The sequence below is a fragment of the Microbacterium sp. LB12 genome (assembly GCF_037150835.1).
Taxonomy (GTDB): domain Bacteria; phylum Actinomycetota; class Actinomycetes; order Actinomycetales; family Microbacteriaceae; genus Microbacterium.
The window spans coordinates 282,366-507,889 of the sequence record NZ_JBBCPF010000002.1 but is presented as its reverse complement, the minus strand read 5'-3'; the positions used below and the strand labels follow the sequence as shown (position 1 = coordinate 507,889).

Genomic DNA, 225,524 nt, shown 5'->3' with positions numbered 1-225,524 from the left:
TATCGGGCGATCTCGTGGACGACGGTGATCCTCGTCGCCGGCATGATCCCGCTCTCGACCGCGTTCCAGGAGACCGGTGCCGCGCAGCTGATCGCCGACGGGCTGCGCTCGTTCCTCGGCGATGCGGGACCGCACGCCGCCGTCGCCGTGATCGTGCTGATCACCCTGGTGCTGGGGCAGCTCATCAGCAACACCGCGACCGTGCTGATCGTGGCCCCGGTGGCTGTCGCCCTCGCCGGCGCGATGGACGTCTCGGTGCTGCCGTTCCTGATGGCGCTCACGGTCGCCGGAGCCGCGGCGTTCCTCACGCCGGTCGCGACCCCCGCCAACCTCATGGTGATGGAACCCGGCGGCTACCGCTTCGGCGACTATGCGCGGTTCGGGTGGCCGCTGATCATCCTGTTCTTCGCGGTGGCCGTGTTCTACGTCCCGCTGATCTGGTCGTTCTGACGCGACCGTCAGCGCCCCTGCAGCACCAGACCGTCTTCGACCGCCCGACGGAACAGGTCGACCTTGGTGGGCGCCGCGCGGTCGACCGCGGCGTACTTCGCCCGGATGCGGCGGATGTGGTCGAGCACGGTCTCCCGCGACAGGAACAGCGTCTGCGCGACCCGCTCCGCCGTCTCGCCCGAAGCGTAGAGCGAGAGCACCTCGGACTCCCTCCTGCTGAGATGAGCCGCCACGAACTGATGGTCGGAGTCGAGCGCGGCCGCCCACGCCGCCGTGGCCAACACGTGCCCCTGCGCCGCGCATCGTACGGCCGCGGTGATGGCCTCCGGCGCGTCGAAGGTGCTGATCATGCCGGCTGCTCCCGCACGCGCGGCCTCGCGGAGGCGCTGCGGTCGATCACCCGACGTGAACGCGATGACGCTCGCACCGAGAGGCTCCAGGGTGCGCAGATTCTCGGCCGGTGTGGAACCGTCGGGGAGCGCGAGGTCGAGCAGGATCACATCGAGTCGTCGGGCCTGGGTCGCCACCGATGCCGCGGTGTCTCCCCTTGCGGCGACGCGGATGCCTCCGCCGCGGTCGAGGATCGTGGCGACGCCGAGCAGCATCGCCGGATGGCCTTCCACGATCCCCACGAGAATGGGCATTCGGCACTCCCGCCTTCGGTGCTCCCGCTGATGCGATGAGCCTACAACCGCGGGACGGGGGATCAGCTCAAGCCGGAGTAGGCGTGCAGGCCCTTGAAGAACACGTTCACGATCGTGAAGTTGAAGATCACGGCCGAGAATCCGACGATCGCGAGCCACGCCGAGGGGTTTCCCCGCCAGCCACGGGTCGCGCGAGCGTGGATGTAGCCGGCGTAGATGACCCAGATCACGAAGGTCCAGGTCTCCTTCACGTCGAAGCCCCAGAAGCGGCTCCAGGCGTAGTAGGCCCAGATCGAACCCGCGATGAGCGTGAACGTCCAGAGGATGAAGCCGATGATCGTGAACATGTACGCCAGGCTCTCCAGGCGCACCGACCCGGGGAACGTGCGGAGGAAGCCGGGGCCGGTCTTCGCCGCACCCTCACCGATCAGGCGTTCGCGGCGCGATTGCATGAGCTGGATCACCGAGAGGGCGAACGCGAGTGCGAAGAAGGCCGTCGCGAGCGAGGCCACGAAGACGTGGATGATGAGCCACACGCTCTTCAGCGGGTCCATGAGCGGGGAGACCTCGACGTAGAAGTTCGTCGCTCCGAGCCCGAGCAGCACCACGACCAGGCCGGTGATGAACGTGCCGAGGAACCGCAGATCGATGCGCGTGAGCACGATCAGGTAGACCGCGATGATGAGCAGCGTGCCGATCATCGCGAACTCGTAGAGGTTGGCCCAGGGCACGCGTCCCGCGGCGATACCGCGGGTGACGGTGGCGGCCAGGTGGAACACGAACCCGAGCACGGTGAGCGAGGTGCCGATCCGTGCCATCACGAAGCGCTGCGGAGCCGCGGGCGCATCCGCTCCGGCAGAGGAGGCGGTGACGCTCCCTCCTCCGGCACCGACGAGCACCGACTCCCGCACGGTCTGCGCGTCGGCCGTCGCCTGCGAGCGCCGAGCCAGATCGAAGGCGTAGGCCACGAAGGCCGCGGCGTAGATCGCTACCGCGGTCCAGAGCAGGACCGGCGAGATCACGTTGAGCTCGAGCATGGTGTCAGTCTACTTTCCGGGTGTCGTCTGCCGGGGTGGACTCCGGCTCTGCGGAGTCGTCCGCGGTGTCGTCGGGGCGGGCGGTCGTGCCGCCGGCGGTGTCGAGCAGGCGGGCGTGGCCGGCGACGAGGTCGTCCACGGCGACGGCGAGCGTGGGGTCCTCGCCACGGGCGAGCGCGGCGTACTCCAGCGCGATCTCGCCGTCGTGCGCCGTGGCCTTGACCCACACGCGGCGCCGCGGCACGAACAGCGCGATCATGAGGCCGCCGAGGGCCAACAGCGCGAAGCCGAGCACCCAGACGCCGGACTCGTCGCGGTGGATCTGCAGCGAGGCGAACCGCTTCACCGACTTCGAGGCGTCCGTCGCGCCCGCCGGGGACTCGTCCTCGAAGGTCACCGACCCGAGGCCGTTCGGCAGCTGCGCGGTCTGCCCCGGGGTGAGCTCGATCGACTTCACGTCGGTGGTGCGACCCGTGAGCTTGGTCATGCCCGTGGTGTCGAGCACGTAGACCGAGCGCGGCACGCCCTCGTTGATCCCGAGGTCGCCGGTGTACACGTCGAGTGTGAGCGTCGGGTTCGTGAGGTCGCCGTAGGCGGAGAAGAACGCCCCGGTGTCGAGCACGCCGGTCGTCGGGTAGAAGAACCCGACCAGGCCGACCTGCTCGGCCAGGCCATCCGGCACCTTCAGCACCCCGAGGGAGGTCATGTTGTTGTCCTGCGGGAGGAACGGCGTGCTGCTGCGGTAGACGATCTTGCCGTCGGGATCGCGCACGGTCACCGTGGGGGCGTAGCCGTTGCCCAACAGGAAGACATCGTCATCGGCGACCGCGAGCGGCTCGTTCACCTTGACCGAACCCGTGCGCTCCGCACCATCCTCCTGCACCGTGACGTTGGCGGAGAAGTTGCCGGCCTGGCCGGAGCCCGGCTCGCCGAACGGCTGATAGGTCACGTCGAACGAGTCGAGGCGCATCGAGTACGGCGCGAAGGCGTCATCTCCGACGAAGCGGCCACGGTTCATGGAGTCGTAGTCGAGGAGCGTGTTGGCGAAGGTCTCCCCCTCGACCAGCACGCGCTGACCGGTGTACGAGAAGCCGCCGCCGATGCCGACCGTGATCAACACGCCCACGAGCGCGAGGTGGAAGAGCAGGTTGCCGGTCTCGCGCCAGTAGCCGCGCTCCGCCGAGACCGAGAACGTGCGGCCGCGGTCGTAGCGCTCCACGCGGTAGCCGAGCGCCTTGAGCTGCTTCGTCGCGACGTCGATCGACGCGGAGGCCTCGGCTTCGGCATCCCCGGTCCTGGTGCCGGAGTCGGCGGACGGGTCGCGCGTGACCGCACGGTAGTCCTCGAGCCGCTGCAGTCGGGCGGGGGTGCGCGGCGGACGGGCACGCAGCGCCTTGGCATGGTGCTTGATGCGCGGGATCACACAGCCGACGAGCGAGATGAACAGCAGCAGGTAGATCGCCGAGAACCACGGGGACAGGTAGACGTCGAACATCTTCAGGCCGTCGAGCACGGGGAAGAGGTCGGGGTTGTCGCGCTCCCACTGGGTCACGCCGTTCGGGTCGGCCATCCGCTGCGGGAAGATCGAGCCCGGGATCGCGGCGACGGCCAGCACGAGCAGCAGGATCAGGGCCGTGCGCATCGAGGTGAGCTGGCGCCACCCCCACCGCAGCCAGCCGATGACGCCGAGCCGCGGCTGGGTGATCGAGTCGTCGCCGTCGACGTGGTCGGACGGACGGAGCGGATCGCTGGAGTCGCTGTTCACGGCACCCTTGTTCTTCGTGGTGGTCTGCGCGGGACGGTCAGAGCGGGAGGACGACACTGCCGATCACCGCCGTCAGCCGGGACATGATGTCGGTCCACAGGCCCGTGACCATGAGGACGCCCAGCAGGATCAGCATCACGCCGCCGATGATGTTGACGACGCGGATGTGACGACGCAGGAACCCGATCGCCTTCGTCGCCCAGCCGAAGCCGAGCGCGACGAGCAGGAACGGGATGCCGAGGCCGAGCGAGTACGCCAGCCCGAGGAACCCGGCCCGCACGGGGTCGCCGGCGTTGAAGGAGAGGGCGATGATCGCGGCGAGCGTGGGCCCCATGCAGGGCGCCCAGCCGATGCCGAGCGCGATGCCGAGAAGAGGTGCCCCGACGATGCCGGCCTTCGAGTCGACGTGGAAGCGGAACTCCTTCTGCGCGAAGCCGAAGAGCCCGAGGAACACCAGCCCCATCGCGATGATCACGACGCCGAGGATGCGGGTGATCAGGTCGCCCCACTGCAGCAGGAACACCCCGACCGTGCCGCCGAGGACGGTGTAGAGGACGAACACGATCGTGAAGCCGAGGATGAACAGCAGCACGCCCAGCACGAGCCGGGCGCGGGTCGCGGTGTCGGTCGTCTGCGTCGCCTGGCCCGAGCCAGCGGGTGCCGACGACGCCCGGCGCGGAGCGACCGCCCCGCCGAGGAAGCCGAGGTAGCCGGGCACGAGCGGCAGCACGCACGGGGAGAGGAACGAGACGAGTCCGGCGAGCATCGCGACCGGAAGCGCGATCCAGAGGGCACCCGATCCGATGATCTCTCCGGGATTCACGAGTCTCCCTGGACGCTCACGAGTCCTCCGCGAGCGCGTCCTTGACGAGCGTGGAGAGGATCGAGGTGCCGTCGATGGGTCCGATGATCTTCGCGGCGACCCGGCCCTGCTTGTCGAGCACGAGGGTGGTCGGGGTCGCGGCGATCGGCACGACCTTCGCGAAGGCGAGCTTGGCCTCGGCGGTGTCGACGTCGATCAGGCTCGGGTATGTCACGTCGAACTCGTCGGCGAAGGCGATCGCGGTGTCGGCCTGGTCACGGGTGTTGATGCCGATGAACGACACGTCGTCGTCGCTGTACTTCTGCCAGACGGCTTCCAGATCGGCCGCTTCGAGGCGGCACGGTGCGCAGCCGGCGTACCAGAAGTTGACGACGGTGACCTTGCCGGCGAGGTCGGCGCTGTCGAACTTCTCGCCGTCCTCGGTCACTCCGCCGAACTGCACGGGCTCGCCGCGATCGGCGACCGGGATCTCGACGATGGCGCCGTCGGCAGCGACGTAGCCGGTGTTCTCGCCGCTCAGGAAGGATTCACTGACCGCATCCGGAGCGCAGGCGCTCAGACCGATGGCGAGCACCGCAGCGAGCGCGGCACCGACCGCACGACGCGAACGCCGGATGCGGGAGGAGCGGCCGCTGCGGATCGAGAGAACCGTCGAGGCGAGTGGCACGACTCCGAGTTTACGCAGAGCTTCCTATGCATGGGCCGGGTGCAGCGGCCCTCCGAAGCGCGCTCCGGGCGGGTCAGAGACGCGCCAGGACGTCGTCGACGCCGGCGCGGAATCGGGGGCACGTGGCGATGTCGTGCGCACGGCAGCGCATCGCATGCTCGGTCATCTCGCGCGACCGGCGCATGTCCTCCATGCGCCGATCGAGGTCGTCCAGGTGGTCCTGCAGCACCTGGTGCCGCCCGGCGCTCCCGCCGTCCAGCATCACGGCGATCTGCTCGAGCGTCATTCCCGCGGCCTTGCTGCGCTGGATTCCGGCGATGCGCACGACCTCGTCCTCGCCGTATCGACGCCGTCCGGCAGAGTCCCGCGGCGGCCGCAGCAGCCCGACCGACTCCCAGTGCCGCAGCACATTGGTGGGCAGATCGAAGCGCGCGGCGACCTCGCCGACGGACCACGGATGATCGGAACTTGACTTCATGTTGACATGAACTCACACACTGGGCCGGAAGACAAGATCTCCATCGGAAGGATCCTCATGTACGACGCGATCGTGATCGGCGCAGGACCGGCAGGACTGCAGGCCGCGCTGACCCTCGGACGGATGCACCGCTCCACACTGCTCCTGGATTCCGGCGAGTATCGCAACGGCACCGTCCTGCACATGCACAACATGATCGGCGAGGACGGCACCCCGCCCGCCGAACTGCGATCGAAGGCCCGGAGCGAGCTCGCCGCCTACGACGACGTGGACATCCGCGACGCCGCCGTCACGAGCATCCACGGTGCGGCGGACGCGTTCGAGGTGCAGCTCGCCGACGGATCGCAGGTCGAGGGCCGTCGGATCGTGCTCGCCACCGGCATCGCCGACGACCTGCCGAGCATTCCCGGCCTGTCGGACCTCTGGGGCACGGTCGCGTTCAGCTGCCCGTTCTGCGACGGACACGAGCATGCCGGCAAGGCGATCGGCATCCTCGGCGTCGCCCCGCGGGCGGAGCACCTGATCGGCCTGCTCGGCAGGATCGTCGGCGACATCACCGTCTTCCCGGTGGACGAGGCGTTCTCGGACGACGAGCGTCTGCTGCTCGAAGCGCGGGGAGTGCGGGTGAGCGCCGTGCCGGTCGCATCCGTCGAGAAGGACGGCACCGGAGTGCGGATCCGCACGTCCGCAGACGAGTCCCTCGTGGACGGCGTCTTCGTCGCCGCCGGAGCCATGCGGCAGCGCTCTTCCCTCGCGGCGGACCTCGGACTGCGCATGCTCGAATCCGGATCGATCGAGATCGACGACTTCGGCCGCACCTCGCTCGACGGGGTCTTCGCCGCGGGCGATCTCGCCCACCGCGCGAGCCTGCCGGGGCCGATGGCGTCGGTGCTGTTCGCGGCCGCGGCCGGTCAGCTCGCGGCGATCGGCATCATCCAGTCACTCGCCTGAGCGCGCTCAGACCGCCCCGACGTCTACGGCACCACCGGTGGCGGCGGGTTCCGCGTAGTCCACCTCGCGCCACACGTCGCCGACGCGCTCGAACGAGGTGACGCTGGACAGGGCGCATCGGCGGGTGCGCGGGTCGTGCCGCAAGGGCAGGCCCGCCACCCGCAGATGCGTGATCCAGATCGGCGCCTGATGCGACACCATCACCACGTCGCCGTCGGGCGCGGCATCCCACGCCTCCCCCATCACGCCGAGCATCCGCTCCGCGATGGATGAGTACGGCTCGCCCCAGCTGGGCAGCGACGGCTGACGCAGGTGCCACCAGTTCAGCGGGTTCATCAGGGAGCGGCGCATCTGCGTCCCCTCGAACACGTTCGTCGGCTCGATCAGGCGGATGTCGATCTCCGGCACGAGGGCGAACCGCTCCGCGAACGGCTCCGCCGACTCCTGCGCGCGCTCCAACGGTGAGGCGTACAGCGCGACGACCGGGCGATCGAGTGAGGCGACATGATCCGCCGCGGCGGCGGCCATCCCCCGGCCCGCGTCGCTCAGGTGGTAGTCGGGCAGCCGACCGTAGAGCACGCGAGCCGGATTGTGCACCTCACCGTGTCGGACCAGGTGCAACCGGGACGCCGTCATGTCACGCCTTGCTGTAGCGCGAGTCCCCGAAACCGAGGATCAGGTACCCGATGTAGGGGAACAGGAACAGCAGGAAGAAGGAGAACACCCCGCCCTTGCCGAAGCGCGCGCCGAGCTTGAAGGCCACGATGATCGCGAGGATGAGGTTCACGATCGGGATCAGGTAGAGCAGGGCGAACCACCCGGACATCCCGGCGATCTTCACCAGGAAGACGAGGTTCACGATCGGGATGATCGCGAGGATTCCGGGGTAGCCCGCCTTCGTGAAGACCTTCCACAGTCCGACCGCGACGAGGATGTAGAAGATGAGCGCGATGAAGCCGGTGGTGCCGGAGAAGATCGACGCGTAGAGATCGGTGATGCCGTTGTTGTCCACGGTGCACTCTTTCTGTGAGAAGGCTGTGTCGTGGCGATCCTACTGATATGCCGGCCCGGGTCCCGCCAACCGGGCCGAAGCGGCTCCGCCCGCCCCCGTAGAATGGGCGGGTTCATCATTTCCCAGATCAGAAGGAATCCTCCGTGCTTCGCACCCACTCGGCAGGCTCGCTGCGAGCCGAGCACATCGGTCAGACCGTCACCCTCTCCGGGTGGGTCGATCGCCGTCGTGACCACGGAGGAGTCGCTTTCATCGATCTGCGGGATGCCTCGGGCATCGCCCAGGTCGTCATCCGCGACGAGGAGATCGCCCACCCGCTGCGCAACGAATTCGTGCTGAAGGTCACCGGCGAGGTGTCGCTGCGGCCCGAGGGCAACGCGAACCCGAACCTGCCCACCGGCGAGGTCGAGCTCATCGCGACCGACGTCGAGGTGCTGAACGAGTCGGCACCGCTCCCGTTCCAGGTATCCACGGCACTGGCCGACACCGAGACGATCGGCGAGGAAGCACGCCTCAAGTACCGCTACCTCGATCTGCGCCGTCCGGCTCCGGCGTCGGCCCTGCGCCTGCGCTCCAACGTCTACAAGGCGATCCGCGACGTGCTGCACGCCGAAGACTTCACCGAGGTCGAGACGCCCACCCTCACCCGTTCCACGCCGGAAGGCGCCCGCGACTTCCTGGTGCCGGCCCGCCTGAGCCCCGGCAGCTGGTACGCCCTGCCGCAGTCGCCGCAGTTGTTCAAGCAGCTGCTCATGGTCGGCGGCGTGGAGAAGTACTTCCAGATCGCCCGCTGCTACCGCGACGAGGACTTCCGCGCCGACCGTCAGCCGGAGTTCACGCAGCTCGACATCGAGATGAGCTTCGTCGACCAGGAAGACGTCATCACCCTCATGGAGTCGCTCATCGTGGCGATGTGGGCGACGATCGGCGTCGAGGTCGCGACCCCGCTGCCGCGCATGACGTACGCCGACGCCATGGCGAAGTACGGCTCCGACAAGCCCGACCTGCGCTTCGGGCTCGAGCTCGTCGAGGCTACCGAGTACTTCAAGGACACCCCGTTCCGCGTGTTCCAGGCCGAGTACGTCGGTGCCGTGCGCATGCCGGGCGGGGCGAGCCAGCCGCGCAAGCAGCTCGACGCCTGGCAGGACTGGGCCAAGCAGCGTGGCGCCCGCGGTCTCGCCTACGTGCTGTTCAACGAAGACGGAACCCTCGGCGGCCCCGCTGCCAAGAACCTGTCCGAGGCCGAGCAGGCCGGACTCGCCGCGCTCGTCGGCGCCGAAGCCGGAGACTGCGTGTTCTTCGCGGCCGGTGCCACGAAGGAGAGCCGTGCACTGCTCGGTGCCGCACGCGTCGAGATCGGTCGCCGCCTCGGCTACCTGAACCCGGATGAGTTCGCCTTCACGTGGGTCGTCGACGCCCCGATGTTCGAGCCTGCTGCCGACGCCGTCGCCTCGGGCGATGTGGCCGTCGGCGCCGGCGCCTGGACCGCCGTGCACCATGCGTTCACGGGCCCGAAGCCGGAGTTCCAGGACACGTTCGACACCGACCCCGGATCGGCCCTCGCCTACGCATACGACATCGTGTGCAACGGCTCGGAGCTGGGCGGCGGCTCGATCCGCATCCACCGCGAAGACGTGCAGAAGCGCGTGTTCGAGGTCATGGGCATCAGCGACGAGCAGGCCGATGAGCAGTTCGGATTCCTGCTTGACGCGTTCAAGTTCGGCGCCCCGCCCCACGGCGGGATCGCGCTCGGCATGGACCGTGTGCTGCAGCACCTCACCAAGACCGAATCGATCCGCGAGGTCATCGCGTTCCCGAAGTCCGGCAACGGCTTCGACCCGCTGACCGCGGCTCCGGCACCGATCACCGACGCGCAGCGCGCCGAGGCCGGCGTCGACTACGAGCCCGAGGACGACGAGGCCTGACGCCCTCAGCGCAGGGCGGCGAGCGCCGGCACGATGTTCTCGTTCCACACGTCGACACCGAGCTTCGCGATCAGGGCGATCACGACCACGAGGAACACCACGCGGATGAAGGTCGTCCCCCGGGAGATCGCCATCCGCGAGCCCAGGTAGCTGCCCGCGACGTTGGCGACCGCGAGGATGCCGCCCAGTAGCCACAGCACGGCGCCGTGCGGGATGAACAGCATCAGCGCGCCGGCGTTCGTGGCCAGGTTGACGATCTTCGCCTTCGCGCTCGCCTGCAGGAAGTCGTACCCGAGCAGCGCCACGAGCGTGATGACGAGGAACGTGCCCGTGCCGGGCCCGATCATCCCGTCGTAGAAGCCGATCCCGAGACCGGCGACGCCCGCCATGATGTGGTGCTTGTGTCCGTGGAACCGCAGCCGGGTCGCGGCGCCCATCTGCGGTCGGAACGCGGTGAACAGCGCCACCGCGAGCAGGGCGATCACGATGATGGGCTTGAAGGCGGCAGGCGGCAGCACGGTCGCGACGGCAGCGCCCCCGAAAGACCCGATCAACGCGATGATCGCCATCGGGAGTGCCGTGCGGAGATCGGGTTTCGCGCGGCGATAGTAGGTGACGCTGCTGGTCGCGGTGCCGAACACCGATGCCAGCTTGTTCGTGGCGAGCGCCTGCACCGGGGAGATGCCGGGGATGAGCAGCAGCGCCGGCAACTGGAGCAGTCCGCCTCCGCCGACGACCGCATCGATCCAGCCGGCGCAGAAGGCCGCGATGACCACGAGCAGGAGCATCCCCCAGGTGAGCTGTTCCAGTCCGAGCACCGCGCCGATATCCACCTCGCCATGATTCCAGACAGTCACCGCGGCTCCGGCATTCTCCGTGCGCGCTGGCAGACTGATGCCATGCTCGACGCCCTCCCTCTGCCCCACCCGTTCGAATCACGCCTCGGGAGTGCGCTGCTCCGGCGGGCGACCTCCGCCGACACCGATGCCGTGATCGCTCTGCTCGCCGACGACCCGATCAGCGCTGCGCGCGGTGATGTGGCATCCGTGGAGGACCGCCCCGCGTATGCCGCGGCACTGCGCGAGATCCTGGCGGAACCGTCGAACGACCTGCTCGTCGTGGAACTCGACGGCGCACTCGTCGGCACCCTCCAGCTCACCTCGATCCCGGGGATGGCCCGCCGCGGCGCACGGCGCCTGCTCGTGGAGGCGGTCCGCGTGCGCAGCTCCCTGCGCTCCTCGGGCATCGGATCCGCGGTGATGCGCTGGGTGGGCGAGGTCGCGGCCCCCGCCGTGGGCGCGACGATGGTGCAGCTCACGTCCGATGCCGCGCGCACCGACGCGCACCGCTTCTACGAGCGGCTGGGCTACGTCGGCTCGCACCGCGGCTTCAAGTACACGGTCTCCCCCGGCTGAGCCGCCCGCGGCCTCCGTCCGGCCATCACCTCGCCACCGTTCGTTCACCTGAGCCGCGACGACTGTCCACCTGGGCCTCATAGTGTCCTCTCGCAACCCGACACCGGCTCACAGCGCCGGACACCGAGAGGACACTCATGGCTCGCTTCACCCGCCGCGCGCGCATCGGCGCCGGCATCGCCCTGGCCACCACGGCCGCACTCGCCCTGACCGCCTGCTCCGGCGCGGCCGACGCCGGTACCGGCTCGGGCGACTCCAGCGTGGAGGCGTCCGCGGCGACCTCCGTCGCCGACTTCGGCACGTTCGCCGACCTCGAGGCTGCGGCCAAGGCCGAGGGATCGCTCAACGTCATCGCGCTCCCCCGCGACTGGGCGAACTACGGCGAGATCCTCGATCTGTTCGCCGAGAAGTACCCGGAGATCACGATCAACGAGGCCTCCCCCGACGTCTCGAGCGCCGAGGAGATCCAGGCCGCGAAGACCAACGAGGGCCTCGACACCGCCCCCGACGTGTTCGACATCGGCCTCACGGTCGCCCTGCAGAACACCGATGTCTTCGCGCCGTACAAGGTGCAGACGTGGGATGACATCCCCGACGCGCTGAAGGAGCCCACCGGCCTCTTCGTCGGCGACTACGGCGGGTACATGTCGATCGGCTACGACTCGTCGAAGTTCCCGGCCCCGGCCGAGCTGAGCGACCTGCTCTCCGCCGACTACAAGGGTGCCGTCGCGATCAACGGCGACCCGAACCAGGCCGGTGCGGCCTTCGCCGCCGTGGGCATGGCCACCGTGCAGTCCGATGGCACGCTCGATGACTTCCAGCCCGGAATCGACTTCTTCTCCGAGCTGCAGAAGGCCGGCAACCTGCTCAAGGTCGACGTGACCACCGCGACGATCGCGAGCGGCGAGACCCCCGTCGTGTTCGACTGGGACTACCTGAACGCGTCGCACACGGCAGACAACAAGGACTGGAAGGTCGTCGTGTTCGACGGCGTCGGCTACGCCGGCTACTACAACCAGGCCATCAACGCCGACGCCCCGCACCCGGCGGCTGCCCGCCTGTGGCAGGAGTTCCTCTACAGCGACGAGGTGCAGAACCTGTGGCTGAAGGGTGGTGCTCGTCCGGTGCGCATGGAGGCCATGACCGACGCGGGCACGATCGACGCCGACCTGGCTGCCGCCCTCCCCGAGGCTCCGGCCGAGACCGTGGTCCCGACCGAGGAGCAGTCGACGAACGCCGGCACGCTGCTCGGCGAGAAGTGGGCTGCGGCGGTCCAGTGACGACCCTCACCGCAACGGGTGCGGATGCCACGGCATCCGCACCCGCCTCCCCCGCCGGGTCCTCGCGTGATGCGAGGGCCCGGCGGTCCGCTCCGTCCCTGGCCTGGTTGGGGCTCGTCCCCTTCGCCGCCTACGTGGTGCTGTTCCTCGCCGTTCCGACGGTCCTGTCGATCGGCTCCGGCTTCTTCACGAAGGACGGCTCGTTCACCTGGGCGAACCTGTCGGCGCTCACCGACCCGGTGGTGCTGAACACCTTCGCCAACTCCGCCGGGCTCTCGCTGCTCACCGCCGTGGTGGGCGCGATCGTCGGCGCGCTCGTCTGTTACGCGCTGCTCGGCATGGATCCCGAGGGGCGGACGCGCTCCGCCGTCGATGCCGCAGCCGGTGTGCTGGCGCAGTTCGGTGGCGTCATGCTGGCGTTCGCGTTCATCGCCACGATCGGCATCCAGGGCGTCATCACCGTGTTCCTGAAGGACACGTTCGGCGTCAACATCTTCGAGAACGGCACCTGGCTGTACGAGCTGCCGGGGCTCATCCTCCCCTATTTCTACTTCCAGATCCCCCTCATGGTCATCACGTTCATGCCGGCCCTGGCCGCGCTCAAGCCGCAGTGGGCCGAGGCCAACCTCACGCTCGGCGGCACGAGGACGAGCTTCTGGCTGCGCATCGGCATCCCGGTGCTCGCGCCCTCTTTCCTCGCCAGCCTGCTGCTGCTGTTCGCGAACGCGTTCTCGTCGTACGCCACGGCTGCCGCCCTGGCCAGTCAAGGCGCGCAGATCGTGCCGCTGCAGATCCGCACGGCACTCACCAGCGAGACGGTGCTCGGCCGCGAGAACCTCGCCGGGGCACTCGCGCTGGGCATGATCGTGATCGTCGGGATCGTGATGGCCCTGTACACCCTGGTGCAGCGACGGGCTGCGAGGTGGCAGTCGTGAACCGGCTCGGTCCCTCTCTCGCTACCCGCTGGGTCATCGGCGTCCTGGTCGGCGCGTTCTTCGCGGTCCCCCTGATCTCGACGTTCCTGTTCACACTGCGCGATCCCGACGGCGGGCTGTCGTTCGCCCGCTGGACGGCCCTGTTCGACCCGGCGGCCGCGGCCACGCTCAAGCCCATCTGGACCGGCCTCGGCAACTCGCTGATCCTCGCGGTCGTCACGGTCGCGATCGTGCTGCTGCTACTCGCGCCGACCATGATCCTGGTGAACCTGCGCTTCCCGAAGCTCAAGCCCGCATTCGAGTTCGCGGTGCTGCTACCCATCTCGATCCCGGCGATCGTGCTCGTGGTGGGACTCGCGCCGATCTACCTGCAGATCGGGCGGACGTTCGGCACCGGCACCTGGACTCTCGCATTCGCCTACGGGATCACGGTGCTGCCGTTCGCGTTCCGCTCGATCCAGGCGTCGATCGACGCGGCCGACCTCCGCACGCTCTCCGAGGCGGCGCGGTCGCTCGGCGCGAGCTGGCCGACCGTCGTCCTGAAGGTGCTCGCCCCGAACCTGCGGCAAGGTCTGCTGGCGGCGTCGCTCATCTCGATCGCCGTGGTGCTCGGGGAGTTCACGATCGCCTCGCTCCTGAACCGCCAGGTGTTCCAGACCGCCATGGTCGTGGTCAACAAACAGGATCCCTACGCCCCGGCGATCTTCACCCTGCTGGCGCTGCTGTTCGTCTTCCTCCTGCTCCTCGTCATCGGCCGCGTCGCCCGCGGCACCGGAAAGGCCCGCTCATGACCCTCGATCACGCGCTTCCGCGCACCAAGGACAATCTGCTGCTCGCGACGGCGGGCGAGGGCACCCGTGTCGAACTGCAAGGCATCGTGAAGAGCTACGGCGGCAACCGCGTGCTGCACGGTGTCGATCTCGACATCGCGCCCGGCGAGTTCGTCTCGCTCCTCGGCCCGTCCGGGTGCGGCAAGACGACGCTCCTGCGTGTGCTCGCCGGCCTCGAGGGTGCGGATGAGGGGGCCGTCCTCCTGGGCGGCGGAGATGTCTCCCGGGTGCCCACGAACAAGCGCGACATCGGGATGGTCTTCCAGTCCTACTCGCTCTTCCCGCATCTGCGCGTCGCCGAGAACACCGCCTTCGGCTTGCGCCGCCGCGGCGTCGGCAAGGCGGAGGCGGCGAAGCGCGCGGTCGACGCGCTGGCGCTGGTCGGCCTCGCCGACTTCGCCGACCGTTACCCGCACCAGCTGTCGGGTGGCCAGCAGCAGCGCGTGGCGCTCGCACGTGCGCTCGTGACCGAGCCCAAGGTGCTGCTCCTGGACGAGCCGCTCTCGGCGCTCGATGCGAAGGTGCGCGTGCAGCTGCGCGATGAGATCCGCCGCATCCAGCTGCGCCTGGGCATCACGACGGTGTTCGTCACGCACGATCAAGAGGAGGCGCTGGCCGTCTCGGACAGGATCGCCGTGATGGATGCCGGTCGTATCGAGCAGATCGGCTCGCCGGAGCAGCTCTACACCACGCCTTCGACGGCCGGTGTCGCCGCGTTCGTGGGGCTGTCGAGCGTGGTCTCGGGCGTTGCCGACGGAGACCACGTCGTGGTGTGGGGGCAGCGGCTGCCGCTGCAGTCACCGGCGGACGGCCCTGTCGACGTGTTCCTGCGACCGGAGAACGTGTACTTCGCTTCCGAGTCCGACGCCGCAGCGGATGCGCTCGTCGAGGAGAGCACGTTCCTCGGCAGCATGCGTCGCACGCTGGTGCGTACCGAGTCCGGCGAGCTCGTGCGCGTGCAGCACGCGCCGGGCACGCACCCCGCGTTCGGTGATCGGGTGCGCATCGCCGTGGCTCCCGAGCCGGTCGCGGTACACCCGCGCGGCTGAGGCGCACCCTCCTCGCATGACGAGAACGCCCTGCCGCCGTCACGGGCAGCAGGGCGTTCTCGCGCGCCGGTAGGTTCAGACCACGATCTGCGTCGAGACGCTCGCCAGCCGATGACGCGCGAGCGCGAGGTTCGCCTTCGCGCGGTCGAGCACGAGATAGACGAAGAGCCCCTCGGTGCCCTCCCCACCGAGCACGTTGATGAGGTGGTACTGCTCGTCGAGGGTGATCAGGATGTCGTCGATGGTGCTGTGCAGCCCCAGATCCTTCATCGTCTGCAGCTTCGCCCGCACCACGTTCGAGTTGCCGGCCGCGGCGATGCCGAGATCGAAAGCAGGGTGACCGCCCTGTGCGAGCGCCATGCCGGATGCGGAGTCCACGATCGCGACGCCCACCGCTCCGTCGATCGTCAGCAGCTCCTGTACCGACTGTTCCACCTGTGCCATTGATGCTCCTTCGTTGTCTGTGCCGGGACGGCTGAGTTCGTTGTCTGCGCCGGCACGGCTGAGCGATGACCCTCGCTCAGGGTTCGGCACCACGGGGACGCGGACTTCCGCGTCCCTCTCGCCGAGTTCAGGGCTCTCCGGGGTCGATTCCTCGATCCGAGGTTGCAGCACCGATGCCCGGACCGACACGGGCAGCGAGGTCGGCAGTGCCGAGGGCAGCGGCGGCGAGGAGAAGAGGTCCTCGAATCTGCGCAGCGCATCATCCTCGTGCTCCGACTGCGAGCTGCGCCCATCGACTTCCCGCCGGCGACGACCGAAGACAGCCATCGACTCCCCCTTGCATCACGAACGCGTCAGCGCACCGATCCCTCATGAGTCGACGCGGACGATCCCCAGAAAGTGCGTCGAGCACCCCAGCACTCGACAGGTAAAACAATACCCGTTACTCCTGGTCGGCACGATGCAGACGGCGCGGACCACTCGTTGTATATCGGTGCGGATCCACCGCGTGCGGATTCCGGGATGCGGATCCTCTTCCCTCCGATATATGGGTCGGGATAGCTTGATGCGCGTGGGGCGCTGCCCCTCGACCACGACAGAGAGAGGATGCCTCATGGCAGGCAAGTTCGAGCTGTACACCGATAAGTCCGGCGAGTACCGGTTCCGTCTGAAGGCCGGCAACGGGGAGGCCATCGCGGTCAGCGAGGGCTACTCGTCGAAGTCCGCCGCGCTGAACGGCATCGACTCTGTGCGCCGCAACGCCGCCGATGCGGAGGTCGTCGAGGCGGACTGAGCCCGACACCCCCGACTTCACGCCAAGACCCCCTGCCGCAACGGATTGCAGCAGGGGGTCTCGTCGTGGAAAAGATCTCAGATCAGAGCACGCGCGACAGGAAATCCTTCGTGCGCGGGTGCTGGGGGTTGCCGAGGACCTCCCGCGGATCGCCCTCTTCGACGATGTGCCCGCCGTCCATGAAGATCAGCCGCGAACCCACTTCCCGCGCGAATCCCATCTCGTGCGTGACGACCAGCATCGTCATGCCCTCGTCGGCCAACGAGCGCATCACCTGCAACACCTCGCCCACCAGCTCGGGGTCGAGCGCCGAGGTCGGCTCGTCGAACAGCATCATGTCCGGGTTCATGCACAGCGCGCGGGCGATCGCCACACGCTGCTGCTGTCCGCCGGAGAGGTGACCCGGGAAAGCGGTCGCCTTCTCATCCAGGCCGACCCGCTCGAGCATCGCGTGCGCGATCAGCTCGGCTTCCTTCTTCGAGCGCTTCTTCACCCGCTGCTGCGCGATCGTGAGGTTGCCCAGCACGTCGAGGTGCGGGAACAGGTTGAAGCTCTGGAACACCATGCCGATGCGCGTGCGCACCCGATCGATGTCGACGTCCGGATCGGTGATGTCGATGCCCTCGATGAGCACCTTCCCCGCCGTCGGCTCCTCGAGCAGGTTGACCGATCGCAGCAGGGTCGACTTCCCCGACCCCGACGGTCCGATCACGCAGACGACCTCGCCCTTGGTGACGGTGAGGTCGATGCCCTTGAGCACCTCGTTCTCGCCGAAGGACTTCACGAGACCCTGCACGTCGATCGCCGGGGCGTTGACGTCAATCAGTTCGGTGATCATCGCTGCCTCGCCATCCGTCGCTCCAGCCACGCACTGAACCGCGTGAGCGGGATCGTCACGATCAGGTACAGGATCGCCGCCATGATGAGCGGCGTTCCGTTCGCGTTCTGCGTGCTCGCGTCACGCGCGAAGTTCGTCAGCTCCTTCGACCAGATGAACGATCCGGCGACGAAGAGCAGCGAGGTGTCCTTCAGCAGCAGGACGAACTCGTTCGTCAGCGGCGGGATGATGATCCGGAACCCCTGCGGGACGATGATCCAGAACGTCGTCTTCATGGGCGACATCCCGAGCGAGCGCGCCGCTTCGGTCTGCCCCTTCGGGACCGCCTGGATGCCGGCGCGGATCGTCTCGGCCATGTAGGCCGAGGCGACCAGGATGAGGCCGATGAGACCGAGGACCACCGGTCCACCGAGCTTCGTCGCCGGCACTCCCAGACCGATCGGCAGGATGAACGCGATCGCGAAGATCGTGAGGATCGCGGGGAGCCCGCGAAACAGCTCGATCCAACACGTCGCGATCCATCGGAACGGCCCGATCGCCGACAGCTTCATGAGCGCCAGCAGGACGCCGAGAAGCAGGCCTCCGACGAACGCCACCGCCGTGAACCACAGGGTGTTCACGAGTGCCGTGGTGATGATGCCCGGAAGCATCTTGGCTGCGACCTCGGGGTTGAAGTACAGCTCCGCGATCCGCGCCCAGTCAGTGCTGAAGATCACCCAGAGGGCGATCGCGATCAGCACTGCGTAGACGGAGTATCGATACAGCTTGCTCTTGGTCGTGCGCCTCAACGCCATCGTCAAGGTCCTCCCGATCTACTGACGCCGCCGATTACTTCGCGGTGAAGTACTCGTCGTAGATCTTCTGGTAGTCGCCGTTGTCGCGCAGCTCCTTGAGCGCCCCGTTGACCGCATCGAGCAGCGCATCCTTCTCGCCCTTCGCGAAAGCGAAGCCGTAGGACTCGTTCGTCTCGTAGGTCTCGACGATCTTGTAGGCGGAGTCGGCCTTCTCGTGCTCGAGGTTCACCGGCTGGTCCTGCAGGATGGCGTCGATCTGCCCGGCCTGCATCGCCGGCCACAGCTCGCCGTCCGAGGGGTACTGCACGAGCTGAGCGCCCTTGGCGTGCTCACCGGCATAGGTCTCACCGGTGGTGCCCTGCTGCACGCCGACGTTCTTGCCGTCGAGGTCGTTGATCGACTTGATGCCCGAGTCGGTGCGCACGAGGAGCGACTGCAGCGAGTCGTAGTACGGGTCGGAGAAGTCGATGTTCGCCTTGCGCTCGTCCGTGATCGTCATGGCCGAGGCGCCGACGTCGCACTGTCCGGCGGCGAGCGTGGTGCCGGACTGCAGCGCGTCGAAGCCCACGTCCTGCACCGAGAGCTTGAGGCCGATCTTCTCGGCGATCGCTCCGAGGAGCTCGATGTCGAAGCCCGAGTAGCCGGTCTCCGTGCTCGGGTCCTCGACCTCGAAAGGCGGGTAGGGCACGTCGGAGCAGACGGTCAGCGTTCCCGCCTCGACCAGTCCGTACTCGTTGTCGGCGGCCGGGGCGCCGCTGTCACCCGCACCGGTCGAACCGGTCGCGCAGCCGGCGAGGGCGAGAGTGGCGGTCGCCACGAGGGCGAGGCCGGCAAGTATGTGGCGACGAGGCATGTGAGCTCCTGTGAGACGAGGGCAAGGCCCAGGCGGGTAGGAGATCATCTAAACATGCGGCTTGTCACGTGACCAATGACATCGGCCTCAGGCGTATCACGTTTATGTTGCAAGTGCGCGCCACAGGACCGTGGAAACGGAGTCTCGATGTCGATGGAACGGCGTCTCAGACCTCGAAGTCGACGGCGACGCGCGAAGCCACGACCGAGCGCACGTATGCGACGACTTCTTCGTGCGCGGGGTGCACCTGGTACTGCTCCAGCGCCGCGATGGAGGCGACGTCGGCGACGAGCGTCACGTCCCAGTTCGCGTCCGGGTAGGCCATGTTCGCTCCGGCAGAGATCGACAGCAGCTGGGGCACCACGCCGTCGAGAGCGTTCAGCCGACGGGCGATCTCGGCGGCCTGAGCGCCACGCTCGGCAGCATCCTCGGCGGCGAGCTTCCAGGTCACGACATGGCGAATCGTCATTTCGACTCCTTCTGCAGGGTGGATTCGTCGGCGCGGATGGCGTCCTCGAGCGCCTCGCGCAGCCGATCAGGGGAGAGGCGCCAGTGCGCGTGCAGCTCGCCGTCGATCAGAACGACCGGGATCTTCTCCCACCACAGCTCGTAGAGCGCGGGGTCCTCCTGGATGGACGCCTCGACGATCTCGATCCGCTCCGCCGCAGCATCCGGCAGCTCGGCGACGACGGCGTCGATGATCTCGGAGGCCACATCGCACAGGTGGCAGTCGGGCTTCCCGATCAGGGTCAGCGTGGTCACGCCGACGGCACCTCGACCGCGCGTCCCTGCGAGATCCACTCCCCGGTGCCGCCCTCGACGTTGGTCGCGTCGAAGCCGCGGCTCTCGAGCGCCTCGACGACGCGGGCCGAACGACCGCCCGCCTGGCAGATGACGTCGAAGGCCTCCGCCGGAAGCTCGTCGAGTCGATTGCCGATCTCTGACATGGGGATGTTGACGGCCCCCGGCACGTGTCCGGCCGCGAACTCGTCCACTTCCCGCACGTCGATGAGGGGCGTGCCGGTGCGCTCGGCGAGTTCGGTGACGGTGATCGACTTCATGACGTCCTCTCGGCGGTCTGGCTATGCGGGCAGAGACACAAAGCGCCCGTCCGGAGACAGGCGCTCGGTGTCTGGCCGCTTACTTCTTGTTGCGGCGCTGGTGGCGAGTCTTGCGAAGCAGCTTGCGGTGCTTCTTCTTCGCCATGCGCTTGCGGCGCTTCTTGATGACAGAACCCACGGAAACCTCACTAAGTCAGTGGCTGGGTGTCTCCGAAATCGGACACCCGGGTACGGGCACGGAAAATGCCTCGGGTCAGTCTAGCAAACCCGGCGGCCTCGGCTGTCACACCCTTCGAGCGCCCCAACGCTCGAGGAGAAGCCGACAGCCGACGTCAGCCGACGTCGGCGATAGGGCGCTGCAGCGCGTCGGCCACAGCGGTCTCGGGCACGCGATAGCTGCGTCCGAAACGGACCGCAGGCAGTTCACCGCTATGCACCAGTCGATACACGGTCATCTTGGACACGCGCATCAGTTCAGCAACCTCAGCAACCGTGAGGAATCGGACGTCAGGAACCTCGGGCATCCCACGTACCCCTTTCTCGATGTGCACACTCTATGGGGTAGCTGGGACGCGTGTAAACCCGAGTGACTCGTGTGATCAGTGGGATGCAGGCACCGTTGCGAACGCGCGAACCGGGAACGTGCCGAACCCGCGAACCGCGGGCGGTGCCGCGGTGAACCGCGCACCTCTCGCCGGCACCGCATCGAGATTCGTCAGGTGCTCGACCACGTGCACCCCGCCGGCGAGCAGGATGCTGTGCGCCGGCCGCTCTCCGCCGCTCTCGGTGTCGTCGATGTTGAGGGAGTCGATGCCGACAAGCTGCACGTCGGCGTCGACCAGGAATGCCGCAGCATCTGCGGTGAGGAAGGGCGCGCCGATCGCGTACTCCGGTTTCCCGAAGTGCCGGCTCCATCCGGTGTCGAGGAGCACGGCGGCACCGCGGAGGTCGCGATCCGCGAGCGTGGTCGCGGCGATGCCTCGACGCTCGGGCGTCCACGCATCGCGCAGGTGGAACACCTCCGCGGGCAGGCCGACCAGGGTGCCCAGATCCAGGGACGCCAGGTCGCCGCCGTCGGCGTACCGATGGAACGGCGCGTCGAGATAGGTGCCGGTGTTCCCGATCATGGTGATGACGTCCATCGCGAACTCGGTCCCCGGTGCATAGCGCTCACGGGAATCGGCTCGGGTGAGGAACGGCGTGATGGTCGGCGCGGGGAGTCCCGGATAGGTCACCAGGCCGGCCTCGATCGGATGGCTGAGATCGATCACCGCCTCCGCTTCAGCCTCGGCGACCACCGCCACGCCCCTGCTGCCGCGATGCGGTTCCTCGACGATCCCCAGGTCGCGGAGTTCCACGGCGCTCACCAGCGCCAGCCCGAGGTGCCGCACGAGAAGGGCACCGATCTCCGCATCGCCCATCCCGTCACGCGGCAGGTCGAGCCGGAAGCCGTCGCCGCGGATGCCCCCGCCATTGGCGAAGGCGATCGAGAAGTCGAAGTGCGCTCTGTACTCAGCGGTCATCCCCACATCATGACCCGTGCCGACGACATCCGGAGCGGATCAGCCGGACTTCTTCGTCCGCGCCACGCGCTCCCTCGCCTCGCGGAGCGTCTGTCGTTCGATCTTCTGCGCCGCACGCAGCGCCTTCTCCGCTTCCCGCACCGCCTTCTGGGCTTCCTTGAGACGACGGTCGCCGGCGAGCTCGGCCGGGTCGATGTCGATCCACTCCGTCACGTCCGGATGCGAGTCGCCACGGTCGAGTCCGGCGATGTACGCGGCGATGCCGTCGAGGGTGCGTTCGACGGCGAAGCGGAACGGGTCGGCCGCGGAGAGGAAGACCTCGTCGTCGATCGCGCGCCGGAGGGCCGGGAACTCCTCGGCGGTGATCACACGATCGAACAGCGCCGCCTCCCGTGCGGCGACCTCGTCCGGAGTGAGCCCGGTCCCACGGGACTGCTCGGTGTACCCGGCCTGCACGATCCCGCACCAGCGCGCATGCCCGGTCACCGCGAGGGCAACGGCCATCCGCTCCTCGGCCGTCAGCGGCGTGTCCTCGAGCGTCGCGAGTCCCGCGTCGAGCCACGCGGAGCTGTTCGGTGTGATCGGCGAGCCCGTGATCGGCAGCGACAGCATCCACGGGTGGCGCAGGTACATGACCACCTGCTCCTGATAGAGCGCGAGCAGTCGTGCGCGCCAGCCCTCGACCTCGAGGTGGCTCGCGGGAGGAAGACCGGTGGCCTCCTCCTGCATGAGCAAGAGGAGATCGTCCTTCGCCGTCACGTAGCGGTACAGCGACATCGGCGTGAAACCGAGGCGGGACGCGACGGCCGCCATCGACACGGCTCCGATCCCCTCGGCGTCGGCCAGTTCGACGGCGGCGTCGACGATCTTCTCCACGCTCATCTCGCGCTTCGGTCCACGCTGCGGGTTCGCTGCCACACCCCAGGCGAGCGCGATCCCTCGTGGCAGCTCCGGCGGCTCGGTCTCGGTCATGCGCCCATCCTACTTCTGTTTATTAGCTAAACAGTGTGTTACCGTCATACGCAGTTGCGTCGCTCATACACAGTTTTTGACATACACAGAAGGGATCCCCTGATGGACACAGCCATCGAGGTGCACGGACTGCGCAAGGCCTTCCGCGGCACGACCGTCGTCGACGGACTCAGCTTCACCGTTGCCCGCGGCGAGGTCTTCGCCCTGCTCGGACCGAACGGCGCGGGCAAGACCACCACGATCAACATCCTCACCACCCTCGCCGCGGCCGACGCCGGTTCGGCGACCGTCGCGGGCCGGGACGTGCGGACCGAGGCGACCGAGGTCCAGAGACGGATCAGCCTCACGGGCCAGTCGTCCGCCGTCGACGATGCGCTGACCGCGACCGAGAACATCGTCATGTTCGCCCGGCTCGCCGGCCTCGGACGCGCCGCGGCAAGACGTCGCGCCTCGGACCTCATCGCCCAGTTCGAGCTCACCGACGCGGCCTCCCGCCTGGTGCGCACATTCTCGGGAGGCATGCGTCGCCGCCTCGACCTCGCGCTCAGCTTCGTCGTCACCCCCGAGGTGCTGTTCCTGGACGAGCCGACCACCGGCCTCGACACCCGCAGTCGTCGCGCCCTGTGGGACATCATCCGCATGCTCGCGAAAGCGGGGACCACGGTGTTCCTCACCACGCAGTACCTGGAGGAGGCCGACCAGCTCGCCGACCGCATCGCCGTCCTCCACGACGGTCGGATCGCGGCGCTCGGCACACCGGCTGTGCTGAAGGCACGCATCGGCGGCGACACCGTCGAACTGCACGACGCCCGCGGCGCGCTCCTCAGAGAAGTGCCCACCGACGGCACCGTCGCCGATCTCCGCCGCGCGCTCGACCTGCTCGACGAAGACGGAGCCGACGGCGTCGTCACCCTGCGCCGCCCCACACTCGATGACGTCTTCTTCGCCGTCACCGCACCCGCAGACCGCACCCGCACCGTGAAGGAGCTCGCATGAACATCGCCATCGCCGCACCACGCATCGCGGCATCCCCCGTGCCGTCGCCCACGCCTCGCCCGCGCCTGCGCGGCATCGCCGCCGAGGCGGTGTTCGTGGGCCGCAGCCTGCGCCACTCGCTCCGCGACGGCGAATCGCTCCTCATGGCGATCATGCTTCCCGTGATGCTCATGCTCATGTTCACGTGGGTCTTCGGCGGCGCGATCGACCCCTCCGGCGCCTACGTCGACTACGTGGTGCCGGGCATCATCCTCACGTGCGCCGGGTTCGGCGCCTCGGCGACCGCGGTGTATGTCGCGAACGACATGCGTGCCGGCATCATCGACCGGTTCCGCACCATGCCGCTGCGGGCAGGCGCCGTGCTGACCGGCCACGTGGTGGCGAGCGTGCTCCGGAATCTCATCGCCACGGCGATCGTGATCGGCGTCGGCGTGCTGGTGGGCTTCCGCCCGAGTGCGAACGTGTGGGAGTGGATCGCCCTCGCTGGACTGATCGCCCTCTACATCCTGGCGATCACCTACCTGTTCGCCGCGATCGGCCTCGCCGCCGGCAGCCCGGAAGGAGCGAACGGCTACGGGTTCGTGCTGCTGTTCCTCCCCTACCTCTCGAGCGCCTTCGTCCCGGTCGCGAGCATGCCCGACTGGCTCCAGCCCATCGCCGCGAACCAGCCGATCACGCCCATCGTCGAGACGATCCGCGGCCTGCTCACCGACGCACCGCTTCAGGGTGAGGCCTGGTGGGCCGTCGGGTGGTGCCTGGTCATCCTGCTGGCATCAGTCGTCTGGGGCGCAGTGCTGTTCCGTCGCAAGGCCGCGCGCCGGTGACCACGCCCGCAGTCACAGCCAGGGCATAGGCGTTCTCCGTCGCACGCCCAGGCGGGACTGTCATTCTCTGGAAGAGGATCTTTGGCGGCACCGCCGAGTCCACAGGGTCGTGGGGACCCGACCCTCGCCCCTGACGACAAGCCCCCCTGTCGTCAGGGGCGAGGCTGTTCCGGCCCCCGCCTGCCGAAGAGCGTCAGGCTCCCAGTCGCTTGAGGGCGGTGGCGACGACGTGCTTGGCCGACGCGGCCGCGCGACCGACGACCTCGGCCGCGTGCGCTGCGCTGTCGGGAAGCGGGGTCCCCGGGTAGGCGATGTCCGGCGCGCCGGCGCCGAAGGCGTCCACCAGGAACGGCACCAGCCAGTCGTCCACGACCTCGAGCGGTTCGACCGCGAGACTGTAGAAACGACGCTGGCCGTCTTCACGCACCGTCACGAGCTCTGCGTCGCGCAGCACCTTCAGATGCTTCGACACCGTGGGCTGGCTGATGCCCAGGTCGGCGACGATATGGCTGACGCTGGTGCCGGTCTCACCTTCGGTCGTGCGCCGCAGCAGGAGCTGGAGGATGTCTCGCCTCGTACCGTCTGCGATCACGTCGAAGATGTCCGTCATGAGTTCAGGGTAGTCGCCCCCGGCACGGAGTACCATGACGAAGGCTCGGCGACAGGCGCCGCGTGACCGCCGGGCGCGGCACGAGCAAGAACGAGAAAGGGGCCGCGATGTCGGGCATCGTTTCGGCGTCGTCGCCCCGACATCGATTCCAGAACGCGGCCGCCCGCGTGAAGCACCTGGTCACGTCCTCTCCGTCACGCTTCGCGATCGCCGTCTTCGCCTTGCTGATCCTCGTCTTCACGGCGCTGTTCTCCCTGCCGATCGCCTCGGCCAGCGGCACGGTCACCCCGCTGAGCGACGCGCTCTTCACCGCCGTGTCCACGATCTGCGTGACCGGCCTCGCCACGGTCGACATGGCCAACCACTGGTCGCCGTTCGGTCATGTGCTCGTGTTCGTCGGCGTGAACATCGGCGCTCTCGGAGTGCTCACCCTCGCCTCGCTCATGGGCATGCTCATCTCGAAGCGCCTCGGACTGCGCGCCAAGTTGATGGCGGCCGGCGACACGAACCCGCTCCGCGCGCACGGCGGCGTCGTGAACGAGAGTCAGACGGTCCGGCTCGGCGAAGTCGGACAGCTCCTGCGCACGGTCGCCATCTCGGCGCTCATCATCGAGGCATCCCTCGCCGTGCTGCTCTACCCGGCGCTGGTGATGGCCAAGGTCGATCCGATCGGAGCGCTCTGGGAGGCTCCGTACTTCGCGGCGATGGCCTTCACGAACACCGGCTTCGCGCCGAACGACGGCGGCGTCGCCGTGTTCGCCGACGACTACCTCGTGCTGTCCCTGCTCATGATCGGCGTGTTCCTCGGCAGCATCGGCTTCCCGGTCATCTACACGCTCGCCCGGCACGTCTGGCATGTGAAGCGCTGGTCGCTGCACACCAAGCTCACCCTCGTCACGACCGTGCTCCTGTTCATCGTGGGCGCCGCGGTCTTCGTCATCCTCGAGTTCGACAACCCGAAGACGTTCGGATCGATGGATGCCGCCGACACCACGTTCCAAGCGTTCTTCCTGTCCGCGATGACCCGCTCCGGCGGATTCAACGTGATCGACATGTCCGACCTGAACGGCTCCTCACTGCTCGCCGCGAGCATGCTGATGTTCGTCGGCGGCGGCTCGGCATCGACCGCCGGCGGCATCAAGGTCACCACCCTCGCCGTGCTCGCGATCGCGGTCTGGTCGGAGGCGAAGGGCCGCCCGTCGGTCGAGGCGTTCGGCCGCCGCATCCCCAGCGACGTGCAGCGCGTGGCCCTCAGCGTCGTGGCATGGGGAGCCACGATCGTCGCGCTGTCGACGATCGTGATCGCCCAGATCACGAAAGACAACATCAGCCATGTGCTGTTCGACGTGATCTCGGCGTTCGCCACCGTCGGGCTCTCGACCGGGCTCACCGCCGACCTCCCTGACGCCGGCTCCTACGTGCTCGCCGCCACGATCTTCATGGGGCGCGTTGGTACAGTGACTCTCGCCGCGGCAGTCGCCGCGACCTCGCGAACGCAGTACTACTCACTGCCCGTGGAAAGGCCGATCGTTGGTTGAAGTCCTCCGGGGCGACGCGCCCGTCCTCGTCATCGGCCTCGGCCGATTCGGCGCCGCCTGTGCCGGGGAACTCGACCGCCTCGACCGCGAAGTGCTCGCGATCGACGACAACCTCGAGCTCGTGCAGAAGTGGTCGGACCGGGTCACGCATACCGTCCAGGCCGACGCGAAGAACATCGACGCGCTCCGCCAGATCGGCGCGCAGGACTTCCAGGTCGCCGTCGTCGCGGTCGGATCCTCGATCGAGGCCTCGGTGCTGATCACCGCCAACCTCGTCGATCTCAAGGTGCCGCAGATCTGGGCCAAGGCCGTCTCGCAGTCGCACGGCAAGATCCTCGCCCGTGTCGGAGCGAACCACGTCATCTACCCGGAGCGTGAAGCCGGCGAGCGCGTGGCGCACCTGGTGAGCGGACGGATGCTCGACTTCATCCGCTTCGACGACGACTTCGTGCTGGCCAAGATGTACCCGCCGAAGTTCATCCGCGGCGTGGGCCTGAACGAATCCGGCGTGCGGTCGAAGTACAAGGTCACCGTGGTCGGCGTGAAGAGCCCCGGCAAGCCGTTCCGCTACGCCGAGGCGAACACCATCGTCACGAACCACGACCTCATCATCGTCTCCGGCACCAACAGCGACATCGAGCGCTTCGCCGGGCTCGACCGCTGACCGGACGGCATCCGGAATCTCACGCCTCCCCCTCGCGGTGGATGCCCCGGCACGCGTCTCCGTGATGGGATGGGTGCCATGACCGACCCCACAGCGGCCCCTCCTGTCCTCGCCCTTCGCGGCCTCCGCAAGCAGTTCGGGCAGAAGGTCGCCGTCGACGACCTCTCGCTCAACGTGCCGGCCGGTTCGATGCTCGGGCTGCTCGGCCCGAACGGCGCGGGCAAGACCACGACCCTCGCCATGGCCACAGGGCTGCTGCGCCCGGATGCCGGGGCGGCGTGGGTGCTCGGTGCGGACGTGTGGCAGAACCCGGCCGAGGCCAAGGCACGCATGGGCGTGCTGCCCGACGGCATCCGCATGCTCGACCGGCTCACCGGCGCGGAGCTGCTGCGCTACACCGGGCTGCTGCGCGGCATGCCGGAGGCGGAGGTCGTCTCCCGCAGCGGCGACCTGCTCGATGCGCTCGGCCTCGCCGACGCCCGGGACACGCTCGTCGTGGACTACTCCGCGGGTATGCGCAAGAAGATCGGCCTCGCCTGCGCGCTCATCCACGCGCCCCGTCTGCTGATCCTCGACGAGCCCCTCGAGGCCGTCGACCCGGTCTCCGGCGAGACGATCCGGCAGATCCTCCGGTCGTTCGTGCAAGGCGGCGGCACGGTCGTGCTGTCGAGCCACGTCATGGAGCTCGTCGAATCGCTGTGCGATCGGGTCGCCATCGTGGCAGAAGGACGCCTGCTCGCCCACGGACCGCTCGACGAGGTGCGAGCAGGTGTCTCGCTGCAGCAGCGTTTCCTGACGCTCGTGGGGGCGCACGACCTCGGAACGGAGACGCTCGCGTGGTTGCGCTCCTCGTAAGCCTGCGCTGGCGGCAGCTCCGTCACCAGCTCTCTCGCAATCCGTGGATGATCGTCACGCTGATCATCACCGGAATGGTCGCGCTCGGCCTTCTCGCCGGGTTGGCGGCAGGACTCGTCGCCCTCCGCTTCCTCGCGCCGGACGCCGCGGTGACTGCGATCGTGGTGGCCGGAGCCGTGCTGGTGCTCGGCTGGTGGGTCGGCTCGATCTTCGTCAGCGCCGACGACTCCCTCGCCCCCGAACGCTTCTCACTGCTCCCCGTGACAGCCCGCGCCCTGCTGCCGGGCCTCGTGGTCGCTGGCACGACGACGATCGGCGGCCTCGGCACGACGATCGCGCTCGTGCTGATGCTGCTCGGCTGGTCGGTGAGCCTTCCCGCACTGTTGACGGCCCTGATCATGATCCCGGTCGCGATCGTCACATGCGTGCTCGGCGCCCGCGTGGTGAGCGGTCTGCTCGCGCAGTGGCTCGCGCGGCGCAGCACCCGTGACCTCGTGGTGACGGTCGGTGTGGTGCTGCTCGCATCCTCCGGACTTCTGCTCAACCTCGGAATCGGAGCGCTCGCCTCCGTGACCGATGCCGGTGGCGCGTTCACCGCGATCGTGGATGTCGTGGCCTGGACGCCCATCGCCGCCGTCTTCGGAGTGCCGGCAGCCGTCGCCCAAGGCGCGTACCTCACGGCGGCACTGCGACTGCTCGTCGCCCTCGCCACGGTGCTCGTGCTGTGGTTCGCGGCGCAGCGGCTGCTGGCGGCACGTCTCGTCGCCCCCATCCAGAGCAGCGGCGGAGGACGAGTGCGCTCGGGCGGCGTGCTCGACCGGATGCTGCCGGCCACTCCGGCCGGAGCGATCGCCGCGCGCACCCTGCGGTACTTCCGCCGCGACCCTCGACAGCTCGTCAACATCGTGATGCTCCTGCTGCTCCCGGCACTCTTCATCGGGCTCATGCTCCTGAACAGCCTCGGCGAGGAGAGCATCGACCTCGGGCCAGGGATCGTGCTGATCCCCGCGATCAATGCGCTCCTCGCGGGCAGCATCGTGCAGATGGCGATCGCCTACGACAACGATGCGATCGCCCTGCACATGCTCACGGGCGTGAGCGGTGCCGCCGACCGCGTCGGACGACTCCTCGGATTCGGAATCATCGCCATCCCGGTCACGGCCGCACTGTGCGTCGCCACCTCGCTGCTTGCCGGGCGCCCCGATCTGATCCCCGCCAGCTTGGGCGCCGCCCTCGGTCTCACGGCGATCTCGGCCGGCGCGGGCGCCTGGGTGGGCAGCTTCCTCCCCGGACGCGCTCCTGCGCCGGAGGCGAGTCCGTTCGGGCGCGGTTCCTCCGGCGGGGTGCAGTCGCTGCTCGCGATGGTGATCATGTCGCCGATCACCCTGGCGCTGGGCGCTCCGGCACTCGGATTCGCGATCGCCTCGATCTGGACACCGGCGCTCGGCTGGGTCAGCCTGGCGTGCGGCGTGATCTTCGGCGGGCTCGCCCTCGGGGGTGGAGTCGCACTCGGCGGGAAGACGCTGGAGCGGCGCTGGCCCGAGGTGCTGATCGAGGTGTCCAGCGAGAGCTGAGCGGACTCAGGGACGCCTAGCTGTTCTGCACCACGAAAAGACGGTAACCTGTAACGTCTTAGTCGGGGGCGGGGGCGGCGATGGAGAATCTCAGCGATGATCTGTGCACGAAGGGCGCGGCGAGCGTCCCGTGCCCATGAGACTGTTTCGCGACAGCCCCGAGCTCGCGAAGGTCTGCGCCGCGCAGGCAATGAACAGCTTCGGGTCTTCCATGTCGCCTATCGCTCTCGCCTTCACAATGCTCGGGCGCGACGACGGGCTTGTGGGTCTTGCCACCATCCTCTGCGCGACCGCTCTCGGACCAGCGGTCGTCATCCTCTTCGGAGGCGTCGCCGCTGACCGCGGCAACAGAGCGCGCCTCATCGTTGTCTCTCGACTGATCTCCGGCGCGATTCAAGTGCTCATCGGCGTCCTCGTCCTCCTTGGCATCACCGCGCCGTGGTTGCTGAGCATCCTGAGTTTCGCGATGTCGTCGTTGGCTGCATACACGATCCCGGCCTCGCGGGCGATGGTCCGAGATCTGGTGGGCCCCACGTCACTGCAGCGAGGAACAGCCCTGATGAGTCTGTGCGTCGACACCGCGCGCCTGCTCGGCCCCGGTCTCGCCGCGGTTCTGCTGCTCATCGCTCCCCACGGCATCGTTCTCCTGATCGATGCGGCCACGTTCTTCGTCTCAGCACTGCTCATGCTCGGAGTGCGCCTCGCACCACTTCCTGGAAAGCGCGCGGGCACTCTGACCGAGTTGCTCGCCGGACTGAGGTACTCAGCGACACAGCGTTGGCTGTTGACGACTGCGCTCTGCGGGATGGTCGTGAACGGCGCCTGGATGGCCGGCTATCAGTTGATCAGCCCCGCTCTCTCGAACCGCGTGTACGGAGGAGCAACGTTCTGGGGCATCTGCGGGGTCAGCTACACCGCGGGGCTCCTTGCGGGCGGCTTCGCCGCTCTCCATATCCGGGCCCGTAATCCGGTCGTCGCCTCGGTCGCAGCATCCGCAGGGCTTTCGCTTCCCCTTTTCGCCCTCGGGAGCCACCTTCACGAGAGCCTTGTGATCGTCGCGATCTTCACTGCGACAGGTCTCCTCGCGCTCGCCATGTCCTGGTGGTCAGCCGGTGTTCCTGAGCATGTCGGGCAAAGTCAGCTCGCGCGAGCATTCTCGTTCAACTCCGCGATGGAGCTCGGAGGGGTCCCGATCGCCTATGCCGCTGCCGGTCTCGCGACGGCGGCGACGACGTTCGCTCCCCAGGCTCTTGCGCTGCTCGCCGGCAACATCATCCTGATCGCGAGCGCCGCCAACCTCATTCTGCTGAGAACGATCGCAAGGCCGACTCCGCTCGCCTGCTCAGCCCTGCAGACGCCGCATGTCGGTTCCTAGGCGTCGATGTCGAGCACGACCTCGACGACATCGTCGACGCCCACGCCCTCGCGATCCTGGAGGAGCTTCTTGATCGGCACGATGTAACCGCCGTCCTTCGGCCAGAGCGCCGTCGTCACCGTGGTGGAACCGATCGTGACCGACGCCGGGATCATCCCCCACCCGTAGGTCACCACGGAGGCGACGTCGTGGATCATCTCGCTCTCGACGGGCGGCACGGTGACGAAATGGAACGGCGCAGGTCCGCGCCAGAACCAGATCTCGCCCTCGATCCGCAGTCGCACGGCTCAGGCTCCGGCGGCGAGTTCCTTCGCCCGGGCGAGGGCGGCGTCGGCGGCATCGGCGAAGGTGCGGTCGAGGTGCGCATCCTGCAGCACGGCGATCGCACGCTCGGTCGTGCCCTTCGGACTCGTCACGCGACGGCGCAGCTCGGTCGGCTCCTCCCCCGAGGCCTCGAGCAGCGCCGTCGCGCCGATGAATGTCTGTTCCACCATGAGCCGGGCATCGGCATCGCTGAAGCCCATGCCGATCGCGGCCTTCGTGAACTCCTCGATCAACAGATACACGTAGGCCGGGCCCGAGCCCGAGATGGTGGACAGCGCGTCGATCTGCGACTCGGGCACCTCCACGACCGCACCGACCGTCTCGAAGAGTCGACGGACCAGCGCCAGATCGTCACCCGTGGCCGCGGCACCCACCGCAAGACCCGTGACACCCTTGCGCACGGTCGACGGCGTGTTGGGCATCGAGCGGATGACACGCGCATCGGGACCGAGGACATCGGCGAACGTCTGCAGCGTGACGCCGGCCGCGACGCTCACCACGATCGTGTCGGCCGCGAGATGCGGGGCGATCTCGCGGAGCAGATCCGGCACCATCGCCGGCTTCACGCCGACCAGCACGATGCGCGCGCCCGCGACGGCCTCGGCATTGCCGTCGGGCCGCTCGGCGAGTGCGATGCTCGTCACGCCGTCGAGATCGGCGAACGCGTCCGCCTTCTCGGCCGTGCGGTTCGTCGCCGTGATCCCGCCATCGACCCGGATTCCGGAGGCGACCACCCCACGGAGGATCGCACCCCCCATCGAGCCGGCACCGAGGAACGCGAGCGAGGGAAGCGAATCAGCCATGTCGTCATCCTACGGCGGGCACACCGACATCCTCGGGCGGGCGGTTCTAGACTCGTGGCATGAGTGCATCCGGAGGCAACAAGGCCATCGTCGCGGCGTTCCTGGCGAACATGGGCATCGCGCTCGCGAAGCTCCTCGCCTGGGCTCTCTCCGGATCCGCCTCGATGCTCGCGGAAGCCATCCACTCCGTCGCCGACTCGGGCAACCAGCTGCTGCTGATGCTCGGTGGGCGCAAGGCGCGGCGCGAAGCCGACCGCGCGCACCCGTTCGGCTACGGCCGCGAACGGTACGTCTACGCGTTCGTCGTCTCGATCATCCTCTTCTCCGTCGGTGGTCTCTTCGCGATCTACGAAGGCGTCGAGAAGCTCACCAACCCGCACGAGCTCGACAAGACCTGGTGGTGGCTGCCCCTCGTCGTGCTCGTCGTCGCGATCGGCCTGGAGTCGTTCTCCTTGCGCACCGCCGTGCGCGAGAGCAACCTCGTGCGCGAGAAGGGCCAGTCCTGGGTGTCGTTCGTGCGCCGGTCGAAAGCGCCCGAGCTTCCCGTCGTGCTGCTCGAAGACGTCGGGGCCCTGACCGGTCTCACCTTCGCGCTGCTCGGTGTCGGGCTCACCCTCATCACCGGAAACCCCCTCTTCGACGCGCTCGGCACCGTGATGATCGGTGTGCTTCTCGTCCTGATCGCGATCGTGCTGGGTGTGGAGACCAAGAGCCTCCTGGTCGGCGAGGGCGCGACCCAGGCCGACTACGACCGCATCGTCGACGCGATCAACGCCGGCACCGAGATCGAGAAGATCATCCACATGAAGACGCTCTACCTCGGCCCCGATGAGCTGATGGTCGCCGCGAAGATCGCCCTCAACGCCGATAAGCCGCTCCGAGAAGCGGCCGACGACATCAACGCGATCGAGGCGCGCATCCGCGAGGCCGTGCCCGTGGCGCGCGTCGTCTACATCGAGCCGGATGTCTACCGTCCCGCGATCGACCCCGAGCCCTCGACCGACGTCTTCGTGCTCAAGTCCTCCGACTGACCACCGGGGCGTGCATCAACGTCGCTGCTGGAAGAAGTCGCGCAGCAGCGCGATGGACGCCTCCTCCTGAACTCCGCCGATCACCTCGGCGCGATAGGGCAGCCGCCGGTCGCGCAGCACGTCGTACATCGAGCCGGCAGCGCCCGCCTTCTCGTCCCAGGCGCCGAACACCACGCGACCGATGCGAGCCTGCAGGATCGCGCCAGCGCACATCACACACGGTTCGAGCGTCACCACGAGCGTGTGCCCCTCGAGGTTCCACGAGCCGAGGGACGCGGCGGCTCGTCGCAGCGCCTCGATCTCGGCGTGACCCGTCGGATCGTGTGTGGCCTCGCGCGTATTGCGCCCCTCGGCCACCGGCTGCCCGTCGGCATCGAGGATCACCGCGCCGACAGGGATCTCGGAGGCGGCGGACGCCTCGGCGGCGAGCACGAGCGCACGCTGCATGGCGAGGTCGTCGGCGGCGGTCATGCGTCGAGCCTACGGCAGCCGCCGAGCGCGGCCACGGTGCCGATGTCGTACCGGGAGGCACGGCGCATTACCCTGTATCCATGCGTGTTCACGTGGCAGACCACCCCCTCATCACCCACAAGCTCTCGGTGCTGCGCGACGCGCGCACGCCGTCGCCCGTGTTCCGGCAGCTCACGGAGGAACTCGTCACGCTGCTCGCGTACGAGGCGACCCGCAACGTGAAGGTCAGCCCGGTCGAGATCACGACCCCGGTCACCACGACCATGGGCGTGAAGATCTCGGAGCCCCGCCCGATCGTGGTGCCGATCCTGCGCGCCGGGCTCGGAATGCTCGAAGGACTCGTGAAGCTGCTCCCGACGGCCGAGGTCGGCTTCCTCGGCATGGTGCGCGACGAGACCACGTTCGAGCCCACCACCTACGCCGAGCGCCTTCCTGACGACCTCAGCGACCGCCAGTGCTTCGCGATCGACCCGATGCTCGCGACGGGCGGCTCGCTCGCCGCCGCGATCCAGTTCCTGTTCGACCGCGGCGCGAAGGACGTCACCGCGATCTGCCTGCTCGGCACCCCCGAGGGCGTCGCCGCGATCGAGGCGATGGTCGGCGACCGCGACGTGACGCTCGTTCTCGGAGCACTCGACGAACGCCTCAACGAGAAGGGCTACATCGTGCCCGGACTCGGTGACGCGGGCGATCGGCTGTACGGAACGGTCTGATCCGTACCGCGCGCCGCGGTGGGCTCAACTCACCCGCGGTGGCGCTCGTCGTGCCGCAGCATCGCCTTCCCTGCGCGGTCAGTCCGCGGCACCCACGAGGCGCGCGAAGGCGCTGAGTCGCGCCACACCCTCCGGCGTGTAGGGCAGATCGTCGAGCAAAGCCGGCGAGTGGATCAGGTACGCGACGACCTGTGCGCGCGAGATCGCCACGTTGAGCCGGTTCTGCAGCAGCAGGAACTCCGGCCCGCGCGGCGCATCCCGCCCGCTGGATGCCGCGAGCGAGGTGATCGAGACCACGGCCTCCTTGCCCTGGAAGTTGTCGACCGTGCCCACCGGGACATCCGGGAACCCCGCCGCGGCGAGCGCATCGAGCACCAACTGACGTTGGGCGTTGTACGGCGTGACGACGATGATGTCGGACTCCGCGAGGGGCCTCGTCGACGCTGCCGCGTCGTTGTCTGTGAACATGCGCCCGAGCAGATCGGCCACGAGCCGCACGACCTCGGCGGCCTCCTCGGGCGACTGAGTGGCGTTGCCCCGATGACGCAGTGGCACGACATGCAGCCCCGGCTCGACGCCGTCCAGCATGCGCCGTTCGGTACCGGGAGCCGATGCGAGCTGCCCGGCGTAGGCCAGCTTCGACACGGGAGCCGCGACGAACGGATGCATGCGCCACGAGTGCGACAGGAAGTAGCCGTACTCGGGTCGCACGACCGGGTCGCCGTCCATCACCCACCCCAGGGCGGATGTATCGACCGGTTCCGGATGCGCGCCCTGACTCACCTGCGGGAGCTGCTGCGGGTCGCCGAGGAGCAGCAGCCGCTTCGCCCCCGCGGCGACCGCGATGGTGGAAGCCAGTGAGAACTGCCCCGCCTCATCGATCACGAGCAGATCGAGTCCGCCGCGATCGACCCGCTGCGTATTGCTGAAGTCCCATGCGGTGCCGCCGACCACCGCGCCCTCGCCGGCGTGCTCGCCGAGGAACGCCGCCATTCCGTTCTTCGGGATGACCGTGTACGGCGGGTCTATCTCGGGATCCTTCGGCGCCTTGGCGACCTGGGACGGGGAGACGCCGTCGGCGACGACCCGTGCCAGGAGCGTCTCGATGATCGCGTGCGACTGCGCCACCACGCCGACCTTGAAGCCGTGCTCGTTCACGAGGCGCGCGATCACCCGTGATCCCGTATAGGTCTTGCCCGTCCCCGGAGGACCCTGCACCGCGAGGTAGCTGCGGTCGAGATCGAGGATGCCCCGCGTGATCGCGTCGATCGTGTCGTCAGCAGCGGCCGGGAGCCCGCGTCCCGACAGCGTGCGCGGCGGTACGCGACGCAGGATGTCGGTCGCGGCATCCGCAGGGAAGTCGGGAGCGGCACCGTGCACGGAGTCCGCCCACTCGTCGATCGCTCCTTGCAGCGACACCACACGCGGCGGCGCAGCGGGGGTCAGGGCGAGCGGCAGTTCGTCCCACGTCTGGCCCTGCACGGCGGACTCGGTCACGAGGTAGCCGTCGTCGAGCACCTCGCTGACCGTGACGGTGTGCGGCACGTGCACGGCCCGGGACGGTGCCTCGGTGTCGAACGGCGCGGGCACCTCGTAGAGCGCGAACGGCTGCGACCCCACGCCGAGGGTGGTCCCCGGCGAGACCTCCCCCCGAATCTCGACGTCGCGGGACATCACCCGACGCCCCTCGCCGATGCTCCACTCCCGGCGCACGGCCGAGCGGGGGCGATCCACGCGCACCACATCGCGCGTGGAGTCCCACATCGTGACCGGCTCGCGCAGTCGCTGGAAGTGCGACACCCAGAAGCTCTTCGCCTCGCGCGGGAAGTAGTCGATCGCCGCCGCCGCGATCCGATGCACCTGCCCATCACCGCCGGCTTCGACGGCACGCTCGGCGTCGGCGAGCAGCGCGACCGATCGGGGCGACGGCTCGTAGATGATGTCGTCGGCATCGTCGGGAGGCGCGGGCGTGACGCCCTTCTGCCTCGCGATGTCGATCAGCCAGTTGCGCAGCCGCCGCGTCGACACGCAGTCGTAGCGGTTGTAGTCGGCGAGGTCGGCCAGTACCGCATCCGCCTCGGTCTGCTCCCCTGCCGCCGCGAGCTCGCGCGCGGCGACGTACTGCACGATCGAGTCGTCGCCCTTCTGCACGTCGCTCGTGCGCACGTCTTCGCCCATGTAGAGCGGCTCGAGCTTCTTGATCGAATAGGAGCGCGACCCGACCCGCACCGTGCGCAGCACCAGTGGGTACAGGTCGACGAACACGCCCTCGCGCAGCAGCCGATCGACCTCCCCCTCGCGCACGCCGTGCCGAGCGGCCATCGCCACCAGGTGCGAGGTCTCATACGGTGCGTAGTGGTAGATGTGCATGCCCGGATGCACGGCCCTGCGGGCGTGCACGAAGTCGAGGAAGGTCTCGAGCGCCCGCTTCTCGTCGGCGAAGGTGTGCGCCCACAGCGCCGAATACTGATCGGCGTTGTCGACCCAGCCGAAGAGGTAGTCGATCCCCCAGTGCGCCTCGCCGTCGGGCGCAGGTTCGGTGTAGAGCGGGTCTCCCTCGAAGTCGAAGAAGATGTCGCCGTGACTCGGAAGGGGAAGCGTGTGGATCGCCGCCGCATAGTGCACGTCGTAGGTCGGCGTCCCCTCCTCGTCGGCACGCAGCTGGAGTCGGGCCTGGGCGCGGAGGTTCTCGAACGTGTCGGCGTTCATGCATTCCGGAGCGTCGGGTGCGACGGCGAGGGCATCGATCGTCTCGACACCGGCCGCCCGCAGTCGAGCTCGCTGCACCGGTCGCATCCGGGCGACCATGAGCAGGTCGCGATGAGCGATCACCTGCTCCTCGCAGGTCGCACAGCGACCGCAGGCGACGATCTGCAGATCGCCGCGATCGTCGCCCCACGCGAGCGGCGCACCGGATGCTCCCTCGTCGATCCGGCGATCGGCGATGAGCGCGCGCAGGCGTGCACGCCGGACCTGGAACAGCGGGAGGAGATCGTCCACGATGTGGGTGCTGAGCGTGCCGTCGCCGAGGATCAGGTCGACCTCGTCGGAGCGCGGGATGCCGAGGCGATCGAGCTGGTCGACGTATGCCGCGAGCTGCATGAGCGCCGTGACCCGTGATTTCCGGGCCAGCTTCGAGTCCTGCACGCGCCACCGACCGTCGTCGTCCTTGCGCAGGAAGTCGGCGAACCCGACGAACTCCTCGGTCGCGAAAGCGGCCTGGAACACCACGAGCACGTCGGACCGCAGCGCGGCGATGGTCTCGTCGACGGCGGCAGCCAGGGCCTCGGCGTCGATCGAGGAGACCTTCTCGATCTGATGGACCTTCTGCTCACCGAGATCGTGCACGTAGCGGGCGAGCACGTTCTGCTCGTGCACGTCGCCGAGTTCGGCCGCGCGCCGCAGCGTCGCGTCTTCCGGCTCCTCGACGGCGGGCACCCGCCCGAGTTTCGCGTCGATCGCCCGACACCACGCGAACTCGCATTCCGCGGCCGCCTTGAGGTCGCTCGCGCTCCAGATGACGCGCTGCGCCTGAGTGTCGATCCGCACGATGCTCCCGTTCTGTCGGATGCTTCGACACTATCCGCGGCATCCGACACGGGCGAAGCGGAGCCTCCGCGCGTGCGGTCAGCGCCACCACTCGTCGTCGGGCGTCACCGGCAGGTGTCGCTTGTGCTGCGTCGCCAGGTACCGCGCCTCGATGCGCCCGGCGACCTCGGGATCGACCCGGCGTCCTTCGAGGAAGTCGTCGATCTGCTCGTAGGTGAGCCCGAGCTCGTCTTCATCGGCGCGGCCCGGCTGGCCGTCGAGGAGGTCGGCGGTCGGCACCTTGAAGGTGAGGCGGTCCGGTGCGTCGAGCACCTGCAGCAGCGCGCGCCCCTGCCGCTTGCTGAGTCCGGACAGCGGGAGGATGTCGGCCGCACCATCGCCGAACTTCGTGTAGAAGCCGGTCACGGCCTCCGCCGCATGATCGGTGCCGATCACCAGCATCCCGTCGTGTCCTGCCAGGGCGTACTGCGTGACCATGCGCACGCGGGCCTTGATGTTCCCGCGGTTGAAGTCGCTGATGTCGCTCGTGACGGCGAACTCGATGTCCTCCTCGACACCGTCCACACCGTTCTGGATGTTGACCTCGACCGACGAATCCGCCGCGATGAACGAGAGCGCGGCCTCGGCATCGTCGGCGTCGTGCTGCACGCGATAGGGCAGGCGTACGGCCAGGAACCGTGCGTCACCGCCCTCGGCTCGTACGCGCTCGACCGCGAGCTGGGCCAGTCGCCCGGCGAGCGTCGAATCCTGTCCGCCCGAGATGCCCAGCACGAAGCCGTTCGCCCCGGTCGCGCGGAGGTAATCGGCGAGGAAGCCCACGCGACGTTCCACTTCGGCTTCCGGATCGATCTCGGACCTCACACCGAGGTCCGCGGAGATCTGCTGCTGCAACGACATGTGGTCCTCCGGTCTTGTCCTCGAATCAGTATCGCTCCTTCGTGTTACGCGCGGGTGACGCCACCTCGTTCGCATCCTCCTGCCAGGTCGGACCTGAGAGAATGGGGCAGTGAAACTCCTCGTCGCCGCTCTCGCATCCGAACTGTCCGCCTTCCCCGAGGAGCTCGAGGGCTTCGACCGCCTCGTCACCGGGCCCGGCAAGCTGCAGGCGACCTACGGCCTGACCCGCGCTCTGGACGCTCGCGTCTACGACGAGATCGTCGTGGTCGGCACGGCCGGCGCGATCGACCCCGAACTCGAAGCCACGGTGCACGAGGTCGGCACCGCCTTCCAGCACGACGTGACCGACCTGGACGGCGTCGCCGGGCAGCACGTCTCCCTCCCGGCGCGGGTCGCCACCGGCCGCGAGGGCGTGCTGATCGCGACGGGTGACCACTTCGTGGAGGATGCCGAGGTCACCGCCGTGATCCGCCCCTCCGGTGCCGCCCTCGTCGACATGGAGACCTACGCCTACATCTGGGTCGCCGCGCAGTTCGACGTGCCGATCCGCGTGTTCCGTGCCGTCTCGGACCAGGCGGAAGACGGAGCGCTCACCGACTGGCGCGAGGCCGTCGCGAAGTGCAGCGTGCAGCTGCGCGACTTCATCCGCAGCGAGTACGGCGTCTGACGCAGCGGCACCTCAGCCGACGGCGCGTCAGCGCGTTTCGATCAGGCTGGGTCCGTTCGGCTGCGCTCGCACCGTGAGCTGTGCGGGGATCTGCTCCTGCATGGCCTCGACGTGACTGATCACGCCGACCGTGCGGCCACCCTGCCGCAGCTCGTCCAGCGTGCGCATCGCGACGTCGAGGGTATCTCCGTCGAGCGACCCGAACCCCTCGTCGATGAACAGTGTGTCGAGTCGGATGCCCCCGGCGCGTGCTGTCACGACTTCGGCGAGCCCGAGCGCGAGCGCGAGTGAGGTCAGGAACGTCTCGCCGCCGGACAACGACTGCGGCGGTCGGGTCTGCCCGGTGAAGGCGTCGAACACCACGATGCCGAGCCCCGACGCCGCACCGCGGGCAGCAAGGGCGTCGGAGTGCTCGAGCTGGTAGCGGCCGGTCGACATGTCATGCAGTCGACGGTTGGCCGCGTCGACGATCTCTTCGAGCTCAGCGGCGAGGACGAAGGTCTCCAGCGTCATCTTGCGCGTGTTCGCTCCGCGTCCGGCGATCGTGTCGGCGAGGTTCTGCAGCACCTCGAACTCGGCGGCGTCGGTCGCGGTGCGGGCGTGCTCCGTCGCCGCGGATTCGATCAGCCCCGCCAGCCGTTCAGCGGTGCCCGTCGCCCGGGCCGCCTCGTCGACCGCAGTCGTCCAGGCTGCGCGGGCGGTCGATGACGCGTGTTCCGTCGGAGCCAGGTCGATCGGGTCTTCGGGGAGCGTGCGCAGCTCGAGATCGAACAGGATGGCCCGTTCCTTCTCGCGCTGCACCGCGTGCTGTGCGATCCGGGCATCGAGAGACTCCTGCTCCGACGCGGAGCGCAGCGCCCGCTCGACGGCAGCGGCGTCCTCGAACGGAGAATCGGCGAGCGCCGTGTCTCGCTCCGCATCCGCCTCGGCGAGGGCCTGCGTGCGGCGGGTGCGCTCCGCGATCGAGGCAGCGAGGGCGCGCGCGGCAACGATCTTCCCCGCCGTGTCCGCCATGCGTGCGGCGACCGTGTCGAAGCCGTCCCGCGCCTCGGCGATCAGCTCCTGCGCTTCGACGCTGCGCTGGCGCAACAGTGCCAGCTGTTCTTTCGCGTGGCCGAGGGCCACCGCCTCTTCGAGCCGCTCTGCTTCGAGCAAGGAGACCCGGGCGCCGAGCTCGGTCAGCTGCGCATCGAGGGATTCTCGTCGCTCAGCGGCAGCGAGGCTGTCGGTGAGTGCCGTGTCGGCCTCGCTATGCGCCTGCTCTGCTTGGTCGATTGTCTGCCCGTCGGCGAGGGCGGTGGCCGCGGCGAGCTCGGCGCGAATGGCCGAGGAGGCTGCGGAGAGTTCACGCTCGCGCTGGGCGGCGACGTCTCGGGCGGCTTCGGCGGCTTCGATGTCGTCGGATGAGACCGGGTCGGAGTGCGTGGCGGGGGCCGGATGCTCGTGCGAGCCGCAGACCGGACAGGGGTCTCCTGTGCTCAGCGTCGAGGCCAGCTCCCCCGCCATGCCGTCGGTGCGCCGTTGTCGCAGCCCCGCGAGTGCCGTCTGCGCGGCGGCGTGCACCGCGGTGGCGTCCGTGAGATCGACCTCTGCGGCGGCCAGTGCCGCCTGCAACCGCTCGCTCTCGTGCGCCGCCGTGCGACGTGCGGCTGCCACGTCTCGCGCGGCCCGCAGGTCGTGTGCCCGGTCGGCGAGCCGTCGGGCCTCGTCACGTTCCGCGGTCAGGGCGGCGGTGGCCGCAGGGAGGGACGAACGCTCCTCGTCCCCCTTCTCGATGCGCGCAGTCGCGGCGCTCACCGCCAGCTCTGCGGCGTGCACCTCGGCCTCGAGCGTCGGCGCCTGCTCCTCGAGCTCACGGGCGCGCTCCCAGGCACCGCTCTCCCGTGTCTGCTCCGCGGCCCAGGCGTCGAGATCGCCGCCGACCTCGACGCCGTAGGCTTCCCACCCCTCACGTGCTCGCGCTTCGTCCGCTGCGGCTTCGTCGAGGGCGGTCCGTGCGCGCGCGGCAGCGCTGATCGTCGACCGCAGAGCCTCGGCGGAACGCGCGGCCGCGAGCTCGGCGCGTGCGGCGTCGATCAGAGGGAGCTCGGATTCCATGAGCGCGAGCGCCGACCGCGCCCGGTCGCGCTCCCGCTGAGCAAGCTTCTCCTCACGCGTGCGTGCGAGCACATCGTCGGCATCCGCCGAGCGCTTCTCGGCCTCCGACCGCTCCGAGACCTTGCGCTCAGCACGGTAATCGGCGCGGGCCTGCGCGCGTCGCAGTGCGTCCAACCTGTCGTCCACCGAGAGCGGCGGCGATGGTTGCGCCGCGGTCGCGTCGGCATCTCCCGGTTCCCCCACCAGCTCTTCGGCGATCGTGAGTCGCTCCGCCTCCTCGGCCCGTGCGCGCACTGTGGCGAGCCGGGTGCCGAGCACCTGCTCCGCCTCTCGACGACGCTCATCGAACCGCGCCTGCACATCTTCGAAACGCTGAGTCCCGAACAGTCTGCGCAGGAGCGCCTGACGGTCCCGGCTCCCGGCGAGCAGGAACTCCGAGAAGCGATTCTGGGCGAGCAGGATCACCTGGAGGAACTGCTCGCGGGTGAGCTGCAGGATCTCGTCGAGCTCGTTCCCGACATCGACCGCGCGGGCCGCACGTCCGACCCAGCCCGCGTCGGTCCACTCGTCGAGCGCCACGGCCGCCGCCTGCTTGGTCATGCCGCCACCGCGCTTGGCCGGCCGCAGATACTCGGGCGACCGCGTCACACGGAACCTCCCGGCAGGCGTGCTGAACTCCACGACCACCTCGGAGGGGTCGTCCGGCTCGCAATGATCGCTGCGAAGCCGTTTCTCGCCGCCGTCGTACCGCGGGACCCCGCCATAGAGCCCGAAGCACACGGCATCGAGGATGCTGGACTTGCCTGCGCCCGTGCGACCGGCGATCAGGAAGATCCCGTCGTCGGCGAATGCATCGAAGTCGACGGTCTGCCGCGCGCGGAACGGGCCGAACCCCTCGACCTCCAGACGATGAAGACGCATCTAGACGAGCGCCTCGGCGCGCACGCGATCATCGAGCACCGAGCGGATCAGCGCCTGTTCGGCCGCGGTCGCGCCCTGGCCGGCCCGTACGTGCTCCAGGAACGCCTCGATGCGGTCGGCATCGGTCACCGCGGCACGCAGGCGCTGCACGTAGGAGGTGTCTTCGCTCCCCGCGACGGTCTCGGGCTGGTGTTGGACCATGGCGCAGTGCGGGTAGGCCTCGCGCAGTCGACGCATCGGCTCGGCCTGCGGTACAGCGTCGGTGTAGATCGCGCACACCCAATCGTCGGCGTGCTCGGCGACGGACTCGGCGGAGAGGATCTCGGCGAGTGTCCCGGTGAGCGTGACGAGCCGACGGGGCACCGGCAGCTCGAGCCACTCGACCGTCGCGAGCCCCTCGGCATCGAGTTCGACGAGCCATGAGCCACGCGGCTTGTGCTGCTCGCCGAAGCTGTAGTGCAGGGGCGCACCGGCGTAGCGCACGCGTTCGCTGAGCTGCTGCCGACCGTGGATGTGACCGAGCGCCACGTAGTCGGGCCCATCGAAGACGCTCAACGGCACGACGTCGAGGCCGCCCTGACGCACCTCGCGCTCGAGTCCGGCGGTGGCGTCGACTCCGGCGGCGAAGCAGTGCGCGATCGCGACCGCACGCCCGGCGTGCGCGGCCATGCCCCCGCGCACCAGCTCCATCGCGTGCGCCATCGTCTGCGCCTGCGTGCGGAGCTGCCGCCCGGAGCTGTCGCCCTCGGGCCAGTGCTGGCGCACGATCGCGGGCTCGAGGTACGGAATCCCGAAGAAGTGCACGGGACCGTCGGTGTCGGACACCGTCACAGGCACGCCGACCGCGAGCGGATCGGTCAGCACGTGGATGCCGTCGCGCAGCAGCCGTGCCTGGAATCCGAGGCGCGCGGCGGAGTCGTGGTTGCCACTCGTCACGATGACCCGCGCACCCGTCTCGTGCAGGGACACCAGCGCGTCTCCGAGCAGCGTGTACGCGGCAGCCGACGGGGTCGCCGAGTCGAAGACGTCGCCCGCGACGATCACCACATCGACGTCGTTCCGGCGAACCTGCTCGGTGAGCGCTCCGAGGACCTCGGTCAGGGCGTCCATGGTCGAGTTGCCGTGGAACGTCCTCCCGATGTGCCAGTCGGAGGTGTGCAGGATTCGCATGTTCACACCGTACGAACCCCCTCCGACATTGCGTCCGAGGCGTGCCGCAGCGGGCCCGGACGGTACCCGGAGGAAGGAGCGGAAGGTCCCCTGACCCACCCTCGTCTCGACGATCGGCACGTGGTGATGCGTGGTGCGCTGTGCGCGGTCACCTGTGCGGCGTGCGGGGCTGCGCGATGCGATATCCGGGCTGCCCTCCGCCCAACAGGAGCCGGAATTTCCCCTCCGGCTTGGGGTTGTGCCCGCCTCGTCGCGACTACCGACTCCCGCTCTCCTCCAGATCGTTCGACCAGTTCGCCTGCTGGATCCGGTTGTCCAGCTCGCGCAGCTCCTGCGCGACGGCATCCGCCCTCGTCCGCAGGTCCGTGACGGGGAGCGCCGAGACGTGACGCAGCTCCGACCGCATCTGCCGCAGGAACTGGTCGCTCGCACCGGATGCCGCGGCAGCCGCATCCGTCAGCACCGAGTGCCGCAGCCGCAGCACGTCCCGCGCCGCGAGAGCATCCGTCATCGTCCCGTCCGCACCGAGCACCAGCCGGGAGTTGGTCGCATTGATGCGGCGGATCAGGTCTCGCAGCTCGATCAGCGCTGAGTCCGCCTCGACGATCAGCGCCGCGGCGTCCTCGGCCGGCTCCTCGCCCTCCTGGTACCGGGCGTTCGCGACGATGCGCGCCCGCAGCTGCTCGATGCGGCGCTGCAGATCGGCACGTGCGGTGAGGGCTTCGGCGAGTCTCATGACCTCATCCTGGCAGGACGGGCACGTAACAGAACGTCATACAGCGGAGAGGTCAGCGTGTGCGCAGCAGACGCGCGTGCTCGGGGTGAGCCGCGAACCAGTCCGAGACGTACCAGCACACGGCGTCGACCTTGCGGTCACCGCGCTCCTCGATGTCGGCCACCGCACCCTCGACGACCTTCCCCGCATACCCGTTCCCGCGGAAAGTCGGGATCGTGAAGGCCCTGGTGAGGGCGATCGTGTGCCCGTCGTCCCGATAGTCGAGCACGCTCACGAGCTTGCCGTCGCGCATGAGCGTGTACCGGGACGCGTCCTTCTCGTCGGTCAGGATGAAGCCGCCGACGGTGTGCGAGATCGTCATTCGGTCCACGTTACGCCTGCGCGACGCGCCCGGGCGTTTTGACATGGGCGGTCATGATCGGACATAATCCCCCCATGACCACCAACGCAAGCCCTTTGTCCGCCCAGGAGGCGAACAGGACTGCCGGGATGATGATGCCCGGTCGCGTTGGCATGTGTTGCCGAATGTGTCGCTGAACGAACAGCCACCCCGCCTGACCTGATCCCTCGCCATCTGCGAGGACGGTGTCTCCGAGCATCCACCCTTGCTCGCTTCCCGGCTCCGCCGGTCATTCATGCAACGCATCAGAGCCCCGCTCGATTCGGGCTCACGTCCTGAGGACTTCATCATCATGTCGAACACCGCACTTCTCGAGCGTCCCGCCACCGCCGTCCGCACGCAGCCGGAGACCGCAGCGCCCCTCTCCACCGCCGGAGCCGACCTTCCCGCCGTCCGCTCGCCGCGCGGCTTCGCCCTCTACGTCGGACTCGACGAGATCAAGGCAGCCGAAGCCGGCGTCAGCCTCCCGCTTCTCGTCGACGCACTGCGCCGCACCCTCGCCGAGCTGGCGCCGGGTGCCGAGACGCATGCCACGGTCGCCCTCGCCCCGCACGGGTCCGGTGGACGCGACCTCGACGTCGTCCGCCTCGCCCTGCAGGAGCCGGGAGCGATCGCCCGCACGAAGGCCGCCGCGGAAGAGGACACGGTGGACGCGGACCGCGGCGTGACCGTCGACATCTCCCGCAAGCGCGTTCTCATCGACGGCGAGTCCGCCGCATTCACGTACAAGGAGTTCGAGCTGCTGCAGTACCTCGTGCTCCGCGAGGGCCGCACCATCGAGCGCAGCGAACTCGTCTCGGCCCTCTGGCAGGCCCAGGACGACGAGACGCCCGGCGAGCGCACGATCGACGTGCACGTGCGTCGTCTGCGCGCGAAGCTCGGCCGCTACGAGGACATCGTCCGCACGGTGCGCGGCATCGGCTACCGCTTCGACCGGCACGCCGACGTCGTCATCCGCTACGGCCACGGCACCCCCTCGCCCGACCGCTTCTGAGCGGCCGCAGGTCCGTGTCAGGACCTGCGCGTAGGGTGGGCGCATGACCCTGACAGCGCACTCCGCCGCGGCCGATGCCGCCCGCGCGGGCGCTGCAAGGGAGATGGCGTACCGCCCCCTGCACGACCTCGATCTCCACCGCACGGTCGGAATCCTGCGCCGCGGAGGCACCGATCCGACGACCGTGATCGACGGTGCCGTCATCTGGCGGGCGATGCGCACCCCGCTCGGGCCGGCGACCCTCGCGCTGCGCATGACCGGTGGTGAGGTGAGAGCCACGGCATGGGGTCCCGGATCCGACGCCGCCCTCGAACGCGTGCCCGCCCTGTGCGGAGCGCGCGACGAACACACCGACTTCGACGCCTCGCGGCATCCGCTCGTCGCCGACTCCGCCCGACGCCACCCGGGACTGCGGCTCACCCGCACCGACGAGGTCTTCGACGCCCTCGCCGGCGCGATCATCGAGCAGAAGGTCACCGGCATGCAGGCGTTCGGCGCATGGCGCTGGCTCGTATCCCGTTTCGGCGAGCGCGCCCCCGGGCCGACTCCGCGGCCCATGTTCGTCACACCGACCGCCGAGCAGTGGCTCCGCATCCCCTCGTGGGCGTGGCATCGCGCCGGGGTGGAGCCGTCGCAATCGCGCACCATCGTGCGTGCAGCCGAACGCGGCGACCGCATCGCCCGCGCCGTGCACACGGCGATCACCGGAGACGATCGCGACCGCGTGCTCACGAGCCTCCCGGGCGTCGGCGCCTGGACATCTGCGGAGACACGAGCCCGTGCCCTCGGCGATACGGATGCCGTGAGCGTCGGCGACTACCACCTCGCCCATGAGGTCGGCTTCGCGCTCACCGGCAAGCGCACCGACGATGCCGGGATGCTCGAGCTCCTCGCGCCGTGGGCGGGGCAGCGACAGCGAGTCATCCGATTGATCCGTGCGAGCGGAGTGCAGGAGCCGCGTCGCGGCCCTCGTCTCGCGCCGGAGAACCATCGCGACCGCTGAGCACGCCCTCTAAGCTGAGGCCATGTCCCGTCTCGCGCTGCGCATCTCCATCACCGTCGGCCTGCTGATCGTCGGTGTCGTGATCGGACTGATCTTCCAGAACGTCTGGCTCGGCGTGCTGCTCGCGGCGATCGTGTGGCTGGGCTGGTTCCTCGGCTACGAATCACGCCGGGGCAACAACGCCGGCGTCAACGACGAGGACCACGGCATCGAGCTCTGAGCCGGACCAGGCCGACAGCAGGGCTCAGTAGTACACGGCGAGCGGTCCCGACGGCCCGTCGACCACCCGCACCGGGGTATCGAAGACCCGGCTGAGCACGTCGTCGGTCATGATCGCGTCCGGCGAGCCGAACTCGACCACCGCACCGTCCTTCATCGCGCAGATGTGGTCGGCGTAATGCCCTGCGAAGTTGATGTCATGCAGCACGATCACGATCGTGCGTCCGAGCTCCTCCGCAGCCCTCCGCAGATGCTTCATCATCTGCACCGCGTGACGCATGTCGAGGTTGTTCAGCGGCTCGTCCAGCAGCACGAACTCGGTGTCCTGCGCGAGCACCATCGCGACATAGGCGCGCTGGCGCTGGCCGCCGGACAGCTCATCCAGATAGCGCCCCTCCAGCGCGCCGAGGTCGAGGAAGTCGATCGCCTGACTGATGATCTCCTCATCCGCCCGGTTCAGGCGCCCCTTCGAGTGCGGGAAGCGCCCGAAGCCGACCAACTGGCGCACCGTGAGCCGCGTGACGAAATGGTTCTCCTGGCGCAGGATCGACACCACCTTCGCGAGGTCCTTCGACTTCGTGGAGGCCACGTCGAGTCCGGCGATCTCGATCGCGCCGGCGTCCATGCCGCTCAGACGCCCGATCATCGTGAGAAGTGTCGACTTGCCCGCGCCATTGGGGCCGATCAGTGCGGTGATGCCACCGGCGGGGATCTCGAGGTCGACGGGGCCGATCGCGACCTCGCTGCTGTAGTCCCGGCGGACGCCGTCGAGTGCGATCACAGTCTGCCCTTTCTGAGGATGACGATGAGGAACACGGTGCCGCCGACCAGCTCGATCAGGATCGACACCATGCCCTGCGCATAGAAGACGTTCCTCATCACGAAGTACGCGCCGGCGAGGATCGTGAAGGCGGTGAGCACCGCGACCGGGAAGATCAGCCGATGATCGTGCGTGTCCGCGAACTGGTAGGCGAGCGTCGCCACCAGGAACCCGAGGAACGTCATCGGGCCGACCAGTGCGGTCGAGGTCGCCATGAGCACGGCGACGAGGAACAACACGATGAACAGCTCGCGGCGATGGTCGAGCCCGAGCGACCGCGCCGCGTCGGGGCCGAGGGCCATCAGATTGAGTCGACGGGCGCGGAGCCACAGCAGCGCGGATGCCGCGACCACGAGCGGTATCGCCAGCGGGAGGTACGAGGCGTCGGCGTTCGACACGTTGCCGAAGAGGCGTGCGGCGAGCACGTCGAACTCACTGGGAGTGAGCAGCCGCTGCATGAACGTCGCGACAGCACCGAGTCCACCGCCGATCACGATGCCTACGAGGAGCATGATCTGCAGGTTGCCGTACCGCCCCGAGAGCAGCCATCCGTACAGCGCGACCGCGAGACCGACCATGATCGCCACCTGGATCGCGAACTGGCCGATGCCCTGGATGGCCACGAGCCCGGCGACTCCGAACAGGTACACGGTCGAGGTCTGCACCACGCGGTACAGCGACTCGAAGCCCATGATCGACGGTGTGATGATGCGGTTGTTGGTGACCGTCTGGAAGCTCACGGTGGCCACCGCCTGTGCGACCGCGACGAGCGCCATGACCGTGACATCGGTCGCGCGGTGCTGGGCGATACGCCAGAACCCGGCCGAGCCGACGGGCATCGGATTGCCCCAGGCGAGCAGGCCGAAGCCCGCGCCGACCGCGAGGACGAGGAGGAGGCCGAGCACGATCAGGTAACGGCGTCGTGCACGCGGGCTCGTGAAGGATCCCGCCGAGCGCATCGGGCCGGCGGTCGTGACGCCGTGCATCACACCACTAGCCACGTCGACGCTGCCTCAGCAGGAGGAGCACGAAGACCACCGCGCCGACGACGCCGAGGATCAGCGACACCGGCACCTCGAACGGCATGATGATCGTGCGCCCGATGATGTCGCACACCGTGACGATCGCGATGCCGAGCAGGCACACCCAGGGCAGGTTGCTGCGCAGGTCGTCACCGCGCACCATCGACACGAGGTTCGGCACGATGAGCCCGAGGAAGGGGAGGTTGCCGACGACGACCGTGACGACGCCCGTGGTGACGGCGATCAGCACCGTGCCGAGCAGGATGATGCGGTTGTAGTTCACCCCGACGTTCGTGGCGACTTCTTCGCCGAGGCCGGCGATGGTCAACCGGTCGGCGACGATGAAGACGATCACCCCGATGAGCGCGACGATCCACAGCATCTCGTACTGGCCGCGCATGACCGAGGTGAAGCTCCCCGCGAACCAGACCCCGATGATCTGGAGGGAGTTGGTGACGAGTGCGAGATAGGTCGAGAGCGCGCCGACGACCGCTCCCAGCATGATGCCGACGATCGGGACGATCAGCGACGACTTGAGCGCGACGCGACGGAGGAACGCGAAGAAGACCATGGTGCCGACGAACGCCGCGAGGACGGCGCCGGCCATGCGCAGCGGGAGCGACGGCTGCGGGACGAGGATCATGACGGCGAGCAGTCCGAGTCCTGCCCACTCGGTGGTCCCGGTGGTGGTCGGCTCGACGAAACGGTTCTGTGTGAGCAGCTGCATCACGAGCCCGGCCATCGCCATGGAGGCGCCGGCGAGCACGAGAGCGATCGTGCGGGGGATGCGCGTGATCTGGAACATCTGCGCGCCATCTTCGGCGCCGGCGATGTCGTACACCCCGGTGAACAGCGAGATGACGAGGAGCACGGCGACGACGAGCACGCCGATGAGCAGCTTCACGTCGAACAGCCGCCCGGCATGGCGAGGCGGCGAGGCGATACCTGTGGAGACCATGATGACGGAGCGGCGGCACCCGGTGCGCCCGGATGCCGCCGCCGGACCTTCAGTTCTTCGCGCTCTTCTCGAGGGCGTCGGCGAGGTCGTTGAGGAACGTGGTGTACGTCTGGATGCCCTCGTTGAGGTAGGTGTCGGTCGGCATGTAGACGAGCTGCTTCTCCTTCACGGCGGTGACGCCGGCAAGCGCCTCCGAGCTCTCCAGGATCTCCGCGGCCTGCACGTAGTCGGGGGTGTCCGCGGCGAACACGGCGTCGCGGTCGAGCACGAGGATCCAGTCGGGGTTGGACGCGGCGATCGCCTCGACGGAGATCTCGTCGCCCTGGTGGTCGTCGGTGGCGTCATCGACCTCGAGCGCCGGAGTGAGGCCCAGGATGTCGTAGATCGGTCCGAGCGAGCGACCCACGGTCGGCGCGAGGTAGCCGATCTCGCCGCCCGAGGTGTTCACGGCCATGACGGTGTCGGCGGTGTCGTAGGCGGCCTTGGCTCGCTCGACGGCGGCATCGAAGTCGTCGACGAGCTTCTTCGCCTCGTCCTGCTTGCCGAAGATCTCGCCGAGAGCGGTGACCTGGCGCTTCAGCTCGGCATCGAAGGGCTCACCCTCACGGGGTTCGAGGTCGATGATCGTGGCGTCGGGGACGAGGTCGGCGATGGCGGTGTTGTGCTGGGTGAACCGCTGGCCGCTGATGATGAGGTCGGGCTCGACGGCGACGACGGCCTCGAGGTTCGGCTCGCTGTGCAGTCCGATGTCGACGATGGAGTCGTCCTTCACGTACGACACGGTGTCCGGCATGAGGGCGACGGCGCCGGCGGAGAGCTCGACACCCCAGTCGGAGAGCGTCTGGAAGGTGCGGTTGTCGAGCGCGACGACGGACGTGGGAGGGGTCGCGATCTCCTTCGTGCCGGTGTTGTCCTCGATCGTGACGGTGGCGGCGGCGGGTTCGGTCTTGTCCGGTTCCGCCGTGGCGCCGGAGGCGCAGCCGGCGAGGGCGAGCAGGCCGACGAGCGCTGCGCTCGTGGCGGTGAGGGTTCTGGGCACGGACATGGAGAGACTCCTGTTCTGCGGAATGGTCGCGCACACAAGGGCGCCGGGCTGCCGGAGTGAGGATGCCCTCACCTCGGCCAGTTTAGGTTAGCCTTACTTTATGAGCGATACGAAATCCGGCTTCTCCCTCGAACGTCGCGGCCTCGAGCTGCGCTTCCGCAATGTCACGCTCACCGCGCGGGAGTGGCTCGCCCCCGATTTCGTGCGCGTGCGGCTGAGCGGCACCGACCTGGCCGGCTTCGATTCCCCCGGCTCCGACGACCACATGCGGTTGTTCTTCCCCGTCGGGCCCACGGAGTCCGTCGAGGAGCTGCGCGCCTCCCCGAGCCGCGAGTACACGCCGCTCGCCTGGGGCGACGACTGGCTCGACGTCGAGTTCGCCGTGCACGGCGACCAGGGCATCGCCGCACCCTGGGCCGCGACCGCCCCGCTCGGCTCCCCGATCGGGGTGGGCGGCCCCCGCGGATCGGCGGTGCTGGAGGGCGAACCCGGGTCGTGGCTGCTGGTCGGCGACGAGACGGCCATCCCCGCGATCCGTCGTTTCGCGGCGCTGATCCCCGAGGGCACCCCGGCACGTATCGTGATCGAGACCGTGAACGAGGGCCGGGAGTTCGACATCGAGGCGCCGGTTGAGATCGAGTGGCTGCACCGCGGCGATGCCCCCTCCGGCTCCTCCCTCATCGCGTTCCTCGACGACCTGACTGCCGAAGATGCCGTGGGCGTCGATCCGTTCGTCTTCATCGCCGCCGAGCAGGCGATCGTCAAGCCCGGCCGCGCACTGCTCGAACGCTGGGGCGTCGACACCGCGAACGCCGTCGTGAAGGGCTACTGGAAACGCGGCGAGGCCGAGTACCACGCGCCGCACTAGTGCGACGTCGGCGGCCCCTGGAAGACTGACCGCATGGCACTCCTCGATCACCTGGGCATCACCGTCGACGACCTCGAGCGCAGCCGCGCGCAGTTCCACCCCGTGCTGACAGCTTTGGGCTACCAGAGCGGCGGCGAGAACGACCACTCGATCTCCTGGAACAACGGCGACGAGACCGAGATCATCCTCTACACGTGGGACGAGGAGTCGGCCCCGCACCGGCACGGACGCATCGGCTGGCAGCACATCGCCTTCGCCGTGCCCACCCGCGACGAGGTCGACCGCCTGCACGCGGTGGCGATGGACGCCGGGTGGACCGCCGTCCGCGACCCCAAGGAGTACCCGCGGTACTCCGCGCGCTACTACGCCTCGTTTGTCGAGGACGCCGACGGCATCCGCGTCGAGTTCATGTACAACCCGCCCCGCGAGGCGGCTTGACTCCCGGGCGTGTCGCACCCTAAGGTCGTAAAGCTGTGCCGATCGGCGCAGCATTTCAGCCGAGGAGACGACGGATGACCGCGCAGCGGAACCTTCCCATCGGAGCGGCATTGCAGTTTCAGCAGAAGCGCAATGACCGCTACGAGTCGTACCCTCCGGCACGCGCCGTGTGACAGCATCCGCTCTCGCCACGCCCCGTACCGACAGGTCCGGGGCTTTTTTCATGAGCACCCGCACCTGTGACTGGACACCATCACAAGGAAAGGAATCATGGAGAGGCTCTCCGCACGGCTGCTGTCGTGGGCATCGCTGATCGACGAGAAGACACTCGCGCAGGCGCACACCACCGCACGCATGCCGTTCATCCACCCGCACCTGGCACTGATGCCGGATGCACACCTCGGCAAGGGGGCGACGGTCGGCTCCGTCATCCCCACGCTCGGCGCGATCATCCCCGCCGCCGTCGGTGTCGACATCGGCTGCGGCATGATCGCCGTCCGCACCCAGTTCACGAAGGGGGACCTCGACGGCCGCGACCTCGCCGACCTCCGGGGCCAGATCGAACGGGCGATCCCGCTGTCCGCAGGACGGTACAACCGCAAGGTCGTCACGACGGCCGAGCCGCGGATCGCCGCGCTCGAGGCGCTGGCCGAGAAGAACGGGTTCGACCCTGCGCAGTACGCCGGGAACTGGCGCCTGCAGCTGGGCACGCTCGGCTCGGGCAACCACTTCATCGAGGTGTCGGTCGACGAGCTCGACCGGGTCTGGCTGTTCCTGCACTCGGGCTCCCGGGGCGTCGGCAACAGGATCGCGGGTCACCACATCGCGGTTGCTCAGCGGCTGTGCACGCAGTGGTGGATCGACCTCCCCGACCCCGACCTGGCCTACCTGGTCGAGGGCACTCCGGAATTCACCCGGTACATCCGGGAACTGCGGTGGGCCCAGCACTTCGCCCTGCTGAACCGGGAGGAGATGATGGACCGGGTCGCACGGCAGGTGTCCGAGTTCCTCGGCACCACGGTCGACGAGCAGGAGCGCATCAACTGCCACCACAACTTCACCGAATCCGAGAAGCACTACGGCAAGCAGGTGTGGGTATCGCGGAAGGGTGCCATCCAGGCCGACGCCGGACGACCGGGACTCATCCCCGGCTCGATGGGCACCGCCTCGTACGTGGTGGAGGGACTCGGCGACCCGCAGTCGCTGAACTCCTCCCCGCACGGTGCCGGACGGGAGTACTCTCGGTCTGCCGCACGACGCACTTTCACGCACGACCAGCTGCGGGCGGCGATGTCGGGCATCGAGTTCCGTGACACGGACGCCTTCATCGACGAGATCCCGCAGGCGTACAAGCCGATCGACCAGGTGATGGCGGATGCCGCGAGCCTCGTGTCCATCCGGCACACGCTGCGACAGCTCGTCAACGTGAAGGGCGACTGAGCAGAGTCCGGGCGGCGAGAGATCGCCGCCCGGACTCCGATTCGCGCGAGCGTTCCTCCACACCGGGGCGTGAGCGATCCCATTCCACCGACCCCGCGGGCAAGGTCCGAGGCGGAACCAGGATGCTGGCAGGCTGAGGGCTCCGATGCGACGATGAGGAGATGGAACACGTGGACACGGCACAGATCTGGACGATGATCGGCGCGTTCACGGCCCTGATGTTCGGAACGCTGACCGTGATTTCCACGATGTTCGTCCGTGTCCTGCGCAGTGAGATCGGCGGACTCCGGGGCGAGATGAACGGACGCTTCGACGCGGTCAACGCGCGCATCGACGGTGAGATCGGCGGACTCCGGGGCGAGATGAACGGACTCCGCGGTGAGATCGGCGGACTCCGCGGTGAGATGAACGCCCGATTCGACACCATGAACCACCGCATCGACGGCCTCGACCGCGGCGTGCAGGCGCTCGTGACGCGGACCTTCGGCCTCGAGCGCGACTCGTGAGGCGATCGCCCACGCGTCAGATCGCCGGCGCGGCCTCCGTCTCGACCGACCGGTCGGTGAACGCGGTCTTCGGGACGAACACGAGGATCACGGCCGCAGCGAGTGCCGTCACACCGCAGACGATCCACACCGTGAAGTAGCCGGCGAGCGAGCCCGCCGTTCCCTCGGCGCCACCGGCCGCGCTCGTCACACCGTGCAACAAGGCGATGCCGAACACGCACGAAGCGATCGCACCCCCGACCGTCTTCACGGAGTTCGTGAGTCCCGTCGCGACACCGGTCTGCGTCGAAGGAGCGGCCGAAGCCGCAGCGGCCGGCAGGGCCGCGACCAGTGCACCCGACCCGAGCCCCACGATCACCATGTTCGTGATGACCTGCGTGTACGCGTCGTGGAACGGCAGGAACAGCAGGAACCCGATGCCGACGAGCACGGAGGCCCCCATCAACGTCACTCGCGGCGTGACCCACCGGGCGACCGTCGGGAACAGGAGCGCACCCGTGATCATGGCGATCAGATAGACGCCGATGATCAGCGAGGTGGCGAACCCGGTGGTGCCCAGGCCGTAGCCGTACACCGACGGATCGGTGCGGGCGAACGTCGACAGGGGAGCCTGCGCACCGAGCACACTGACGCCGAAGAGTCCGGCGGTGAGGAAGACGGGACCGAGTGCGGGCGAGCGGAACATGCGCACATCGATGAGCGGATCCGCGCAGCGCAGCTCCCAGAGCACGAACGGGATCACGAGCAGCACACCGAGGACCACGACCGCCCAGGACCACGGGTTCACCAGACCACCCTCGAGGCGCAGCAGGCTGAGCCCACCGGTGAAGCAGACCAGCGCCAGCGAGATCAGCACGAGACCGACCGTGTCGAAGATGCCGCCGGTCGGCTCGGGCGACTCCTTGACCCCGAACAGGATCACGAAGAAGCACACCACGATGAGCACGGCCGGGACCAGCAGCACGATCGTCAGCGGCAGCACGTCGATGAGCGCGCCACCGACGAGGGCGCCGATGATCGCGCCACCCTCCAAGGCGGCGACCAGGAGACCGGCGGCCTTGGCCGTGATCGACGACCGCCCCTCCATCCGTCGCGAGCGCGACCAGATCAGTGCGATCTCGAGCGGGAGCCAGACCACGTAGAAGCCCATCAGCGCCCACGCCGCGAGAAACACCGGGAAGGAGTCGGTGAACGGCAGCACCAGGGCCGCCGCCGCGGTGACGGCGGTGGAGATGAGCAGCATCCGCTTGTGACCGACCATGTCGCCGAGCTTCGCGAAAGCCGGCACGACGAGGGCCGAGAGCATCAGCTGCGTGCCCTCGAGCCAGTTCACATCGGCGTCGTGGATGCCCAGGTGGCGGGCGATGTCGCTGAGCATCGGCGTGTAGTAGCCCTGGAGCACGCCGCTCGTGAACTCGACGAAGGCGAGGAAGCCGACGACGACGGCGAGGGTGCCCAGTGTGCGGGTGCGCGTCATCGCGTCTCCTGCTTCTCGTGCGGTCTCTCCCCCACGAAGCGGGAGACGGGTGAGATCACCCTAGCCGTTCGAGGAGGGTGCGATGGAATCGCTCCCCACGCTCCAGCGCGGCGATCTCGACGCTCTCGTCGACACCATGGATCGATGCCCGCTGGGCGTTCGACATGTCCAGCGGAGCGAAACGGTACACCGCCGGCGAGAAGCGGTGGAAGTGGCGCGAGTCGGTCGCCGCCATCATCACGTAGGGGACCGCGGGCACACCGGGGTGCGACACGGCGAGCGCCTCGGCGAGCAGGGCGAACTGGGCGTTGTCGGTCGGCGACTCCGGCGACGGTTCGCTGGCCTCAACGACCTCGACGGTGACGAGTGGATCGCGGATGCGACGGCGCACCCGGAACACAGTCCGCTGCGTCGTCTCCCCCAGCGCGATCCGGATGTTGACGGTCGCGGACGCCTGCGACGGCAGCACATTCGCCGCCGTGCCGCCGGACTGCATCGTGGGCGCGACCGTCGTGCGCACCAACGCCGCCGGCTCGCCGCCGAGCGCCGCGAAGACCTGCGCGGTCAACAGCGGCGCCGAGCCCAGCAGCCGCAACAGGTGGCGAGCCGGACCCGGCGTCTGCGCGGCGAGCTGCGACAGCATCCGCAGGATCGCCTTCGAGGCGCGAGGCCGGAAGGACGTCGGGCCGAGACGGTCGACCGCCCGCGCGATGCGTCGCACGGCGGTGAGCGACGGCGGCGCCGAGGCATGACCGCCGTCGCCGCGCGCCGACAGCTTCAGCGTCATGACGCCCTTCTCGCCGACGCCGATCATCGCGGCGCGGCCGGGTACGAACGGAAGCGGCGCGTCGACCACAGCGCCTCCCTCGTCGACGACGAGCCACGGCACGACGCCGCGGGCACCCAGCACCCGGGCGATCTCCTCGGCCGCCTTCCCGTACGTCTCCTCGTTCCCACCGAACGAGAGGTACACGTCGCGCGGGGGAACGAATCCGTCGGCGAGCAGATTCTCGACAGCCTCGAGCACCACGATCAGCGGCCCCTTGTCGTCGAGCGCACCGCGCCCGTACACCGAGCCGTCGGCGATCACTCCGGCGAACGGCGGGTGCGTCCAGGCATCGCTCTCGTCGACGGGCACGACGTCGTAGTGCGCCATCAGCACGACCGGCCCATCGGATGCCTGACCACTCCCCGCCCAGTGGAACAGCAGCCCGAAGTCGGTGTGACGTTCGAGTCGCAGCTTCTCGTGCACCAAAGGGTAGAGCTCGACGATCAGCGCCACGAACTCCTCGAACGGCGCGGGCCCACGCTCGTCGAGCTCGGCGGATACCGTCGGGATGCGAATCATCTGCGAAAGCCGCTCGGCGATGCCGGGGCGCACGGTCGTGGGGGTCACAGTCGTCATCGTACCGAACGGAGGAGCCTCGGCCCGGGTCGCATGGCTAGGCGTACGGCCACACCACCGTCATCCGCGCAGGCTGCCCCTCGTCCCACGGGAGCACGTGCCAGATCTCGCGGGGAGGACCCACCCTGGTCGCGCCGCGGTCGTCGATCCATTCGCACCCGCGGTCATACGCGGCCAGGATCGCGGGGAAGGCGGTGTCCTCGCCCTCGACGAGCACTTCCACGACGGCACCGCCGGTCAGCCGCTGACTGCGGATGGCGTCGGGTGTGCCTCCGACGATGCGATCGACCGGAAGACACACCTCGATCGGTCCGTCGCTCTCCGGCGTGATCGGGGCGTGGAAGATGCCGAAGGGATCGCCGGTGACGGTGAGGCCTCGCTCGGCGGCGACCGCGCACAGCGTCTCGTAGGCGTCGCGGATGCTCCGGTCGAGGTCGCCGACGTAGGTCGTCACGAGTGTGCTCAGCACGGATTGCTCTGGTCGGATGGTGGAGGTGGGGGCGGTGGTGTTCATGGTGGATCCTCGGAAGTGGCCGCGCGCCTGATCCAGGAGCGTGGCGGTCGACGCTGCCGACGACCGGACCTGCGCCTGGAACGCATCCAAGACGGCGAGCGCGTCGCCATCGGACGACACGAGCACCTCCTGGATCGCATCGAGACTCATGCCCGCCGTGCGCAGCAGGGAGATGAGCCGTCCCACCCTCGCCTGCTCGACCCGATAGAAGCGGTACCCGTTGTCGGGGTCGACCGCGGCCGGCACCAGGAGTCCGCGCTTCTCGTACAGGCGCAGGGCCTTGGGAGAGAGCAACGCGGCCTCGGAGAACGGGCCGATGCTGAGGAGGTCGGTGGGGTGGCTCACAGTCTCACGATGCTCTCTGCCCTCGGGACAAGGTCAAGCGCAGCCGAACCAGCGTCACGATCACCCCCATTGCGTGAGCTTCTCCGGGTTGCGCATGGCGAGGACCTCGGCGATTCGCCCATCCCTCACGACGAACGAGAACACGGCATCTGCCGTGCCATCGAGTGTGGCGAGCACGACGAGACCGTCGGCGGCGGGTACCAGCGTCACCTGCGCGTCCGGGTTCTTGTCGGCAATGCCCCGGAGGAACCGGGCGACGCGGTCGGCCCCGCGGACCGGTCGCAGCGCGGCGGACTTCTTCCCGCCGCCATCGGAGACGAGCACCACATCGGGGTCGAGAAGCGCGATCAGGCGGTCGAGCTCACCGGTCGCCGCGGCGTCGAGGAACGCCCGCGCGACCGCGTCGTGCTGCTCCCGACTGGCGATGCCCGCCCGTCGTTCCCGCGTGCGGCGGCGACCCTGCGAGGCGAGCTGTCGAACCGCCTCCGGACTCCGGCCGACCGTCTCGGCGATCTCGGCGAACGGCACGCCGAAGACATCGTGCAGCACGAACGCCACGCGTTCGGCGGGGGTCAGCGATTCCAGCACCACCAGGAGCGCCATGCCGACCGTGTCGTCGAGGGTCACCCGATCGAGCGGATCCAGGGACGCCGAGGCGGCGAAGGGCGAGTCGCGCGGCAGAGGCTCCGGGAGCCACGGTCCGACGTAGTGCTCGCGGCGGGCCCGCGCCGACCCCAGCATGTCCAGACAGATGCGTCCGGCGACGCGGGTCAGCCATGCAGCCGGGTTCAGGATGTCGGCCCGCTCATGCTGGGGCATCCGATACCACCGCACGTACGTCTCCTGCACCGCGTCTTCGGCATCGGCAACGGTGCCGAGCATGCGGTAAGCGAGGGCGAGCAGCGAGCGCCGTTCGGCTTCCCGCACATCGAGGTCATCCATCGCCTCCATCCTCCACCCCGATCGCGCACCCGTTCGCATCGGTGTCGCGCCGGACCTCACGTTTCGGTGCCCTCCGTCGTCGAAGAAGGAGAAGGATGAACCGAGACGAGGGAGCACGCATGAGAATCGCAGTCGCAGGGGGAACGGGAGTCGTCGGCCGGCACACGGTCGAGGCCGTGCGAGCGGCCGGGAACGATGTCGTCGTGCTCAGTCGATCCCAGGGCGTCGACCTGGTGACCGCTCGGGGGCTGGACGCGGCACTCGAGGGCGTGGACGCCGTGATCGATGTCGCGAGCGTGGAGACTCTCAAGGCGAGTACGGCGATCGAGTTCTTCACGGCGGCGACAGGGAATCTCATCGCCGCGGCAGCGGATGCGGGAGTCGCGCACGTCGTGCTGTTGTCGATCGTGGGTATCGACCGCATCCCCTACGACTACTACGCGGGCAAGATCGCGCAGGAGAAGGTGATCGAGGCCTCGAGAGTGCCGTGGACGATCCTGCGGGCGACGCAGTTCCACGAGTTCGCGGGGCAGATGTTCGAGCGCGCGAAGCTCGGTCCGTTGCACGTCGCCCCGAACGCGCGCACCCAGCCGGTGGCGGCGCGCGAGATCGGAGCACGGCTGGCCGACCTCGCCGCGAGCGAACCGCAGGGGCGCGTGCGCGATCTGGCCGGCCCGCGCGAGGAGCAGCTGGCCGACATGGTCCGAGCGTTCGCGCGCCGCGAGGGCTACCGCGGATGGGTTCCCGCGGTGAACGTGCCGGGGCCGCAGATGGCTGGGATGCGGGCAGGTCTCGCACTCCCCGGCCCCGACGCCGACCTCGGGACACAGACCTTCACGGAGTGGCTCTCGACCCGGTAGCAGTGCACTCTCCTCCTCCACAGACACCTCTGAATTGGGGTCATCCCCATTCGCCGCACGCGGCCTCGTGCCCTTGGCAGGATGGAATCATCCGACGAGAATGAGAGTGTGATCAGTGTGACCGAAGCACAGACCTGGACGATGATCGCCTCCTCCATGGCCATGATGCTCGGCACTCTCACCATCGTCTCGACGCTCTTTGTCCGCGTGCTCCGCGCCGAGATCGGCGGTGTGGAGGCCAAGATCGGTGGAGTGAGGACCGAGATCGGCGGGGTGGGTGCCAAGATCGTGGGCGTCCACGCTCAGATCGAGGGCGTCCACGCCAGGATCGGTGCGGTGGAGACCGAAGTCGGCGGACTGCGGCGCGAGATGATCCACCGGTTCGAGGCCGTGGATGCACGATTCGACGCGGTGAACACCCGGATCGACGCGGTCGACTCCCGCATCGACGGGCTCGATCGCGACGTGCAGGCCCTGGTGAAGCACACGTTCGGGCTCGACCGCGGCTGACCCCGGGGGAACACGTCGACCCCGGGGATGGTTGTCTCTCGGGGAACGTGATGGATCCGAGGAGGTGCGCGTGGAGCTGACCCTGGTGTCGTCGTCGTTCTGCGGCGCGTGCGCGCGCACCCGCGCGGTGCTCGCCGACGCCGCGCGATGGCTCCCGGATGCCACCCTCACCGAGATCGACGTGGCACAGGATCCGGATGCTGCCGAGATGCTCGACATCGATGCCACGCCCACCGTGATCATCCGCGATGCGAGCGGCGCCGAGGTGTTCCGTGCGGTAGGAGTGCCCACCGTCCCGCAGGTGCTCACCGCCGCAGTCCGAGCGCTCCCGGCCTGAGGCCGCTGCCCCTCTTGCGGGCACCCGTCGCACGGCGCAGACTGAGCGTCAGCGGTGCCGGCCGCGACACCGTCCACACGATCACGGAGTCCTCATGCCTGCACTCAACCCCTATCTCTCCTTCCGCACCGAAGCCCGCGAAGCGATGGAGTTCTATCAGAGCGTCCTCGGCGGCGAGCTCGACATCAGCGTGTTCGGCGACTTTCCCGACATGGTGCAGGATCCGAGCCAGAAGAACCTCGTCATGCACGCGCAGCTGACCACACCGGAAGGGCTCGTGCTGATGGCATCGGACACCCCGGACGGCATGACCTACGAGAAGCCACAGGGGATATCGGTGTCGCTCAGCGGCAACACCCAGCAGGCCACGCAGGCCGCATGGGACAAGCTGTCCCAGGGAGCGACCGTGACCATGCCGCTCGACGTTCCCCCGTGGGGCGGGACGTTCGGCATGCTCGTCGACCGGTTCGGTATCGCCTGGATGCTGCACGGCGACCCGGAGTGACGCGCCCGCGAATCAGCGGGGCAGCACGGCGCGACACGCGAGATGCAGCGCGAGTCGAGCCTCGGGATCGCTCATGTCGATGCCGAGCAGCTCCTGCACGCGGCGGATGCGCACGGCGACCGTGTTGCGGTGGAGGCCGAGTGCGGTCGCGGTCGCGGCGATCCCTGACTCGTGATCGAGGTACGCCGACAGCGTGGTGAGGAGCTCCCCTCCGCCCTCCTGCAGCGGAGCGAGCAGGGACTCCGCAGCTGGCACGAACGTGTCGTTGCCCGTCCATGCGAGCAGGAGCTGTTCCAAGCCGAGGCTGTCGACACGCACGAACCACCCGGTGGCGGATCGGGCGGCGGCGATGCGTGCGGCGTCGCCCGCTTCATCGAGCGTCGTCGCCAATCCCTCGGCCCCGCCCTGCAGCGAGCCGACGCCGGTCGCGATCGCGAAGTCCCGCATCGCGCCGAGATGCAGCTCGCGCAGCGCCGCGACCGCCCGTTCGACGTGATCCGGACCCGGCGCCTCGGGGAACGACAGCCACCCGCTGATGCCCCGTCCCGCCGTCGTCGCGTGTGCCTCGGCATCGATCGCGACCAGGCCACCGCTGATCGAGCGCAGGAGCGAGAAGGGGTCGACCCGGCCACGGGCGACCATGCGGAAGCCGATGTGATGCCCACCCGTCCGCCACCCGCGCTCCGCCATCCGCCGCGCCACCTCGGCGTCGGCGGCACCGCGCAGGTCGATGAAATCCCGGAGCAGTCCGGAGGACGCGGCGACATCGTTGACCGCCGCGACCTCGTCGATGAGGATCCGCGCGGCCACGGCTGGCATCGCAACCTCGGCGGCCACCGTGAGCGACTGCAGCTGCGCCTCGCCGAGCCCCTGACCGAAGAGCACGAGACGCAGACCGCTGCGCCCGGGGCTGTCGACGCGCACGGAGGCGGCCGCCCCCTCTCCCACGCGGGCGCCGTCGATCCACGACTCGAATCCGATCGCCGCGTGCAGTTCCGGAGTCAGGTGCCCGCCCGCCTCTTGGAGCACTCCGCTGGCGTCGACGAGGGCGACGCCAGCACCGAGGTTCGCCGCGAGGTGTCCGAGCAGATCGCCGAGATCGTCGGCGGCGTACTCGAACGACTGTGCCACCTTGCGCACGCGATTGAGGGTCAGCGCATCGCGCGCCTCGATGAGCATCCAGCACGCCTTCGCCAGCTGGACAGGACGCGTCACGTCGAGCAGCGTCAGACCGATGCGGTCGGCGAGCCGGAACGCACCCGCGTCGACAGCGCCGGCACCGGGCAGCGCGAGGCCCGTGAACCCGCGGTCGCGGACCCGCCGGAGCATCGCGTCCTGCTGCCAGGTCGTCGGTGGCGCACCGGTGGTGAGGATCGCGAGGCGTCCGTCGCCGTCGGTCGGCAGGTCGCTCTCGCCGGCCTCGATCGTCACCCCCTCCCATCCGACGTCCGCGGGACCGGCGACCAGGTGCAGGCCGCCGTTCTCGGCGTGGGCGAGGAGTGCGCTCAGGGGCAGCCGCTCGCTCATGCGGCGTCCAGATCGTCGAGCCCGTAGGCGGACGGTACGACGCGTGCGCGTCGCTCGGGGCGGGCGTTCCACCACTCCGGGGCGGGCAGTGCGATGACCGCCACGTTCCGGGCGAGTCCCAGGTCGGTCACCTCGAGGATCTCGCGGGACACCGCATCGACCACCACGATGATGGTCGGCGCCGAGGCCATGAGCCGCCCGTCCGTGAGCACAGCCAGCGTCTCGGATCTCGTGATCACGCGGTGCACCGAACCATCCTGTCCCGCGATCTCGACAGCGTTCACGTGCGCGTCGGCCGTGGAGGTCGTCACCGACGCGATCCGCCCCTCGGCGAGCAGTTCACCGCCGAGCGCCTGTGCGAGCACCGGCAGCGGTGCCGCAGCCGAAGCCAGGAAGGCACGTCCCAGTTCGAGCGCCCGGGCGAGGTGTCCTTCGATCGCATGCTCGCGGAGGTCGCCGACCGTGAACCCGGCCAGCACGACGCATCCGACCCCGCCCGCCTGGATCACCGCGGAGCGCACGACCCGCTCCGCGTCGATCGCCCTGGTGGCCTCGACCAGCGCGACGCCGCCGGCGCCCGTCTCGCACGCGAACACCAGACCCGGCACGCGGTCGACGAACAGCGACATCTGGTCGAGCCCCGGCACGGCGCGGCCCGTGCAGTCGGCATCGATGACCGTGTGCGTGGCGGCGAGCGTCAGCGGGGAGAGCCCGTTCATGCCGCCGCCCTCCAGCGAGCAGACAGCGGGAACGGGATGCCCCAGCCATCGCTCGACGGCGGCGAGCAGGGCAGCGAACGGTTCCGCCCCCGGCATCCGCTCCCCCAGCAGCATGGTCGACCCGACGAAGGCGACACCGAGGCACGGGGTCGTCGGGTCGAGCGAGGCGACCGGGGCGACGTCGATCGGCCACTGATCGGCGCTCCCTAGCATGAGCTCCAGCATCGTCGTCGCGCCGCCGCCGCCCGACCCGAGCAGCGCGTACCCGCGGGCGAGCGCCTCCAGGTCGTCCCGCGCGAGCTCCATGGGAACCAGCCTATGGCGCGGCCAGCTCCTCGACCGGGACGAACGCCTCGGTCAGCCCGAACGCGGACGGCCCGAAGGCGGCGAGCGCGTCGGGGGTGCGCATCATCTCCGGAGTGGAGATGCCCAACACCCGCACGCGCTGCCCGTAGCGGAGCCCTTCGGTGGTGATCGGCTCGGCGGTCTCATGGTCGACCACGCAGATCAGATCCGGCACGATCGCCATGAGCACGCCTCGGCGGTGGGCGACGAGGTTCTCGTTCTGGAACGCGATCTCGAAGGTGTCGCCCTCGTCGGCACCGAGCGGGGCGATCACGGCGCGGCCCTTCGCGAAGCCCTCGGTCGTGCGCCGTTCGACGTCGATGACCTTGCCCACGCAGAGCTCGCGGAGGTGCGGGTACAGCGTGGTCGAGAGCGTCTGTGCGATCGCCTCGAACGGCGAGCGGTGCTCTTCCCGAGCGCGCCGGATGGCGCGTCCCAGCGCGAGCGCCATGGAGATCGTGCGGGGAACGGCCGTGCGTCGCACGTCGGCACCGGTCATGGCATACTCCGCGATGTGGCCGACGCCGCCGAGACGGATCGTGATGCCGCGGGCGAGCCATTCCATCTGCCGGTCGTCGTCTCCCGTGTCGATCACGACCTTCTCGCCGCGTTCTCCGGCGAGCGCGAGCGGTGACCCGTGCACGCCGTACACCGCGAAGGTCTCCATCGACAGCTCGGGGAAGGCACGGCCCATGCCGTCGGCGTCCACCACCGGAAGCCCGGTCTCGGCAGCCACGATGAGGGGGATCATCGAGTTGATGCCGCCGCACTCGATCGGCATCGTGGCGTCGGCCTTCCGCCCGAGGTGCTCTTCGAGGGTGCGCAGGGCGAGGGTGGGCTCGGTGCCGGCGGGGATCTTCTCGACCATCACGGTGGGCGCGCCCATCTGCGCTGTCGGGATCACGAACAGGTCGTCCGCGAGCTCGTCGGGGTCGAGGATCGTGATGCTCCCGTCCCCCAGCACCCGCTCGACCAGCATCTTGCCGATGTACGGGTCGCCGCCCCCGCCGGTGCCGAGCAGGGTCGCGCCGCGGGCGAGGTCGGGGAGGTCGGCGGCGGTGAGCTGCCAGCTCATGCCGCGGCCTCGGTCGCCACGGGAGCGGAGATGCTGCCGTCGAAGCGGTGCGCCGGCATGTCGTAGCCGAAGTAGCCGGGGCCGACCATCGCGAGCGCCGCCGCGGAGTGCCAGCGTTCGTCGGCGGGAGCGGCGATGACCCGCACCCGCTGTCCGTAGCGCAGGCCTTCCGTGGTGATCGGCTCGCCTGATTCGCCGTCGAGCACCATGATCAGGTCGGGCGTGGTCGCGAGGACCGCACCATCGGCCTCGGCCACCAGATGCTCGTTCTGGAACTGCAGGGTCAGCGTCGTCCCACCCTCGCCGTCGATGCGGGCACGTCCGCGCGCGAAGCCCGTCGTGGTGGCCCGGTGCACGTCGACGACCTTGCCGTCGAACAGCTCACGTCCGCCCAGCAGCGCGACGACCGCGTCGACCGGGTCGGTCTTCGCGTCGCGCGCGGTGGCGATCTGCTGCCCGATCTCGATGCAGCGGGACAGGGAGCCGGAGACGAGCGACTCGCGCGCGGCGGAGCCGGACATCGAGAAGCCGGAGATCATGACCGAGCAGCCCATCTCGACGCACGCGACCCGGGCGATGCGCTCGGTCCAGGAGTTGTCGGCGGTCTGCAGCACACCGGTGTTGCCCTTCTCGTCACTGAAGGCGAGGGGTGAGGCGGTCACGCCGTACAGGGTCGGGAGCACCATCTGCAGTTCGGGGAATGCTCGCCCCATGCCGTCGGCGTCGAGCAGGGGCAGCCCGAGCGCGGCGGCGGCGGCGATCGGAATGGTCGAGTTGACTCCGCCGACCTCTGCGCAGGCGATGTGCGTGACCGGGCGGCCCAGGTGGATGCCCAGCGCCTTGACCGGCTCGATGACCTCGTCGAGGCTCGGCAGCTTCTCGACCATGACGGTCGGGGCACCCATCATCGCGACGGTCAGCACCAAGGCGTCGTCAGGAAGCTCGTCCAGGCTGACGACCGTGACGTCTCCGGCGGTCAGCGCCTGCCGGGCGAGGAGTGCGCCGATGTAGGGGTCTCCTCCGCCGCCGGTGCCGAGCACCGCGGCACCGCGGGCGAGACCGTCGATGTGCGCGGGAGTGATGATCCAGCTCATGTCACGCCCCCATGTCGAGGTCGCCGACCGCCTTGACGCGGATGCGCGTCGCGTTGCCGGGGAGGTACGGGATCGGCACCTCGTCGAAGTCGATGATCGACACGGTCGAGGGCTTGGCGCCCGCCGCGATCGCCTTGTCCACGGCCTCTGCACGCACCTCGGCCAGAGTCTCCTCACGACGCCCGGGCTCGATCGCGTAGACCTTGTCGATCTCGCCGCCGACCTGCGCGATCGATGCGCCGATCGCGTTCGCGACCGCGTAGTTCTCGGGGCGGTGCACCCTGCCGAACAGGGGCAGCTCGTCGGGGAGAAGGATGGATCCGCCGCCGACCGCGACCACCGCGATGGGTTCGGGCGAGGTGCGCATGCGGTCGACGGCCTCGGACACGCGCTCGGCGATGCGGGCCAGCACCCGCTCCACGAACGCGGGGTCGAGGTGGGCGACCTTGCTGGCATCGCCGACCTGCGCACGCCCGGCAGCCACTGCGATGTCGGTGGCGGTCAGGGTCGAACCGCCGAAGACCAATGCCTCCGTGGTGAGCTTGTATCCGACCGACGCCGGCCCGACCTCGGCGGTCTCCTCGTCGACGATGCTGCCGCCGCCGATGCCGAGCGAGAGCACGTCGGGCATCCGGAAGTTCGTGCGGATGCCGGCGACCTTGACCTCGTTCGCCGTCTCCCGCGGGAATCCGTTGATCAGCAGGCCGATGTCGGCGGTCGTGCCCCCCACGTCGATCACGGCGCAGTCGTCGAGCCCGCTGGTCGCCGCGGCACCGCGCATCGAGTTGGTCGGGCCCGACGCGAACGTGGCGACCGGGTAACGGCGCACGTACTCCTCGTCCATGAGCGTGCCGTCGTTCTGGCTGAGGAAGATCGGCGCCTCGATGCCCTGCGCGCGCACGGCCGAGGTGAGCCCGTCGACGATCTCGGATGCGAGTTCGCGCAGTGCCGCGTTGATGATCGTCGCGTTCTCGCGCTCCAGCAGGCCGATGCGTCCGATCTCGTGTGACAGCGAGATGGCGGCATCCTCACCCAGCACCTCGGCGACGATCTCCGCCGCCCGCACCTCGAGGTCGTGGTTGACGGGGCTGAAGACCGACGAGATGGCGACCGAGCGGATGCCGTGCGCCTTCATGTCCTCAGCGTGTGCGCGGATCTCGTCCGGGTCGAGCGGCGAGATCGGCCGCCCGTCGAACTCGTAGCCGCCGTGCGCGAGGTAACTGCGCGCCTGCGTCGCATCCACGAGCACGTCGGGCCAGTCGATCAGCGGCGGCAGCGCCCGGGTCGCGGGGAGTCCGAGGCGGAGGGCGGCGACAGGGGCGAGCCGGCTGGCCTGCACGAGCGCGTTGATGAAGTGCGTCGTGCCGATCATGACGGCATCGATGTCGGCGCCCTCGAAGGCGTGTCCGGCCCGAAGGTCCTCGATCGCCTGGATGATGCCGCTGGTGACGTCGGGCGTGGTCGAGTGCTTCACCCCCGCCAGAGTGCGGGTGCCGTCCATGAGGACTGCGTCGGTGTTCGTGCCGCCGACGTCGATGCCGATGTGCATGATTCTCGCTTTCCTGTCGTTCTTGTCTGTCTCGGGCCGGTCAGGCCGTGGCTGCTTCTTCGACCGGGGTCGCCTGCCGCGTGGTAGCGACGCCGACGCCGCGCACCCAGCCGAGCTTGCCCGCCACGATGTACAGCACCATGGAGAGGAAGAGGCTGATCAGCGACGGGATGCCCCATGTCACGAAGTAGCCGACGAGCGCGGAGACCAGCCACACGACGATCGTGGCGGGCACGATGCGCGGTGCGCTCGCGGGCAGGGTGCCCGCCTCGCGCGTGGCGTCGAGGTCGGGGCGCCAGCGCCGCACGATGTAGTACTCCGCGACCATGATTCCGGCGATCGGCGGGAATGCGACGCTCAGCACGATCAGGAACTCGGTGAACTGGCCGAGGATGCCCACCGCCGCGAGCACGGACCCGACGACGCCCAGCACGATCGTCGTGGTGACGCGGTGCAGGTTCTTCCCGAACGCCGTGGAGATGAAGTTCACCAGGCCGAGCGTGGAGGAGTAGAGGTTCCAGTCGTTGATCTTCAGCGTGCCGGTGAGCACGATGAACAGGCCGATGAAGCCCACCGAGGAGGTGACGATCGCGACGATGTCTCCCGAGGCCGCCGCGTGGGCGAGGAGCACGCCGGCGAGGCCGATCACGAACTCTCCGAGCGAGACGCCGACGACGGTCTGCTTGATGACGTCGGCACGCGACCGGTTGAAGCGGGTCATGTCGCCGGTGATGATCGCGCCGACGATGAGGCCACCCGCGACGATGCCGGTCCCGGCCCAGACGCTCATGGTGGGTCCGGGAGCCGGTCCGGTGAGCAGCTCGCCGATGTCGTGGCGGGTGAGCTCGGAGATGACCGACCAGCCGACGAGGATGAGGAACAGCGGAACCGTGATGTTGGCGAGCCACTGCATGCCGACGAAGCCGAATGCCACGATCGCGGTGACGGCGAGGCCGAAGATGAGGCTCCACGCCCATACCGGCAGCGCGCCGGGCATGAGGGCGTCGAGCGACTGCGCCGAGATCGCGGACTGGATGCCGAACCAGCCGATGAGGCTGATGCCGATCGCGAGTCCGACCAGCGAGGCGCCGATCTCGCCGAAGCCGGTCCAGCGGGCGAGGAGGGCGGTGTTGAGGCCTTCGCGCTGGCCGATGAAGCCGACCACGCACATGATCACCTCGAGGATGAGCGAGCCGAACAGGAAGGCGAGGACGGCCTCGCCGAACGTCATGCTGTAGCCGAGGGTCGCGCCGAGGAGGAACTGCGAGAGGGCCGAGACCTGCCCGAATCGCTGCACTGCGATTCCGAACCAGGGTTTGCGGGCCTCGGGAGTCACTCGGGAGAGCGCGAAGTCGTCTGGGTGCGCCGTGCGTGCCATGAGGATCCTTCGGGAGGAGGAGGGAACGGGTTGTGCGCCACAGTAGCGACGCCGCTTCCCCACCCGACATGTGCATTACGCACGAGTATCACTCATGGATGTGCAGATCGCACACCGCACCCCGACGCGCTCAGCGCAGCGCGTTCGTCTCGATGAAGGAGCGGAGCGCCCGCTCGTCGTCGGCCATCTCGGTCACGTGCTGCGGAGCGTCGAGCATCTCCTGCAGCTCGGGCGCATAGCCCAGCTCCACGCCGATCGCCTCGTGGATCGTCTCGGCGAACTTCTCCGGCTTCGCGGTCTCCAGCACGAGCATCGGCACCCCGGGCTCCACGTACTCGCGGGCCACCTTGACACCGTCGGCCGTGTGCGGGTCGATCACCTCGCCCGTCGTCTCGTACACCGCGCGGATCGTCGCCAGCCGGTCCTCATGCGTCGAGGTGCCGCTGACGATGCCGAACTCCTCGAGGAAGCGCTCCTGCTCGGCCGAGAAGTCGAAGTATCCCCGCGCCTCCAGGTCGTCCCAGGCCCCCACGACGCGAGCCGGATCGCGGTCGACCAGCTCGAAGATGAAGCGCTCGAGGTTCGACGCCTTCGAGATGTCCATCGACGGGCTCGAGGTCGCGAGCGTCTGCGCGGCGCTGCGGGGACGGTAGACACCGGTGCGGAAGAACTCGTCCAGCACGTTGTTCTCGTTCGCAGCGAGCACGAGGCGGCGGATCGGCAGCCCCATCTGCTTCGCGAAGAAACCGGAGAGGATGTTACCGAAGTTGCCCGAGGGCACCGTGAACGACAGCTCGGTCCAGCCGCCCGCATCCGTCGCCCGCAGCCAGGCCCAGAAGTAATAGACGGTCTGCGCCGTGATGCGCGCGAGGTTGATCGAGTTGACCGCGCCCAGGTGCTGGGCCCGCTTGAAGTCGAGATCTCCGGCGAGCTTCTTCACGAGGTTCTGGCAGTCGTCGAAGACACCCTCGACCGCGATGTTGTGCACGTTCGCATCGTCGAGCGAGAACATCTGCGCGCGCTGGAACGCGCTCATGCGCCCCTGCGGCGACAGCATGAACACGGCCACGCGCTCCTTGCCGCGCAGGGCGTGCTCGGCGGCCGATCCGGTGTCGCCCGAGGTGGCGCCGAGGATGTTGAGCACCTGGTCGTTGCGCTCCAGCGTGTACTCGAGCACCTGCCCGAGGAACTGCATCGCCATGTCCTTGAACGCGAGCGTCGGGCCCTCGGAGAGCCCAACCAGCGTCAGATCGTCGTCGATCGCGCGCAACGGCACGACACCGTCGGGGAAGTCGGCGTATGCGGCGGTCGTCATCCGCGCCAGGTCGGCACGCGGGATGTCGGTGGCGAACAGGCCCAGCACCTCGGTCGCGAGCTGCGGGTAGGTGAGCGCCCGCCAACGTTCGAGCGTCTCGCCGTCCACGCTCGGCATGGACTCGGGCACCGCCAGTCCGCCGTCGGGCGCGAGGCCCTCCAACAGCGTCTCGCTGAACGACTGCGGCTGCATGCCGCCGCGGGTGGAGATGAACTGCACGTTGGCTCCTCGGCTCGGGACTCGGCACGTCCATTCTCGCAGGGTGTTCCGCGGCGCGACGACGCGATGACGGACGCGGTCAGAACAGCGCCGTCGGCAGCGCGCCTTCGAGCTCCAGCAGCCGCCGCTTGGTCTCCAGCCCTTGCCCGGGGTCGCCGCCGGAGTACCCGCCGAGCCCGTCGCCTGCGACCACACGATGACAGGGGACGATGATCGGGATCGGATTCGCACCCATGATCGACCCGATGCCGCGCGCCGGCACCTCCGTCCCGCTCAGCGCCGCCAGCTCGCCGTACGTGACGGGCTTGCCGTAGTCGACCTGTTCGTGGAGTGCCGTGAGCACCGCGTGCGTCGCCGGAGTCTGCGAGCCGAGGTCGATCGGAAGGTCGAAGACCCGCAGGTCGCCGTCGAAGTAGGCGCGCAGCTGCGCGAGCGCCTCGACGAGGAGCGGATCGGCGTTCGGGCCGGACGGGATGACGCTGCCTTCCGGCGGGGTGGATCGCCACGTGACGCGCGTGATCGCCGCACCGTCGCTGACCACGCCGATGACGCCGACCGGGGTCGCGAGCGTTCCGAAGGCGTGCATGCGTCGAGGCTACCTCCGCGCACGGACAGAGGCCCGAACCACCGACGGGTATGGCGCCACGACCCGCGAGGGACGAACCTGGGCACAACGACTCAGCGGAGTGCAGTGCCGTCTCCGCGACCACGGCCTCGACGCAAGGAGCACCCGATGACCACCGCCACCACCGTACTCGACCTCCCCGATGTCCGTCTCCACTACGAACTCCGCGGCGAAGGACCGCTGCTCGTCCTGATCGGCGCCCCCATGGACGCCGATGCGTTCGCCCCGTTCGCGGAGGAACTCGCGACCGACCACACCGTACTGACCTCCGATCCGCGAGGCGCCAAGCGGAGCATCCTGCACGATCGCTCGCGAGGGTCCAGCCCCGAACAGCGCGCCGACGATCTCGCCGCCCTCATCGCGCACGTCGACCTCGGGCCGGCGGTCGTGTTCGGGTCGAGCGGCGGCGCCGTGACGAGCCTGGCGCTCGTCCAGTCGCACGGCGACCTCGCGTCCACGGTCATCGCCCACGAGCCCCCGCTCCTCGAGCTACTCCCCGACCGCATCGAGCAGCGACGGATCACCGACGAGCTCACCACGGCAGCCCTCTCGGGCGACCGCGTCGGCGCGTGGCGACTGTTCTTCGCGCAGGCGAACATCCCGATGCCGGAGGAGATGCTCGTGCAATGGTTCGGCGGCGAGGTCGATCCGCAGCATCACGCCGACGAGCAGTTCTGGTTCCGCTATGAGCTGCCCGCCACCGTGCGGTGGGAGCCCGACATCGAAGCTCTGCGGGCGCGCGCGGGCGACCTCGTGCTCGGCATCGGCGAAGCCTCCGTCGATCAGCTCTGCGAGCGCACGACCACCGCTCTCGGCGTGCAACTCGGCATCGCCCCGACGCGGTTCCCGGGCGACCACACCGGATTCGTCGACCATCCCGCAGCATTCGCGGCGCGTCTGCGCGAGGTGCTCGCACGCTGAGCACGACGCGGCAGCGCCGTCACTCCCGCGCGACCTGACGCCACAGAGCGGCCCACTGGTCCGGCCCCAGCTCGCGCGGAAGACGACGTCCCTCGACCCGGGCAACCGCCACCGCGCGCCGCGCCCGAGGCATCGGGATACGGGCGGCGTCCGCCACGACTGCCGGGAGGCTCCCTCCTCGGCCGGTGAACATCGCCCGGACGAACGCCTCGTACGGGCGCCGCTCGGCCGACGCGATGAGCGGCGACCCGCGACGGGTGATCGCGAGCAGCCCGCCATCGACGCTGGGCTGCGGCGAGAAGCCCCAGGCCGGCACCCGACCTTCGAGGGAGAACTCGAACCACGGTGCCGACTGCGCGGTCATCATGGTGCCGCCGCCGACGCCGGCCCGCTTGCGCGCCACCTCCCATTGCGTCAGCAGCACCGCCTCGTTCCACCGTTCGCCGGAGAGCAGCCGTCGCAGGATTGGCGTCGTCACGTGGAACGGGATGTTGCCCACGACGACGTCGGCATCGAGCGCATGGCGCGTGGCATCGGCGATCTCCAGGCGCACTCCGCGGAGGGTCCTCCGCAGTCGGTGCACGCGGTGCTCGTCGATGTCGATCGCGGTGAGCGGTCTGCCGAGCTCCGCGAGGAGACGGGTCAGGGCACCGTCACCGCAGCCGAGTTCGAGGATCGGGCCGGAGGTGCGACGGACGAGGCCCTGGATGCGGGAGAGGGTGGGTCGATGGGTGAGGAAGTTCTGGCCGAGTTCGTGACGGCCGCCGTGGGATGAACGAGGCATGAGTGCGCTCCAGAAGAAGAATCGGAGCACCTCGGAGGAGGGGACGACGCGAGAGCGCGTCGAAGAGACTGCCCGTCCCGAGGTGCGATGACATCTCGGTGGACGGCGCGCGGAAGCGTGCGGAGAGCGAGCGCGCCGTCAGGAGCGGCGGTCGCGGAACACGAGAGTGCGCCCCATCACGGGCGCTGCGCATATTGTTCCCATGCGTGTCAGCTTAGCCAACGTCAGATCCAGCCGCGCTCCTCGGCGATCAGCACGGCCTGCTGCCGGGTACCCACCGACAGCTTGCCGAGGATGACCGAGATGTGGTTGCGCACCGTCCCCGGCGCGAGCGACAGCGCCCGCGCGATCTGCCCGGTGGTCTCGCCGCGGCGCCCGGCCCGCAGCACGTCGAGCTCTCGGTCGGTGAGCGGCGAACGCTCATCGCTCAGCGCGTCTGCGGCCACCTCGGGATCGACGTAGCGTGCCCCCGCGGCCACCCGACGGATCACCGCGGCCACCTCGTGCGCACCGCGGGACTTGGGCAGGAAGCCCGCCACGCCCGAGGCGAGAGCGCGACGCAACACCCCGGGCCGCGCATGCCGGGTCACCACGATGCAGCGGGTCGCGATCGCACGGTTCAGACGCTCCGACACCTGCACCCCGTCGAGGCCGGGCATCTCCAGGTCGAGCAGGCACACGTCCGGCTGCAGCCGCAGTGCCTCGGCCACGGCCTGCTCGCCGTCCTCGCACTCCGCGATGACCTCGATGTCGTCCTCCAACCGCAGCAGCGCGGCGAGCGCCGAACGGATCATGGCCTCGTCGTCGGCGAGCAGCACGCGGATCATCGCTGTTCCCCCTTCGAGGCGGGCACGGTCACCGTGACCGTGAACTCCTCGGCCGCCCGGCTGACCTCGAGCGTCCCGCGTGCCTCGTCGACGCGGCGCCGGATGCCGTCGAGACCCGAGCCCGCGGCATCCTCCTCCGTATCGCCGGCGATGTCGTTGGCGATCGTGTACCGCCATCCGCCGTCGACGTGCGCGAGCGCGAGCCGTGCGCGTCGACCGCCGCCGTGCCGGAGCACGTTGGTCGTGGTCTCGCGGATGACCGGACCGAGCGTCGACGCAGGAGCCGCATCGGCATCGACGGGGATCGTCGCCTCCACCTCCAGCCCGGCCGCGCGCAGCAGGTCGCGCGCGTTCGCGATCTCGTCGCCGAGCGGCACGGAACGGAAGCGCAGAGCGAGGTCGCGGGTGCCCTGACGCGCCTCGTCCACGCTCACCCGCGCGGCGCGGAGCTGTTCCATGCCGGCAGCCGCATCCTGCGGCATCAGCCGTTCGGCGAGCTCCAGCTGCAGCGCGACGACCTGGAGGTGATGACCCTGCAGATCGTGCACGTCGGTCGCGACGCGCAACCGCTCCTGGGTCGCGGCCAGTCGGGCTTCCGAGGCGCGTGCACGGTCGAGGGTGATCAGCACATCCCACCACCACAGCGAGCTGACGGTCATCGCCGGGAGCAGCACCGTGTACAGCACGGGGAGAAGGAGCGGGATCGCCTGTTCGGAGATCGCGACGCGGGTATCGACGACGGCGAGGCAGCCGAGCACGATGGTCGCCGCGATGACGACCTTGTAGCGCACGCCGCGGGGCCAGTTCAGCAGCACGAGCGCCTGCATGACCGGCATCACCCCGAGCAGCCAGCTGCCGACGACGATTCCCGCGGCGAGGCCGTAGGCGACCGCGACGAGCAACGGAACGACCAGACGCGCCCAGCGCACCCCGGGCTCCGCGTCCAGCCGATGGCGGTAGTCGAGGAGCAGCGGGATCGTGGAGGCCCACCAGATCAGGCCGCCGACGCCGACGATCAGGCCGACGACCCCGGTCAGATCGACCGCGAACGTGACGCCCGTCCATGCACCGACCAGCACCAGTTCGAAGATGAGTACGGCCGTCGCGGTGTACCACCAGGTCGCGGTCACGCCCCGCGACAGCTGGCGCGACCCCGGCGTCGGCTCCGGCGGGGCGAGGGGCTCGTGGGGGCTGTTCACCCCACCACGATACGGGCGTGACAGATGTCACCCCTGGCGCGTGCGATCCACCCGGAAAGCGGTGACACCCGGGCACTGCCGCGGCGAGGGCGGTCGCGCTGGACTGGAGTCATCGCAGCGGAGACCGCTGCACCGACACCCGGGAGCCGAACCATGAACCTCATCGACACCTTCCAGAACCTGGTCGCCCAGGTTCCGGATCTCGTGCAGCCCCTCATCGTCGCGCTCGCCGGCGCGGTGCCGTTCATCGAGGGTGAAGGCGCAGCGGGCATCGGCATCATCGGCGGCATCCCTCCGGTGATCGCCGCCGTGGCCGCCATCGTCGGCAACTTCGTGTGTGTCGCCGTGCTGGTGTTGGCCGGATCCGGCGCACGTCAGGCGATCATCAATCGCTCTCGGGCGAAGGAGGCGGTTGCGGTCGGCGCCGGCACGTCGACCATCGAGCCGGACGTCGAACCGGAGAGCGATCGCCGCGCAGCCCGCACACAGAAGTTCCAGCGTGCGTTCGAGCGCTATGGCGTCCCCGGAGTGAGCCTGCTGGGACCGCTCCTCCTGCCGACGCACTTCACCGCGACCATGCTCGCGGCGTCCGGCATCGGCAAGGCACGCATCCTGTTCTGGCAGGCCGTCGCGATCATCGGCTGGACCACGGTCGTGTCGGTGATCGTCGGCAGCGCGGTCTACGCGGTCCGCTGAGCACGACGGAGGCGGGGCGCGACGTGGGTCGCGCCCCCCTTCGCCTTGATTCATCCTGTTGTGAATTCATCAGAATCTGTACAGTTAGGATGTGACCACCGCTCTCGCCTCGCTCACCCACACGGCTGCCGTCGCCCGTCTCGGGCACGCCCTCTCCGACCCCACCCGGGCGGGCGTTCTGCTCGCACTGCGGGAATCGCCGCGCTACCCCGCCGACCTCGCCGATGCCCTCGGCGTCTCCCGCCAGGCCATGTCCAACCACCTGGCGTGCCTCCGCGGCTGCGGTCTCGTCGAGGCCGTGCCGGACGGCCGCCGCAGCAGCTACCGGCTGGCGGATCGGCACCTCGCGCCCGCCCTCGACATGCTCATGCGGGTGACGTTGATCGTCGAACCCGACTGCTGCTCGGGCGAAGGATGCACCTGCTGATGGCGACCACGACAGCGGCGTCCCGTCGCGACACCCTGCACCGGCGCATCCGCCTCATCGTCGGCATCACGATCGGCTACAACCTGATCGAGGCCGTCATCGCGATCGCAGCCGGATCGGTCGCCTCCTCGGCCGCGCTGGTGGGGTTCGGGCTCGATTCCACGATCGAGGTGCTGTCAGCGGCCGCGGTGGCCTGGCAGTTCACGCGTCGCGACCCGGAGCGGTGGGAGAAGCCGACTCTGCGCGTGATCGCCGTCGCGTTCTTCGCCCTCGCGGTCTACGTCACGGCGACCTCGGTGACGGCTCTGGTCACGGCGGACCGCCCGGAGCACAGCACGATCGGGATCGTCCTCACGGCGATCAGCGTCGCGATCATGCCGTTCCTCTCTTATGCGGAGCGGCGCGCGGGTCGGGAGCTCGGGTCGGCCACGGCGGTCGCGGATTCGAAGCAGACCCTCATCTGCACCTACCTCTCCGCGGCGGTCCTGATCGGCCTGGTCGCGAACTCCCTGCTGGGCTGGTGGTGGGCCGACGCGGTCGCCGGCCTCGTGATCGCGGCTTTCGCCGTGCGCGAGGGCGTCGAGGCGTGGAAGGGCGACGCGTGCGCGACCTCGGTCGGCATGCTCCTCGAAGACGAACACGACGAGCACACCCACTGACCCTTCACCCCTCTCCGCCGAACCACCCCCTTCTGCGCGAGCCACCCCGTTGCGGACGCGCGCACGGGGGTGGCTCGACCTCGAAGGGGCCGGGTCGACGAACGATCACCCGCAGGCGCGTAGGTTGTGGGGATGGATGCCACCACCGATCTCCGCGGTCGCACGATCCTCGTCACGGGCGCGAACGCCGGCATCGGGTACTGGTGCGCGGAACAGCTCGCCGCGCGCGGTGCCCGAGTGCTGCTCGGGTGCCGCTCCCCCGAGCGCGCCGAGGTCGCAGCCTTCGCGATCCGCGGCCGGGAGCCGCACGCCGACCTCCGAATCCTCCCGCTCGACCTCGGTTCGCTCGACAGCGTCGCGACCGCATCCGCCGCGGTGGACGAGAAGCTCGACGCCGTGATCTGCAACGCCGGGGTGAAGGCGGCCGATCCCGAGGCACGCACGGCCGACGACCTCGATCTCATGGTGGGGACGAACTTCCTCGGCCACTTCGCACTCGTGGCGCAGCTGGCTCCCCTCCTCACGCCGGACGCCCGCGTCGTCACGGTCGGCTCGATCGCGCACCGCTTCGCGCACCTCGATCCCACCCGCATCGACGCCGCGTGGCACGGCTCGTCGCTTCGGCAGTACGGGCGGTCGAAGGCGGCGCTGATGGCGTTCACGTTCGAGCTGTCGCGGCGCTGGTCCGATCCCGCCCGCTCTGCCGTGTGCGCGCATCCGGGATACGCGGTCGATCCGCTCACCCCATCGCGACCCGGGCACGCTCCGGTCTCCGGTCTCGTCCGCGCGCTCGCGGCACCGAGCCGCATCCTCGTGCAGGGCAAGGACGGCGGCGCGCGACCGATCGTGCACGCGGCCGTCGCTCCGGAGGTGAGGAATGGCGACTACTGGGGTCCCGGTGGCCCGCTCGAGTTCCGCGGGGCGCCGACCCGCGTCGCCGCATCGTACGACGTGCGCTCCCCCGCGACCGGCACGTCACTGTGGGAGGCGGCCGAGCGCCTCACCGGCGTGCCGTTCGCGGCCTGATCCGACGACGGATGTCGGACCCCCGCGGCACGATGAGACCATGATCACGCTGCTGTCGGCGCCCTCCAACCTCGGCCTCCGTCCCCCCGAGCCGAGGAGCGTACCCGGCGCGGCCAAGGCACCGGAGGCGCTGCGCGAGGCCGGGCTCTTCGCGAGATTCGCCACATTCGGCGCCACCGATTCCGGTGTCGTCCTCGCCGGGCACTATGTCGACGACGATGACACGAGGCCGCCCGGTCGGGTGCGGAACGAGACCACGCTGATCGACCATTCGCGGCTCTTGTCGGCACGCATCGACGCGGCACTCGACAGGGGCGATGCGCCCCTCGTGATCGGTGGAGACTGCTCCGTCCTGCTCGGCGCGGGGATCGCCACGGCACGACGAGGAGGCGTGGGACTCGTTCATGTCGACGGCCACACCGACTTCCGACACCCGGGCAACAGCGACGACTGTGCGAGCGTGGCCGGCGAGGCGCTCGCGGCGGCGGTCGGTCGGCATTGGCCGTCGATCGCGGACATCGATGGGCTCAGACCGTACTTCGCGGCCGAGCGGACCGCGCATGTCGGACACCGCGACGATGACGAGGAGCAGGACGAGGTGCGCGGCATCCTGGGCTCGGTCACTCCGGCCGCCGAGGTGCTGTCTCGCGGTGCTGCGGCGGTGGGCGCCGCATCGGCCGCTGTGGCCGGCGATGCGTATTGGCTCCAGGTCGATGTCGACGTGCTCGACCCGACCGTCATGCCGGCGGTCGACAGCCCGGACCCGGGCGGGATCGGCGCCGCAGACCTCACGGCACTGCTGCACGAGCTGGCGCCGCGCGCCATCGGGGCCTCGATCACGGTGTTCGATCCGGATCTCGACCCCGACGGCCGCTATGCCCGCCTGCTCGTCGACGTCCTCACGGACGGCCTCGCCGCGTTGGGCTCCCGAGCCCTGCGCACCTGACCAGGAATCCCCGCGGCATCAGGCTTCCGAATCCACGACGGCGTCCGGAGTGACGCGCACGCGCGAGATCCGTCGCCGGTCCAGTTCGGCCACCTGGATCGTCGCGCCCGGCACCTCGACCGTGTCGCCGACGACGGCCAGACGCCCCAGCTGCTCGGTCACGAATCCGGCGATGGTGTCCGACGAACCGCGGGGCATCGCGAGGCCGGTGACCTCCTCGAAGTCCTGGAGGTTGAGGCGCCCGTCGAGCCCCTCGTCCGCGGAGAAGAACACCTCGGCGTCGTACTCGTCGAAGATCTCGCCGACGACCTCTTCCACGAGGTCTTCCAGGGTGACGAGGCCGTCCGTGCCGCCGTACTCGTCGACGACGACGGCGATGTGGTGGCCCTCCGCGCGCATCCGGGTCAGGGTCGGCAGCACGCGCGCGGTCGAGGGGATGTACGGGATGTCGCGCATCAGTGCGCTGAGCGGACGTGCGGGATCGTCGGCCGCCGCCTCGAACAGGTCACGCACGTGCACGAATCCGGTGATGTCGTCGATCGAGGTCTTCGACACCGGGTAGCGCGAGAACGGCAGGTCGCGCACCTGCGCCAGCACCTCGCCCACGCTCGCCGACTCGTCGAGTGCGACGACCTCGGGGCGCGGTCGCATGACCTCGCTGACCTGTCGCCCGCGCAGGGAGAGCACGTCGTCGAGGATGCGTCGCTCATCGTCGGGCAGCCCCTGATGGCTGGCGACGATGTCGCGTACCTCTTCGTCGGTCATCTCGTCGCTCGTCTTGTGCGGGTCGCCGCCGAGCAGTCGGACCAGCGCATTCGTCGAGACGGAGAGGAGCCAGATCACCGGACGCATCACCACGGCGAAGCCGTTGAGGGCGGGCGCGATGGCGTACGCGAACTGCGCGTTGCGCTGGATCGCGAGTCGCTTGGGCACGAGTTCGCCGAGCACGAGCGACAGATAGGCGATCACGAGCGTGAGCACGATGGTCGCCAGCGTCAAGGCGAGCGCGGGGGCGACGCCCCACGATTCCAGCAGCGGCGCCACCGACGGTGCGATCGAGGTGGCACCGTAGGCGGCGGACGCGAATCCCGCCACGGTCACACCGATCTGCACGGCCGAGAGGAAGGTGTTCGGGTTGCGGGCGAGGACGGCGACCTTCGCGCCGCGGCGGCCGCGCTGCCCGATCGTGTTGATCTGGCTCTCACGCAGGGTGACCAGCGCCATCTCCGTGGCAGCGAAGACACCGCCGATCAGCACGAACGCGAAGACGAGGGCGATGTTCCAGAGCAGGTCGCCCATCAGCGGGCCACCTCCTCGGATGCGGGGTGAGCGCCCGGGGTGAACCGGGCGCTCGTACTGTCAGAGTCCGAAGAGTCAGAACAGCGCTGCGCGCTCAAGAGTGCTCCTTGTGATCGTTGGTGGGGGTGGTGTCGGTAGCGGGGGTGACGGCGGCGGGGTCGCGGCGCGTCTTGATGAGGCTCGCGGCGGTGGCCACGGCGATGGTCGCGGCGATGAACAGCAGCGAGAACCAGATCGGGATCTCGGGTGCCCATTCGACGCCGTGACCGCCGTTGATGAAGGGCAGCTCGTTGACGTGCAGCGCGTGCAGTACGAGCTTGACACCGATGAAGCCGAGGATGACCGCGAGGCCCTGCGCCAGGTAGACGAGGCGCTCGAGGAGGCCGCCGATGAGGAAGTACAGCTGGCGGAGACCCATGAGGGCGAAGGCGTTGGCGGTGAAAACGATGTACGCCTGGTCGGTGAGGCCGTAGATCGCGGGGATCGAGTCGACGGCGAACACCAGGTCGATGAAACCGATCGCGATGATCGTGAGCAGCATCGGGGTGACGAAGCGCTTGCCGTTCTTCACGACGGTGAGGCGGTCGCCGTTGTACTCGTCGCTGACGGGCAGGTGACGCCGCACGAAGGTCATGAACCTGCCGTTGGCGGGGTTGTTCTCGTGGTTGCTGAAGGCCTGACGGTAGGCGAGCACGAGGAGCAGCGCGCCGAACAGGTAGAAGATCCACGAGAAGTTCTCGATGAGCGTCGCCCCGACGGCGATGAAGATGCCACGCAGGATCAGGGCGATCACGATGCCGATCATCAGCACCTTCTGCTGGTAGATCTTCGGCACGGCGAAGCCGGTCATCACGATGAGGAACACGAAGAGGTTGTCGATCGACAGCGCCTTCTCGGTCAGATAGCCGGCGAAGTACTCGCCTCCGAACGTCCATCCGGAGAAGACGCCGATGCCGACCCCGAACAGCAGGGCGAGGCTGATGTAGAAGATCGACCAGCGCGCCGATTCGGCGATCGTCGGCTCGTGCGGGGTGCGCACGTGCGCGAAGAACTCGTAGACGAAGAACGCGATCGTGACGGCGATCGTGACGATCCAGACGAGGGGGGTGATATCCAAATGCGGACTCCAGACTCGGGGTACGACAGTACCGCCAAAGTCTTCTCCATTCCAGGACTGGAACCGGTGGTCCGGGATGCGACGCGCATCCGTAATGACGACCCCACCGTGTCGGAGTACTCCCCTTGGGAAACACCAGTATACGGGACGCGAGATCCCTCCCAGGGCATACCCAGAAAGCAAATACGATACTGTTCGAGGTAAAAGGTTACCTCTTGCGTTCAACGCGTGATGATCACTTACGGATCACACCGTGACCCGCGAGATCAGCGGAATCAGGAACGAAGAGCACATGGCACCCAGAACCCCCGACCACGACGGCACCGAGCGCGACAACAACGAAGTCGACAGCGCCGACGACTGGCAGCAGCTGATCCTCGGGGCGGGCGAGGCGCCCGCGGAGACGTCGGCGGACGCGAAGACCGTGGAGCTCTTCCAGCGTCCCTCGGATGCGGATGAGGACACCGTGCTGCTCCACGCCACCACGACCGGCGCCGAGGCCGTCCCTGCGACGGAGGAGCTGCCTCCCCCGGGTCGCCGCGCGGCCCTGCTGGCGCTGTGGCGTCGCGGCCGCGCCCTGTGGATCACCGTCGGGATCGCCGTTCTGAGTCTCGTGCTCGGGCTGCTCGTCGGCCGGTTTGCCATCTCTCCCGCCGATGCCGCGGCCGCTGCGAAGCCGCCGAAGGCCGGCCCGGTCACCGTCGCCGTGACGTCGGAGGAGCTCAGCAGCTCGGTCACGGCCCGTGGCGATGTGGCCTTCGCGAATGCGACCGAGGTGAACTTCCCGAAGTCCGATGAGCCCCAGGTGGTCACCGGACATGTGCCTGCGAAGGGCGATCCGCTCAACGCCCTGTCGATCGCGCTCGAGGTCGCGGGGCGCCCGCTGATCGTCCTCCCGGGAGACCTTCCCGCGTATCGCACACTCAGCCTGGGCATGTCGGGCCCCGACGTCGTGCAGTTCAAGCAGGCGATGGTCGCGGCAGGGATCGGGGTCGGCGATGTGAACTCGAACGTATTCGATGCCGATTCCGCCGCGGCGGTCAAGGCCCTCTACGACAAGGCCGGCTATCCCGCGCCGACCTCCGACGAAGCCGCCGAGGAGACGCTCAAGGGGGCGAAGGAGGCGTACACGTCCGCGAAGCAGGGCCTGTCCTCCGCCCAGGCAGCGCTGAGGACGGCGTCGGCCGGTCCGAAGGCGAGCGAGATCCAGACGGCCGACAACGGGGTCCGCTCTGCACAGCGCGCTCTCGACAGTGCGCGTGCGGCCGCGAACGCCGCTGTCGCGAAGTCCCCCCAGGATCCGGCGGAGGTCGCCCAGGCCCAGGCTGCTGTCGGCGACGCCGAGGATGCCCTTTCGCTGGCGCAGACGCAGCGGAACGAGCTCAATGCCGCGCCCGATACGAGTGAGGCGTCAGCAGGAGTCGCCTCGGCCAAGGAGCAGCTGGATCAGGCAGCCGACACCTTGAAAGACGCACAGGACGGCGTCCTGCCGTCGCTCCCCGAGACCGAGGTGCTCTATCTGGGCGGACTCCCCCGTCAGGTGAGCGAGGTGACGGTCGCGCGGGGTGACACGCTCGGCAAGAGCGAGGACCCGGCCCTGACGATCTCGTCCGCCGTGTTGGAGATCACCGCGACCGTGGGATCGGCGGATGCCGACAAGGTGACCACGGGCGGCGACGCGACATACACCGGCGATGACGGCAAGGATCGCCATGCCGTGGTCGCTTCGGTCACTCCTTCCGACGACGAATCCGGCAAGGTCACCGTGACCCTCACACCCGACGCACTGACGCCCGATGAGGTGACGGCACTCGCGGGGACGAACGTGCGAGTGTCGGTGCCGATCAAGTCGACCGACGGCAAGGTGCTGGCGGTGCCCCTGGCTGCCGTGGTCACGGGGGCGAACGGCGGCTCCAAGGTCGAAGTCGTCGAGGGCGATCCCGCATCCCCCGAAGCCAAGCGACACACCGTCAAGGTCACCACCGGGCTCGCCGCCGGCGACCTGATCGAGGTGCGACCGGCGAACGATGACCTGGCCGTCGGCGATCTCGTGGTGGTGGGCAAGTGACCGCTCTGGTCGAACTCAAAGACGTCACGCGATCGTTCCCCGGCCCGCCTGAGGTGCGAGCGCTGAACACGGTGAACCTGCGCATCGACGAGGGCGACTACGTGTCGATCAGCGGACCGAGCGGTTCGGGCAAGTCGACCATGCTCAACCTGCTGGGGCTGCTCGATCGGCCGACGGTGGGCGACTACGAGCTGGGCGAGGTATCGACGACGGCACTCACCGAGAAGGAACGGGCCGAGCTCCGCGCCCGGGAGATCGGCTTCGTCTTCCAGTCGTTCCATCTGATGCCGTATCGCACGGTGCTCGAGAATGTACTGCTCGGGATGCTCTACAACGGGGTCGCCCGCGGCGAGCGCGAGCACCGTGCACGGACAGCACTCGAGAGGGTGGGGCTCGGGCACCGCATCGACTACGCGCCCACGCAGCTGTCCGGAGGCGAACGTCAACGTGTGGCGATCGCCCGGGCGGTGTCGTCGCGCCCGCGGGTGCTGCTTGCGGACGAGCCGACGGGAAATCTCGATCAGGCGACCGCGCTCGAGGTGATCCGCCTCTTCGAGGACTTGAACCATGACGGTCACACGCTCATCCTCATCACCCACGACGTCGACCTCGCCGCGCGCGCATCTCGGCGGTTGCGGATCGACAGCGGCCACGTGGAGGAGATCTCATGAGACTCGCTCTCCCCCACATCTCGCGGTTGCGTCAGTGGTTCCCGAAGCGCTCCGAGACTCCGCGCGACGGCAACCGCTTCACCTTCCGGGATCTGATTCACGAGGCGGTGCTCGATGTCGCGTCCCGACCCGCGCGCCTGCTGGCGAGTGTGCTCGGCACGGCGCTCGGCGTCGCTGCCCTGGTGTTGACCGTCGGCTTCGGTCAGACCACGGCCGCCCAGGTGCAACGGCAGTTCGATGCGATCGCCTCGACACAGGTCGTGGTCACGCCGCGCATGGAGAACACTCCCGGCGGGGAGAGTGTCGCGATCGTGTTCCCGGCGGATGCGACGCAGCGGATCGAACGCCTGGCCGGTGTCACTGCTGCGGCGATCACGGCCGAGGTCACCATGCCTAAGGACGCCGTCATCGAGGGCAACGCCGCCGCCAAAGTCGGTGAGCCTCCGAAGGTGTTCGCGGTGAGCCCCGACGTGCTCACGATCGACGGCGGCAAGATCCAGTCCGGGCGCATGTTCGACGACGGTCATGTCGAGCGGGCCGAACGGGTGGCGGTGCTCGGAGCCAACGCGGCCGCGCGGCTCGGCATCACGAGCGTCAGCAGCCAGCCGGCGGTGTTCCTCGACGGTTCCGCGTACACCGTGATCGGCATCGTCGGGAAGGTGTCGGCGCGAGCGGACCTGATGGATGCGGTCATGATCCCCGACAGCACCGCACGGGTCGACTTCGCGGTGTCGGATGCTGCCGAGGTGCGCGTGAAGGTCGTGCCGGGCGCGGGAGCACAGGTCGGCTCGCAGGTGGCGCTCGCCCTGTCGCCGAATGCGCCCGAGAAGGTCGAGGTGAAGGCCTCGGCGGGCAAGCTCCAGCTCGGCGACGACATCAACTCCGACATCAGCATCGTGTTCCTGCTGCTCGGGCTCGTGGTGCTGCTGGCAGGCGGTGTCGGCATCGCCAGCGTCACGACGCTCGGGGTGCTCGAACGCACCGGCGAGATCGGTCTGCGGCGAGCGCTCGGCGCGACGCCCGTGAACATCGGCGGGCAGTTCATCGGCGAGTCGATAATCACCGGCCTCGTCGGCGGCCTCCTGGGAACCTCCATCGGCGTCATCTCGCTCGTCGGCATCAGCCTGTCGATGCAGTGGTCGGCCGTGATCGAACCGCTCGTCGTGGGCGGGGGCGTGCTGCTCGGCGCCGTCGTCGGCTGGGCGGCCGGCAGCTTCCCGGCCTGGCGCGCCTCCCGCATCGAGCCCATCGCCGCTCTCCGCTCCTCCTAATCACCCATTCCATCCACACAAGAAAAGAGCCGAACATGCTCCTCCGTTCTCGCACCACTCTCCTTGCCGCCACCGCACTCGTCCTCGTGGCAGGCCTCGCCGGTTGCTCCGCCTCCGGCACCACTGCCGGGGCTTCGCCGAAACCGAAGAGCTCCCACGCAGCGAAGTCCGCCGAGGTCACGATCGACCCGTTGTCGGAGTACGTCCAGGTCGACGGTGTCGGCACGGACGGCATGAAGGCCGAGATGAAGAAGTATGGGGAGCTCGTCAAGCAATGCATGGAGGAACAAGGCTTCGAGTACACCGTCGTCGAGCCGGCCACGAACGATAGCGGCCGGGGCACCAACATCACTCCGCCTCGCACGTGGGTGGAGGAGCACGGATACGGCGTTGTGGAGACGACTTTCCAGTCGGCGGATAATGTCTCCGACAACGAGTCCGATCCGAACACGATCTACACCAAGAGTCTTTCCAAAGCACAGCAAGCGGCCTACGACGTCGCGATGAACGGCAAGGTTTCGTCCGGGGCTAACGCCGATGAGATCAGCTGGCAGGACAAGGGATGCAACGGCAAGGCCAGCCACGAGGCGTTCCCGCACTCCGAGGGGACTCGTCCGGCGATCCTCGATGACGCACTGACGTATCGGAACTCCCTGATCACCGATCCGAAGATCACCGCGATCGACGACGAGTGGTCGGCATGCATGAGCAAGGCCGGTTTCCCTGGCCAGGAGCAACGAATGATGCGCAAGGCGAGCGAGGACTTCACGGCGACGGCGACCAAGTACAAGTCCGCGCATCCCGACACGACGTCCGAGGATCCGGAGGTCGTGAAGATGAAGGCCGACGAAATCACGCAGGCGCTCGCGGACTGGGACTGCGCCGACCAGATGCACTACGACCAGCGCTTCTTCGACACCCTCGCCGAGCTCGAGAAGGACTACATCGCCGACCACAAGGCCGAACTCGACGAAGCCAAGCTCTGGCTCAACAACAAGTAGCCCCTGCCCCACACACCCACACAACCATCGAAGGAACCGACTATGTCCATCCACGTCCGCAAGACCCTGTTCGCGACAGTTGCCGCACTCGCCGTCGCCGGCGGGCTCGCCGGCTGCCAATCTTCGCCCGCATCCGACTCGGCGTCGACCGGCCTCGACATCGACCCGCTCGCCGTGGTGAGCGGCTACACCGGCAACAGCGATGAGGTCACGAAGCAGCAGGACCAGATCATCACCCAATGCATGCAGGAACAGGGTTTCACATACACGCCCATCGATTACACAAGCGACGGCACGAGTGCAGCGAGCTCCTGGCTCAGTCCCTCTCGCGAAACGGTGACCGAACACGGCTACGGGATCGTCGAGAATTACGTCGACTTCGCCGCCGACAAGCCAGCGCCCGATGCCAACACCGACTACTACAACGGACTGAGCCCGGCTGAGCAGACTGCATACGACACTGCCCTGCTCGGCGACTTCGCAACGGAGGGGTCGAACGAGAGGCAGAGCTGGGAGGACCAGGGCTGCACAGGCAAGGCCGAGCACTCGATCGCCGAAGCAAAGCTCAATCCGCCTGCGATCATCCAGCAGGCGAGTGACTATCGGAACACCCTCGGCAACGACGCGAAGATCACGGCCATCCTCAACGACTGGGGCACGTGCATGTCGGACGCGGGCTACCCGGATGAGCCGCGCTGGGGCTTCGGCGGCACGCTCGACTCCAAGGTCGGCACCTTCTTCGCGGACCACCCTGATGCCCCAGCCACCGACCCTGCCGTGGTGAAGCTCAAGGCAGAGGAGGTCACAGTGGCTCTCGCCGACCTCGACTGTGCCGAGAAGGTCGACTTCGACCGCCGATACGTCGACACGATGACCGCGTTGGAGAAGGACTTCGTCAACGACCACAAGGCAGAGCTCGACGAAGCCCACATCTGGGCGCAGCAGAACCTCGGTGCCGAATGAACGCGCCGGAGCGGAACGTCGCCACCGCGCTGACCACCGACCCGCTCTCCGAGTACATCCGTCCTGACATGTCGGATTCCGATGAGCTCATGCACGAGCAGGAGGAGATGATCCAGCAGTGCATTCAAGCGGACGGCTTCGAATACACGGTCGTTGAGGTGGAGCCGACAGCCATCCCCGGCGGGGGATTCGAATTCGGTTTCGTCCCCGAGCGCGCATGGACCGAAGAACACGGCTACGGCACGGTCGATAGCAAATTCTTCCCGCCCGACTATGTCTCCGACCTCGACTCGGACCCGAACTGCCAGTACACGCAAGGAGTCGCCGCCGCACAACAAAAGGCGTACGACACGGCGCTATACGGCAAGGACTGGGCGAAGTGCTTCCTCGACGCCGGGTATCCGAAGGATGCGAGAGCGGCGTTTGAGGCAAGAGTCCAGAAGTACCGCGAAGACCACCCTGATGCCACGACGGAGGACGCGGCAGTGCCGACGTTCCGATCCGAAGAGCTCGCCATGGCTCTCGCCGACTCGGACTGCAAGGACAAGGTCGACTACACCCAGCGCACGCTCCGCGCGATGGCCGACCTGGAGAAGGACTACATCGCCGACCACAAGGGCGAACTCGAAGAAGCCAAGCTCTGGCTCGCCCAGTAAGGAACCACAATGATCACCCGTTCACGCACCACAATCCTCGCAGCCACCGCTCTCGTCCTCGTGGCGGGCCTCGCCGGGTGCACCGCCTCCGGAAGCGCAGATTCACCTCCGTTGGCCACAGCGACAAGCTCTGCATCATCGATATCCGATCCACTCTCGGAGTACCTCGACTCCGACTCCGCCAAAGATGTAGCGAGGGAGAAGCGGCAGGATCAGATCATCGATACCTGCATGACTGAGCAGGGTTTCACCTATATTCCGACCGGGATACCTGACACCGCAGCAGCCGGCTCCGGAAAAGCGATCACCCGCGAATGGGTGGAGGAACACGGCACAGGGGACGTCGAACGGCAGCTGGAGATCGCCGCGAAGGGTGGCGATGACAAGGCGCTCGACCCGAGCTACGTGGCATACGAGAATCTGTCTGCCGCGGAGAAGTCCGCTTTTGACACGGCCCTCAATGGCAAGTTCGCCGAAGCCACGACCCCAGCCGAAGACGACGCGCTCACCTGGAAGGACCGCGGTTGTGCGGGCAAGGCAGCTCATGAAGTCTTCCCCAACTACTTGAAGCCTCAGCCGCCGATCATCGAAGACGCCCAGGAGTTCGTGGCGTCGATTGCGCGAGGGCCCGAGATCACGGCAATCAACGCTGACTACGACAAGTGCATGAGCGACGCCGGGTACACCGTCACGCACGAAGGCCAAGACAGCTTCGTCGAGCCCGATCATGGGTCCGACTCCGGCACCATCGCTGAATATCTGAAGGCGCATCCGAATGCGACCGCCGACGACCCCACTGTCATCGCCTTCAAGAAGGCGGAGGTCGAGCAGGCCCTCGCCGACTGGGACTGCCGCGAGGACGTCGATTTCTACAAACGCTACAACGCCACCATGGCCGCCCTGGAGAAGGACTACATCGCCGACCACAAGGGCGAACTCGAAGAAGCCAAGCTCTGGCTCGCCCAGTAGCCCACGCCCGCCCTATCTCGTTCACGAAAGGAACACCCATGTCCACTCCCACCCACGCGATCACCGTCGCCATCGCCATCGCCGCCTTCGACGACTGGGGCGTGCGCCTGTCCGAGGCCGCCTTCAGCGGCTTAGGCTCTGCGCTCAGCCTCGAAGCCGACACGGCTTCGACAACACAGCATCTCGGCGTCGCTTGACGGCGCCGCTCCCCGAACCACACCAGAAAGAGAAGCAGCCCATGTTCTCCCGTTCTCGCTCAGCCGTCGTCGCTGCGGGGCTTGCCCTTGCACTCGGCGCCGGTCTCGTCGGATGCACCTCTGCGGCATCGGCCTCCTCGTCGTCCGGATCGGACACCGCAGCGACCACCTTCACACCCGACCCGTTGACGCTGTACGTCACGATGGAAGACGCCACGATCGATGCCAAGCTCACAGCGCTCGACCAAGCCGTAGAGCAGTGCATGGCGGCGCAGGGGTTCGAGTACACCCCCGACACCGCCCATGCCGAACGCGCTGCCGACACGGTCGACGGACCAGGTGCGATCCTCGTCCACAGTCGCGAATGGGTGTCCGACCACGGCTACGGCACCGTTGACGGAATGTTCGGTGCGACCGCTGACGGTTCCTCCACCGACACCGAGCCCGACCCCAATGCCGCATACAAGAAGACCCTGTCGTCCGACCAGAGGAAGGCATTCGATGAAGCGCTGCACGGGAAGGCGTTCGTCGTCACGCCCGACGGCAGTGACGCGCCACAGGGTTGCGACGGAGTGGCCGATCGGCAGGTGCTCCCCGAAGATGCGCCGCGTCCGCCGATCGTGGACAGGGCGATCGCCTTCCGCCAGTCGCTGCACAACGACCCGTCGATCACGGCTCTCGACGACGAACGGCTCGCGTGCCTGAAGGACGCCGGATACCCGCAGCCTTCACTCCCGGCAGAAGACGCCGAGGCCTACCAGAAGGCTCATCCCGGAGCGAACCGAGACGATCCCGAGGTCATCGACCTCAAGCGCGCGGAAGTCGACACCGCTCTCGCCGACTGGGACTGCGCCCACAAGCTCGACCTCGAACACCGCTACCTCAGCGCGCTCACGGCGCTCGAGCAGACCTACATCGTCGAGCACAGGACCGAACTCGAAGACGCCCATCTCAAGCTCAACCAGTAGGCCACTCACGATCCCAAAGGCGCCGCATGCACACCCAGTTTCGTGCCTCCCTCGCCGCGGGGGCCGTCATCCTGCTCTCGCTGGGCCTTCCGGCCTGCACAGAGTCCAGTGACGAGCCTCCCTCATCCCACAAGCCGGTCACCGCTGCAGGCAGCGATCCTCTCGCCGGATACATCTTCGTCGACGAGAGCAATGCAGAAGCCGACTGGGTACGTGCGGAAGAGGTGATCGAAACCTGCATGGACGCCGCGGGGTTCCGCTATGTGCCTCAGGAGTACAGCCCGGGGTTTCCGCCGAAGTCGGAGCTCAGATCAAGAGACTGGTCACCGAGCACGGCTACGGGGTCGTCGACGGATATTTCCAGGCTGTCGCGAGCGACCCGAACTCCGAGTACGTAGCCACGCTCTCAGCCGCAGAAGGCGGCACCTACTTCGCAACCTTGATGGGCACGAGCGGGTCGGGGAAGGTCAGTTGGAGGGATCAAGGCTGCGTCGGAAGGAGCGTGCTCGACGCGCGTCCAACTGCGGACCAGAAAGAGCCGGCCATTCTGGGCGGGGCCGAGAAGTTCCGGTCATCGCTCTACACCAATCCGCGGGTCACTGCGTTGTATGACGAGTGGAGTTCGTGCATGAGGGAAGACGGCTACACGGGACAGCGCAACCCCGGAGATCCGGGCGATCTCTCCGAGAAGGTCGAAGACCTCATCAAGAAGCAGAGATTCGCGTCGTGGGACCCGTCGCTGGTCACCGAGGATCCCGCTGTCGTCAAGCTCAAGGGCGAAGAGGTGGCCCGGGCCACCGCAGACTTCGACTGCGCCGCGGACATGGACTATGAACCGCGCCTCATCGCCACCTTCACCGACCTGGAGCAGGACTTCATCGCCGAGCACAAGAGCGAACTGGAAGAAGCCCAGCTCTGGCTCAACCAGTAGGTCACCGAATCGTGTATATCGGCCCGTCTCCGAAATTCGCATAACATTTTACCTCGTACAACATCGTTGTGCGCCGGGCCACTCCTCATCGAACATCGCACACGCTGTGCGCGCCCGGCTCATCAGACAGGAGACTCAATGACGAACTCTGGAAAGGGATGGGTGGAAGACACCGCCCCCGCCCGCGAGAACGACCGTGAACGACTCGGTGATGTGACGTCCGCGGTGCAGGACTTCTCCCATGAGCAGGCGGGATATCAGAAGTCGCTCAAGCCGCGGCACCTGCAGATGATCGCCATCGGCGGCGCGATCGGCACCGGCCTGTTCATGGGCGCGGGTGGACGCCTGAACTCGGCCGGGCCCCTGCTCGCCGTGTCGTACCTGGTGTGCGGTATCTTCGCGTTCTTCATCCTCCGCGCCCTGGGCGAGCTGGTCATCCACCGCCCGTCGTCCGGGTCGTTCATCTCGTACGCACGCGAGTTCTACGGCGAGAAGCTCGCCTTCGCCGCCGGGTGGCTCTACCTCCTCAACTGGGGCATGGTCGCGATCGTCGATTCCACCGCTGTCGCGCTTTACATCCACTACTGGTCGATGTTCGAACTCGTGCCGCAGTGGCTGCTCGCGCTGATCGCCCTGGTCGTCGTCGTCGGGCTCAACGTGGCGTCGGTGCGGCTGTTCGGCGAGATGGAGTTCTGGTTCTCGATCATCAAGGTCGCCGCGCTCGTCATCTTCTTGGTGCTCGGTGTCCTGTTCCTCGCCGCCGGATGGCAGACCGACCAGGGCCCGACCGGGTTGCAGATGCTCGCCGAACACGGTGGCTTCATGCCTGAAGGCGTGCTCCCCGCCGTGATCGTCATGCAAGGCGTCGTGTTCGCGTACGCATCGATCGAGCTGATCGGCACGGCCGCGGGCGAGACGAAGGACCCCGCGAAGCAGATGCCACGCGCCGTCAACTCGGTCATCCTCCGCATCGGCGTCTTCTACGTGGGCTCGGTGCTGCTGCTCGCGCTGCTGCTGCCCTACACGGTGTACCAGGCCGGCGAGAGCCCGTTCGTGACCTTCTTCTCACACATCGGCGGCCCCGGCATCGGCGCCCTCGCGGGAAGCGTGATGAACTTCGTCGTCATCACCGCGGCGGTCTCCGGCCTCAATGCCGGACTGTACTCGACGGGCCGGGTGTTTCACTCCCTCGCGGCGTCGGGGGCCGCCCCGCGCGTGACCGGCATGATGAGCAAGCGCGGCGTGCCAATCGCGGGCATCCTGTTCACCGCGGGCTTCGCCTTGATCGGCGTGATCTTGAACGCCGTCGTACCCGAGGATGCGTTCGAGATCGTCCTGAACATGGCCGCACTCGGCATCATCGCTGCGTGGGCGACGATCATCCTGTGTCAGCTGCGCCTGCAGAAGTGGGCGAAGCAGGGACGCGCGGTGCGCCCGGCCTTCCGCCTTTTCGGAGCGCCATTCACCTCATACTTGACGCTCGCGTTCCTGGCATCGGTGATCGTGCTGATGGCTCTCGACTATCCGACCGGCACCTGGACGGTAGGCACCCTCGTGATCATCGTGCCACTGCTGATCGGCGGTTGGTTCCTCGCCAAGCCACGGATCATGCAGCTCAAGGAACTCCGGACGACCGGGGTGGTGACCACGATCATGAACAGCGAGCTCAGCGACGAGGTGTCCTGAGGCGATCATGAATCACTGGCGCCGCCCGCACCACACCACGCGTGTGATGCGGGCGGCGCGCTCGTGTGCCAAGGCGTTCGCGGGCACGCCGTCGCGAGCGAGTTCAGCCCGCGTCGAGTGAGGCGCCCTCCTGGGTCGATGCCCGATCGATGGCCGCGGGGAGCACGTCGTCGAAGAGCGCCACGAGCACAGACCGGGTGGTGTCGGCGTCTCGCTGCTGGATCGCGCCCCGGATACCGGACACGGCCGCCGCGACCGCATCCCAGTCGAACGCCTCGCGTGAGTGCTGCCCGAATCGGCGGATCTGCGGTCCAAGGACCTCGATGATCGAGACCCGAGACGCGTTGCCCTCGATCCGAGCGAAGCCGATGGCCATGCCGCGCAGCGCAGTGCCGAAACCGATCATCTCGTGCGCTTCGACGGCCTTCGACAGGTCGTCAGCAAGGTCGGTGAGGTAGGCGACGTCGTCGTCCTGCAACAGCGGCATCACGTGGCGCACGGAGCCGATCCAGATGTCACCGAACAAGTCCACGGCATTGCGCACACGTTCCAGATCGATTGGCGCGACCCGCGTGAACCGGTTGCGCTGCATCTCCACCAGACCGTGATCGGCGAGCCGATCCAGCGCATGCCGGATCGGCGTCTTCGACGTCCCCAGTCGCTCCGCGAGCTCGTAGTCGCGGAGAAGCTCGCCGGGGCGAAGCTCACCGCTGATGATCGCTTCCTGCAGACGGGCATAGGCCTCGTCGCTCATGGACCTGCGCTCAAGAGGTCCGCCAGAGAGTGTCACAGCGCGCTCCGCTCGGTTCGTCGACTGGTAGAGCGTGAAGTTCTACCTCTCGGCAATATATCCCACCCTTGAGCGGGTTGCCGATCGGCGCGCCTCTACTCTTCGTCGAAGCGGGTGAGCTCCTGCTCCTCTGCACGGTCGATCGTCGCGGCCAACGTCTCGTCGAAGAACGTCACGATGACAGCACGGGTCTTCACAGCGTCACGCTCGGAGATGGCCTCACGGAGGGAGACGACGAACGCTTCGACGACGCCCCAGTCAAATGCGTCCCGCGCGTGCTGGCTGAACCGGCGGATCTGCGGTCCGAGGCGTTCGATGATGACGGCGCGCGAAGAGTTCCCCTCGATCCGCGCGAAGCCGGTGGCAGTGGCGCGCAGGGCGATGCCGAAGCCCGCCACATCGCGCTTCTTGACCGCGGACGACATCTCGCCGGCGAGGTCGGCGAGGTAAGTGACGTCGTCGTCTTGGAGCAGCGGCATCACGTGACGGACAGAGCCGATCCAGATGTCACCGAACAGGTCGACCGCGTTGCGCACCCGGTCCAGGTCGATCGGCGCGACGCGCGTGTACCGGTTGCGCTGCATCTCGACCAGACCGTGATCGGCCAAGCGATCCAACGCATGACGGATCGGCGTCTTCGACGTGCCCAGACGCTCCGCCAGCTCGTAGTCGCGCAGTCGCTCCCCCGGGCGAAGCTCGCCGCTGATGATCGCGTCCTGCAGGCGGGCATACGCCTCATCGCTCATCGACCTGCGCTCGAGGGGACCGCCTGAGAGTGCCATTTGTCCTCCACTCGGGGCACGAGAATCGGAGTAGAGCCTGAAGTTCTACCTACACTGCAATGTATCGCATCGGACATGGCCGACAGGCGGATCACAGGAAAGAGGACGATGACGGTGCGCGCAATCGCAGCATGGGGAGAGCGGCGTCAGGTGCCTCTGTACGTGGGCTCGATCGTGGTCGGTGCCGTCGTCGGACTGCTGCTGCCATGGATGGCGAGTTCGCTGGAGTCGTCCATCAATCCCCTTCTCGGGGTGCTGCTGTTCGTGACCTTCCTCGGCGTGCCGTTCACCGCCATCGGACGGGCCTTTTCGGACTGGCGCTTCCTCGGTACCGTGCTCGTGCTGAACTTCGTGGCGGTGCCCGCCGTGGTGTTCCTGTTGAGTCGGGTGGTCGCCGACGACCGCGCGATCCTCCTCGGGGTGCTGCTCGTACTGCTCACACCCTGCGTCGACTACGTCATCGTCTTCACCGGTCTGGCCGGCGGCGACCGCTCCCGCCTGCTCGCCGCCACGCCCCTGCTGATGCTGCTGCAGATCCTGCTGCTGCCCCTCTCCCTGACCGTCATGATCGGCCCGGCGACGACCGGCGCACTCGATGCGCGCCCCTTCGTCGACGCCTTCCTCCTGTTGATCGTGCTGCCGCTCGGGCTCGCCGCACTCACACAGCTGCTCGGCGCACGGTTCCCGGCCGTCCGCGTCGTCGAACGCGGGGCCGCCGCAGCGATGGTGCCGCTCATGATGCTCACGCTCGCGACGGTCGTCGCCTCCCAGGTGTTCGCGGTCGGCGGGTCGCTGGGGCAGCTCCTGGTCACGATTCCGCTCTTCCTCGCCTTCGCCGCGATCATCGCACCCCTCGGCGCCCTCGTGGCACGGATCGCGCGACTGGATGCGCCCGGCCGTCGCGCCGTCGTCTTCAGCGGCGTGACCCGCAACTCCCTGGTCGTGCTGCCGCTCGCGCTCGCGTTGCCGGAGGAGTTCGCGCTCACGCCGCTTGTCGTCGTGACCCAGACCCTGGTGGAGCTGATCGTGATGGTGGTGATGGTCGCTGTGGTGCCACGCGCGATCAGGCCCTGACGGCGCGGACGATCACGTCACTCAGCTGCATCGTCGTCCCACCGGAGCGTCCGCGCACCTCCCGGTCACGGACCTCGGCTGTCTGCACGTCCCAGAGGTCCAGCGGAAGCAATGCACGGATGCTCGCCGGATCGACGACGGTCGCGTCAGGATGCGCGTGGCCGTGCCCGTGCGCGTGGTGGTGACCCACGATCAGGAGGGTGCCGCCGGGGGCGACCCACTCCGCGATGCGCGCGTAGAAGTCCAGCTGCGGAATCGTCGGATGCGCGTAGAACGTGGTGACGAGGTCGAACTCCTGGGCAGGCTGCCAGGTCGTGAGGTCGGCCTCGATCCAGGTGATCTGCGGGCCATCGACCGGGGTGCGTGCGGCGGCGCGTGCGAGTGCCTCCGCAGAGATGTCGGCCGCGGTCACCGCCCAGCCCTGGCGAGCGAGCCACCGGGCTTCGGCACCCTCACCACTGCCGGCTTCGAGCGCTGTGCCGTGATCGAGACCGGCAATCTCGCCGAGGACGGGATGGGGCGGAAGCGCGTCTCCACCCTCGCGCCAGTGCGCGTCCCAGAAGTCCCGGTCGAACTGCTCGCTCATCGCGTAGCCGTTCTCCGGGCTCGGACGAGGGCGGAGCGGACCTCACCGTAGATCTCCCGCAGCGGCGCCGTCTTCTTCTCTGCGCGACGCACCCACTCATCGAACGTGAGACGCATGCCGAGCGAGAAGCTCTCGGCGACGGCGTGCGCATCGAGGGGCGAGAGGCCGGGCCGTGCGGCGAGCGCGACGGCGAGCTGTGCGGTCAGCGTCGCGTCGCGTTCGAGGCCGGCCGCGTGCAGCGCCGGGTTGTCGTTCATGAGCCGGCGCACGCGGAGGAAGCGGTCGCGTCCATCGGTGTCGGCGTCGAAGAGCTCGGCCATCTCCTCCCACGCCTCTTCGAGATCGCGGAGCGGGTGCGTCGCCGAAGCCTCCGCGGCGACGTCGATGAGCTCCTGCTCGAGGCCCGCGTCATCGACGAGCACGGCCGATTCCTTCGTGGCGCAGTGCCGGAAGAACGTCGTGCGCGAGACGCCGGCAGCGGCGGCGATGTCGTCGATCGTCGTCGCGGCGAATCCGTTCTTCTCGAACAGGTCGACCGCGGCGGCCGCGATCGTCCGTACCAGCTCTCGGCGGCGGCGTTCGCGCAGGTCCGGCGGCGGTGACGGCGTTCGGGAATAGCGAGCCATGATGCTAGGTTAGCACCTCGTACAGACTTGGTACTCAGTACCAAGTACGAACTCAATGCCAGGAGACCATCGTGCCCACCACGTCAGAGCCCACCACCACCGCACCATCGCCCGCACTCGCTCGCACCGGGCCGGCGATCGCCCTGCTGTTGATCTCGGCATTCGTCGTGGTGTTGAACGAGACCGCCATGGGAGTGGCGATTCCGCACATCATGGAAAGCTTCGACGTGAGCGCGGCATCGGCACAGTGGCTGACGACCGCCTTCATGCTGACCATGGCCGTCGTCATCCCGGTGACGGGTGTGCTGCTGCAGCGCTTCACCCTGCGGCGCAGCTTCTTCACGGCAATGGGGCTGTTCGCCGTCGGCACGGCGATCGCCGCATTCGCCCCGACCTTCGAGGTGCTGCTCGTCGCGCGGATCGTGCAGGCGCTGGGAACCTCGATCATGCTGCCGCTGCTGTTCACGACCGTGATGCAGCTGGTCGCCCCGGAACGTCGCGGGCGCACCATGGGGCTGGTCACGATCGTCACGGCCGCTGCCCCCGCGCTCGGACCGACCGTGTCAGGCGTCATCGTCTCGACGCTCGGCTGGCAGTGGGTGTTCCTCATCGTGCTCCCCATCGCTCTGTTGGCGATCGTCGCGGGAGCGGTCTGGCTGCGCGACGTCACTCCGACGATGCCCGCACGCTTCGACGTGCTCTCGGTCCTCTTGTCCGCCGTCGGCTTCTCGGGTCTGATCTACGGGCTCGCGAGCATCGGCGAATCGGTCGGCGGGAGCGAGGGCCTCCCGGTGTGGATCCCGCTCGTCGTCGGTATCCTCGCGCTGGTCGCCCTGGTGCTCCGCCAGCTCGCGCTGCGCGACACCGACCGCGTGCTGCTCGATGTGCGCGTCTTCGCCGGACGCACGTTCGCGATGTCGACCGTGACGCTGGTCGTGGTGTCGATCGCGATGTTCGGCTCGCTGATCCTGCTGCCGCTGTACATCCAGCAGGTGCTCGGGGAGCCCGCGTACGTCGCCGGCCTCATGCTGCTGCCCGGCGGCATTCTGTCTGGGCTCCTCGCGCCGTTCGTCGGCATGGCGTACGACAAGATCGGGCCGCGAGCACTGATCGTCCCCGGCGCCGCGATCGTGACCGCAGCGATGCTGGCCTTCTCGACGCTCGGCGCGGGCACTCCGGTCGCACTCGTGATCGGCATGCACCTGCTGCTGAACGTGGGGACCGCCCTCATGATGACGCCGCTGATGACCACTGCGCTCGGCTCCGTGACACCCGAGCTCTATCCGCACGCCAGCGCGATCGTCAACACTCTGCAGCAGGTATCGGGTGCCGCGGGGACCGCGCTGTTCATCACGCTGTTCACCGTGGCATCGGCCGCCGCGACCGCGAGCGACCCGACGGCAGCCCTCGCCGACGGGGTCGGTACCGCTTTCGGCGTCGGCGCCGCCATCAGCGCCATCGGCATCGTGCTCGCCCTCTTCCTCCGGCGTCCTGCGCCTGGCGTCGCAGCGCCGGATCAGCAGGGTGCGGAGGCCTCCCGATGAGCGCTCGCGCCGCAGTCCGCGTCGACGTGTGGTCCGACGTCCAATGCATCTGGTGCTACATCTCCAGCGCTCGCCTGCGCCGCGCCATCGCGCAGTTCGACGGCGAGGTCGAGGTCGCGCATCATTCGTTCGAACTGACCCCGCATGCGGCCGTCGACATCGACCGTGAAGCGCAGATCCGCAGTCACGGCATGGAGCCCGCTCGGATGCAGCAGATCATGGATCAGCTCACCCGTCTCACGGGCGAGGAGGGGCTCGGGTACGACCCGGATCGCACCCGTCCCACGAACTCGCACCTCGCCCTGGAGCTGCTCCATCACGCGGGTGCGCAGGGCCTGCGTGCCGAGCTCACCGAGCGGCTGTTCACCGCGTACTTCGCCGAAGGGCGGCATGTCGGGCGCATCGGCGAACTCGTCGCGCTGGCCGAAGATGCGGGTTTGGATCGCGAGTCCGCGCGGGCTGTGCTCGAAGACCGGCGCCACAGGGCAGCAGTCGACGCCGACATCGCGCGGGCCCGTGCACTCGGCGCACAGGGCGTTCCGTTCTTCGTCATCGACGACACCTGGGGTCTGTCCGGCGCGCAGCCCGTTGCCGGCTTCCTCGCCGCTCTCGAACACGCGCGCTCCACGTGATGCGGCGGTGTCTGCTGAAGATCTCCGTGACCAAACCGTTGCATTCGTTACCTCGCCGTTATACAGTGATCACACGGTGAATGTTTGCTGTGGCATCCACCGCATGTGATTGCAGGACACTCTTGGTGCAAGGGACAAGGGCCGGTCGGGAGCCTCTCCGACCGGCCCTTTACTGTTCGCACTAGTCTGTGAGGATGACCGATCGCAAGCTCGCCCTGGAGGCATGGGAGAGCCTGTTCCGCGCGCAGCACGAGCTGTTCACGGAGATGATGGCCGACTTCGAGCACAGCGACCTCGGGCAGGCCGAATACGACGTGCTGCTGACCGTCACGCGCTCCCCCGAGATGACCGCGCGGCTGCGCGACATCACCTCGAACATGCTGATCAGCCAGCCCAGCGTCTCGCGCCTCGTCGACCGCATGGTCACGCGCGGACTCGTCGCGAAGTGCTCCGACCCCGACGACGGCCGCGGGGCCCTCATCCGCGCGACCGACGAAGGCGCGAGAGCGTTCCGCTCGCTCGCCACCGTGCACGGACGTTCGATCGCCGAGCGCATGTCGCGCCTCGACGACGCCGAGCTGCGTGCGCTGCGCGACCTCGCCGAGAAGCTCCGCACCCGCTGAGCACCCTCCTGCACAGCGCTCCCTTCAGCGCAGTTCTCTCCTGATCGGCGCGGAAAGACGGCCGCCTCAACGCGCCCTCGCCGTATCTGGCAGGGTGGAACCGAAGGCGCGCACCACGGCGCGCCCGAGACCGCCCCCTCGGGGGGAACCAGGGAGGTCATCCATGGAGATCGCCGGAATCGTCGGCATCCTCGTCATCATCGGCATCGCCGTCGTCGTCGCCGTCATCCTGCTGCTGGTGTTGCTGCTGTTCGCGCGCAGCTGGATCAAAGTCGCCCGCGCCGACGAAGCCCTCGTCATCTCGGGGCGCAAGCAGCGAGTGCAGACGGCCGTGCTCTCGGCCGACGGATCGAGCCGGTCCGAGATGTCGGAGTCGCCCGTCACCGTCATCGTGAACGGCAAGTCGCTGGTGAACCCGATCACGCAGCGGCACGAGATCATCTCACTGCGCTCCCGCCAGGTCTCCCTCAACGCCGAGGCCCAGTCGCTCGACAGCGTGACCCTCAACGTCGACGGCGTCGCGATCGTCAAGATCGGCTCCGACCCGATCCTGGTTCGTCGTGCCGCCGAGCGCTTCGCCTCGCAGGACAAGGCCATCGAGCAGTTCACCACCGAACAGCTCGAAGGTGCGCTCCGCGGCATCGTCGCCACACTGTCGGTCGTCGAGCTGATGCGCGAGCGCAAGAAGTTCTCCGACCAGATCGCCGCCGACGTCTCGCAGGAGCTCGCCGAGCAGGGCCTCATCCTCGACTCGTTCCAGATCAAGGGCATCACCGACAAGGTCGGCTACATCCAGTCGCTCGGCGCCCCCGAGATCCAGGCGAAGCGTCAGTCGGCCGAGATCTCGCAGACCAATGCCGACCGCGCGATCAACCAGAAGAACATCGCCAACCAGGAAGCCAACCTGATCGAGCAGACCGCGCTCGACACGAACACGGCCAACGCCGACTCCGGCATCGGACGCGCCCGCGCCGAGGCCGAGCAGGCCGAAGCCCTCGCCCGTGCGCAAGCCGAGCAGGCCGTTCTGCAGCAGCAGGCCGAGAACAAGCAGGCCCAGCTCGACGCCGACGTGAAGCGCGTCGCCGACGCGCAGCGGTACGAGGCCGAGACCCGCGCCCAGGCCGAGCTGTACACCCGTGAGCGCGCCGCCGAGGCCGCCGCGATCGAGCAGGTCAAGCAGGCAGAGGCCCGCACCCGCATCGCCGAACAGCAGGCCCAGGCCGACAAGGCACGCGCCGAAGGTGAGGCAGCCGCGGCGATCGCGAAGGCCAGCGGTGAGGCGAACGCCCTCCGCGCACAGGCCGAAGCCGAGGCCGAAGCCCGCCGCCTGCGCGCCAACGCCGAAGCCGACGCCATCCGTGCCGAGGGTGACGCCCGCGCGGCTGCCCTCGAAGCCGAAGCGAAGGCCATCGCCTCGAACCAGGACGCGTTCCTCTCGCAGCGCGTGCTCGAGGTGCTGCCGTCGATCATGGCCGAGTTCTCCAAGGGCTACGCCGCGATCGGAAACGTGTCGATCATCGGAGGCTCCGGCGAAGACGGCGCCTCGAACGTGGTCGGTGCCGACAACGCCAAGGCTCTCGCCTCGGTGTTCGACAGCGTCCACTCGGCGACGGGCCTCGACCTGGCCGGCATCATCCAGGGGCAGGCCGTGGGTCGAGGGATCGGAGAGGGCGTGGCCGCGGCGACACCACCGGCACCGAAGCGCAAGGCGGCTGCGGCCGCCGCGCCCGCCCCGGCTCCCGCGGCCGCTCCCGCAGCGGAGTAGTCGCCACACAGCGGAGCAGTCCCCACACAGCGGATGCCGCGGCCGATCCGGTCGCGGCATCCGCTGTTTCACGAGCTTCATCCTTCGGCCGTTCACAACTCAGGAGATCCAGCGGCAACGGCGCATCGGGCGGTCAGTTCGTGCAGACTCGGGCGCAGACGTCCTGAGTCGTGAACGGCTCCCGGCCTCCACCCGACCGGGCAGACTGGACGGATGACGTCCGCCGCCTTCGACCTCGCCGCCATCGGTGCCGGGCTGTCGTTCGCAGCCGCGCTCGACGAGCTCTCGTCGGCACTCGACGCGAGCGGATCGGTCGTCGTGACCGCGCCGCCGGGCACAGGCAAGACCACGCTCGTGCCACCACTCATCGCCTCACGATCCCGCGGTCGCGTGATCGTCACCCAGCCGCGCCGGGTCGCCGCCCGCGCCGCCGCCCGCCGCCTCGCCCACCTCGACGGCAGCCCCCTCGGCTCCCGCGTGGGCTTCACCGTCCGCGGCGAGCGCGCCACGGGACCCGAGACGCAGATCGAGTTCGTCACCGCCGGCGTGCTGCTGCGCCGGATGCTCGACGACCCGGGTCTCGACGGCGTCGATGCCGTGATCGTCGACGAGGTGCACGAGCGGGCACTCGAGACCGACCTCCTCATCGGCCTGCTGTCCGAAGTCCGCGAGCTGCGAGACGACCTCGTGGTCGTCGCCATGTCCGCCACCCTCGACGCGGCGCGCATCGCCACGGTCATCGGCACCGACGCCTCCCCCGCCCCGATCGTCGACCATGATGTCCCCGCTTTCTCGCTCACCGAGCGCTGGGCACCGAGCCCCGTGTCACGCCTCGACGAGCGCGGAGTCACCCGGGGTTTCCTCGATCACGTCGCACGGGTCACGACCTCGGCCGCCCTGGACCTGATCCGCGAAGACCCGGCCGCCGATGTGCTGGTCTTCGCCCCGGGCGCCCGCGAGGTATCGGAGATCGCCCGCCGCATCCGCAGCACGACCGACGCCTTCGATGTGCGGGAGCTGCACGGCCAGATCCCCCCGGCCGAGCAGGACGCCGTGATCCGCGGTCGCACCGCGAAGGACCGCCCGCGCATCATCGTCACGACATCCGTCGCGGAGTCCTCACTCACGGTGCCGGGCGTGCGGATGGTCGTGGACTCCTGCTTGTCCCGGTATCCGCAGCGCGATGCCGCCCGCGGCATGACGGGCCTGGTCACCGCCGCCGCTTCCCGCTCGTCCTGCGTCCAACGCGCGGGACGCGCCACCCGTCAGGGCGCCGGCACCGTCATCCGCTGTGTCGACGAGCGCTCCTACGCCGCCGCTCCCGCCCGACCCATGCCCGAGATCGCGGTGATCGACCTCGCCGACGCCGCCCTGTTGCTCGCCTGCTGGGGCGCCCCGGGCAGACGCGGACTGCGGATGATCGACCCGCTTCCCGCCGAGAACCTGGCCGACGCTCTCGTGACCCTGCGCGGGCTCGGGGCGATCGACGACGAGGGTCGCGCGACCGCGGAGGGCCGCGCCCTGGCCCGCATCCCGACCGATCCTCGCCTCGCCCGCGCTCTCCGCGACGGCAGCACGACGGTGGGGCGCCGGCTCGCGGCCGAGGTCGTGGCCGTCCTCGGCGGCGATCTGCGCATCCCGGAGGCCGACGTGGCGCAGTCCCTCATCGCGCTGCGGGGCGGTCGGACACCGGAAGCCCGCCGCTGGCGCGAGGACGCGAATCGCCTCGAGCACCTGGTCCGCCCGACACCGGGTGTCCAGTCGGACCTCGACGGCGTCGGCCTCGTGATCGCTCTGGCCTTCCCGGAGCGGATCGCGCACCGCGTCGAGCACACCGGCGACGGCGCGACGTTCCTGCTGGCATCCGGCACCCGTGCCGGGTTGCGCGGCCCGCTCGCCTCCGTCGAATGGCTCGCCGTCGCCGATGTCACCCGCGTCTCCTCGCGCGCGACAGCAGGGTCCGGCGCTCTCATCCGCTCTGCCGCGACGCTCACCGACGCGCAGCGGGAACAGGCAGCGAGCCACCTGATGACCGACCGCGTCGAGGCCGAGTTCGTCGGCGGTCGCGTGCAGGCGCGACGCGAACGTCGGATCGGCGCGATTCTGCGCACCTCGGCTCCCGTGCGGGCATCGGCCGAAGAGGGGCGGGATGCCGTGCGTCGAGCACTCCGCCGCGATGGGCTCGGAGTGTTCACCTGGTCGGAGGGCGCCGATGCCCTGCGCCGCCGATTGGCCCTGCTCCGGCGCGAACTCGGCGCGCCTTGGCCCGAGGTGTCGGATGCCGGCCTGGTCGAGAACCTCGATGCGTGGCTGGCGCCCGAGCTCGATGCCCTGGCCGCCGGCACCCCCGCCGCACGATTGGACCTCGCCTCGGCGCTGCGCCGCCTGCTGCCCTGGCCCGATGCGACCCGTTTCGACGAGCTGGTCCCCGAGCGCCTGGAAGTACCCAGCGGATCCCGCATCCGCATCGCCTACCCGGAACCCGACGGCGACCCGACCGCACGCCCCGTCGTCGCCGTGAAGCTGCAGGAGTGCTTCGGCTGGGCAGAGACTCCCCGCCTGGTCGACGGCCGGGTGCCGGTGCTGTTCCACCTCCTGTCGCCCGCGGGTCGTCCGCTCGCAGTCACCGACGACCTCGCCTCGTTCTGGTCCGGCCCGTACGGGCAGGTGCGCGCCGAGATGCGCGGACGCTACCCGCGACACCCCTGGCCGGAGGATCCGTGGGCGGCGGCGCCCACCAGGCACACCAAGAACCGCGCCGGCCGCTGAGTAGCGCCCCGGGTCGGCGACTCAGCGGGTGCGACGGCGGAGAGTGAGCGAGGCGAGGATGAGGGCTCCCACCGCGAACCCCAGCACGATCAGCAGCGGCCCGAACACGTCCCACCCCTCATCGCCCGCCGTGACCGCGTTGATCGTGTCGATGGCGTAGCTGAGCGGCAGCCAGTCCGAGATCGCATGCAGCACGTCGGGCATCTGGTCGCGCGGCATGAACAGTCCGCCGAGGATGATCTGCGGGAACACCAGCAGCGGCATGAACTGCACCGCCTGGAACTCGGTCTGCGCGAATGCACTCGCCAGCAGTCCGAGAGCCGTGCCGAGAAGCGCATCGACGATCGCGACCAGTCCCAGCTGCCACAGCGGCCCGTCCACGTCGAGCCCGCACACTCCGACCGCGAACGACACGGTGATGACCGCCTGCAGCAGCGCCATCAGCCCGAACGCGAGCGCGTAGCCGAGGATGAAGTCGGCCTTCTCGAGCGGCGTCGTCATGAGCCGTTCGAGAGTGCCGGACCGGCGTTCGCGGAGGGTCGTGATCGACGTGATGAGGAACATCACGATGAACGGGAACAGCGCCAGGATCGCCCCGCCGAACTGGTCGAAGACACCCTCCTGGTCGCTGAACAACCACGCGAAGAGTCCCACGAGCAGGCTCGGCGCGACCAGCATCAGTGCGATCGACCGCGGGTCGTGGCGCAGCTGGGCGAGCACGCGTCCGGCGGTCGCGAACATACGGCGGCCGTTCATTCCCCGACCTCCTCGTGGTGCGTGCGGGCTTCTCGGCGCGATCGGCGTGTGGGACCTCCCGCTCCTGGGGTCGCATGATCCTCCGACGCGCGGTCGCGTTCGATCAGGGCGAGGAACGCGGCATCGGGATCGGTGGTGCCGGTGTCGGCGAGCAACGCGGTCGGAGTCGTGTCGGCGATGATGCGCCCCGTGCGCATGAGCAGCAGTCGATCGCACCGCAGCGCCTCGTCCATCACGTGGCTCGACACGATCATGGTCACGCCTCGGTCGGCGAGCCCGCGGAACAGTTCCCACAGCTCCACCCGCAGCACGGGGTCGAGTCCGACCGTCGGCTCGTCGAGCACCACCAGCTCGGGGGATCCGATCAAGGCCATCGCCAACGAGACCCGGCTCGCCTGACCGCCGCTGAGCGATTCGACCAACTGACCCGCTTGCGCACGCAGCCCCACCTCGTCGATGACGCGGCCGACGTCGCCCTTCGGAGCCTTCAAGAGCGCGGCGAGGTAGGCGAGGTTCTGTCGCACGGTCAGGTCGCCGTAGACCGCGGCGCCCTGCGTGCCGTAGGCGACACGGTGCCGGAGCTGGCGGGATCCTCCCGGTTCACCCAGCACCGTGATCTGCCCCGAAGCGACCCGTTGCACGCCCACGATCGAGCGCATCAAGGTCGTCTTGCCGCACCCGGAAGGACCCAGCAGCCCGGTGATCTGGCCGCGCGGGATCGTGAGATCGACACCGTCGAAGACCTGTGTGCTGCCGCGCTCCACGCGCAGTTGCGAGATCTCCACCGCCGAGTTATTCATCATGCGATGAATTATCCGCTTCGACGTCGATTCCGTCAACGGGCGCCCCTGCCCTGTCGGGGCAGCACGGGGCTCCGGGGACCGCGCACTCAGTCGAACAGGTAGCGCTGCACGGTCGGACCGACGCGCGCGACGAGCTCGTCGACCGTCGCCCCCGTGAGCACGGGCAACCGGACCACGTAGCGGGCGATCAGCATCCCGGCGATCTGCGACGCCACCAGCGCGGCCCGCAGCTCGGCATCGTCGACGTCCAGGCGCCGGGCCACCCGGGTCAGGAGCTCGCGCGAGAGGAATCCGGCCAAAAGCGGCGTCGTGACCTTGCTTCCGAGCGCCGTGCGGAGCAGCATCACACCACGCCGCCGCACCTCCGGCTGCTCAAAAGCCTCCAGCACGTATCTGATCAGCCGTTCACCGACATCGTCACGCGGCCCCGCGAGGATCTCGGGCACGTCGATGTCCGGCCGCAGCGGGATGCCCACGGCCTCGGCGAACAGATCGGCCTTGGTGCCGAAGTAGTGGTGCACGAGTGCCGAATCCACCCCGGCGCGGGCCGCGATCGATCGGATCGTCGCTCCGTCGTAGCCCTGCTCGCCGAACTCGTCGACCGCGGCGCCGATGATGCGCGCCCGCGAATCGGTGCCGCCGCGGGGGCGGCCACGCCGACGCGGCGCCTTCTGCTCGGTCATGCCCGCCAGCCTACGACTTCTGGCGTGACGGGTCCGCTCAATCGAGGAGGTGACGGAGGTAGCGGTTCGGCTCATCGAGGAACGAGCGCCAGTGGTTCACGATCTCGAGATCGTCCCACTCGGCCGGGCGGATGCCCCACTCCCCGACTTCGAGGATCTTTGCGCCCGGAAGCGCGGCCAGCACCGGCGAGTGCGTCGCGCACAGCACCTGACCGCCCTCTTCGGCGATGCGACGGAGCACCGCGATGAGCGCGAGCGTCGAGTTGAACGAGAGCGCCGCCTCCGGCTCGTCGAGACAGTAGAAACCCGGCTCATCGAAGCGGCTTTCCAGCAGAGCGAGGAACGACTCACCGTGACTCATCTCGTGGAAGGACACATCCGGGCTGCGGGTCGACGGATTGTCTTCGAGGTACGTGTAGAACGAGTGCATCGTCTCGGCGCGCAGGAAGAAGCCCCAGCGGTTCGCGCCCACTCCCCGCTGCAGCCGCAGCCACTCCGACAGCGGGGACTCGGTGGCACGGGTGGTGTGGCGGGCCTGCCGCGACCCGCCCTCCGGCGAGAGGCCGTAGGCGATCGCGATGCCCTCGACCAGGGTCGACTTGCCGCTGCCGTTCTCGCCCACGAGGAAGGTCACTCCCGCGTCGAGGTCGATCCCTTCCCGCAGCACCTGGGCGACGGCCGGGATGCTCGTGGGCCACTGCGCGCCGGGGGTCGGAGCGTCATCGTTCGGCTGCACCGAGACCACCGGCTGCTGTCGTCGCCGCCGCGAGCTCGGATCCCAGAAGTCGTCCATCCCTCCCCTCCCCTTCTCCATAGTCACGCACGCTACCCGGCCTCACCGACACCCGCGCCACACCCCCACGCCCCTCGACCCGCCGCCGACCCACCCCCCTGCGTGCGACCCACCCCCTTGCGCGCGTCCACAAAGGGGTGGGTCGCGCCGAAGGGGGTGGGTCGACCAGGCGGGAAGGGGGTCAGCACTCGATGACGTTGACCGCGAGACCACCCTCGCTGGTCTCCTTGTACTTCGTCGACATGTCGGCGCCGGTTTGGCGCATCGTCTCGACGACCGCATCCAGGGAGACATAGTGGCTGCCGTCACCGCGCAGAGCGAGACGCGCGGCGGTGACCGCGGTGGATGCGGCGATCGCGTTGCGCTCGATGCACGGGATCTGCACGAGTCCGCCGATCGGGTCGCACGTGAGTCCGAGGTGGTGCTCCATCGCGATCTCCGCGGCGTTCTCGATCTGCCGGTTGGTGCCGCCCATCACGGCCGTCAGCCCGCCCGCCGCCATGGCGCATGCGGATCCGACCTCCGCCTGGCATCCGCCTTCGGCACCGGAGATCGACGCGTTGGCCTTGAACAGCGAGCCGAGCGCCGTGGCCGTCAACAGGAACCGACGGATACCACGGCGACGGTTCGCCTCGGCCGTCTGCTCGTCATCGAGGTCGTGTCCCGCATCGATCGCTCGGGCATCCGCCTCGAAACCCAGCAGCGCGCTGCCGACCAGCTCGCCGTAGGGCGTGACGGCATTGCCTGCCCCGAGGCCGGAGTCGGCGAGGAACCGCCACCAGTACATCGCGACGGCGGGGAGGATTCCGGCCGCCCCGTTCGTCGGTGCGGTGACCACGCGCCCCCCGGCCGCGTTCTCCTCGTTCACCGCCAACGCGAACGCGCCGAGCCACTCGCCGGGAAGCTCGCGATGCCCGTCGGCCTCCACCTCTTCGAGCTGGCCGCGGATCACACCGGCCCGCCGCTTGACCTTCAGGATGCCAGGGAGGGTGCCGTCGGCGTGCAGCCCGGCGTCCACGCATCCCGCCATCGCATCCCAGATCGCGTCGAGGCCCGCCGCCACCTCCTCCTCGCTGCGCAGCGAGGTCTCGTTGAGCCGGGCGAGCTCCGCGATCGACAGTCCGTTCTCGTCGCACAGGGCGAGCAGCGAGGCGGCATCCGCATAGGAGTAGGGGAATCCCGCGGTCGTGAGCTTCGCCTCTTCGCCGTCTCGGCGGATGAAGCCGCCGCCCACGGAGTAGTAGGTCTGCTCGGAGAGGATCTCACCATCGGGCGCCCAGGCCGTGAGCGTCATCGCGTTCGGGTGGCCGGGCAGGCGCGTGCGCGGCGCGAAGACGATATCGTCCTTCGCGAACGGGACCTCCTGCGCGCCGTCGATCGTGAGCGGCTCGCCCGCGGGATAGTCCGTCCACGCCGACCGCACCGCGGAGGGATCGCACGTCTCCGGGGAAAGTCCGCGCAGGCCGGCGACGACCGCATCCGGCGTGCCGTGCCCGATGCCCGTGGCGCCGAGCGATCCGTACAGGGTGCAGCCGACGCGGGCCACGCGCGGCAGGACCCCGGTGGCGGTGAGGCGTCGGGCGAAGTCGAGAGCCGCGCGCATCGGTCCGACTGTATGGGAACTCGAAGGTCCCACTCCGATGGAGAACAGGTCGAAGGCCGAGACGTACGCAGTCACTCCTCCAGGCTACGCGCGATTCCCCGGATTCGGTTCACCGCGGTTAACCCGCCGCGTCGTCAACCCCCTTCACCGGCTCGCCCGACCGGGGCATCCTGGATGGATCGACGAAGGGACGATCATGACGGACAGCACTCCCGAACCGAGCGAAGAGCCCACGACCGAGCAGTTGAAGGAGCCGAGCACGGAGAAGGATCCGGGCGAGGAGCCGAAGGCACCGGAGAAGCGGAGCGACCCCGAGCCCGACCATGAGGCGGTCGGTATCGGCGTGATCGACACGGAGGAGTGACTTCGCTCCCTGCAGAACTTCGCAGTTCGACAGAAGGGTCGCAGGAATCACGGGGATTCCTGCGACCCTTCTGCTGTTCTGCGAAGAACGGCGCGGACTACTCGACGAGCTTGCCCGTGGTGTCGACCTCGCGCATGAGCTCGGCGATCTCGGCGGAGATCGGCGGGATGTGCTCGCGCGTCACGCCGGTGGTCGGCGACCACACGAGGTTCACCTGCAGCGTGGGGTCGCTGTCGGGGAAGTCGCTGCGGTTGTGGCATCCGCGGGTCTCGCGACGCTCCAGCGCCGCTTCGAGGGTGGCACGGGCCGCGAGTGCCGAGGCCTTGAGGTCGAAGGCGTGGGCGAGATCCTGGAACCCGGCGATGTCGGGGTGGATGCCGATGTCCTCCATGCGCCCCTCGATCATGTCGAGGTCGGCGAGCCCGGCACGCAGTCCCTCCTCGGATCGCACGACTCCTGCGTACTCGGTCATGAGGTTGCGGATCGCCCGCTGCAGGGCGCGCACGTTCTCGCGCCCCTCGGCGGCGAGCAGGTCGTCGATCTCGGCCCGCGCCGTGGCGACGGCCTCTGCCGAACGGCGCTGCGCGTCGAGACCGGCCGCGTGCTCCATGGCCGCCTGGCCGACGATGCGACCGTAGACCAGCAGCTCGATGAGCGAGTTTCCGCCGAGACGGTTCGCCCCGTGCAGTCCGCTCGACGCCTCACCGATCGCATAGAGCCCTTCGACGTCGGTCTGATGATCTTCGGGGCGCACCCACACGCCACCCATCGAGTAGTGCGCGGTCGGCGCGATCTCGATCGGGTCGGTGGTGATGTCGAGCATCTGCAGCTCCATCATCGTCTGATAGACGCGGGGCAGACGGGTCATGATCGTCTCGCGCGGCAGGTGCGACACGTCGAGCCAGACGCCGCCGTTCTCGGTCCCGCGCCCTTCCTTGATCTCGGTGTAGGCGGCGAGCGCGACCCGGTCGCGGGTCGACAGCTCCATCCGCTCCGGGTCGTACTTCGCCATGAACCGCTCGCCGAGGGCGTTGCGCAGGATGCCGCCCTCGCCGCGTGCGGCCTCGGAGATGAGCGTTCCCGCGGCGCTCTCCGGCTCGATGATGCCGGAGGGGTGGAACTGCACCAGCTCGGGGTCGCGCAGTCGTGCACCGGCGTCGACGGCGAGACGGAACGAGTCGCCGGTGTTCTCGTCGCGACGCGAAGACGTGCGGCGCCAGATGCGGTTGTGTCCGCCGGCGGCGAGGATCACGGCGTCGGCGTGGATGAGGTAGCGGGTGCCGTCGGCCTGATCGAACCCGTAGGCGCCGAACACCACGTTGTCGCGCACGAGGAGGCGCGTGATGTAGACGTGGTCGAGGATCGGCACGTCGAGCTGCTCGGCCTTGCGCACGAGGGTGCGCTGGATCTCGAGGCCCGTGTAGTCGCCGGCGAAGGCGGTGCGGCGGAACGTGTGTGCGCCGAAGAAGCGCTGCGAGATGCGGCCGTCGTCTTCGCGGGCGAAGTCCATGCCCCAGCGCTCCAGATCGCGGATGCCGCGTTCGGCGCCCTGCGTGACGATCTCGACCGTGTGCGGGTTGGCGAGCAGGTAGCTCTCCTTGATGGTGTCGGCGGCGTGCTGCTGCCAGCTGTCTTCGGCATCCATCGTGCCGAGTGCGGCGTTGATGCCGCCTGCCGCGAGAGAGGTGTGCGCGTCTTGTCGCGGGCGTTTGCCGACGGCGAGCACGTCGACACCGTGCTCAGCGATCTCGATCGCGGCGCGGAGGCCGGAACCACCGGTGCCGATGACGAGGACGGTGGTGGATATCTGACGTTCGGGGGTAGCCATGCGCTCCACGCTAGTTAGGGCACCCTAATAACTCCAATGCATAGTTCGAGTGGAAACGATGCGGGTAGGCTATGGTCATGAACCTCGAGCAGCTCCGCGGGTTCGTCGAGGTCGCGCGTCTCGGACACTTCACCCGCGCCTCCGAGCACCTGCACCTCGCGCAGCCGTCGCTGAGTCGGCAGATCTCGACTCTCGAACGCGAACTGGGCGCCGAGCTGTTCCACCGTGCACGCGGCCACATCGCTCTCACCGCAGCGGGTGAAGCCCTGCTCCCCCGTGCTCAGCGGATGCTCGCGGAGGCCGATGCCATCCGCGACGAGATGGGCGAGCTCGCCGGGCTCCGGCGCGGACGCGTGCGACTCGGAGCCCCGCCGACCCTCTGCATCAGCCTCGTCGCGGAAGCTCTCAGCGCATTCCACACCGCCTACCCGGACATCGACCTGCACCTGATCGAGGGGGGATCGCGCCTCCTCGTCGAACAGCTCGCCGTCGGCGCGGTCGACATCGCGCTCGTGACCCAGTCGGATGGCACGACGCCCGCCGGGGTCAGCCTCACCCACATGCCGCTGTTGTCGGAGGAACTGGTGGTCGTCTCGTCCGCAGCCGCCCCTCCCGTCACCCACGGCCCGTCGATCAGCCTGGCGCACCTGGCCACCCTGCCGCTGATCGCCTTCGATGAGAGCTACGAGCTGCGGGCCACGATGGATGCTGCGTTCCGCGCCGCCGACCTCACCCCGAAGCTCGCACTGGAAGGCGCCGAGATGGACGCCGTGCTCCGCTTCGTCGAACACGGAGTGGGCGTCGCCGTCGTGCCCGCCATGGTGCTGTTCGATCGGCCGCTGCTGCGTTCGGCTCGACTCGCCCACCCGGCGATGTCGCGCACGATCAGCCTGGCGCACCGCTCCGACGTCACACCCGCCGTGGCGGTGGCGGCCATGCGTCGCGCCATCATCGCGACGGCCGCGGACGTCGCCGAGCGCGATCCCGCCATCACGTCGCTGATCGACTGAGTTCGATCGGAGTCAGACTCGCGCGACGGAGAGCTCCTCGCGCACGATCGCCGCACCCGCACTGAGCGCGCCCATCTTGCCGCGCGCGACGTCGCGGGGCAGCGGAGCCATGCCACAGTTCGTGCTGGGGATCAGCTTGTCCGCATCCACGAACGAGAGCGCTCTCCGAAGAGTCTCGGCGACCTGCTCCGGAGTCTCGATCTCGTGCCTCGCCACATCGATGGCCCCGAGCATGACCTTCTTGCCGCGGACGAGTTCGAGAAGGTCGATCGGCACATGGGAGTTCTGGCTCTCCAGCGAGATGACGTCGATCGCGGACCGCTGCAGCAGCGGGAACGACTCCTCGTACTGGCGCCACTCCGATCCGAGAGTCGCCTTCCAGTCGGTGTTCGCCTTGATGCCGTAGCCGTAGCAGATGTGCACGACGGTCTCGGCGCGCAACCCCTCCGCGGCTCGCTCCAGCGCCGCCACTCCCCAGTCGTGCACCTCGTCGAAGAAGACGTTGAAGGAGGGCTCGTCGAACTGGATGATGTCGACGCCCGCCGCCTCGAGTTCCCGCGCCTCCTCGTTGAGGATCGTCGCGAACTCCCACGCCAGCTTCTCGCGGCTGCGGTAGTGACGGTCGGCCAGGGTGTCGATCATGGTCATCGGCCCGGGGAGCGCCCACTTGATCGGCCGGTCGGTCTGCTGGCGGAGGTACTTCGCGTCGTCGACGAACACCGGCTTGGGGCGGCTCACCTCGCCGACCACCGTTGGCACGCTCGCGTCGTAGCGGTTGCGGATGCGCACGGTCTCGCGCCGATCGAAGTCGACCCCGTCGAGGTGCTCGATGAACGTCGTGACGAAGTGCTGGCGGGTCTGCTCGCCGTCGCTGATGATGTCGATGCCGGACTGGCGCTGCTCCTGCACGGCGATGCGCAGCGCATCCTGCGTGCCCTCGATCAGGGCGTCACCCTCCAGCTTCCAGGGGGACCAGAGGGTCTCCGGCTGTGCGAGCCAGGAGGGCTTCGGCAGGCTGCCGACGATCGAGGTGGGGAGAAGAGTGGTCATGCTCGCGATGCTCCCTGGATCAGGCGACCAGGGTCGCGTCGCCGGCGGCCCACCGTTCGAGCACGTCCCGATGCGGCTTCATGAAGTGCTCCTCCGTGTACTTCCCCTGCGCGCTCGCGAGCTGGCTGCGCTCGACACGGTCGTATGCGATCTGCGTCGACGAGTAGTTCTGCTGGTCGAGGGTCGGCCGGTAGACGCTCGCCGCCACCGCGTTCGCGTTGTAGATCTCCGGACGGTAGATCTTCTGGAACGTCTCCATCGTGCTGATGGTGCCGATCAGCTGCAGGTTCGTGTAGTCGCCCAGCAGGTCGCCCGTGAAGTAGAACGCGAGGGGCGCCACGCTTCCGGGAGGCATGAAGTACCGGACCTGCAGCCCCATCTTGCCGAAGTACTCGTCGGTGAGGGAGTAGTCGCTCTGCTGATACTCGACGCCGAGGACCGGGTGGTGGTTCGCGGTGCGCCGATACTCCTTGCTCGTCGACACGCTGATGCAGATGACGGGCGACGTCGAGAAGCGCTCCCGGTACGCGCGAGAGTCGAGGAAGTGCTGGAAGAGCTTGCCGTGCAGCACACCGAATTCATCGGGGAGGGTGAACTTCCCTGCGGCCTCGGTGGTCGCCGGCAGCAGCACGCTGAAGTCGTAGTCGCGCACGTACGACGAGAAGTTGTTGCCCACGATCCCCTGGTGGCGCTGGCCGGTCACCCGGTCGACGATCTGGATGTCGAGCACCTCGAGCAGCGGGAACCGGTTGTCCTCCCCGCCCGCGGTGAACTCCAACTCGACCGAGACGATCTCGAGTTCGACGCCGTAGCGGTCCTCGGTGGGGTTGTCCCAGTGCGCGAGAGAGTTGAAGCGACGCTCGATCATCGTCAGGGCGTTGCGGAGGTTCTGCTGGCGGTGCTCGCCGCGAGCCAGGTTGGCGAAGTTCGTGGTGATCCGCGAGCTCTCGGAGGGCGCGTAGTCCTCGTCGAAGCGCGTGGTGGAGATGTGGAACGCGAGTTCGTTCGCCATGAGCGGCCCATCTGATAGCGGTGATCGGCCGGGGTCGGCCACGGAAGTCGTACTCCATCGTGCAGCCGATCCGCAGATATCGGGTAAGTCGTCGTGACTATACGTTGCTATAGGCTTCACCTATGGCTCGCGGATCGAACGGCATCACCCTGCAGCAGCTCGTCTACTTCATCGAAGTCGCCGCGGAAGGGTCGATCAGTGCGGCCGCCGATCTGCTCTACGTGGCTCAGCCGACCATGTCCGCGGCGATGAAAGACCTCGAAGCCCGGGTCGGCCGCACCCTCTTCCTCCGCTCGGCGCGCGGCGTCACGCTCACCGCCGACGGGGCCGAGTTCCTCGGCTACGCGCGGCAGGTGACCGAGCAGGTGGCCCTCCTCGAACAGCGCTACCTCGGCCGGCCGCCGTCGCGCCGTCTGCTCGGCGTCTCCGCGCAGCACTACTCGTTCGTCGTCGACGCGTTCGTCCGCATGGTGAAAGGCAGCAACGCGGCCGAATACGAGTTCTCCCTCCGTGAGACGCGCACCTGGGACATCATCGAAGACGTCCGCACGCTCCGCAGCGAGCTCGGCATCCTGTACCGGAACGACTTCAACCGGAACGTCATCGACAAGCTCCTCCGGGACTCCGGGCTCGCGTTCCACCCGCTCTTCCTCGCCGAGCCGCACATCTTCATCTCCCGGAAGAACCCGCTCGCGACGCGCGATCACGTCACCCTCGACGACCTTGCCGACCTCCCGCGACTCACCTTCGACCAAGGGGCGAACAACTCGTTCTACTTCGCCGAGGAGATCCTCTCCACCCTGTCGAGCAGGCAGGAGATCAGCGTCGCCGACCGCGCCACCATCTTCAACCTCATGATCGGGCTCGACGGCTACACGATCTCGACCGGCATCATCAGCGACGACCTCGACCCGGAGATCGTCGCCATCCCGCTCGACATCGACGAACGGATCGAGATCGGCTGGATCGACCACTCCGCGATCCCGCTCACGGAACAGGCGCAGCGATACCTCACGGAGCTCCGCGCGGTCGTCGCGGGCTTCGGGGTCGAGCTGCTGGGGTAGCGCGACCCTGCGGCGTCGGCATCGCTCGCCTCACATCGGGTCAACGCAGAAACGGCCTCCACCGAAGTGGAAGCCGTTTCGTCACTGTCTCAACACAGTGTGCGCCCGAAGGGACTCGAACCCCTAACCTTCTGATCCGTAGTCAGATGCTCTATCCATTGAGCTACGGGCGCCCGACCCGCTCAGCGGGCCGTGGAACAGCCTACAACAGTCCCGACGGGAAAGCGAAACGAGGCCTCAGTCGCTCGCCGCGGCCGCTTTCTGCTGCTTCTTCCGGCGCTTCGCCTTCGCTCTCTGCTCGGACGACAGCGCCTGCAGATCGACCAGTCGGAGTGCCTGCATACGCGCTTCGCGCATGCGCCCGTAATCGGGGTCCTGGTCGGGACGCATGCCCTCGACGCGCAGCCGCCGGTCGAGGTTGTGGCGCACATCGGCCCAGGCCGCGCTCCTGGCCTCTTCGACGATCTCGGCGAGGCGCTCGCGGTCCTCCATGATCTCGCGCAGGCGCACGGCGACACCGGTCGACTGCTTCGCGCGTCGTCGGAGGTTGCGCACGTCGCGGTCACGGTAGTCGTGCGTACCCACCGGGTCGGAATGACGGCCCCTGGCGCGCTTGCGCAGAGCGGTGACGGTCGCGGCCGCCTCCTCCGACTCCTCGGCCATCGCGCGAAGCGCCTCACGAGCGTCGTCGATGTACTTCTCGGTGTCGAACACCCCGTCTTCGGCGATGGTGCCGATGAGGATGTGGTTCTTCACGGCGAGGCGCGCGGCAGCGGTCGCGATCGCGACGCCCTCGGCGATGGCATCCGCTGTCCGTCCCACCGGTACCTCCTCTCCACGAGCGTACCCGTATCACTGGGGCCCGGTGGTGGCCGGAATCGGGTTCCGGAACAGCATGCCTCAGGCGTCCGACATCCGCGGTGGCGTGCGCGGAATCCGATCGACGCAGACGGGCGGACTCAGCGGACCGCACCGACCCAGATGCCCGACGCCCACGCCTGCTGATCGCCGTTGCACCCGACCGAACCGGGGTAGCCCCGCACCACGGCCATGCAGTTGGCCAGGAACTCCGGGTCGTTGCCGAACAGCGAACCGTACGCGGCGGACGACGTGAGAGCACCCCAGACGCGGAACTGATAGATGTGCGCGAGCTCGTGCGCCATAGCCCAGTTCAGCCGTCCCGCACTCCAGCTCGCGATGTCGGCACGGTACTTGATGTAGCCGTTGCTGTTGGCGCAGGCCGGCGCATTCCCGCCCGCACAGGACGACGACTCGTAGAGCCCGATCCCGCCGCCTCCGACCAGATCGAGCGCGGCCCGCACGCGGGCATAGCCACCGGGGCCGCTCGACGTCCAGGCAGGTCCCACAGGACCCGCGCTCTGCGCCGCCTGCCACGTCGCGACCTCGGTGTCGATCTTCTCGGTGAGTGCGTGCACGGTCGCCGTCGCCGCGGCCACCGTGTCCGGGTTCTCCTTCTCGCCGAGCACCGTCTGCTGCGCCGAGTGCGCTGCCGCCACGTGCGCGGCGGTGTCGACCTTCCCGTCCGCCGTCGTGAGCGCGGCACGCAACGCCGTGATCTCGGTGACGAACGCCGGGCGCAGGGCCAGCACCGACGCACGATCCGCGGTGTCGACCTCGGCCCGCTCGACCGCACCGTCGAGGTAATCCGTGCGCTGACCTGCCTCGTGATACTGAGCAGCCAGGGAGTTGAGCTCGGCCACCGCCGCCACTCGTTCCTGCTCCAGACCGTTCGCCCGCGCGAGCACGCCGGCCGCGAGCACCACCGCCGCGGCGACCCCGACCGCCAGCACCCGCCGCATCACGGCAGGAACCCCGTCGAGTCGGCGATCTGCGCGTCCTGTTCAGCGATCTGCGCGCGCAGGGCGGTGAGCTTGGCGGCCAGCTCGAGGTTGTCTCCGCGGGAGTCCTCGAGCGCGTGCTCGAGGCGCACGATCTCCGCTTTGACCGCGGTGATGGCCGTCATTCGCTCCTGATCGGCGATCGCGACGAGCACGAATCCCCCGAGAAGCAACAGGCAACCGACCGCGACAGCAAGATTCCGCATCTCGCTCCCCAGGACAGCGCAACAGTTCCGGACCGACTCCGATCGCACCAATATACAACTGGACGCGTCGCCGTTGTCCCCGGATTCGTGCGGCGCGCGCCGACGCGCTCAGGCCATCACGCCGCTGCCGTCGGCGAGACGCCGTGCCGCAGCCGCCTGACCACTCGCGAGGTGTTCCGGGATGATCTTGCGCAGCGCCTCGGTGTCGCGCTCGACCAAGGCCTCGAGGATGACGCGATGCTCATCCGCCATCGCGAGCAGATCGTCGTGCTGGCCGAACAGCCAGCGCAGCCGGGTGAGGAAGACGGCGATGAGCTCTCCGAGCATCTCGTTCGCTGCGAGGTCGACCGCGATCTCATGGAACTCCGCGGCGGCGACCCGGGCCGCCTCCGAGTCCTCGGTCTGCGCGGCCGCGAGCTCACGCTCGTAGGCGCCGCGGAGACGAGCGATGCCGTGCTCGTCGTGACGCTCGGCGGCGAAGACGAAGATCAGCGTCTCGATGGCCTCGCGCACCTCGGCGAAGTCCTGGATGTCACGGTGGGTGAACTCGCGCACGACCGCCCAGGTGCGCGGGCGCGCGACCACCACGCCTTCGGAGACCAGCGTGCGGATCGCCTCGCGCACGGGCAGCCGGGACACGTTCAACTCGGCGGCGATGTCACGCTCGACGAGGCGCGACCCCGGCAGGCGTCGACCCAGCACGATGTCGTCACGCAGGATCCGCGTGACGCGCACCGATTCGAGCTCAGTGCTCGCCGCCATAGCCCCCGCCATCTGGGCATTCTCGCATTTCGAAGAGGGTTCCTCAACTTTTGGTATCCCAACACGCCCGGGATGGCGACGGGTGGGAGGAGCGCTCGACGATGCCCCTCCCACCCGGAACTCGGGCGCTCAGGGCAGGCGGTTGGCGATCGCGAGATTGGCGGCGAGCTCTTCCGCGTTCTGCCGGACCACGTACGCCGGACGATCGCGCTCGACGCGCCACGACTCGCTCAGCGGTCCGACGTTGACGGTGTCGAACCCGGCCTCGTCGTAGAAGCGCGTCACGAAGGCGACCGCCTCGGCGTCGTCACCCGCCGTCGCGAGAGCACGACGGTTCGGCGTCCCCGTCGGGGCGCCATCGGTGGTGATCTCGGAGGCGTAGATGTGGTTGAACGCCTTCGCGATCTTCGAGGTCGGCAGCTGACGCTGCACGAGCTCCGAGGTCGTCGCCTCGCCGTTGTCGAGCGCGTCGATGTGTCCGTCGCGCTCGAAGTAGTAGTTGTTGGTGTCGAGGACGATCTTCCCGGCGAGCTGCTCCGCCGGCAGCCGGTCGATCGCACGCAGCGGCACGGTCACGACCGCGACATCGGCCGCGGTCGCGGCGTCCTCCGCGGTGGCCGCCTTCGCCCGCGGACCGAGCTCCGCGACGAGGTCGGCGAGCGTCTCCGGCCCCCGCGAGTTGGCGATCACGACGTCGTATCCGTTGGCCACCGCCACGCGCGCGACCTGGCTGCCGATGTGTCCTGCACCGATGATTCCGAGAGTTGTCATGCTCGGCCCAACGCCCGGGGCGCGCGACTATTCCCGCCGCGTCATCCCGCGTCAGGACTTGGCGAGGGCATCCTCCGCCGCGACCCAGGCGAGCATGGCGCACTTCACGCGTGCCACGTACTTCGACACTCCACCGAGGGCTGCGGCATCGCCGAGCAGCTCCTCGTCCGGCTCGATCTTGCCCCGGGAGCGCATCGCCTCGCGGAACGCCGCGATGCGGACCTCCAGCTCCTCGACGCTCAGCCCCTCGGCGAGCTCGGCCAGCAGCGACGCGGACGCCTGCGAGATCGCGCACCCGTGCCCCTCCCACGCGATCGCCTCCACGCCGCCGTCCGAGCCACGGTGCACCTGCAGCGTGATCTCGTCTCCGCACGTGGGGTTGAGCTGGTGCGACTGCGCCGCGATCTCGTCGCGCAGTCCGTACCCGTGCGGAGTGCGCGAGTGATCGAGGATCAGCTCCTGATAGAGATTCTGCAGGTCGCTCATGCGCCCCTCCGGAAGAACTCGATCGCTCCGGCGACACCGTCGATGACGGCATCCACCTCGGCGTCCGTCGTGTACAGATACGTGCTCGCCCGCGTCGACGATGTGACCCCCAGGCGGCGGTGCAGCGGCTGCGCACAGTGATGGCCGACGCGCACCGCGATACCGAGATCGTCGAGGAACTGTCCCACATCGTGCGAGTGGATGCCCTCGACGTCGAAGCTCGCGAGCCCCACGCGCGGCAGGTCGATGCCCGCGCCCAGCACGCGCACGCCGTCGATCGCCCCCAGCCCGTCGACGAGACGGCGTCCGAACGCGGCCTCATGCGCGGCGATGCGCGGCATGCCCACCTCGGTCAGGTAGCCGACGGCCGCGGCGAGCGCGATCGCCTGGGACACGCGCTGCGTGCCCGCCTCGAATCGCTGCGGCGGCGGCAGGTACTCGGCCTCGGTCGTGGTGACCGTGGTGATCATCGAACCGCCCGTGAGGAACGGAGGCATCGCGGCCAGCACCTCACGGCGACCGTAGAGGGCGCCGATGCCGGTCGGGCCGAGCATCTTGTGGCCGGAGAGCACCGCGAAGTCGACATCGAGCGCGCGCACGTCGAGCGGCAGATGTGGCGCGGACTGGCATGCATCCAGCAGTGTCAGCGCGCCCACCGCGCGCGCCAGGGCGACCAGATGATCGACCGGGTTGATCACACCGAGCACGTTCGACACATGCGTGAACGCCACGATCCTGGTGCGTGCCGTGATGAGGTCGGCCGCGATGTCGAGACGCACTGCCCCGTCGTCGTCGAGCGGGATGACCTTGAGGGTCGCCCCCGTGCGCGCGGCGAGCTCCTGCCACGGGATGAGGTTCGCGTGGTGCTCCATCTCCGTGGTCACGATCTCGTCGCCCTCGCGGAGCCGCAGTCGTTCGGCGGCCGCTCCCCCACGTCCGAGCGAGGCGTTCGAGAGTGAGTAGGCGACGAGGTTGATCGCCTCGGTCGCGTTCGAGGTCCACACGATCTCGTCGTCGCCGGCTCCAACGAAGCGGGCGACGGCGGCGCGGGCGTCTTCGAACAGCTCCGTCGCCTCCGCGGCGAGAGTGTGCGCACCACGATGCACGGCCGAGTTCATCGACGTCGCGAAGTCGCGCTCCGCATCCAGCACGGCGAGCGGACGCTGCGAGGTCGCCCCGGAGTCCAGATAGACGAGGGGATGCCCGTGCACCTGCGCGCCGAGGATCGGGAAGTCCCCGCGGATGCGCCGCACCTCGGCCTCGTTGAGGGGGGCGATCACGTCGACACCGGGAGAAACGCTCATCGTTCCAGTTTCCCACCTGTGGGAGCAGCCGGGGCGCAGAGGCGACGCCACACCGATCGTCCGCACCGCTCGTTGTCCGCACCGCTCGCGCCCGACCATCGCGCGCCCCTAAGCTCGCACCATGTTCAGCGCCGAGACACTCACGACCTTCATCGTCGCGGCGTTCGTGATGGTGGTCATCCCCGGACCCACGGTGCTGTTCACGATCGGGCGCGCCATGGCGCTCGGACGGATCGGCGGATTCCTGAGCATCCTCGGGACGGCGATCGGCTCGATCGTGCTCGTCGTGGCCGTCGCGCTCGGCGTCGGCACGGTCATCGCGCAATCGGTCGTGCTGTTCACGATCGTGAAGGTGCTCGGCGCCGGCTACCTGATCTTCCTCGGCATCCAGGCGATCCGGCATCGCAAGGACGCCGCTCGGGCCATGACGTCGACGCAGCCGAAGCGGTCCGGGTGGCGGCTGCTCACCGAGGGTTTCGTCGTCGGCGTCACCAACCCGAAGTCCATCGCGTTCTTCCTCGCGATCCTGCCGCAGTTCGTCGACCTGCACGCCGGGTCCGTGCCCGCGCAGCTCTTCGTGCTCGGAGTGATCGTCGTGACCATCGGCGTCACCTGCGACGCGGTGTGGGTACTCCTCGCAAGCGCCGCCCGCGACTGGTTCGGCCGTTCCCCTCGCCGCATCGAGGCGATGGGTGCGACCGGAGGCGGACTGATGATCGCACTCGGCGCGTTCCTGCTGGTGTGGAGCGAGAAGCCCGCGACCGCGTGACCCACGGTCACATGCGTGCGAAGCGAGCGCGGGCGATGCAGAAGACGCCGTAGACCGCGAACCCGACCCCGACGGCCCCCAGGATCAGCGAGCCCAGAGGCAGCCCGAGCAGACTGTGCAGGGCGGCATCCAGGCCGGCACCCTTCTCGGGATCCTGCGTCACCGCCGCCACCACGAACAGCACGCCGGTGACCGCGACAGCGATGCCCTTGCCGAAGTAGCCGATCACTCCGAGCGTCACGATGCCGCCGCGGGCCGCACCATCGGGAAGGTCGAGCAGCTTCTCGAAGCCCCGCGTGAAACCGCCGACCACGAAGCCCGCACCGACTCCGATCACCGCGAGGCCGATCACGACCAGCAGCACCACGCCACCGGGCGCGGCGAGCACCGCGGCACTGAGGGTCTTCGACGCCTCCTCCGAATCGGCCCGCCCGCCCACGGCGTAGACGAGCGCCATCCCCGCCACAACCAGATACGCGCCGGCGATCCCGAAGAACTTGAGCCGCGCGCCCCACTTCTTCGTCTCGGCGGGGTCTGCGGCGAGGAACGCGCTCGCGATCTGCCACACGGCCAGAGCCAGCAGGCCGACCGCGATTCCGAGCAGCAGCAGTCCGCCCAGTGGTGTGCTGCGCACCTGCTCCATCGCACCGTCCTGATCCGCGTCACCCGGCGCCCCCGCCGCCATGGAGATCGCGATCGCACCGATGATCACGTGGATCACTCCGAGGACGACGAAGCCGACACGGGCGATCCGCCGGAACGCCGGCGACCCCTTGGCGACGCGGGCAGCGTGCTTCACCGTGCTCATCGATGAAGGCTATCGGCCGGGAGCGCACTTCAAGAGGGGCTTGATTTCACAGAGCGCGTGTTCAGACGCCGGGCGCGACCGGCTGACGGAGGATCGTGCGCAGCTTCGCGGGGTCGGTACGACGCAGGTCGCTCAGGTAGACCTCGTGATGCCGCCCGCGCATCCGCAGGCCGTTGTCCGGAATGAAACGGTGGTGCAGCTCGTCGAGCACCGGCCCCTCGTCGTCGAAGGGGCCGAGGTGCAGCGTCTGCACACACCTGCCCTCGTCGAGGGTCTCCAGGCGCACGGAATCGAGCGCGACCACCGGCTCCTTCTTCTTCGCGGCCTTGCGGGCCACCGACTCCACAGCATCGGCGAACATCTGCGCGGTCACGTGGTCGCCCACCAGGATCAACAGCGTCCACAACCAGTCCGACTTGTCGCGCCGCGACGTGAACGACTCCATGTCCGGAGCGTGCCAGAGCCCTTCGAGCGGCATCACGACGGTGTCGATGCCGAGTTCATTCCGGCTCGCGAACTTGAGCGTGTACGCCAGAGGGAACAGTGCGGACACCGCGTTCGCGAACGCCGGCGACGTGTTCGGATCGCCCGCCCCGTCGACCATCAGGTACTGCAACGGCGGCACCTCGACGATGCGGAACTCGCCGCGCTTCGCCCGATACGCGTCGAGCGTCTTCTTGGGGTCGATCGCGGCCATGCCCTGCCTCCCTGGTTCGTGCGCCCAGTGTGGCACGAGGCACCGACACCGTCCCCTACGCTGGTCGAGGAATCCTCATGCACCAGCCCACGACCCACTCCGCGCGTGGCGTGCTCAGTTCGCTTTCGGCGAGTGTGCTCTTCGGCGGGATGTTCTTCGTCTCCGGCCTGCTCGACGCCTCGGCGGAAGCCGTGTGGGCATGGCGCGTGATCGTCACGGCGACCTGCTTCGGCGTCGCCCTGGCGTGGCCGGCGAGCCGTCGCGCTCTCGCCGCACTCTGGACGACCCTGCGGCGTCGGAGCTGGACGCCGGTCGTCCTCGTCGTCACGGGCGCGATCCTCGGCGTGCAGATGTGGCTTTTCGCCTGGACGCCCATGAACGGGCACGGGCTCGACGCTGCGCTCGGATACCTTCTCCTCCCGCTCATCCTCGTACTGTCAGGACGATTCCTGTTCCACGAGCACGTCTCCCGCACGCAATGGTGGGCGGTGGCGATCGCCGTGGTGGCCGTCGGAGTGAAGATCGTGTTCTCGACCTCGATCTCGTGGGTCACGGTGGTCGTCTGCGTCGGATACGCGGTGTACTTCGCGCTGCGCAAGCGCTTCGGGCTCGAGACCCAGGCCGCCTTCGCGGGGGAGATCACCGTGATGTGCCTGGTGGCGGTGCCGATGCTGTTCTTCGTCCGCGGCGCCGACTCCCCCGCCCAGCAGGCGCTGGTCCTGCTCGCAGGGCTCGCCGGCGCGGCCGCGCTGTCGTTGTACCTGTCGGCATCGGAACTGCTGACCATGCCCGTGTTCGGGCTGCTCAGCTATGTCGAGCCGGTGCTCATGTTCGTCGCCGCGCTGCTGCTCGGCGAACACCTCGCCCCCTCGGACGTCGTCACCTACGGGCTGCTCGCGATCGCGCTCGCGGTGCTCGCCGCCGGATCTCTGCGCGGCGGACGGGCGCCCCTTCCCGGCTAGAGCTCGACGGGCGGAGCGGGCTCCGTCTCGGCCTCTTCAGGATGACGTGCGAGGTTCACGATCCCGGCGACCAGGCCACCCCAGACCGTGACCATGGCGATCACCATCATGACGACCGCGATCGGGGTCATGCGTCCGCTCCCTTCGTGGTGCCGACCGCCGGTATCGCCGACGTCTCGGCATCCGGCTCGTACTGCTCCTCGGCGAGGAACGCGTCGTACTCGGGGTCGTGCTTCGCGTGGGAGCGCGCGCTCCACGGGAGCGCCGACAGGATCAGGGCAAGCACGACCAGCGCGACGACCATGCCCCAGCCGAAGACGGCGAGGAACCCGGCGGGATAGCCGCTGTACGGCTCCGAGGTCTTCGCGATGAGCTCGCTGACGAAGAGGTAGCCGAGCACGACCGGGGCGAGCACTCCGACGAGGAGCTTCCAGGCGGTCCCCACCCGGAAGCTCGACCGGCGGTTGAGGTGCTCCACCAGCACCGGCAGCTTGTGCAGCAGCCAGGCGACGACGATCACCGCGACCAGCGCGACGGCCATGATGCCGAAGGAGTTGACGAACGCGTCGACGGTGTCGAGCACCGCGAGCGCCGTCGTGGTCGAGAACAGGGCCATCGAGACGATGGCGAGAGGGATGGCGACCGTGAGCGTGGTGCGCACCCGCGCCCATCCCAGCTTGTCCTGCAGGGCGGCCACGATCACCTCGAGGATCGAGATCAACGACGTCACTCCCGCGAACACCAGGGCCCCGAAGAACAGCACGCCGATGATCGAACCTCCGGTCGCCTGCGAGACGATCGTGGGGAAGGCCACGAACGCCAGCCCAATGCCGGACGTCGCCACGCCCGCCACCTCCGTCCCCTGCGCCTGCGCCATGAAGCCCAGAGCGGCGAACACGCCGATGCCCGCGAGGATCTCGAAGCCGGAGTTCGCGAACGCGACCACGAGCCCCGACCCCGTGAGATCGGTCTTCCGCTTGAGGTAGGAGGAGTAGGTGACCATGATGCCGAAGGCGACGGAGAGCGAGAAGAAGATGTGCCCGTATGCCGATGCCCACACACCGGGGTCGGCGAGGGCCTCCCAGTTCGGGGCGAAGAACGCGTCGAGTCCCTCCATGGCACCGGGGAGGAACAGCGACTGCACGACGAGGATCGCGAACATCACCGTGAGCAGCGGCATCAGGATCATGTTGGCCCGACCGATGCCCCGTTTCACCCCGAGCGCCATGATGACGATGAGCCAGACCACGACCAGCGGGATGCCCACCTGCGGCACGAACTGCGAAGAGACGCCGACCTCGGCGACGTCCTGAGCCTGGAGGAAGTCGCCGGCGAAGAAGGCGTCTTCGTTGCCTGCGCCCCAGGTGAGCTGGGCAGAGAACCACGTGTACATGGCCGCCCACGCGATGATCACGGCGTAGTACACCGCGATCACGACGCAGATGAGCACCTGCCACCAGCCGAGGGGTTCGGCCGCGCGGTGCAGACGACGAAACGCCAGGGGTGCCGACCCGCGGAAGCGGTGGCCGATGGCGTAGTCGAAGAAGAGCAGCGGGATGCCCGCGGTCAGCAGTGCGCACAGGTACGGGATCAGGAACGCGCCGCCGCCGCCCTCGTAGGCGACGTAGGGGAACCGCCAGATATTGCCGAGCCCGACGGCCGAGCCGATCGCCGAGAGGATGAACACGTTCCGAGAGCCGAAGGCCTCACGTCGGGGGGTCTGCGTCGTCGCGGTGGCCATGCGGGCGAGACTACCCGAGGGTCGGGCCGAGGTTCACGTCTGCTGAGGGATTCTTGAGCAGGGGCGCGCGCGAACGAGAAAACCCCCGCCGGAACGGGGGTTCTTTCTGCGGAGACGAGGGGATTTGAACCCCTGGTCCCCGTGAGGGGACTCCACCTTAGCAGGGTGGTGCACTCGGCCGGACTATGCGACGTCTCCAGGCATCCGGCCCGAAAGCACGGATGCACCTAGCCATCATAACGGGTCGGACGGGCCGTGACGAACCGGCCGGGCGCACCCCCTTCTGGCCGACGCGCATCCGCGATCACCGGGGATGCGCAGCCGCGCTGGGATACTGGCCGCACATCGTGGGCGTCGCCCGTCCACCGGACGCAGGAGGACCGACCATGCCCCGGACAGACGCGGTGGACCCGATGCGCACGGCCGAACGCCCCCATCGACGGTGGGACGACCACGGCATCGGCTATGCGATCGTCCTCGGCCTGCTCATCGTGTCGTACGTGCTGTGCGCCACGCAGCCCAGCACCGACCCGAGCCCCTGGGCGTTCCTGGCGATGCTCGCCACCGTCGCGATCGTGTTCCACGTGACCCGGGCCCGTCACCTCGTCCAGCGTGTCTCGTGGGTGGTGCTCTCCGTCGCCGGTGCTGCCGCCCTCATCGCCACCGCCTTCGGCATCGAGGGTCCGGTGCTGGCGATCCCGCTCTCCGCGGCATCGATGCTCGCGCTGCTGGTCGCTCCGTGGGCGATCATCGCCCACCAGGTCACCCGGCGCGGACTCGACCTCGAGGCGCTGCTCGCGGCCATCACCGCCTACATCCTCGTCGGCATGTTCTTCGCCTTCGTGTACAACCTCATCTCGCAGATCTCCCCCGTGCCGATGTTCGGCGAAGAGAGCCCCGACTCCCTCGGCAACCAGCTGTTCTTCTCCTTCACCGCACTCACCACCACCGGGTACGGCAACCTCGTCCCGGTCGGCCCCGGCGGGCAGGCACTCGCGATCGCCGAAGCGATCACGGGTCAGATCTTCCTCATCACGGCGGTCGCGCGCATCATGCGGGGCTCCAGCGCGAAGCGCGAGACCCCCGCCGCCTCCTGACGCGGCCCGGCGCATCGCCCCGTTCGGGTGACGCATCTGCGCCGACCCGCGATGCACAGTGCCACGATGGGCCGTGCGAATCGCCGCACCCGGCCCTCCTGCACCCGTGCTGTCGAAGGAGTCGTCATGAAGAGATGGAGCGTCATCGCCGTCCTCGGATGCGCGCAGTTCGTGATGGTGCTCGACGGCACGGTGATGAACGTGTCGATCTCGACCGTCGTGATCGACCTCGACACGAGCGTCGCCGCGATGCAGGGCGCCATCACGTTCTACACGCTCACCATGGCCGCGTTCATGCTGCTCGGCGCTCGGCTGGGAGATGTCTGGGGGCGTCGCCGGGCGTTCGTGATCGGCTCGTGCGTGTACGCCGCCGGCTCGCTGATCACAGCCCTGAGCCCGAACATCGCCGCGCTCTTCCTGGGCTGGTCTGTCGTCGAAGGCCTCGGTGCCGTGCTCGTCATCCCCGCCGTCGCCGCACTCGTCGCCGACAACTATCAGGGGCGGGACCGCATCACCGCGTTCGCGATCATCGGTGCGATCTCCGGCGCCGCCGTGGCGGCCGGACCGCTGATCGGCGGCTTCGTGACGACCTACTTCGACTGGCGCTGGGTGTTCGCGGCGGAGGTCGTCATCATGATCGGCGTGGCGCTGTGCGCACGGATCATCACCGATCCGGCTCCGACGCAGCGCGTGCGCATCGACGTCCCCAGCGTCGCCCTCTCGGCTGTCGGACTCGTCTGGGTGGTGTACGGGATGCTGCAGAGCAAGACCTGGGGGTGGATCCTGCCGCTGCATCCGCCAGAGCTCGGCGGGGTCGAGATCGTCCCGCTCGGCATCTCGCCCGCGGCGTGGTTCATCGTGCTCGGGCTCGGGCTGCTCGCGCTCTTCATCGTCCGTCAGCGTCGACTCGAGCGCACCGGGCGCACGCCGCTCATCCACGTCGACATGTTCTCGATCGTGTCGCTGCGCAGCGGTCTCTCGGTGCTCGGCGCGCAGTACGCCGTGACGGCGGGCCTGTTCTTCATGGTGCCGGTGTACCTGCAGATGACTCTGGGGCTCGATGCGCTCGAGACCGGCGTCCGGATCTTCCCGCTCTCGATCGCCCTCGTGCTCTTCTCGATCGTGGGGACGCGCCTCTCCCGCTTCCTCGCCCCGCGCACGATCGTGCGGATCGGGCAGCTGACGCTCGTGGGCAGCGCACTGATCCTGCTCGGATCCGCCACCAGCGACCTGCGCAGCTGGCTGTTCGGCAGCGGGATGTTCCTCGCCGGCGCCGCCCTGGGTCTGCTCGCCTCGCAGCTCGGCAACGTGAACATGTCGAGTGTGACCGAGAAGGAGACGAGCGAGGTGGGCGGCCTGCAGGGCGTGTTCCAGAACCTCGGCTCGTCGCTCGGGACCGCGCTCATCGGCTCGATCCTGATCGGCGCCCTGTCGACGTCTTTCGCCGCGGGCGTCGCCGCGAGCGACCTGCCCGACGCGACGAAGACGATCGTGGCGACCGACACCCAGCAGGGCGTCGCGATCGTGCCGGCCGCCGACGTCGCCGCAATCGCCGAGAAGGCCGGGCTGGACGACACCGACTCCGACACGCTCGCGACGATCTACCGGGACTCGCAGCTGTCGTCGCTGCGCATCGCGTTCTTCGGCTTGATCCTCATCAGCCTGCTGTCGCTGTTCTTCTCGAAGGGGATTCCGAGCGCCACCGACCTGCGCCGCCGGCACAGCGACACCACCGACGGCTGAGGAACCCCGTTCGGTTCGCATCCGCGATCGCACACCGCGAGCGCACGGCTCCCCGCCGAGTGCACGACCTGCTCACGTGGGCAGGTCGTGCACTCGGGTCGACGCCGTGCACTCGGCGCAGGCGGTCCGGGCTAGGCCGTGGGAACTCCGGCGTTCGCCGCGGCGATCAGCTGCTCGATCTGCTCGAACGACACGGGCAGTCCGGGGAACCCGGCGAGGCGTCCGACGGGGAACGACGCCATCATCTTCTGCACCGCGTCATCGTTGGGCATCATCGAGGCCGCCGCCGCGTCCCCGCCGAGGCCGCCCATGAGACCGCCGAGCGCCTGCTGCACGATGGGGCCAGCGATCGGGTGCGCCATCAGGTCGCCCACCGAGGAGTTCATCGTCAGCTCCTGGTGCACCGCGTCGCCGGCCACCTCGACCGATGCCGTCGCACGGATGTCGCGGCTCGACGCGGCCACCTCGACCGTGTACGCGCCGCCCTCGACCACCCACCGGTCGACGCGGATGTCCCAGTAGGCGAGGTCTTCGCGTCGCACGACGAGCTCGACCGTGCGGGTCTCCCCTGCGGCGAGCGCGACCGAGGCGAACGCCTTGAGCTCACGCGGTGCGCGCTGCACGATCGAGCGCTCCGGAGCCACGTAGACCTGCACGACCTCACGGCCGTCGCGCTCGCCCGTGTTGGTCACGTCGAGGCGCACGACGATGTCACCGCTCGCGCCCGCCTCTGCCGTCGCGGAGCCGTATTCGAACGTCGTGTACGAGAGCCCGTGCCCGAACGGGAACGTGACCTCGAGCCCCTTCGCGTCGTACCAGCGGTAGCCGACCAGGAGCCCTTCGCCGTAGCGGACGTGCCCGAACTCACCGGGGAAGTTGCCGAACGAGGGGTTGTCCTCGAGCCGCACCGGCACCGTCTCGGTCAGCTTTCCGGACGGGTTCACCGCACCGTAGAGCACGTCGGCCACCGCGCTGCCGCCGGCCTGGCCGAGCAGCCAGCTCTCGACGATCGCGGGCACCCGGTCGGCGAAGGGCAGTGCCACCACGCCGCCGTTGGACAGCACGACCACGACACGGGGGTTCACCTCGAGCACGGCGTCGAGCACGGCGAGCTGCTCGGCGGGCAGGTCGATGTGGTCACGGTCGAAGCCCTCCGATTCCTCTGCTGCGGGGAGGCCGAGGAACAGCACCGCGACGTCTGCGGCGCCGGCCACCGTGACGGCCTCGGTGCGCAGGTCGTCGGCGGTCCGCCCCGACGCGGCGATCGCGCCGCCGTCGACGGCGAATCCCGCCGCGTAGCTGACGTTGTCGCCACCGACCGCACGCAGCTCGTCGAGCGCCTTGTCGACCCGGGTGGGGTTGATGAGCGACGACCCGGCTCCCTGGAACCGCGGCTCGGTCGCGAACGCGCCGATCACCGCGACCTTCTGCTCGGCGGCGAGAGGCAGCAGCGCCTCGTCGTTCTTCAGCAGCACGATCGACCGGCCGGCCGCTTCCCGCGCGAGGGCGTGGTGTGCATCGACGTCGAGCGGGCCTGCCACCGCCGTGCGCTCACCCGCCTTGCGCACGAGGTCGATGGCGCGTGCGGCGGCGGTATCGAGCACGCTTTCGGCGAGGGTTCCGGCCCGCACGGCGGCGACGAGCTGGGCGTCGGTCCGTCCGCCCGATGCGGGCATCTCGAGGTCGAGTCCGGCCGCGACGCCGACGACGCGGTCGTTCACGGCGCCCCAGTCGGAGACGACGAGGCCGTCGAAGCCCCAGTCGTCGCGCAGCACACTGGTGAGCAGCCACGGATCCTCCGAGGTCCAGACGCCGTTGAGCTTGTTGTACGAGCACATGACGGTCCACGGCGAGGCGTCCTTGACGACGCGCTCGAACCCGCGCAGGTAGATCTCGCGCAGCGGGCGGGGGTCGACGTCCGAGCTCGCGCGCATGCGGTCGAACTCCTGGTTGTTGGCGGCGAAGTGCTTGAGCGAGGTGCCCACGCCCTGCGACTGGATGCCGCGGACGGATGCGGCACCGAGGATGCCCGACACGATCGGGTCTTCCGAGAAGTACTCGAAGTTTCGGCCGCACAGTGGCGAGCGCTTGATGTTGATGCCGGGTCCGAGCACGACGGCGACGTTCTCGATCGCGGCTTCCACACCGATGGCAGCACCGACGCGTTCGATGATCTCCGGGTCGAACGACGAGCCGATGCCGACTGCCGGCGGGAAGCAGGTGGCGGGGACGCTGCTGGCGAGGCCGAGATGGTCGGTGCCTCCGGCCTGCTTGCGAAGACCGTGGGGGCCGTCGGTCATCATCACCGAGGGGATGCCCACGCGGTCGATGGCCTTGGTGGTCCAGAAGTCAGCACCGCTGGTGAGCGCAGCCTTCTCCTCGAGCGTCAGATCGGAAGCCGGGTTCTCGGTCATGGGGGTCCTTTCGCGGGTGACGTCGATGTCTTAGCGAAAACCATATGCTCTTCAGTATTAGATTTCAAACGGCATTCAGGATTAGTCTCGATCCATGGCTCGACGAGGTTCATACGCGAAGGGCGTCGCGCGGCGCGAAGAGATCCTCGAGAGCGCCCTCGACGTGATCGGACGCAAGGGCTACCAGAACGCCTCGCTCAAGGAGATCGCCGACGTCGTCGGCGTGACGCCCGCCGCCCTGCTGCACTACTTCGGCTCGAAGGAGGAGCTCTTCACCGAGGTGCTCCGCAAACGCGACGAGCACGACGGACTCGACCCGGCGGGCCTCACGGCCGACCAGGCGCGCGGCGCCTTCCTCGACGTGATCCGCCACAACACCCAGGTACCGGGACTCGTCGCCCTGTTCTCCCGACTCTCCGTCGACGCCGCAGACCCCGAGCACCCCGCGCACGAGTACTTCCTCGACCGCAGCGAGCGGTTGCGTGCATCCCTCGCCGACAACTTCGGCGTCGGGGGGCGGCCGTCGACACTCGACACCGACACTCTCGCGCGCGTGATCCAAGCGGCTTCCGACGGCCTGCAACTGCAGTGGATGATCGACCCGACCGTCGACATGCCCGGCATCATGGCGGCGTTGATCGACGCCCTGCACCCGGCGACCTCCGCCGACTGATCACCCCCGAGACCCCGCTTCCACACCGAGACCCCGCGCTGTCTGGCTGTGCAGCACGGGGTCTCGGCGGGCGAAGGGGGTGTCGGGGGTCACCCCTTCACGGCTCCTCCCAGTCCGGCCGAGCGCAGGAACACCGACTGGAAGACCAGGAACATCGCGATCGGGATCAGGGTCGCGATCGCCAGCGCGGCGAGGAACACATCGAGCTCGGTCTGGGACTGCACGGCCGGGAGACGCACCGACAGCGGCTGCACAGCCGGATCCGGCAGCACGAGCATCGGCCACAGGTAGTCCTTCCACGCGGCGATGATCGCGAACACCGAGACCACGCCGAGGATCGGCTTCGACATCGGCAGCACGATCGACCAGAACAGCCGGAAGGGCCCCGCGCCGTCGGTGCGGGCGGCCTCGAACACCTCCCGCGGCAGCGAATCGAAGAAGCGCTTCACGAGCAGGATGTTGAACGCGTTCGCACCCATCGGCAGCCACACCGCGAGGTAGTTGTTGAGCAGGCTCACGTTTCCCAGCAGCGGAGGGTGCACGATCGTCAGGTACAGCGGCACGAGCAGCACGATGCCCGGGATGAACAGCGTCGCCAGCACGAGCGCGTTCAGCACCGGCGCGTACACCGGCCGCAGCACCGACAGCACGTAGCCGCCGGTCGTCGCGATGAGCAGCTGCACGAACCAGGCGCCCAACGCGATCACGACCGTGTTGAAGAAGTACTGGTCGATGTGGATGTCGTTCCACGCGGTCTCGAGGTTCGCCCAGTCGATCCCGTTCGGCCACAGCGCGAACGGCTGCTGCAGAGTGTCCTGCGTCGGGGTCACCGCCGACTTCGCGAGCCACAGGATGGGACCGAGTCCCGCGATGACCAGTCCCACGGCGAGGAACACGTGCGTGAGCGACATCCCCACTCGGATCCCGGGGCGGCGACGCTCCGAGTCCGAGATGACGGTGCGATCCCCCACACGGTCGGCGGCCTTCTCCGCCGCCTTCTCTGCGGCACGTGTCGAGAGGCGGGTCGTGAGGCTCACGTCGTGCTCCAACGGTCGGTCAGCTTGAAGTACAGCCAGGAGAGGAGGGCGAGCACGATCGCGAGCAGCACGGAGACCGCGGTCGCCTCGCCGTAGTCGCCGCCCAGACTGTTGCGGAAGGCCTTGTCGTAGATGTACAGCAGCACGGTCTTGGTCGCCCCGGCCGGGCCACCGCCTGTGAACAGGAACGGTTCGAGGAACACCTGCGCGGTGGCGATCACCTGCAGGATCAGCATGATGAACAGGATGCCGCGCAGCTGCGGCAGCGTGACGTGCCAGATCTTCTTCCAGATGCCGGCACCGTCGACCTCGGCCGCGTCGTACAGCTCGGGCGGCACGCCCAGCAGCGCCGCCAGGTAGATGATGATCGAGCCGCCGGCACCGGCCCAGGTGGCCTCGAGCACGAGAGAGGGCATGGCCTGCACGGTGTCCTGGATCCAGGGCTGCGGGGGGATGCCGACGAGCCCGAGCACGGTGTTGAACACACCCGACGGGTCGGCGCTGTAGAAGAACTTCCACAGCAGCACCGCCACGACCGGCGGGATCACGACGGGCAGGTAGGCGAGGGCCGAGTAAATGCCCTTCCCGCGGCGCACCTCGCTCATCAGCACGGCCATCAGCAGCGGCAGCGGGAACCCGAAGAGCAGGGCCAGAACGGCGAACCAGAGGGTGTTGATCACGGCCCGACCGAGTTCGGGGTCTCCGATCACGGCCAGGTAGTTGTCGAATCCGACCCACTCGGACACGATCAGGTTGGTCTTCTGCAGGCTCATGATCACCGATTGCACGATCGGCGACCACGAGAAGAACACGAACACGAACAGCATCGGAAGCACGAACAGCAGGTTCGCGAGCCCGCCGCCGCGGTACCACGTGAGTGGCGAGCGGCGGCGGGTGCGGCGCACAGCGGGCGGCGGAGAGTCCTCCACCGCCGCCCGCTGCTCATTGAGCGTCATCGTCATGAAGTGTTACTCGTCGAGCTTCGCCTGCGCATCGGTCTGCGCCTGAGCGAGCAGAGCGTCGATGTCGGCGTTCTGATCGGTCAGCACGGTCTGCACCACGGTGTCGAGGAGCGCGTAGACCTCCTGCGTCTTGACCTTCGGCTCACCGACCGGCGTCTGGTCCCAGATCCGGTCGCTGAACGGCGCCATCTGCTTCACGGGGACGTTGATGTAGTCCTTGATCCAGACCAGCGACTCCTCGTAGAGCTCGCGGCTGAGCACCGGGAGCAGCGGGGTGCCGACGGCCTGGCCCGACTCGTTCAGCGTCTTCGCGTCGAGCACGGCCGCGTCCTTGTCCATGAGCTTCTGCATGTAGTACCAGTCGATCCAGGTCACACCGGCGGCCTTGGTCTTGTCGTCGATGGTCGGGCTCATCACCGCGATGTCACCGCCGCCGAGCGTGCCGGGGTCGTCGCCCTCCATCGGCACGACCGTCATGCCGTACTGCTTCGAGTCCATGCCGAAGTCGCGCACCAGGGCCGTGTAGATGTCGGAACCGGAGGTGTACATGCCGATGTTGCCGGCCGCGAACTCCTGGTTGATCGTTCCCCAGTCGAGGTCGATCTTGGAGCCGAAGGAGCCGTCTTCCCACTTCACGTCGTGCAGGAACTGCAGGGCGGCCTTGGTGGCGTCGTTGTCGATAGTCGACTCCGCGGTCCCGTCGCCGTTGTCGGTCTGCGTACGACCGCCACGGGCCACGGTCTGCGAGGTCAGCTGCCAACCACCGGTGTTGTTGGTCGCCATCTGCGCGTAGCCGGCCTTGCCGGTGGCATCCGTGATGGCCTTGGCGGCCTCGCGGATCTCGTCCCACGTCGCCGGGGGGTTGTCGGGGTCGAGTCCGGCCTGCTCGAACAGGTCGCGGTTGTAGTGCAGGGCGGCGGCGTACGCCTGGCGCGGGAAGCCGTAGATCTTGCCGTCGGAGCCGGTGACCCCGTCGAGGATGATCGGGTTGAACTTGTCGGTGTACCCGAGCTTGTCGATCGCGTCGGTGACATCCATCAGCTGCCCGTTCTCGAGCAGCGTCTTGGAGTCGGTGAACGGCACGGTGAACACGTCGGGCAGGCTCCCGCCGGCGAGCTGCACGGCGAAGGTCGGCCCCTCCCACTCGTACTCGACACCGATGATGTCGATGTCGGGGTGCTCCTTCTCGAACTGCTTCTCCTGGGCGGCGAACGCCTCGTACGCGGCGGCGTCCGCTCCCGGGGGGAACGTCGCGACGCGCAGCTCGGTCTTGCCGCTGGCACTGTCGCCTTCGCCGCTCGAGGTGCATCCGGCGAGGGCGCCGACGGTCGCGAGCACGGCGATGCCGGCGACCATGGCCTTCGTGGGTGACTTCATTGTCTGTCCTTCCATGTGGTGCTGATCGGGTGGTGCAGGGCTACTTCTGCGCTCGGGGGGAGCGCGGGGAGATGGCTCGGAGTGCGAGCCACGCGGTGGAGTCCGGGGGCAGCGTGCCGTCGAGAGGGGTGCTGGCGAGGAGCACCTCGTGGTGCGCGGGCAGCGGAACGGGCACGGCGCCGAGGTTGGTGATGCTGAGCGTGCCGTCGCCTCGGCGGAACGCGAGGATGTCGGCGCCGAGCTCGAGCCATTCGAGGTCGCTCCCGGTGAGGTCGTCGACCTCACGCCGCAGGGCGATCGCGGCGCGGTAGAGGTTGAGGGTCGATGCCGGATCGGCGTCCTGCGCATCGACGGTCAGGGCCGCCCAATCCGCGGGCTGCGGGAGCCACGGAGTACCGCCGAATCCGTAGGGCGAGGATCCCCCTGCCCAGGGAAGCGGCACGCGGCAGCCGTCGCGTCCGGGATCGACGCCGCCGGAGCGGAAGTGCATCGGGTCCTCGATCGCGTCCAGCGGCACCTCGACCTCGGGCAGTCCGAGCTCATCGCCCTGGTAGATGTACAGGCTCCCGGGGAGTGCGGCGACCAGGAGCGCGGCGGCACGGGCGCGCTGCGCTCCTCGCACGGCGTCAGTGGCGGTGCCGAACCTCTTGCGCTCGAACGCGAACGACGAGTCGGCCTGTCCGTAGCGGGTGACGGGTCGCGTGATGTCGTGGTTCGACAGCACCCACGTCGCGGGGGCGCCGACGGGTGCGTGCTCGGCGAGCGTGCGCGTGATGGAGTCGCGCATGGCCTGGGCGCTCCACGGCTGGGTCATGAAGCCGAAGTTGAAGGCGGTGTGCATCTCGCCGGGGCGCAGGTACCGGGCGAAGCGCTCGGCATCGTCGAGCCATACCTCGCCGACGAGCACGCGTTCGCCGTCGTACTCGTCGGCGACGGCACGCCAGTCGCGGTAGATGTCGTGCAGCTCGTCACGGTCGATGTGCGGGTGCCCGACAGCCGGTGCGGTCCTGGGCGGCAGGTCGGGCAGCGCCGGGTCCTTGACCGGGAGCGCGGCGGAGTCGATGCGCACGCCCGCGACTCCGCGGTCGAACCAGAAGCGCAGCACGTCCTCGTGTTCGCGGCGCACGTCGGGGTGGTTCCAGTTCAGGTCGGGCTGCTCGGGGGTGAACAGATGCAGGTACCACTCGCCGTCGGTGCCGTCGGGGTTCTGCGTGCGCGACCAGGTCTCGCCCTGGAAGCTGGAGACCCAGTTGGTCGGGATGCCGTCGCCGTGCTCGCCGCGTCCGGGGTGGAACCAGAACCGCTCGCGCTCGGGACTGCCCGGTCCCGCGGCGAGGGCCTGCTGGAACCACTCGTGCTGGTCGGAGATGTGGTTGGGGACGATGTCGACGATCGTGCGGATACCGAGCTCGAGAGCCTCGGCGATCAGCTGCTCCGCCTCTTCGAGCGTGCCGAACCGCGGGTCGATCGCCCGGTAGTCCTGCACGTCGTAGCCGCCGTCGGCGAGCGGGCTCCGGTACCAGGGGGTGAACCAGAGCGCGTCGACGCCGAGGCTCTTGAGGTACGGGAGGCGGGAGCGCACGCCGGCCAGGTCGCCGATGCCGTCGCCGTTGCCGTCCGCGAAGCTGCGCACGTAGACCTGGTAGATGACGGCGGTGCGCCACCACCCCTCGCCGACCGGCATGGCCAGGGTGCGGTCGGATGCCGCGCCCTGCAGAACTTCAGTGTCCACGGAACTCCTCGTCGTCAGTGGCGATGAGTCGAATGTAGCTTTTCTCTGCGTTCCACGCAAGAACTAAACAAGATGTTGGAAAATTACGATGATTTGCGTGCGCGAGAATGGACCGGTCCCGAGACCGGGAGCATCCGCGATCAGGCCAGCGGGCCCGTCGACGCGCGCAGGACGAGCTCCGGCTCGAACAGCAGCTCGTCGCTCGGCTGCGCTGTACCGGCGATCTGAGCCAGCAGCAGCGCGATCACCGCGCGCCCCATCGACTCGATCGGCTGACGGACGGTGGTGAGCGGGGGCTCCGTGCAGCTCATGAGCGCGGAGTCGTCGAAGCCGACGATGCTCACATCCCCCGGCACCGAGAGACCGGCCCGCCGCGCCGCGCGCACGGCGCCCAGGGCCAGCGGGTCGCTGGCACACACGATCGCGGTCGCACCGGCGGCGATCAGGCGCGACGCCCCGGCCTGGCCGGACTCCAGCGAGTACATCCCCCGCACCACCAGGTCGTCCTCCAGCGGCGTCCCGAGAGATTCCAGCAGCCGGCGCGCGGAGTCGAGCTTGCGCTGTGACGGCACGTGATCCTGCGGCCCCAGCAGCAGCCCGATCCGGCGATGCCCCAGCTGATGCACGTGCAGCATCGCCTGCTCTGCCGCCGCCGCGTCGTCGGTGGAGATCGTGGCGAAGTGCAACTCCGGCACGCGGGCGTTGACGAGCACGGTCGGCAGGTTCACCTGCCGCAGCCGCTCATAGTGCTCGTGCGCGGCGTCAGCCTGGGTGTAGTTCCCCCCGAGGAAGATCACCCCGGACACCTGCTGTGCGAGGAGCAGGTCGACGTAGTCGGACTCGGTCACTCCGCCGGCGTTCTGCGTGCACAGCAGCGGTGTGTAGCCGTTCTGCGTGAGGGCGCCGCCGACGATCTCGGCGAACGCCGGGAAGATCGGGTTCTGCAGTTCGGGGAGCACCAGTCCGACCAGGCGCGCGCGCTCGCCCCGCAGCTTCGTCGGCCGCTCGTACCCGAGCACATCGAGCGCGGTCAGCACCGCCTGCCGGGTGGCATCCGAGACACCGGGCTTGTCGTTAAGCACACGGCTGACCGTGGCCTCACTCACTCCGACCTTGCGGGCCACCTCGGCCAGTCGCTTCGACATGGGGTCAGTGTACGCAAATCCTTGCAAGATTGCGCAAGCGAGTTGCGCGACGACTCAGCGGACGTTGCCGTTGGAGCAGGTCACCTGCGCGGCGGAGTTGCCCTTGATCGCGTTCGGCAGCGCCACGACGTTGTCCGGCGTCGCGGTCGGATCCGGCGTCGCATTGGGATCGGGGGTGGTCGGCTCGACCGGAGTCGTCGGCTCCTGCACCACGACGCCGTCGTTCTTGTTGTTCTCGTGCGTGATCTGCAGCTGCGCGTTCGCCTCGATCGCGTCCCACAGCGCAGAGGCGGCCGACAGGTTCGGCACCACCTTGTTCGGGTTGGCGGGGTCGGTTCCCGTCGGGTACTGCACGAAGACGATGTCCTCGAACGGCACCGACTTCACCGCGAGCGCGATCTGCACGATCGTCATCGGGTCGGCGAGCGATTCGCTCGGCTTGAGGTTCTGGATGCCGGCGTTCGCGAGCTTGAACATGGTCGGCACGTTGCCGAGCACTTCACCGCTGATGAGCTTGCGGGCGAGGCTCGACATGTACTGCTGCTGGTTGCCGATGCGACCCAGGTCGCTGCCGTCGCCGACGCCGTGCCGGGTGCGCAGGAACTGCAGCGCCTCGAGTCCCTGGATGGTGTGGTTTCCCGCCGCCATGTCAAGGCCGGTGTAGCCGTCCTTGATCGGGTTCGCGAGGCACACGTCGACGCCGCCGATCGCATTCGTGATCTCGATCACACCGCCGAACGTGACGGCCGCAGAGAACATGATCTCCTGGCCGGTGAGCTGCGAGATCGTCTTCACGACGCAGTTCAGTCCGCCGTCGGTGTACGCCGAGTTGAGCGGCTGCTTGCTCATGGCGGAATGCGTCTTGCCGTTCTCGTCCTCGCACGCGGGGATCGGGATCATGAGGTCGCGCGGGAAGCTCACCACGGTGATGCGGCGGGGCGCGTCCGACACGTGCACGAGCAGGTTCACGTCATTGAGATTGCCCTCCGCGTCCTTGCCGGAGCAGCGCTCGCCGAAGTACTGCGCGTACGCCGCCTCGCAGGTGTCGACGCCCGCGAGCACGAGGTTGAAGCCGCCCTTGTACTCTCCGATGTTCGGGGGGACGACGGGCTGATCCTCGATCTCGACGGCGTGAGCCGCCACAGTACCGCTCAGATCGTTGAAGATGTACGCGCCGACGCCGAGCCCGCTGACGAGGACCACGGCCAGGCCGATGCCGATGAACTTCAGCAGCTGGCTGATCGGACCGGGCGTGTGCTGCTGACCGTGTCGCGCGATGGTACGGCGGCGGCGGGGGGTGTCGCTCACTCGGGCCCTTTCGGATTCAGCCGCGGTGCGTGATCACCGTGCTCGGTATGCGGAGGGTGTGGGATTCGAACCCACGAGACATCTCTGCCCACTGGTTTTCAAGACCAGCTCCATCGGCCACTCGGACAACCCTCCTCGACAGACGCATCTGTCGACAAGGCGTGAGTCTAGCCGAGTTCTATTCTCCCGCGTTGACCTGGGCGGGGGCTGGAAGCGTGTCGAGCGCCTGCGCGAGACCACCGTCTGCGACGTCTCCGGTCACCTCGCCCGCCGCATCCTTCACCTCGTCCGGAGCCTGACCCATGGCCACTGCACGCCCGCCCAGCGCACGCGCCCAGCCGAACATCCCGATGTCGTTGCGTCCATCGCCAGCCACGAGCACCTGCTCCTCGGCGAGCCCGAGCTCGGTGCGCACCCGCTCGAGGGCCGTGCCCTTGTCGACGCCCTGCGGGGCGATGTCCAGCCACGCGGTCCAGCCGATCGCATACGAGACCTCGTTGAGCCCGGCGTCCGCCACGAGCCGGTGGAAGTCGTCCTCGTCATGTCCGGGCGACACCACCACGATGCGCGAGACCGGCAGCACGCCGAGTTCGTCGAAGTCGACCTGCCGACCGCCGTCGAGCGTCCAGTCGTCCAACTGCTCGGTGTAGAGCCGCTGCCCGGAGGCGAGCTCGACCATGTAGCGCGCCTCGGGCAGGCGATCGCGCAACAGCCCGAGCACGGGAGTGGGGTCGAACGTCTCGACGTTCCAGCGCTCCCAGCCGTCACCCGTGCGACGCATCGTCACGGCGCCGTTGGAGCACACCACGTAGTCGGCCGTGAGCCCGAGCTCTTCGACGTAGCGCCGGGTTCCCATCCAGCTGCGGCCCGTGGCGATGGTCACCATGTGACCGGCGTCGCGCACTCGGGCGATGGCCTCGGGCACGCCGGGGCTCATGGTCTCGTCCTGCAGCAGGATCGTCCCGTCGACGTCGAGTCCGACCAGCCAGGGTGCCGTCACCGCGTCGCCTTTCCGGCGGCGAGCGGGTGGATCACGTCGAGGCCGCCGAGGTACGGGCGCAGCACCTCGGGCACGCGCACCGAGCCGTCGGCCTGCTGGTGGGTCTCGAGCAGAGCGACGATCCAGCGGGTCGTTGCCAGGGTGCCGTTGAGCGTGGCGACGTGCTGCGTCTTCGCGGTCCCCTGCGCGGGAGCGTCCGCCGTGTCGACGGCCGGGCGGTGGCGCACGTCGAGTCGGCGCGCCTGGTAGGTCGTGCAGTTCGACGTCGAGGTGAGCTCGCGGAACGCCCCCTGCGTGGGAACCCAGGCCTCGATGTCGTACTTGCGGGCGGCGCTCGATCCGAGGTCTCCTGCGGCGACGTCGATCACCCGGTAGGCGAGGCCGAGCGAGGTCAGCATCTCCTCCTGCAGGGCCACGAGGCGCAGGTGCTCCGCCTCAGCGTCCTCCGCGGTCGTGTAGACGAACATCTCCAGCTTGTTGAACTGGTGCACGCGGATGATCCCGCGGGTGTCCTTGCCGTGCGAGCCGGCCTCGCGGCGGTAGCAGGTCGACCAACCGGCGTAGCGGAGGGCGCCGTCGGCGAGGTCGAGGATCTCGTCCTTGTGATAACCGGCGAGGGCGACCTCGCTGGTGCCGACCAGGTAGAGGTCGTCGTCCTTGTCGAGGTGGTACACCTCGTCGGCGTGCTCGCCGAGGAAGCCGGTGCCCTGCATGATCTCCGGCCGCACCAGGGTCGGGGTGATCAGCGGCACGAACCCGTTCTGCAGTGCCTTGTCGAGGGCGAGGTTCATCAGCGCGATCTCGAGGCGCGCCCCGATGCCGCGCAGGAAGTAGAAGCGTGCGCCCGACACCTTGGCGCCGCGCTCCATGTCGATCGCGCCCAGGAGCTCGCCGAGCTCGAGGTGATCCTTCGGCTCGAAGTCGAAGGCGGGGACGTCGCCCACCCGACGCAGTTCGACGAAGTCGGCCTCGCCTCCGGCAGGGACTCCGTCGATCACGACGTTCTCGATCCGGGCGAGAGCGGCCGCCGCCGCGTCCCCCGCCTCGTTCGCCGCATGCTGGGCCTGCTTCACGCGGTCGGCGAGGTCCTTCGCCTGCGCCACGAGTGCGGCCTTCTCCTCTTTGGGCGCCTTCGCGACCTGCTTGCCGAAGGCGTTCTGCTCGGCCCGCAACTCCTCGAACGCGGCGAGCGCCGCGCGGCGCGATCGATCGGCCTCGAGTGCGACGTCGACGGTGCTCTGGTCGTTTCCACGAGCAGCCTGCGAACGGCGGACGATCTCCGGATTGTCGCGGAGGAGTGCGAGGTCGATCATCCACCAAGTCTACGGTGCCGCGGCGACGCGCCGACCGGCCCCCTTGCTCCCGAACAACCCCCGTACAGACGCGCGCAAAGGGGTGGTTCGCACGAAGCGGGGGCGGTCGGCCGGGAACGGCGAGTGGAATCCACACCTGCATGTCACACTTCCCTGCCTGCGTCGTCTTCCTCTGCGATGGCCGGTATCGGATCGGCCCGCGAAAGGACACCATGAACACCCCCGTCACCTCGCTCGACCAGCTCAACCTGGCCTTCGCCGACCGATTCAACGCCCGCGATCTCGACGGCTTGATGGCGCTGAACACCGCCGACGTCGTCTTCGTCCCGGCACCGGGGACTCCCGTGACCGGTACCGAATCCGTCCGCGGCGCGCTCGAACAGTTCCTCGGGCTGAACCTGCCGATCACGATGACCGTGCGACACGTCTTCGAGGCGGCGGGCACGGGGCTCGCGATCGCCGACTGGACGATCACCGGCATCGCGCCCGATGGTTCCGCGGTTGCTCTCGCGGGCACCACCGCCGATGTCGCCGTGCACGACGAGGAGCACGGCTGGCGCTACGTGGTCGACAACCCGTTCGGCACCGTCTGAGTCGACGGAGGGGAGCCGGCATCGCGCCCGGCTCTCCTCAACTCTCCTCCATCCCGGCGCTGCGGCACGCGTTCAGCTCCTTGCGGGCGCGCGATATCCGCTGTCGTGCGGCCGCGGGCGTGATCCCGAGTCGCCGCGCCACCGCCTCGGCGGGGAGGCCTTCGACGACGGACAGCAGCAGCGGCTCCCGCAGCGTGTCGGGCAGGGCGTGCAGGGCCTGCAGCGCACCATCGAGGAAGACGCGGATCTCGACCTCGTCGACGACGCCCGCCTGCTCCCCCGCGATGTCATCATCCAGTTCGGCCTGCGGTCGGCGGGCGCGCTGACGAGCGAGGTCGATCGCGACGTTCCGTGCGATCGCGTCCAGCCAGGCGCACACCCGGCCCGGCTCCGGCGCATCGAGGTGCGCGACGGATCGCCACGCACGCAGCAGTGACGTCTGGGCGGCATCCTCGGCGTCGACGATGGGCACCCCGAGGGAGATGCTGCGGCGACGGAGGCGGTCGGGTTCCGTCTCGATCAACGCGGCGAGCGTCTCCCTGGCCGCATCGTCGGTGGAACGAGCCATACCCCCTCCTCTCCTCACGCCCGGCCGGAGTCGCATCCGATGAGCGATCTCGACCACATCGCGGTTTAGAGTAGCGCCATGACCACCACCGCCCCTCGGCAGCGACAGGCGGCGCTCGTCTACAACCCGATCAAGGTGGATGGTCGTCACCTCCGCGCCACGGTGCGCGATCTGTCGCGCGAAGCCGGTTGGGAGCATCCGGCGTTCTACCCGACGACGGTCGAGGATGCAGGGCAGGAGGCCACCGCGCACGCTCTCGCCCGGGGCGTCGATGTCGTCCTCGTGGCGGGTGGCGACGGAACGGTGCGGGCCGTGTCGGAGGCGATCGCGAACACCGGAGTCCCCCTGGCGATCCTGCCGAGCGGGACCGGCAACCTCCTCGCGCGCAACCTCGGCTTGCCGCTGGGGGATCCTTCGGAGATGATCCGCGCGGCACTCGGCGGCTTCCGGCATCCGATCGACATCGGCTGGGCGCGACTGACCCGAGAGAACGGTGACGAGGCCGAGCACGCGTTCGTCGTCTTGGCCGGGATGGGTCTCGATGCCGACATGATCGCGAACACCCGCTCAGACCTGAAGAAGTCGTGGGGATGGATCGCGTACGTCGACGGTGCCGCGCGCTCGCTCCCCCGCGCGAAGCCCTTCCGCGCCGTGTACCAGGTCGACGAAGGCCGGCTGCATTCGCACAAAGTCTACAGCCTGTTGTTCGCGAACTGCGGCACGCTCCCCGCGCGCATCGCGCTGATCCCGGAGGCCTCCATCACGGATGCCGCGCTCGACATCGCCGTCATCCAGCCCACCGGGGTGCTCGGGTGGATCGGGGTCTGGCGCAAGATCTGGTGGGACAACTCGGTTCTCCAGCGGTTCCGCGCGGGCCGCAGGGTGCTGGCACGTCGTGGCAAGAACGCGTCGATGCACTACTTCCACGGCGCAGCGGCCGAGGCGGCTGCGCCCGAACCGACACCGATCGAGCTCGACGGCGACGAGTTCGGCAGTGCCGTGCGGATCACCTGTCGGGCCGATCCGGGGGCCCTCCTACTGGCGCTGCCACCCGGCCACCCCGTGCACATCCTCTGAGCACGAGGCGTCAGGTTCGCGTCAGGCTGTGCTGCCGCGAAGGGGATCACATCGTTTCCGGCGCGCTACACGATCCAAACGGTCGCGCGTGAGTTGAACCGCATCTTCGACGAGCCGCAGGTAGGCGTCCGTGCCTCGCGCAAGTTCGACAAGCCCGACGACACCACAAAGGAGGTACTTCGCCTCCCTGGAAGCGTCGATTCTCGACGAGACCAGGCCCTTGGACTGCGCTTCTTCGAGGTAATCCGTCAGTCGCGCGATCCATCCGCTGAACTTGCCCGCCGCCAAGTGCGGCGCAGAGGACTGTTGCTCGACCAGCATGAGCGCGACTCTCGCAAGCGGATTGTGAAGTATGCTCTCGGCGACCTGCTCTGCCACGCTCACGATGGCGTCCAGCGGGTCATTCTCGGTGCGCTTGGCTCCCATGAATACACCGCCTGGATAGGCGAGATCGACGATCGTGCCCGCGAGCGCGCGTTTCGTCGGGAAGAAGTATGTGACGAGCGACTTCGAAGTGCCGGCGATCTCAGCGATACGGCTGAAACTCGTCTGCTCATACCCGAGTTCGTCGAAGCAGCAAATCGCAGCTTCCACGATATCTGGCGCGGCGTTAAGTTCACCCGTGGCCGCAACGGTCGTTCGCAATGCTCGCAGGGCCGTGTGCCGTGCCGCTCTTCCCGCTGAACTCATCAACTCACCCCTTCGTGACCGCCTGCGGTCGAACATACGGGCTGCACGGCCGGTCAGGGCACGGTACGTAACATGTGAGTTACCTAACCTGTTGGTCAGTACGTACCGTCGCAGACACCGCAGGTTGGAACTGCGGTCCGACGGAAGGACGGAAAATGAAAAAGGCCGCTGCAACGTTGCTTGCCCTCACGATCGTGCTCGGTGGAGCGTCTGCCCCCGCAACACCGATTGCGCCACGACTCGAGAATGCGCTCTCAGCCGGAAGTGTCGCCATGAGCAGCGGGGCTTCCCCGACTGGTCAGTACGAGTGGGTGTGCGTGTTGACGACCGGGAACACATACTCGATGCGAGACGGCGAGCCCCTCACCAACTGCAAGGGTTCGTACTTGCAGAAGTACCTCAACGGTCGACAGCTCGCCGTGTACCGCCTTGCCTATGACGGAAACGGGGCGATTGCGAACGTCAAAGCCGAGGGCTGTCTGCTCGCGGTGGCGGGCGGAGTACTCACGATCCTGAGTCCTGCATGGACCTTGCGGTATGTGGCATCTGTTGCCGTCGGCGGGATCGGCGTGTACGCATCCTGCAAGGCGTGACATCGGGCGACTAGACAGGCGACTTCGGGGCTTCGGCTCGACAGCGACCTGCCTAGAGGCCGACTATCTCTCGCAGACGGCCCACGTAGACGACGAAGGCCTTCCGGCCTTAGTTCGTGCAGGTTACCCAGGTGTGCACAGCACCAGGGACCGGAGCCTTGGCGACACTGACATACCCTGCCTCTCTCAGCGTAGAGAGGTGCTTACTCAAAGAGGAATCACTGATCTGAAGCATGTCGCGGAGCACCCCAAACTCCACATCGTCGCATTCCGTAAGGTACGCGAGGAGTGCCAGCCGCCGCGGATGGTGGATGATCTCGTTGAGAGAATCGGCCAGATGGGGTTCTGAACTAGTCACGAGTTGCGGCCCGCCTCCGAGCCCGGTCGAACATCACTCCGCCCGACGCCACGAGCAACGCGACGACGCCGCCCGTAAGCCAACTCGTCCATACCGAATCAAGAAGATCCGCAAGCACCCACCCGGCGACCAACGCGGCGACGGTGGCAATCGCGAAGATCGACACGATGATCGTCGATGAACGCCCACGGTGGAGTTCTGTCACGCGTGCTCCGAGAAGCCTCCGACGAACACCTTCCAACACGGCCATCGCGATTGCCATTGCGAGAACCGCAAGTCCCTTCGCGACGCCGGGTAGGAGAAGAACCGCTACCGTCGCTGAGCCGAGAACGAGCGCTGTCACGAGATGCAACCACATCGGCGCGCGGGTTCTCTCGACGGCGGCCACACGAGCATGCTTGATTATGCGCAGCTGCTCGCGCGCCGAGGGTGACTTTTCCATAGAGGAAAGTACACTCGCGCTCTGGACCACTGTCAACATTCTGCTGACGAAGAATCGCGGTATCCCGAGATCTCGCTAGAGCTTGTCAGCGCACCTCGACCGTGCCGTCGAGACCGCCGCCGACCAGCGTCAGGGTGAAGGTCGCATCGTCGTCGACCGCGTCATCCCCGAAGGACAGCAGCGTCGCACGCGGGACCATGTCCATCGTGCAGACCTGGTTCTCGTCCGTCACGAACGTCGCCGTTCCGGCGTTCCCGGAGCCCTCGAGCGATTCGACGACGGGAATGCACGTGGACGAGCCCCACGTCAGCAGCACGAGACCACCGTCGTCGAACCAGCCGGCGGTGGGCTGGTACTCCGTCGAGGTTCCCGGGGTGCCGGTCGCCGCGGGGTCGCCGTCGAGGTCGACGTCATCGGTGAGGTCGCCGTAGGTGACGTTCAGCGTGATGTCCTTCGTCGGATCGACGCCCTCCGGCAGTGCACCGATGCTCGCCCGCGGGGCGAAGTCGGCGGTGCAGGCCTTCTCGGTGCCGTCGGTGCTCGCCGGCTCGACCAGCGTCACAGACACGGTCTGTCCGTCAGCCGAGACCTCGTCGACCTGCGGCACACACGTCGACGATCCCATCGTGACAACCGCGAACATGCGGCCGTCGTCGAGCAGGGCACCCTCGAAGTCGTTCTGGTCGTCGATACCGCCGGCGCTCGGTGCGGGCGAGCTGGTCGGGGTGTCGGATCCCGGCCCCGCCGTGCATCCTGCCACGAGGAGCACGGCGGCGACGAGACCGACGACGGAGACGAGAGGACGAAGGGCGGAGGTCATGCTCACAGGGTAGCGGCAGCGTCTGTCGACGGGATAGCCCGCGGCGACTACTGCAATGCAGACGTGAGGCGGGCGAGGTTGTCGAGCACAGTGGAGCGCAGCGGCTGCTGCATCCACTCCTCCAGGGTGAGCTCGCGGCTGAGCGAGCGGTACTTGTCCTCGACCTCGCGCATCTCGGCGACGAACTCCTCGCCGCGCACCAGCATCGACACCTCGAGGTTGAGGCCGAAGGAGCGCATGTCCATGTTGCTGGACCCGATCACGGCGACTTCCTCGTCGATCGTCAGCGTCTTCGTGTGCAGGATGTACGGCTTGCGGTACATCCAGATGCGCACGCCCGCCTTGAGCAGCACCTCGTAATAGCTGCGCTGCGCGTGGTAGACCATCGCCTGATCGCCCTCTTCCGAGACGAACAGCTCGACCTGCACCCCTCGATCGACCGCGGCGGTCACCGCGAGCAGCAACGCCTCGTCAGGGACGAAGTAGGGGCTCACGATCATGATCTTCTTCTTGGCCGCATACAGCAGGCCGAGGAAGAGACGGAGGTTGTTCTCGACCTCGAAACCGGGGCCCGAGGGCACCACCTGGCAGTCGAGGTCGCCGGAGCCGATGTTCGCGTGGGCGATGTCGATGCCCTCGAGCACGGTGTCGGTCTCGCTGTACCAGTCGGCGACGAAGATCGCGTTCACGCTCAGCACGACGGGTCCATCGATGCGGACCATGAGGTCGACCCAGTGCAGGCCGCGCTTGATGTTCTTCTTGAGGTTGTACGTCGAGTCGGTGATGTTCTGCGACCCGAGGAAGGCGACGTTGCCGTCGACGACGAGGAGCTTGCGGTGGTTGCGCAGGTCGGGGCGCTGCATCTTGCCCTTGAGAGGCTGCACCGGGAGCATCAGGTGCCAATCGGCGCCCATCGCGTTGAGCCGCGCGAGGGTCTGCTTGTAGCGGGGCTTGCCGCGGTTCGCCCAGTGATCGAGCAGGACGCGCACCTCGACACCGCGTGCGGACACCTCTTCCAGCGCGCGGAAGAAGTTGTCGGTCGAGTCGTCCGACTGCAGGATGTAGAACTCCACGTGCACGTAGTCCTGTGCCGTGCGGATGGCCTCGGCCATCTCGTCGAGCGATTCCTGGTAGTCGGAGATCAGGTGAGCACCGTTGTCGCCCGACAACGGCAGCGCGCCGAGCCGCTGATTCATCTGCACGATCGGGCCGAACCAGGCTGGCGCGTGCGGACGCAGCGTTCCGAAGTGCAGGTGCTCGCTGGTCTCGGCGATGTACTCGTTGATCTGGTCCTGCTTCCGGCGGCGCGCACGCGGGAGACGCGGGTTGCCGATCACGAGGAAGAGGAAGACCCCGACGAACGGGATGAAGAAGACCGCCAGGAGCCAGGCCATCGCGGCGGTGGGGCGGCGATTGCGCGGAATGACGATGATCGCCGTCACGCGGATGATGATGTCGAGCACCACGAGGAAGGCGGCGACCCACCATGCCCAGGTCTCGGCAGTCATCGCGCTCCCTCGCCACCGCAGTGACCGTCACATCCGACGCGCACCGGAGGCGGTGCGCTGGCTTCACAGTAGCGGATGGGTGCGACTCAGGCGCGTGGGGGGAGACCTCGCGCCGCACGCTCCTCGGCTTCGATCTGCGCGTGCACCTTGCGTTCGGTGCGATCGAAGCGGAGGATGCCGCGAACCACGAGGAAGAACACGATGCTCACCCCGACGGTCGGCAGGAGCGACCATGCCACGGCGACCCAGATGTTCTCCATGCCTCTATCGTACGCGAGCGACTGTTCGTCCACATTCCCGGCTTCTCAGGAAGTGCGTCCACAGGAGCCCCTTTCGCCCTCGATCTCGCGCGCGTTCGATCACACTCTCTGCATGACCACAGTTCTCCGCGCCACCGACTCCGCCGACTTCCTCAGCATCGTGCCCGCTCTCGCCGGCTTCACCCCGCGCGAGAGCATCGTGCTCCTCCCCTTCCGCGGCACCCGCACGGATGGGGCGATGCGTCTCGATCTCCCCGATGACGAGACCGACCTCGAGGCGTATGCGGATGCCGCGGTCGGCCTCGTGGCTCGGGTCACCGGGACCGACGCGCTGGCGGCGGTCGTGTACACAGCCGACGAGGCCCACGGCACGCGTGACGGACTCGTGCTCCCGCACGCCGTCGCGGTCGACGAGGTGCTGGGATGCGCAGAGGATGCCGGGCTTCGCGTGGTCGATGCGCTCTGCGTGACGCCGTCCGGATGGTCGAGCTACATCGAGGTCGACCCCGGACTCCACCCCCTCGCGCAGATCCGTCGCCCGGCGGATCTGCCGACCGATGCCGATGTCTCCGGTGATCAGTCCTCCGGCGCTGTGCTTCCCGCCGTCGATCTCGCCGAGAAGGAACGGGTGGCCCGAGCAGCTCTCGAACTCTCCGCCGCGCTCGACCGGAAGGGATGCGGAAGACTGACCGGCCGCGAGAACCCGCAGCTGATCGCGGCGCTCGTGCTCCTGGAAGACATCCCCGCGTTGTTCGAGTCCGTGCTCGCCTCGCCCGACGCCCTGCCGCCCTTCGCGACGGCGGCGCTCCTGTGGTGCCTGGAGCAGCCGCTGCTGCGTGACGTCGCGATCGCGCAGTGGGCGACGGACCTCACGGGCGGCATGCGCACGCTCGACGCGCAGACCGCGTTCGCGATGTCCGGGGAGATGGTTCCCGACGACCTGGGACGGGTCTTCCTCGGGCAGGGTCCTGTACCCGACACCGAGCGGCTGCGCCAAGCGCTCTCGGTCGTGCGCGAAGCGGCCGCCAGAGCACCCCGAGCCGTTCGACCCGCGCCCCTCACCGCGGCAGCGTGGCTGTCGTGGGCGCTGGGGCGCGCCACGCACGCCGGCCACTACCTCGAGCTGGTGCGCGACATCGACCCGCACTACTCGCTCGCCGCGCTGCTGGAGACCATGATCGGCAGCGCGCTTCTCCCGGAGTGGGCGTTTCGACGGGGCTCGGCGGCGTGACCCCCTGCCGCCGAGGGCTACTTGACGAGCGGGAAGAGGATCGTCTCGCGGATACCGAGCCCGGTGATCGCCATCAGCAGACGATCGATGCCCATGCCCATGCCACCAGACGGCGGCATGCCGTGTTCGAGCGCCCGCAGGAACTCCTCATCGACGGGCATCGCCTCGACATCTCCGCGGGCGGCGAGCTTCGCCTGCTCGACGAAGCGCTCACGCTGGATGACGGGGTCGACGAGCTCGGAGTAGCCCGTCGCGAGCTCGAACCCGCGGATGTAGAGGTCCCACTTCTCCACGACACCATCGATCGAGCGGTGCTCGCGGACCAGGGGGGAGGTGTCGACCGGGAAGTCCATGACGAACGTCGGGCGCACCAGGTCGCCCTTCACGAAGTGCTCCCACAGCTCCTCGACGAGCTTGCCGTGCGTGGCCTGCGGCGGAAGATCCACCCCGTTCGCCTCGGCGAACGCGATGAGGTCCTCGACCGCATCCTGCGGGGTCACGGTGCGACCGGACGCGGCGGAGAGCGACTCGTACATCGAGATGCGGTCCCACTCGCCGCCGAGGTCGTACTCGGTGCCATCGGCCCACGTCACGGTCGTGGAACCGGCGACGGCGACCGCCGCATTCTGCACGAGCTCCTGGGTGAGAGCGGTCATCTGGTTGTAGTCGCCGTACGCCTGGTAGGCCTCGAGCATCGCGAACTCGGGGCTGTGCGTGGAATCCGCGCCCTCGTTGCGGAAGTTGCGGTTGATCTCGTAGACGCGCTCGATACCACCCACGACAGCGCGCTTCAGGTAGAGCTCGGGTGCGATGCGCAGATACAGCTCGGTGTCGAACGCGTTCGAGTGCGTGATGAACGGGCGAGCCGATGCCCCACCGTGCTGCACCTGCAGCATCGGCGTCTCGACCTCGAGGTAGTCATGACTCGTGAACGTCGCACGCAGGCTCGCGTTCACGGCAGCACGGGCGCGGACCGTCGTGCGTGCCTGCTCGCGGACGATCAGGTCGAGGTAGCGACTGCGCACCCGCCCTTCCTCGCTCAACTCGGAGTAGGCGTTGGGGAGCGGGAGGATCGCCTTCGATGCGATCTCCCAGCCATCGGCCATGACCGACAGCTCGCCGCGGCGGCTGGAGATGACCTCGCCGTGCACGAAGACGTGGTCGCCCAGGTCGACATACTCCTTCCAGTCCGCCAGCGACCCCTCGCCGACGTTCGCGAGGGAGATCATCGCCTGGATGCGCGAGCCGTCCCCGGCCTGCAGAGTGGCGAAGCAGAGCTTGCCGGTGTTGCGGCTGAAGACCACTCGTCCGGCGACGCCGACGACGACGCCGGTCTCAGCCCCCGCTTCGAGCTCGCCGTACTCGGCGCGCAATGCAGGGATCGTGTGCGTGACCGGCACGGCCACCGGGAACGCTCCGCCACCGGCATCCGTGCGCTTCTCGATCAGACGCTCGCGCTTGGCGAGGCGCACGGCCTTCTGCTCATGGACGTCTTCGTCGGAAGAGTCGGTCGAGTCGGGTTCGGGCGCGGCGGACGCGTCAGTCATGTGCGGGGCTCCTTGGAAGTCTCCCCCAGTTTACCGAGGCGCAGTGCCGCCCCTGGGCGCACGCTGGGTAGCCTCGAAGAATGGCCCACACACGGTTCCTCCGCGCGTTCGCTGCTCTCGTACTCACCGTGGCCGCGATCGCCACGCCGGCTGCCGCCCTGGCCGCGCCCGAAACGGGTGTCGCGACAGAACCGGGTGTCGCGACGAGCGCACAGCAGCATCCCGGCGCGGTGTCGGGCGATGTGGACGATTTCTCCTACAGCTCGTGGGACGCCGAGTACCGCGTCGGCCTCGATGATGACGGTCGAGCACGGATGCACGTGACCGAGACCCTGGTCGCCCACTTCCCGGACGTCGACCAGAACCGCGGCATCGTCCGCGGCCTGCCCACCTCATACGAAGGCGCCGACACCGAGACCCGCATCCTCTCGGTGACCGACGAGAACGGCGCCGACGTGCCCTATGAGACCGAGACGGATGACGGCCTGCTCTATGTGCTGACCGGCGACGACGACTACGTGCACGGTCTCACCACGTATGTGATCGAGTACGAGATGCGCGACGTGATCCTCGCGACGACGCCTCAGAAAGACTCGGGCGCGACGTCGGTGGACGAGTTCTACTGGGACCTCCTCCCCCTCGACAGCACGCAGCCGATCGAGAGATTCAGCGCAGACATCGCCTTCGATGCCGAGATGACCGCGGCCCTCACCGGCGCCACCCGCTGCTATTCGGGGCCTTCGGGATCGACGACCGACTGCGATCTGCAGGGTCCCCTCGTCGACGGCGGTGCCGCCACCTTCCACGTGGAGTCGGGCCAGCGCGCCGCCAGCGACGGGGTGACCGTGGCCATCGGCTTCCAACCGGGCACCGTCACGCAGCCGCCTGCTCGCACGCCGAACGTGGTGACGGACATCGCCCCTGCGGTCGCCGCAGTCGGCGCGCTCGGACTCTCCGCAGGGAGCTGGGCGGCGGTGTCCGCGTTCGCACGCAGACGGAGGACAGCGACCGGCATCATCGTCGCCCAGTACGACGTGCCCGATTCGCTGCCGCCCCTCGTCGCCGCCGCGGTGATCCCCGGTGCCAAAGACGTGATCCCGGCGGAGATCGTGCATCTCGCGGTGCGGGGCATGCTCCGCATCGAGGAGGGAGCCGAAGCAGAGGAGCCGCGGCTGCGCCGGATCACCGGGGCTCGCGTCCCCGACCCGCTCGACGCCGCAGCTCTCGACGCCCTGTTCGTCGACGCGGACGCGGACGGCGTCGTCGACCTCCCCGCGGCAAGCGAAGAGTTCGCCGCACGGATGACGGCGCTCACCCAAGGGGGGATCGGCGCGGCATCGAGTCGCGGCCTCACCGAGAAAGCGCGCAGCCGGGGTGCTGTCGTCCTGCAGTGGTGCGCGATCGGCATCGCCGCAGTCGGCCTGGCCATCGGCATCGCGGGCGCCGTCGATGGGCGCCTCTCCTCGACCCCCGCCCTCGTCGCGGTCTCTTTCGGCGCGTTCCTCGTGCTCCTGTCGAGCATCTACGGATTCTCGAAGCACACGGTCCTCACGGCCGAAGGCGCTCGCGCCTACGAGTACCTGCAGGGGGTGAAGGAGTTCATCCGCGTCGCCGATGCCGATCGTCTGCGGATGCTGCAGTCATACCGGGGCGCCGAGCGCCGACAGGACGGCACCGCCGACGTGATCCACGTCTACGAGCACCTCCTTCCCTACGCGATGCTGTTCGGCATGGAGCGCGAGTGGGGCGACGTGCTCGAACGGGCATACACCCACGAGCAGCAGGGGCCGACCTGGATCGGAGATCCGACGTCCTTCGCCCTGCGCGTGCAGCTCGCGTCGTTCGTCGCCTCCTCGCACTCGGCGGCGACCTACTCCGCACCGTCCACCGGTTCGTCGTCGAGTGCCGGCGGATCGTTCGGCGGCGGCTTCTCCGGCGGTGGAGGGGGCGGTGGGTTCTCGGGCGGGCGATGATGCCCTGCATCGATACCGTGCGTGACCTCGCGACGTCCGGTCAGATCAGCGGAGGTGCGTCGGATGCCTCACGCAACGCCCGCTCGACCGTGGACTGCACCAGCGCCGACAGGTAGCCGCCGGGGTTCTCGACGCCGATCTCCCGCAAGCGCGCCGTCGACTGTCCGATGATCGACCGGGAGAACTCGGTCGCCGTCGCGATCGCGTCCGCGTACGCGGCACGGTCGCCCTCGGCGATCACGATCGGCTCGCATCCCATCTCCACGGCAAGAGCCTGGGCGATCGGCAGCACGGCAGCAGGTGCCGTCACCGCCGCGAACCCGGCCTGCAGTTGTCGCAGGTCGATCGACGTTCCCGTGAAGGTGATCGCCGGATGCACGGCTAGCGGGATCGCACCGCGTTCAGCGGCCGGACGCAGCACCTCGATGCCATATGCGGGATCCGTGTGCAGCACCAGCTGCCCGATCTGCCAGCCGCCCACCTCGGCGATGCCCGCGACCAGTGACGGCAGCTGCTCGGACGGAACCGCGAGGATCACCAGTTCGGCGCGCCGCACGATCTCCCGCGCATCGAGCACCGGCACGTCAGGCAGCACCGCGGAGGCCCGTTCATCATCGGACCCGCTCGTGATCCCGATCACCGCGTGCCCGGCGCCACCGAGAGCCGCGCCCACCACCGGTCCGACGCGCCCCGCACCGATGATGCCGACGCCGAGACGTCCGTCGCGCACCACCGTCACTCCTCCGTCTGGGCGGGTGGAGCGGAAGGTGCCGGCGGAGCGACCGGAGGCAGCGGCGGGGGAGACACCGGTGACACGGCCTGCGAGGCGGGCGGTGCCACTGGCGGTGCGGGCGGAGGAGGGGGTGGCGTCGGCGATGCCGCGGCAGGAGAGCCGGGCGACGGCGCGGCCTCGGGCACCACGGCGTCAGGCGCCGGCCCCGTGTACGGCGGCGGAACCGGAGCACCCGTCACCGGGCCCGTGTACGGCGGCGGAACGGCGGGCGCTCCAGAAGCCGGCCCCGTGTAGGGCGGTGGCACCGGCGCACCCGACGCCGGCCCGGTGTAGGGCGGCGGAACCGGCGCACCCGTCACCGGCCCCGCGTACGGCGGCGGCGCTACGGGCGGTGCGGCCGGGTCCGGGGCAATAGGAGCATGCTCGCTCCACCGGTGACTCGTGTCGCGCGACGCGGCTTCGGCTGCGGCCCGGCTGACATCGTCGATCAACGCCAGCGCGTCGGCGCGCTCCAGACCCGAGAGGTACCCGGTGATGGGACCGGGAACGGTGTGCACCTGTGCGCCCGATACCTGCTGCGCGCGGTCGATCGGTCCCTGGCTGAGAGACACACCCTGCAGACGCGCCAGCGGGAACACCGCGAGCTTGCGCCACACCACACCCCGGCGCAGGAGCAGCCCGAAGTCGGTGACCAGGTAGCCGTGACGCTTCCACGAGAACGGCCGCCGCCAGCCCGCCCGGCGCGGCATCGTGCGATACGCGTCGCCCTCGGCCGGCCCATCGATCCCGTCCTCCCACAGTGCCGGGATGCTCGCCGCCGGCACATCGGGAAGCACCAGACCGAGCACGCGTTCCACGTCGGCGCGCTTGCCGACCGGCAGCACGACGTTGAACTGCTGCCCGCTTCCAGAGGACTGCGCGGCGACGCTCTTGCCGCTCATCCGGTTGATCTTGATGGTCCACCACCCGAACGGACGCCACAGCAGCGACTGCGACACCTCGACGGCGAAGATGCGCCCGGGCGGGAGGGTCTCGGTCACGGTCGTGAGGAGACCGTAGGTGATGCGCACGCCGTCCGGAGTCGGCGCGATCGAGTAGCGCAGCGACTTGGAGATCTGCGCCCAGGTGATACCGACGACCGCGATGACCATCGGCACGCCCATGCCGAGGCCGAGTCCGAGCAGAACCACGCTGCCGCCCGTGTTCCCATCGGCGAACATGCCGATCATGGCGCTGCCGATCGCGATCGCGAAGATCGCCGCGAAGAACAGGAACCAGAGCACACCGGAGATCAGCTGCGACCCGACGAGGCGCCCGGTCGGGATCTTCACGACGCTCTCGGGAACAACGTCGGTGAGGTCGACGCCCGTGATGAGCCCGGTGACTCCGGCATTCACGGATCCGACCAGCTGCGCACGTGCGGATGCCGGTGCCGCGGCCTCCGCGCCCGCGGCAGCGGGGTTCAGCGTGGCGTGGCGTGCCGCGCGTGCACCCGAGGCCAGTCGCAGGATGTCGGCACGCACCGACTCCGCCCGCGGAGTGGCAAGGTACTCCAGGTCGACATTCGCGTCGTTGCCTGCGCCGACGACCTCGAGCTTCGCGAGACCGATGATGCGAGCGGGGAACGGCCGCGTGAGGTTGACGCCCTGCACGCGATCCAGCGGGGCGCGGCGGTGCGAACGGAAGATGATGCCCTTGCGGACCTCGACGTGGTCGCCGGTGATCCGGAACTGCTGGAAGCGCCAGATGAACCAGAAGATGAGGATCAGCACGACCACGAGCCCGAGCACGCTGAGCAGCGCCACCAGGATCAGGTTGTTCGAGAGCACCCAGTCGACAGGGTCGCCACCGGTGTAGTCGCCGTAGTGCGCTTCTTCGGGCGTGAAGAGCTCGACCGCCCACGTGATCAGACGATCGCGCATGTTGGCGATCACGATTCCGGCGATCACGATCAGCGCCAGCCCACCCTTGAAGAGCGGGGTGAGCGGATGCATCCGGTGCCACTCGCCGTTCGCCAGCGTCGTGGACGGGTCGCCGTCTGCCAGCGAGCTCGGCGAGGGGGGAAGCTGCGGTGCGCTCACAGTCCGGTCCGGCGGGTCTCGGCGACGTGGATGAGGGTGTCGCGCAGCGCCTCCGCCGCGTTCTGGGTGAGGCCGGGGATCTGCACGCCCGTCGTCGCGGCGGCCGTGACCATCTTGAGCTGGGCGATTCCGAAGCCGCGGTCGAGCGGCCCCTGCGTGATGTCGACGAGCTGCATGCGACCGTAGGGAACGGCGATCATGCGCTGCCACAGGATGCCCTTGCGGAACACGATGTCGTCGGCGCGCAGCATGTAGCCGATGGCCCGCGCCTGGCGCGGCAGGATGATGAGCGCGAACAGCGTGATGAGCACGATGATCCCGGCGGGGATCCACACCCACGGCACGTGCAGCACGAGGTTCAGCACCACGGCCGCGGCCAGCACGATCACGAGGAAGATCACGTTCTGCACGATCTGCGACACCACGTAGCGCGGCGAGATCTGGTGCCAGGTGCCGTCGAGCTCGAGACGGGCCTCGTTGCGGGCCGTGCGCAGCTGCGTGTAGGTGCCCTGGTCGAGGGCACCGAGGTCAGTGCCCTCCGCCGGGTTCAGGGGCGCGGTCTCTGGGTTCTGAGTCATCAGGATCCTTCGGCAGGGTGCAGAACTGTTCGGCGACGAGCGCGGCGATCACGAGGACGATCGCGCTTGCGATCAGGGCCAGCATGGCCACAGTCGACCCTACCGGTGGTTCGACGGGGCGAGACAGGAGGAAGACCAGGAGTCCCGCGCCGAACCCTGCCATGATCGCGCCCACCAGGCTCGACGCCCGGGCCAGCGTCGCCGCCCTCAGCGCACGGAAGGGGTCGATCCGGATGCCGGAGCGCACACTGCGGCGCACCGGCCAGGCGACACCCAGCGCGGCGGCGGCGATGAGGAGCAGCAGTACCGGCAGCAGCAGCGACGGGGTGAAGGTGGCGCGTCCCGCCGCCGTGAGCAGGTGGTCGAGCAGGAACCCGGCGCCGCCCGCGAGCAGCGCGAGAACGAAGAGCAGACCGACCGAGGTACGTCTCATCCCTCGCCCCGTGCGTGCAGTTCGGCCGCGAGCTCGGCGACACGGCCATGCCCGGTCAGCGTCGCGTCGGGGTCGACGTCCAACCAGGGATCGAGCACGAACAGCCGCTCGGCGGCACGGGGATGCGGCAGCTGCAGGCGCGGTTCGTCCGACACCACGTCGCCGTACGCGATGAGGTCGAGATCGAGCGTGCGGTCGCCCCAGCGCTCGCGGCGTTCCCGTCCGTTCTCGTCTTCGATCGCATGCAGCATGCCGAGGAGGATCTCAGGGGCGAGGCGCGTCGTGACCAGAGCAACCGCGTTCACGTAGCCGGGGGCTTCGGGGTCGGGGCCGTCGAGGCGCAGGGCGACGGTCTCGAACAGCCGCGAGAGCCGCACGTCGCTCACCAACGGCAGCCGCGCGATCCGTTCGGCTGCCGCACGGATCGTGTCGTGGCGGTCGCCGAGGTTCGCTCCGAGGGCGACGACTGCGACGGTCTCCGGTCGTCCGGGGCGGGGACCGGGAAGGTCCGGCGGGTTCGCCAGATTGCGGCTCATGCGCTCGCCTCCTCGCGGGCGGTCGTCACGCGGCCTCGATGCACCGTGACCGCCACGTCGGCGAAGTTCAGGGTGATCGGGGCATGCGGTTTGTGCACGGTCACGGTCACCTGCTGCACCCGGTGATCCTCGAGGCCGACCTCGGCGATCCGCTCGGCGAGGGTCTCGATCAGGTTGACCGGCTCACCGGCGACGACCGCAGCCACCTTCTCGGCGAGCTCTCCGTAGTGCACGGTGTCGACCACGTCGTCGGTCGCCGCGGCGCGGTCGAGGGACAGGCGCAGACGGAGGTCGATCGTGAACTCCTGGCCGTCCTCCCGCTCGTGCTCGTACACGCCGTGACGGCCGAACACGGTCAGACCCGTGAGGACGATCTCGTCGAGGGAACTCATGCCTCTAGCGTAGGGGCGACGCCCGACACGCCCTCAGCCTTCCCAGGCGTGGGCGATCGCGAGCGCGTCACGCGTGGCGGCCACGTCGTGCACGCGCACCGCCCAGACGCCTGCCCTGACCGCGAGCGCACTGGTGACGGCGGTCGCGAGGTCCCGTCGCCCCTCGGCGACGACGGCGTCCGGTCCGGCGTCCTGACTCAGAGCCTCCGCCAGGAATCGCTTGCGCGATGTCCCCAACAGCACCCGGGGACCGAGTGCGACGATCTCGTCGAGGTCTCGCAGCAGATCCCAGTTCTGCGGACCCGTCTTCGCGAAGCCGATGCCCGGATCCACGATCAACCGCGACGGGGCGATGCCGGACGCCGCGGCCTCCCCCATGCGCTCCTGCAGCTCGCCCGCGACCTCGCGCGCGACGCGGCTGTACTCGGCCTTCGCGTACATGTCGGCGGAGAAGCCGCGCCAGTGCCCGATCGCGAAGTCGGCGCCGGACTCGGCGACCGCCGCGCGCATCTCGGGATCGGCGAGTCCTCCGGAGACGTCGTTCACGATCCGCGCGCCCGCAGCCACGGCGGCCGCGGCCGTCTCGGCGCTGAGCGTATCGACACTCACCGGCACGCCGGCAGCGACCAGCTGCTCGATCACGGGGATCACCCGCTGCTGCTCGACCGCGGTGCCCACACGCTCCGCACCCGGCCTGGTCGATTCCCCGCCGACATCGAGCACGGCAGCGCCTTCGGCCCGGAGCCGCAGCCCGTGCGCCACCGCCTGGTCGACGTGCAGGTAACGTCCTCCATCGCTGAACGAATCAGGGGTGACGTTGACGATGCCCCAGATGCCGGTCATGCGTGGGCTGTCCCCGCCGACGCGCCGATCAGCGTGATCAGCTCGGTGCGGGCGACGGCGTCCGTGTACTCCCCGCGTGCGGCGATCGTGAGGGTCGACGCCTCGGTCTGGCGTCCCCCGCGCATCGTGACGCAGCCGTGGCTGGCATCCAGTACGACGAGAACGCCGCGGGTGTCGAGGTGCTCGGCGATCGTGTCGGCGATCTGCTCGCCGAGACGCTCCTGCACCTGCGGCCGCGCGGCGAGGATCTCCACGACCCGCACGAGGGCCCCGAGTCCCACGACCTGCTCCCCCGGCAGATACGCGATGTGCGCGTGCCCGGCGAAGGGCAGCAGGTGGTGCTCGCAGACCGAGCGGAATCGGATGTCGCGCAGCAGCACGGCTCCGGAGGGGAGCGTGTCGGGCGCGGGTCCCCGCGAGACGCTGATGGTGCGTGCGAGCGGCTCGGCCGGATCCTCGCCGACGCCCGAGAAGAACTCGGAGTACAGCTCGGCCATGCGCGTCGGAGTCTGCTTCAACCCCGGGCGGTCCGGGTCCTCGCCGATCGCCTCGAGCAGTTCGCGGGTCAGTCGCTCGACGCGCTGCCTGTCGACACCCACGTCACGCCGTCGCGGGTCGCGGCTTGCCGGCTCCCGCCGATTCCTGCTGAGTGCGGGGCGCGCTGGCCGGCGCCTCGACCGAGGCCGCGAGCGACACATCCTTCTTCGGCACCTCGATCGGGGGACGCTCCGACACCGGACGGCCCTCGCTCGACAGCCACAGCGGACGCTCCGGCAGCTTCTTCACCTCGGTGAAGATCTCGGCGATCTGGTTGTGGTCGAGGGTCTCCTCCTCGAGCAGGGCGAGCGCGAGCTTGTCGAGGATGTCGCGGTTCGCGCTGATGACCTCGTACGCCTCGTTGTGCGCCTGCTCGATGAGAGCGCGCACCTCGGTGTCGACACGTTCGGCGATGGTCTCGGAGTAGTCGCGGCCACGACCCATGTCGCGACCGGCGAACGGCTCACCGCCCTCGGTACCGAGCTTGACCGGACCGAGCTGGGTGGTCATGCCGTATTCGATGACCATCTTCCGGGCGATCGACGTCGCCTTCTCGATGTCGTTCGAGGCGCCGGTGGTCGGGTCGTGGAAGACGATCTCCTCCGCGACACGGCCGCCCATGGCGTACGTCAGCTGGTCCTGCAGCTCGTTGCGGGTGACCGAGTACTTGTCGTCCAGCGGCAGCACCATCGTGTATCCGAGGGCCTTGCCGCGCGGCAGGATCGTGATCTTGGTCACCGGGTCGGTGTAGTTCATCGCCGCGGCGGCGAGCGCGTGACCGCCCTCGTGGTACGCAGTGATCAGCTTCTCCTTGTCGCGCATCACGCGGGTGCGACGCTGCGGACCGGCGATCACACGGTCGATGGCCTCGTCAAGAGCACGGTTGTCGATCAGCTGGGCGTTCGAGCGCGCCGTGAGCAGGGCCGCCTCGTTGAGCACGTTCGCGAGGTCGGCTCCGGTGAAGCCCGGCGTCTTGCGGGCGACGACCTCGAGATCGACGTTCTTCGAGAGGGGCTTGCCCTTGCTGTGCACCTCGAGGATCTTCTGCCGACCCTTGAGGTCGGGGGCGTCGACACCGATCTGACGGTCGAAGCGTCCGGGGCGCAGCAGTGCGGGGTCGAGGATGTCGGGGCGGTTGGTGGCCGCGATCACGATCACGTTCGCGTTCGGGTCGAAGCCGTCCATCTCGACCAGCATCTGGTTGAGGGTCTGCTCGCGCTCGTCGTTGCCGCCGCCCATGCCGGCACCGCGGTGGCGTCCGACGGCGTCGATCTCGTCGATGAAGATGATGGCGGGAGCGTTCTCCTTGGCCTGGCCGAAGAGGTCGCGCACGCGGGAGGCACCGACACCGACGAACATCTCGACGAAGTCGGATCCGGAGATCGAGTAGAACGGTGCCCCGGCCTCGCCGGCGACAGCGCGGGCGAGGAGGGTCTTACCGGTTCCGGGAGGGCCGTACAGGAGCACGCCCTTCGGGATGCGGGCGCCGATCGCCTGGAACTTCGCGGGATCCTGGAGGAACTCCTTGATCTCGTGGAGCTCCTCGATGGCCTCGTCGGCGCCGGCCACGTCGGCGAAGGTGACCGTCGGGGTCTCCTTGTTGACGAGCTTCGCCTTGGACTTGCCGAACTGCATGACCTTGCCGCCACCGCCCTGCATGGACGACAGCAGCCACCAGAACAGCAGACCGAGCAGCACGAGGGGAAGGAGAAGAGAGAGGAAGCCGTCGAACCAGGTCGCCCGCGGGACGGCGTCGTTGAAGCCGTCCTTCGGAGCCGCCTCGTTGATCGCCTTCACGACCTCGTCGGCGCGGGCGTCGACGTAGTAGAACTGCACGTTCTCGGAGCCCTCGAACGGCTTCGACAGCGTCATGTCGACGCGCTGGTCCCCATCGGTGTTCACGACCTCGGTGACCGTCGTTCCGGAGAGGAGCTTGAGGCCCTCCTGGGTCGTGATCTGCTTGGGGGCACCAAGATTCGAGATCAGCAGGAATCCACCGAAGAGCAGCACGCCGATCAGCGCGACGTAGATCAGCGGATTCCGGGTGAGCTTCTTCACATCCATGATCGGATCAGCGTATCGCGCGCGCCCTAGGGGGTCGCTGTGCGTTCACCCACGGCGTAGCGTGCCCGCGCGGCGTCAGCTGTAGACGTGCGGCGCGAGCACGGCCACGTCGCGCAGATTGCGGTAGCGCTCTGCGTAGTCGAGGCCGTAGCCGACCACGAACTCCACCGGGATATCGAAGCCGACGTACTTGCAGTCGATCTCGACCTTCGCCGCCTCGGGCTTGCGCAGCAGCGCCAGCACCTCGATCGACTCCGCTCCGCGCGAGCCGAAGTTCTCCAGCAGCCAGCTGAGGGTGAGACCGGAGTCGATGATGTCCTCGACGATGAGCACGTGCTTGCCGTGCAGGTCGGTGTCGAGGTCTTTGCGGATCTGCACTACACCGCTCGACTTGGTGCTCGCGCCGTAGCTGGACACCGCCATCCAGTCCATCGGGGCGTGGAACGGGAGGGCACGCGCGAAGTCCGCCATGACCATGACCGCGCCCTTGAGCACACCGACGAGGAGCAGGTCCTTGCCCTCGTAGTCCTTCGCGACCTGCGCTGCGAGCTCGTCGAGCTTGGCGTGGATCTCCTCCTCTGTGACGAGGATCTGAGCAAGGTCGTCCTGGATCTCCGCGGCGCGCATGGATCGATTTTAGGCGACGGAACCCGATGCTCCGATTCAGGGATTCCCGCCGGGGTCAGGAGTGGATCTCGTCGTGGTCACCGCGCGTCGTCTGGGGACTGAGTACGCCGATCTCGATCGTCTCGTACTTGCCTTCCTCGGATCGAACCCAGGTGACTTCGACATACCAGTCGTCCTTGCCGTAGGCGTCCGCTGTCCGTCGCCCCTCCGACGTCTCACGCGCGTCCGTATGCTCCCACCCGTCTGCAAGCAGGTCGGCGGCGATCGCCCTGGCCGCGTCTTCAGAAGACCCCTCGCGCTGGACCGGTTCGACGTACGTGTCGACCTGCCACCAGACGGAGTCCTCCGCAGACGGCTCGGCGGAGACAGGGTTCTGGAGCATCCTCCCTCGTGACTCGACGTCCGGTGGCGTCGTCGGCGCGAGATCCGCCGGGATCATCCCCACGATGTCGGCCGCAAGCTCCTCCGCCTTCACCTGATACTCCTCGAGTCGACTCTCGGTCGTCATCGCACACCCTCCCAGGAAGCATGCCGCCGCAAGCACCGTCAGCGCACCCCAGAGACGACTCATGGCCTCACTACCACGACGCACGGTCCTCTGCCCTGCGTCGATCAGGAGGAGATGTCGTCATGGTCTCCGCGCACCGTCGTCGGGCTGACCACCGAGATGTCGAAGCGCTCGACCTTGCCCGGTTCGGACCGCACCCAGGCGATCTCCACATACCAGTCGTCACGACGAAAGCCCTCGGTGACGGTGCGACCCTCGCCTGTTTCTCGGACGCGCTCCACCTTCCAGCCATCTGACTTCATGGCCTCCGTCACGGCGACGATCGCCTCAGCCGCTGCGCCCTCTCGCTCCACGAGACTGACGAAGGCCTGAGTCTGCCACCATGCCTCATCATCCGGACGCTTTTCGGTGCTGGCACCGTTCTGCGGCGCCTGCCCCCGCGAGTCCAGCTCGGTATCAAGCGTCGGCTCCAGATCGGCCGGGATGAGTCCGACCACGCTCATCGCGATCGACTCGCTCTCCTTCTTGTACTCGTCGAGTCGACTCTCCGGTGTCGGTGTCACCGCGCATCCTCCCAGAATCATCGCGCAGACGAGCGCGATCATCATTCCCGTCAGCCTTCGCATCATTCGATTGTCACGTACTCGGGCTCATAGCCGGGCATGTCGATCCCGTCCCGGCGAACGCTCGTGCGGGGTGTCCTGATGTAGCCGTCCTCAGCGAAGACGACCGCCTCGCCTCCGGTGATCACAGCGACGATGTTGTTGAACGCGGTGGAGCCCTTCTTGAAGACCGTGCTGTGCGCGTCGATCGCGGCGGGCGTCCCGTTCCCCGGCTTGTTGTAATCCTCGAGGTCGGTGCTGTTCAGATCGCTGTGATCGATCCAGCCCGTCTCCAGCCGAACCACGCCATCCGCGTCCAGGGCCGACGGTCCATGCATCCAGTCCATGACCGACGGCTGGATCGCACCCACCACGCTGTCGTTGCGCGCCATCATCGAATAGTGGGGCGCATCTCCGGAGTTCGGGAAGTCGGAAAGCCCCGTGACTCCGTGCCCCATCCCAGCCGCCGAGACGTAGAGAACGCGATCCGCGTCCAGGCCGGCCTTCTCCGCGAGTCCGACCGTTGCGCCACCGTAGCTGTGTCCCAGCACCGTCAGTGAGGAACCCAGGGGTTTGTCGATCCCGGCGACGAAGTCGCGAAGAAGCGGAGCGAGCGTCTCCGCGTAACCCCAGGTCATCGCCTCCGGGATGTTCAGGGGAAAGCGGCCTCCCGCCCATTGGAATACAGCGGTGTCATACCCTGCCGCCGACTGCATGTTCCGTGCCGCCTCATCGGAGAAACTCATCATCGTCGTGGTCGTTCCGGGCACAGAGACCGCGACGTTGCGAACCCACGAAGGGATGTCGCCCGTCACCGGATCGAGCGGACCATGGTAGGTCCCGATGGCATCGGATTCCGGAGCGAAGACGACCACTCGCGCACCGGTCTCCGTATGGATGCCACCGTCCTCATCCGTCCACGTCACCTTCTGATCCAGCAGGCTCTGCCAGTAGTCGATCGGCTCGCGGAGCTTCTCGATCTCATCCAGGTATCCCTTGGCAGTCCAGGCATCGGCGCGGTTACCGGTCTTGAGTCCGTCGACCAGAGCCTGAAGGCGGGCGATCTCGGCCTCGCGCCGCGCGATCTCGTCGCGGATGTTGTTGTGGTTCGCGGTGACGCGGTCGCGGATCGGGATGCCGTTGAGGTTGCCGATGATGAGCGAGGATGCGGCGATCAGCGCTTCTCGCGTGGCCGGGTCCATCGAGTTCCAGGTCTCGCGGATGATGTCGGGGTCGCCGAGGCCGGCGAGGGACTCGGCTGTGATCGCGTTGACATCGCCCGCCCAGGCGACACTGGCCGCGGCGAACCCGGCACCGCCCACCTTCCCTCCGCGGGTGACGGTGGCGATGAGGGGTACCGCCGCGATCGCGTCCACCGCGCGCCGGTCGATCGCCGCGCGCTCGTCGGCGAGCGCGTTGTACGACGCTCTGGCCGTGTAGTAGTTGTCGATCGCGTCCTGCCAGCGGCGCAGATAGCTCGGGTCGTCGACGTACATCCACGACGGAAGCACCGCGTCCCATCCGAGTGCCCACCCCGTGACGAACTCGCTCGCCTCGCTCAGCGCCTCCGCCCGCCGCACGAAGATGTGGTCGTAGGCGTGCTGCGCGGCGCGAAGCCGACGCGCGGCCTCGCTCTTCAGCCCTTCGAGTTCGGTCGCGTATGCGGAGACCGCCGCCGAGATGCCGTCGAGGCCTTCGGCGGTCTCACCCAGGCGCTGGGCGAGCAGCACCACCCTGGCGCCGAGGGCATCCGCCGCGGACGCGGTCATGGAGGTGATGCTGGCGAGCGCGGCATCCGCGTCGCCCTTGCGCTCACGGCTCGACCCGGCGCGGGTGGAGAAGGCGGTCGCGTATCCGCGCACCGATCCGGTGTCACCCTTCGCGGGGTCTTCGATGAGGCCGGGGAGGGTCATCGTGCCGCCTGCGCGAGCGCTTCATCCGAGGCCGTGAACGTGCTGGCGACCGACGCGGCATCGGCCGCGGTGTTGGTCGCGGTCTGTGCAAGGGCGGAGAGGATCTGCGTGAGCAGCGACTCCGCCTCGCCCAGCGCGGCTTCGACCGATGCCGAGCCCGCACCGGCGAACGACAGGCACGACGTGATGACCGGCGTGGCCCCCGCCGTGAGCCGCGCCTGCGCCACGTCGAGCGCGTCCTTCTGCACATCGAGATCGGTCATCGATGCTCCTTCCCCCCGGAGCCTCCACCCTAGGTCGGCGCCGCAGCTCACCGCGATGGGCAGATCTCCCCATGCCCACGGCATCCGCACTACTGTGAGCGGTGATGCGGGCGGACGCCCCCGACGGAAGGATTCACCATGGCTCTCGACGACATCCTGAAGCAGGTACCGATCGACGACATCGCGGAGAAGCTGGGGGTCTCGCGGGACGAGGCGAAGGTCGCGGTCGAGCAGGGCGGGGCCGTGCTGCTCGGCGGGCTCGCGCAGAACGCGTCGACGAGCGAGGGCTCCGCGGCGATCGAGGCCGCGCTCCAGAAGCACGCCGGATCGACCGGTGCTGCGAAGGTCGACGACATCGATCAGGCCGACGGCGGCAAGATCGTCGCGCACATCCTCGGATCCAAGGAGAAGGAGGTCACGAAGGAGCTCACGGAGTCGAAGGCGACCCCCGGAATCGATTTCGGCAAGCTCCTCCCGATCCTCGCCCCCATCGTGATGGGACTCATCGCGAACGCCAACAAGGACAAGACGGCGAAGGCGGATGCCGGGGCCGAGAGCTCCGGCGGCATCGGCGACCTCATCGGCGGTCTCCTCGGCGGAGGCAACAGCAGCGGCGGCTCGGGCGGCGGCATCGGCGACGTGATCGGCGGACTGCTCGGCGGCGGAAGCGGCAGCGGGTCCAGCGGAGGCGGCATCGACCTCGGCGGGATCCTCGGTGGTCTCTTCGGCGGAAAGAAGTAGCGCCCTCGCGCGGCGCCCGGGGCTGAGCGCTCGGCGGATGACGCGAGCGCTCAGCGCCCGGACGCGGTGAAGACGATCCGCCCGCCCTGCCGCACGGCCGAGCACTCCGGCAGGTCGATGGGTCCCTGGCCGCTCCAGTCGGTCACCAGTCGCGCGACTTCGAGGGTCTGGAGCCTCGTGAGACTCACCCCGAACTCGCTGTCGACGACGAGACGGATGATGCGGTTGCGCAGCGCGGCGGGGTTCGCGGCGAGCGCGGCGACGCTGACCGAGATGCCCGCTTCGGCGTGCTCGACGATGTCCTCGATCGTCTCGTGGATCATCTCGTCGAACGCCTCCGCGTCTTCGCGCAGTTGCTCGGCCGTGCGCACGAGCGCGTCGGCGATCCCGGGTCCGAGCTCGGCCTCCAGCACCGGCAGCACCCGCTCCCGCACGCGCACCCTCGCGTAGCGATCGTCGCGGTTGTGCGGGTCGTTCCACGGCGCGAGAGCGGAAGCGGTGCAGAACGCGCGTGTGGTCTCGCGGCGCACACCGAGCAGGGGTCGCATCCACCGCAGCCCGTCATCGTCCTCGCGCATCGGCGCCATGCCCTGCAGACTGGCGGCACCGGATCCCCGCGCCAACCCGAGCAGCACGGTCTCGGCCTGGTCGTCGAACGTGTGCCCCAGCAGCACGGCCGCGGCTCGCGCCTCCGCCGCGGCTTCCCGCAAGGCGCGATAGCGTGCGTCGCGAGCGGCGGCTTCGGGGCCACCCCGGCCGGCGACGTCGACCCGCTCGATGCGGGCGTCGAGTCCCAGCGCCTGCGCAGCGTCGGCGGCGCGGGCCGCAACCGGCGCGGAATCGTCCTGCAAACCATGGTCCACCGTGACGGATGTCGCATGGATGCCGCGCTTGGGCGCCTCGAAAGCGACCGCTGCCGCGAGCGCGAGCGAGTCGGCTCCACCCGACAGCGCCACGACGATCGTCGACCCTTCCGGCAGGTCGGCGAGCGCGGTGCGCACGGCGAGGCGGATCTCGGCGATGGCGGGAGAGAGCGACGGCACGGTTCCACGGTAGGCCACGAATGCCGCACGGAGCGGCCACTGGTCGCACCCGACCCCCGCCGATATCCTGACGCCGTGACCGATCCCCTGCGCAGCACGCCGTCCCGCCCCGAGCGCTTCAAGGCGTTCGTCGATGCCGTCGTCGCGATCGCCATGACACTGCTGATCCTGCCCCTGCTGGAATCCGTGTCCGACGCCGCCTCCGAGAAGCAGAGCACCGGGGAGTTCTTCGCACACCACTCCGGGCAGCTGGTCAGCTTCGGACTGAGCTTCGTCCTGATCGCCACGTTCTGGATGGGTCATCACCGCCAGTATCGCGACGTCGAGTGGATCACCACGCCGCTGCTGTGGATCAACGTGGCGTGGATGGCCACAATCGTCTGGCTGCCCGTCCCGACGGCGATGCTCGGGCAGATGAACTCGGATCCCCTGCAGGCACTCGTCTACATCGGCACGCTGATCCTGACGCAGGTGACGACGCTCGCCGGCTGGCTGTACCTGCTGCGCCATCCCGGACTCTCCACCGCTCCCGCGCAGGTGATGCGCGCCGGCATCATCGGCGACCTCTCCGCGATCGTCCTGTTCCTCATCGCTCTCGCGATCGCGATGCTCGCCGCCCCGAACGGCTACTACGGACTGCTGCTCCTGGTGCTGAGCGGTCCCCTCGCGCGGGTGCTCGAGCGGGTGCTGCAGCGGCGGCGAGCGGACCCGACGGAGAAGAAGCCGCAGGTAGGCTAGTCCGCGGCATCCAACCGAACTTTTCCTGAGGAGCACACGTATGGGCGCACACGACGCCGTCATCGAGATCCCGCGCGGCAGCCGCGTGAAGTACGAGGTCGACCACGAGACCGGACGAGTGCACCTCGACCGCGTGCTCTACACGACCTTCGGCTACCCGGCCGACTACGGCTACTTCGACAACACGCTCGGCGAGGACGGCGACCCGCTCGACGTGCTCGTGCTCCTCGACCACGCGATCTACCCCGGCGTCGTCGTCGAGGTGCGTCCCGTCGCCGTGCTCAAGATGAGCGATGAGGCCGGCGGAGACGACAAGCTGGTCGCCGTGCTGTCGAAGGATCCGCGCTGGGCGCACATCCAGGACATCGACGACATCGCCGAGTACACGAAGAAGGAGATCGCGCACTTCTTCGAGCACTACAAGGACCTCGAGCCCAACAAGTGGGTCAAGGTCGACGAGTGGGGCAACGCCGGCGAGGCGCAGCGCATCCTCGACGAGGCGATCGTCCGCTTCGGCGAGCAGGGTCACTGACCTCTCGCCCGAACAGCGAAGACCCCCGGATCCGCTCAGCGGCCGGGGGTCTTCTGCGTTTCTGGATTGCGGTCGGCTCAGGCGGAGACGCCGCGATCGCCGAGGAAGGCCACCGGGTTGACGGGACGGCCGCCGACGTAGACCTCGAAGTGCAGGTGGCAGCCGAACGAGCGACCGGTGTTGCCCGCGTATGCGATGACCTGGCCCGAGTTCACGTGCTGACCCGAGCGGACGAGGATGCCGCCGTCGCGGATGTGGGCGTAGCCCGTGCCGATGCCACCGCCGTGCTGGATGCGGATGTAGTTGCCGTAGCCGTCGTTGGGGCCCGCGTAGTCGACGGTCCCGGAGTTCGCGGCGTAGATCGGAGAGCCGCAGCCGTTGGCGAAGTCGGTCCCGTAATGGAAGGACGAGGAGCAGCCCTGCGAGCCGCACTGCACGGAGCGCGGACCGTAGCCCGAGCTCTTTCCACCGCCGTGCGGACGGCACCAGCCGCCGGAGCCCTGGCTTCCGCCGCCTCCGCCACCGCCGGCTGCGGCAGCCGCGGCGGCCGCAGCTGCGGCAGCGGCTTCGCGCTCGCGGCGGGCCTTCGCCTCGGCCTCGACACCGGCCTGGTAGCCGGCGACGGTCTGGGTCGTCGCGTCCTTGAGCGCGGCGAGCTGCGCCTGCATGGTCGCCAGGTTCGCGGTCTGGTCGTCGAGTGCGGCCTGCGCGGCGTCGGCAGCCTGCTGCGCCGCGACCATCTTCTCTTCGGCGATCTTCTGCAGGCGGTCGCGCTCGGTGCGGGCGACGACGGCCTGGTCGCTGAGAGACTGCGCGGAGTTGCGGGCGGCGACGGCCTTGTCGTAGACCGACTGGTTGTACTCGAGGAGCTTGTCCATCGTGCCGAGACGAGCGAGCAGCCCATCGGCGTTCTCGGTGGAGTCCGAGAAGAACAGCTCCATCGCGGTGTCATCGCCGCCGCTGCGGTACAGCTGGGCCGCGACCTGACCGGCTTTACGTGCCGACTCATCGGCGACCGCGGCCTGCTCGTCGGCCTTGGCCTGCATGGCGTCGGCTTCGGTGGACGCGGCGAAGTACTTCTGCTGCGCGTCGTAGAACTCGTTGGACGCCGCCTCGGATGCCGCCTGGGTCTCGGCCACGCGCTGCGTCAGGGACTGGATGAGCCCCTCGATGCGGGTGACCTCGGCAGCCTTGGCCGCTTCGTTGCTCTTGGCTCGCTGCACGTCGTCCCAGCTCGGGTACGTCGCGGCGTAGGCGTTGGAGACACCGTTGGAGATTCCGAACGCGCTGAGGGCGACGACGCTGAGCACGCCGAGGCCGAGTGCGCCGCGTCTGCTGACGCCGGCCTTGTCGAATGCACGACGTTCTGTCGGAGTGGGCGCGCAGCCGCAGTCCTCGGATGCTGCCGCAACCGCAGCATCGAGTGTGATCTTCTCGTTCACACGGCCCCTTCCGCCGGTTTCACAGTTGCCACACTAACAACAACTTTCACATCCGCACCAGAGGGGGGAAGGCACGATCCGCGCGGCATCCGCAGCCTCCATGCTCCTCCCGAAACACGCCCGGGGGAAGCCGCCGCGCCCTCGATTCGCGATTTGCCCGAATCATCCCTTATGCTTGAGCGTCGGCAAGGAAGTCCCCCGGGACTGACTCGGCCCCATCGTTTAGCGGCCTAGGACGCCGCCCTTTCACGGCGGTAGCACGGGTTCGAATCCCGTTGGGGTCACACCTTCCGATATAATTGAAAACAAGTATGGCCCTGTAGCGCAGTTGGTTAGCGTGCCGCCCTGTCACGGCGGAGGTCGCGGGTTCAAGTCCCGTCAGGGTCGCTCTAAGCGACGAGCCTTTTCTTCGGAGAGGGCTCTTCGTCTAGGACGCGACAGGTTCGCCGGTCGCGCGGCTCTGTAGCTCAGTTGGTAGAGCGCACGACTGAAAATCGTGAGGTCACGGGATCGACGCCCGTCGGAGCCACACGGACCGTCGTTACAACGGTCCCAGAAACCCTCGCCTAGCTTCTACATGGCGGGGGTTTTGCTTTGCCCTGGCGAGAGTCACCTCCTGAGACCCTTGGCTCGCTATGCTGCGGTCATCATGGACCACGAGCACGAGCCCACGCCCGGACCGGCGGTCTGGATCGGCGCGGGCGTGCTGGCCGCCATCGGCGGAGGTGCGCTGTTGTGGGTGTCGCTCACGGCCGGGAACGACGACGTGCTGACGCTGATCGGCAGCATCCTCGTCACCGCCGGCGTGGTGAGTGCGGTCGCGGGGATCTGGCGCGCACTGCGGCGACGCTGATTCCCTACACTCCGACACCCACCACGGCGCACAGCGGCATCAGTTCGCCAATCCGCCCTGCGTGTACCCCTCGATGAACTTGCGCTGCAGCAGCAGGAACACGATGATCACCGGGATCGCCATGATGAGGCCCGCGGCGCTGACGAGAGCCCAGTTCGGCGACTGCGACTGCTGGAACGAGAACAGGGACAGCGCCACCGGCAGCTTGTCACTGTCCTGGATGAAGGTCACCGCGAGCAGGAACTCGTTGTACGCCTGCAGCCCCGAGACGAGCGCGACCGTGAGGATGCCCGGCCAGATCATCGGCACCATCACCCGCGAGAACAGCCGCCACTCCCCCGCGCCGTCGAGACGCGCGGCCTCTTCGTACTCCTTCGGGATGGTGAGCAGGAACGCCCGCAGCAGCATCGTCGCGAACGGCGAGTACACCGCCCAGTAGATGACGATGAGCCCGAACTGGCTGTTGTACAGGCCGAGCGTCGACCACAGCGACAGCAACGGCACCAGGAACAGCTGGATCGGCAGCGACGTCGACACGAGGATGTAGAGAATCCACGCGCCCTTGCCCGGCAGGTCCAGGCGCGTCATCGAATACGCCGCCATGCTCGCGATCACGCAGACCCCGGCCGCGGTGCTCAGCGAGATGATGGCGCTGTTCAGCAGCCCCTGACCCATGTCGGCATCCGTGAACGCCTGCACGAAGTTGTCCCACCGCCACTCGGTGGGGATCCCGATCGGCGACCGGCTGATCTCCGCCGGCGTCTTGAGCGCATTGAAGAGGAACACCACGAGCGGTCCGGCCGCATACACGGCCAGCACGATGAGGACGAGCCAGCTGAGCGGCCGCGGCTTGCGCGGATCCCGGCGCGGAGCATCCCCCCGGCGCCCGGTCGAGCTCGCACGTCGTGCGCCCGCAGTGCGGGGAAGTTCGATGCTTGTCGTCATGATCACACGTCCCAATCGAGCTTCTTGCGGAGGAAGAGATAGCCGCTCACCACGACCGCGCTGATGACCGACAACAGCATCGCCATCGCGGATGCGTACCCGGCGCGCTGCTCGGCGAACGCGGTGCGGTAGAGCACCGTCGCCAGCACATCCGTCGACCCGGCCGGCCCGCCCTGCGTGAGGATGTAGACGTAGTCGAAGACCAGGAACGACCAGATCACGGTCATCAGCACGAGGAACATGAACGTCGGACGGATGCCGGGCAGCGTGATGTGCCAGAACTCCTGCCAGGCGTTCGCCCCGTCCAGCCGTGCGGCCTCGTACAGCGCCGGGTTGACACCCTGCATCGCCGCGACGAACAGCACCAGCAGGAAGCCCCACCACTGCCAGTTGTTCACGAACGCTACCGAACCGAGCGCGAGCGCGGGATCGCCGAGGAAGTTCACGTCGGCGAGCCAATCCAACCCGAACGACGACAACGCCGGTCCGATGCCGGCCGTGGGACTGAGGATCTGACGCCAGATGGTCGCGGAGACGATGGTCGCCAGCACGTAGGGGATGAAGTAGACGACCCGGAAGATCGCCTGACCACGGCGGATCCGCGAGAGCAGGAACGCCCCCAGCAGCGCCATCGAGATCGGCACCACCAGGAAGAACAGGGTCCACACGAGGTTGTGCCAGATCGCCGCGAGCACGGCAGGACTCTGGAACAGCTCGATGTAGTTCTCGAGTCCGACGAAGGATGCGGCACCCAGGCCGTCCCAGTCGGTGAAGGAGAAGACGAGGGACGCGACGCCGGGCCCACCGATCACGAGCATGCTCACGATCGCGAGCGGCGAGATGAAGAGCCATGCCGCCACTCGCGTCCGGCGGCCCCGGGGACGGCGCCTGGCCGCCCCCGGGGTGTGCGTCGCTGCGGTCATCAGCCGGCGACGGGCGCGAACGGCGTGACGACCTTGCCGGCGCTCAGCTCTTTGTCGAACGTCTTCTGCAGGCCGGCGAGGTAGTCCTCCGGCGACATGTCGCCCAGGATCACCTTGTCGAACTCCGACCACAGGTACGTGTCGGTCGCGGCCGGGAAGAACGTCCAGCTCGCGTAGCCGAGGTTCCCGCTGGCGGGCGCATCGTTGTAGAGGCGCGCGGCGCGCTCGTCGACCCCGGCGGGCATCTCCGACAGGTCCGCGAGCGGCGGCGGGTTCTGCCCGGTCGCCTCGAGATACGCGTACGACTTCGCCGGGTCGTTGATGACCGAGTCGATGTAGGCCGCAGCGCCGTCCTTGTTCTTCGACGCGGAGTTCACCGAGAGCGAGGTGCCGATCGCCATCGGGTAGACGCCGGGCGCGACGTCATCGCTGAGCGAGGGCAGCGGAGCCCAGTCCCAGTCCTGATCGTTGCCGGCGGCCTCGCCGAAGTACGACCCCATGTCGCCGAACGCCCATGTGCCGGTGATGTACATCGCGACGGTGCCGTCGGCGAGACCGGTCAGCATGTCGGTGTCGGTGTTGGTGAACCAGCGGTCCTTGCCGCCACCCCACCACTTCTTGTCGATCTGGTCCTGGAACAGCGCGATCGCGTCGACGAACTCGGGGTCGGTGAACTTCGCCTCGCCGGTCAGCGCCTCGTACAGCTTCTGCGGACCGACCGCCATGTTGAGGAAGGCGGACAGGTACCACTCGCTCTGCGCCTGGTAACCGCTGTTGCCGGCGCCGATCGGCATGATCCCGGCGTCCTGAGCCTCCTGCGCGACCTTCTCGAACTCGGCGCGCGTCGTCGGCACCGTCCAGCCGTGCTCCTCGAACACCTCCGGGTTGTAGTAGAGGACGATCGATCCGTACTCGACGGGGACCGACGTCAGCTCGCCGTCGACCTGGCTCGCCTCGTACGCCCAGGGCTGCAGCATGTCCTTCCAGCCGTACTCCTTCGAGTAGTCGTCGAGCGACACGATGCGGTCGGCGGACGCGAAGCCGAGGGCACTCGACGGACCAGCGGCGTACACGACGTCAGCGCCACGACCCGCGGAGACGGCGGTGTCGGTGAGAGATCCGAGGTTCTGCAGCTGCTTGACCTCCATCTTCACCTGGACGTCGTCGGAGGCCTCGTTGAAGGCATCGACGTAGTGCTCCTGGTAGTACTTCTGCGTGTCCTTCGAGATGAAGGCGCTCCAGTACGTCACGGTGTCGGCCGACGAGCCGGTGGATGCGCATCCGGCGAGGAGGGCGCCGGCGGCGGTCATCGCCACCAGGGCGCTCCAGCGCGTGAACTTCGTTGTCATTGCTTGCCTTTCGTACGGGTTTCGGGTGCGGAAGCGGTCGACTCGCGTACGACGAGTCGGGTCGCCAGGGTGATGTGCTGAGTCGGGCCATCGGGGTTGTCGCCGTTGAGACGGGAGAGGAGGAGGCGAGCGGCCGTGCGCCCGATCTCGCGTGCCGGGTTCTCGACGGTGGTGAGGCTGGGGTGCACGAGACCGGCGGCCTCGATGTCGTCGTATCCGCTGACGGCCACGTCCTCGGGGATGCGCACACCGCGCTTGCGGAGCGATTCCATGGCGCCGATCGCGATGAGGTCGTTCGCGCACACGATGGCGTCCCAGTCGGAACGCCGTGCGTACAGGGCATCCACACCGGCGTTGCCGCCCTCACGGGTGAACGAGGTGAACACGATGTCGGACTCGGCGACCGAGAGGCCCGCGGCGGCGAACGCCTCACGGAAGCCGCGCACGCGCTGCAGCGTCGGATCGGCCGACTCCTCACCGGCGATGAAGCCGATGGCGCGGCGACCGGTGCTCAGCAGGTGCGCCACGACCGTCGCGAAGCCGCCGACGTCATCCGACTCGACGTAGTCGCTGCCCGCGATCTCGATGTCGCTGCCGAGGGCGACCACGCGCGTCTGGGACTCCACGATCCGGAGGCGGTCGTGCTCGGTCAGCCCGTCCGCATGCAGAGCGATGCCGTCAAATCGGCGCTCGAGCACATGGCGCAGCAGATGGCCGCTGCCCATCTGGCTCCCGGCATCCACGACGGAGAGCATGTATCCGGCGGGCATCAGCACGTCTTGCATCCCCACCGCGACGAGCGGGTAGAACGGGTTCGTGATGTCAGGGACGAGGAGGGCGATGGACTCGGTGCGCCTGCTGCGGAGACTGCGAGCCCCGGGGTGCGGCCGGTAGTCCAACCGCTCGATGGCCGCCGTGACCTTCGCGCGCGTCGCCTCGCTCACCGGGCGGTTGCCGCTGAGCACCTGCGAGACGGTCGACACACTGACGCCCGCCGCCTGTGCGACCTCTGCGATTCCGACCTCTGGTGCCATCGATGTCACTTCCTTGCGACTCATAACGTTTTGCGTTTACCGCGAGATCAGCATGATCGATTCATTCGGAGATGTCAAAACTTTCTTGAGAATCGCGTGAACGACGCCAGACATCGGTCCCCTATAGTGGCATCCATGAACGCAAAACGATTTGGCTTCGCGTGAGCCGCGATCGCGCGCGCGGCGCGCTGGTCGGCCTGGCCATCGGCGATGCGATGGGCGCCCCCACCGAGGGCATGACCATCCAGCAGATCCACGAGGAGTTCGGACGCGTCGCCACTCTCGCCCCCGACGCGGCAGGCACCGATGACACCGAGTACGCGGTGCTCACCGCGACGGCGATCCTCGAACACGGCAGCGAGCTCACCCCGGAGAAGGTCGCGGCCGTCTGGACCGAGGCCGTCGCCGAGCAGCGCGGCGGTTTCTACGGCGCAGGCTTCAGCGAGATGGTCGCGATCGCGAACCTCGCGCACGGGGTGAACCCGCCGGCATCCGGCACCCGCAACTACGAGCGCTGGAGCGACGGCGCGGCGATGCGCGTCGCCCCCATCGGCATCTTCGCCCACGGTGACACCGCCGAAGCCCGACGACTGGCACGGATCGATGCCCGCGTCAGCCACGCCGACGACGGGATCCACGCCGCCGAGGCCATCGCCGCCGGGGTCGCCACCGCGCTCGTCACCGACTCGTACCAGGAGGTGCGCGACGCCATCGTCTCCGCCCTCCCCGCCGACTCCTGGACCGCCCGCCTCGTGCAGCGCGCCCTGCGGATCGGCGCCTCGCACGCGTCGGCGGAGGACGCGATGTCCGAGCTCTACGAGGAGATCTCGCTGTTCCACTACCCCTGGGCCGACGCGGCTCCGGAAGCGGTCGCCCTCGCCCTGGGACTCTTCGAAGCAGCGCGCGGCGACTTCCAGGATGCCCTCATCGCCTCGGTCAACATCGGCCGCGACTCCGACACGATCGCGGCGATCAACGGCGCACTGACCGGCGCGATGTGCGGCTTCGACGCGTTCCCGGACGAGTGGACCGGGCAGGTGCTGCAGGTGCACGGTCGCTGCATCGTCGCCACCGCCGGCACCGACCTCCTCGATCTCGCCGACCGGCTGCACGAGGCATCGCTCGCCGCCGGTCACGCGCGACGCTCCGACGAAGGGCTCCTCGATGTCTCCTGATCGCCTCGATCGCGCGCACGGCGCGCTGCTCGGTCTCGCCGTTGGTGACGCGATCGGTCTGCCCGCCGATTACCACCGCACCGTGCGGTCGCCGTGGGTCCGCTCCCGGATGTGGCTGGGATCGGCCGAGCTCGACCGCGCCCAGGTGGCGAAGCCGCTCATCCCCTTCGACGCCACGACGGTCGACGGCTCCCGGCTCGTCCCGACCGACGACACCGAGGCGGCCGTGCTCGCCGCGCGCGCCGTGCTGACGGCGGATCCGGCCGACCCTGACGCGCTGTTCGCGCAGTGGCGTCGCCATGCCCTCGCCGACGACGTCTGGACCGGCATCGCCGAGCGCTCGGCGATCGTGAACACGCAGCGCGGCGAAGTGCCTCCGGTCACCGGCAGCGACAACCCCGCCGACGCCTCCGACAGCGCGGTACCGTCCGGCGTCGTCTTCGGCCTCCTGCACGCCGGAGACCCCCGCTCTGCTGCCCGGCTCGCGGCACAATGGGCATCGATCACCCACGCTCGAGACGGGGTGTGGGCGACGGCGGCCATGGCCGTCGCGGTTGCCGAACTCGCCGCCGGCCGCACCGTCGACGAAGCACTCGACCTCGCGGTTCAGGAGGCGCCGGATGACTCCTGGCTCGCCGCCGGCTTCCGCACCGCCGACGGGCTCGGCCCGATCGACGTGTTCCGCGACCTGCCCCGCATCCTCGCGGCGCTCAGCCCCCGGCTGTACAGCCAGTCGGGCACGGCCGCCGAGACGCTCCCGTTGGCGTTCCTGCTCGTGCGGGCAACCCTCGGGCGCGCTGAGGTGGCCCTGCCGCTCGCGGCCCTGTTCGCCCGCGAATCCGACAGCGTGCCCGCCTTCGTCGGAGCCCTGTGCGGAGCCGCATCCGGGACCGCCGGCTTCGGCTCGCACCTGTCCGACACGCTCGACCACGTCGAGGGGCTGTTCTACCCGTCCCTCCGCGGAGAGTCCCTGTCCGACCTGGCGACGGAGCTCGTTTCCCGCCAGGCGTGAGCCGGTCCGGGTGCCGTGGACTCCCCCTCGTCCACGGCGCCCGGGCTGTTCGTCGTGTTGCCGCTCCGCACTACCTGTCCAATTTACTGAACAACGAGGGTATCTGTTCATTGTTCTGGACAGAACGTAAAAGTGTCCAGTAAAATGGACGCACATGAGTCGGATGAGCCGAAGCGAGGTGCGCACATGGCCGGCATGACGTTGCGCCACGCTGTCGAGCGGATGCCGTACAGCAAGTCGGAGCTCGCCCGTCGAGCCGACGTCTCACGGACGACCGCCCTCGCCGCCACCGCAGACCCCTACCGATCCCGCGTCGACACCCTCCGTGAACTCGCTCTCGCGCTCGGCTACGACATCTCGATAGAACTCGATCGAGCGAGCGATCCGCTCGCCGCCGCCGCCGCACGCGTCATGCTGGGAGAAGAGTTCGTGCGAGACGGGCTCGACGGGCGCGAGCTCGACGCCTGGATCGCACGCCTACGACGCTACGTCGACGAGGATGCACACGGTGACGCCGACATCCCGTTGGTCGACCTCGTCGCAGAAGCTGCCAGACTCTCCGGAGCACATCACCGCCCCGGGCGCGTCATGTTCAGCGGGCGCAATGACGCCGATCGCCTCGTCGCCGCAGGACACGCATCCGAGGCGGAGTGGGCGCTTTCCGGGGCGGCCACACTCGAGGCGCTCGGAGCCGAGCCCGGGAAGACGACCGTGTTCTGGACCGAAGACGTCACCCGGGTCGCGGGACTCCTCACCGCGACCCACCGGCAGGTCCGGGTCCACACAGCTGCCGACGTGATCGTCGCACCGGCGCATGTCAGCGTGTTCGCCGGGGCGACCACGTTCGACGACGTCAACCTGGTGACCCCGCTGCAGGGCATCATCGATGCGTTCGCGGCCGGCGGTCCGGATCGGCGGATCGCAGAGGCGATCGCGAAGGACTGGTGAACGATGAACGCCGACCACTCAAGGGAAGAGCCGGTGCCCGCGCCCCGGGGGCCTTCGTACATCCGTCGACCGTCGATGGGCAGTCGAGGGCGCAGCGACGCAGCCGATTCCCCCGACGACGGGCTCACGTCCCCTGAGCGTCTCCAGCTTCTCGGCATCGACTGGGACTGGTCCGGAATCGACCTCGCGGCGATCGGCGGCAGCGAGGGAAGCTCGTCACCGGAGCGTGCACTGGCGAGGTTCCGCGCCAACCTCCCGGTCATCATCTGGGATGCTGCGCGGCTCGAGGGGAACAACTTCACCCTCCCGGAGGTGCAGACGCTCCTGGACGGAGTCACTGTCGAGGGGAAAAAGGTCGAGGATCAGGATCAGATCCTTGCCCTCAACGCTGCCTACAACGAGCTCGATCGTCTCGTCAGCAGCGGCACGTTCTCTCTCACCAAGAAGACATCCGACACCCTGCATGGTCTGGTCGCCCGCTCGGAGGCCATCGAATCGGGGAGCTTCCGCGGCGAGGGCTCGGTGCACGGCGGCGGATCCGTCCGCCTGGCCTCCGGCGGCGTCGTCGACGGGAGAGAGCACGGCGAAGGCGGCGCACTCCTGATCGCGGCCTTCGACGACCTCGTGGACTACATCGGCGGCGTCGAGGACCCTCGTCGGAAGGCGCTCGTGTACGCCGCGGCAGCGACCCGGCATCAGTTCTACTTCGACGGGAACAAGCGCACAGCCAAACTGATGGCATCCGGCGCGCTCATGTCGGCGGGGTTCGATGCGATCTCCGTGCCTTACGCCCGCCTCTACGAGCAGAATGTCTCGCTCGACCGCCTGTTCGAGACGAACGACGCGACCTCGTACATGCGCCTGCTCGCCGACTGCGCCCGCTGACGAGAACGGGCCCGGCATCTCCGCGAGGAGCACCGGACCCGTTCGACAGAGGATCTACTCGAACCGGAGTGACCGCGGTCAGGCCTCGGCGTCCACGTCCACCGTGTTGAGCGCGGCATAGCGTTCAGGGCGACGCGACCTGAGCACCAGCGCGATCGCGATCCCCGCGACGAGCGCGAGCGGGATCGGCACCAGCAGGAGGACGTTCACGAACGGCTCCGCTGCGGTCAGCAGTTCGAGCTGGGAGACACTCAACGCCACGAAGACGAACAGACCGATCGCCGCCAGAACGGGGGCCACGATCACCCGCCACATGCTGTGGCCATGCCGGTCGCGGAGGAAGAAGGCCACGACGGCGATGGCGGCGATGCCTTCCAGCAGCAGGATGCCGAGCACTCCCGGCGCCGCCGACCACAGGAACACCACGAGGTAGGGGTCGGCGCCGGCGAGCGCAGCGAAGCCCAGCACGACCACGCAGATCGCGATCTGCAGCGCCACGCCGCCGACCGGTGAGCCGTGTGCGCGGCTGATCTTCGCGATGCTCCGCGGCAGGATGCCCTCGCGGGCGAGCGTGAAGTGGTACCGCGACGCCGCGTTGTGGAAGGCGAGCGCCGCGGCAAAAGCACTCGTGCAGAGCAGGAGCTGCGAGAAGTCGGACAACCAGGGGCCGACGAACTGCTCCATCGACGCGAACGTCAGCAGCGCGACGTCATCGCTCGCCGCCGCATCCAATGCACCCTGCGTGCCGTATGCGGCGAAGATGCACCACACCGAGAACGTGTAGAAGACACCCAGGAACGCGATCGCGATGTACGTGGCACGCGGGACCGTGCGCTTCGGGTCCTTGACCTCCTCCGCGTAGATCGCAGTGGCCTCGAAGCCGATGAACCCTCCGGCTGTCAGCACGAGCATCGCTCCGAAGCCGGGGTCGGCCATCACCGCGGGGTTGAAGATCGCGACCGTCTCGCCGATGTCACCGCTGCCACCCTGACCCAGCATGAACGCCTCGTAGATCACGAGGACCGCGACCTCCAGCGCGAGCGCGATGCCCAGCACCTTCGCTCCGAGCGTGACCTTGAAGTAGCCGAGCAGTGCGATACCGATCACAGCGACCGCGGCGAGGATCACCCAGTTCACGCTCAGTCCGAACAGTGAGGCGAGCATGTTCTGGGCGTACACCGCGAAACCGGCGATCAGGCAGATCGCCATGGCGTTGTACGACACCACGGCGAGGAGCGCGGACCCTACCCCGAACGGCTTGCCGATGCCGTGGGTGATGTACGAATAGAAGGCTCCCGCATTCTTGATCCTCGGGCTCATCGCGGTGAAGCCGACCGCGAAGAGGATCAGGACGACCGCGGGCACGAGGTAGCCGTACGCCGCCGATTCGCCGCCCGTGCGGATCGCGAGAGGCACGACTCCTGCGACCACCGTGAGCGGGGCCGCGGCGGCGACCACGAAGAACACGAGGTCGGCGGTGCCGAGGCCCGCGCGGCGGAGGGTCCGGGGCTCGGACGGCGGTGTGGTGGCGCGGGATGCTGAAGGGGCTGTCGGGGTCATCATCGTCCTCGGGTTCGGCGCGTCAGCGGGTGGGTGAACGGTGCGGGGTCGGGGTGAGCTCGTCCTGCCAGAGCTGTGCGCCGCGGCGAACATACCGCAGACGGTCCTGGGCGAGGGAGCGGATGTCGTCCAGCGGGTCTCCGTCGACGACCAGGAAGTCGGCGGCCTTCCCGACTTCGAGGGAACCGGTCAGGTGGTCCACGCGCAGCGCTCTGGCCCCGTTGAGGGTGGCGGCGACGATCGCGTCCGCTGCCGGCATGCCGGTGTCCACCATGGTGTGTACCTCGGAGAGGGTCGAGGCGCCGTAGGGCACGTCGATACTGGAGAAGCTGTCGCTGCCGACGGCGATCGTGACTCCGGCGAGGCGGGAGGCCGTGAAGTTGTCCGCGACGCGGTTCTTCTCCTTCTCCACCAGGGTGTCACCGCGGTAGTTCTCGAGACCTTCGCGCGGGGGCGGCGGATACTCGTCGAACCACGGCCCGAGGAACAGCTGCAGCGTGGGGACGTGGATGACTCCGTTCTCGACCATCATCCGACGGCACTCGTCGTCGAGCTCCTCGCCGTGTTCGAGTGTGGCGACGCCGGCGCGCAGGCAGTCCTTCGCGGCGGCGAGCGATTCAGCGTGCGCGAGCACCGGGATCTTCACCATCGCCGCTTCACGGACCACCATGCAGAGTTCCTCGAAATCGTAGTGCTGGTCGGTCTCCAGCTCCTTGTCCCACATCCCGCCGCCGGTCGCCCAGATCTTGACCGCGTCCGCGCCCATGCGATTGAGCAACCGGACCGACTTGCGCAGTTCCTCCGGGCCGTCCGCGAGCATGGCCCACGGGTGGCTGCGCTGGATCATGTCGCAGGGCAGGTTGTGTGCGTCTCCGTGCCCACCGGTACGTGAGAGTCCCGGCCCGCACGCCACGATGCGGGGCCCTTCCATGTGCCCGTTGTTGACGGCCCATTTGAGGCGGAGCCCGTTGCGTGAGATGTCGCGGATCGTGGTCACACCGTGCTCCATGAGCGCACGCATCTGCTGCCCGGAGAGGATGGCCTGGCGCAGGTCGTCCTCGACGACCCAGGTCGTGTAGTTCGGGGAGGAGGCTCCGCCGAGATGGGTATGGCAGTCGATGAGGCCCGGCATCACAGTCATGTCGCCAGCGTCGACGAGTTCGGCATCGGCCGGGGTGATCACGCTGTCGCGCGGCCCGACCGCCTCGATGGTGCCGTCACGCACGATCATCGTCGCGTCATCGATCACCTGTCCCGTGCCGTCGAGCAGACGCCCGGCCTGCACAACCGTGATTTTGCTCATCACGAACTCCTTGAACCGCTGTTTTCGTCGTTAAATGTGAATCTGAACATGAATATAACGGAACGACCGACGTTGCGCAACGATTATTGAAGCCTCGCGTCCTCGAAGCCGTCAAATTGACAGTTGCAGCGGTTCTCCGCGACGAGAATGACGGTTTCGCGTACGCTGACTGCGGGCCGACACGCAGCAGGAGAGGAACCCGCACGATGCGATCCGGAGAATTCCACGGGCTGGTCCCGGCACAGCTGGACGAACTCGACCGCAAGCTCGTCCGCCTGCTGCAAGAAGACGGACGCCGTTCCGTGACCGAGATGGCCGGCGCCGTCGGCCTCTCCCACGCCGCCGTCCGACAGCGCATCCAGCGACTCCTCAACGAACGAGTCGTGACGATCGGGGCGATGACGCACCCGCAGACCCACGGCTACTCGCAGTCCGCCCTCATCGGCGTGCGCGTGGACCACCGCGTGCATGAGGTGAGTGACGCGATCTCGGCGATCGACGAGGTGTACTACCTGGTGACGACCACCGGCCACTACGACCTCATGGCCGAGCTGATGGCCACCGACAACGAGCACCTGTTGGATCTCGTCATGTCGATCCGTGCGATCCCCGGCGTGACCGAGACGGAGACCATCAGCTTCGTCGACACCGTGAAGTGGATCTACCGCCCCGACTTCGCGAGTCGCGACGGCGACTGAGCCTGCGAGCCCCGGCGTCGCGCTACAGCGCCTCCAGGCTCGTCCGCGCCGACGCCGCCTCCTTCGCCGCGCTCTCGGCACGCGCCGCCGCATCGGCACGACTCTGCTCCACGGCGGGAAGCTCCTTCTCGACACGGCCGATCCCCGCCCGCACCTGCGCGAGCTGGGTCTCGAGTTCGGCTGCTCGCCCGCTGAGCTCCTGCATCCGCGCCCTCAGCGTCTGCAGCGCGGCCTCCTGTGTCCGCAGCTCCCGCTCGGCCGATGCCAGCTCCTTGTCGGCCACGGCGACCCGACGCTCCGCCTCTCGCCGCGTCCTGCGCTCCTGCAGGTCGTCCGTCGGCGGTGCTGCCGCGGGTACTCGCTCCGGCACGGCACCGGCCACGGATTCGGCGATGTCGCTCATGGTCGACGCGGGGGTGAGCGCGCGCACCAGCCGCCCGGAGGCGACGGCGGCCGCGGCGGCGGGGTCGAAGAACGCGGCGGAGATGCTCTGCTCCACGGCTTCGAGTGTCGCCGAGGTGATGCGCTCGCCACGAGAGGCCGCGAGGTCGGCCGCCGTCTCGGCGAGGCGCCTGGTGAGCACGCGGCGCTCTCGTCCGAGCGCGGCGAGCGCCGGGGCATCCAGATCGTCCTGCGCCTCACGCAGCTCCCGCGCCAGTTGCAGCGCCTCGCCCAACTGCTTCGCCCGTTCCTGCGCGAACACGTTCACCACCCACGCCGCGATCGACGGCTTGCGCAGAGCCTTCACCGCGGCGGCGAGGGTGGGGTCGGACACCTCGTCGGCCCTGGCTCGACGAGAAGAGACGAAGTCGTCTTGCGGTCCGGCATACAGCGCGGCGGCGATCTCCTCGAGCGTCGGATCGGCCATGCGCCCACGATACGCGCCCGAGAAGGCGGCGCTACTCGAGAGCGAGGTGCTCGCCCCAGTCTGCTCCGATTCGCGTGTTCTGTCCGAACGTCCCGTTGCCCAGGCCAGGATAGAAATAGAGTTCCCCCGCGGGGGTCCGCCCGAGCAGGTCGGCGCGACCGTCACCGTTATAGTCCACGCCGCCGGTCACGGAGGTGAACTCGAGCCAGCCGCCGCCCACGCGTCGCCACTGCCCGAGCCCATAGGCGAAACCGGGGTAGAAGTAGAGGTCGCCGTCATCATTGACCGCCATCAGGTCCCCCCGGCCGTCGTTGTCGAAATCGCCACCGATCAGATGGTGGAATCCGCCCCAACCCCCCGCGCCGAGCGTCAGATGCGAGTTCCCGAATCCGCCGGAGCCATTGCCTTGGTAGATGGTCAGGAAGCCCGCAGACGAGACGCCGATCACGTCCTGCTTTCCATCACCTGTGTAGTCGGCTCCGGAAGTCACGTGCAGCAGCTCGTACCACCCGCTCCCCGCTGTGACCGCGGGGGCGAACCCGCCGGCGCCGTTGCCCGCGAAGAACTCGAGGATGCCGTCGGTGCGAGCAACGAGGATGTCAGCCTTGCCGTCGCCGTTGAAGTCCGTATGCGTGATGTGACGCCTCGCGTTCCCCCACCCGCTGAAGACGGTCGTCGAAGACGGGAAGGTGCCGCTCCCCGAGCCCGGGCGGAGGCGCAGGTCGCCGTTTCCGGCCACGACAAGCAGATCTGCTTTCCCGTCCCCGGTGTAGTCGGCGGTGGGGATCGACGGCCCCGGCCCCGTGCCGAGCCCGGGGAAGAAGAGCGGGATGGGGTTGCCGCGCACCACGTTCGAGAGGCAGGTGAACCCGCCGTTGATCGCGGCGTACACCGCACCGTTGAGCCGCACCTCGAAATGCAGGTGGTAGGCCGGCGAGTTCCCGGTGTTGCCGATCACGCCGATCTGCTGTCCGCGGGTCACGCGCGTGCCGGGTGCGTAGATCCCCGGCGATGCCATGTGCGCATACCGGGTGACGTAACCTCCGGTGTGTTCGATGTCGGTGTAGTTGCCGTAACCGCTGTTCACGGTCCGCGACTTCACCACCCCGTCGTACGCGGCGAGGATCGGCGCTCCCGAGGGGGCCGAGATGTCGATGCCGTCGTGTGCACGGTAGTTTCCGACGCAGCCGTCGCCGACCTTCGATTGGATGTTGCCCGATGCGGGAACCACCATCTGGCCATCGGTCGCAGCCGTTGCCGACAGTGGCGCCGACCACGAGGGCGCGAGCGCTCCGATCGCGACGGCGAGCACCACGGCGATCCCGATGCGAGCGAGTCGCGGACGGGAGGGTCCCTTCATCTCGAAGTTTCTCTCTAGCTCGTCGGCCCCAGGGACACGATGCCCACCGCGGTCACCGTATCAGTGGTCCGCCTCCGGCCCGGCGAACGACGCCGCGCGGTGGTGCTTCAGATCATGTCGAACTCGCCGCCGAAAGGCGCTGTGTCGTCACCGAGGTCGCGAGCGTCGGACTCGACGGGCTCGACCGAGATCATGACGTGGGTCGCCGGCGACACGAGAACGCTCACGGCACGGTTGCCCACCACGACGAACTCGACGAACTCGCCGCCGGCGTGCGCCGCACCCTCGATGCGACGCTTCAGGTCTTCGTCATCCTGCCCTTGTTCCAGGAGGAATCCGACGTCGTTGAACACGACTCTGGTCCGTGACATCGTCTGCGTCCCGCCCTCCACTGCTCTCTCCTTCCGTCGCCGCGTTGCGCTGACGGTAGCCCGCGGGGTTGCCGACGAAGAAGGGGATTGCGCGACAACGCGAGAAGAGGCAGGGCCACCCTCCGAAGGGCAGGAACGGATCCCACTACGCTGTGGCCGTGGACATTCTCCTGTACGTGCTGCTCGGTCTGCTGATCGTCGCGCTGATCGTCACCGGGCAGCTGCTGCGGAGCCGGGTGAGCAGGCAGGGGACGGCGGCGGGAAACCGCGCAGGGCGGAGATTCGAGGCCGCGCAGCTCGTGAAGACCCTCGACGAGTTCGGCACGACCCTCGTCATTCACGCCCCCGAGGCCATGGCACGTGACATCGTGGCCTCGGCGACGGAAACGAAGCAGAAGGAGTTCACGGTGCGTGGCGACGGCGGCTACGGGATCCGCTTCGTCGAACCCGATGACACGGTCATCCGTCTGGTGACCGATCCGGAGGGCATGCGGATGCAGGTCGAGACGTTCCGCGAGTACATGGGCGTCCCGCAGACGGCGCCGTTGTGGACCGATCTGCGGTCGCGGGTCGCGACGGTCGCCGGCGCTCGGAGCGTGGCGGTCACGGAGGGCGCGCGGATCGAGTATCTCCGTGGGGAACTCCTCGACGACCGGAACGCCCGCTGGGCACGCGACGCCTGATCCCCGTGCGGCGCGCCGATCGTCGCGAGCGCACCGAAATCCGGGCACGCAACTCTCAGCCGACGCAACTAGGCTGGAGGGCGCGCCTCGCCCGCCGGGTCTCTGCCGGGTCACGGTGGTGGCGTGAGCCCTGACGACCTCCTCCTCCGGTCCACACGATCCCGTCCATCGGGATGGAGCCGCCGCTCCGCGTGTGACCACGCCAGAAAGGCACGAACCTCATGAGCGAACCATCTGGAACCACTGACCGCGACGGCGAGCGCTCGCCGGACTTCTTCGACCAGCTGATCGAGACCGCTCCCCGCGATCAGCAGGGGGCGTTCACGATCGGTTTCCGCGGCTACGACAAGGGCGAGGTCGACTCGGCGCTCGCGGCTCTGCGCAACCAGCTCAAGCAGGCGGCGGCGGATGTCGCCGAGGCGCAGGCGCGCGAAGAGGATGCGGTCGAGGCTGTCCGCAACGAGGAGCGCGCCGCCCGCGAGGCGCTGGAGAGCGAGCTCGCCGCCGCGAACGCCAAGGCGTCCGACGCCGAGCAGCAGGTCGCCACGCTCACCTCTGAGCTCGTCGACGCCCCGCAGCCCGACGGCGAGGAGGCGCCGTCGCGCCAGCAGTTCGAGGCGATCCTGCGGGTCGCCGAGGAGCAGGCGAACGTCCTCATCCAGAACGCCGCCGTGCAGGCCGACCGCCTCATGACGTCGGCCCGCGAGGAGGTCACGGCGCAGCGCGCTGAGGCCGCTGCGGACGCCGAGCGGATCACCGACCAGGCGCAGCGCGATGCCGACCAGGTGCGCCTGAAGATGGACACCGAGTACACGGCGCACGAGGCGCGCATCGAGCGCGAGGCCGCACACGCCGCCGAGAAGGTCAACCAGGCCGCCCAGGAGGCCACCGCGATCCGCACGGAGGCGGAGAAGGGGGCCGCCGCCCTCCGCTCGCTCGTCACCCGGGAGACCACCCAGCTGCGCGCCGACGCCGAGCGCGAGGTGCGCGACATGAATGCGCGCGTGCTGGAGTTCGAGGAGACCCTCACCCGCAGGCAGGACGACGCGCAGCAGGAGTTCCTCGTGCTGCACAACCAGGCTGTCGCGCACGCCGAGCGCATCACCACCGACGCGAACGAGCAGGTCGCCGCGTCGCTCGAGCACGCCCAGCGCATCTCGGCACGGGCCGAGGACTACGAGCGCCTCACCCGTTCGCAGGCGCAGGCCATCGAGGCCGACGCGCAGGTGCGTGCCCGGGAGATCCTCGAGCGCGCTCGTGCGAAGTCGCAGAAGATCGTCGACTCCGTCACCGGACACACCACGGCCGTGCTCCACGACGCGGAGGACCGCACGCGGCAGCTGCGGTGGCAGCAGCAGCAGCTGTCGAGCTTCATGGCTGAGGTGCGCGAGCTGATCCGCCCCGACGGCATCTTCTCGGACGACGCGCTGCCCGCCGAGATCGCCGGCATCGACGCGACCGCCCCGGCAACGGCCGAGGCTATCGTGGACGAGACTCCGGACGAGACGTTCCTCGGCGACGAGGTGCTCGAAGACGAACTCGACGACGACCGACCGCTCGAGAAGATCACGATCGACGTGGTCGAGACGAAGAAGAAGTCCAACAAGTAGTACCGACGACAGAGGCGCGAGCAGGGATTCCTGCTCGCGCCTCCGTCATGTCCGGGCCCTGCCCGTGTGGTGCTGCTACGCCCGCCCGAACCGTGCGGCCGCGGGGCAGTCGAACGGGTCGGCACCGGCGGAGAGTCCGACCCGATTGAGGTACTCGATCACGATCAGGTACGACCGCCCGAGGCTGGTCTCCGTGTACGGCACGTCGTTCGCCGCACAGTAGTCGCGCACGACGTCACGCGCCTTCGACAGGTGCAGGCGCGGCATGCTCGGGAACAGGTGGTGCTCCACCTGGTAGTTGAGGCCGCCCATGAGCCACGTCGCCCACCAGCCGCCGCGGATGTTGCGCGAGGTGCGCACCTGCTTGGTGAAGAAGTCGAGGCGCGCGCTCGGGTCGATGATCGGCATGCCCTTGTGGTTCGGGGCGAACGAGGCGCCCATGTAGACGCCGAACACGGCCAGCTGCACGCCGAGGAACGCGAACGCCATCCCGAGCGGGAGCATCAGGAAGATCGGGGTGAGGAGGAGGGCGAACCGCAGTGCGATGATGCCCAACTCGATCCAGCGTCCCTTGACGTTGCGCTTCGTCGTGAGGTGCTTGATGCCGAGGTAGTGCAGATTGAGCCCCTCGAGCGTCAGCAGGGGGAAGAAGAGCCACCCCTGCTGGCGGGTGATCAGGCGGATCAGGCCCTTGGACTTCGCGGCGTCCTCGTCGAGGAACGAAATCGTGTCGACCTCGATGTCGGGGTCCTTGCCGACCTGGTTCGGGTTGCCATGGTGCTTGGTGTGCTTGGAGTCCCACCACGAGTAGCTCATGCCGATGCTGCCGGCGAGGATGCGGGCGAGACGGAAGTTCGCCGGCCCGGAGGAGAGGATCTGACGGTGCGCCGCCTCGTGAGCGAGGAAGGCGATCTGCGTGAACACGATGCCGAGCCCCGCGGCGATGAGCAGCTGGAACCAACTGTCGCCGAGGAGGATGAATCCTGTGATCAGGCCGCCGAGGGCGACGACGATGCCGGCCGCGACGAAGCCGTAGAACCACTGGGCGCGCTGGAGCAGGCCCATCTCTTTGATGACCTGCGAGACCTGCTTGTAGGCCTGAGCCATCGGGGGGAACTCCGCGTTGCCGGAGTAGGTCTGGCGAATCGGCCCCAGCGTTGCTGCGGTCGGTTCGATCTGTGCGGTGGAGATGGTCGTCTCCTGACGATCGGAGCCCGTGAGCTGTGAAAGCCCAAGGCGACTGCCCAACGCTTACCTCACGGTAGCCCGAGCCCCATGCGCTTCAGGGAATACTTCGGCAACCCCTGGCGACCTCTCAGCGAGGCGGACCGAACGCCGGAGTGTCGGCGCCGCGCTCAGGCGCGGGCCCGCCGAGCGCGACGACGCCAGGCGCGGGGCAGCATCCGGGCGAAGCCGGGGTCGCTCGGGGCGGGCTCGTGCCCGTCTTCGAGCGCGCGGAAGGCCTCGTCGAGGGAGTCGAATGCGCCGAGCTCCGCGCCGTGGTTGTCGCGCACGAGGTGCGCGGTGCCGTCGAACTCGACGAACCCGGCGAATTCGCCGGCGCGCGTCGCGACGTGCACATCGGTGTCGGCCTGCTTCCAGGTCAACGGATCGGAGGGGGGAAGGGTGGTGGTGCTCATGGTGATGCTCATTGCTGTGTGGCGGGCGCGCACAGGCGCTCCGCAGATCGTGAGATCGAGGGCGGATTCCGCACGCATCGATGTGCGCGGTCCGTGATGGCCCTGATCAGTGGCGACGTGGCGGCCGAGAGGGGCGATGCACACACGTTGCATGTTCAGGATAGCAGAGCGCGCTCGCGGACTCGAACCCACCCTCCCCTCACCCCGCCGGCTGCCCGCCGCCTCCGGGGCCTCCTTGTCCGCCGGGCGCGCTCCCCGCTGCGGGCGTCGTCGTCGTGTCGACGCCGACCACGAGGGTGGCTGCATACCCGGCCGACACGTCCCCGGTGACGGTGGCGACCTGAAGCGCGCCGGAGTCGTCACCGAAGACGTTGTCGCTCGCGAGCGTGATCCTGGCGAGGTTCGCCGCGGACCCCGAGTACGTCGATTCGGCGTATACGGAGGTGCATGCTTCTTCGGGTAGCGCGAGCTGCGACGTCGCGATCGCTGACGTCGAGTCGGTGATCGACGCGACATCCGGGTAGACCTCGAAGTGGATGTGCGGCCACCGTCCCGAGTAGCAGCCGGGGAAGATCGAGGTGAACGACACCGTGCCATCGGCATCGGCGACCTGCACGCCGCGCAGGTAGGTGACGTCTTCCAAGCCCGAGGAGTACATCGAGTACTCCCCCTGCGCGGTGCAGTGCCAGGCGTACACGGCGACACCGGCGAAGGGCACGCCTCCGCCGGCGATGTCGATGATCTTCAGCGTGAAGGTGAGCGGCACTCCGTCGGCCGTCGCCCCGCCGTCGATCGACGAGCGGATGTCGCGGCGCACGATCCCGGAGTTGTCGAGCACATCGGGGCCGTTCGACCCGTCGCCCGGGTACGGTCCTGCAGTCTCGTCAGGGATCTCCGTCACCGCGGTGGTGTCACCGCTGGCGATCGCCGCCGGTGTGGGCGTGCTCGACGTTCCGCCCGAGGCGACAGGAGCGCAGGCCGCGAGGACCACGGCCCCCAGGCCGAGACCGGCGAGACCGAGCACGCCGCGCCTGCTCATCAGCGTGCGGATGTCGAAGGCAGCCCCCTGATCGACCACCTCTTCATCCGCGCGGTCGAGCAGGCGCCCCTCGTAGGCCGGCCCCTCGGGCGTCTGGGTGGGTTCGGGAATGCTCATGATCGGCTCCTCTCGGTGGACGACGGGTGTACGCCACCAGAGTCGCTGAGCATCCGATCAGCAGCCTTTGCCTGCCCTATGCCTTGTCTATGGCTCGCGGCGTGGGCGGACGGAGCACCAGCACCACCACGATGCCGACGAGGATCAGCGCCGTGAGCGTCACCGGGATCGGGAGGACCGGATCCAACAGCACCAGCAGCGCACCGATCGGCAGGACGGTGTTCACGACGCGGTCCGCGTTCTCACGGATCGCGATCCACCAGATGCCGAGCAGGAAGATCGCGATCGGGATGGTGACCGTGAACGACGCCGCCACGTTGGACAGGTGGCTCTCCCCGGTGAGCACGTCGAGCTCGACCTCGATGCCCGCCGAGAACGCGGCGGCGGCGGCGAAGACGAAGTAGTGGGTGTAGCCGTAGCGCAGGGACCGGCCGAACGTCGTGATCGCTCGGTGATGCGGCGGCCAGAAGTAGATCCACCAGAGCGACGCCGTGACCAGGAGCGTGAGCACGGCGATCGCGATCAATGGCCCGAGGCTCTCCACCTTCTCGAGTGCGTCGATGATCGCGTTCGCGGATGCGAGCAGGCTCTCGCCCAGCACGATCAGCGTGAACAGTCCGTAGCGCTCGGTGATGTGATGCGGGTGCCAGGGTGTCTGCCTGCGGTGCTCGGCGAACACGGGCACCGCGATCTCGATGAGAGCGAACACCACGAACGCGATCAGCTGGAACGGCCCGGTGGGGATGAGGAGGAAGAGGATCCACAGCACCTGCACGGCCGCGATGCCGAACGCGTAGCGACGGGTGGCGGAGCGCAGCGGGCCGGCCGACCGCGATGCCCGCAGCCACTGCGCCACCATGGCGACGCGCATCACGACGTAGCCGAGCACGGGGATCGTGAAGTCGCCCTCGTTGAACGCGCGCGGGACGCCCGCGGCGAACACCAGCACACCGCCCATCTGCACGAAGGTCGTGACGCGGTAGAGCCAGTCGTCGGTGTCGAACGAGGTCGCGAACCACGTGAAGTTCATCCACGCCCACCAGATCGCGAAGAAGACCATCGCATAGGAGGTGATGCCGTGGACGAAGTCGCCGTGGCTCAGCGCATGGTGCAGCTGGGCCGACGCGATGCTCACCGCGACCACGAAGACGAGGTCGAAGAAGAGCTCGAGGGTGCTCGCCGTGCGGTGCGGTTGGTCCGGATCACGCGGCCTCATCGAGTGCAGTCGGAAGCGCGGGGCGTCGGTGTTGGCGGTCACGGCGAAAGGATAGCCGCCGGCCTCGACACGGATTCATCCATTCGTCAGAAATACCTTCCTATGAGGGTCAAGTTCCGCTACAGTGAAGGAAGTCTGCAGTGCCTGCTGTCAGCGATCGCCGTGTGGGACGGCGAAAACGCACTCCGTGATGTGGGAATCACGAAGGGTTTCAGCAGGACCCGAGGGGTCGGGATGCAGACGATGCCGTGAACGTGGGGTTCACGGTCTGGGGAATCTGGGGAATCAAATGACGCACTGGGGATATCTGCGTACATTCACGGCTCAAGGGGCCTCGGCATGACTTCCGTCGAGGATGCCCTGAGCATCACTCGCACGGCTTTCGTGCCGGTCGCGGCCCCGCGCGCCACCAAGTCGGTGACGCGCACGGTGGTCACGCCGCGCGCTTCGGCGACGCTCGAGAGGCGCCGCCAGTGGGAGCGCCGCTATCGGATGCAGCTGCGGATCACGGATGCTGCAGTCATCCTGTTCGCGGTCGGTCTGACGGCGATGGTCCAACTGGCGACCGGTGTCTCCGGGTTCGAGGTCCTGCGCGACGGCATCCCCCTCGCCGCCCTGTGGTACCTCATGCTCAGTGCGCTGCACACGCGGGACGCCGCGTTGTTCCGCGCGAGTGCCACCGAGTACCGCGGCGTCGCACACGCCAGCGGACTCGCCTTCGGGATCATCGCCATCGTGGCGGTGCTGCTCGCATGGAAGTCGATGCAACTGATGCTGCTGCTGGGGCTGCCCCTCGGTGTGCTGACGCTTCTCGTGACCCGGTGGATGTGGCGCCATTGGCTGCAGACGCAGCGCTCCCAGGGGAGGTTCGCCTCCCGCACCCTCGTCGTCGGCAACAGGGACGACGTGGAGTACGTGGTCCGGACTCTGCACCCCATCGGTGCCTCCGGCTACCAGGTGGTGGGCGCGACGCTCCTCGACGGCAATGCGCGCGACATCGAGATCGACGACACGAGGTTCCCGGTTCTGGGGAACGTGAACTCCGTGTCGTCGGTCGCCGCCGAGGTCGGAGCCGACACGATCATCGTGGCGAGCCGCCCCGAGGGCGAGCCCGAGTTCGTGAAGCAGCTGAGCTGGCAGCTCGAGGGGACCGCTGCCGAGCTCGTGCTGTCGAGCAGGCTCACCGACGTGGCCGGTCCGCGCATCTCCTTCGCCCCCGTCGAAGGACTGCCGCTGATCCAGGTGCAGATCCCGACCTACGAGGGCGGCCAGCACCTGCTCAAGCGTGCGCTCGATGTCGCGGTCGCCACGCTGGCGCTGATCCCGATCGCACTGCTGGCTCCCGTGCTGGCGCTGTTCATCAAGCTCGACTCACCCGGTCCGGTGTTCTTCTTCCAGGAGCGTGTCGGCCGCGACGGCCGCCGCTTCAAGATGGTGAAGTTCCGCTCCATGAAGACCGATGCCGAGCAGCAGCTCGCCACGCTCAAGGCGCAGAACGAAGGCGCCGGCCTCCTGTTCAAGATGAAGGACGATCCGCGCGTCACCCGTGTCGGCAGGATCCTGCGCAAGCTCTCCTTCGACGAGCTGCCGCAGTTCTGGAACGTCCTCATCGGCGACATGAGCGTCGTGGGCCCGCGTCCGCCGCTGCCCAGCGAGGTCACCGCCTACGACGGCACCGTTTTCCGTCGCCTCTACATCAAGCCCGGCATCACCGGTCTGTGGCAGGTGTCCGGCCGCAGCGACCTGTCGTGGGACGAGAGCGTGCGCCTCGATCTGCGCTACGTCGAGAACTGGTCCGTGATGAACGACCTGCAGATCATGTGGCGCACCGCGAAGGTCATGGTGCGACCCAGCGGGGCATACTGATCGGATGAGCAATTCGAGCCCCCTCACCATCGCGATGGTGGGGACCCGAGGAGTGCCCGCCGCATACGGCGGATTCGAGACGGCGATCGAGGAAGTCGGTCGCCGTCTCGCCGAGCGGGGCCACGACGTCGTCGTGTACACCCGCGGTTCGGAGCGGCGCGAGAAGGAGTACCTCGGCATGCGGGTCGTACACCTTCCCGCGGTCCCCGTGAAGCAGGTGGAGACGCTCAGCCACACCGGGCTCTCGGCTCTGCATCTCATGTTCCGCCGCCGACCCGACGCGACCTTCGTGTTCAACGCAGCGAACTCCCCGTTCCTGCCCCTGCTCCGCTTTCGTCGCGCGCCCGTCGCTCTCCACATGGACGGACTCGAGTGGCGACGATCGAAGTGGGGCCCGCGCGGCAAGGCCTACTACCGCTGGGCCGAGCAGTTCGGCGTTCGCACGGCCGATGCCCTGATCGCGGACGCACCGGGAATCGCGGATTACTACCGACACCAGTTCGACGTCCCTACCGAGCTCATCCGCTACGGCGCACCGATCCTGGACGACCTGCCGGAGCGCAGCGTCGGGGAGATGGGGCTGACACCGGCCGGATATCACCTGGTGGTCGCGCGCTTCGAGCCGGAGAACCACGTGCTCGAGATCGTGCAGGGGTACCGGGCGAGCGACGCGAAGCTCCCCCTCGTCGTGGTGGGCTCCGCCCCGTACAGCAGCGAGTACACGCAGCGCATCCACGACGCCGCGTCCGGCGACGAGCGAATCCGTCTGGTAGGCGGCGTCTACGACCAGGACCTCCTCGATGCCCTCTACGCGAACGCGCTCGCCTACGCCCACGGCCACTCTGTCGGGGGAACGAACCCGTCGCTGCTGCGTGCCATGGGAGCCGGCACCGCGGTCATCGCGTTCGATGTGCCGTTCAACCGGGAAGTGCTCGACGACAGCGGATGGTTCTTCCAGGATCCGGAGGGCGCCGCGCGCGCGTTCGAAGAGGCCGAAGCCGATGCCGGTCGCACCCAAGAGCTCGGCACCGACGCACGCGACCGCGCCAGAGCGATGTTCCGGTGGGAAGACGTCGCCGACGCCTACGAAGACCTGGCGCGACGGGTCGCGCAGGGGCACAGCGTGCACCGTGCCGCGCGGAAAGCGCGTCGGCGCGCGGAGGACTGGTGATCGGCGGACCACTCTCGGCGGATCAGACCGAACTGGAGAGATCCCGTCGCAGCCGCGCGGCGAGCAGACGCGCATCCGCGTCGGCGGCCAACAGCCCGTTGCGATGCGGCTTGGGCCCGAGCCTGTGCACGTCGACCACGTCCAGCGGGCGATCCACCGGGCGAATCCACGGGAATCCGCGCCGCGGTCGTAGATCGAGCGTCCCCCGGCGTGAGGCCAGCGCCGCCGCATACTCTGCGAGGGATGTCGCCGCGATCGGCTGCTCACCGAGCAACAGCGCTTCCCGCAGCGTGAACGTGCGCGAGCGGGCCTTCGGACTCAGCTGCACGATCAGCGAACGCTCTTCGAGCGAGGCAGCGATGACCAGGCCTGCCGCCTCGACATCGTCCACCTCGAGTCGATGGGACACGTGGTGGGCAGCCTCCGGCTCGATCGCGACGACGTATCGGCAGGCCGAGTGCCTCGTCGATGCCTGGGTACCCGCCGAGCCGGTCACCCACTCGACGGCGCCGGTCTCCGGCAAGCCGTGGGAGTGCAGCGCATCGTCGAAGGCGGCGGCCATCAACGGAGAACGGCAGACGTTCTGCTCGCACACGAACAACACGCTCTCAGTCATACCGAATCCCATCCCCGCACTCGTCGTGACGCCCCAGCGCCGGCCGTTTCCGCACGACCACCTCGACACGGTAAGAATGATCTCACACGCCGCCGATCTGCTCTCCGGCGGATCTGATCACGAAGGAATCGGGGATTCTCGTGCTCGTCCTCATCGTCCATCCCGGCGCTGAACTCTACGGCGCCGATCGAGTGACGCTCGAGTCGGCGGCAGGTCTCGTCTCCGCCGGACACGAGGTGGTCGCCGTGCTGCCCGAGCGCGGGCCTCTGGTGACCGCTCTGGAGGATCGAGGTGTACGAGTGGTCGTGAGCGCGATGTTCGTGCTCCGCAAACAGCTGCTGAAGCCCCGCAACTGGCTGAAGCTGCTCGCCTCCGCATTCAGCGGCCTCACCGCTTCCTGGCAGCTGATCTCCCACCACCGGCCCGACGCCGCCTACGTGAGCACCGTGATCCTGCCGCAGTGGCCGATGCTGCTGCGCCTTCGCGGCGTGCCGACCGTCACACATGTGCACGAAGCCGAGGCCGACTCGCCGTGGGCGCTGCGCGCCTTCCTCTACGCTCCGCAACTCTGGGCACACCGGGTGATCGCGAACAGCCGGTTCACCGCGGAGCTCATGCGCCGCTCACTCCCGGCGCTCTCCCGCAAGACCACCGTCGTCCTGAACCCGATCCCCGGTCCCGCCGCGGCCCCACCCCCGCGAGCGCGACTCGACAGCATCCGCATCGGATACGTCGGCCGCCTCTCCCCTCGCAAGGGTCCGGACGTGGTGGTCTCAGCCCTCGCCCTGCTGCGCGACCGCGGACGCACGGTCCGGCTGGATGTCGTCGGTGACGTGTTCCGCGGCTACGAGTGGTACGCCGCGGAGTTGGCGACCACGATCGCCGCAGAGGGGCTCGGCGATGCGGTGACGCTGCACGGGTACGACGCGGACGTCTGGCCGCACCTCGCCGCGTGCGATCTGATGGTGGTCCCTTCCCGCACCGACGAGTCGTTCGGCAACACCGCCGTCGAAGCGATCCTCGCCGAGCGTCCCGTGATCGTGAGCGATCTGGCAGGTCTCCGCGAGGCCGTCGCAGGGTACCCGACGACGCGGATCGTCGCGGCAGGAGACCCCGGCGCCGTGGCCGATGCGGTGGAAGAACTCGTGGACGAGTGGCCCACCGTGGTCCAGCAGACGTCGGCCGCCGCGGCCACCGCGAACCTCCGGCATTCGCTCGACGGCTATCACCGGGTCGTCACGAAGACGGTGGAGCATGCTGCGGGAGCAACAGACTCAGGCTTCAAGGAGAATTCACGCCCCTGAACAGGGGAGAATAGTGCTCGGCACGAGCATCTCCGTTCAGGAGACGAATGCTCGTGCCGTTGGGGAGGGAAAGACATGACACTGCAGGACTATCTCGACGCCCTGCGGCGCCAGTGGATCGTCATCGTGGCACTCACGATCATCGGCGCGGGCGCGGCGTTCGGCTATGCACGGACACTTCCGCCGGAGTACAGCTCCACGGCGGCGGTCATGGTGATCCCGCAGCGCGGCGACAGCACCAACGAGCTGGTCCAGGGGTCGAGCTACGTGCAGAGCCTCGTGCAGACCTACGCCGTGCTGGCCTCCTCTCCCCTCGTGCTGACACCCGTGATCGAGGAACTCGACCTGGATGAGACGGCGACCCAGCTCGCGAAGCGCGTCACGGTCGTCAACACCCTCAACACCGTCGTGATCGAGATCTCCGTCGCCGACGAAGACCCCGAGCGCGCGCAGGAGACCGCCGCCGCGATCACCGACTCGCTCATCGCCGCCGTCGCACAGGTCTCGCCGAGCGACGCCGAGAACAACCCCGCGGTGCGTCTGGAGACGATCGCGCCCGCACGCATGCCGCAGGCCCCCATCGGCCCGAACACGCGACTCTACGCACTCATCGGCGCCGCGATCGGATTCGCCCTGAGCGTGGCCTACGCCCTGTTCCGCCGCGCGCTCGGCACCCGGATCACCGAGCGTGCGGACATCGCCGCAGTGACCGACGCCCCGGTCCTCGGCGAGATCGTCGCCTGGCGGCGAAACTACACGATCCTCTCAACGATGCTGCGCAGTCGTGACAGCCGCTCGGCGGAGTCGTTCCGCGCTCTCGCCGCCAACCTCAAGTACGTCGCCGTGGACCGCGATCTCCGCGTCGTCATGATGACCTCGTCGGCACCGCACGAGGGCAAGTCGTCTGTGAGCATCGGACTCGCCGCGGCCCTCGCCGAGTCGGGACACAGCGTCGTCGTGATCGACGCCGACCTGCGACGCTCGTCCGTGGCGACGCAGCTGCAGCTCGAAGGCGCTGTCGGAGTGACCTCGATCCTCGTCGGCGACGTCACCTTCGACGAGGCCGTCCAGCACTCCGAGTCGATGAACATCGACATCATCGCCGGTGGCGCCGCGGCCCCCAACCCCGGGCAGCTGATCACTTCGCACAAGCTCCGCGAGATCGTGGAGGAGGCGCGCGAACGCTACGAGTACGTCATCGTCGACAGCGCCCCCGCGCTGGTCGTCTCCGACGCCCTGTGGCTCGCGGACCTTGCCGACGGCGTGCTGGTCGTCGCCCGGTCCGGCCGCACCCGTCGCAAGCAGATCAACGCGGTGCTGGCGACCCTGAAGTCCACGCACAAGGATGTCGTCGGCGTCGTGCTCAACGCGGTCAAGCGCAACGAGCGCGGCCCCTACTACGTTCCGGAGACGCGTACGCAGAGGTGGTCGCGTCCCGGCGGACTCTCTACCCCGAACACAGCGGCGGCAACGGAGACGTCGGCACCGACGTCGAGTGCTGAGCCGACGAAGAAGTCGAAGAAGTCGAAGAAGTCTCGCCCGACGCCGACAGGGAAGACCGGCGCGACCGCCGCCGACGAAGAATGAGCGTCCTGTTCGCACTCGCAGCGAGGGCCATCTCGATGGCCATCTCCCTCGTCTGCGGCGTGCTGACCGTCCGCCTCATCCTCGGCGGCCCCGGGGTCGAGTACTACGCGCTCTACACACTCGTCGCCTCTCTTCCCGGACTCATCTCCTTCTCGGACCTCGGTTCGGGGGCGGTGCTCGTGAACAGCATCGCGGTGAGCGACGAGCCGCGCAAGGATCGCACGATCCGCGGCCAGCTCACGACCGTCGGCCGCATCATGGTCTGCTTCGCGGGCACCGGAATGGTCCTCAACGCGATCCTCTACCTCACGGGCGCATGGCGATCGATCCTCGGTGAGGCCGGAAGCATCCCCGGCGCCGATCTCGCCGCCTTCGTGTCACTGGCGATCTTCTGCCTGGGCATCCCCTTCGGCATCTGGCAGCGCGTGCTGCTCGGCCTGCACAAGAACCATTGGATCATCCTGATCCAGGCGGCGCAGGGCCCGCTCAACCTTCTGCTGGTGTGGCTGCTGGTGTCATTCGCCCCGCCGTCGGCCGGCACCTTCCTGGCGCTCACCTCGATGGTCTCGGGCATCGCGATCGCATTCGTCGGATTCGGGTTCGCCCTCGGCGCGCTGTCGCCCCTGCTCGGTCGCGCGATCCGCGACATCCCCCGCTTCCGTCGCGTCCCGGGCGTACGCGTCATGCATGTCGGCTGGCCGATGCTCGTGCAGCTCGTCTCGGCGCCCCTCTCGGTCGCACTGCTGCGCTACATCCTCGCCCAGTCCGGTTCGACGCACGACGTCGCGGAGTACGGAGCCGTGGGTCAGGTGTTCTTCGCCATCAACGGCGTCGTCGCTGCCGGCGGCCTCGCGCTCTGGCCGTTGTTCACCCGCTCCCGCTCGCGCGGAACCCTCACGCGAGGGCCCTATCTGATCGCCGCCTTGTTCGCCGCGGGAGCGGCCGTGATCTGCGCCATCGTCTGGGCTGTCTCACCGTGGCTGTTCGGATTCATCACCGACGGCACGATCGATGTCGCGGGCACCACCGTCCTCGCGTTCGGCCTCATGGTCGTCTGCCAGGCCGCGCTGTATCCCCTCGGGATGTTCCTGATGGACGAAGCCGGGATCCGCTTCCAGATGATCCCCGTCGCCCTCATGACGATCTCGACGATCGTGCTCGCGCTGCTCATCACACCGTCTCTCGGCGCTACCGGTCCCGTGCTCGCCAATGCGTTCTCGGTGTTCGTCTTCCAGATCGTGCCGTTCGCCATCTACACCGCACGGCATCGGGACCGTCTGATGGGCGCACCCCGGGATTCGGGAGATGCCCCGACATGAAGCTTCTCGCCGCCCTCGCCTGCGTCATCCTCGCGGCCCGCGTCACGGTCATCCAGGGCGTGACCGCGGGAATCATCCTCAGCATCCTCCTGTTGCCGGTGTGGGCCGTGGCGCTGTGGCGGCTGCGCGGCGGCTCGGCGATCATCACGCTCGGCGCTCTCTCGATCCTCAGCGGCATCGTCTTGACCGACTTCTTCGCGGGTGATCACCCGACCAACGACTCGATGCTGCAGCAGAACACACTGACCCTCGTCAGTCTGGTGGGTGGCATCGGGGTGCTCGTCTGGGTGCGCAGCATCCTGGGGTCGGCCGCCACAGCCCTCTGGTACGGCTTCGGCCTGCTGGCGGGGGTCATGACGCACGGGCTCGACATGGACAACGTGTGGAAGTTCAACCTGTCCGTCCCCGCCACGGTGATCCTGCTCGCGCTGTGCATGCTGGCCCGGAAGATCTGGCTCGAAGTCGCCGCCTTGCTGCTGCTCGCCGCATTCTCGGCGTTGAACGACTCTCGCTCGGCGGGCTCGATGCTTCTCGTGGCCGCAGCGCTGGTCCTCTGGCAGTCGCTGGGAGCGCGCCTCACGAAGAGCTCCACCACGGTCCGTACTCTCGCCGTCTTCGGCTTCGTCGCGGTCATCGGCTATGCGGCACTGCAGTCGTTCATCCTCGAGGGCTGGTTCGGGAAGGCGGCCGCCGTCCGTTCCGAGGCGCAGATCGCCCAGTCCGGCTCCCTCCTGCTCGGTGGACGCCCGGAGCTCGGCGCCTCGACCGAGCTCATCGCCGCCAATCCCTTCGGGCTCGGAGCGGGCACGCTGGCGAACGGCGTCGATCTGCTCATCGCGAAGACAGGGATGGCACGCCTCAACTACGACCCGAACAACGGCTACGTCGAGAAGTACATGTTCGGGAACGGGTTCGAGGTCCATTCGATGCTCGGCGACCTATGGATCAGATTCGGCATCTTCGGGGCGGCGCTGCTCGTCGTGATGCTCGTGGTCGTCGCCCTCGGCACGGCAGGGCAGGTCGCCAGGCGGCAGGCGAGCGGTCTGACGATCTTCCTCGCGATCCAGGTGTTCTGGGACTCGCTCTTCGCGCCCTTCTTCTCCACGTCCATCTCGACGCTGGTGCTGGCCGTCGCACTCGTGATGGTCCCGAAGAAGAAGCCCGCGAAGTCGTTCACCGCCAACCCGGACTTCGTCAGCTTCACCCGCTGACGTCGAACCACCCTTCTCTGTACGAGCCACCCCCGTATGAACGCGCGCAAAGGGGTGGCTCGGCACGATAAGGGGTGGCCCGGGACAAGGGGTGGCTCGACACCGCTCGGGGCGGGCAGCGCAATGACGATGCCGGGTCCCGCATGAAGCGAGACCCGGCATCGTCGTGCGTGTGATTACGGCTTGGTGATCTTCAGGTCATCCCAGCGGAACACCGTCGACGGAAGCGTGGATGCTCCCGACATGGTGTTCATCAGACCGACCGTGCCGGCGACCTGCATCGCCGCGGTCGTGTCGGTCGCCGTCGCCTGCCATGCGGCCGGCTCGACATCGGTCGCCTTCCACACCTTGGCGGAGAGCGTGGTGGGGTTGGTGCCGGTGATCGAGAACGCCACGTTCAGGACTGTACCGGGCGTGTAGGTGACACCGGGCATCAGGTACGACCCCAGAGCGACCTCGTCGCGGAGCAGGTAGAGCCGTACGGCACCACCGACCTCGAAACGGACCCGCGCGGAGTAGTTGGATGCACCGACCTGGCGTCCGATGACCGTCGCGGTCGCGGCGCCTCCTGTCGCAACCGTGTCCGCCGAGAGCGAGACGCGGATGACGGCGTCGGTGGTGGACAGGCCCAGACGTGCGGTCCGGGTCGCGGACGGGGTGAGCGCCACGTTGCCCGCTCCGTCCGACACCGAGTACGAGGTCGATCCGCCCGAGAGCGTCCACGCCCCGCCTGTGTCGGCCGAACCCCAGCCGCCGGCTGCAACAGTCCGGCCGAAGGCGTCCGCTGCGAGCACGTCGGCCGCGGGCGGAGCAGCCACCGTGACCGGCTTGGTGATCGTGCCCGTCGCTCCGCTGTTGTCCGTGACGGTGAGCGTGACGTTGAACGTGCCGCCGGCTGTGTAGGCGTGCGTCGCCGTCGCGCCGGTGGCCGTTCCGCCGTCGCCGAAGGTCCAGGCGTAGGACTGGATCGTGCCATCGGGGTCAGCCGAGGCCGAGCCGTCGACAGCCACCGAGAGTCCGGTCACGGTCGGCGTGAACGCTGCGACGGGCACCTGGTTCGCGGCCGGAGCGACCACCACGTCGATGCTCTTCGTGGAGACGCCTCCGCGATCGTCGGTGACAGTGAGCTTCACCGGGTAGGTGCCGGCTGCCGCGTAGGTGTGCGACGCAGTCGCGCCGGTCGCCGTTCCGCCGTCACCGAAGGCCCAGGCGTACGACTGGATCGTGCCGTCGGGGTCGGTAGACGCGGAAGCGTCGACGTTCACCTTCAGGCCGGCCACCGTCGGGGTGAACGCTGCCGTGGGCAGCTGGTTCGCCGTCGTCGGCGCGGTCGGGTCGACCACCGTGAACGAGTTCATGCTCATGGTCGCGTTCGGCGTGGCGGACGTGCCGCCGAGGTAGGTCAGCAGGCCGACCGAACCGTTGGCCTGCATGGCCGCGGTCGTATCGGTGCCCGACAGCGTCCAGTTTGCGGGCTCGCCTTCCGTCGAACGCCAGACCTTGGTGCGGATGGTCGTCGGCGAGGTGCCGGTCACCTGCAGCCGCACCGACAGCTCGGTGCCGGCCGTGTACGTGCCGGGCAGCACGTAGGAGGCGCCGATCGCGTTCTCACCCCGGAGGATGTAGATGCGCATCGTGTCACCTGCTTCGAACCGCACGCGTGCCGAGTAGTTGTCCGATCCGGCCTGACGGCCGATGAGCGTCCAGGAGTATCCCGCCCCGGTCCGGTCGACCGTGAACTTCGCCGAGATGTCGGAGTTCTTGGACGAGACCGAGTTCAGCATGACGCCGCGGGTGTCGTAGATGTTGGAGAAGATACGACCTGCCGAGCCGTTCACGGAGAAGCTCGCGTTGCCACCCGAGGCCGTCCAGGCTCCGCCCTTGTCCGCCGTACCCCACCCGGAGGCGGTGGTGCGCTGGAAGAGGTCGCTGGCGAGGACCGTGAACTTGGGCGGTTCGACGGCCGTGACCTGCTTGGAAGCCGTCGCGGAGCCACCCCGGTCGTCGGTCACCGTGACCGTGACCGTGTAGGTGCCCGCCGCCGTGTAGTCGTGCGTGGTCTTCGCCGTCGTCGTGGTCTTCGTCGTCGAATCGCCGAAGTTCCAGGCGTAGGAGACGATCTGACCGTCGGAATCCGCGGATGCCGAGGCGTCGAGCGATGCGGTGAGGTTGTCGATCGTGGCCGTGAGCGCCGCCGTGGGCAGCACGTTCGGTGCGAGCGCCGCGGTCACCGTCTTGGTGGTGGTCGCGCTGCCGCCCCGGTCATCGGTCACGGTGAGGGTCACCGTGTAGTCGCCCGGTGTCGTGTAGACGTGCGTCGCCGTGACACCGCTGCCGACAGCGCCGTCGCCGAATGCCCACGAGTAGGTCGCCAGCGTGCCGTCGGAGTCGGAGGACGCTGAGGCGTCGACCGCGACGCTCATGTCCGTCGTGACGGCATTGAACGCAGCCGTCGGAAGGACGTTGGCGGCACGGACCGTCACATCCTGCGTCATGGTGTCGCTCGTGCCGCGGTCGTCCTTGACGGTGAGCTTCACCTGATAGGTGCCGCCCGTCGTGTAGGTGTGCGCGGTCGTCGGCCCCTCGGTGGACGTGGTTCCGTCGCCGAAGTCCCACTTGTAGGAAGCGATGGTGCCATCAGGGTCCACCGACGTGGAGGCGTCGAACGCGACGTCCAGGTCCGTCGGGATCGCGCTGAAAGCGGCCGCCGGGGGCTGGTTGACCGAGCCGAACGCTCCGAGCTGGTAGTGCTCGTTCACCTGGGCGGCCGTGAGCGGCGTGCTGTAGATCGCGACCTCGTCGATGGTCCCGGTGAACGTCGTCGCGCCGCCCCAGCCGCTGTCGTTGCCGACGCGCCAGTAGCCGTTGTACTCCTGCGCCGAGGTGGTCGGGTTGGTCCCCACGAGCGCACCGTCGACGTAGAACGCCATGCCGTCGCGCGAGAGCTCGCCGACCACGTGGTGCCACTGACCGTCGTTGAAGGAGCCCGACGTGGTGATGAGGTTCTGCGCCCCGTTGTACACCCCGAAGTTGAGCTTCCCGTTCGGCGTCATGTAGATGTGCCGGTCGTTGCTGCTGCTGAGGCCGCTGTTGCTGTCTCCGAAGCCGACGATCTTTCCGCCGGCTGTCGTCGAGGTCTTGAACCAGGCCTCGGCCGAGAAGATCTGCGGGTTGACGTACTGCTTCGTGCCGGCCAGGCGGACGGTCGTGGTCCCCGTGGTCGGCGCCCAGCGCACGGCCGTGTTGGAGACGCCCGAGAGCGCGCCGCTCTGCCCCTTCACCAGCACGCTGGTGTTCCCGGTGTAGGTACCCGTCGACTTGTTGATGCCCGAGTCGGCCGCGGTGGTCGTGCTACCGGTCTCGCCGAGTCGCCAGTACAGCGTCGGGTCGAGGTTGAACACGGCCTTGCCGTAGTTGTCGGCCGGAGCCGCAGGGATGGTCGATGCGCGGCCGCTCGCCACGTAGTGGGCGTCGACCTCGGAGCGCGTGAGCGCCCGGTCGTAGACGGCGACGTTCGAGATAGAACCGCTCAGGTACGCGCTGGTTCCGGTGTTCGGCCAAGAACCGTAGTTGTCCCCGCCGATCCGCCAGTAGCCGGTGTAGTCCTGCGCGGTCGTCGTGTCGGTGCGCTCACCGATCTTGACGCCATCGACGTACAGCACCTGTCCTGCGGGGCTCAGCGACGCGACGACGTGGTGCCACGTGTTGTCGTTGAAGCCGGTCCCGCTGGAGATGGTGCGAGTCGTGCCCGGGTAGACGCCGAAAGTGACGCGTCCGGAGTTGTCGAGGTAGACGTGACGGTCGTAGCTCGACGAGCTGCCGGTCGCGGAGGATCCGAATCCGACGACCTTGCCGCCGCGGGTGCTGTTCGTCTTGAACCAGGCCTCGACCGTGAAGGTCTGCGGTCCGGCGACGGGCGTCGTGGTGTTGGCGGCCGAGCCCGAGCTGCCGCTGAACGTGGTCGCCTTGCTCGTCGATACGGGTCCGGTCGCTCCGCGGGTCGCGCTGGCGACCGCGAGGTCGCTGCCACCTGCCCAGTCGTACCCGGCCGTTCCGCTGGCCTCGTTCAGGGGCCAGTAGTCGATGGCACCGCTCGCGAGGACCGCTTCGTCGTAGGCGGTCGAGACACCGGCTGCTGCCGTGGTGACGGGCGTCCAGTCGGTCTGCGTGCTGTTGCCGTAGGGGTCGAGCACCTTGATGCGGTAGTTGTAGGTGGTCCCCGGGACGGCTGTCTTGTCGCGATAGGTCATGGCCGGTCGCGTCCAGAAGTTCGACGCCTGGTCGGTCTCGTAGATCGGGGTCGTCATGCCCTTGTCCTGGCGGAAGACCTGGTAGTGCAGAAGCTGGTTGTCGCGGTCGTAGTTCGCGCTCCAGGCGAGGCGGTTGACCCCGGTCTGGACGGATGCGGCGTTGAGCACCCATGCTCCGCCCTGCACCTGCGGACCCTGCTGGTTGGGCGCGATGGTCTTCTTGGCGAACCGGACGATGCCCTGCTGGGACGCCCCGTTCACCTTGAGGAACTCGCCGCCGACGAGCAGGTAGTCACCGGAGGAGGACACCTGCCACGGACCCTGCGACTGTCCGGTGTAGGTGCCGGGTACGTACTCGGGGTACCACTGCAGCAGCGAACCCGAGGGCTGGCCGGCGAAGTTGCGGTAGCCCTGCGTGTCGTTCGTGATGAGCTGACCGCTCGGCGCCTTCGCGAACGCGAGGGAGTGCTTGTAGGAGCGCGGGTTCGTCTCGGGGAAGCCGTTCACGTTGCCGCAGTAGTGCGGGTGACCGACCACGTAGACGGCGTCGCCGACGGGGGCGATGTCATAACTGTCGCCGTGGCAGTCCTCCATCCAGACGAGGCTGCCGTCGCTCCAGTTCGCGCGGAATCCACCCTCGAAACCGTCCTGCGAGGTTCCGCCGTAGTCGAAGCCCGTGCCGTAGACGCTGTCGCCGTCGGACGAGAGCGAGTACATGGCGGCGACGGTTCCGGCGTTGCGGAGCACGCTGTTCATCGCCCAGGGCATCAGCGTCCCGGTGTTCGCGTCGAGTGCGGTGATGCCACGTCCGGGGTTCGAGGAGCCGTTCACCGTGGTGAACGATCCGGCGATGACGACCTTGGAGCGGTCGGGCGAGACGACGATGCCCTTCGCGCCGTAGCCGCCCTGCACATCCGCGTTGAATCCGGTCACGGCCCCTGTCGATGTCGACACGGCGGCGACCTTCGTGCGCTGGGTGCCGTTGATCGTGGTGAACTCACCGGCGAGGTAGACCGTGGAGTCCGTGAGTGCGATGGAGTCGATGCGGCCGTTCGCCTCGGGCGCCCATGACGTGATCAGAGCGCCGGTGGCGGTGTCGAAGGCGGCGACGCGGTAGCGCCACGCTCCGGCCGCCTGGGAGAACATCCCGGCGACGTAGATGCGGGAGCCGTCGGCCGACTTCTTGATGTCGAGGACCGTGCCATTGGTGCCGGGGTTCCATGAGGTGATCAGCGCACCCGTGGTCAGGTTGTAGGCGAGCAGGTTGGCTCGCGGCGTCTCGTTCGTGCCGGCGGGCGAGCCGGCGGGGCGGGCCTGCGCGAAGCTGCCGCCCACGTAGACGGTGTTCCCGACGACCTCCTGTGCGTACACCACACCGTCGATCTGCACCGTGGGCAGAGCATCGGCGGCATACGTCTCGGGCGTGCCTGCGGCGGGCGTCGTATCGGCCACGGCAGCGACGGGAACGGTGAGCGCTCCGAACGTCAGCGCCGCGGCGACGGCGACGGCGCCCGCGATCTTGATGCCACGTGAGCGGCGAGTCCCTCGCTTGTCGGCCGTCACAAGACGGCGTCCCCAGTTGATGTGCACTTTGTTTCTCCCCAGAATCTGCACGGCGCACGAAAGAAGTGCGCTTGTTGAAGATCGCCTCCCATAGACGACCTAAACCCCTGCGCTGATACTAGGGCATCACCGGCATATCGGCAAGAGCCCAACGTCCAGTGCGAAACACCCCCGTTTCCGGGACAGAAGCGGGGCCTCAGCCGACCTTGCCGCGGAACACGAACGCTGGCTGCCCGGCGCGGTAGTCGACCGTGAGCGTCACGTCGTCGCGCTGGTTCTCCGGGATGCTGTAGACGTACACGCCCTCGGCGGACTTCCCCGGGGCCAGCGTGCCCTCGAACGGCGCGGCTCCCGGCTTGACGAGACCACCCGCGGGTGTCATCGCCTCGCCGATGTAGGCGTTCACTGCGATGAACCCGAGATCGATCGCCTCACCCGTCCCGTTGGTCAGCTTCAGCGTGAACTGCACCGCCGGTCCGGCGATCTCTCCGGCCTGCACGGCTTCGCCCTGCACGGACTTCATGGCCGTGATCTGCGCGACCAGTCCCTCGCCGTTGTCGGACGGCTCGCCGGGCGCCACCGGCGCGAGCTCGGGCAGCGTCCCGGGAGTCTCGGACGGATCCGGGGTCGGCTGATCCGTGGGCTCGCCGCTCTGAGCCGGAGCCGACGGCGACGCCGACGGGCTCGTGGTCGGCCCGGCGGTGCCGGACGAGTTCGACGTGACGACGAAGTACACGATCACCGCGATGAGCACCACGGCGACCGCGGCCACCCAGATCCACGCCTTCGAGCGCGGGCGTGCTGTCGTTTCGCCAGATTCTTCGACCATGATCGTCCCGCTCCCTGCCCCCCGGGCCGTCGCCGTGTCGACGGACGGGCCGATTCTATCCGACCGCGTCCGGTCGAGCTCGGCGCTCTCGCCTCATCGGGCGAGGCGACGACCGTCACGCCATCCGCGCCATGCGGCACCGACCGGCCGCCACGGTTTCAGGAGCTGGCGTCTGCCGCCGCGGAGCAGCACCTCACGGGCGGCGCGTCGGGCGCTGGCATCCCAGCGGCGCACGGTCTCCGGGTCCAGGAGCTTCTGCGCCAACAGCATCCGATTCCTGATGTTGTAGTAGTAGTACAGGGGTGATTTGGCGTGCACGTCCGGGTCACCGATCCCCTGCGTCCCGCCTTCGTCGTGCACGGCCTTCGCCTCCTCCACGAGGAGCAGCCGGCCCCCGACGTCTTCCACACGGAGCGAGAAGTCCACGTCCTCCCAGTAGAGGAAGTAGTCCTCATCGAAGCCGCCCACCGCGGTCCACGCGTCGTCGTTGATCATGAGCACGGCACCCGTGAGCCACCGCCGGACCCGGGCGTCGGGGTGCCGCTCGGCCCACGCACGCCCGTGCGTGGCTCCGTCGTCGAGGTCGAGCACGTGGCCGGCCGACCACACCCGGCCCGCGCCGTCCTCCACGATCGGTGCCGCGACGATCTTCTCGGCGACATCGACCGCCTCGAGCAAGAGGTGCACGGCGTCGGCGCCGATCGACGCGTCGGGATTGATCAGGAGGTACCTGGTCCTGCCGTCCGCGCGCGCGGCGGTGACACCGCGGTTGACGCCCGCACCGAACCCGAGGTTCTCGTCCTGCAGCAGCGGGACCCACCCCTCGCGATCGGCGAGCTCGCGGACGAGGCGAGCCTCTTCGACGGAGGAGTGATTGTCGACGACGTAGACCGCGGCATCGCGGAGAGCCCTGCTCGTGCCGACGAGGTTGCGCGCGAGCAGCGCCGATGAGCCGTAGTTGACGACGATGATCGCGAGGGAAGACTCATCCGCCATGCGCGGCCTCGTTCCCGAGGGCGCGCATCGCGCGGAACCACCGCACGGCCGCGAGCAGGCAGAACGCGGCCGCGGCGGCGAAGAAGAAGGCGTAGGCGTAGGCGAAGACGTGCGGCCACCCCCACAGCACGTACACGAGGCAGACGATTCCGTAGTCGACGGGCAGCAGGATGAGCGAGCGCAGCGCGCCACCACCGCCCTGCTGTGCAGAAGTGGCGACGCCCTTCGACGCCTTCAGCAGATCGTTCAGGATCATGCCGAAGAAGGTCGCCGTCGCGACGATCGCGAAGCCCAGCGGCACCAGCAGATAGAGATCCGGCGCATCCGTGAACCGGTACAGCCCGATGGCCGTCGCGATCGGCAACGAGACGATCTTGATCGCGTCGATGAAGTGATCGAGCCACTCGCCGGCGATCGACCCGCCGCCGCGCAACCGCGCCACCTGTCCATCCGCGGAGTCGAGCGCATAACCGATTGCGAGGAGCAGCCAGACGATCAGTCCGGTCCACCACGCGGGCGGCACGAGAGCGAGCACGAGGATGCCCGTGAACGTGAACACGGCGCTCACCGTGGTGACACCGTTCGGCGACATCCCGAGGCGATGGGCGATCGCGGCGAAGACCCGTCCGACCGGCCGATTCACGTACACGCTGTAGCCGGGCGCACCCTTCGCGCGACCCTTCTGCGCGGACGCCAGTCGCCTCATCGAATCGGCGAAGCTCTCGGTCGTCATTCGGCGTGTCCCCTCCGTCGAACCCCGCTGAGCAGGCCCGTATCCACCAGATAGAGTATGCCTTGCCGCGGCGGCACGCATCTGGGGAGCGAGCCGAGGACTCGGCGAAGGGGAGGACTTTGCAATGACCGTTGTCGACCCTGCGGGCGGGGCCCGACGGCCTCGGATCCTGATCAGCGCGTACGCCTGCGGACCCGACATGGGCCCGGAGGCGTCAGCAGGCTGGGCGATCGCTCGTGCCGCCGCCGAGACCGGAGACGTCTGGATCCTCACGCGCGAACGGTTCCGCGACGCCCTGGCGACCGCTCTCGCGGACGCGCCGGAGCTCGCCGCCCGGGTGACCGTGGTGCACATCGATCTCTCCCCCCGCGTCATGCGGTGGAAGCGGCGCGGATGGGATCTCTACTGGTACTACGCGCTGTGGCAGCGCCTCGCCGGCCGCACCGCCGCACGCCTGCACGCCGAGGTGACCTTCGACCTCGCACACCACGTGACCTTCGCGAACGACTGGATGCCGTGCGGCATCTCCGCCCTCGACGTCCCGGTCGTGTGGGGTCCCGTCGGCGGAGCGAGCACGGTGCCCGTGCGGTCGCTGCGGCCCTGGTTGGGTCTGCGCGGAACCGTGACGGAGATCGCGCGCACCGCTCTCACCGCTCTGCCGCGTGCGATCTGGGGCGACCCGACCGCGCGTCGCGCCGCCCTGGTCGTGGCCCAGAACCCGGATGTGGCCGACCGGTTCCGACGCGCGAGGTACGTCGTCGTGGAGCCGAACGCGGCATTCGCCGAGGAGATCCCGCCGCATCGAGGCAGCGAATCGGGACGGGTCGCCGTGTTTGCCGGCCGCCTGCTCGCCTGGAAGGGCGCGGCTCTCGCCATCGACACCATCGCGAACCCCGCTGCAGAGGGATGGCGCCTCAAAATCCTCGGTGAGGGATACGAGCGTCCCCGCCTGGAACGGATGGTGAAGGAGCTCGGCCTCGAGGACCGCGTCGAGTTCCTCGGGCACCTCCCCCGCGAGGAGGCGCTCGAGACGCTCGCGACCTCTGACGCCCTGCTCTTCCCGTCGATGCACGACCAGGCGGGCTGGATCGTCGGTGAGGCCAGTGCCATGGGGCTGCCCGTGGTCTGCCTCGACCTCGGCGGGCCTCCGACGCTCGCCCACATCAATGCGCACGTGGTGAAGGCCGATGCGCCCGACCTGCCCTCCCGGCTCGCCGCGGCGCTCCGGGACACCTCGTCGCACCCCGGCCGCCCGCATCGGCGGTGGGCAGAGGATCGGCTCCCGGCGACCGTGGGCGGCTGGTACTCGACCGCCCTCGCGGGACGCCGTCGACCGCTGATCGTGATGGAGTCGCTCACCCGTCTCCGCCCGACCACCAACCCGTACCTGGTGCAGTTGTGCGAGTCGTTGGACGCGACCCCGGGCATCGCGCTGTCGTTCTTCAGCTGGAAACGCGCTCTTTTCGGCCGGTTGGATGTCTTCCATGTGCACTGGCCGGAGCTGCTCGTCGGCGGTCATCGCCTCTCCGGGCGCATCGCACGACGCATCCTCACTGCTGCGTTCCTGATCCGCGTGCGGCTGAGTCGGGTCGCCATCGTCCGGACGATGCACAACCTGGAGCGCCCCTCCGACATGGCGCGGATCGACCTCTTCCTCCTGGATCGTGTCGACAAGCTCACGACGCTGACCATCACGCTCAACGACGACACCCCTCTTCCCGCTGGGCATGCGCGCCGCACCATCCTCCACGGGCACTATCGGGACTGGTTCGCGACGCACCCGGCTCCCGCCTCCGTCGAGGGGCGCATGGGCTACGTCGGCCTCATCCGCCGCTACAAGGGCGTCGAACAGTTGATCGATGCGTTCCGCGCGCTGGATGCCGAGGGGTCGACGCTGTCCGTCGCCGGGCGTCCCTCCACGGACGACCTGAAGACCGAACTCACGACGCTCGCCGACGAGGACGCCCGCATCGAGTTCCACTTCCGCTTCCTCGACGACGCCGAACTCGTGAGCCGTATCTCCGAGGCGGAGTTCATCGTGCTGCCGTACCGGCACATGCACAATTCGGGCACCGCGTTGGCGGCGCTGTCGCTGGCACGACCGATCCTGGTCCCCGACAACGTGGTGAACCGCGCGCTCGCGGTCGAGGTCGGCGAGCGTTGGGTGCATCTGTTCGACGATGAGCTCACCGCCGCCGATCTCGAACGCGTTCGCGGGGCGGTCGCCGATGCCAGGGAAGGCGCACCGGATCTCTCGCAGCGTGAGTGGTCCACGGTCGGCGCCGCACACGCCGAGGCGTTCCGCGCGGCGGCGGCATTGCGACGGGCTCGCCGATGACGAGCGGCACCCGGATCGCCGTCGCCATCCCGACCTATCGGCGACCCGAGAGACTGGCGAGCCTCCTCGCGGCGCTGCCCGACCGGTTCGCCGAGTTGGACGAAGGGTTCGAGGCCGAGGTCTTCGTGATCGACAATGACCCCGAAGGCACTGCCCGCGACGTCGCCACCGCACCACCGCCCGGGGTCAGGGTGACGTATGCGCCCGAACCGACCCCCGGTATCGCCGCTGCCCGTCAGCATGCACTCGACGCCGTAAGCGGGTTCGATCTGCTCGCCTTCATCGACGACGACGAGGTGCCGCATCCGCAGTGGCTGCGCGCCCTGGTCGACACCTGGCGCCGCACCGGCGCCGCCGCCGTGGCGGGCCATGTGCACACCGCCTTTCCCGAGGGCACCGATCCGTGGGTGCTGGCATCCGGCCTGTTCGCGCGTCCGCTGCGCGAGGACGGCGAATCGCTCCCCGCAGCCGGCGCCGGAAACCTCCTCCTCGACCTGGCACAGCTCCGCGCTCTCGGCACCTCGTTCGACACCTCTCTCGGCTTGTCGGGCGGCGAGGACACGCTCTTCACGCGTGCCATCGTCCGTGCGGGCGGCGCGGTCGTGGCGTGCCCGCTGTCGGTCGCCGAGGACTCCCTCGACGAGGATCGCGCCACCCGAAGGTTCGCCCTGGCTCGCGCACGCCATCACGGCCAGACCCAGTCGGTGATCGAGTTGCGACTGGCCGGAGGGCGCCCGGCCAGAGTGATCTCGCGGGTGCGCAACCTGGCCAAGGGTGTCGGTTGGATGGGTCGCGGAACGCTGAAGCGACTGCGCGGGCTTCTGACCGGGTCACTCTCGCGTCGCGCACGGGGCGCACGCGAAGTGCAGCGGGGGATCGGGCTCGTGCAGGGGGCGTTGGGCGCCGCCGCTCCCGAGTACGCCCGCAGCGATGCCCGCCGTGATGGCGTTCGTCGCCTGCGAGCGGGAGTCCTCCGCATCCTGCGGGGCGTCTCACCGGTGTTCCGCTCGGCCGTCGGGGTGCAGACCCGGAGCAAGGTCGTCATCCTCACCCTCGACGACGGTCCGGATCCGGAGTGGACGCCAGGGATCCTCGATGCCCTCGCCGCACGCGGAGCCACCGCCACCTTCTTCGTCCTGCTGACCCGCACGCGCACTCATCCCGAGCTCCTTCAGCGCATCGTCGACGCAGGGCACGAGGTGGCGCTGCACGGAGCCGACCACCGCCGACTGACATCCTTCTCCCGCACGGATGCCCGCCGGATGCTGCACGACGGTCGAGCCGAACTCGAGCAGCAGCTCGGCACGACCGTGCGCTGGTACCGCCCGCCGTACGGCGCGCTTTCGGTGTCGTCGTGGTCGGCCGTGCGGCGAGCGGGTATGACTCCCGTGCTCTGGACGACGAGCGTGCTGGACGGTCGCGACGCCTCGCACGCCGAGCGTCTGGCCCGTGCCACCTCGGGCGTGGGCCCTGGCACGATCGTGCTCGCCCACGATTCGCGCGCCGACGCGGCAGACGGAGTCGACGACCCGGCGATCGCGCCGTTCGACCGCGTGGCACTGATCTCGGACGTGCTCGACGAGTACGACCGACGTGGACTCGCGGCCGTATCGCTCGCGAATGCGCTGCGCACCGGCCGTCTCCGTCGTCGCATGCTGCTCGTGAAGTGAGAAGGGCCGGACCGGCGGCCCGATCCGGCCCTTCTCGTGCGTGAGCGGAATCAGCGAGCGGTCACCGGGGGCTCGAGCGCCCCGACCGTCCGCGTCGCAGCCGGGACCTGCAGGGCGAGCGCGACGTTCGGCGGCAGCGCGTAGACACCCGTCACCGGGTTCGCCGCCGTGAGCTGCCAGGTGGCGGGATCGACGACCGGCGCTCCTTCACGGAGCACGGACTTGCCGTCGCCGCCGGTCTGAGCGCGGAACGAGTCGATCGTCGTGAAGCCGCGCGTGCCGTTCGGACCGTCCGCCCAGCAGGCGAAGTTCGACGGCGCCGACGCGGATGCCCGGTGATAGAGATTCGCATCCTGCGAGATGCCGAAGTCGTTCCCGTACCAGCGCGTGGTCAGGTCCTGCGTCAGCATCGGGCACGCTTGACCGCCGTACGACAGGATGTTGTTGCGCACCACGATGTCGCTCGTGATCCACGGGATCGCCGTCTTGAGACTCGCGACCTCCTGCCGACGCTCGTCCTGCATGTACGTGATCGTGCGCCCGTTGCCGACGAGCGTGTTGTTCCAGATGTCGACGTCGCCCGAGTCGAACACGAACATGCCGCTGTTGAGGTTGTCTACGACGTAGTTGCCCGCGACCACGGCGCTCTGGCTGAGCTCGATCTCGAGCCCTTCCCGACCGTTGCGGGCGAACACGTTGTCGGTGATGTTCAGCTTGGAGCTGGAGACGTCGAACCACAGTCCGGTGGCCGCCACGTTGTCGGAGATGATGCTGTGCGTGACGGTCACGTTCGTGGCGCGCGACATCTTCACTCCCGCAGCGACCGGCTGGTAGTTGAACCGTTGGGTGTTGTTGCCGGTCACGACCGAGTTCGCGAGCGTGAGCCTGTCGGCGCTGTTCACCGCGATCCCGAGCAGGCCGTTCCCACTGACCGTGATGTTGCGGAAGGTCTTGTCGTTGTTCCAGGCGAACAGACCGACGGTCGCGTTGTCGCGGATCACCATGTTCTCGAGCGTGATCCCGTCGACCTCGGCACTCACTGCGCCCAGCATCGCTACGGTCGTGGCGTAGCGCTGCACGCCGATGCCGCGCACGGTCGTTCCTTCGCCCTGGATCTTGATGCCCTTGGCGAGTGCGCTCGCGTCGACACCGTGACCTGCGGGGTCGCTGCCGATCACGAGCTGTTTCGCGTTCTGATCCACGAAGAACGTGCCGGCGGTCACGGCCGATCGGCTGCCCACCTGTGCGAGCGCAGTGCCGTCGATCCACACCTGATCGGGGAATCCGGCCATCGGGTAGGCCTTGTTGACCCACCAGCTCGTCTCATCCTGACCGGCACTGAACGACACACGCGGGTCGAAGAAGGTGCTCCAGGGTGCTGCCCAGGTGCTGCCCGACTGGGTCCAGCCGGTGACCGGCCGCGAGCCGTCGAACCACACGGCTTCGCCGGGCGCGGACTGGATGGTCAGCTTCTTGGAGAACGGCACCACGATGCTCTCGCGGTACGTGCCGGCCCGGAGCACCAGGGTCGATCCGCTGGGTGCGGCGTCGATCGCACGCTGCGCGCCCGCCACCGGGTTGCTCTGCGTGCCCGTGCCCGAGGTGCGCGTGCCTGCCGGGACCACGTAGATCGCGTCGGCCGGAGCGGTGTAGTTCGTCTGCCCGACGGCGATGGAACCGGCAGTCGTGCCACCGGTGGCCGGCGGCGTGACCGGCGGGGTCGGCGTGACCGGCGGGGTCGTCGGTGTGGGGGTCGGCGTCGGCGTCGGGGGCGGAGTCGGCGTCGGTGCGGGAGTGGGCACGGGCGCAGGTGTCGGTTCCGGAACAGGTGTCGGTTCCGGAGCAGGAGTCGGCGTCGGGGTCGGTGCAGAAGTGGGCTCGGGCGCAGGCGTCGGCTCCGGCGCAGGAGTGGGCTCCGGCGCAGGCGTCGGCTCCGGCTCCGGTGCAGGGCTGGGTTCCGGCGCAGGCTGCAGGTCGGCCGAGACCACGCTCAGATCGTCGACGGTCACCGCGAGCGGGCGATTGCCGGGCGACATGTACGTCTGGATCCCCGGGGTTCCCGCCGACCGCACCGCCTCGGGCGAGCGGTCGGTCACGGTCATCTGCCAGTCCGGGGTATCGGTGCCGTCGACCCACGCGCGCGCACGGATCTGCACGTCGTCCGTGCCGGCGGTGTTGATCTCGACGTGGACAGCGGCACCTGCGGCCACCTCCCCGATCAGGAGCAGATCCTGACGGAGCACGGTCTGCGCCCCGTCCGCGTCGTAGCGCGCGATCGAGAGCACTCCGCGTGACTGGGTGTCGAGCCGGAACCGCGCACCGTACGACCCGACCTCGCTGTTGCGGGCGGTCACGATGGTCGTCACGCCGTAGCCTGCGGTGGGGACCGCCGAGGAGCGGATGGTCGCACCGACGGTGGCGTCGGTGGCCGCGGCGGCGGTCGCCGCGTGGATGGTCCGGTGACCACCGCGCACCCGGATGACTCCGGCGTCGTCGCTCACGGATGCGGACGAGGCGGGTGTGGAGACGTAGCCCTCGCCCCACCCTCGGGACGCGGGTCGGGTGAAGCTGTCGGTCCAGGTGTCGGAGCCCCGGCCGGTGTCGGTCGTCGTCTGCGAGGCGGGTGCAGTCGGTGAAGCGTCCGCGTCGTCAGCAGCGGCACGCGCCGGCACGACGAGCGATCCGATCACGACCGCCGCGGCGGCGGCGATCCAGATCAATCGAGGAGTGTGAGGACGGTTCTGCGATCGCTGGGGCGCGACCTGGCGGAACGAGGTCATGGGGAGAGTGAGCCTTTTCGTGGGGGATCCTGCTTCTGTCAGCGAAGACCGTGGTCCCTCATCACGCTGTCATCGGTGTGCACCGACTCGAACGCTCTCTTGCAAGGAACCAAGCGAACTTCGGGTCCCTCCCCGCAGGCACCATACCCCATCAAAATGGAAATGTTTCGGAGGATCCGGAATATCGCTCGCCTCTAGAGCTCGCCCGGCTTCATCGCCTCGACGTCGATGGCTCGGATCACGCGCTGCGCGGCGGTGTCGGTCGGAGGCTCCGCGACCTCGCCCTTGCGGCGACGCTGCGGCGCGTAGACGACGAGCGAGTGGAACAGGAAACGGGCGAAGAAGGCCACGATCAGCGAGAGGGCCGTCGCGAGCACGCTCGAGATATGCCAGGTCTCGACCATCAGCGCCATGATCGGGATCCGCAGCGCCGCCTCGACGTTGTTGAACGCGAAAGAGCTGGCGAACCGGATGCCGAGTGCACGCGCGTCCGTCTTCATGTCTGCGAAGACGAACCGCTCCTGCAGCAGGAAGTTGCCGATGATGGTGACTTCCGCGCCGATGATCGCCGCCCACACGTAGGGCACGCCCGCCGCGGTCAGTCCCCACATGATGCCGAGGTTCGCGACCGCCCCGATCACGCCGATCAGGGCGAACAGCGACATCTTCCCGAAGCGCAGACGCGCGAGGTGCGCGATGAACGTCATCCCCTGGCGCATGCTCGCCTTCGACGTGCCGTGCCGTCGTTCGCCGAACTCCATCGGCACCTCGGCGATGCGCAGGTCGTTGCGGGCGAGGATCTCCAGGAGGATCTTGAATCCCTGCGGCTTGAGCCCGGCGAGGTCGAGGCGACGGCGGTCGACCAGGAAGAAGCCGGTCATCGGGTCGGTGCTGCGGGCGAGGCGGATCGGGAACATCGCCCTGGTCAGCCACGTCGCGGCACGGGAGACGCCGTAACGCACAGCCGTGCCGAGACCGCTGGTGTCCCCTCCACCGATGTAGCGGGAGGCGGCGACCACGTCCGCGTCACCCGCGGCGTGCCGCGCGAGCAGGGCGGGAAGAAGCTCGGGGGGATGCTGGAGGTCGCCGTCCATCACGATGCAGAGGTCGGCCGTCGCGGCGTCGAGGCCGACGACCACCGCGCCGCCCAGACCGCCCGTGTTCTCGGATCGGTGGATCACCCGCACCGGGATCGGAGCCTCGGCGGCGACCCGTGCCACTTCCGCCGCGGTGTCGTCGGTGCTGTCATCGACGAACAGGATCTCCGCATCCCATCCGGCGAGCGCGGACGCGGTGCGAGCGACGAGCTCGGCGACATTGTCCCGCTCGTTGAACGTCGGCACGATGACCGTGACCGGTGTCCCCACGTCCGCCCCCTGTTCCGCGCGCGCATCGCGTGCGGGCTCCATCGTTCCACGGGATCCTATGCGGAAGGAAACCGGCCTGCTAGACTTTCGAACCGCGGCTGTGGGAGTCGCGAAGCGGGTGAGGATCCGCTTACTGGGGAATCACTGATCTGGGGAGATCATGGGGACGCGTATCGGCTATGCCGTGGGTGCTTTCGACCTGTTTCACGTCGGGCATCTCAACCTTCTTCGTCACGCCAAGCAGCACTGCGACATCCTGATCGCGGGCGTCGTCAGCGACGAGATGCTGCGCCAGGTGAAGGGCATCGAGCCCGTCATCCCGACGGCGGAGCGTGCGGAGATCGTCAAGCACATCTCGTTCGTCGACGATGTCTACGTCGAGACCACTCCGTCGAAGATGGACTCGTGGCGCGACGTGCAGTTCACGCACTTCTTCAAGGGCGATGACTGGCGCGGCACCGAGAAGGGCCTTCGACTGGAGCGCGAGTTCGCCGAGGTCGGCGTCGAGGTCGTGTACTTCCCGTACACGGCGCACACGTCGAGCTCATCGCTGCGCCGCGCTCTCGATGCCATCACGGCCGGTGCGGGCGCCCCGGCCGTGGCTGCGACCCGCTGACGACCGAAGACCCCGATCTCCGCGGCGGCGAGCGTCAGTTGGCGACGCCGAGCAGACTGCGTGCCATGCGGGCCACGTGCGGCGGCGTGTGCGGCCCGAGCCACACGGTCCACTGCGACGGCGGCTCGGTGCACGTCCACTCCACGCACCACGCGTGCACGGCGTTCGCCAGCCGTTCACCCCGTGTGTGCGCGCGGATGCCGTCGCCGCGCACGAGCCAGCGCACCGAGACGCCCTCGGGCACGTCGATGTGGCGGAACTGGATGCGCGCCGCGGCCTCGAGGATGACGACACCCTGCGCATCCCACGGCAGCCGCGCGGTGATGTTCGCGATGAACCCGGCATCGGCCGCGTCACCGGCGATGAGCACGGCACCTTCGATGTTGTCCCAGTCGGGATCCTCCAGGTGCTCGCATGCGCTGCTCATGCACCCAAGTATAGGTAAGGCTACCCTTACTGACAAGACGGGGTGCGGTCGAAACCCCGCCTAGCGCGCTGAGAACTGTCACGTCAACGCCGTTGTCGAGCACCCCCCGAGAGCGCAGGCTCCGCTCGTGAACACATCCTCCCGACCGCGCGGGCAGTACGTCCGGCGAACGGTGACCCCCCTTGCTACGCTGGCGCTCCTCGCGGCCCTATCCGGCTGCGGACTCTCCGTCCCCCTCGACCCCGACGGAACACTGGACGCGGTCCGCGGCGGGGAACTGCGCATCGGCACCTCACCGGACGGCGACCTCGTGCATGTGACGAGTGACCAGCCGTCCGGACCCGTCGTCGACCTCGTCGACCGCTTCGCCGCGAGCCTCGACGCCGAGCCCGAATGGACCGTGGCGTCGGAGGAGACCCTGGTGCGAATGCTCAGGACGGGCGATCTCGACCTGATCGCCGGAGGGATCACGCCGGACACCCCGTGGATCGATGATGCGGCCGTCACGCGCGGCTATCGCGGGATAGACGGCGCCGACGGACGCGAGCTCGCCATGCTGGTGCCACTGGGCGAGAACGCCTTCCTGTCCGCTCTCGAACGATTCCTCGATCACGAGGTGGGGTCATGACGGAGACGAAGCAGTTCGGCCGGGCCGCTCTTCCCCCCGAGCAGGAGCAGGCCATCAGGAAAGCCGTGTTCTGGGAGATCTTCACGATCGTCTACACGTCGATCACCATCACCGTGATCGCGCTCGTGGTCGGCGGGTCGCAGGCCATGCGGACGGCATGGATCGAGGACATGCTCTCCCTCATCCCCCAGTTCGCATTCCTGACGGCACTTCTCTTCGTCCGCCGCCGCCCCACCCGGAAGCACCCCTACGGTCTCCACCGCGCGATGGGCATCGGGCACCTCGTGGCCGGCGTTGCGCTGCTCGCCGTCGGAGTGAACCTCGCTCTCGAAGCCGTCACCGGTCTCGTCGCCGGCGAGCACCCGACCATCGGCACGGTGCAGCTGTTCGGCCAGACCATCTGGCTGGGGTGGCTCATGGTCGCCGTCATGATCGTCGTCATCATCGGACCGGTGTTCTTCTACGGTCCCGCGAAGGCGCGACTCGCCCCGGTGCTGCACAACAAGCTCCTCTATGCCGATGCCGACATGGCCAAAGCCGACTGGCAGACCACCGTAGCCTCGGTCGTCGGCGTGCTCGGGGTGGGAGTCGGCCTGTGGTGGCTCGACGGTGTCGCGGCCCTCTTCATCTCGCTCGGCATCATCGGGGACGGCCTCCGCAACACCAGGACGGCGGTCGTGGACCTGATGGACCAGCGCGCACGGACCTACGACAGCAAGCATCCGCACCCTCTCGCCGCCGACATCGTGTCGTATGTGCGCAGTCGACTCTGGGTGCGGGATGCCGCGGTCCGGATGCGCGACCAGGGTCAGGTGTTCCACGTGGAGACGTTCGTCGTACCGCGACGGCGCACGGTGTCGATCCGAGAGACGACCGCGCTGACGAAGGGCATCCTCGCGCTCGACTGGAAGATCCAGGACGTCGTGGTCGTGCCCGCCGACCGGCTCCCTGACGAGGCCGACCACGGGCGCCGCGAAGCACCCCACCGGCACTCAGCGCCACCCCATCCGCGCGGACGTAGGCTGGAGACATGACTTCTCCTGCATCCGACACCATCACGATGTTCGGCGCCGACTGGTGCCGCGACTGCATCCGCACCAAGAAGCAGCTCGACGAGCTGGGTGTCGAGTACACCTACATCGATCTGGTCGCCGAGCCCTCCGCCGCCGACGTCGCGAAGGAGATCTCCGGCCGCACGAACATCCCGGTCGTCGTGTACCCGGATGCCTCGCACCACGTCGAGCCGTCGAACGCCGACGTCGAGTCGAAGCTGCGCGAGCTCGCCCTGATCTGAACCGGCGTCATCGCGCCGCTACACTGGCGCGATGAGCACCGAAGCTCGGCCCGAGCGAGCATCCGTCCGTCTTTCTCCGCGCACGATAGTGTTGTATGCGATCGGCTCGCTCGGCACCGGCGGCTACGCCACGCTGCCCGGACTCGTGCTGACGTACTTCCTCACCGACAACCTCGGTGTCGCCGCCCTCGCGGCGGGGCTCATCGTCACGGCCGCGAAGATCTGGGACGTCCTGATCGACCCGCTGATCGGGGCCGCCTCAGACCGCCAGCTCGCCCGCACCGGCTCCCGCCGCGGATTCATGATCACCGGCGCCCTCGCGCTGCCGCTGTTCTTCGCCCTCACCTTCGCGGTCCCGCCGTCGTGGGGCCCGGTCGCCGGAGCGATCTGCGTACTGCTGGCGTTCCTGGCGACCGCCACCGCATTCAGCCTGTTCCAGGTGCCGTACGTCGCGCTCCCCGCCGAACTGACCGGCAGCTACGACGAGCGCACCCGTCTGCTGGGCTGGCGCGTCGTGGTGCTCACGGCGTCGATCCTCCTGTTCGGCGCCGGCGGACCCGCCCTGCGCAACGCCGGCGACGACCCCGTCACCGGGTACCTGCTGATGGGGATCGCCTCCGGTCTCGTGATCGGGATCGGGATGCTCATCGCCGCGCGGACGGCGAGCGTCGCCGCCCGCACCACCGCAGCCGTCGCCACCCCGGACGCCCCCGCATCGACCTGGCGCGAGCAGTACATGTCCGGATTCCGCGCGCTCGGACGCAGCCAACCCTTCCGCGCGTTGCTGGGCACGTTCGTGCTGCAGGCGCTCGCGACCGGCACGATGCTCGCCGGCGCGCAATACGTGGCGACGTGGGTCCTGCGCTCCGAGGACGCGGTGACCTTCGTCTTCGTCGCGCTCGTGGGGCCGGCATTGCTCGCCACCCCGGGATGGACCGTCATCGCCAGGCGGCTCGGCAAGGAGCGGGCGTTCCGCATCGCCAGCATCCTGTTCACGGTCGCGTCGGCGACCCTGATCGTCGCGGTGTGGACCCCCGGCGCGTGGATCTACGCCTCCGTCGCGATCGCCGGCATCGCCTACGCCGGACTCCAGTCGTTGCCGATGGCCATGCTGCCCGACGTGATCTCACATGACGAGCGCACCAGCGGACCGGGACAGGCGGGCACGTTCACCGGCATCTGGACCGCGGGCGAGACCGTCGGCTTCGCACTCGGGGCGACCGCGGTGTCGCTGACCCTCGCGATGACCGGCTACATCTCCACCGTCGCAGGTGCCGCCGTCGAGCAGCCGGAAGCCGCGATCACGGGCATCGTGCTCAGCTTCAGCATCCTGCCCGCGGCGCTCATGGCGGCGAGCCTGCTCACGCTCCGGCACTACCGGCTGCGGCGCGAGGACATCGATGCCGTCGCGACCGCCGACGCTTAAGCTGGGATCCCGTCCGAAGGAGACGCCGATGACTTCCGCCCCCGCCCCCACCGCGAAGCGCGCACCGAAGGCCGAAGACCCGACGCTCGGCGAAGGCGAACGGGCCCGACTCGACACCGCCGTCGAGCAGCTCCAGGTCGGGGCACGCACCTGGTCGGCTCTGACCGTGGCCCAGCGCGTCACCCTGCTGCGCGCTGTGCGAACCAGCGTCGCCGCCACCGCGGAGGACTGGGCGAACACGGCCGCCTCGTCGAAGGGCCTCGATGCCCGGCATCCGCTGCGCGGCGAGGAATGGCTCAGCGGCCCCTACAGCGTGCTCGGTGCGCTCGACGCGTACATCGAGACGCTGTCGCGCCTCGCGAACGGCACCAACCCGCTCGACGGGATCACGATCGACCGCGCCCCCGGAGGCCGCACCCGCGTGCACGCCTTCCCGCTCACGGGCATCGACAAGTTCCTGCTGTCGGGGTTCACGGGCGAGGTGTGGCTGGAGCCGGGCATCAGCCCGAACGCGGCGCGAGCCAACGCGGGCCTCGCGCAGCGCACGCCGACCGCATCGGGTGGCGTCGGCCTCGTGCTCGGGGCCGGGAACGTGACATCCATTCCGGTGCTCGACGTGCTGTACGAGCTGCTCGCCCACAACCGCACCGCCCTGCTGAAGGTGAACCCGACGCAGGATGCCCTGGTGCCGGTGTACAAGCGCGCTCTGGCGCCGCTGATCGAGCCGGGCTTCCTCCGCATCGTGCGCGGCGGAGCGGCGACCGGCGCCTATCTCACGGGGCATCCCGGCCTCGTGCACGTGCACATCACGGGCTCGGCGGCAACGTTCGATGCCATCGTCTGGGGCCCGTCGAAGGGCGCGGGCGCGGCGGCGACCGCGCGCCGACGCCGGGAGGATCGCCCCCTGCTGAAGAAGCCGATCACCGCCGAGCTGGGCGGCGTCTCGCCGATCATCGTGGTGCCCGGAGCATGGACCGACGCCGACATCGCGTATCAGGCCGAGCACGTGGCGACCATGCGCCTGCAGAACTGCGGCCACAACTGCATCGCGGGTCAGGTCGTGATCATGTCGTCGGACTGGGACCAGGCCGACGCCTTCCGCGCTGCCCTGCGACGTGCGTACGCCAACGCCCCCGAGCGGCCGATCTGGTACCCGGGATCACCGTCGCGCATGGAGCTCGCCACCGATGCCTACCCCGACGCGCTCGTGCTCGGCGACCGGCTGCTCGTCGAGATCGACCCCGACGACGACCCCACGGCGCTGGAGACCACCGAGTACTTCGCGCCGGTGCTCGGCGTGGTCACCGTGCCCGGCACCGGTCAGGAGTTCCTGGACGCCGCCGTCGCACACGCGAACGAACGACTCCAGGGGACGCTCGGGGCCAACCTGCTGATCGACCCCGCGACCGAGAAGGCGCTGGGAGCCGGCTTCGAGCGGGCGATCGCCGCCCTCCACTACGGATCGATCGCGATCAACGGTTGGACGGCGTTCGGCTTCATCACCCCGACGCTCACCTGGGGAGCCTTCCCCGGCGGCACCCTCGAAGATGTGGGCAGCGGCATCGGCGTCGTGCACAATGCGCTGCTGCTCGACGGAGTGGAACGCTCGGTGCTGCGCGGACCGTTCCGTCCCTTCCCGCGCTCGCTCCCGGTCGCGAACGGCGGCGGTCGCCTGACGATCCTGCCCAAGCCGCCGTGGTTCGTGTCGGCGCGCACCGGGGCCGCCGTGAGCGAGGGGCTGACCCGCTATCGTGCGAACGGCGGCGTCGTCGGATTGATCAAGACCCTGACGAAGGCACTGCAGGCCTGAGCGTCAGCGAGACGAAGGAGATCTCCTGAGACGAAGGAGCCGATTCCGTATCTGCTCCTTCATTCCAGGAGATCACCTTCACGTCGTGCGGCCCGAGCGGGCGAAGCGATCGGTCGCCGCGCGCAGCGCCCTGCGGATGCCCGGCTCCGTGGCGGAGTGACCGGCGTCGTCGACCACGATGAACTCGGCCTCGGGCCAGGCGCGATGCAGATCCCACGCCGTCATCATCGGTGTCGCGACATCGTGCCGCCCCTGCACGATCACCGTGGGGATGTGGCGGATGCCGTCGACGCCCGCGATCAGCTGCCCCTCCGCCCACCAGCCGCGGTGCACGAAGAAGTGGTTCTCGATGCGGGCGAACGCGATCGCCGTGCGCGGGTCGGACATCGCGGCGATCTGCGCCTCGTCGGGCGTGAGCGTGACCGTCGCCGCCTCCCAGGTCGACCAGGCGACCGCCGCGGGCCCGTGCACCGCCGGATCGGGGTCGAACAGGCGACGGTGATACGCCTCGATCATCTGCGAACGCTCCAGCACCGGGATCGGGGCGAGGAAGCTCTCCCAGCGGTCGGGGAAGATCGCGGCAGCACCGCCCTCGTAGAACCACTCGAGCTCGTCGCGGCGCAGGGTGAAGATGCCGCGGAGGACGAGCTCGGTCACCGCATCCGGATGCGCCTGCGCGTAAGCGAGCGCGAGTGCACTCCCCCACGATCCGCCGAACACCTGCCAGGAGCGGATGCCGAGGTTCTTGCGCAGCAGTTCGATGTCGGCGATCAGGTGGGCCGTGGTGATGTGGCGGAGATCCGCATCCGGCGTGCTCGCGTGCGGTGTGCTGCGCCCGCAGCCGCGCTGGTCGAACAGCACGATGCGGTACACCTTCGGGTCGAAGAACCTCCGCTGCCACGGCGATGTCCCGCTGCCTGGTCCGCCGTGCAGGAAGACCACGGGCTTGCCTTCGGGGTTGCCGCTGACCTCCCAGTACACGCGGTGACCGTCGCCCACGAGCAGCTCGCCGCTCTCGTGCGGCTCGATCGGCGGGTACAGGGAATCCGGCATCTTCGGCATCGTCACCCCTCCAGTTGACCTGCGGGGACCGTGAGCACCTGCTCGCACACGCCGAGTCCGTTCTTGTACCCCTCGGCGAACCAGCGCTGCCGCTGCGCGCTGGAGCCGTGCGTCCAGCTCTCCGGGTTCACGAAACCGGACTGCTCCTGGATGTGGTCGTCGCCCACCGCGAACGCCGCGTTGAGCGCATCCACTCGCTGCTCCTCGGTCGAGGGCTGCAGGTACGGGACGCCGTTCGCGTCGGTCTGCTCCGACATCCGTCCGATCCACGCGCCCGCGTAGCAATCCGCCTGCAGCTCGATCCGGACGCCGTTGCTGGCGGGACCCGTCCCGTTGTTCGGGTAGCGGTCCATCGCACCAGTGATGTACTGGATGTGATGGCCCCATTCGTGCCCCACGATGTACAGCTGCGCGAGGTTGCCGGCGGACGCGCCGAACTGCTGCTGCATGAGCTGGAAGAACGTGGGGTCGATGTAGACCGTCTCGTCGCCGGGGCAGAAGAACGGACCGACGGCGTTGGATGCCGTGCCGCAGGCCGTGCTCGTCGATCCGTCGACCACGATCAGCTGCGGCGCACGGTAGCCCTCGACGTTGTCCGCCCAGAACGCGTCGAGCGCCAGCTGCGCTCCGGCCATGCGGCAGTCGACGTCGGCGTTGGCCTGCGCGCCGGTGTCGCAGTTCTCGATCACCGATCCTCCGGCCGACTCGCTCCCTCCGCCCGTCGTGCCGCCGCCCAGCAACGGGGTCAGGTCGATTCCGAGCAGAGGCCCCGCGATGAGCGCGATGATGCCGAGCACACCCACGCCGGCGCCTCCCGCGATGGCTGCCGTGCGTCCGCGTCGACGCGTGGTGTTGCCCGAGATGTCGGCATCGGGATTGAAGGTCATGCGTCGAGGGTACTCCGGGCGGGAGCAGGCCGAACGGACGTAGGCTCGAGACATGACGACCACGATCACCCTCACCGGAGCCGGCGGACAGATCGGCTACGCACTGCTGTTCCGCATCGCGGCCGGCGACCTGCTCGGACCGGACGAGAAGGTGCGCCTGCGCCTGCTGGAGATCCCGCAGGGACTCGGCGCCGCGGAGGGTGCGGCTCTCGAGCTGCAGGACGGTGCGTTCGGGTTGCTCGAGCACGTCGAGGTGACGGATGACGCGGCGGTCGGCTTCGACGGCTGCGACCTCGCCCTGCTCGTGGGTGCCCGCCCGCGTGGCCCCGGCATGGAGCGCGGCGACCTTCTCGCCGCGAACGGCGGCATCTTCGGCCCACAGGGAGCGGCCATCGCGGCCCACGCGGCTCCCGGCGTGCGCGTTACGGTGGTGGGCAATCCCGCCAACACCAACGCCCTGATCGCCGCGGCCTCCGCCGATGGCGTGCCAGCCGAGCGGTTCACGGCCCTGACCCGACTCGACGAGAACCGTGCGCGCGCACAGCTCGCGCAGACGCTCGGCGCCCCCGTGCACACCGTGCGTCGCGTACCCATCTGGGGCAACCACTCGGCGACGCAGTTCCCCGACGTCTCGCACGCGACCGTGGGCGGCCAGCCCGTGAGCGAGGCACTCGCGCAGATCGTGGGCGACGTGCCCACCTGGCTCGAAGACACCTTCATCCCTCGGGTGGCCAAGCGCGGTGCCGAGATCATCGAGGTGCGGGGCTCCTCTTCCGTCGCCTCGGCGGCGAGCGCCACGATCGACCACGTGCGCGACTGGGTGCAGGGCACGGATGACTGGACCTCGGCGGGAGTCGTGTCCCACGGCGAGTACGGGGTCCCGGAGGGCTTGATCTCGTCGTTCCCGGTGCGCTCGATCGACGGCGTCTGGCAGATCGTCGAGGGTCTGGAGCTGAGCGACTGGGCGCGGGCGCGGATCGACGCCTCGGTCGCCGAGCTGGTCGAGGAGCGCGAGGCGGTCCGGTCGCTCGGACTGCTGTGATGCGCTGACAGCGCGACGGGGGCGCATGGGGAGTTCTGCCCATCGCCGCTATCGCGCGCCCCCGATAGGTTTGTTCGGGGACGGGAAGACCGTCGAGGAGGGGCGACGAGATGGCTCAGTGGGATGAACTGCATCCGGGACGCGGCAACACCGCGGCCGCGAACGACGCGGCGACGCGCGTGGGGAACCGGCACACCGGGACGGAGACCGTGCGCGCGGCGCTGTCGAACGCCGCCACCGCGACCACGGCCGAGATCTGGGCGGGTGATGCGGGCGCCGCGTTCCGCACCTCGCTGGTCAAACCGCAGTCCCTCGCCGCGGAGTTGAAGACCGAGTTCACCGAGGTCAAGGCCGCGCTCACCGCCTACGCCACCGAGGTCGACCGCATCCGGGTCGCCACGACCTCTGCGCACCAGTCGTACGCCACCGGCTACGCCGCCTGGAGAGCCGCCGAGCGGGAGGAC

At 68.6% G+C, this 225,524-nt stretch carries 223 protein-coding genes and 6 tRNA genes (2 of these 229 cut by a window edge); 96 read left to right on the top strand and 133 right to left on the bottom strand.

Annotated features, from left to right (window positions below; genetic code table 11):
• Window positions 1-450, top strand: the end of a protein-coding gene (locus tag WFM69_RS06965; RefSeq protein WP_337003032.1) for an SLC13 family permease. 1,113 nt of this gene lie to the left of the window's left edge; 450 of the gene's 1,563 nt are visible here — the last part of the coding sequence; the start codon falls outside the window, past its left edge; its stop codon occupies window positions 448-450.
• 8 nt (window positions 451-458) lie between these two features.
• On the opposite strand, the gene WFM69_RS06960 is transcribed toward WFM69_RS06965, so the two are convergent.
• The 6 genes from WFM69_RS06960 to WFM69_RS06935 all read right to left on the bottom strand — a co-directional run bounded on the left by WFM69_RS06960 (window position 459) and on the right by WFM69_RS06935 (window position 5,864).
• Window positions 459-1,094, bottom strand: coding sequence for a response regulator transcription factor (locus WFM69_RS06960; RefSeq protein ID WP_337003030.1), 636 nt, complete (start codon window positions 1,092-1,094; stop codon window positions 459-461).
• 62 nt (window positions 1,095-1,156) lie between these two features.
• Window positions 1,157-2,131, bottom strand: a complete 975-nt coding sequence (gene ccsB, locus WFM69_RS06955) for a c-type cytochrome biogenesis protein CcsB (RefSeq protein ID WP_337003028.1) — start codon at window positions 2,129-2,131, stop codon at window positions 1,157-1,159.
• 4 nt (window positions 2,132-2,135) lie between these two features.
• Entirely contained in the window at window positions 2,136-3,953 is a 1,818-nt protein-coding gene (gene resB, locus WFM69_RS06950) for a cytochrome c biogenesis protein ResB (RefSeq protein ID WP_442928445.1), read from the bottom strand.
• The gene (locus WFM69_RS06945; RefSeq protein ID WP_337003026.1) at window positions 3,934-4,719 is read right to left on the bottom strand and encodes a cytochrome c biogenesis CcdA family protein; all 786 of its coding nucleotides are present in this window, start codon (window positions 4,717-4,719) and stop codon (window positions 3,934-3,936) included. Before WFM69_RS06945 ends, resB begins: the two co-directional genes overlap by 20 nt.
• 16 nt (window positions 4,720-4,735) lie before the next feature.
• Window positions 4,736-5,386, bottom strand: a complete 651-nt coding sequence (locus tag WFM69_RS06940) for a TlpA family protein disulfide reductase (RefSeq protein ID WP_337003024.1) — start codon at window positions 5,384-5,386, stop codon at window positions 4,736-4,738.
• A 73-nt stretch (window positions 5,387-5,459) separates the two neighbouring features.
• Window positions 5,460-5,864 (bottom strand): helix-turn-helix domain-containing protein, encoded by a 405-nt coding sequence (locus WFM69_RS06935; RefSeq protein ID WP_337003022.1) that lies wholly within the window; start codon window positions 5,862-5,864, stop codon window positions 5,460-5,462.
• A 57-nt stretch (window positions 5,865-5,921) separates the two neighbouring features.
• Here WFM69_RS06935 and WFM69_RS06930 point away from each other — a divergent pair, with 57 nt between their 5' ends.
• Window positions 5,922-6,815, top strand: a complete 894-nt coding sequence (locus WFM69_RS06930; RefSeq protein ID WP_337003020.1) for an NAD(P)/FAD-dependent oxidoreductase — start codon at window positions 5,922-5,924, stop codon at window positions 6,813-6,815.
• Window positions 6,816-6,821: 6 nt separating this feature from the next.
• Here WFM69_RS06930 and WFM69_RS06925 read toward each other — a convergent pair whose 3' ends face one another.
• Both WFM69_RS06925 and WFM69_RS06920 read right to left on the bottom strand, forming a co-directional pair.
• The gene (locus WFM69_RS06925) at window positions 6,822-7,451 is read right to left on the bottom strand and encodes a histidine phosphatase family protein (RefSeq protein ID WP_337003018.1); all 630 of its coding nucleotides are present in this window, start codon (window positions 7,449-7,451) and stop codon (window positions 6,822-6,824) included.
• A gap of 1 nt (window position 7,452) precedes the next feature.
• Window positions 7,453-7,827, bottom strand: a complete 375-nt coding sequence (locus WFM69_RS06920; RefSeq protein ID WP_337003016.1) for a DUF5684 domain-containing protein — start codon at window positions 7,825-7,827, stop codon at window positions 7,453-7,455.
• A gap of 143 nt (window positions 7,828-7,970) precedes the next feature.
• Between WFM69_RS06920 and aspS the strand changes: the two genes are divergently transcribed.
• On the top strand, window positions 7,971-9,752 hold the full coding sequence (gene aspS, locus WFM69_RS06915; RefSeq protein WP_337003014.1) for an aspartate--tRNA ligase: 1,782 nt from the start codon (window positions 7,971-7,973) through the stop codon (window positions 9,750-9,752).
• A 5-nt stretch (window positions 9,753-9,757) separates the two neighbouring features.
• Here aspS and WFM69_RS06910 read toward each other — a convergent pair whose 3' ends face one another.
• On the bottom strand, window positions 9,758-10,540 hold the full coding sequence (locus WFM69_RS06910) for a sulfite exporter TauE/SafE family protein (RefSeq protein ID WP_337003055.1): 783 nt from the start codon (window positions 10,538-10,540) through the stop codon (window positions 9,758-9,760).
• Window positions 10,541-10,651: 111 nt separating this feature from the next.
• On the opposite strand from WFM69_RS06910, the gene WFM69_RS06905 reads away from it, so the two are divergent.
• The 5 genes from WFM69_RS06905 to WFM69_RS06885 all read left to right on the top strand — a co-directional run bounded on the left by WFM69_RS06905 (window position 10,652) and on the right by WFM69_RS06885 (window position 15,261).
• Window positions 10,652-11,167: a GNAT family N-acetyltransferase gene (locus tag WFM69_RS06905; protein WP_337003012.1), complete on the top strand. Its 516-nt coding sequence runs from the start codon at window positions 10,652-10,654 to the stop codon at window positions 11,165-11,167.
• A 137-nt stretch (window positions 11,168-11,304) separates the two neighbouring features.
• A complete protein-coding gene (locus WFM69_RS06900; protein ID WP_337003011.1) occupies window positions 11,305-12,447 on the top strand; it encodes an ABC transporter substrate-binding protein in 1,143 nt (380 codons plus the stop codon).
• On the top strand, window positions 12,444-13,382 hold the full coding sequence (locus WFM69_RS06895) for an ABC transporter permease (RefSeq protein WP_337003009.1): 939 nt from the start codon (window positions 12,444-12,446) through the stop codon (window positions 13,380-13,382). The genes WFM69_RS06900 and WFM69_RS06895 overlap by 4 nt, the downstream gene beginning before the upstream one ends.
• Window positions 13,379-14,173, top strand: a complete 795-nt coding sequence (locus WFM69_RS06890) for an ABC transporter permease (RefSeq protein WP_337003007.1) — start codon at window positions 13,379-13,381, stop codon at window positions 14,171-14,173. Before WFM69_RS06895 ends, WFM69_RS06890 begins: the two co-directional genes overlap by 4 nt.
• Complete coding sequence (locus tag WFM69_RS06885; protein WP_337003005.1) at window positions 14,170-15,261, top strand: ABC transporter ATP-binding protein; 1,092 nt, start codon at window positions 14,170-14,172, stop codon at window positions 15,259-15,261. Before WFM69_RS06890 ends, WFM69_RS06885 begins: the two co-directional genes overlap by 4 nt.
• 75 nt (window positions 15,262-15,336) lie before the next feature.
• Here the strand turns inward: WFM69_RS06885 and WFM69_RS06880 are convergent, their stop codons facing one another.
• Window positions 15,337-15,705, bottom strand: coding sequence for a hypothetical protein (locus tag WFM69_RS06880; RefSeq protein WP_337003003.1), 369 nt, complete (start codon window positions 15,703-15,705; stop codon window positions 15,337-15,339).
• Window positions 15,706-16,318: 613 nt separating this feature from the next.
• On the opposite strand from WFM69_RS06880, the gene WFM69_RS06875 reads away from it, so the two are divergent.
• Window positions 16,319-16,498, top strand: coding sequence for a YegP family protein (locus tag WFM69_RS06875; RefSeq protein WP_337003001.1), 180 nt, complete (start codon window positions 16,319-16,321; stop codon window positions 16,496-16,498).
• A gap of 82 nt (window positions 16,499-16,580) precedes the next feature.
• Here the strand turns inward: WFM69_RS06875 and WFM69_RS06870 are convergent, their stop codons facing one another.
• From WFM69_RS06870 to WFM69_RS06825, 10 genes are all read right to left on the bottom strand, one after another.
• Window positions 16,581-17,336 carry an amino acid ABC transporter ATP-binding protein gene (locus WFM69_RS06870; protein ID WP_337002999.1) on the bottom strand — a complete coding sequence of 252 codons (756 nt, stop codon included), beginning with the start codon at window positions 17,334-17,336 and terminating at the stop codon, window positions 16,581-16,583.
• Window positions 17,333-18,130: an amino acid ABC transporter permease gene (locus WFM69_RS06865; protein WP_337002997.1), complete on the bottom strand. Its 798-nt coding sequence runs from the start codon at window positions 18,128-18,130 to the stop codon at window positions 17,333-17,335. The genes WFM69_RS06870 and WFM69_RS06865 overlap by 4 nt, the downstream gene beginning before the upstream one ends.
• 34 nt (window positions 18,131-18,164) lie before the next feature.
• A complete protein-coding gene (locus tag WFM69_RS06860; RefSeq protein ID WP_337002995.1) occupies window positions 18,165-18,983 on the bottom strand; it encodes a basic amino acid ABC transporter substrate-binding protein in 819 nt (272 codons plus the stop codon).
• Window positions 18,984-19,149: 166 nt separating this feature from the next.
• Window positions 19,150-19,452 (bottom strand): Dabb family protein, encoded by a 303-nt coding sequence (locus tag WFM69_RS06855; RefSeq protein WP_337002993.1) that lies wholly within the window; start codon window positions 19,450-19,452, stop codon window positions 19,150-19,152.
• Window positions 19,449-19,745 (bottom strand): glutaredoxin family protein, encoded by a 297-nt coding sequence (locus tag WFM69_RS06850; RefSeq protein WP_337002991.1) that lies wholly within the window; start codon window positions 19,743-19,745, stop codon window positions 19,449-19,451. Before WFM69_RS06850 ends, WFM69_RS06855 begins: the two co-directional genes overlap by 4 nt.
• A complete protein-coding gene (locus WFM69_RS06845; protein ID WP_337002989.1) occupies window positions 19,742-20,044 on the bottom strand; it encodes a rhodanese-like domain-containing protein in 303 nt (100 codons plus the stop codon). The genes WFM69_RS06850 and WFM69_RS06845 overlap by 4 nt, the downstream gene beginning before the upstream one ends.
• A 79-nt stretch (window positions 20,045-20,123) precedes the next feature.
• Entirely contained in the window at window positions 20,124-20,222 is a 99-nt protein-coding gene (locus WFM69_RS06840; RefSeq protein WP_003792170.1) for a 30S ribosomal protein bS22, read from the bottom strand.
• A gap of 154 nt (window positions 20,223-20,376) precedes the next feature.
• Window positions 20,377-20,568, bottom strand: coding sequence for a helix-turn-helix domain-containing protein (locus WFM69_RS06835; RefSeq protein ID WP_337002987.1), 192 nt, complete (start codon window positions 20,566-20,568; stop codon window positions 20,377-20,379).
• 75 nt (window positions 20,569-20,643) lie between these two features.
• Complete coding sequence (locus WFM69_RS06830) at window positions 20,644-21,567, bottom strand: cyclase family protein (RefSeq protein WP_337002985.1); 924 nt, start codon at window positions 21,565-21,567, stop codon at window positions 20,644-20,646.
• Window positions 21,568-21,606: 39 nt separating this feature from the next.
• On the bottom strand, window positions 21,607-22,539 hold the full coding sequence (locus tag WFM69_RS06825; RefSeq protein WP_337002983.1) for a TetR/AcrR family transcriptional regulator: 933 nt from the start codon (window positions 22,537-22,539) through the stop codon (window positions 21,607-21,609).
• A gap of 102 nt (window positions 22,540-22,641) precedes the next feature.
• Between WFM69_RS06825 and WFM69_RS06820 the strand changes: the two genes are divergently transcribed.
• Window positions 22,642-23,535, top strand: coding sequence for an ATP-binding cassette domain-containing protein (locus WFM69_RS06820; RefSeq protein ID WP_337002981.1), 894 nt, complete (start codon window positions 22,642-22,644; stop codon window positions 23,533-23,535).
• Entirely contained in the window at window positions 23,532-24,359 is an 828-nt protein-coding gene (locus tag WFM69_RS06815; protein ID WP_337002979.1) for an ABC transporter permease, read from the top strand. The genes WFM69_RS06820 and WFM69_RS06815 overlap by 4 nt, the downstream gene beginning before the upstream one ends.
• A 193-nt stretch (window positions 24,360-24,552) precedes the next feature.
• Here the strand turns inward: WFM69_RS06815 and WFM69_RS06810 are convergent, their stop codons facing one another.
• Window positions 24,553-24,969 carry an ArsR/SmtB family transcription factor gene (locus WFM69_RS06810; protein ID WP_337002977.1) on the bottom strand — a complete coding sequence of 139 codons (417 nt, stop codon included), beginning with the start codon at window positions 24,967-24,969 and terminating at the stop codon, window positions 24,553-24,555.
• 107 nt (window positions 24,970-25,076) lie between these two features.
• On the opposite strand from WFM69_RS06810, the gene WFM69_RS06805 reads away from it, so the two are divergent.
• From WFM69_RS06805 to WFM69_RS06785, 5 genes are all read left to right on the top strand, one after another.
• Window positions 25,077-26,507 carry a TrkH family potassium uptake protein gene (locus tag WFM69_RS06805; protein WP_337002975.1) on the top strand — a complete coding sequence of 477 codons (1,431 nt, stop codon included), beginning with the start codon at window positions 25,077-25,079 and terminating at the stop codon, window positions 26,505-26,507.
• Entirely contained in the window at window positions 26,500-27,171 is a 672-nt protein-coding gene (locus WFM69_RS06800; RefSeq protein WP_021198064.1) for a potassium channel family protein, read from the top strand. Before WFM69_RS06805 ends, WFM69_RS06800 begins: the two co-directional genes overlap by 8 nt.
• 78 nt (window positions 27,172-27,249) lie before the next feature.
• The gene (locus WFM69_RS06795) at window positions 27,250-28,026 is read left to right on the top strand and encodes an ABC transporter ATP-binding protein (RefSeq protein ID WP_337002973.1); all 777 of its coding nucleotides are present in this window, start codon (window positions 27,250-27,252) and stop codon (window positions 28,024-28,026) included.
• 47 nt (window positions 28,027-28,073) lie between these two features.
• On the top strand, window positions 28,074-29,600 hold the full coding sequence (locus WFM69_RS06790) for a hypothetical protein (protein ID WP_337002971.1): 1,527 nt from the start codon (window positions 28,074-28,076) through the stop codon (window positions 29,598-29,600).
• Window positions 29,601-29,736: 136 nt separating this feature from the next.
• Complete coding sequence (locus WFM69_RS06785) at window positions 29,737-30,975, top strand: MFS transporter (RefSeq protein ID WP_337002969.1); 1,239 nt, start codon at window positions 29,737-29,739, stop codon at window positions 30,973-30,975.
• On the opposite strand, the gene WFM69_RS06780 is transcribed toward WFM69_RS06785, so the two are convergent.
• Together WFM69_RS06780 and proC are read right to left on the bottom strand one after the other, a co-directional pair.
• Window positions 30,972-31,259 (bottom strand): DUF1905 domain-containing protein, encoded by a 288-nt coding sequence (locus WFM69_RS06780; RefSeq protein WP_337002967.1) that lies wholly within the window; start codon window positions 31,257-31,259, stop codon window positions 30,972-30,974. The two genes, WFM69_RS06785 and WFM69_RS06780, sit on opposite strands and share 4 nt — an antisense overlap.
• A gap of 3 nt (window positions 31,260-31,262) precedes the next feature.
• Window positions 31,263-32,102 carry a pyrroline-5-carboxylate reductase gene (proC, locus tag WFM69_RS06775; RefSeq protein ID WP_337002965.1) on the bottom strand — a complete coding sequence of 280 codons (840 nt, stop codon included), beginning with the start codon at window positions 32,100-32,102 and terminating at the stop codon, window positions 31,263-31,265.
• A 59-nt stretch (window positions 32,103-32,161) separates the two neighbouring features.
• Between proC and WFM69_RS06770 the strand changes: the two genes are divergently transcribed.
• Complete coding sequence (locus WFM69_RS06770) at window positions 32,162-33,133, top strand: cation diffusion facilitator family transporter (protein ID WP_337002963.1); 972 nt, start codon at window positions 32,162-32,164, stop codon at window positions 33,131-33,133.
• A 15-nt stretch (window positions 33,134-33,148) separates the two neighbouring features.
• On the opposite strand, the gene tadA is transcribed toward WFM69_RS06770, so the two are convergent.
• Complete coding sequence (tadA, locus tag WFM69_RS06765) at window positions 33,149-33,604, bottom strand: tRNA adenosine(34) deaminase TadA (protein WP_337002961.1); 456 nt, start codon at window positions 33,602-33,604, stop codon at window positions 33,149-33,151.
• A gap of 80 nt (window positions 33,605-33,684) precedes the next feature.
• On the opposite strand from tadA, the gene upp reads away from it, so the two are divergent.
• Complete coding sequence (gene upp / locus WFM69_RS06760) at window positions 33,685-34,317, top strand: uracil phosphoribosyltransferase (RefSeq protein WP_337002959.1); 633 nt, start codon at window positions 33,685-33,687, stop codon at window positions 34,315-34,317.
• Window positions 34,318-34,395: 78 nt separating this feature from the next.
• Here the strand turns inward: upp and WFM69_RS06755 are convergent, their stop codons facing one another.
• Both WFM69_RS06755 and nadE read right to left on the bottom strand, forming a co-directional pair.
• Window positions 34,396-37,866 carry a TM0106 family RecB-like putative nuclease gene (locus tag WFM69_RS06755; protein WP_337002957.1) on the bottom strand — a complete coding sequence of 1,157 codons (3,471 nt, stop codon included), beginning with the start codon at window positions 37,864-37,866 and terminating at the stop codon, window positions 34,396-34,398.
• Between the two features lie 78 nt (window positions 37,867-37,944).
• Window positions 37,945-38,763, bottom strand: a complete 819-nt coding sequence (gene nadE / locus WFM69_RS06750) for an ammonia-dependent NAD(+) synthetase (protein ID WP_337002955.1) — start codon at window positions 38,761-38,763, stop codon at window positions 37,945-37,947.
• Between the two features lie 109 nt (window positions 38,764-38,872).
• Between nadE and WFM69_RS06745 the strand changes: the two genes are divergently transcribed.
• On the top strand, window positions 38,873-39,430 hold the full coding sequence (locus WFM69_RS06745) for a phosphorylase family protein (RefSeq protein ID WP_337002953.1): 558 nt from the start codon (window positions 38,873-38,875) through the stop codon (window positions 39,428-39,430).
• Window positions 39,431-39,457: 27 nt separating this feature from the next.
• On the opposite strand, the gene WFM69_RS06740 is transcribed toward WFM69_RS06745, so the two are convergent.
• The 4 genes from WFM69_RS06740 to WFM69_RS06725 form a co-directional block, all read right to left on the bottom strand.
• On the bottom strand, window positions 39,458-42,448 hold the full coding sequence (locus WFM69_RS06740) for an SMC family ATPase (RefSeq protein ID WP_337002951.1): 2,991 nt from the start codon (window positions 42,446-42,448) through the stop codon (window positions 39,458-39,460).
• Complete coding sequence (locus tag WFM69_RS06735) at window positions 42,449-43,618, bottom strand: exonuclease SbcCD subunit D (RefSeq protein WP_337002949.1); 1,170 nt, start codon at window positions 43,616-43,618, stop codon at window positions 42,449-42,451.
• Between the two features lie 256 nt (window positions 43,619-43,874).
• Window positions 43,875-44,354: a DIP1984 family protein gene (locus WFM69_RS06730; RefSeq protein ID WP_337002947.1), complete on the bottom strand. Its 480-nt coding sequence runs from the start codon at window positions 44,352-44,354 to the stop codon at window positions 43,875-43,877.
• A 52-nt stretch (window positions 44,355-44,406) separates the two neighbouring features.
• Window positions 44,407-44,715: a GNAT family N-acetyltransferase gene (locus WFM69_RS06725; RefSeq protein ID WP_337002945.1), complete on the bottom strand. Its 309-nt coding sequence runs from the start codon at window positions 44,713-44,715 to the stop codon at window positions 44,407-44,409.
• A 331-nt stretch (window positions 44,716-45,046) separates the two neighbouring features.
• Between WFM69_RS06725 and WFM69_RS06720 the strand changes: the two genes are divergently transcribed.
• The 3 genes from WFM69_RS06720 to WFM69_RS06710 are packed head-to-tail and all read left to right on the top strand — an operon-like array spanning window position 45,047 to window position 46,971.
• Entirely contained in the window at window positions 45,047-45,748 is a 702-nt protein-coding gene (locus tag WFM69_RS06720) for a winged helix-turn-helix domain-containing protein (protein ID WP_337002943.1), read from the top strand.
• Between the two features lie 43 nt (window positions 45,749-45,791).
• Window positions 45,792-46,751, top strand: a complete 960-nt coding sequence (locus WFM69_RS06715; RefSeq protein ID WP_337002941.1) for a DNA-3-methyladenine glycosylase family protein — start codon at window positions 45,792-45,794, stop codon at window positions 46,749-46,751.
• A gap of 22 nt (window positions 46,752-46,773) precedes the next feature.
• Window positions 46,774-46,971, top strand: a complete 198-nt coding sequence (locus WFM69_RS06710; RefSeq protein ID WP_337002939.1) for a hypothetical protein — start codon at window positions 46,774-46,776, stop codon at window positions 46,969-46,971.
• Between the two features lie 24 nt (window positions 46,972-46,995).
• Here the strand turns inward: WFM69_RS06710 and WFM69_RS06705 are convergent, their stop codons facing one another.
• From WFM69_RS06705 to WFM69_RS06690, 4 genes are read right to left on the bottom strand one after another with little or no spacing between them, the layout of a single operon-like run.
• Window positions 46,996-47,751: an iron ABC transporter ATP-binding protein gene (locus WFM69_RS06705; RefSeq protein ID WP_337002937.1), complete on the bottom strand. Its 756-nt coding sequence runs from the start codon at window positions 47,749-47,751 to the stop codon at window positions 46,996-46,998.
• Complete coding sequence (locus WFM69_RS06700) at window positions 47,748-48,776, bottom strand: iron chelate uptake ABC transporter family permease subunit (RefSeq protein ID WP_337003052.1); 1,029 nt, start codon at window positions 48,774-48,776, stop codon at window positions 47,748-47,750. The genes WFM69_RS06705 and WFM69_RS06700 overlap by 4 nt, the downstream gene beginning before the upstream one ends.
• A 7-nt stretch (window positions 48,777-48,783) precedes the next feature.
• Complete coding sequence (locus WFM69_RS06695) at window positions 48,784-49,770, bottom strand: ABC transporter permease (protein WP_337002935.1); 987 nt, start codon at window positions 49,768-49,770, stop codon at window positions 48,784-48,786.
• Between the two features lie 49 nt (window positions 49,771-49,819).
• Entirely contained in the window at window positions 49,820-50,815 is a 996-nt protein-coding gene (locus WFM69_RS06690; protein WP_337002933.1) for a siderophore ABC transporter substrate-binding protein, read from the bottom strand.
• 100 nt (window positions 50,816-50,915) lie between these two features.
• Between WFM69_RS06690 and WFM69_RS06685 the strand changes: the two genes are divergently transcribed.
• The 4 genes from WFM69_RS06685 (at window position 50,916) to WFM69_RS06670 (ending at window position 54,067) form a co-directional block, all read left to right on the top strand.
• Window positions 50,916-51,683, top strand: coding sequence for a siderophore-interacting protein (locus WFM69_RS06685; protein WP_337002931.1), 768 nt, complete (start codon window positions 50,916-50,918; stop codon window positions 51,681-51,683).
• Between the two features lie 33 nt (window positions 51,684-51,716).
• Window positions 51,717-52,121, top strand: a complete 405-nt coding sequence (locus tag WFM69_RS06680; RefSeq protein ID WP_337002929.1) for a VOC family protein — start codon at window positions 51,717-51,719, stop codon at window positions 52,119-52,121.
• A gap of 270 nt (window positions 52,122-52,391) precedes the next feature.
• A complete protein-coding gene (locus WFM69_RS06675) occupies window positions 52,392-53,561 on the top strand; it encodes an RtcB family protein (protein ID WP_337002927.1) in 1,170 nt (389 codons plus the stop codon).
• 161 nt (window positions 53,562-53,722) lie between these two features.
• On the top strand, window positions 53,723-54,067 hold the full coding sequence (locus WFM69_RS06670) for a hypothetical protein (protein WP_337002925.1): 345 nt from the start codon (window positions 53,723-53,725) through the stop codon (window positions 54,065-54,067).
• Window positions 54,068-54,083: 16 nt separating this feature from the next.
• On the opposite strand, the gene WFM69_RS06665 is transcribed toward WFM69_RS06670, so the two are convergent.
• From WFM69_RS06665 to sigJ, 4 genes are read right to left on the bottom strand one after another with little or no spacing between them, the layout of a single operon-like run.
• Window positions 54,084-55,544, bottom strand: a complete 1,461-nt coding sequence (locus WFM69_RS06665) for an MFS transporter (protein WP_337002923.1) — start codon at window positions 55,542-55,544, stop codon at window positions 54,084-54,086.
• A 55-nt stretch (window positions 55,545-55,599) separates the two neighbouring features.
• The gene (locus tag WFM69_RS06660; protein ID WP_337002921.1) at window positions 55,600-56,940 is read right to left on the bottom strand and encodes a M20/M25/M40 family metallo-hydrolase; all 1,341 of its coding nucleotides are present in this window, start codon (window positions 56,938-56,940) and stop codon (window positions 55,600-55,602) included.
• Window positions 56,941-56,986: 46 nt separating this feature from the next.
• Window positions 56,987-57,808, bottom strand: coding sequence for a MerR family transcriptional regulator (locus WFM69_RS06655; RefSeq protein ID WP_337002919.1), 822 nt, complete (start codon window positions 57,806-57,808; stop codon window positions 56,987-56,989).
• Between the two features lie 60 nt (window positions 57,809-57,868).
• Window positions 57,869-58,750, bottom strand: coding sequence for an RNA polymerase sigma factor SigJ (gene sigJ / locus WFM69_RS06650; protein WP_337002917.1), 882 nt, complete (start codon window positions 58,748-58,750; stop codon window positions 57,869-57,871).
• A 119-nt stretch (window positions 58,751-58,869) separates the two neighbouring features.
• Here sigJ and WFM69_RS06645 point away from each other — a divergent pair, with 119 nt between their 5' ends.
• From WFM69_RS06645 to WFM69_RS06630, 4 genes are all read left to right on the top strand, one after another.
• The gene (locus WFM69_RS06645) at window positions 58,870-59,610 is read left to right on the top strand and encodes an SDR family oxidoreductase (protein WP_337002915.1); all 741 of its coding nucleotides are present in this window, start codon (window positions 58,870-58,872) and stop codon (window positions 59,608-59,610) included.
• Between the two features lie 117 nt (window positions 59,611-59,727).
• The gene (locus WFM69_RS06640; protein ID WP_337002912.1) at window positions 59,728-60,120 is read left to right on the top strand and encodes a hypothetical protein; all 393 of its coding nucleotides are present in this window, start codon (window positions 59,728-59,730) and stop codon (window positions 60,118-60,120) included.
• A 70-nt stretch (window positions 60,121-60,190) separates the two neighbouring features.
• The gene (locus tag WFM69_RS06635) at window positions 60,191-60,457 is read left to right on the top strand and encodes a thioredoxin family protein (protein WP_337002910.1); all 267 of its coding nucleotides are present in this window, start codon (window positions 60,191-60,193) and stop codon (window positions 60,455-60,457) included.
• 94 nt (window positions 60,458-60,551) lie between these two features.
• Window positions 60,552-60,962 carry a VOC family protein gene (locus WFM69_RS06630; RefSeq protein ID WP_337002908.1) on the top strand — a complete coding sequence of 137 codons (411 nt, stop codon included), beginning with the start codon at window positions 60,552-60,554 and terminating at the stop codon, window positions 60,960-60,962.
• Window positions 60,963-60,974: 12 nt separating this feature from the next.
• On the opposite strand, the gene WFM69_RS06625 is transcribed toward WFM69_RS06630, so the two are convergent.
• The 8 genes from WFM69_RS06625 to WFM69_RS06590 form a co-directional block, all read right to left on the bottom strand.
• Window positions 60,975-62,489, bottom strand: coding sequence for a PucR family transcriptional regulator (locus WFM69_RS06625; RefSeq protein ID WP_337002906.1), 1,515 nt, complete (start codon window positions 62,487-62,489; stop codon window positions 60,975-60,977).
• Complete coding sequence (locus WFM69_RS06620) at window positions 62,486-63,514, bottom strand: DUF917 domain-containing protein (RefSeq protein ID WP_337002904.1); 1,029 nt, start codon at window positions 63,512-63,514, stop codon at window positions 62,486-62,488. Before WFM69_RS06620 ends, WFM69_RS06625 begins: the two co-directional genes overlap by 4 nt.
• A 10-nt stretch (window positions 63,515-63,524) precedes the next feature.
• Window positions 63,525-64,628, bottom strand: coding sequence for a DUF917 domain-containing protein (locus WFM69_RS06615; protein WP_337002901.1), 1,104 nt, complete (start codon window positions 64,626-64,628; stop codon window positions 63,525-63,527).
• Window positions 64,625-65,722, bottom strand: a complete 1,098-nt coding sequence (locus tag WFM69_RS06610; protein ID WP_337002899.1) for a DUF917 domain-containing protein — start codon at window positions 65,720-65,722, stop codon at window positions 64,625-64,627. The genes WFM69_RS06615 and WFM69_RS06610 overlap by 4 nt, the downstream gene beginning before the upstream one ends.
• Before the next feature lies 1 nt (window position 65,723).
• On the bottom strand, window positions 65,724-67,271 hold the full coding sequence (locus WFM69_RS06605; protein WP_337002897.1) for a hydantoinase/oxoprolinase family protein: 1,548 nt from the start codon (window positions 67,269-67,271) through the stop codon (window positions 65,724-65,726).
• A gap of 40 nt (window positions 67,272-67,311) precedes the next feature.
• Complete coding sequence (locus tag WFM69_RS06600) at window positions 67,312-68,649, bottom strand: purine-cytosine permease family protein (protein WP_337002896.1); 1,338 nt, start codon at window positions 68,647-68,649, stop codon at window positions 67,312-67,314.
• 130 nt (window positions 68,650-68,779) lie between these two features.
• The gene (gene thrC / locus WFM69_RS06595) at window positions 68,780-70,183 is read right to left on the bottom strand and encodes a threonine synthase (RefSeq protein ID WP_337002893.1); all 1,404 of its coding nucleotides are present in this window, start codon (window positions 70,181-70,183) and stop codon (window positions 68,780-68,782) included.
• A gap of 79 nt (window positions 70,184-70,262) precedes the next feature.
• Complete coding sequence (locus WFM69_RS06590; RefSeq protein WP_337002891.1) at window positions 70,263-70,769, bottom strand: methylated-DNA--[protein]-cysteine S-methyltransferase; 507 nt, start codon at window positions 70,767-70,769, stop codon at window positions 70,263-70,265.
• A gap of 147 nt (window positions 70,770-70,916) precedes the next feature.
• On the opposite strand from WFM69_RS06590, the gene WFM69_RS06585 reads away from it, so the two are divergent.
• Window positions 70,917-71,729: an alpha/beta fold hydrolase gene (locus tag WFM69_RS06585; RefSeq protein ID WP_337002889.1), complete on the top strand. Its 813-nt coding sequence runs from the start codon at window positions 70,917-70,919 to the stop codon at window positions 71,727-71,729.
• Between the two features lie 19 nt (window positions 71,730-71,748).
• Here WFM69_RS06585 and WFM69_RS06580 read toward each other — a convergent pair whose 3' ends face one another.
• The 3 genes from WFM69_RS06580 to WFM69_RS06570 all read right to left on the bottom strand — a co-directional run bounded on the left by WFM69_RS06580 (window position 71,749) and on the right by WFM69_RS06570 (window position 74,539).
• Complete coding sequence (locus WFM69_RS06580) at window positions 71,749-72,513, bottom strand: ribosomal RNA small subunit methyltransferase A (protein ID WP_337002887.1); 765 nt, start codon at window positions 72,511-72,513, stop codon at window positions 71,749-71,751.
• Between the two features lie 224 nt (window positions 72,514-72,737).
• Complete coding sequence (locus WFM69_RS06575; RefSeq protein ID WP_337002885.1) at window positions 72,738-73,340, bottom strand: response regulator transcription factor; 603 nt, start codon at window positions 73,338-73,340, stop codon at window positions 72,738-72,740.
• A complete protein-coding gene (locus WFM69_RS06570) occupies window positions 73,337-74,539 on the bottom strand; it encodes a sensor histidine kinase (RefSeq protein ID WP_337002883.1) in 1,203 nt (400 codons plus the stop codon). Before WFM69_RS06570 ends, WFM69_RS06575 begins: the two co-directional genes overlap by 4 nt.
• A gap of 153 nt (window positions 74,540-74,692) precedes the next feature.
• Here WFM69_RS06570 and WFM69_RS06565 point away from each other — a divergent pair, with 153 nt between their 5' ends.
• The 5 genes from WFM69_RS06565 to WFM69_RS06545 all read left to right on the top strand — a co-directional run bounded on the left by WFM69_RS06565 (window position 74,693) and on the right by WFM69_RS06545 (window position 78,293).
• Window positions 74,693-75,235 carry a small multidrug efflux protein gene (locus WFM69_RS06565; protein ID WP_337002881.1) on the top strand — a complete coding sequence of 181 codons (543 nt, stop codon included), beginning with the start codon at window positions 74,693-74,695 and terminating at the stop codon, window positions 75,233-75,235.
• Window positions 75,236-75,326: 91 nt separating this feature from the next.
• Window positions 75,327-75,662, top strand: coding sequence for an ArsR/SmtB family transcription factor (locus tag WFM69_RS06560; protein ID WP_337002879.1), 336 nt, complete (start codon window positions 75,327-75,329; stop codon window positions 75,660-75,662).
• Entirely contained in the window at window positions 75,662-76,321 is a 660-nt protein-coding gene (locus WFM69_RS06555; RefSeq protein WP_337002877.1) for a cation transporter, read from the top strand. The genes WFM69_RS06560 and WFM69_RS06555 overlap by 1 nt, the downstream gene beginning before the upstream one ends.
• A 132-nt stretch (window positions 76,322-76,453) precedes the next feature.
• The gene (locus WFM69_RS06550; RefSeq protein WP_337002875.1) at window positions 76,454-77,347 is read left to right on the top strand and encodes an SDR family NAD(P)-dependent oxidoreductase; all 894 of its coding nucleotides are present in this window, start codon (window positions 76,454-76,456) and stop codon (window positions 77,345-77,347) included.
• Between the two features lie 40 nt (window positions 77,348-77,387).
• A complete protein-coding gene (locus WFM69_RS06545) occupies window positions 77,388-78,293 on the top strand; it encodes an arginase family protein (protein ID WP_337002873.1) in 906 nt (301 codons plus the stop codon).
• An 18-nt stretch (window positions 78,294-78,311) separates the two neighbouring features.
• Here WFM69_RS06545 and WFM69_RS06540 read toward each other — a convergent pair whose 3' ends face one another.
• Together WFM69_RS06540 and WFM69_RS06535 are read right to left on the bottom strand one after the other, a co-directional pair.
• Entirely contained in the window at window positions 78,312-79,592 is a 1,281-nt protein-coding gene (locus WFM69_RS06540) for a hemolysin family protein (RefSeq protein WP_337002871.1), read from the bottom strand.
• A gap of 94 nt (window positions 79,593-79,686) precedes the next feature.
• A complete protein-coding gene (locus WFM69_RS06535; RefSeq protein WP_337002869.1) occupies window positions 79,687-80,709 on the bottom strand; it encodes a TerC family protein in 1,023 nt (340 codons plus the stop codon).
• Window positions 80,710-81,001: 292 nt separating this feature from the next.
• Here WFM69_RS06535 and WFM69_RS06530 point away from each other — a divergent pair, with 292 nt between their 5' ends.
• The 11 genes from WFM69_RS06530 to WFM69_RS06480 all read left to right on the top strand — a co-directional run bounded on the left by WFM69_RS06530 (window position 81,002) and on the right by WFM69_RS06480 (window position 92,090).
• Entirely contained in the window at window positions 81,002-82,777 is a 1,776-nt protein-coding gene (locus WFM69_RS06530) for a hypothetical protein (RefSeq protein WP_337002867.1), read from the top strand.
• Window positions 82,774-83,448, top strand: coding sequence for an ABC transporter ATP-binding protein (locus tag WFM69_RS06525; protein ID WP_337002865.1), 675 nt, complete (start codon window positions 82,774-82,776; stop codon window positions 83,446-83,448). Before WFM69_RS06530 ends, WFM69_RS06525 begins: the two co-directional genes overlap by 4 nt.
• On the top strand, window positions 83,445-84,719 hold the full coding sequence (locus WFM69_RS06520) for an ABC transporter permease (RefSeq protein ID WP_337002863.1): 1,275 nt from the start codon (window positions 83,445-83,447) through the stop codon (window positions 84,717-84,719). Before WFM69_RS06525 ends, WFM69_RS06520 begins: the two co-directional genes overlap by 4 nt.
• Window positions 84,720-84,754: 35 nt before the next feature.
• Complete coding sequence (locus WFM69_RS06515; RefSeq protein ID WP_337002861.1) at window positions 84,755-85,720, top strand: hypothetical protein; 966 nt, start codon at window positions 84,755-84,757, stop codon at window positions 85,718-85,720.
• A gap of 42 nt (window positions 85,721-85,762) precedes the next feature.
• The gene (locus tag WFM69_RS06510) at window positions 85,763-86,683 is read left to right on the top strand and encodes a hypothetical protein (protein WP_337002859.1); all 921 of its coding nucleotides are present in this window, start codon (window positions 85,763-85,765) and stop codon (window positions 86,681-86,683) included.
• Window positions 86,680-87,339: a hypothetical protein gene (locus WFM69_RS06505; RefSeq protein WP_337002857.1), complete on the top strand. Its 660-nt coding sequence runs from the start codon at window positions 86,680-86,682 to the stop codon at window positions 87,337-87,339. The genes WFM69_RS06510 and WFM69_RS06505 overlap by 4 nt, the downstream gene beginning before the upstream one ends.
• 9 nt (window positions 87,340-87,348) lie before the next feature.
• Window positions 87,349-88,308, top strand: a complete 960-nt coding sequence (locus WFM69_RS06500) for a hypothetical protein (RefSeq protein ID WP_337002855.1) — start codon at window positions 87,349-87,351, stop codon at window positions 88,306-88,308.
• Between the two features lie 38 nt (window positions 88,309-88,346).
• The gene (locus WFM69_RS06495; protein ID WP_337002853.1) at window positions 88,347-88,505 is read left to right on the top strand and encodes a hypothetical protein; all 159 of its coding nucleotides are present in this window, start codon (window positions 88,347-88,349) and stop codon (window positions 88,503-88,505) included.
• Window positions 88,506-88,546: 41 nt separating this feature from the next.
• A complete protein-coding gene (locus WFM69_RS06490; RefSeq protein WP_337002852.1) occupies window positions 88,547-89,473 on the top strand; it encodes a hypothetical protein in 927 nt (308 codons plus the stop codon).
• A gap of 502 nt (window positions 89,474-89,975) precedes the next feature.
• Window positions 89,976-90,404 (top strand): hypothetical protein, encoded by a 429-nt coding sequence (locus WFM69_RS06485; protein WP_337002850.1) that lies wholly within the window; start codon window positions 89,976-89,978, stop codon window positions 90,402-90,404.
• A 138-nt stretch (window positions 90,405-90,542) separates the two neighbouring features.
• Complete coding sequence (locus WFM69_RS06480; protein WP_337002848.1) at window positions 90,543-92,090, top strand: amino acid permease; 1,548 nt, start codon at window positions 90,543-90,545, stop codon at window positions 92,088-92,090.
• Window positions 92,091-92,193: 103 nt separating this feature from the next.
• Here the strand turns inward: WFM69_RS06480 and WFM69_RS06475 are convergent, their stop codons facing one another.
• Together WFM69_RS06475 and WFM69_RS06470 are read right to left on the bottom strand one after the other, a co-directional pair.
• Window positions 92,194-92,844, bottom strand: a complete 651-nt coding sequence (locus tag WFM69_RS06475; protein WP_337002846.1) for a GntR family transcriptional regulator — start codon at window positions 92,842-92,844, stop codon at window positions 92,194-92,196.
• A gap of 131 nt (window positions 92,845-92,975) precedes the next feature.
• Window positions 92,976-93,662 (bottom strand): GntR family transcriptional regulator, encoded by a 687-nt coding sequence (locus WFM69_RS06470; protein ID WP_337002844.1) that lies wholly within the window; start codon window positions 93,660-93,662, stop codon window positions 92,976-92,978.
• Between the two features lie 108 nt (window positions 93,663-93,770).
• Between WFM69_RS06470 and WFM69_RS06465 the strand changes: the two genes are divergently transcribed.
• Window positions 93,771-94,736, top strand: coding sequence for a bile acid:sodium symporter (locus WFM69_RS06465; protein ID WP_337002842.1), 966 nt, complete (start codon window positions 93,771-93,773; stop codon window positions 94,734-94,736).
• Here the strand turns inward: WFM69_RS06465 and WFM69_RS06460 are convergent.
• Both WFM69_RS06460 and WFM69_RS06455 read right to left on the bottom strand, forming a co-directional pair.
• Entirely contained in the window at window positions 94,726-95,322 is a 597-nt protein-coding gene (locus WFM69_RS06460) for a class I SAM-dependent methyltransferase (RefSeq protein WP_337002840.1), read from the bottom strand. The two genes, WFM69_RS06465 and WFM69_RS06460, sit on opposite strands and share 11 nt — an antisense overlap.
• Complete coding sequence (locus WFM69_RS06455) at window positions 95,319-95,948, bottom strand: TetR/AcrR family transcriptional regulator (protein ID WP_337002838.1); 630 nt, start codon at window positions 95,946-95,948, stop codon at window positions 95,319-95,321. Before WFM69_RS06455 ends, WFM69_RS06460 begins: the two co-directional genes overlap by 4 nt.
• A gap of 71 nt (window positions 95,949-96,019) precedes the next feature.
• On the opposite strand from WFM69_RS06455, the gene WFM69_RS06450 reads away from it, so the two are divergent.
• The 5 genes from WFM69_RS06450 to hrpB all read left to right on the top strand — a co-directional run bounded on the left by WFM69_RS06450 (window position 96,020) and on the right by hrpB (window position 103,281).
• Window positions 96,020-97,492 (top strand): MDR family MFS transporter, encoded by a 1,473-nt coding sequence (locus WFM69_RS06450; RefSeq protein ID WP_337002836.1) that lies wholly within the window; start codon window positions 96,020-96,022, stop codon window positions 97,490-97,492.
• The gene (locus WFM69_RS06445) at window positions 97,489-98,124 is read left to right on the top strand and encodes a DsbA family oxidoreductase (protein WP_337002834.1); all 636 of its coding nucleotides are present in this window, start codon (window positions 97,489-97,491) and stop codon (window positions 98,122-98,124) included. Before WFM69_RS06450 ends, WFM69_RS06445 begins: the two co-directional genes overlap by 4 nt.
• Before the next feature lie 194 nt (window positions 98,125-98,318).
• Window positions 98,319-98,747 carry a MarR family winged helix-turn-helix transcriptional regulator gene (locus tag WFM69_RS06440; RefSeq protein ID WP_337002832.1) on the top strand — a complete coding sequence of 143 codons (429 nt, stop codon included), beginning with the start codon at window positions 98,319-98,321 and terminating at the stop codon, window positions 98,745-98,747.
• A gap of 163 nt (window positions 98,748-98,910) precedes the next feature.
• Window positions 98,911-100,512: an SPFH domain-containing protein gene (locus tag WFM69_RS06435; protein ID WP_337002830.1), complete on the top strand. Its 1,602-nt coding sequence runs from the start codon at window positions 98,911-98,913 to the stop codon at window positions 100,510-100,512.
• Window positions 100,513-100,725: 213 nt separating this feature from the next.
• A complete protein-coding gene (hrpB, locus tag WFM69_RS06430; protein WP_337002828.1) occupies window positions 100,726-103,281 on the top strand; it encodes an ATP-dependent helicase HrpB in 2,556 nt (851 codons plus the stop codon).
• A 21-nt stretch (window positions 103,282-103,302) separates the two neighbouring features.
• On the opposite strand, the gene WFM69_RS06425 is transcribed toward hrpB, so the two are convergent.
• From WFM69_RS06425 to WFM69_RS06405, 5 genes are all read right to left on the bottom strand, one after another.
• On the bottom strand, window positions 103,303-104,037 hold the full coding sequence (locus tag WFM69_RS06425) for an ABC transporter permease (RefSeq protein ID WP_337002826.1): 735 nt from the start codon (window positions 104,035-104,037) through the stop codon (window positions 103,303-103,305).
• Window positions 104,034-104,840: an ABC transporter ATP-binding protein gene (locus WFM69_RS06420; RefSeq protein ID WP_337002824.1), complete on the bottom strand. Its 807-nt coding sequence runs from the start codon at window positions 104,838-104,840 to the stop codon at window positions 104,034-104,036. The genes WFM69_RS06425 and WFM69_RS06420 overlap by 4 nt, the downstream gene beginning before the upstream one ends.
• An 86-nt stretch (window positions 104,841-104,926) precedes the next feature.
• A complete protein-coding gene (locus WFM69_RS06415; protein ID WP_337002822.1) occupies window positions 104,927-105,523 on the bottom strand; it encodes a TetR/AcrR family transcriptional regulator in 597 nt (198 codons plus the stop codon).
• Between the two features lie 37 nt (window positions 105,524-105,560).
• The gene (locus WFM69_RS06410; RefSeq protein ID WP_337002820.1) at window positions 105,561-106,316 is read right to left on the bottom strand and encodes an AAA family ATPase; all 756 of its coding nucleotides are present in this window, start codon (window positions 106,314-106,316) and stop codon (window positions 105,561-105,563) included.
• A gap of 181 nt (window positions 106,317-106,497) precedes the next feature.
• Window positions 106,498-107,994, bottom strand: coding sequence for an L-serine ammonia-lyase, iron-sulfur-dependent, subunit alpha (locus WFM69_RS06405; RefSeq protein WP_337002818.1), 1,497 nt, complete (start codon window positions 107,992-107,994; stop codon window positions 106,498-106,500).
• A 121-nt stretch (window positions 107,995-108,115) separates the two neighbouring features.
• Here WFM69_RS06405 and WFM69_RS06400 point away from each other — a divergent pair, with 121 nt between their 5' ends.
• A complete protein-coding gene (locus tag WFM69_RS06400; protein ID WP_337002816.1) occupies window positions 108,116-108,283 on the top strand; it encodes a hypothetical protein in 168 nt (55 codons plus the stop codon).
• A gap of 97 nt (window positions 108,284-108,380) precedes the next feature.
• Here WFM69_RS06400 and WFM69_RS06395 read toward each other — a convergent pair whose 3' ends face one another.
• Window positions 108,381-110,111: an L-aspartate oxidase gene (locus WFM69_RS06395; protein ID WP_337002814.1), complete on the bottom strand. Its 1,731-nt coding sequence runs from the start codon at window positions 110,109-110,111 to the stop codon at window positions 108,381-108,383.
• A 77-nt stretch (window positions 110,112-110,188) separates the two neighbouring features.
• Between WFM69_RS06395 and WFM69_RS06390 the strand changes: the two genes are divergently transcribed.
• On the top strand, window positions 110,189-111,121 hold the full coding sequence (locus tag WFM69_RS06390) for a LysR family transcriptional regulator (protein ID WP_337002812.1): 933 nt from the start codon (window positions 110,189-110,191) through the stop codon (window positions 111,119-111,121).
• Window positions 111,122-111,133: 12 nt separating this feature from the next.
• On the opposite strand, the gene WFM69_RS06385 is transcribed toward WFM69_RS06390, so the two are convergent.
• Window positions 111,134-112,171, bottom strand: a complete 1,038-nt coding sequence (locus WFM69_RS06385) for a methionine synthase (protein WP_337002810.1) — start codon at window positions 112,169-112,171, stop codon at window positions 111,134-111,136.
• Window positions 112,172-112,190: 19 nt separating this feature from the next.
• Window positions 112,191-113,183 (bottom strand): DUF1852 domain-containing protein, encoded by a 993-nt coding sequence (locus WFM69_RS06380; RefSeq protein ID WP_337002808.1) that lies wholly within the window; start codon window positions 113,181-113,183, stop codon window positions 112,191-112,193.
• Between the two features lie 122 nt (window positions 113,184-113,305).
• Between WFM69_RS06380 and WFM69_RS06375 the strand changes: the two genes are divergently transcribed.
• Window positions 113,306-114,247, top strand: a complete 942-nt coding sequence (locus WFM69_RS06375) for a LysR family transcriptional regulator (protein ID WP_337002806.1) — start codon at window positions 113,306-113,308, stop codon at window positions 114,245-114,247.
• 100 nt (window positions 114,248-114,347) lie between these two features.
• Here the strand turns inward: WFM69_RS06375 and WFM69_RS06370 are convergent.
• The 8 genes from WFM69_RS06370 to WFM69_RS06335 form a co-directional block, all read right to left on the bottom strand.
• Window positions 114,348-114,420: transfer RNA gene (locus WFM69_RS06370), tRNA-Arg, on the bottom strand.
• A gap of 64 nt (window positions 114,421-114,484) precedes the next feature.
• Entirely contained in the window at window positions 114,485-115,069 is a 585-nt protein-coding gene (locus tag WFM69_RS06365) for an asparagine synthase (RefSeq protein WP_337002804.1), read from the bottom strand.
• A gap of 137 nt (window positions 115,070-115,206) precedes the next feature.
• Window positions 115,207-116,067: a hypothetical protein gene (locus WFM69_RS06360; RefSeq protein WP_337003050.1), complete on the bottom strand. Its 861-nt coding sequence runs from the start codon at window positions 116,065-116,067 to the stop codon at window positions 115,207-115,209.
• Window positions 116,067-116,312 carry a hypothetical protein gene (locus WFM69_RS06355; RefSeq protein WP_337002802.1) on the bottom strand — a complete coding sequence of 82 codons (246 nt, stop codon included), beginning with the start codon at window positions 116,310-116,312 and terminating at the stop codon, window positions 116,067-116,069. Before WFM69_RS06355 ends, WFM69_RS06360 begins: the two co-directional genes overlap by 1 nt.
• A 108-nt stretch (window positions 116,313-116,420) precedes the next feature.
• Window positions 116,421-117,074, bottom strand: coding sequence for a GntR family transcriptional regulator (locus tag WFM69_RS06350; protein ID WP_337002800.1), 654 nt, complete (start codon window positions 117,072-117,074; stop codon window positions 116,421-116,423).
• Window positions 117,075-117,203: 129 nt separating this feature from the next.
• Entirely contained in the window at window positions 117,204-117,845 is a 642-nt protein-coding gene (locus WFM69_RS06345) for an NADPH-dependent F420 reductase (RefSeq protein ID WP_337002798.1), read from the bottom strand.
• A gap of 51 nt (window positions 117,846-117,896) precedes the next feature.
• Complete coding sequence (sufU, locus tag WFM69_RS06340; RefSeq protein ID WP_337002796.1) at window positions 117,897-118,331, bottom strand: Fe-S cluster assembly sulfur transfer protein SufU; 435 nt, start codon at window positions 118,329-118,331, stop codon at window positions 117,897-117,899.
• A complete protein-coding gene (locus tag WFM69_RS06335; protein WP_337002794.1) occupies window positions 118,328-119,635 on the bottom strand; it encodes an aminotransferase class V-fold PLP-dependent enzyme in 1,308 nt (435 codons plus the stop codon). Before WFM69_RS06335 ends, sufU begins: the two co-directional genes overlap by 4 nt.
• A gap of 121 nt (window positions 119,636-119,756) precedes the next feature.
• Here WFM69_RS06335 and WFM69_RS06330 point away from each other — a divergent pair, with 121 nt between their 5' ends.
• Entirely contained in the window at window positions 119,757-120,404 is a 648-nt protein-coding gene (locus tag WFM69_RS06330; protein WP_337002792.1) for a LysE family translocator, read from the top strand.
• 7 nt (window positions 120,405-120,411) lie between these two features.
• Here WFM69_RS06330 and WFM69_RS06325 read toward each other — a convergent pair whose 3' ends face one another.
• Both WFM69_RS06325 and WFM69_RS06320 read right to left on the bottom strand, forming a co-directional pair.
• On the bottom strand, window positions 120,412-121,212 hold the full coding sequence (locus tag WFM69_RS06325; RefSeq protein ID WP_337002790.1) for a DUF1206 domain-containing protein: 801 nt from the start codon (window positions 121,210-121,212) through the stop codon (window positions 120,412-120,414).
• 61 nt (window positions 121,213-121,273) lie between these two features.
• Window positions 121,274-121,909 carry a GyrI-like domain-containing protein gene (locus WFM69_RS06320; protein WP_337002788.1) on the bottom strand — a complete coding sequence of 212 codons (636 nt, stop codon included), beginning with the start codon at window positions 121,907-121,909 and terminating at the stop codon, window positions 121,274-121,276.
• A 77-nt stretch (window positions 121,910-121,986) separates the two neighbouring features.
• Here WFM69_RS06320 and rarD point away from each other — a divergent pair, with 77 nt between their 5' ends.
• The gene (gene rarD / locus WFM69_RS06315) at window positions 121,987-122,871 is read left to right on the top strand and encodes an EamA family transporter RarD (RefSeq protein ID WP_337002786.1); all 885 of its coding nucleotides are present in this window, start codon (window positions 121,987-121,989) and stop codon (window positions 122,869-122,871) included.
• Here rarD and WFM69_RS06310 read toward each other — a convergent pair.
• From WFM69_RS06310 to WFM69_RS06300, 3 genes are all read right to left on the bottom strand, one after another.
• Window positions 122,868-123,002: a methionine/alanine import family NSS transporter small subunit gene (locus tag WFM69_RS06310; RefSeq protein WP_337002784.1), complete on the bottom strand. Its 135-nt coding sequence runs from the start codon at window positions 123,000-123,002 to the stop codon at window positions 122,868-122,870. The genes rarD and WFM69_RS06310 overlap by 4 nt on opposite strands.
• Window positions 122,999-124,612, bottom strand: a complete 1,614-nt coding sequence (locus WFM69_RS06305) for a sodium-dependent transporter (protein WP_337002782.1) — start codon at window positions 124,610-124,612, stop codon at window positions 122,999-123,001. Before WFM69_RS06305 ends, WFM69_RS06310 begins: the two co-directional genes overlap by 4 nt.
• 109 nt (window positions 124,613-124,721) lie before the next feature.
• A tRNA-Ser gene (locus WFM69_RS06300) sits at window positions 124,722-124,810 on the bottom strand.
• A 188-nt stretch (window positions 124,811-124,998) separates the two neighbouring features.
• Between WFM69_RS06300 and WFM69_RS06295 the strand changes: the two genes are divergently transcribed.
• Both WFM69_RS06295 and WFM69_RS06290 read left to right on the top strand, forming a co-directional pair.
• A complete protein-coding gene (locus WFM69_RS06295) occupies window positions 124,999-125,709 on the top strand; it encodes a potassium channel family protein (protein ID WP_337002780.1) in 711 nt (236 codons plus the stop codon).
• A 126-nt stretch (window positions 125,710-125,835) separates the two neighbouring features.
• Window positions 125,836-127,452: an MFS transporter gene (locus WFM69_RS06290; RefSeq protein ID WP_337002778.1), complete on the top strand. Its 1,617-nt coding sequence runs from the start codon at window positions 125,836-125,838 to the stop codon at window positions 127,450-127,452.
• A gap of 131 nt (window positions 127,453-127,583) precedes the next feature.
• Here the strand turns inward: WFM69_RS06290 and WFM69_RS06285 are convergent, their stop codons facing one another.
• The gene (locus WFM69_RS06285; RefSeq protein WP_337002776.1) at window positions 127,584-129,866 is read right to left on the bottom strand and encodes a glycoside hydrolase family 3 C-terminal domain-containing protein; all 2,283 of its coding nucleotides are present in this window, start codon (window positions 129,864-129,866) and stop codon (window positions 127,584-127,586) included.
• Window positions 129,867-129,960: 94 nt separating this feature from the next.
• Between WFM69_RS06285 and WFM69_RS06280 the strand changes: the two genes are divergently transcribed.
• Entirely contained in the window at window positions 129,961-130,539 is a 579-nt protein-coding gene (locus WFM69_RS06280; RefSeq protein ID WP_337002774.1) for a TetR/AcrR family transcriptional regulator, read from the top strand.
• Between the two features lie 89 nt (window positions 130,540-130,628).
• Here WFM69_RS06280 and WFM69_RS06275 read toward each other — a convergent pair whose 3' ends face one another.
• The 9 genes from WFM69_RS06275 to serS form a co-directional block, all read right to left on the bottom strand.
• Window positions 130,629-131,576 (bottom strand): carbohydrate ABC transporter permease, encoded by a 948-nt coding sequence (locus tag WFM69_RS06275; RefSeq protein ID WP_337002772.1) that lies wholly within the window; start codon window positions 131,574-131,576, stop codon window positions 130,629-130,631.
• Window positions 131,573-132,538, bottom strand: a complete 966-nt coding sequence (locus tag WFM69_RS06270; protein ID WP_337002770.1) for a carbohydrate ABC transporter permease — start codon at window positions 132,536-132,538, stop codon at window positions 131,573-131,575. The genes WFM69_RS06275 and WFM69_RS06270 overlap by 4 nt, the downstream gene beginning before the upstream one ends.
• Before the next feature lie 6 nt (window positions 132,539-132,544).
• Window positions 132,545-133,915, bottom strand: a complete 1,371-nt coding sequence (locus WFM69_RS06265; protein ID WP_337002768.1) for an ABC transporter substrate-binding protein — start codon at window positions 133,913-133,915, stop codon at window positions 132,545-132,547.
• A 40-nt stretch (window positions 133,916-133,955) separates the two neighbouring features.
• Window positions 133,956-135,599: a glycoside hydrolase family 13 protein gene (locus tag WFM69_RS06260; protein ID WP_337003048.1), complete on the bottom strand. Its 1,644-nt coding sequence runs from the start codon at window positions 135,597-135,599 to the stop codon at window positions 133,956-133,958.
• Window positions 135,600-135,787: 188 nt separating this feature from the next.
• Entirely contained in the window at window positions 135,788-136,792 is a 1,005-nt protein-coding gene (locus WFM69_RS06255) for a LacI family DNA-binding transcriptional regulator (protein WP_337002767.1), read from the bottom strand.
• Between the two features lie 54 nt (window positions 136,793-136,846).
• Window positions 136,847-138,100, bottom strand: coding sequence for an LCP family protein (locus WFM69_RS06250; protein ID WP_337002766.1), 1,254 nt, complete (start codon window positions 138,098-138,100; stop codon window positions 136,847-136,849).
• Window positions 138,101-138,150: 50 nt separating this feature from the next.
• Window positions 138,151-138,235, bottom strand: a tRNA-Ser gene (locus WFM69_RS06245).
• Between the two features lie 43 nt (window positions 138,236-138,278).
• Window positions 138,279-139,100 (bottom strand): HAD family hydrolase, encoded by an 822-nt coding sequence (locus WFM69_RS06240; protein ID WP_337002765.1) that lies wholly within the window; start codon window positions 139,098-139,100, stop codon window positions 138,279-138,281.
• Window positions 139,097-140,413 carry a serine--tRNA ligase gene (gene serS / locus WFM69_RS06235; protein WP_337002764.1) on the bottom strand — a complete coding sequence of 439 codons (1,317 nt, stop codon included), beginning with the start codon at window positions 140,411-140,413 and terminating at the stop codon, window positions 139,097-139,099. The genes WFM69_RS06240 and serS overlap by 4 nt, the downstream gene beginning before the upstream one ends.
• Window positions 140,414-140,625: 212 nt before the next feature.
• Here serS and WFM69_RS06230 point away from each other — a divergent pair, with 212 nt between their 5' ends.
• Window positions 140,626-141,006 (top strand): YybH family protein, encoded by a 381-nt coding sequence (locus tag WFM69_RS06230; RefSeq protein ID WP_337002762.1) that lies wholly within the window; start codon window positions 140,626-140,628, stop codon window positions 141,004-141,006.
• Between the two features lie 37 nt (window positions 141,007-141,043).
• Here the strand turns inward: WFM69_RS06230 and WFM69_RS06225 are convergent, their stop codons facing one another.
• Window positions 141,044-141,574 carry an RNA polymerase sigma factor gene (locus WFM69_RS06225; protein WP_337002760.1) on the bottom strand — a complete coding sequence of 177 codons (531 nt, stop codon included), beginning with the start codon at window positions 141,572-141,574 and terminating at the stop codon, window positions 141,044-141,046.
• A gap of 78 nt (window positions 141,575-141,652) precedes the next feature.
• Between WFM69_RS06225 and WFM69_RS06220 the strand changes: the two genes are divergently transcribed.
• Entirely contained in the window at window positions 141,653-142,651 is a 999-nt protein-coding gene (locus WFM69_RS06220) for a diacylglycerol/lipid kinase family protein (RefSeq protein WP_337002758.1), read from the top strand.
• Between the two features lie 21 nt (window positions 142,652-142,672).
• Here WFM69_RS06220 and WFM69_RS06215 read toward each other — a convergent pair whose 3' ends face one another.
• Window positions 142,673-143,245: a TetR/AcrR family transcriptional regulator gene (locus tag WFM69_RS06215; RefSeq protein WP_337002756.1), complete on the bottom strand. Its 573-nt coding sequence runs from the start codon at window positions 143,243-143,245 to the stop codon at window positions 142,673-142,675.
• A 251-nt stretch (window positions 143,246-143,496) separates the two neighbouring features.
• On the opposite strand from WFM69_RS06215, the gene WFM69_RS06210 reads away from it, so the two are divergent.
• A complete protein-coding gene (locus tag WFM69_RS06210) occupies window positions 143,497-143,934 on the top strand; it encodes a hypothetical protein (protein WP_337002755.1) in 438 nt (145 codons plus the stop codon).
• 109 nt (window positions 143,935-144,043) lie between these two features.
• Here WFM69_RS06210 and WFM69_RS19415 read toward each other — a convergent pair whose 3' ends face one another.
• The 5 genes from WFM69_RS19415 to WFM69_RS06190 form a co-directional block, all read right to left on the bottom strand.
• Complete coding sequence (locus tag WFM69_RS19415; RefSeq protein WP_442928364.1) at window positions 144,044-144,292, bottom strand: transcriptional regulator; 249 nt, start codon at window positions 144,290-144,292, stop codon at window positions 144,044-144,046.
• Window positions 144,285-144,680 (bottom strand): hypothetical protein, encoded by a 396-nt coding sequence (locus tag WFM69_RS06205; protein ID WP_337002753.1) that lies wholly within the window; start codon window positions 144,678-144,680, stop codon window positions 144,285-144,287. Before WFM69_RS06205 ends, WFM69_RS19415 begins: the two co-directional genes overlap by 8 nt.
• Before the next feature lie 139 nt (window positions 144,681-144,819).
• A complete protein-coding gene (locus WFM69_RS06200) occupies window positions 144,820-145,554 on the bottom strand; it encodes a hypothetical protein (RefSeq protein WP_337002751.1) in 735 nt (244 codons plus the stop codon).
• A gap of 47 nt (window positions 145,555-145,601) precedes the next feature.
• Window positions 145,602-147,062: a cardiolipin synthase gene (cls, locus tag WFM69_RS06195; RefSeq protein WP_337002749.1), complete on the bottom strand. Its 1,461-nt coding sequence runs from the start codon at window positions 147,060-147,062 to the stop codon at window positions 145,602-145,604.
• 86 nt (window positions 147,063-147,148) lie between these two features.
• Entirely contained in the window at window positions 147,149-147,322 is a 174-nt protein-coding gene (locus WFM69_RS06190) for a hypothetical protein (protein WP_337002747.1), read from the bottom strand.
• 112 nt (window positions 147,323-147,434) lie between these two features.
• Between WFM69_RS06190 and WFM69_RS06185 the strand changes: the two genes are divergently transcribed.
• The gene (locus tag WFM69_RS06185) at window positions 147,435-148,553 is read left to right on the top strand and encodes a DUF4192 family protein (protein ID WP_337002745.1); all 1,119 of its coding nucleotides are present in this window, start codon (window positions 147,435-147,437) and stop codon (window positions 148,551-148,553) included.
• A gap of 17 nt (window positions 148,554-148,570) precedes the next feature.
• Here the strand turns inward: WFM69_RS06185 and lysS are convergent, their stop codons facing one another.
• Window positions 148,571-150,100 carry a lysine--tRNA ligase gene (lysS, locus tag WFM69_RS06180; protein ID WP_337002743.1) on the bottom strand — a complete coding sequence of 510 codons (1,530 nt, stop codon included), beginning with the start codon at window positions 150,098-150,100 and terminating at the stop codon, window positions 148,571-148,573.
• Between the two features lie 80 nt (window positions 150,101-150,180).
• Between lysS and WFM69_RS06175 the strand changes: the two genes are divergently transcribed.
• On the top strand, window positions 150,181-152,073 hold the full coding sequence (locus WFM69_RS06175; protein ID WP_337002741.1) for a DUF2207 domain-containing protein: 1,893 nt from the start codon (window positions 150,181-150,183) through the stop codon (window positions 152,071-152,073).
• A gap of 40 nt (window positions 152,074-152,113) precedes the next feature.
• On the opposite strand, the gene WFM69_RS06170 is transcribed toward WFM69_RS06175, so the two are convergent.
• From WFM69_RS06170 to WFM69_RS06105, 14 genes are all read right to left on the bottom strand, one after another.
• Window positions 152,114-152,806 carry a DUF2520 domain-containing protein gene (locus tag WFM69_RS06170; protein ID WP_337002738.1) on the bottom strand — a complete coding sequence of 231 codons (693 nt, stop codon included), beginning with the start codon at window positions 152,804-152,806 and terminating at the stop codon, window positions 152,114-152,116.
• Between the two features lie 2 nt (window positions 152,807-152,808).
• Window positions 152,809-154,887, bottom strand: coding sequence for a PH domain-containing protein (locus WFM69_RS06165; RefSeq protein WP_337002736.1), 2,079 nt, complete (start codon window positions 154,885-154,887; stop codon window positions 152,809-152,811).
• Window positions 154,884-155,465: a PH domain-containing protein gene (locus WFM69_RS06160; RefSeq protein ID WP_337002734.1), complete on the bottom strand. Its 582-nt coding sequence runs from the start codon at window positions 155,463-155,465 to the stop codon at window positions 154,884-154,886. The genes WFM69_RS06165 and WFM69_RS06160 overlap by 4 nt, the downstream gene beginning before the upstream one ends.
• A complete protein-coding gene (locus WFM69_RS06155) occupies window positions 155,416-155,898 on the bottom strand; it encodes a DUF3180 domain-containing protein (protein ID WP_337002732.1) in 483 nt (160 codons plus the stop codon). The genes WFM69_RS06160 and WFM69_RS06155 overlap by 50 nt, the downstream gene beginning before the upstream one ends.
• Window positions 155,895-156,434, bottom strand: coding sequence for a 2-amino-4-hydroxy-6-hydroxymethyldihydropteridine diphosphokinase (gene folK / locus WFM69_RS06150; protein ID WP_337002730.1), 540 nt, complete (start codon window positions 156,432-156,434; stop codon window positions 155,895-155,897). Before folK ends, WFM69_RS06155 begins: the two co-directional genes overlap by 4 nt.
• Complete coding sequence (gene folB / locus WFM69_RS06145; protein WP_337002728.1) at window positions 156,431-156,826, bottom strand: dihydroneopterin aldolase; 396 nt, start codon at window positions 156,824-156,826, stop codon at window positions 156,431-156,433. Before folB ends, folK begins: the two co-directional genes overlap by 4 nt.
• 33 nt (window positions 156,827-156,859) lie before the next feature.
• A complete protein-coding gene (gene folP / locus WFM69_RS06140; protein WP_337002726.1) occupies window positions 156,860-157,669 on the bottom strand; it encodes a dihydropteroate synthase in 810 nt (269 codons plus the stop codon).
• The gene (folE, locus tag WFM69_RS06135) at window positions 157,666-158,268 is read right to left on the bottom strand and encodes a GTP cyclohydrolase I (RefSeq protein ID WP_337002725.1); all 603 of its coding nucleotides are present in this window, start codon (window positions 158,266-158,268) and stop codon (window positions 157,666-157,668) included. The genes folP and folE overlap by 4 nt, the downstream gene beginning before the upstream one ends.
• Before the next feature lies 1 nt (window position 158,269).
• Window positions 158,270-160,270 carry an ATP-dependent zinc metalloprotease FtsH gene (gene ftsH, locus WFM69_RS06130; protein WP_337002723.1) on the bottom strand — a complete coding sequence of 667 codons (2,001 nt, stop codon included), beginning with the start codon at window positions 160,268-160,270 and terminating at the stop codon, window positions 158,270-158,272.
• 75 nt (window positions 160,271-160,345) lie between these two features.
• Complete coding sequence (gene hpt / locus WFM69_RS06125) at window positions 160,346-160,897, bottom strand: hypoxanthine phosphoribosyltransferase (protein WP_337002721.1); 552 nt, start codon at window positions 160,895-160,897, stop codon at window positions 160,346-160,348.
• Between the two features lie 55 nt (window positions 160,898-160,952).
• A complete protein-coding gene (locus WFM69_RS06120; protein WP_337002719.1) occupies window positions 160,953-161,405 on the bottom strand; it encodes a hypothetical protein in 453 nt (150 codons plus the stop codon).
• A 104-nt stretch (window positions 161,406-161,509) separates the two neighbouring features.
• Window positions 161,510-161,968 (bottom strand): hypothetical protein, encoded by a 459-nt coding sequence (locus WFM69_RS06115; RefSeq protein WP_337002717.1) that lies wholly within the window; start codon window positions 161,966-161,968, stop codon window positions 161,510-161,512.
• 62 nt (window positions 161,969-162,030) lie between these two features.
• A complete protein-coding gene (locus WFM69_RS06110) occupies window positions 162,031-163,920 on the bottom strand; it encodes an alpha/beta hydrolase (RefSeq protein WP_337002715.1) in 1,890 nt (629 codons plus the stop codon).
• Window positions 163,917-164,183: a hypothetical protein gene (locus WFM69_RS06105; protein ID WP_337002713.1), complete on the bottom strand. Its 267-nt coding sequence runs from the start codon at window positions 164,181-164,183 to the stop codon at window positions 163,917-163,919. Before WFM69_RS06105 ends, WFM69_RS06110 begins: the two co-directional genes overlap by 4 nt.
• Before the next feature lie 138 nt (window positions 164,184-164,321).
• Here WFM69_RS06105 and WFM69_RS06100 point away from each other — a divergent pair, with 138 nt between their 5' ends.
• Window positions 164,322-164,924 (top strand): DUF937 domain-containing protein, encoded by a 603-nt coding sequence (locus tag WFM69_RS06100; protein ID WP_337002711.1) that lies wholly within the window; start codon window positions 164,322-164,324, stop codon window positions 164,922-164,924.
• Window positions 164,925-164,974: 50 nt separating this feature from the next.
• On the opposite strand, the gene tilS is transcribed toward WFM69_RS06100, so the two are convergent.
• The gene (tilS, locus tag WFM69_RS06095; RefSeq protein WP_337002709.1) at window positions 164,975-165,967 is read right to left on the bottom strand and encodes a tRNA lysidine(34) synthetase TilS; all 993 of its coding nucleotides are present in this window, start codon (window positions 165,965-165,967) and stop codon (window positions 164,975-164,977) included.
• Between the two features lie 75 nt (window positions 165,968-166,042).
• Here tilS and WFM69_RS06090 point away from each other — a divergent pair, with 75 nt between their 5' ends.
• Window positions 166,043-166,705, top strand: a complete 663-nt coding sequence (locus tag WFM69_RS06090) for a TMEM175 family protein (RefSeq protein WP_337002707.1) — start codon at window positions 166,043-166,045, stop codon at window positions 166,703-166,705.
• Between the two features lie 40 nt (window positions 166,706-166,745).
• Window positions 166,746-167,237: an inorganic diphosphatase gene (locus WFM69_RS06085; RefSeq protein ID WP_337002705.1), complete on the top strand. Its 492-nt coding sequence runs from the start codon at window positions 166,746-166,748 to the stop codon at window positions 167,235-167,237.
• A 77-nt stretch (window positions 167,238-167,314) separates the two neighbouring features.
• Here WFM69_RS06085 and WFM69_RS06080 read toward each other — a convergent pair whose 3' ends face one another.
• Window positions 167,315-168,679 carry a M23 family metallopeptidase gene (locus WFM69_RS06080; RefSeq protein WP_337002703.1) on the bottom strand — a complete coding sequence of 455 codons (1,365 nt, stop codon included), beginning with the start codon at window positions 168,677-168,679 and terminating at the stop codon, window positions 167,315-167,317.
• A 211-nt stretch (window positions 168,680-168,890) separates the two neighbouring features.
• Here WFM69_RS06080 and WFM69_RS06075 point away from each other — a divergent pair.
• The 4 genes from WFM69_RS06075 (at window position 168,891) to WFM69_RS06060 (ending at window position 169,532) form a co-directional block, all read left to right on the top strand.
• A tRNA-Glu gene (locus WFM69_RS06075) sits at window positions 168,891-168,963 on the top strand.
• 29 nt (window positions 168,964-168,992) lie between these two features.
• A tRNA-Asp gene (locus WFM69_RS06070) sits at window positions 168,993-169,066 on the top strand.
• A gap of 69 nt (window positions 169,067-169,135) precedes the next feature.
• Window positions 169,136-169,208: transfer RNA gene (locus tag WFM69_RS06065), tRNA-Phe, on the top strand.
• Window positions 169,209-169,304: 96 nt separating this feature from the next.
• Window positions 169,305-169,532: a hypothetical protein gene (locus WFM69_RS06060; RefSeq protein WP_337002701.1), complete on the top strand. Its 228-nt coding sequence runs from the start codon at window positions 169,305-169,307 to the stop codon at window positions 169,530-169,532.
• Window positions 169,533-169,571: 39 nt separating this feature from the next.
• Here the strand turns inward: WFM69_RS06060 and WFM69_RS06055 are convergent, their stop codons facing one another.
• From WFM69_RS06055 to WFM69_RS06040, 4 genes are all read right to left on the bottom strand, one after another.
• The gene (locus WFM69_RS06055; protein ID WP_337002699.1) at window positions 169,572-170,477 is read right to left on the bottom strand and encodes a carbohydrate ABC transporter permease; all 906 of its coding nucleotides are present in this window, start codon (window positions 170,475-170,477) and stop codon (window positions 169,572-169,574) included.
• 2 nt (window positions 170,478-170,479) lie between these two features.
• Window positions 170,480-171,337: a carbohydrate ABC transporter permease gene (locus WFM69_RS06050; RefSeq protein ID WP_337002697.1), complete on the bottom strand. Its 858-nt coding sequence runs from the start codon at window positions 171,335-171,337 to the stop codon at window positions 170,480-170,482.
• Between the two features lie 62 nt (window positions 171,338-171,399).
• Window positions 171,400-172,749: an ABC transporter substrate-binding protein gene (locus WFM69_RS06045; RefSeq protein ID WP_337002695.1), complete on the bottom strand. Its 1,350-nt coding sequence runs from the start codon at window positions 172,747-172,749 to the stop codon at window positions 171,400-171,402.
• Window positions 172,746-173,783 carry a LacI family DNA-binding transcriptional regulator gene (locus tag WFM69_RS06040; RefSeq protein WP_337002693.1) on the bottom strand — a complete coding sequence of 346 codons (1,038 nt, stop codon included), beginning with the start codon at window positions 173,781-173,783 and terminating at the stop codon, window positions 172,746-172,748. The genes WFM69_RS06045 and WFM69_RS06040 overlap by 4 nt, the downstream gene beginning before the upstream one ends.
• 161 nt (window positions 173,784-173,944) lie before the next feature.
• Between WFM69_RS06040 and WFM69_RS06035 the strand changes: the two genes are divergently transcribed.
• The 4 genes from WFM69_RS06035 (at window position 173,945) to WFM69_RS06020 (ending at window position 177,803) form a co-directional block, all read left to right on the top strand.
• Window positions 173,945-174,958 (top strand): ADP-ribosylglycohydrolase family protein, encoded by a 1,014-nt coding sequence (locus tag WFM69_RS06035; RefSeq protein WP_337002691.1) that lies wholly within the window; start codon window positions 173,945-173,947, stop codon window positions 174,956-174,958.
• Window positions 174,948-175,970 carry an ADP-ribosylglycohydrolase family protein gene (locus WFM69_RS06030; protein ID WP_337002689.1) on the top strand — a complete coding sequence of 341 codons (1,023 nt, stop codon included), beginning with the start codon at window positions 174,948-174,950 and terminating at the stop codon, window positions 175,968-175,970. Before WFM69_RS06035 ends, WFM69_RS06030 begins: the two co-directional genes overlap by 11 nt.
• Before the next feature lie 186 nt (window positions 175,971-176,156).
• A complete protein-coding gene (locus WFM69_RS06025; RefSeq protein WP_337002687.1) occupies window positions 176,157-176,918 on the top strand; it encodes a hypothetical protein in 762 nt (253 codons plus the stop codon).
• A 33-nt stretch (window positions 176,919-176,951) separates the two neighbouring features.
• Window positions 176,952-177,803 (top strand): hypothetical protein, encoded by an 852-nt coding sequence (locus WFM69_RS06020; RefSeq protein ID WP_337002685.1) that lies wholly within the window; start codon window positions 176,952-176,954, stop codon window positions 177,801-177,803.
• Between the two features lie 78 nt (window positions 177,804-177,881).
• Here WFM69_RS06020 and WFM69_RS06015 read toward each other — a convergent pair whose 3' ends face one another.
• Both WFM69_RS06015 and WFM69_RS06010 read right to left on the bottom strand, forming a co-directional pair.
• Window positions 177,882-179,363, bottom strand: coding sequence for an APC family permease (locus tag WFM69_RS06015; RefSeq protein WP_337002683.1), 1,482 nt, complete (start codon window positions 179,361-179,363; stop codon window positions 177,882-177,884).
• A 22-nt stretch (window positions 179,364-179,385) separates the two neighbouring features.
• The gene (locus WFM69_RS06010; RefSeq protein ID WP_337002681.1) at window positions 179,386-180,666 is read right to left on the bottom strand and encodes a metal-dependent hydrolase family protein; all 1,281 of its coding nucleotides are present in this window, start codon (window positions 180,664-180,666) and stop codon (window positions 179,386-179,388) included.
• A gap of 206 nt (window positions 180,667-180,872) precedes the next feature.
• Here WFM69_RS06010 and WFM69_RS06005 point away from each other — a divergent pair, with 206 nt between their 5' ends.
• The gene (locus WFM69_RS06005) at window positions 180,873-181,364 is read left to right on the top strand and encodes an Lrp/AsnC family transcriptional regulator (protein WP_337002679.1); all 492 of its coding nucleotides are present in this window, start codon (window positions 180,873-180,875) and stop codon (window positions 181,362-181,364) included.
• 22 nt (window positions 181,365-181,386) lie between these two features.
• On the opposite strand, the gene WFM69_RS06000 is transcribed toward WFM69_RS06005, so the two are convergent.
• The 3 genes from WFM69_RS06000 to WFM69_RS05990 all read right to left on the bottom strand — a co-directional run bounded on the left by WFM69_RS06000 (window position 181,387) and on the right by WFM69_RS05990 (window position 183,963).
• The gene (locus tag WFM69_RS06000) at window positions 181,387-182,232 is read right to left on the bottom strand and encodes a transposase (RefSeq protein WP_337002677.1); all 846 of its coding nucleotides are present in this window, start codon (window positions 182,230-182,232) and stop codon (window positions 181,387-181,389) included.
• A 31-nt stretch (window positions 182,233-182,263) separates the two neighbouring features.
• Window positions 182,264-183,592, bottom strand: a complete 1,329-nt coding sequence (locus WFM69_RS05995) for a peptidoglycan DD-metalloendopeptidase family protein (RefSeq protein ID WP_337002675.1) — start codon at window positions 183,590-183,592, stop codon at window positions 182,264-182,266.
• 107 nt (window positions 183,593-183,699) lie between these two features.
• A complete protein-coding gene (locus WFM69_RS05990) occupies window positions 183,700-183,963 on the bottom strand; it encodes a hypothetical protein (protein ID WP_337002673.1) in 264 nt (87 codons plus the stop codon).
• Between the two features lie 158 nt (window positions 183,964-184,121).
• Between WFM69_RS05990 and WFM69_RS05985 the strand changes: the two genes are divergently transcribed.
• Both WFM69_RS05985 and WFM69_RS05980 read left to right on the top strand, forming a co-directional pair.
• Window positions 184,122-184,646 carry a hypothetical protein gene (locus WFM69_RS05985; RefSeq protein WP_337002671.1) on the top strand — a complete coding sequence of 175 codons (525 nt, stop codon included), beginning with the start codon at window positions 184,122-184,124 and terminating at the stop codon, window positions 184,644-184,646.
• A gap of 221 nt (window positions 184,647-184,867) precedes the next feature.
• A complete protein-coding gene (locus WFM69_RS05980) occupies window positions 184,868-186,256 on the top strand; it encodes a cell division initiation protein (RefSeq protein ID WP_337002669.1) in 1,389 nt (462 codons plus the stop codon).
• 75 nt (window positions 186,257-186,331) lie between these two features.
• Here the strand turns inward: WFM69_RS05980 and WFM69_RS05975 are convergent, their stop codons facing one another.
• The 4 genes from WFM69_RS05975 to WFM69_RS05960 form a co-directional block, all read right to left on the bottom strand.
• Window positions 186,332-187,447, bottom strand: coding sequence for a fatty acid desaturase family protein (locus tag WFM69_RS05975; protein WP_337003046.1), 1,116 nt, complete (start codon window positions 187,445-187,447; stop codon window positions 186,332-186,334).
• 164 nt (window positions 187,448-187,611) lie between these two features.
• Window positions 187,612-187,896 (bottom strand): hypothetical protein, encoded by a 285-nt coding sequence (locus tag WFM69_RS05970; RefSeq protein WP_337002667.1) that lies wholly within the window; start codon window positions 187,894-187,896, stop codon window positions 187,612-187,614.
• A 199-nt stretch (window positions 187,897-188,095) separates the two neighbouring features.
• Complete coding sequence (locus WFM69_RS05965; protein WP_337002664.1) at window positions 188,096-189,052, bottom strand: intradiol ring-cleavage dioxygenase; 957 nt, start codon at window positions 189,050-189,052, stop codon at window positions 188,096-188,098.
• 76 nt (window positions 189,053-189,128) lie between these two features.
• Window positions 189,129-190,268, bottom strand: a complete 1,140-nt coding sequence (locus tag WFM69_RS05960; protein WP_442928401.1) for a low temperature requirement protein A — start codon at window positions 190,266-190,268, stop codon at window positions 189,129-189,131.
• Window positions 190,269-190,607: 339 nt separating this feature from the next.
• Here WFM69_RS05960 and WFM69_RS05955 point away from each other — a divergent pair, with 339 nt between their 5' ends.
• Entirely contained in the window at window positions 190,608-192,134 is a 1,527-nt protein-coding gene (locus WFM69_RS05955; RefSeq protein ID WP_337002660.1) for a sugar transferase, read from the top strand.
• A 4-nt stretch (window positions 192,135-192,138) separates the two neighbouring features.
• Window positions 192,139-193,305, top strand: a complete 1,167-nt coding sequence (locus WFM69_RS05950) for a glycosyltransferase (protein WP_337002658.1) — start codon at window positions 192,139-192,141, stop codon at window positions 193,303-193,305.
• A gap of 22 nt (window positions 193,306-193,327) precedes the next feature.
• On the opposite strand, the gene WFM69_RS05945 is transcribed toward WFM69_RS05950, so the two are convergent.
• Window positions 193,328-193,921: an arsenate reductase/protein-tyrosine-phosphatase family protein gene (locus tag WFM69_RS05945; protein WP_337002656.1), complete on the bottom strand. Its 594-nt coding sequence runs from the start codon at window positions 193,919-193,921 to the stop codon at window positions 193,328-193,330.
• 140 nt (window positions 193,922-194,061) lie between these two features.
• Here WFM69_RS05945 and WFM69_RS05940 point away from each other — a divergent pair, with 140 nt between their 5' ends.
• The 4 genes from WFM69_RS05940 to WFM69_RS05925 all read left to right on the top strand — a co-directional run bounded on the left by WFM69_RS05940 (window position 194,062) and on the right by WFM69_RS05925 (window position 199,342).
• A complete protein-coding gene (locus WFM69_RS05940; protein ID WP_337002654.1) occupies window positions 194,062-195,225 on the top strand; it encodes a glycosyltransferase in 1,164 nt (387 codons plus the stop codon).
• A 75-nt stretch (window positions 195,226-195,300) separates the two neighbouring features.
• Window positions 195,301-196,812 carry a polysaccharide biosynthesis tyrosine autokinase gene (locus tag WFM69_RS05935; protein WP_337002652.1) on the top strand — a complete coding sequence of 504 codons (1,512 nt, stop codon included), beginning with the start codon at window positions 195,301-195,303 and terminating at the stop codon, window positions 196,810-196,812.
• A complete protein-coding gene (locus WFM69_RS05930; RefSeq protein ID WP_337002650.1) occupies window positions 196,809-198,131 on the top strand; it encodes a lipopolysaccharide biosynthesis protein in 1,323 nt (440 codons plus the stop codon). Before WFM69_RS05935 ends, WFM69_RS05930 begins: the two co-directional genes overlap by 4 nt.
• Complete coding sequence (locus tag WFM69_RS05925) at window positions 198,128-199,342, top strand: hypothetical protein (RefSeq protein ID WP_337002648.1); 1,215 nt, start codon at window positions 198,128-198,130, stop codon at window positions 199,340-199,342. Before WFM69_RS05930 ends, WFM69_RS05925 begins: the two co-directional genes overlap by 4 nt.
• A gap of 176 nt (window positions 199,343-199,518) precedes the next feature.
• Here the strand turns inward: WFM69_RS05925 and WFM69_RS05920 are convergent, their stop codons facing one another.
• From WFM69_RS05920 to WFM69_RS05905, 4 genes are all read right to left on the bottom strand, one after another.
• Window positions 199,519-205,182 (bottom strand): PKD domain-containing protein, encoded by a 5,664-nt coding sequence (locus WFM69_RS05920; protein ID WP_337002646.1) that lies wholly within the window; start codon window positions 205,180-205,182, stop codon window positions 199,519-199,521.
• 169 nt (window positions 205,183-205,351) lie between these two features.
• Entirely contained in the window at window positions 205,352-205,984 is a 633-nt protein-coding gene (locus tag WFM69_RS05915; protein WP_337002644.1) for a hypothetical protein, read from the bottom strand.
• A 93-nt stretch (window positions 205,985-206,077) separates the two neighbouring features.
• On the bottom strand, window positions 206,078-206,980 hold the full coding sequence (locus WFM69_RS05910; RefSeq protein WP_337002642.1) for a glycosyltransferase family 2 protein: 903 nt from the start codon (window positions 206,978-206,980) through the stop codon (window positions 206,078-206,080).
• Window positions 206,970-207,713 (bottom strand): CDP-alcohol phosphatidyltransferase family protein, encoded by a 744-nt coding sequence (locus tag WFM69_RS05905; protein ID WP_337002640.1) that lies wholly within the window; start codon window positions 207,711-207,713, stop codon window positions 206,970-206,972. Before WFM69_RS05905 ends, WFM69_RS05910 begins: the two co-directional genes overlap by 11 nt.
• A 124-nt stretch (window positions 207,714-207,837) precedes the next feature.
• On the opposite strand from WFM69_RS05905, the gene WFM69_RS05900 reads away from it, so the two are divergent.
• Together WFM69_RS05900 and WFM69_RS05895 are read left to right on the top strand one after the other, a co-directional pair.
• A complete protein-coding gene (locus WFM69_RS05900; protein ID WP_337002638.1) occupies window positions 207,838-210,051 on the top strand; it encodes a glycosyltransferase family 4 protein in 2,214 nt (737 codons plus the stop codon).
• Window positions 210,048-211,721 carry a polysaccharide deacetylase family protein gene (locus WFM69_RS05895; protein ID WP_337002636.1) on the top strand — a complete coding sequence of 558 codons (1,674 nt, stop codon included), beginning with the start codon at window positions 210,048-210,050 and terminating at the stop codon, window positions 211,719-211,721. Before WFM69_RS05900 ends, WFM69_RS05895 begins: the two co-directional genes overlap by 4 nt.
• Before the next feature lie 50 nt (window positions 211,722-211,771).
• Here the strand turns inward: WFM69_RS05895 and WFM69_RS05890 are convergent, their stop codons facing one another.
• Together WFM69_RS05890 and WFM69_RS05885 are read right to left on the bottom strand one after the other, a co-directional pair.
• Window positions 211,772-214,441: a right-handed parallel beta-helix repeat-containing protein gene (locus tag WFM69_RS05890; protein WP_337002634.1), complete on the bottom strand. Its 2,670-nt coding sequence runs from the start codon at window positions 214,439-214,441 to the stop codon at window positions 211,772-211,774.
• Between the two features lie 254 nt (window positions 214,442-214,695).
• Window positions 214,696-215,910 carry a glycosyltransferase gene (locus tag WFM69_RS05885; protein WP_337002632.1) on the bottom strand — a complete coding sequence of 405 codons (1,215 nt, stop codon included), beginning with the start codon at window positions 215,908-215,910 and terminating at the stop codon, window positions 214,696-214,698.
• Window positions 215,911-216,028: 118 nt separating this feature from the next.
• Between WFM69_RS05885 and WFM69_RS05880 the strand changes: the two genes are divergently transcribed.
• Entirely contained in the window at window positions 216,029-216,484 is a 456-nt protein-coding gene (locus WFM69_RS05880) for an adenylyltransferase/cytidyltransferase family protein (RefSeq protein ID WP_337002630.1), read from the top strand.
• 34 nt (window positions 216,485-216,518) lie between these two features.
• On the opposite strand, the gene WFM69_RS05875 is transcribed toward WFM69_RS05880, so the two are convergent.
• Complete coding sequence (locus WFM69_RS05875) at window positions 216,519-216,911, bottom strand: SIP domain-containing protein (RefSeq protein WP_337002628.1); 393 nt, start codon at window positions 216,909-216,911, stop codon at window positions 216,519-216,521.
• A gap of 172 nt (window positions 216,912-217,083) precedes the next feature.
• Here WFM69_RS05875 and WFM69_RS05870 point away from each other — a divergent pair, with 172 nt between their 5' ends.
• The 5 genes from WFM69_RS05870 to WFM69_RS05850 are packed head-to-tail and all read left to right on the top strand — an operon-like array spanning window position 217,084 to window position 222,069.
• Window positions 217,084-217,539: a hypothetical protein gene (locus tag WFM69_RS05870; protein ID WP_337002626.1), complete on the top strand. Its 456-nt coding sequence runs from the start codon at window positions 217,084-217,086 to the stop codon at window positions 217,537-217,539.
• Window positions 217,536-218,573 (top strand): cation transporter, encoded by a 1,038-nt coding sequence (locus WFM69_RS05865; protein WP_337002624.1) that lies wholly within the window; start codon window positions 217,536-217,538, stop codon window positions 218,571-218,573. Before WFM69_RS05870 ends, WFM69_RS05865 begins: the two co-directional genes overlap by 4 nt.
• Window positions 218,570-218,833 (top strand): glutaredoxin family protein, encoded by a 264-nt coding sequence (locus WFM69_RS05860; RefSeq protein WP_337002622.1) that lies wholly within the window; start codon window positions 218,570-218,572, stop codon window positions 218,831-218,833. Before WFM69_RS05865 ends, WFM69_RS05860 begins: the two co-directional genes overlap by 4 nt.
• Window positions 218,834-218,864: 31 nt before the next feature.
• Window positions 218,865-220,259, top strand: a complete 1,395-nt coding sequence (locus WFM69_RS05855) for an MFS transporter (protein WP_337002620.1) — start codon at window positions 218,865-218,867, stop codon at window positions 220,257-220,259.
• Window positions 220,260-220,287: 28 nt separating this feature from the next.
• On the top strand, window positions 220,288-222,069 hold the full coding sequence (locus WFM69_RS05850) for an aldehyde dehydrogenase family protein (protein WP_337002618.1): 1,782 nt from the start codon (window positions 220,288-220,290) through the stop codon (window positions 222,067-222,069).
• 78 nt (window positions 222,070-222,147) lie between these two features.
• Here WFM69_RS05850 and pip read toward each other — a convergent pair whose 3' ends face one another.
• Entirely contained in the window at window positions 222,148-223,131 is a 984-nt protein-coding gene (pip, locus tag WFM69_RS05845) for a prolyl aminopeptidase (RefSeq protein ID WP_337003044.1), read from the bottom strand.
• A 2-nt stretch (window positions 223,132-223,133) separates the two neighbouring features.
• Window positions 223,134-224,018 carry a KPN_02809 family neutral zinc metallopeptidase gene (gene ypfJ, locus WFM69_RS05840; RefSeq protein WP_337002616.1) on the bottom strand — a complete coding sequence of 295 codons (885 nt, stop codon included), beginning with the start codon at window positions 224,016-224,018 and terminating at the stop codon, window positions 223,134-223,136.
• A 52-nt stretch (window positions 224,019-224,070) separates the two neighbouring features.
• Here ypfJ and WFM69_RS05835 point away from each other — a divergent pair, with 52 nt between their 5' ends.
• Complete coding sequence (locus WFM69_RS05835) at window positions 224,071-225,060, top strand: malate dehydrogenase (RefSeq protein ID WP_337002614.1); 990 nt, start codon at window positions 224,071-224,073, stop codon at window positions 225,058-225,060.
• Between the two features lie 110 nt (window positions 225,061-225,170).
• Window positions 225,171-225,524, top strand: the 5' portion of a protein-coding gene (locus WFM69_RS05830; RefSeq protein WP_337002612.1) for a hypothetical protein. It continues 1,935 nt past the right edge of the window; 354 of the gene's 2,289 nt are visible here — the first part of the coding sequence; it begins with the start codon at window positions 225,171-225,173; its stop codon lies beyond the right edge, outside the window.

Coding starts and splice junctions, on each gene's coding strand:
- WFM69_RS06960 (WP_337003030.1), bottom strand. CDS start 1,094: ATGCCCATTCTCGTGGGGATCGTGGAAGGCCATCCGGCGATGCTGCTC.
- ccsB (WP_337003028.1), bottom strand. CDS start 2,131: ATGCTCGAGCTCAACGTGATCTCGCCGGTCCTGCTCTGGACCGCGGTA.
- WFM69_RS06935 (WP_337003022.1), bottom strand. CDS start 5,864: ATGAAGTCAAGTTCCGATCATCCGTGGTCCGTCGGCGAGGTCGCCGCG.
- WFM69_RS06930 (WP_337003020.1), top strand. CDS start 5,922: ATGTACGACGCGATCGTGATCGGCGCAGGACCGGCAGGACTGCAGGCC.
- WFM69_RS06925 (WP_337003018.1), bottom strand. CDS start 7,451: ATGACGGCGTCCCGGTTGCACCTGGTCCGACACGGTGAGGTGCACAAT.
- WFM69_RS06910 (WP_337003055.1), bottom strand. CDS start 10,540: ATGCTCCTGCTCGTGGTCATCGCGGCCTTCTGCGCCGGCTGGATCGAT.
- WFM69_RS06905 (WP_337003012.1), top strand. CDS start 10,652: ATGCTCGACGCCCTCCCTCTGCCCCACCCGTTCGAATCACGCCTCGGG.
- WFM69_RS06900 (WP_337003011.1), top strand. CDS start 11,305: ATGGCTCGCTTCACCCGCCGCGCGCGCATCGGCGCCGGCATCGCCCTG.
- WFM69_RS06885 (WP_337003005.1), top strand. CDS start 14,170: ATGACCCTCGATCACGCGCTTCCGCGCACCAAGGACAATCTGCTGCTC.
- WFM69_RS06880 (WP_337003003.1), bottom strand. CDS start 15,705: ATGGCACAGGTGGAACAGTCGGTACAGGAGCTGCTGACGATCGACGGA.
- WFM69_RS06875 (WP_337003001.1), top strand. CDS start 16,319: ATGGCAGGCAAGTTCGAGCTGTACACCGATAAGTCCGGCGAGTACCGG.
- WFM69_RS06870 (WP_337002999.1), bottom strand. CDS start 17,336: ATGATCACCGAACTGATTGACGTCAACGCCCCGGCGATCGACGTGCAG.
- WFM69_RS06865 (WP_337002997.1), bottom strand. CDS start 18,130: ATGGCGTTGAGGCGCACGACCAAGAGCAAGCTGTATCGATACTCCGTC.
- WFM69_RS06860 (WP_337002995.1), bottom strand. CDS start 18,983: ATGCCTCGTCGCCACATACTTGCCGGCCTCGCCCTCGTGGCGACCGCC.
- WFM69_RS06855 (WP_337002993.1), bottom strand. CDS start 19,452: ATGACGATTCGCCATGTCGTGACCTGGAAGCTCGCCGCCGAGGATGCT.
- WFM69_RS06845 (WP_337002989.1), bottom strand. CDS start 20,044: ATGAAGTCGATCACCGTCACCGAACTCGCCGAGCGCACCGGCACGCCC.
- WFM69_RS06835 (WP_337002987.1), bottom strand. CDS start 20,568: ATGCCCGAGGTTCCTGACGTCCGATTCCTCACGGTTGCTGAGGTTGCT.
- WFM69_RS06830 (WP_337002985.1), bottom strand. CDS start 21,567: ATGACCGCTGAGTACAGAGCGCACTTCGACTTCTCGATCGCCTTCGCC.
- WFM69_RS06825 (WP_337002983.1), bottom strand. CDS start 22,539: ATGACCGAGACCGAGCCGCCGGAGCTGCCACGAGGGATCGCGCTCGCC.
- WFM69_RS06820 (WP_337002981.1), top strand. CDS start 22,642: ATGGACACAGCCATCGAGGTGCACGGACTGCGCAAGGCCTTCCGCGGC.
- WFM69_RS06815 (WP_337002979.1), top strand. CDS start 23,532: ATGAACATCGCCATCGCCGCACCACGCATCGCGGCATCCCCCGTGCCG.
- WFM69_RS06810 (WP_337002977.1), bottom strand. CDS start 24,969: ATGACGGACATCTTCGACGTGATCGCAGACGGTACGAGGCGAGACATC.
- WFM69_RS06805 (WP_337002975.1), top strand. CDS start 25,077: ATGTCGGGCATCGTTTCGGCGTCGTCGCCCCGACATCGATTCCAGAAC.
- WFM69_RS06795 (WP_337002973.1), top strand. CDS start 27,250: ATGACCGACCCCACAGCGGCCCCTCCTGTCCTCGCCCTTCGCGGCCTC.
- WFM69_RS06790 (WP_337002971.1), top strand. CDS start 28,074: ATGATCGTCACGCTGATCATCACCGGAATGGTCGCGCTCGGCCTTCTC.
- WFM69_RS06785 (WP_337002969.1), top strand. CDS start 29,737: ATGAGACTGTTTCGCGACAGCCCCGAGCTCGCGAAGGTCTGCGCCGCG.
- proC (WP_337002965.1), bottom strand. CDS start 32,102: ATGGCTGATTCGCTTCCCTCGCTCGCGTTCCTCGGTGCCGGCTCGATG.
- WFM69_RS06770 (WP_337002963.1), top strand. CDS start 32,162: ATGAGTGCATCCGGAGGCAACAAGGCCATCGTCGCGGCGTTCCTGGCG.
- tadA (WP_337002961.1), bottom strand. CDS start 33,604: ATGACCGCCGCCGACGACCTCGCCATGCAGCGTGCGCTCGTGCTCGCC.
- upp (WP_337002959.1), top strand. CDS start 33,685: ATGCGTGTTCACGTGGCAGACCACCCCCTCATCACCCACAAGCTCTCG.
- nadE (WP_337002955.1), bottom strand. CDS start 38,763: ATGTCGTTGCAGCAGCAGATCTCCGCGGACCTCGGTGTGAGGTCCGAG.
- WFM69_RS06740 (WP_337002951.1), bottom strand. CDS start 42,448: ATGCGTCTTCATCGTCTGGAGGTCGAGGGGTTCGGCCCGTTCCGCGCG.
- WFM69_RS06735 (WP_337002949.1), bottom strand. CDS start 43,618: ATGCGAATCCTGCACACCTCCGACTGGCACATCGGGAGGACGTTCCAC.
- WFM69_RS06730 (WP_337002947.1), bottom strand. CDS start 44,354: ATGAGACTCGCCGAAGCCCTCACCGCACGTGCCGATCTGCAGCGCCGC.
- WFM69_RS06725 (WP_337002945.1), bottom strand. CDS start 44,715: ATGACGATCTCGCACACCGTCGGCGGCTTCATCCTGACCGACGAGAAG.
- WFM69_RS06720 (WP_337002943.1), top strand. CDS start 45,047: ATGTCGAACACCGCACTTCTCGAGCGTCCCGCCACCGCCGTCCGCACG.
- WFM69_RS06715 (WP_337002941.1), top strand. CDS start 45,792: ATGACCCTGACAGCGCACTCCGCCGCGGCCGATGCCGCCCGCGCGGGC.
- WFM69_RS06710 (WP_337002939.1), top strand. CDS start 46,774: ATGTCCCGTCTCGCGCTGCGCATCTCCATCACCGTCGGCCTGCTGATC.
- WFM69_RS06700 (WP_337003052.1), bottom strand. CDS start 48,776: ATGCACGGCGTCACGACCGCCGGCCCGATGCGCTCGGCGGGATCCTTC.
- WFM69_RS06695 (WP_337002935.1), bottom strand. CDS start 49,770: ATGGTCTCCACAGGTATCGCCTCGCCGCCTCGCCATGCCGGGCGGCTG.
- WFM69_RS06690 (WP_337002933.1), bottom strand. CDS start 50,815: ATGTCCGTGCCCAGAACCCTCACCGCCACGAGCGCAGCGCTCGTCGGC.
- WFM69_RS06685 (WP_337002931.1), top strand. CDS start 50,916: ATGAGCGATACGAAATCCGGCTTCTCCCTCGAACGTCGCGGCCTCGAG.
- WFM69_RS06680 (WP_337002929.1), top strand. CDS start 51,717: ATGGCACTCCTCGATCACCTGGGCATCACCGTCGACGACCTCGAGCGC.
- WFM69_RS06675 (WP_337002927.1), top strand. CDS start 52,392: ATGGAGAGGCTCTCCGCACGGCTGCTGTCGTGGGCATCGCTGATCGAC.
- WFM69_RS06670 (WP_337002925.1), top strand. CDS start 53,723: ATGGAACACGTGGACACGGCACAGATCTGGACGATGATCGGCGCGTTC.
- WFM69_RS06665 (WP_337002923.1), bottom strand. CDS start 55,544: ATGACGCGCACCCGCACACTGGGCACCCTCGCCGTCGTCGTCGGCTTC.
- sigJ (WP_337002917.1), bottom strand. CDS start 58,750: ATGGATGACCTCGATGTGCGGGAAGCCGAACGGCGCTCGCTGCTCGCC.
- WFM69_RS06645 (WP_337002915.1), top strand. CDS start 58,870: ATGAGAATCGCAGTCGCAGGGGGAACGGGAGTCGTCGGCCGGCACACG.
- WFM69_RS06630 (WP_337002908.1), top strand. CDS start 60,552: ATGCCTGCACTCAACCCCTATCTCTCCTTCCGCACCGAAGCCCGCGAA.
- WFM69_RS06625 (WP_337002906.1), bottom strand. CDS start 62,489: ATGAGCGAGCGGCTGCCCCTGAGCGCACTCCTCGCCCACGCCGAGAAC.
- WFM69_RS06620 (WP_337002904.1), bottom strand. CDS start 63,514: ATGGAGCTCGCGCGGGACGACCTGGAGGCGCTCGCCCGCGGGTACGCG.
- WFM69_RS06615 (WP_337002901.1), bottom strand. CDS start 64,628: ATGAGCTGGCAGCTCACCGCCGCCGACCTCCCCGACCTCGCCCGCGGC.
- WFM69_RS06610 (WP_337002899.1), bottom strand. CDS start 65,722: ATGAGCTGGATCATCACTCCCGCGCACATCGACGGTCTCGCCCGCGGT.
- WFM69_RS06605 (WP_337002897.1), bottom strand. CDS start 67,271: ATGCACATCGGCATCGACGTCGGCGGCACGAACACCGACGCAGTCCTC.
- WFM69_RS06600 (WP_337002896.1), bottom strand. CDS start 68,649: ATGGCACGCACGGCGCACCCAGACGACTTCGCGCTCTCCCGAGTGACT.
- WFM69_RS06590 (WP_337002891.1), bottom strand. CDS start 70,769: ATGCACGCCTTCGGAACGCTCGCGACCCCGGTCGGCGTCATCGGCGTG.
- WFM69_RS06585 (WP_337002889.1), top strand. CDS start 70,917: ATGACCACCGCCACCACCGTACTCGACCTCCCCGATGTCCGTCTCCAC.
- WFM69_RS06580 (WP_337002887.1), bottom strand. CDS start 72,513: ATGCCTCGTTCATCCCACGGCGGCCGTCACGAACTCGGCCAGAACTTC.
- WFM69_RS06575 (WP_337002885.1), bottom strand. CDS start 73,340: ATGATCCGCGTGCTGCTCGCCGACGACGAGGCCATGATCCGTTCGGCG.
- WFM69_RS06565 (WP_337002881.1), top strand. CDS start 74,693: ATGAACCTCATCGACACCTTCCAGAACCTGGTCGCCCAGGTTCCGGAT.
- WFM69_RS06555 (WP_337002877.1), top strand. CDS start 75,662: ATGGCGACCACGACAGCGGCGTCCCGTCGCGACACCCTGCACCGGCGC.
- WFM69_RS06550 (WP_337002875.1), top strand. CDS start 76,454: ATGGATGCCACCACCGATCTCCGCGGTCGCACGATCCTCGTCACGGGC.
- WFM69_RS06545 (WP_337002873.1), top strand. CDS start 77,388: ATGATCACGCTGCTGTCGGCGCCCTCCAACCTCGGCCTCCGTCCCCCC.
- WFM69_RS06540 (WP_337002871.1), bottom strand. CDS start 79,592: ATGGGCGACCTGCTCTGGAACATCGCCCTCGTCTTCGCGTTCGTGCTG.
- WFM69_RS06530 (WP_337002867.1), top strand. CDS start 81,002: ATGGCACCCAGAACCCCCGACCACGACGGCACCGAGCGCGACAACAAC.
- WFM69_RS06520 (WP_337002863.1), top strand. CDS start 83,445: ATGAGACTCGCTCTCCCCCACATCTCGCGGTTGCGTCAGTGGTTCCCG.
- WFM69_RS06515 (WP_337002861.1), top strand. CDS start 84,755: ATGCTCCTCCGTTCTCGCACCACTCTCCTTGCCGCCACCGCACTCGTC.
- WFM69_RS06510 (WP_337002859.1), top strand. CDS start 85,763: ATGTCCATCCACGTCCGCAAGACCCTGTTCGCGACAGTTGCCGCACTC.
- WFM69_RS06505 (WP_337002857.1), top strand. CDS start 86,680: ATGAACGCGCCGGAGCGGAACGTCGCCACCGCGCTGACCACCGACCCG.
- WFM69_RS06500 (WP_337002855.1), top strand. CDS start 87,349: ATGATCACCCGTTCACGCACCACAATCCTCGCAGCCACCGCTCTCGTC.
- WFM69_RS06495 (WP_337002853.1), top strand. CDS start 88,347: ATGTCCACTCCCACCCACGCGATCACCGTCGCCATCGCCATCGCCGCC.
- WFM69_RS06490 (WP_337002852.1), top strand. CDS start 88,547: ATGTTCTCCCGTTCTCGCTCAGCCGTCGTCGCTGCGGGGCTTGCCCTT.
- WFM69_RS06480 (WP_337002848.1), top strand. CDS start 90,543: ATGACGAACTCTGGAAAGGGATGGGTGGAAGACACCGCCCCCGCCCGC.
- WFM69_RS06475 (WP_337002846.1), bottom strand. CDS start 92,844: ATGAGCGACGAGGCCTATGCCCGTCTGCAGGAAGCGATCATCAGCGGT.
- WFM69_RS06470 (WP_337002844.1), bottom strand. CDS start 93,662: ATGGCACTCTCAGGCGGTCCCCTCGAGCGCAGGTCGATGAGCGATGAG.
- WFM69_RS06465 (WP_337002842.1), top strand. CDS start 93,771: ATGACGGTGCGCGCAATCGCAGCATGGGGAGAGCGGCGTCAGGTGCCT.
- WFM69_RS06460 (WP_337002840.1), bottom strand. CDS start 95,322: ATGAGCGAGCAGTTCGACCGGGACTTCTGGGACGCGCACTGGCGCGAG.
- WFM69_RS06455 (WP_337002838.1), bottom strand. CDS start 95,948: ATGGCTCGCTATTCCCGAACGCCGTCACCGCCGCCGGACCTGCGCGAA.
- WFM69_RS06445 (WP_337002834.1), top strand. CDS start 97,489: ATGAGCGCTCGCGCCGCAGTCCGCGTCGACGTGTGGTCCGACGTCCAA.
- WFM69_RS06440 (WP_337002832.1), top strand. CDS start 98,319: ATGACCGATCGCAAGCTCGCCCTGGAGGCATGGGAGAGCCTGTTCCGC.
- WFM69_RS06435 (WP_337002830.1), top strand. CDS start 98,911: ATGGAGATCGCCGGAATCGTCGGCATCCTCGTCATCATCGGCATCGCC.
- hrpB (WP_337002828.1), top strand. CDS start 100,726: ATGACGTCCGCCGCCTTCGACCTCGCCGCCATCGGTGCCGGGCTGTCG.
- WFM69_RS06425 (WP_337002826.1), bottom strand. CDS start 104,037: ATGAACGGCCGCCGTATGTTCGCGACCGCCGGACGCGTGCTCGCCCAG.
- WFM69_RS06420 (WP_337002824.1), bottom strand. CDS start 104,840: ATGATGAATAACTCGGCGGTGGAGATCTCGCAACTGCGCGTGGAGCGC.
- WFM69_RS06415 (WP_337002822.1), bottom strand. CDS start 105,523: ATGACCGAGCAGAAGGCGCCGCGTCGGCGTGGCCGCCCCCGCGGCGGC.
- WFM69_RS06410 (WP_337002820.1), bottom strand. CDS start 106,316: ATGGACGACTTCTGGGATCCGAGCTCGCGGCGGCGACGACAGCAGCCG.
- WFM69_RS06400 (WP_337002816.1), top strand. CDS start 108,116: ATGACGGACAGCACTCCCGAACCGAGCGAAGAGCCCACGACCGAGCAG.
- WFM69_RS06395 (WP_337002814.1), bottom strand. CDS start 110,111: ATGGCTACCCCCGAACGTCAGATATCCACCACCGTCCTCGTCATCGGC.
- WFM69_RS06390 (WP_337002812.1), top strand. CDS start 110,189: ATGAACCTCGAGCAGCTCCGCGGGTTCGTCGAGGTCGCGCGTCTCGGA.
- WFM69_RS06385 (WP_337002810.1), bottom strand. CDS start 112,171: ATGACCACTCTTCTCCCCACCTCGATCGTCGGCAGCCTGCCGAAGCCC.
- WFM69_RS06380 (WP_337002808.1), bottom strand. CDS start 113,183: ATGGCGAACGAACTCGCGTTCCACATCTCCACCACGCGCTTCGACGAG.
- WFM69_RS06375 (WP_337002806.1), top strand. CDS start 113,306: ATGGCTCGCGGATCGAACGGCATCACCCTGCAGCAGCTCGTCTACTTC.
- WFM69_RS06360 (WP_337003050.1), bottom strand. CDS start 116,067: ATGCGGCGGGTGCTGGCGGTCGGGGTCGCCGCGGCGGTGGTGCTCGCG.
- WFM69_RS06355 (WP_337002802.1), bottom strand. CDS start 116,312: ATGCGGAATCTTGCTGTCGCGGTCGGTTGCCTGTTGCTTCTCGGGGGA.
- WFM69_RS06350 (WP_337002800.1), bottom strand. CDS start 117,074: ATGGCGGCGAGCACTGAGCTCGAATCGGTGCGCGTCACGCGGATCCTG.
- WFM69_RS06345 (WP_337002798.1), bottom strand. CDS start 117,845: ATGACAACTCTCGGAATCATCGGTGCAGGACACATCGGCAGCCAGGTC.
- sufU (WP_337002796.1), bottom strand. CDS start 118,331: ATGAGCGACCTGCAGAATCTCTATCAGGAGCTGATCCTCGATCACTCG.
- WFM69_RS06335 (WP_337002794.1), bottom strand. CDS start 119,635: ATGAGCGTTTCTCCCGGTGTCGACGTGATCGCCCCCCTCAACGAGGCC.
- WFM69_RS06330 (WP_337002792.1), top strand. CDS start 119,757: ATGTTCAGCGCCGAGACACTCACGACCTTCATCGTCGCGGCGTTCGTG.
- WFM69_RS06325 (WP_337002790.1), bottom strand. CDS start 121,212: ATGAGCACGGTGAAGCACGCTGCCCGCGTCGCCAAGGGGTCGCCGGCG.
- WFM69_RS06320 (WP_337002788.1), bottom strand. CDS start 121,909: ATGGCCGCGATCGACCCCAAGAAGACGCTCGACGCGTATCGGGCGAAG.
- rarD (WP_337002786.1), top strand. CDS start 121,987: ATGCACCAGCCCACGACCCACTCCGCGCGTGGCGTGCTCAGTTCGCTT.
- WFM69_RS06310 (WP_337002784.1), bottom strand. CDS start 123,002: ATGACCCCGATCGCGGTCGTCATGATGGTGATCGCCATGGTCACGGTC.
- WFM69_RS06305 (WP_337002782.1), bottom strand. CDS start 124,612: ATGGCCACCGCGACGACGCAGACCCCCCGACGTGAGGCCTTCGGCTCT.
- WFM69_RS06295 (WP_337002780.1), top strand. CDS start 124,999: ATGCCCCGGACAGACGCGGTGGACCCGATGCGCACGGCCGAACGCCCC.
- WFM69_RS06290 (WP_337002778.1), top strand. CDS start 125,836: ATGAAGAGATGGAGCGTCATCGCCGTCCTCGGATGCGCGCAGTTCGTG.
- WFM69_RS06285 (WP_337002776.1), bottom strand. CDS start 129,866: ATGACCGAGAACCCGGCTTCCGATCTGACGCTCGAGGAGAAGGCTGCG.
- WFM69_RS06280 (WP_337002774.1), top strand. CDS start 129,961: ATGGCTCGACGAGGTTCATACGCGAAGGGCGTCGCGCGGCGCGAAGAG.
- WFM69_RS06270 (WP_337002770.1), bottom strand. CDS start 132,538: ATGACGATGACGCTCAATGAGCAGCGGGCGGCGGTGGAGGACTCTCCG.
- WFM69_RS06265 (WP_337002768.1), bottom strand. CDS start 133,915: ATGAAGTCACCCACGAAGGCCATGGTCGCCGGCATCGCCGTGCTCGCG.
- WFM69_RS06260 (WP_337003048.1), bottom strand. CDS start 135,599: ATGCCGGTCGGCGAGGGGTGGTGGCGCACCGCCGTCATCTACCAGGTC.
- WFM69_RS06255 (WP_337002767.1), bottom strand. CDS start 136,792: ATGTCGAAGCGACTGGCCGAGGTGGCCCGCAAGGTCGGAGTGAGTGAG.
- serS (WP_337002764.1), bottom strand. CDS start 140,413: ATGATCGACCTCGCACTCCTCCGCGACAATCCGGAGATCGTCCGCCGT.
- WFM69_RS06230 (WP_337002762.1), top strand. CDS start 140,626: ATGAACACCCCCGTCACCTCGCTCGACCAGCTCAACCTGGCCTTCGCC.
- WFM69_RS06225 (WP_337002760.1), bottom strand. CDS start 141,574: ATGGCTCGTTCCACCGACGATGCGGCCAGGGAGACGCTCGCCGCGTTG.
- WFM69_RS06220 (WP_337002758.1), top strand. CDS start 141,653: ATGACCACCACCGCCCCTCGGCAGCGACAGGCGGCGCTCGTCTACAAC.
- WFM69_RS06210 (WP_337002755.1), top strand. CDS start 143,497: ATGAAAAAGGCCGCTGCAACGTTGCTTGCCCTCACGATCGTGCTCGGT.
- WFM69_RS06200 (WP_337002751.1), bottom strand. CDS start 145,554: ATGACCTCCGCCCTTCGTCCTCTCGTCTCCGTCGTCGGTCTCGTCGCC.
- cls (WP_337002749.1), bottom strand. CDS start 147,062: ATGACTGCCGAGACCTGGGCATGGTGGGTCGCCGCCTTCCTCGTGGTG.
- WFM69_RS06190 (WP_337002747.1), bottom strand. CDS start 147,322: ATGGAGAACATCTGGGTCGCCGTGGCATGGTCGCTCCTGCCGACCGTC.
- WFM69_RS06185 (WP_337002745.1), top strand. CDS start 147,435: ATGACCACAGTTCTCCGCGCCACCGACTCCGCCGACTTCCTCAGCATC.
- lysS (WP_337002743.1), bottom strand. CDS start 150,100: ATGACTGACGCGTCCGCCGCGCCCGAACCCGACTCGACCGACTCTTCC.
- WFM69_RS06175 (WP_337002741.1), top strand. CDS start 150,181: ATGGCCCACACACGGTTCCTCCGCGCGTTCGCTGCTCTCGTACTCACC.
- WFM69_RS06160 (WP_337002734.1), bottom strand. CDS start 155,465: ATGACTCAGAACCCAGAGACCGCGCCCCTGAACCCGGCGGAGGGCACT.
- WFM69_RS06155 (WP_337002732.1), bottom strand. CDS start 155,898: ATGAGACGTACCTCGGTCGGTCTGCTCTTCGTTCTCGCGCTGCTCGCG.
- folK (WP_337002730.1), bottom strand. CDS start 156,434: ATGAGCCGCAATCTGGCGAACCCGCCGGACCTTCCCGGTCCCCGCCCC.
- folB (WP_337002728.1), bottom strand. CDS start 156,826: ATGAGTTCCCTCGACGAGATCGTCCTCACGGGTCTGACCGTGTTCGGC.
- folP (WP_337002726.1), bottom strand. CDS start 157,669: ATGACCGGCATCTGGGGCATCGTCAACGTCACCCCTGATTCGTTCAGC.
- ftsH (WP_337002723.1), bottom strand. CDS start 160,270: ATGGATGTGAAGAAGCTCACCCGGAATCCGCTGATCTACGTCGCGCTG.
- hpt (WP_337002721.1), bottom strand. CDS start 160,897: ATGCGCGCCGCGGAGATCCAGGACGACCTTGCTCAGATCCTCGTCACA.
- WFM69_RS06120 (WP_337002719.1), bottom strand. CDS start 161,405: ATGACGACCGAGAGTCGACTCGAGGAGTATCAGGTGAAGGCGGAGGAG.
- WFM69_RS06110 (WP_337002715.1), bottom strand. CDS start 163,920: ATGACCCTCCCCGGCCTCATCGAAGACCCCGCGAAGGGTGACACCGGA.
- WFM69_RS06105 (WP_337002713.1), bottom strand. CDS start 164,183: ATGACCGATCTCGATGTGCAGAAGGACGCGCTCGACGTGGCGCAGGCG.
- WFM69_RS06100 (WP_337002711.1), top strand. CDS start 164,322: ATGGCTCTCGACGACATCCTGAAGCAGGTACCGATCGACGACATCGCG.
- WFM69_RS06085 (WP_337002705.1), top strand. CDS start 166,746: ATGGGCGCACACGACGCCGTCATCGAGATCCCGCGCGGCAGCCGCGTG.
- WFM69_RS06055 (WP_337002699.1), bottom strand. CDS start 170,477: ATGACGACAAGCATCGAACTTCCCCGCACTGCGGGCGCACGACGTGCG.
- WFM69_RS06045 (WP_337002695.1), bottom strand. CDS start 172,749: ATGACAACGAAGTTCACGCGCTGGAGCGCCCTGGTGGCGATGACCGCC.
- WFM69_RS06040 (WP_337002693.1), bottom strand. CDS start 173,783: ATGGCACCAGAGGTCGGAATCGCAGAGGTCGCACAGGCGGCGGGCGTC.
- WFM69_RS06030 (WP_337002689.1), top strand. CDS start 174,948: ATGTCTCCTGATCGCCTCGATCGCGCGCACGGCGCGCTGCTCGGTCTC.
- WFM69_RS06025 (WP_337002687.1), top strand. CDS start 176,157: ATGGCCGGCATGACGTTGCGCCACGCTGTCGAGCGGATGCCGTACAGC.
- WFM69_RS06015 (WP_337002683.1), bottom strand. CDS start 179,363: ATGACCCCGACAGCCCCTTCAGCATCCCGCGCCACCACACCGCCGTCC.
- WFM69_RS06010 (WP_337002681.1), bottom strand. CDS start 180,666: ATGAGCAAAATCACGGTTGTGCAGGCCGGGCGTCTGCTCGACGGCACG.
- WFM69_RS06005 (WP_337002679.1), top strand. CDS start 180,873: ATGCGATCCGGAGAATTCCACGGGCTGGTCCCGGCACAGCTGGACGAA.
- WFM69_RS06000 (WP_337002677.1), bottom strand. CDS start 182,232: ATGGCCGATCCGACGCTCGAGGAGATCGCCGCCGCGCTGTATGCCGGA.
- WFM69_RS05995 (WP_337002675.1), bottom strand. CDS start 183,592: ATGAAGGGACCCTCCCGTCCGCGACTCGCTCGCATCGGGATCGCCGTG.
- WFM69_RS05990 (WP_337002673.1), bottom strand. CDS start 183,963: ATGTCACGGACCAGAGTCGTGTTCAACGACGTCGGATTCCTCCTGGAA.
- WFM69_RS05980 (WP_337002669.1), top strand. CDS start 184,868: ATGAGCGAACCATCTGGAACCACTGACCGCGACGGCGAGCGCTCGCCG.
- WFM69_RS05970 (WP_337002667.1), bottom strand. CDS start 187,896: ATGAGCACCACCACCCTTCCCCCCTCCGATCCGTTGACCTGGAAGCAG.
- WFM69_RS05965 (WP_337002664.1), bottom strand. CDS start 189,052: ATGAGCATTCCCGAACCCACCCAGACGCCCGAGGGGCCGGCCTACGAG.
- WFM69_RS05960 (WP_442928401.1), bottom strand. CDS start 190,268: ATGAGGCCGCGTGATCCGGACCAACCGCACCGCACGGCGAGCACCCTC.
- WFM69_RS05955 (WP_337002660.1), top strand. CDS start 190,608: ATGACTTCCGTCGAGGATGCCCTGAGCATCACTCGCACGGCTTTCGTG.
- WFM69_RS05950 (WP_337002658.1), top strand. CDS start 192,139: ATGAGCAATTCGAGCCCCCTCACCATCGCGATGGTGGGGACCCGAGGA.
- WFM69_RS05945 (WP_337002656.1), bottom strand. CDS start 193,921: ATGACTGAGAGCGTGTTGTTCGTGTGCGAGCAGAACGTCTGCCGTTCT.
- WFM69_RS05935 (WP_337002652.1), top strand. CDS start 195,301: ATGACACTGCAGGACTATCTCGACGCCCTGCGGCGCCAGTGGATCGTC.
- WFM69_RS05930 (WP_337002650.1), top strand. CDS start 196,809: ATGAGCGTCCTGTTCGCACTCGCAGCGAGGGCCATCTCGATGGCCATC.
- WFM69_RS05925 (WP_337002648.1), top strand. CDS start 198,128: ATGAAGCTTCTCGCCGCCCTCGCCTGCGTCATCCTCGCGGCCCGCGTC.
- WFM69_RS05915 (WP_337002644.1), bottom strand. CDS start 205,984: ATGGTCGAAGAATCTGGCGAAACGACAGCACGCCCGCGCTCGAAGGCG.
- WFM69_RS05910 (WP_337002642.1), bottom strand. CDS start 206,980: ATGGCGGATGAGTCTTCCCTCGCGATCATCGTCGTCAACTACGGCTCA.
- WFM69_RS05905 (WP_337002640.1), bottom strand. CDS start 207,713: ATGACGACCGAGAGCTTCGCCGATTCGATGAGGCGACTGGCGTCCGCG.
- WFM69_RS05900 (WP_337002638.1), top strand. CDS start 207,838: ATGACCGTTGTCGACCCTGCGGGCGGGGCCCGACGGCCTCGGATCCTG.
- WFM69_RS05895 (WP_337002636.1), top strand. CDS start 210,048: ATGACGAGCGGCACCCGGATCGCCGTCGCCATCCCGACCTATCGGCGA.
- WFM69_RS05885 (WP_337002632.1), bottom strand. CDS start 215,910: ATGGAGCCCGCACGCGATGCGCGCGCGGAACAGGGGGCGGACGTGGGG.
- WFM69_RS05880 (WP_337002630.1), top strand. CDS start 216,029: ATGGGGACGCGTATCGGCTATGCCGTGGGTGCTTTCGACCTGTTTCAC.
- WFM69_RS05875 (WP_337002628.1), bottom strand. CDS start 216,911: ATGAGCAGCGCATGCGAGCACCTGGAGGATCCCGACTGGGACAACATC.
- WFM69_RS05865 (WP_337002624.1), top strand. CDS start 217,536: ATGACGGAGACGAAGCAGTTCGGCCGGGCCGCTCTTCCCCCCGAGCAG.
- WFM69_RS05860 (WP_337002622.1), top strand. CDS start 218,570: ATGACTTCTCCTGCATCCGACACCATCACGATGTTCGGCGCCGACTGG.
- WFM69_RS05855 (WP_337002620.1), top strand. CDS start 218,865: ATGAGCACCGAAGCTCGGCCCGAGCGAGCATCCGTCCGTCTTTCTCCG.
- WFM69_RS05850 (WP_337002618.1), top strand. CDS start 220,288: ATGACTTCCGCCCCCGCCCCCACCGCGAAGCGCGCACCGAAGGCCGAA.
- pip (WP_337003044.1), bottom strand. CDS start 223,131: ATGCCGAAGATGCCGGATTCCCTGTACCCGCCGATCGAGCCGCACGAG.
- ypfJ (WP_337002616.1), bottom strand. CDS start 224,018: ATGACCTTCAATCCCGATGCCGACATCTCGGGCAACACCACGCGTCGA.
- WFM69_RS05835 (WP_337002614.1), top strand. CDS start 224,071: ATGACGACCACGATCACCCTCACCGGAGCCGGCGGACAGATCGGCTAC.